201 protein-coding genes and 2 tRNA genes (2 of these 203 running past the window's edge) are annotated in these 230686 nt (G+C 56.7%); 99 read left to right on the plus strand and 104 right to left on the minus strand.

Translation table 11 applies throughout. The annotated features are described in order from the left end of the window. The 7 genes in view from Q9R35_RS08850 to Q9R35_RS08880 are tightly spaced (at most 52 nt apart) and all read left to right on the plus strand, a layout consistent with a single transcriptional unit that may run on beyond the window. Nucleotides 1–2312 carry the 3' portion of an SNF2-related protein gene (locus tag Q9R35_RS08850; protein WP_311219713.1) on the plus strand. Its footprint begins 994 nt before the window's first position, so the window shows 2312 of its 3306 coding nt (coding positions 995–3306); the start codon falls outside the window, past its left edge; the stop codon is at nucleotides 2310–2312. Beyond that, on the plus strand, nucleotides 2309–2995 hold the full coding sequence (locus tag Q9R35_RS08855) for a DUF4391 domain-containing protein (RefSeq protein ID WP_311219714.1): 687 nt from the start codon (nucleotides 2309–2311) through the stop codon (nucleotides 2993–2995). The genes Q9R35_RS08850 and Q9R35_RS08855 overlap by 4 nt, the downstream gene beginning before the upstream one ends. A 19-nt stretch (nucleotides 2996–3014) precedes the next feature. Continuing rightward, a complete protein-coding gene (locus Q9R35_RS08860; RefSeq protein WP_311219715.1) occupies nucleotides 3015–4406 on the plus strand; it encodes an SIR2 family protein in 1392 nt (463 codons plus the stop codon). After that, nucleotides 4403–6568 carry an ATP-binding protein gene (locus Q9R35_RS08865; protein WP_311219716.1) on the plus strand — a complete coding sequence of 722 codons (2166 nt, stop codon included), beginning with the start codon at nucleotides 4403–4405 and terminating at the stop codon, nucleotides 6566–6568. The genes Q9R35_RS08860 and Q9R35_RS08865 overlap by 4 nt, the downstream gene beginning before the upstream one ends. Before the next feature lie 52 nt (nucleotides 6569–6620). Then, the gene (locus tag Q9R35_RS08870; protein WP_311219717.1) at nucleotides 6621–8516 is read left to right on the plus strand and encodes a site-specific DNA-methyltransferase; all 1896 of its coding nucleotides are present in this window, start codon (nucleotides 6621–6623) and stop codon (nucleotides 8514–8516) included. Between the two features lie 16 nt (nucleotides 8517–8532). Continuing rightward, complete coding sequence (locus Q9R35_RS08875) at nucleotides 8533–9204, plus strand: hypothetical protein (protein WP_311219718.1); 672 nt, start codon at nucleotides 8533–8535, stop codon at nucleotides 9202–9204. A 31-nt stretch (nucleotides 9205–9235) separates the two neighbouring features. Beyond that, nucleotides 9236–12289, plus strand: coding sequence for a DEAD/DEAH box helicase family protein (locus Q9R35_RS08880; RefSeq protein WP_311219719.1), 3054 nt, complete (start codon nucleotides 9236–9238; stop codon nucleotides 12287–12289). A 533-nt stretch (nucleotides 12290–12822) separates the two neighbouring features. Here Q9R35_RS08880 and Q9R35_RS08885 read toward each other — a convergent pair. The 6 genes from Q9R35_RS08885 to guaA form a co-directional block, all read right to left on the minus strand. Next, complete coding sequence (locus Q9R35_RS08885; protein WP_311219720.1) at nucleotides 12823–13197, minus strand: plasmid mobilization protein; 375 nt, start codon at nucleotides 13195–13197, stop codon at nucleotides 12823–12825. 660 nt (nucleotides 13198–13857) lie between these two features. Next, entirely contained in the window at nucleotides 13858–14595 is a 738-nt protein-coding gene (locus tag Q9R35_RS08890) for an ABC transporter ATPase (protein WP_311219721.1), read from the minus strand. Nucleotides 14596–14683: 88 nt separating this feature from the next. After that, nucleotides 14684–15562 carry a helicase RepA family protein gene (locus Q9R35_RS08895; RefSeq protein ID WP_311219722.1) on the minus strand — a complete coding sequence of 293 codons (879 nt, stop codon included), beginning with the start codon at nucleotides 15560–15562 and terminating at the stop codon, nucleotides 14684–14686. Nucleotides 15563–15565: 3 nt separating this feature from the next. After that, nucleotides 15566–15796, minus strand: coding sequence for an AlpA family phage regulatory protein (locus Q9R35_RS08900; RefSeq protein WP_311219723.1), 231 nt, complete (start codon nucleotides 15794–15796; stop codon nucleotides 15566–15568). Between the two features lie 282 nt (nucleotides 15797–16078). Next, a complete protein-coding gene (locus tag Q9R35_RS08905; protein WP_311219724.1) occupies nucleotides 16079–17287 on the minus strand; it encodes a tyrosine-type recombinase/integrase in 1209 nt (402 codons plus the stop codon). A 306-nt stretch (nucleotides 17288–17593) separates the two neighbouring features. Next, entirely contained in the window at nucleotides 17594–19180 is a 1587-nt protein-coding gene (guaA, locus tag Q9R35_RS08910; RefSeq protein ID WP_063692800.1) for a glutamine-hydrolyzing GMP synthase, read from the minus strand. A 161-nt stretch (nucleotides 19181–19341) separates the two neighbouring features. On the opposite strand from guaA, the gene Q9R35_RS08915 reads away from it, so the two are divergent. After that, entirely contained in the window at nucleotides 19342–20232 is an 891-nt protein-coding gene (locus Q9R35_RS08915) for an alpha/beta fold hydrolase (RefSeq protein ID WP_081251518.1), read from the plus strand. Here the strand turns inward: Q9R35_RS08915 and Q9R35_RS08920 are convergent. After that, the gene (locus Q9R35_RS08920) at nucleotides 20229–21035 is read right to left on the minus strand and encodes a helix-turn-helix transcriptional regulator (protein WP_311219725.1); all 807 of its coding nucleotides are present in this window, start codon (nucleotides 21033–21035) and stop codon (nucleotides 20229–20231) included. The two genes, Q9R35_RS08915 and Q9R35_RS08920, sit on opposite strands and share 4 nt — an antisense overlap. 85 nt (nucleotides 21036–21120) lie before the next feature. Between Q9R35_RS08920 and Q9R35_RS08925 the strand changes: the two genes are divergently transcribed. After that, nucleotides 21121–22026 (plus strand): DMT family transporter, encoded by a 906-nt coding sequence (locus Q9R35_RS08925; protein WP_063692495.1) that lies wholly within the window; start codon nucleotides 21121–21123, stop codon nucleotides 22024–22026. A 264-nt stretch (nucleotides 22027–22290) separates the two neighbouring features. On the opposite strand, the gene Q9R35_RS08930 is transcribed toward Q9R35_RS08925, so the two are convergent. The 10 genes from Q9R35_RS08930 to Q9R35_RS08975 all read right to left on the minus strand — a co-directional run bounded on the left by Q9R35_RS08930 (nucleotide 22291) and on the right by Q9R35_RS08975 (nucleotide 36698). Beyond that, nucleotides 22291–22470 (minus strand): hypothetical protein, encoded by a 180-nt coding sequence (locus tag Q9R35_RS08930; protein ID WP_311219726.1) that lies wholly within the window; start codon nucleotides 22468–22470, stop codon nucleotides 22291–22293. A 387-nt stretch (nucleotides 22471–22857) separates the two neighbouring features. Further along, the gene (gene guaB / locus Q9R35_RS08935) at nucleotides 22858–24318 is read right to left on the minus strand and encodes an IMP dehydrogenase (protein ID WP_311219727.1); all 1461 of its coding nucleotides are present in this window, start codon (nucleotides 24316–24318) and stop codon (nucleotides 22858–22860) included. Nucleotides 24319–24361: 43 nt separating this feature from the next. After that, nucleotides 24362–28423 carry a phosphoribosylformylglycinamidine synthase gene (purL, locus tag Q9R35_RS08940; protein WP_311219728.1) on the minus strand — a complete coding sequence of 1354 codons (4062 nt, stop codon included), beginning with the start codon at nucleotides 28421–28423 and terminating at the stop codon, nucleotides 24362–24364. Between the two features lie 232 nt (nucleotides 28424–28655). Next, the gene (gene greB / locus Q9R35_RS08945) at nucleotides 28656–29249 is read right to left on the minus strand and encodes a transcription elongation factor GreB (RefSeq protein ID WP_035268090.1); all 594 of its coding nucleotides are present in this window, start codon (nucleotides 29247–29249) and stop codon (nucleotides 28656–28658) included. A 17-nt stretch (nucleotides 29250–29266) separates the two neighbouring features. Then, the gene (locus Q9R35_RS08950) at nucleotides 29267–30115 is read right to left on the minus strand and encodes a 3',5'-nucleoside bisphosphate phosphatase (protein ID WP_252606386.1); all 849 of its coding nucleotides are present in this window, start codon (nucleotides 30113–30115) and stop codon (nucleotides 29267–29269) included. Nucleotides 30116–30121: 6 nt separating this feature from the next. Beyond that, nucleotides 30122–31018, minus strand: coding sequence for an alpha/beta fold hydrolase (locus Q9R35_RS08955; RefSeq protein ID WP_197313718.1), 897 nt, complete (start codon nucleotides 31016–31018; stop codon nucleotides 30122–30124). A gap of 121 nt (nucleotides 31019–31139) precedes the next feature. Further along, complete coding sequence (locus Q9R35_RS08960) at nucleotides 31140–33608, minus strand: DNA internalization-related competence protein ComEC/Rec2 (RefSeq protein WP_311219729.1); 2469 nt, start codon at nucleotides 33606–33608, stop codon at nucleotides 31140–31142. A gap of 202 nt (nucleotides 33609–33810) precedes the next feature. Beyond that, nucleotides 33811–34644: a TatD family hydrolase gene (locus tag Q9R35_RS08965; RefSeq protein ID WP_311219730.1), complete on the minus strand. Its 834-nt coding sequence runs from the start codon at nucleotides 34642–34644 to the stop codon at nucleotides 33811–33813. A 73-nt stretch (nucleotides 34645–34717) separates the two neighbouring features. Next, on the minus strand, nucleotides 34718–35431 hold the full coding sequence (locus Q9R35_RS08970; RefSeq protein WP_026482826.1) for an ABC transporter ATP-binding protein: 714 nt from the start codon (nucleotides 35429–35431) through the stop codon (nucleotides 34718–34720). Continuing rightward, nucleotides 35424–36698, minus strand: coding sequence for a lipoprotein-releasing ABC transporter permease subunit (locus Q9R35_RS08975; protein ID WP_042479828.1), 1275 nt, complete (start codon nucleotides 36696–36698; stop codon nucleotides 35424–35426). The genes Q9R35_RS08970 and Q9R35_RS08975 overlap by 8 nt, the downstream gene beginning before the upstream one ends. A 42-nt stretch (nucleotides 36699–36740) precedes the next feature. Here Q9R35_RS08975 and Q9R35_RS08980 point away from each other — a divergent pair, with 42 nt between their 5' ends. Further along, on the plus strand, nucleotides 36741–37688 hold the full coding sequence (locus Q9R35_RS08980) for a hypothetical protein (protein ID WP_197313705.1): 948 nt from the start codon (nucleotides 36741–36743) through the stop codon (nucleotides 37686–37688). Next, nucleotides 37670–39379, plus strand: a complete 1710-nt coding sequence (recJ, locus tag Q9R35_RS08985; RefSeq protein WP_311219731.1) for a single-stranded-DNA-specific exonuclease RecJ — start codon at nucleotides 37670–37672, stop codon at nucleotides 39377–39379. Before Q9R35_RS08980 ends, recJ begins: the two co-directional genes overlap by 19 nt. Nucleotides 39380–39439: 60 nt before the next feature. On the opposite strand, the gene Q9R35_RS08990 is transcribed toward recJ, so the two are convergent. After that, on the minus strand, nucleotides 39440–40354 hold the full coding sequence (locus tag Q9R35_RS08990) for a DMT family transporter (protein ID WP_042479820.1): 915 nt from the start codon (nucleotides 40352–40354) through the stop codon (nucleotides 39440–39442). A 348-nt stretch (nucleotides 40355–40702) separates the two neighbouring features. Here Q9R35_RS08990 and Q9R35_RS08995 point away from each other — a divergent pair, with 348 nt between their 5' ends. After that, nucleotides 40703–41638, plus strand: a complete 936-nt coding sequence (locus Q9R35_RS08995) for a bile acid:sodium symporter family protein (protein ID WP_311219732.1) — start codon at nucleotides 40703–40705, stop codon at nucleotides 41636–41638. A gap of 113 nt (nucleotides 41639–41751) precedes the next feature. Here the strand turns inward: Q9R35_RS08995 and Q9R35_RS09000 are convergent, their stop codons facing one another. Further along, a complete protein-coding gene (locus Q9R35_RS09000) occupies nucleotides 41752–42663 on the minus strand; it encodes a DMT family transporter (RefSeq protein ID WP_042479815.1) in 912 nt (303 codons plus the stop codon). A 694-nt stretch (nucleotides 42664–43357) separates the two neighbouring features. On the opposite strand from Q9R35_RS09000, the gene infA reads away from it, so the two are divergent. From infA to lysS, 5 genes are all read left to right on the plus strand, one after another. Beyond that, nucleotides 43358–43630: a translation initiation factor IF-1 gene (infA, locus tag Q9R35_RS09005; protein WP_009458008.1), complete on the plus strand. Its 273-nt coding sequence runs from the start codon at nucleotides 43358–43360 to the stop codon at nucleotides 43628–43630. 111 nt (nucleotides 43631–43741) lie between these two features. Continuing rightward, entirely contained in the window at nucleotides 43742–45451 is a 1710-nt protein-coding gene (locus tag Q9R35_RS09010; protein WP_311219733.1) for a methyl-accepting chemotaxis protein, read from the plus strand. 110 nt (nucleotides 45452–45561) lie between these two features. Further along, nucleotides 45562–46666, plus strand: a protein-coding gene (prfB, locus tag Q9R35_RS09015) for a peptide chain release factor 2 (RefSeq protein WP_311219734.1) whose coding sequence is annotated in 2 segments (ribosomal slippage) — nucleotides 45562–45642 and nucleotides 45644–46666 — 1104 coding nt in all. Because the reading frame shifts where the segments join, the coding sequence is not laid out codon by codon here. 1 nt (nucleotide 46667) lies between these two features. Beyond that, nucleotides 46668–47405: an SDR family NAD(P)-dependent oxidoreductase gene (locus Q9R35_RS09020; RefSeq protein ID WP_042479810.1), complete on the plus strand. Its 738-nt coding sequence runs from the start codon at nucleotides 46668–46670 to the stop codon at nucleotides 47403–47405. Nucleotides 47406–47416: 11 nt separating this feature from the next. After that, nucleotides 47417–48940: a lysine--tRNA ligase gene (gene lysS / locus Q9R35_RS09025; protein ID WP_311219735.1), complete on the plus strand. Its 1524-nt coding sequence runs from the start codon at nucleotides 47417–47419 to the stop codon at nucleotides 48938–48940. Nucleotides 48941–49108: 168 nt separating this feature from the next. On the opposite strand, the gene Q9R35_RS09030 is transcribed toward lysS, so the two are convergent. The 8 genes from Q9R35_RS09030 to uvrB form a co-directional block, all read right to left on the minus strand. Further along, nucleotides 49109–50125, minus strand: a complete 1017-nt coding sequence (locus Q9R35_RS09030; RefSeq protein WP_311219736.1) for a tripartite tricarboxylate transporter substrate binding protein — start codon at nucleotides 50123–50125, stop codon at nucleotides 49109–49111. Nucleotides 50126–50407: 282 nt separating this feature from the next. Continuing rightward, nucleotides 50408–51286 carry a methylglyoxal synthase gene (locus Q9R35_RS09035; protein WP_042479804.1) on the minus strand — a complete coding sequence of 293 codons (879 nt, stop codon included), beginning with the start codon at nucleotides 51284–51286 and terminating at the stop codon, nucleotides 50408–50410. 6 nt (nucleotides 51287–51292) lie between these two features. Beyond that, on the minus strand, nucleotides 51293–51616 hold the full coding sequence (locus tag Q9R35_RS09040; RefSeq protein WP_003801383.1) for an iron-sulfur cluster assembly accessory protein: 324 nt from the start codon (nucleotides 51614–51616) through the stop codon (nucleotides 51293–51295). A gap of 53 nt (nucleotides 51617–51669) precedes the next feature. Then, nucleotides 51670–52053: an iron-sulfur cluster scaffold-like protein gene (locus Q9R35_RS09045; protein ID WP_045931570.1), complete on the minus strand. Its 384-nt coding sequence runs from the start codon at nucleotides 52051–52053 to the stop codon at nucleotides 51670–51672. Continuing rightward, complete coding sequence (locus Q9R35_RS09050) at nucleotides 52050–53243, minus strand: IscS subfamily cysteine desulfurase (protein ID WP_063692464.1); 1194 nt, start codon at nucleotides 53241–53243, stop codon at nucleotides 52050–52052. The genes Q9R35_RS09045 and Q9R35_RS09050 overlap by 4 nt, the downstream gene beginning before the upstream one ends. 34 nt (nucleotides 53244–53277) lie before the next feature. Further along, nucleotides 53278–53754, minus strand: a complete 477-nt coding sequence (gene iscR / locus Q9R35_RS09055) for a Fe-S cluster assembly transcriptional regulator IscR (protein ID WP_021446710.1) — start codon at nucleotides 53752–53754, stop codon at nucleotides 53278–53280. Between the two features lie 141 nt (nucleotides 53755–53895). Beyond that, a complete protein-coding gene (locus tag Q9R35_RS09060) occupies nucleotides 53896–54387 on the minus strand; it encodes a low molecular weight protein-tyrosine-phosphatase (protein WP_026482840.1) in 492 nt (163 codons plus the stop codon). A 460-nt stretch (nucleotides 54388–54847) separates the two neighbouring features. Beyond that, entirely contained in the window at nucleotides 54848–56869 is a 2022-nt protein-coding gene (gene uvrB, locus Q9R35_RS09065; RefSeq protein ID WP_063692458.1) for an excinuclease ABC subunit UvrB, read from the minus strand. An 84-nt stretch (nucleotides 56870–56953) separates the two neighbouring features. On the opposite strand from uvrB, the gene Q9R35_RS09070 reads away from it, so the two are divergent. The 3 genes from Q9R35_RS09070 (at nucleotide 56954) to lexA (ending at nucleotide 59554) form a co-directional block, all read left to right on the plus strand. Next, nucleotides 56954–58156: an amino acid aminotransferase gene (locus Q9R35_RS09070; protein ID WP_086061380.1), complete on the plus strand. Its 1203-nt coding sequence runs from the start codon at nucleotides 56954–56956 to the stop codon at nucleotides 58154–58156. A gap of 72 nt (nucleotides 58157–58228) precedes the next feature. Further along, entirely contained in the window at nucleotides 58229–58789 is a 561-nt protein-coding gene (locus Q9R35_RS09075; protein ID WP_042479785.1) for a GNAT family N-acetyltransferase, read from the plus strand. Nucleotides 58790–58894: 105 nt separating this feature from the next. Next, nucleotides 58895–59554 carry a transcriptional repressor LexA gene (gene lexA / locus Q9R35_RS09080; RefSeq protein ID WP_042479782.1) on the plus strand — a complete coding sequence of 220 codons (660 nt, stop codon included), beginning with the start codon at nucleotides 58895–58897 and terminating at the stop codon, nucleotides 59552–59554. 397 nt (nucleotides 59555–59951) lie between these two features. Here lexA and lon read toward each other — a convergent pair whose 3' ends face one another. From lon to tig, 4 genes are all read right to left on the minus strand, one after another. Then, the gene (gene lon / locus Q9R35_RS09085; RefSeq protein WP_270119649.1) at nucleotides 59952–62417 is read right to left on the minus strand and encodes an endopeptidase La; all 2466 of its coding nucleotides are present in this window, start codon (nucleotides 62415–62417) and stop codon (nucleotides 59952–59954) included. 275 nt (nucleotides 62418–62692) lie between these two features. Beyond that, nucleotides 62693–63994: an ATP-dependent Clp protease ATP-binding subunit ClpX gene (clpX, locus tag Q9R35_RS09090; protein ID WP_045931814.1), complete on the minus strand. Its 1302-nt coding sequence runs from the start codon at nucleotides 63992–63994 to the stop codon at nucleotides 62693–62695. A gap of 100 nt (nucleotides 63995–64094) precedes the next feature. Further along, nucleotides 64095–64748 carry an ATP-dependent Clp endopeptidase proteolytic subunit ClpP gene (gene clpP / locus Q9R35_RS09095; protein ID WP_311219737.1) on the minus strand — a complete coding sequence of 218 codons (654 nt, stop codon included), beginning with the start codon at nucleotides 64746–64748 and terminating at the stop codon, nucleotides 64095–64097. Then, nucleotides 64748–66058 carry a trigger factor gene (gene tig / locus Q9R35_RS09100; protein ID WP_042479776.1) on the minus strand — a complete coding sequence of 437 codons (1311 nt, stop codon included), beginning with the start codon at nucleotides 66056–66058 and terminating at the stop codon, nucleotides 64748–64750. Before tig ends, clpP begins: the two co-directional genes overlap by 1 nt. Before the next feature lie 173 nt (nucleotides 66059–66231). Here tig and Q9R35_RS09105 point away from each other — a divergent pair, with 173 nt between their 5' ends. Both Q9R35_RS09105 and Q9R35_RS09110 read left to right on the plus strand, forming a co-directional pair. Continuing rightward, nucleotides 66232–67443 carry a CoA transferase gene (locus tag Q9R35_RS09105; RefSeq protein ID WP_311219738.1) on the plus strand — a complete coding sequence of 404 codons (1212 nt, stop codon included), beginning with the start codon at nucleotides 66232–66234 and terminating at the stop codon, nucleotides 67441–67443. Nucleotides 67444–67566: 123 nt separating this feature from the next. Then, nucleotides 67567–67651 (plus strand) — tRNA-Leu (locus Q9R35_RS09110). 616 nt (nucleotides 67652–68267) lie between these two features. On the opposite strand, the gene Q9R35_RS09115 is transcribed toward Q9R35_RS09110, so the two are convergent. Next, complete coding sequence (locus Q9R35_RS09115) at nucleotides 68268–69758, minus strand: MFS transporter (RefSeq protein WP_404977943.1); 1491 nt, start codon at nucleotides 69756–69758, stop codon at nucleotides 68268–68270. A gap of 112 nt (nucleotides 69759–69870) precedes the next feature. Between Q9R35_RS09115 and soxR the strand changes: the two genes are divergently transcribed. Beyond that, entirely contained in the window at nucleotides 69871–70329 is a 459-nt protein-coding gene (soxR, locus tag Q9R35_RS09120; protein ID WP_063693083.1) for a redox-sensitive transcriptional activator SoxR, read from the plus strand. Between the two features lie 121 nt (nucleotides 70330–70450). On the opposite strand, the gene Q9R35_RS09125 is transcribed toward soxR, so the two are convergent. The 3 genes from Q9R35_RS09125 to Q9R35_RS09135 all read right to left on the minus strand — a co-directional run bounded on the left by Q9R35_RS09125 (nucleotide 70451) and on the right by Q9R35_RS09135 (nucleotide 72605). Next, the gene (locus tag Q9R35_RS09125) at nucleotides 70451–70987 is read right to left on the minus strand and encodes an AmiS/UreI family transporter (RefSeq protein WP_045931579.1); all 537 of its coding nucleotides are present in this window, start codon (nucleotides 70985–70987) and stop codon (nucleotides 70451–70453) included. 365 nt (nucleotides 70988–71352) lie between these two features. Then, a complete protein-coding gene (locus tag Q9R35_RS09130; protein WP_042488005.1) occupies nucleotides 71353–72261 on the minus strand; it encodes an arsenic resistance protein in 909 nt (302 codons plus the stop codon). Nucleotides 72262–72362: 101 nt separating this feature from the next. Beyond that, nucleotides 72363–72605 (minus strand): hypothetical protein, encoded by a 243-nt coding sequence (locus tag Q9R35_RS09135; RefSeq protein WP_042487791.1) that lies wholly within the window; start codon nucleotides 72603–72605, stop codon nucleotides 72363–72365. Nucleotides 72606–72731: 126 nt separating this feature from the next. Here Q9R35_RS09135 and Q9R35_RS09140 point away from each other — a divergent pair, with 126 nt between their 5' ends. After that, the gene (locus Q9R35_RS09140) at nucleotides 72732–73166 is read left to right on the plus strand and encodes a hypothetical protein (protein ID WP_045931581.1); all 435 of its coding nucleotides are present in this window, start codon (nucleotides 72732–72734) and stop codon (nucleotides 73164–73166) included. A gap of 24 nt (nucleotides 73167–73190) precedes the next feature. Here Q9R35_RS09140 and Q9R35_RS09145 read toward each other — a convergent pair whose 3' ends face one another. After that, nucleotides 73191–74114 (minus strand): DNA/RNA non-specific endonuclease, encoded by a 924-nt coding sequence (locus Q9R35_RS09145; protein WP_311219739.1) that lies wholly within the window; start codon nucleotides 74112–74114, stop codon nucleotides 73191–73193. 186 nt (nucleotides 74115–74300) lie between these two features. Further along, a complete protein-coding gene (locus tag Q9R35_RS09150; RefSeq protein ID WP_086068226.1) occupies nucleotides 74301–74699 on the minus strand; it encodes a DUF1090 domain-containing protein in 399 nt (132 codons plus the stop codon). Nucleotides 74700–75049: 350 nt separating this feature from the next. On the opposite strand from Q9R35_RS09150, the gene Q9R35_RS09155 reads away from it, so the two are divergent. Next, nucleotides 75050–75370 carry a DUF202 domain-containing protein gene (locus tag Q9R35_RS09155; RefSeq protein WP_226791338.1) on the plus strand — a complete coding sequence of 107 codons (321 nt, stop codon included), beginning with the start codon at nucleotides 75050–75052 and terminating at the stop codon, nucleotides 75368–75370. Between the two features lie 19 nt (nucleotides 75371–75389). On the opposite strand, the gene Q9R35_RS09160 is transcribed toward Q9R35_RS09155, so the two are convergent. From Q9R35_RS09160 to Q9R35_RS09170, 3 genes are all read right to left on the minus strand, one after another. After that, complete coding sequence (locus Q9R35_RS09160) at nucleotides 75390–75857, minus strand: PaaI family thioesterase (protein ID WP_311219740.1); 468 nt, start codon at nucleotides 75855–75857, stop codon at nucleotides 75390–75392. A 42-nt stretch (nucleotides 75858–75899) separates the two neighbouring features. Then, a complete protein-coding gene (locus Q9R35_RS09165; protein WP_311219741.1) occupies nucleotides 75900–77768 on the minus strand; it encodes an SLC13 family permease in 1869 nt (622 codons plus the stop codon). A gap of 72 nt (nucleotides 77769–77840) precedes the next feature. Beyond that, nucleotides 77841–78647, minus strand: coding sequence for a sulfite exporter TauE/SafE family protein (locus Q9R35_RS09170; RefSeq protein WP_311219742.1), 807 nt, complete (start codon nucleotides 78645–78647; stop codon nucleotides 77841–77843). A 106-nt stretch (nucleotides 78648–78753) separates the two neighbouring features. Between Q9R35_RS09170 and Q9R35_RS09175 the strand changes: the two genes are divergently transcribed. Beyond that, nucleotides 78754–79521 carry a helix-turn-helix transcriptional regulator gene (locus Q9R35_RS09175; protein WP_311219743.1) on the plus strand — a complete coding sequence of 256 codons (768 nt, stop codon included), beginning with the start codon at nucleotides 78754–78756 and terminating at the stop codon, nucleotides 79519–79521. A 197-nt stretch (nucleotides 79522–79718) separates the two neighbouring features. Here the strand turns inward: Q9R35_RS09175 and Q9R35_RS09180 are convergent, their stop codons facing one another. Next, entirely contained in the window at nucleotides 79719–80624 is a 906-nt protein-coding gene (locus Q9R35_RS09180; protein ID WP_045931588.1) for a hypothetical protein, read from the minus strand. Nucleotides 80625–81489: 865 nt separating this feature from the next. Between Q9R35_RS09180 and dapD the strand changes: the two genes are divergently transcribed. Genes dapD through Q9R35_RS09200 form a run of 4 tightly spaced genes read left to right on the plus strand, consistent with a single transcriptional unit; the run spans nucleotide 81490 to nucleotide 86286 of the window. After that, the gene (dapD, locus tag Q9R35_RS09185; protein ID WP_042487820.1) at nucleotides 81490–82308 is read left to right on the plus strand and encodes a 2,3,4,5-tetrahydropyridine-2,6-dicarboxylate N-succinyltransferase; all 819 of its coding nucleotides are present in this window, start codon (nucleotides 81490–81492) and stop codon (nucleotides 82306–82308) included. A gap of 2 nt (nucleotides 82309–82310) precedes the next feature. Further along, entirely contained in the window at nucleotides 82311–83447 is a 1137-nt protein-coding gene (dapE, locus tag Q9R35_RS09190) for a succinyl-diaminopimelate desuccinylase (RefSeq protein ID WP_086061388.1), read from the plus strand. Continuing rightward, the gene (gene prmB, locus Q9R35_RS09195) at nucleotides 83441–84364 is read left to right on the plus strand and encodes a 50S ribosomal protein L3 N(5)-glutamine methyltransferase (protein ID WP_311219744.1); all 924 of its coding nucleotides are present in this window, start codon (nucleotides 83441–83443) and stop codon (nucleotides 84362–84364) included. Before dapE ends, prmB begins: the two co-directional genes overlap by 7 nt. Then, complete coding sequence (locus tag Q9R35_RS09200) at nucleotides 84361–86286, plus strand: ATP-binding cassette domain-containing protein (RefSeq protein WP_109089560.1); 1926 nt, start codon at nucleotides 84361–84363, stop codon at nucleotides 86284–86286. The genes prmB and Q9R35_RS09200 overlap by 4 nt, the downstream gene beginning before the upstream one ends. A gap of 321 nt (nucleotides 86287–86607) precedes the next feature. On the opposite strand, the gene Q9R35_RS09205 is transcribed toward Q9R35_RS09200, so the two are convergent. Beyond that, nucleotides 86608–87243, minus strand: a complete 636-nt coding sequence (locus Q9R35_RS09205) for a TetR/AcrR family transcriptional regulator (RefSeq protein WP_063693093.1) — start codon at nucleotides 87241–87243, stop codon at nucleotides 86608–86610. Nucleotides 87244–87328: 85 nt separating this feature from the next. Between Q9R35_RS09205 and Q9R35_RS09210 the strand changes: the two genes are divergently transcribed. Then, the gene (locus Q9R35_RS09210) at nucleotides 87329–88543 is read left to right on the plus strand and encodes an arabinose transporter (RefSeq protein ID WP_311219745.1); all 1215 of its coding nucleotides are present in this window, start codon (nucleotides 87329–87331) and stop codon (nucleotides 88541–88543) included. Nucleotides 88544–88657: 114 nt separating this feature from the next. On the opposite strand, the gene Q9R35_RS09215 is transcribed toward Q9R35_RS09210, so the two are convergent. The 3 genes from Q9R35_RS09215 to Q9R35_RS09225 are packed head-to-tail and all read right to left on the minus strand — an operon-like array spanning nucleotide 88658 to nucleotide 91754. Next, a complete protein-coding gene (locus Q9R35_RS09215) occupies nucleotides 88658–89041 on the minus strand; it encodes a DUF4148 domain-containing protein (protein ID WP_052363013.1) in 384 nt (127 codons plus the stop codon). Between the two features lie 41 nt (nucleotides 89042–89082). After that, entirely contained in the window at nucleotides 89083–90609 is a 1527-nt protein-coding gene (locus Q9R35_RS09220) for an MFS transporter (RefSeq protein WP_197314022.1), read from the minus strand. Nucleotides 90610–90611: 2 nt separating this feature from the next. Further along, entirely contained in the window at nucleotides 90612–91754 is a 1143-nt protein-coding gene (locus Q9R35_RS09225; RefSeq protein WP_197314021.1) for an HlyD family secretion protein, read from the minus strand. Nucleotides 91755–91852: 98 nt separating this feature from the next. Here Q9R35_RS09225 and Q9R35_RS09230 point away from each other — a divergent pair, with 98 nt between their 5' ends. The 3 genes from Q9R35_RS09230 (at nucleotide 91853) to Q9R35_RS09240 (ending at nucleotide 95039) form a co-directional block, all read left to right on the plus strand. Continuing rightward, nucleotides 91853–92500 carry a TetR/AcrR family transcriptional regulator C-terminal domain-containing protein gene (locus Q9R35_RS09230; protein WP_042487838.1) on the plus strand — a complete coding sequence of 216 codons (648 nt, stop codon included), beginning with the start codon at nucleotides 91853–91855 and terminating at the stop codon, nucleotides 92498–92500. A gap of 23 nt (nucleotides 92501–92523) precedes the next feature. Further along, nucleotides 92524–92901, plus strand: coding sequence for a hypothetical protein (locus tag Q9R35_RS09235; RefSeq protein ID WP_197314020.1), 378 nt, complete (start codon nucleotides 92524–92526; stop codon nucleotides 92899–92901). Between the two features lie 191 nt (nucleotides 92902–93092). Beyond that, nucleotides 93093–95039, plus strand: a complete 1947-nt coding sequence (locus tag Q9R35_RS09240; protein ID WP_311219746.1) for an alkaline phosphatase D family protein — start codon at nucleotides 93093–93095, stop codon at nucleotides 95037–95039. A gap of 37 nt (nucleotides 95040–95076) precedes the next feature. On the opposite strand, the gene Q9R35_RS09245 is transcribed toward Q9R35_RS09240, so the two are convergent. The 6 genes from Q9R35_RS09245 to purN form a co-directional block, all read right to left on the minus strand. Further along, nucleotides 95077–95385: a cytochrome c gene (locus Q9R35_RS09245; protein WP_252606302.1), complete on the minus strand. Its 309-nt coding sequence runs from the start codon at nucleotides 95383–95385 to the stop codon at nucleotides 95077–95079. Between the two features lie 53 nt (nucleotides 95386–95438). Further along, nucleotides 95439–96659, minus strand: a complete 1221-nt coding sequence (locus tag Q9R35_RS09250; protein WP_311219747.1) for a sulfite oxidase — start codon at nucleotides 96657–96659, stop codon at nucleotides 95439–95441. A 392-nt stretch (nucleotides 96660–97051) separates the two neighbouring features. Continuing rightward, complete coding sequence (locus Q9R35_RS09255; protein WP_026482876.1) at nucleotides 97052–99346, minus strand: UvrD-helicase domain-containing protein; 2295 nt, start codon at nucleotides 99344–99346, stop codon at nucleotides 97052–97054. After that, a complete protein-coding gene (locus tag Q9R35_RS09260) occupies nucleotides 99343–100569 on the minus strand; it encodes a fatty acid desaturase (RefSeq protein WP_021446741.1) in 1227 nt (408 codons plus the stop codon). The genes Q9R35_RS09255 and Q9R35_RS09260 overlap by 4 nt, the downstream gene beginning before the upstream one ends. 101 nt (nucleotides 100570–100670) lie before the next feature. Beyond that, entirely contained in the window at nucleotides 100671–101936 is a 1266-nt protein-coding gene (locus tag Q9R35_RS09265) for an RsmB/NOP family class I SAM-dependent RNA methyltransferase (protein ID WP_231691501.1), read from the minus strand. Nucleotides 101937–102109: 173 nt separating this feature from the next. Continuing rightward, the gene (gene purN, locus Q9R35_RS09270; RefSeq protein WP_045931596.1) at nucleotides 102110–102766 is read right to left on the minus strand and encodes a phosphoribosylglycinamide formyltransferase; all 657 of its coding nucleotides are present in this window, start codon (nucleotides 102764–102766) and stop codon (nucleotides 102110–102112) included. A gap of 49 nt (nucleotides 102767–102815) precedes the next feature. On the opposite strand from purN, the gene Q9R35_RS09275 reads away from it, so the two are divergent. The 6 genes from Q9R35_RS09275 to rlmF all read left to right on the plus strand — a co-directional run bounded on the left by Q9R35_RS09275 (nucleotide 102816) and on the right by rlmF (nucleotide 110010). Further along, nucleotides 102816–103781 (plus strand): bifunctional riboflavin kinase/FAD synthetase, encoded by a 966-nt coding sequence (locus Q9R35_RS09275; RefSeq protein ID WP_042487846.1) that lies wholly within the window; start codon nucleotides 102816–102818, stop codon nucleotides 103779–103781. Continuing rightward, nucleotides 103771–106611: an isoleucine--tRNA ligase gene (gene ileS, locus Q9R35_RS09280; RefSeq protein WP_311219748.1), complete on the plus strand. Its 2841-nt coding sequence runs from the start codon at nucleotides 103771–103773 to the stop codon at nucleotides 106609–106611. The genes Q9R35_RS09275 and ileS overlap by 11 nt, the downstream gene beginning before the upstream one ends. Beyond that, nucleotides 106604–107137 (plus strand): signal peptidase II, encoded by a 534-nt coding sequence (gene lspA / locus Q9R35_RS09285; protein WP_372406996.1) that lies wholly within the window; start codon nucleotides 106604–106606, stop codon nucleotides 107135–107137. The genes ileS and lspA overlap by 8 nt, the downstream gene beginning before the upstream one ends. A gap of 20 nt (nucleotides 107138–107157) precedes the next feature. After that, nucleotides 107158–108342: a bifunctional phosphopantothenoylcysteine decarboxylase/phosphopantothenate--cysteine ligase CoaBC gene (gene coaBC / locus Q9R35_RS09290; protein WP_311219749.1), complete on the plus strand. Its 1185-nt coding sequence runs from the start codon at nucleotides 107158–107160 to the stop codon at nucleotides 108340–108342. Between the two features lie 74 nt (nucleotides 108343–108416). Then, nucleotides 108417–108878: a dUTP diphosphatase gene (gene dut / locus Q9R35_RS09295; protein ID WP_042487854.1), complete on the plus strand. Its 462-nt coding sequence runs from the start codon at nucleotides 108417–108419 to the stop codon at nucleotides 108876–108878. Between the two features lie 136 nt (nucleotides 108879–109014). Beyond that, nucleotides 109015–110010, plus strand: coding sequence for a 23S rRNA (adenine(1618)-N(6))-methyltransferase RlmF (gene rlmF / locus Q9R35_RS09300; protein ID WP_311219750.1), 996 nt, complete (start codon nucleotides 109015–109017; stop codon nucleotides 110008–110010). Between the two features lie 228 nt (nucleotides 110011–110238). Here rlmF and Q9R35_RS09305 read toward each other — a convergent pair whose 3' ends face one another. From Q9R35_RS09305 to clpS, 12 genes are all read right to left on the minus strand, one after another. Beyond that, complete coding sequence (locus Q9R35_RS09305; protein ID WP_311219751.1) at nucleotides 110239–111168, minus strand: hypothetical protein; 930 nt, start codon at nucleotides 111166–111168, stop codon at nucleotides 110239–110241. 301 nt (nucleotides 111169–111469) lie between these two features. Continuing rightward, nucleotides 111470–112207, minus strand: a complete 738-nt coding sequence (locus tag Q9R35_RS09310) for an ABC transporter ATP-binding protein (protein WP_021446747.1) — start codon at nucleotides 112205–112207, stop codon at nucleotides 111470–111472. Then, nucleotides 112204–113040 carry an ABC transporter ATP-binding protein gene (locus tag Q9R35_RS09315; RefSeq protein WP_009455710.1) on the minus strand — a complete coding sequence of 279 codons (837 nt, stop codon included), beginning with the start codon at nucleotides 113038–113040 and terminating at the stop codon, nucleotides 112204–112206. The genes Q9R35_RS09310 and Q9R35_RS09315 overlap by 4 nt, the downstream gene beginning before the upstream one ends. After that, a complete protein-coding gene (locus Q9R35_RS09320) occupies nucleotides 113037–114143 on the minus strand; it encodes an ABC transporter permease subunit (RefSeq protein ID WP_021446748.1) in 1107 nt (368 codons plus the stop codon). The genes Q9R35_RS09315 and Q9R35_RS09320 overlap by 4 nt, the downstream gene beginning before the upstream one ends. Continuing rightward, on the minus strand, nucleotides 114140–115072 hold the full coding sequence (locus Q9R35_RS09325; protein ID WP_021446749.1) for a branched-chain amino acid ABC transporter permease: 933 nt from the start codon (nucleotides 115070–115072) through the stop codon (nucleotides 114140–114142). The genes Q9R35_RS09320 and Q9R35_RS09325 overlap by 4 nt, the downstream gene beginning before the upstream one ends. 128 nt (nucleotides 115073–115200) lie before the next feature. Then, nucleotides 115201–116358, minus strand: a complete 1158-nt coding sequence (locus Q9R35_RS09330; RefSeq protein WP_063693130.1) for a branched-chain amino acid ABC transporter substrate-binding protein — start codon at nucleotides 116356–116358, stop codon at nucleotides 115201–115203. Between the two features lie 129 nt (nucleotides 116359–116487). Next, nucleotides 116488–120261 carry a trifunctional transcriptional regulator/proline dehydrogenase/L-glutamate gamma-semialdehyde dehydrogenase gene (putA, locus tag Q9R35_RS09335; RefSeq protein ID WP_311219752.1) on the minus strand — a complete coding sequence of 1258 codons (3774 nt, stop codon included), beginning with the start codon at nucleotides 120259–120261 and terminating at the stop codon, nucleotides 116488–116490. 112 nt (nucleotides 120262–120373) lie between these two features. Beyond that, complete coding sequence (locus Q9R35_RS09340) at nucleotides 120374–120988, minus strand: membrane integrity-associated transporter subunit PqiC (protein ID WP_042487873.1); 615 nt, start codon at nucleotides 120986–120988, stop codon at nucleotides 120374–120376. Continuing rightward, nucleotides 120985–122637, minus strand: coding sequence for an intermembrane transport protein PqiB (locus Q9R35_RS09345; RefSeq protein ID WP_086068207.1), 1653 nt, complete (start codon nucleotides 122635–122637; stop codon nucleotides 120985–120987). Before Q9R35_RS09345 ends, Q9R35_RS09340 begins: the two co-directional genes overlap by 4 nt. A 10-nt stretch (nucleotides 122638–122647) precedes the next feature. Then, entirely contained in the window at nucleotides 122648–123937 is a 1290-nt protein-coding gene (locus tag Q9R35_RS09350) for a paraquat-inducible protein A (protein ID WP_045931607.1), read from the minus strand. A 3-nt stretch (nucleotides 123938–123940) separates the two neighbouring features. Continuing rightward, nucleotides 123941–126262, minus strand: a complete 2322-nt coding sequence (gene clpA, locus Q9R35_RS09355) for an ATP-dependent Clp protease ATP-binding subunit ClpA (protein WP_063693134.1) — start codon at nucleotides 126260–126262, stop codon at nucleotides 123941–123943. A 93-nt stretch (nucleotides 126263–126355) separates the two neighbouring features. Next, nucleotides 126356–126679, minus strand: a complete 324-nt coding sequence (gene clpS / locus Q9R35_RS09360; protein WP_026482895.1) for an ATP-dependent Clp protease adapter ClpS — start codon at nucleotides 126677–126679, stop codon at nucleotides 126356–126358. A gap of 165 nt (nucleotides 126680–126844) precedes the next feature. On the opposite strand from clpS, the gene Q9R35_RS09365 reads away from it, so the two are divergent. After that, on the plus strand, nucleotides 126845–127090 hold the full coding sequence (locus tag Q9R35_RS09365; RefSeq protein ID WP_003801483.1) for a cold-shock protein: 246 nt from the start codon (nucleotides 126845–126847) through the stop codon (nucleotides 127088–127090). Nucleotides 127091–127136: 46 nt separating this feature from the next. Next, nucleotides 127137–127607 carry a DUF192 domain-containing protein gene (locus Q9R35_RS09370; protein ID WP_052363017.1) on the plus strand — a complete coding sequence of 157 codons (471 nt, stop codon included), beginning with the start codon at nucleotides 127137–127139 and terminating at the stop codon, nucleotides 127605–127607. Here Q9R35_RS09370 and pcaF read toward each other — a convergent pair whose 3' ends face one another. Beyond that, a complete protein-coding gene (gene pcaF / locus Q9R35_RS09375; RefSeq protein ID WP_042487885.1) occupies nucleotides 127608–128813 on the minus strand; it encodes a 3-oxoadipyl-CoA thiolase in 1206 nt (401 codons plus the stop codon). A 330-nt stretch (nucleotides 128814–129143) separates the two neighbouring features. On the opposite strand from pcaF, the gene bfr reads away from it, so the two are divergent. Next, nucleotides 129144–129608, plus strand: coding sequence for a bacterioferritin (gene bfr / locus Q9R35_RS09380; RefSeq protein ID WP_042487888.1), 465 nt, complete (start codon nucleotides 129144–129146; stop codon nucleotides 129606–129608). Between the two features lie 137 nt (nucleotides 129609–129745). Here bfr and sodB read toward each other — a convergent pair whose 3' ends face one another. Together sodB and xseA are read right to left on the minus strand one after the other, a co-directional pair. After that, nucleotides 129746–130324 carry a superoxide dismutase [Fe] gene (gene sodB / locus Q9R35_RS09385; protein ID WP_009455685.1) on the minus strand — a complete coding sequence of 193 codons (579 nt, stop codon included), beginning with the start codon at nucleotides 130322–130324 and terminating at the stop codon, nucleotides 129746–129748. Between the two features lie 54 nt (nucleotides 130325–130378). Continuing rightward, nucleotides 130379–131725, minus strand: a complete 1347-nt coding sequence (gene xseA / locus Q9R35_RS09390) for an exodeoxyribonuclease VII large subunit (protein WP_063693136.1) — start codon at nucleotides 131723–131725, stop codon at nucleotides 130379–130381. Nucleotides 131726–132151: 426 nt separating this feature from the next. On the opposite strand from xseA, the gene Q9R35_RS09395 reads away from it, so the two are divergent. The 10 genes from Q9R35_RS09395 (at nucleotide 132152) to Q9R35_RS09440 (ending at nucleotide 139766) form a co-directional block, all read left to right on the plus strand. Beyond that, nucleotides 132152–132757, plus strand: a complete 606-nt coding sequence (locus Q9R35_RS09395) for a MotA/TolQ/ExbB proton channel family protein (RefSeq protein WP_042487894.1) — start codon at nucleotides 132152–132154, stop codon at nucleotides 132755–132757. After that, a complete protein-coding gene (locus tag Q9R35_RS09400; RefSeq protein WP_042487898.1) occupies nucleotides 132757–133161 on the plus strand; it encodes a biopolymer transporter ExbD in 405 nt (134 codons plus the stop codon). The genes Q9R35_RS09395 and Q9R35_RS09400 overlap by 1 nt, the downstream gene beginning before the upstream one ends. Next, nucleotides 133158–134237, plus strand: coding sequence for a tetraacyldisaccharide 4'-kinase (gene lpxK, locus Q9R35_RS09405; protein WP_311219753.1), 1080 nt, complete (start codon nucleotides 133158–133160; stop codon nucleotides 134235–134237). The genes Q9R35_RS09400 and lpxK overlap by 4 nt, the downstream gene beginning before the upstream one ends. After that, on the plus strand, nucleotides 134237–134422 hold the full coding sequence (locus Q9R35_RS09410; protein WP_042487903.1) for a Trm112 family protein: 186 nt from the start codon (nucleotides 134237–134239) through the stop codon (nucleotides 134420–134422). The genes lpxK and Q9R35_RS09410 overlap by 1 nt, the downstream gene beginning before the upstream one ends. A 1-nt stretch (nucleotide 134423) precedes the next feature. Next, a complete protein-coding gene (kdsB, locus tag Q9R35_RS09415) occupies nucleotides 134424–135188 on the plus strand; it encodes a 3-deoxy-manno-octulosonate cytidylyltransferase (RefSeq protein ID WP_311219754.1) in 765 nt (254 codons plus the stop codon). Nucleotides 135189–135290: 102 nt separating this feature from the next. Further along, nucleotides 135291–135947 carry an adenylate kinase gene (gene adk, locus Q9R35_RS09420; protein ID WP_026482905.1) on the plus strand — a complete coding sequence of 219 codons (657 nt, stop codon included), beginning with the start codon at nucleotides 135291–135293 and terminating at the stop codon, nucleotides 135945–135947. Between the two features lie 63 nt (nucleotides 135948–136010). Beyond that, nucleotides 136011–136775 (plus strand): 3-hydroxyacyl-CoA dehydrogenase, encoded by a 765-nt coding sequence (locus tag Q9R35_RS09425; protein WP_311219755.1) that lies wholly within the window; start codon nucleotides 136011–136013, stop codon nucleotides 136773–136775. An 18-nt stretch (nucleotides 136776–136793) separates the two neighbouring features. Continuing rightward, complete coding sequence (gene murJ, locus Q9R35_RS09430; RefSeq protein ID WP_311219756.1) at nucleotides 136794–138347, plus strand: murein biosynthesis integral membrane protein MurJ; 1554 nt, start codon at nucleotides 136794–136796, stop codon at nucleotides 138345–138347. 56 nt (nucleotides 138348–138403) lie between these two features. Continuing rightward, nucleotides 138404–138667 (plus strand): 30S ribosomal protein S20, encoded by a 264-nt coding sequence (gene rpsT, locus Q9R35_RS09435; protein WP_009455654.1) that lies wholly within the window; start codon nucleotides 138404–138406, stop codon nucleotides 138665–138667. Between the two features lie 157 nt (nucleotides 138668–138824). Then, nucleotides 138825–139766 carry a 2-hydroxyacid dehydrogenase gene (locus tag Q9R35_RS09440; protein ID WP_199265645.1) on the plus strand — a complete coding sequence of 314 codons (942 nt, stop codon included), beginning with the start codon at nucleotides 138825–138827 and terminating at the stop codon, nucleotides 139764–139766. 55 nt (nucleotides 139767–139821) lie between these two features. Here the strand turns inward: Q9R35_RS09440 and Q9R35_RS09445 are convergent, their stop codons facing one another. Continuing rightward, nucleotides 139822–140136: a DUF3579 domain-containing protein gene (locus Q9R35_RS09445; protein WP_042487921.1), complete on the minus strand. Its 315-nt coding sequence runs from the start codon at nucleotides 140134–140136 to the stop codon at nucleotides 139822–139824. A gap of 252 nt (nucleotides 140137–140388) precedes the next feature. Here Q9R35_RS09445 and argF point away from each other — a divergent pair, with 252 nt between their 5' ends. After that, on the plus strand, nucleotides 140389–141330 hold the full coding sequence (gene argF / locus Q9R35_RS09450) for an ornithine carbamoyltransferase (protein ID WP_021446751.1): 942 nt from the start codon (nucleotides 140389–140391) through the stop codon (nucleotides 141328–141330). A gap of 150 nt (nucleotides 141331–141480) precedes the next feature. Here the strand turns inward: argF and Q9R35_RS09455 are convergent, their stop codons facing one another. From Q9R35_RS09455 to kdpF, 6 genes are all read right to left on the minus strand, one after another. Further along, nucleotides 141481–142188 (minus strand): response regulator, encoded by a 708-nt coding sequence (locus tag Q9R35_RS09455; protein WP_063693144.1) that lies wholly within the window; start codon nucleotides 142186–142188, stop codon nucleotides 141481–141483. After that, a complete protein-coding gene (locus Q9R35_RS09460) occupies nucleotides 142185–144854 on the minus strand; it encodes a sensor histidine kinase KdpD (protein ID WP_311219757.1) in 2670 nt (889 codons plus the stop codon). The genes Q9R35_RS09455 and Q9R35_RS09460 overlap by 4 nt, the downstream gene beginning before the upstream one ends. 45 nt (nucleotides 144855–144899) lie before the next feature. Beyond that, nucleotides 144900–146984, minus strand: coding sequence for a potassium-transporting ATPase subunit KdpB (gene kdpB, locus Q9R35_RS09465; protein ID WP_311219758.1), 2085 nt, complete (start codon nucleotides 146982–146984; stop codon nucleotides 144900–144902). 14 nt (nucleotides 146985–146998) lie between these two features. Next, nucleotides 146999–147673 (minus strand): potassium-transporting ATPase subunit KdpC, encoded by a 675-nt coding sequence (gene kdpC, locus Q9R35_RS09470; RefSeq protein ID WP_252606285.1) that lies wholly within the window; start codon nucleotides 147671–147673, stop codon nucleotides 146999–147001. Between the two features lie 12 nt (nucleotides 147674–147685). Continuing rightward, nucleotides 147686–149389, minus strand: a complete 1704-nt coding sequence (gene kdpA / locus Q9R35_RS09475; RefSeq protein WP_252606284.1) for a potassium-transporting ATPase subunit KdpA — start codon at nucleotides 149387–149389, stop codon at nucleotides 147686–147688. Between the two features lie 137 nt (nucleotides 149390–149526). After that, nucleotides 149527–149622, minus strand: coding sequence for a K(+)-transporting ATPase subunit F (gene kdpF, locus Q9R35_RS09480; protein ID WP_022983188.1), 96 nt, complete (start codon nucleotides 149620–149622; stop codon nucleotides 149527–149529). A gap of 239 nt (nucleotides 149623–149861) precedes the next feature. On the opposite strand from kdpF, the gene Q9R35_RS09485 reads away from it, so the two are divergent. The 6 genes from Q9R35_RS09485 (at nucleotide 149862) to Q9R35_RS09510 (ending at nucleotide 155688) form a co-directional block, all read left to right on the plus strand. Beyond that, a complete protein-coding gene (locus Q9R35_RS09485) occupies nucleotides 149862–150929 on the plus strand; it encodes a LacI family DNA-binding transcriptional regulator (protein ID WP_199265639.1) in 1068 nt (355 codons plus the stop codon). A gap of 102 nt (nucleotides 150930–151031) precedes the next feature. Then, nucleotides 151032–152048, plus strand: a complete 1017-nt coding sequence (locus Q9R35_RS09490; RefSeq protein ID WP_144433418.1) for an ABC transporter substrate-binding protein — start codon at nucleotides 151032–151034, stop codon at nucleotides 152046–152048. A gap of 28 nt (nucleotides 152049–152076) precedes the next feature. Further along, a complete protein-coding gene (locus Q9R35_RS09495; protein ID WP_311219759.1) occupies nucleotides 152077–152883 on the plus strand; it encodes an ABC transporter permease subunit in 807 nt (268 codons plus the stop codon). A gap of 31 nt (nucleotides 152884–152914) precedes the next feature. After that, a complete protein-coding gene (locus Q9R35_RS09500) occupies nucleotides 152915–153703 on the plus strand; it encodes an ABC transporter permease subunit (protein WP_311219780.1) in 789 nt (262 codons plus the stop codon). Then, nucleotides 153693–154772: an ABC transporter ATP-binding protein gene (locus Q9R35_RS09505; RefSeq protein WP_063693158.1), complete on the plus strand. Its 1080-nt coding sequence runs from the start codon at nucleotides 153693–153695 to the stop codon at nucleotides 154770–154772. The genes Q9R35_RS09500 and Q9R35_RS09505 overlap by 11 nt, the downstream gene beginning before the upstream one ends. A gap of 82 nt (nucleotides 154773–154854) precedes the next feature. Further along, nucleotides 154855–155688, plus strand: coding sequence for a phosphodiesterase (locus Q9R35_RS09510; RefSeq protein WP_063693160.1), 834 nt, complete (start codon nucleotides 154855–154857; stop codon nucleotides 155686–155688). A 216-nt stretch (nucleotides 155689–155904) separates the two neighbouring features. Here the strand turns inward: Q9R35_RS09510 and argG are convergent, their stop codons facing one another. Next, complete coding sequence (gene argG / locus Q9R35_RS09515; protein ID WP_035268236.1) at nucleotides 155905–157239, minus strand: argininosuccinate synthase; 1335 nt, start codon at nucleotides 157237–157239, stop codon at nucleotides 155905–155907. Nucleotides 157240–157416: 177 nt separating this feature from the next. Between argG and Q9R35_RS09520 the strand changes: the two genes are divergently transcribed. The 4 genes from Q9R35_RS09520 (at nucleotide 157417) to Q9R35_RS09535 (ending at nucleotide 159492) form a co-directional block, all read left to right on the plus strand. Then, nucleotides 157417–158007 carry a peroxidase-related enzyme gene (locus tag Q9R35_RS09520; RefSeq protein ID WP_042487962.1) on the plus strand — a complete coding sequence of 197 codons (591 nt, stop codon included), beginning with the start codon at nucleotides 157417–157419 and terminating at the stop codon, nucleotides 158005–158007. Between the two features lie 2 nt (nucleotides 158008–158009). Beyond that, nucleotides 158010–158399 (plus strand): YbaN family protein, encoded by a 390-nt coding sequence (locus tag Q9R35_RS09525; protein ID WP_311219760.1) that lies wholly within the window; start codon nucleotides 158010–158012, stop codon nucleotides 158397–158399. Between the two features lie 47 nt (nucleotides 158400–158446). Beyond that, nucleotides 158447–158860 carry an NUDIX domain-containing protein gene (locus Q9R35_RS09530; RefSeq protein ID WP_311219761.1) on the plus strand — a complete coding sequence of 138 codons (414 nt, stop codon included), beginning with the start codon at nucleotides 158447–158449 and terminating at the stop codon, nucleotides 158858–158860. A gap of 158 nt (nucleotides 158861–159018) precedes the next feature. Beyond that, nucleotides 159019–159492 carry a hypothetical protein gene (locus Q9R35_RS09535; protein WP_009455589.1) on the plus strand — a complete coding sequence of 158 codons (474 nt, stop codon included), beginning with the start codon at nucleotides 159019–159021 and terminating at the stop codon, nucleotides 159490–159492. Here Q9R35_RS09535 and metC read toward each other — a convergent pair. Beyond that, nucleotides 159472–160695 carry a cystathionine beta-lyase gene (gene metC, locus Q9R35_RS09540; RefSeq protein ID WP_311219762.1) on the minus strand — a complete coding sequence of 408 codons (1224 nt, stop codon included), beginning with the start codon at nucleotides 160693–160695 and terminating at the stop codon, nucleotides 159472–159474. The genes Q9R35_RS09535 and metC overlap by 21 nt on opposite strands. 146 nt (nucleotides 160696–160841) lie before the next feature. Between metC and Q9R35_RS09545 the strand changes: the two genes are divergently transcribed. Beyond that, complete coding sequence (locus Q9R35_RS09545; RefSeq protein ID WP_009455584.1) at nucleotides 160842–161303, plus strand: Lrp/AsnC family transcriptional regulator; 462 nt, start codon at nucleotides 160842–160844, stop codon at nucleotides 161301–161303. Between the two features lie 18 nt (nucleotides 161304–161321). On the opposite strand, the gene Q9R35_RS09550 is transcribed toward Q9R35_RS09545, so the two are convergent. After that, nucleotides 161322–162191, minus strand: a complete 870-nt coding sequence (locus Q9R35_RS09550) for an MOSC domain-containing protein (RefSeq protein ID WP_063693163.1) — start codon at nucleotides 162189–162191, stop codon at nucleotides 161322–161324. Between the two features lie 552 nt (nucleotides 162192–162743). Between Q9R35_RS09550 and Q9R35_RS09555 the strand changes: the two genes are divergently transcribed. The 4 genes from Q9R35_RS09555 (at nucleotide 162744) to Q9R35_RS09570 (ending at nucleotide 165993) form a co-directional block, all read left to right on the plus strand. Further along, the gene (locus tag Q9R35_RS09555; protein WP_063693165.1) at nucleotides 162744–163010 is read left to right on the plus strand and encodes a hypothetical protein; all 267 of its coding nucleotides are present in this window, start codon (nucleotides 162744–162746) and stop codon (nucleotides 163008–163010) included. A 180-nt stretch (nucleotides 163011–163190) separates the two neighbouring features. After that, nucleotides 163191–164639 carry a GGDEF domain-containing protein gene (locus Q9R35_RS09560; RefSeq protein WP_086068185.1) on the plus strand — a complete coding sequence of 483 codons (1449 nt, stop codon included), beginning with the start codon at nucleotides 163191–163193 and terminating at the stop codon, nucleotides 164637–164639. A 313-nt stretch (nucleotides 164640–164952) separates the two neighbouring features. Beyond that, on the plus strand, nucleotides 164953–165639 hold the full coding sequence (locus Q9R35_RS09565; protein WP_231691479.1) for a 3'-5' exonuclease: 687 nt from the start codon (nucleotides 164953–164955) through the stop codon (nucleotides 165637–165639). An 87-nt stretch (nucleotides 165640–165726) separates the two neighbouring features. Next, a complete protein-coding gene (locus Q9R35_RS09570; protein WP_223254016.1) occupies nucleotides 165727–165993 on the plus strand; it encodes a DUF3892 domain-containing protein in 267 nt (88 codons plus the stop codon). An 87-nt stretch (nucleotides 165994–166080) separates the two neighbouring features. Here Q9R35_RS09570 and Q9R35_RS09575 read toward each other — a convergent pair whose 3' ends face one another. After that, on the minus strand, nucleotides 166081–167232 hold the full coding sequence (locus Q9R35_RS09575) for an ABC transporter substrate-binding protein (RefSeq protein ID WP_042487986.1): 1152 nt from the start codon (nucleotides 167230–167232) through the stop codon (nucleotides 166081–166083). A gap of 210 nt (nucleotides 167233–167442) precedes the next feature. Between Q9R35_RS09575 and Q9R35_RS09580 the strand changes: the two genes are divergently transcribed. Both Q9R35_RS09580 and Q9R35_RS09585 read left to right on the plus strand, forming a co-directional pair. After that, entirely contained in the window at nucleotides 167443–168150 is a 708-nt protein-coding gene (locus Q9R35_RS09580) for a tellurite resistance TerB family protein (RefSeq protein ID WP_042487989.1), read from the plus strand. A 108-nt stretch (nucleotides 168151–168258) separates the two neighbouring features. Next, nucleotides 168259–169074 carry an META and DUF4377 domain-containing protein gene (locus Q9R35_RS09585; protein WP_063693170.1) on the plus strand — a complete coding sequence of 272 codons (816 nt, stop codon included), beginning with the start codon at nucleotides 168259–168261 and terminating at the stop codon, nucleotides 169072–169074. Between the two features lie 440 nt (nucleotides 169075–169514). On the opposite strand, the gene Q9R35_RS09590 is transcribed toward Q9R35_RS09585, so the two are convergent. Continuing rightward, nucleotides 169515–169859 (minus strand): DMT family protein, encoded by a 345-nt coding sequence (locus tag Q9R35_RS09590; protein ID WP_021446759.1) that lies wholly within the window; start codon nucleotides 169857–169859, stop codon nucleotides 169515–169517. Between the two features lie 118 nt (nucleotides 169860–169977). After that, complete coding sequence (locus Q9R35_RS09595) at nucleotides 169978–170343, minus strand: YgiW/YdeI family stress tolerance OB fold protein (protein WP_125304171.1); 366 nt, start codon at nucleotides 170341–170343, stop codon at nucleotides 169978–169980. Nucleotides 170344–170625: 282 nt separating this feature from the next. Between Q9R35_RS09595 and Q9R35_RS09600 the strand changes: the two genes are divergently transcribed. Beyond that, nucleotides 170626–171156 (plus strand): hypothetical protein, encoded by a 531-nt coding sequence (locus Q9R35_RS09600; RefSeq protein WP_063693172.1) that lies wholly within the window; start codon nucleotides 170626–170628, stop codon nucleotides 171154–171156. A 124-nt stretch (nucleotides 171157–171280) separates the two neighbouring features. Here the strand turns inward: Q9R35_RS09600 and Q9R35_RS09605 are convergent, their stop codons facing one another. Further along, on the minus strand, nucleotides 171281–171547 hold the full coding sequence (locus Q9R35_RS09605) for a hypothetical protein (RefSeq protein WP_042488002.1): 267 nt from the start codon (nucleotides 171545–171547) through the stop codon (nucleotides 171281–171283). Between the two features lie 786 nt (nucleotides 171548–172333). On the opposite strand from Q9R35_RS09605, the gene Q9R35_RS09610 reads away from it, so the two are divergent. From Q9R35_RS09610 to nhaA, 9 genes are all read left to right on the plus strand, one after another. Next, a tRNA-Ile gene (locus Q9R35_RS09610) sits at nucleotides 172334–172412 on the plus strand. After that, complete coding sequence (locus Q9R35_RS09615) at nucleotides 172382–173704, plus strand: MFS transporter (protein WP_311219781.1); 1323 nt, start codon at nucleotides 172382–172384, stop codon at nucleotides 173702–173704. Before Q9R35_RS09610 ends, Q9R35_RS09615 begins: the two co-directional genes overlap by 31 nt. A 175-nt stretch (nucleotides 173705–173879) precedes the next feature. Further along, entirely contained in the window at nucleotides 173880–174638 is a 759-nt protein-coding gene (locus tag Q9R35_RS09620) for a M48 family metallopeptidase (protein WP_311219763.1), read from the plus strand. 336 nt (nucleotides 174639–174974) lie between these two features. Beyond that, nucleotides 174975–175376 (plus strand): YchJ family protein, encoded by a 402-nt coding sequence (locus tag Q9R35_RS09625; RefSeq protein WP_042488906.1) that lies wholly within the window; start codon nucleotides 174975–174977, stop codon nucleotides 175374–175376. Beyond that, the gene (locus Q9R35_RS09630; protein WP_042488910.1) at nucleotides 175373–175843 is read left to right on the plus strand and encodes a GNAT family N-acetyltransferase; all 471 of its coding nucleotides are present in this window, start codon (nucleotides 175373–175375) and stop codon (nucleotides 175841–175843) included. Before Q9R35_RS09625 ends, Q9R35_RS09630 begins: the two co-directional genes overlap by 4 nt. 36 nt (nucleotides 175844–175879) lie before the next feature. Continuing rightward, the gene (locus tag Q9R35_RS09635; protein WP_042488913.1) at nucleotides 175880–176398 is read left to right on the plus strand and encodes a DedA family protein; all 519 of its coding nucleotides are present in this window, start codon (nucleotides 175880–175882) and stop codon (nucleotides 176396–176398) included. A 6-nt stretch (nucleotides 176399–176404) separates the two neighbouring features. Then, on the plus strand, nucleotides 176405–176749 hold the full coding sequence (locus Q9R35_RS09640) for a multidrug efflux SMR transporter (RefSeq protein ID WP_042488916.1): 345 nt from the start codon (nucleotides 176405–176407) through the stop codon (nucleotides 176747–176749). Between the two features lie 15 nt (nucleotides 176750–176764). Then, on the plus strand, nucleotides 176765–177223 hold the full coding sequence (gene dtd / locus Q9R35_RS09645) for a D-aminoacyl-tRNA deacylase (RefSeq protein WP_063693184.1): 459 nt from the start codon (nucleotides 176765–176767) through the stop codon (nucleotides 177221–177223). Between the two features lie 118 nt (nucleotides 177224–177341). After that, a complete protein-coding gene (gene nhaA, locus Q9R35_RS09650) occupies nucleotides 177342–178706 on the plus strand; it encodes a Na+/H+ antiporter NhaA (protein ID WP_199265635.1) in 1365 nt (454 codons plus the stop codon). 65 nt (nucleotides 178707–178771) lie between these two features. On the opposite strand, the gene Q9R35_RS09655 is transcribed toward nhaA, so the two are convergent. Then, complete coding sequence (locus Q9R35_RS09655; protein WP_042488924.1) at nucleotides 178772–179533, minus strand: hypothetical protein; 762 nt, start codon at nucleotides 179531–179533, stop codon at nucleotides 178772–178774. A 483-nt stretch (nucleotides 179534–180016) separates the two neighbouring features. On the opposite strand from Q9R35_RS09655, the gene mgtE reads away from it, so the two are divergent. The 4 genes from mgtE (at nucleotide 180017) to Q9R35_RS09675 (ending at nucleotide 186132) form a co-directional block, all read left to right on the plus strand. Next, the gene (mgtE, locus tag Q9R35_RS09660) at nucleotides 180017–181357 is read left to right on the plus strand and encodes a magnesium transporter (RefSeq protein WP_311219764.1); all 1341 of its coding nucleotides are present in this window, start codon (nucleotides 180017–180019) and stop codon (nucleotides 181355–181357) included. Between the two features lie 161 nt (nucleotides 181358–181518). Beyond that, on the plus strand, nucleotides 181519–184485 hold the full coding sequence (locus Q9R35_RS09665; protein WP_311219765.1) for an MHYT domain-containing protein: 2967 nt from the start codon (nucleotides 181519–181521) through the stop codon (nucleotides 184483–184485). Then, complete coding sequence (locus Q9R35_RS09670; protein WP_199265632.1) at nucleotides 184478–185494, plus strand: HD-GYP domain-containing protein; 1017 nt, start codon at nucleotides 184478–184480, stop codon at nucleotides 185492–185494. The genes Q9R35_RS09665 and Q9R35_RS09670 overlap by 8 nt, the downstream gene beginning before the upstream one ends. Before the next feature lie 74 nt (nucleotides 185495–185568). Next, entirely contained in the window at nucleotides 185569–186132 is a 564-nt protein-coding gene (locus Q9R35_RS09675) for a helix-turn-helix domain-containing protein (RefSeq protein WP_223254014.1), read from the plus strand. A 9-nt stretch (nucleotides 186133–186141) separates the two neighbouring features. Here the strand turns inward: Q9R35_RS09675 and Q9R35_RS09680 are convergent, their stop codons facing one another. The 11 genes from Q9R35_RS09680 to Q9R35_RS09730 form a co-directional block, all read right to left on the minus strand. Next, entirely contained in the window at nucleotides 186142–186558 is a 417-nt protein-coding gene (locus Q9R35_RS09680) for a hypothetical protein (RefSeq protein ID WP_042488935.1), read from the minus strand. Nucleotides 186559–186570: 12 nt separating this feature from the next. Beyond that, the gene (locus tag Q9R35_RS09685) at nucleotides 186571–187686 is read right to left on the minus strand and encodes an aminotransferase class V-fold PLP-dependent enzyme (RefSeq protein ID WP_240513939.1); all 1116 of its coding nucleotides are present in this window, start codon (nucleotides 187684–187686) and stop codon (nucleotides 186571–186573) included. Nucleotides 187687–187701: 15 nt separating this feature from the next. Then, entirely contained in the window at nucleotides 187702–189000 is a 1299-nt protein-coding gene (locus Q9R35_RS09690; protein ID WP_042488942.1) for an MFS transporter, read from the minus strand. 99 nt (nucleotides 189001–189099) lie between these two features. Next, nucleotides 189100–191499 (minus strand): mechanosensitive ion channel domain-containing protein, encoded by a 2400-nt coding sequence (locus Q9R35_RS09695; RefSeq protein ID WP_311219766.1) that lies wholly within the window; start codon nucleotides 191497–191499, stop codon nucleotides 189100–189102. A 43-nt stretch (nucleotides 191500–191542) separates the two neighbouring features. Beyond that, nucleotides 191543–193984, minus strand: coding sequence for a DUF3772 domain-containing protein (locus tag Q9R35_RS09700; RefSeq protein ID WP_311219767.1), 2442 nt, complete (start codon nucleotides 193982–193984; stop codon nucleotides 191543–191545). A 310-nt stretch (nucleotides 193985–194294) separates the two neighbouring features. Continuing rightward, on the minus strand, nucleotides 194295–195887 hold the full coding sequence (locus Q9R35_RS09705) for an NAD(P)/FAD-dependent oxidoreductase (RefSeq protein ID WP_042488951.1): 1593 nt from the start codon (nucleotides 195885–195887) through the stop codon (nucleotides 194295–194297). A gap of 104 nt (nucleotides 195888–195991) precedes the next feature. Beyond that, entirely contained in the window at nucleotides 195992–196819 is an 828-nt protein-coding gene (locus Q9R35_RS09710) for an SDR family oxidoreductase (protein WP_042488955.1), read from the minus strand. 9 nt (nucleotides 196820–196828) lie between these two features. Beyond that, entirely contained in the window at nucleotides 196829–197437 is a 609-nt protein-coding gene (locus Q9R35_RS09715) for a cysteine hydrolase family protein (protein WP_042488957.1), read from the minus strand. Further along, nucleotides 197437–197973, minus strand: a complete 537-nt coding sequence (locus tag Q9R35_RS09720) for an aromatic-ring-hydroxylating dioxygenase subunit beta (protein WP_042488959.1) — start codon at nucleotides 197971–197973, stop codon at nucleotides 197437–197439. The genes Q9R35_RS09715 and Q9R35_RS09720 overlap by 1 nt, the downstream gene beginning before the upstream one ends. Before the next feature lie 32 nt (nucleotides 197974–198005). Continuing rightward, nucleotides 198006–199397: an aromatic ring-hydroxylating dioxygenase subunit alpha gene (locus tag Q9R35_RS09725; protein WP_311219768.1), complete on the minus strand. Its 1392-nt coding sequence runs from the start codon at nucleotides 199395–199397 to the stop codon at nucleotides 198006–198008. Between the two features lie 38 nt (nucleotides 199398–199435). Further along, nucleotides 199436–200617 carry an ABC transporter substrate-binding protein gene (locus Q9R35_RS09730; protein WP_109089491.1) on the minus strand — a complete coding sequence of 394 codons (1182 nt, stop codon included), beginning with the start codon at nucleotides 200615–200617 and terminating at the stop codon, nucleotides 199436–199438. 305 nt (nucleotides 200618–200922) lie between these two features. On the opposite strand from Q9R35_RS09730, the gene Q9R35_RS09735 reads away from it, so the two are divergent. Continuing rightward, nucleotides 200923–201909 carry an AraC family transcriptional regulator gene (locus tag Q9R35_RS09735; RefSeq protein ID WP_042488968.1) on the plus strand — a complete coding sequence of 329 codons (987 nt, stop codon included), beginning with the start codon at nucleotides 200923–200925 and terminating at the stop codon, nucleotides 201907–201909. Here Q9R35_RS09735 and Q9R35_RS09740 read toward each other — a convergent pair. Next, on the minus strand, nucleotides 201906–203066 hold the full coding sequence (locus tag Q9R35_RS09740) for a PrpF domain-containing protein (RefSeq protein WP_311219769.1): 1161 nt from the start codon (nucleotides 203064–203066) through the stop codon (nucleotides 201906–201908). The genes Q9R35_RS09735 and Q9R35_RS09740 overlap by 4 nt on opposite strands. 4 nt (nucleotides 203067–203070) lie before the next feature. Further along, the gene (locus tag Q9R35_RS09745) at nucleotides 203071–204078 is read right to left on the minus strand and encodes a GntR family transcriptional regulator (RefSeq protein WP_045931666.1); all 1008 of its coding nucleotides are present in this window, start codon (nucleotides 204076–204078) and stop codon (nucleotides 203071–203073) included. Between the two features lie 169 nt (nucleotides 204079–204247). On the opposite strand from Q9R35_RS09745, the gene acnA reads away from it, so the two are divergent. Next, nucleotides 204248–206902: an aconitate hydratase AcnA gene (gene acnA / locus Q9R35_RS09750; protein ID WP_252606267.1), complete on the plus strand. Its 2655-nt coding sequence runs from the start codon at nucleotides 204248–204250 to the stop codon at nucleotides 206900–206902. Between the two features lie 34 nt (nucleotides 206903–206936). Here acnA and Q9R35_RS09755 read toward each other — a convergent pair whose 3' ends face one another. The 3 genes from Q9R35_RS09755 to Q9R35_RS09765 form a co-directional block, all read right to left on the minus strand. Continuing rightward, on the minus strand, nucleotides 206937–207467 hold the full coding sequence (locus Q9R35_RS09755; protein WP_063693217.1) for a CinA family protein: 531 nt from the start codon (nucleotides 207465–207467) through the stop codon (nucleotides 206937–206939). A 127-nt stretch (nucleotides 207468–207594) separates the two neighbouring features. Beyond that, on the minus strand, nucleotides 207595–208059 hold the full coding sequence (locus Q9R35_RS09760) for a MarR family winged helix-turn-helix transcriptional regulator (RefSeq protein WP_042488983.1): 465 nt from the start codon (nucleotides 208057–208059) through the stop codon (nucleotides 207595–207597). After that, a complete protein-coding gene (locus tag Q9R35_RS09765) occupies nucleotides 208059–209972 on the minus strand; it encodes an FUSC family protein (protein WP_252606266.1) in 1914 nt (637 codons plus the stop codon). Before Q9R35_RS09765 ends, Q9R35_RS09760 begins: the two co-directional genes overlap by 1 nt. A 372-nt stretch (nucleotides 209973–210344) precedes the next feature. On the opposite strand from Q9R35_RS09765, the gene Q9R35_RS09770 reads away from it, so the two are divergent. Further along, the gene (locus Q9R35_RS09770) at nucleotides 210345–212051 is read left to right on the plus strand and encodes an FMN-binding glutamate synthase family protein (protein ID WP_042488989.1); all 1707 of its coding nucleotides are present in this window, start codon (nucleotides 210345–210347) and stop codon (nucleotides 212049–212051) included. A gap of 20 nt (nucleotides 212052–212071) precedes the next feature. Here Q9R35_RS09770 and Q9R35_RS09775 read toward each other — a convergent pair whose 3' ends face one another. Continuing rightward, complete coding sequence (locus tag Q9R35_RS09775) at nucleotides 212072–212236, minus strand: hypothetical protein (protein ID WP_162090095.1); 165 nt, start codon at nucleotides 212234–212236, stop codon at nucleotides 212072–212074. 136 nt (nucleotides 212237–212372) lie between these two features. Between Q9R35_RS09775 and Q9R35_RS09780 the strand changes: the two genes are divergently transcribed. The 4 genes from Q9R35_RS09780 (at nucleotide 212373) to Q9R35_RS09795 (ending at nucleotide 214809) form a co-directional block, all read left to right on the plus strand. Next, the gene (locus Q9R35_RS09780; RefSeq protein WP_311219770.1) at nucleotides 212373–212738 is read left to right on the plus strand and encodes a hypothetical protein; all 366 of its coding nucleotides are present in this window, start codon (nucleotides 212373–212375) and stop codon (nucleotides 212736–212738) included. Between the two features lie 56 nt (nucleotides 212739–212794). Beyond that, nucleotides 212795–213412, plus strand: a complete 618-nt coding sequence (locus Q9R35_RS09785; RefSeq protein WP_042488995.1) for an SCO family protein — start codon at nucleotides 212795–212797, stop codon at nucleotides 213410–213412. Nucleotides 213413–213432: 20 nt separating this feature from the next. Beyond that, nucleotides 213433–213912: a copper chaperone PCu(A)C gene (locus Q9R35_RS09790; RefSeq protein ID WP_197314271.1), complete on the plus strand. Its 480-nt coding sequence runs from the start codon at nucleotides 213433–213435 to the stop codon at nucleotides 213910–213912. A 327-nt stretch (nucleotides 213913–214239) separates the two neighbouring features. Further along, entirely contained in the window at nucleotides 214240–214809 is a 570-nt protein-coding gene (locus Q9R35_RS09795; RefSeq protein ID WP_042489001.1) for an HdeD family acid-resistance protein, read from the plus strand. Nucleotides 214810–215012: 203 nt separating this feature from the next. Here Q9R35_RS09795 and Q9R35_RS09800 read toward each other — a convergent pair whose 3' ends face one another. The 5 genes from Q9R35_RS09800 to Q9R35_RS09820 all read right to left on the minus strand — a co-directional run bounded on the left by Q9R35_RS09800 (nucleotide 215013) and on the right by Q9R35_RS09820 (nucleotide 220438). Next, a complete protein-coding gene (locus tag Q9R35_RS09800) occupies nucleotides 215013–215624 on the minus strand; it encodes an HAD-IB family hydrolase (RefSeq protein WP_253248645.1) in 612 nt (203 codons plus the stop codon). Between the two features lie 69 nt (nucleotides 215625–215693). Further along, nucleotides 215694–217073 (minus strand): NCS2 family permease, encoded by a 1380-nt coding sequence (locus Q9R35_RS09805; protein ID WP_045931673.1) that lies wholly within the window; start codon nucleotides 217071–217073, stop codon nucleotides 215694–215696. Nucleotides 217074–217388: 315 nt separating this feature from the next. Next, complete coding sequence (locus tag Q9R35_RS09810) at nucleotides 217389–219140, minus strand: FUSC family protein (RefSeq protein WP_311219771.1); 1752 nt, start codon at nucleotides 219138–219140, stop codon at nucleotides 217389–217391. After that, a complete protein-coding gene (mdtN, locus tag Q9R35_RS09815; protein ID WP_063693231.1) occupies nucleotides 219127–220176 on the minus strand; it encodes a multidrug transporter subunit MdtN in 1050 nt (349 codons plus the stop codon). The genes Q9R35_RS09810 and mdtN overlap by 14 nt, the downstream gene beginning before the upstream one ends. A 7-nt stretch (nucleotides 220177–220183) precedes the next feature. Continuing rightward, entirely contained in the window at nucleotides 220184–220438 is a 255-nt protein-coding gene (locus tag Q9R35_RS09820; protein WP_311219772.1) for a YtcA family lipoprotein, read from the minus strand. A gap of 203 nt (nucleotides 220439–220641) precedes the next feature. Here Q9R35_RS09820 and Q9R35_RS09825 point away from each other — a divergent pair, with 203 nt between their 5' ends. Genes Q9R35_RS09825 through Q9R35_RS09840 form a run of 4 tightly spaced genes read left to right on the plus strand, consistent with a single transcriptional unit; the run spans nucleotide 220642 to nucleotide 226000 of the window. Beyond that, on the plus strand, nucleotides 220642–222276 hold the full coding sequence (locus Q9R35_RS09825) for a Na+/H+ antiporter (protein ID WP_042489017.1): 1635 nt from the start codon (nucleotides 220642–220644) through the stop codon (nucleotides 222274–222276). A gap of 40 nt (nucleotides 222277–222316) precedes the next feature. Further along, nucleotides 222317–223789 carry an amidohydrolase family protein gene (locus Q9R35_RS09830; protein ID WP_311219773.1) on the plus strand — a complete coding sequence of 491 codons (1473 nt, stop codon included), beginning with the start codon at nucleotides 222317–222319 and terminating at the stop codon, nucleotides 223787–223789. Between the two features lie 23 nt (nucleotides 223790–223812). Continuing rightward, nucleotides 223813–224499 carry a MarC family NAAT transporter gene (locus Q9R35_RS09835; RefSeq protein WP_311219774.1) on the plus strand — a complete coding sequence of 229 codons (687 nt, stop codon included), beginning with the start codon at nucleotides 223813–223815 and terminating at the stop codon, nucleotides 224497–224499. A 4-nt stretch (nucleotides 224500–224503) separates the two neighbouring features. Next, nucleotides 224504–226000, plus strand: a complete 1497-nt coding sequence (locus Q9R35_RS09840; protein WP_311219775.1) for a TolC family protein — start codon at nucleotides 224504–224506, stop codon at nucleotides 225998–226000. A 96-nt stretch (nucleotides 226001–226096) separates the two neighbouring features. Here Q9R35_RS09840 and Q9R35_RS09845 read toward each other — a convergent pair whose 3' ends face one another. Then, nucleotides 226097–227230, minus strand: a complete 1134-nt coding sequence (locus tag Q9R35_RS09845; protein ID WP_311219776.1) for an aminotransferase class V-fold PLP-dependent enzyme — start codon at nucleotides 227228–227230, stop codon at nucleotides 226097–226099. 196 nt (nucleotides 227231–227426) lie between these two features. Here Q9R35_RS09845 and Q9R35_RS09850 point away from each other — a divergent pair, with 196 nt between their 5' ends. The 3 genes from Q9R35_RS09850 to Q9R35_RS09860 form a co-directional block, all read left to right on the plus strand. Then, nucleotides 227427–227933, plus strand: coding sequence for an RNA polymerase sigma factor (locus Q9R35_RS09850; RefSeq protein ID WP_063693243.1), 507 nt, complete (start codon nucleotides 227427–227429; stop codon nucleotides 227931–227933). A 27-nt stretch (nucleotides 227934–227960) separates the two neighbouring features. After that, on the plus strand, nucleotides 227961–228947 hold the full coding sequence (locus Q9R35_RS09855) for a FecR family protein (RefSeq protein WP_042489029.1): 987 nt from the start codon (nucleotides 227961–227963) through the stop codon (nucleotides 228945–228947). A gap of 253 nt (nucleotides 228948–229200) precedes the next feature. Beyond that, nucleotides 229201–230686, plus strand: the 5' portion of a protein-coding gene (locus Q9R35_RS09860; protein ID WP_311219782.1) for a TonB-dependent siderophore receptor. The gene runs 782 nt beyond the window's last position; only the first 1486 of its 2268 coding nucleotides appear in the window; its start codon is at nucleotides 229201–229203; its stop codon lies beyond the right edge, outside the window.

Below are 230686 nucleotides of genomic sequence, written 5' to 3' on the forward strand. Positions count from 1 at the left end.
ACGTGCTGTGCCATACGGATCTTTCGCGCACCAGCGGCGAATCCTTCGGCACACCGCTCAACCGCATCAACTGGGGCAACTACGATCTGGTCGTCATCGACGAGTCGCACAACTTCCGTAACAACGACGCCTACAAAGACAAGGAAACGCGCTACCAGAAGCTGATGCGTAAGGTCATTCAGGAAGGGGTGAAGACCAAGGTCCTGATGCTGTCGGCCACACCAGTCAACAACCGCTTCAACGACCTGCGTAACCAGCTTGCGCTGGCCTACGAAGGCGACTCGGAAAGCCTCAATAAGAAACTCCGCACCAGCAAGTCGGTGGAAGAAGTTTTTCGCAATGCCCAAGCAGTCTTCAATACCTGGTCAAAGCTGCCGCCGGAAGAGCGTACCGCGCGAGCAATTCTTGATTCGCTGGATTTCGACTTCTTCGAGCTGCTCGACAGCGTCACCATTGCACGCTCGCGCAAGCACATCCAGACCTTCTACGACACCAAGGACATCGGCCAGTTTCCCGAGCGCCGCAAGCCGCTGTCGTTCCACTGCCGACTGACCGATCTGTCAGACGTGCTAGGTTTCAACGAGATCTTCGAGCAACTTTCCCTGCTTAAGCTGGCCGTGTATGCGCCCATCAGCTACATCCTGCCCAGTCGTCTGAAGAAATACGAGGAAATCTACGACACCAAGGTCGGCGGCAAGGGCACGCTGCGTCAGGCCGACCGCGAAAAGAGCCTGCAGGCCCTGATGACGGTCAACCTGCTCAAGCGCCTCGAAAGCTCGGTGCAGTCGTTCCGCCTCACCCTGCAATCGCTGCGCGCCAACAACGAAGCGACGCTGGCTAAAATTGCCGCGTTCAATCAATCCGGTGGTGCGGCGACGGTGGGTGACCTCACGGAAGTGCTGGAAGGGCTGGATGCCGAGGACGACGACCTGCCGATGCCCGGTGACGAAGGCGGTGAAATCGGTGGCAAGATCAAGATCAGCCTCGCCGACATGGACTTGCCGTCCTGGGAGCACGAGCTCAAGACGGACTTGCAGGTTATCGATGCGCTGCTGGCCTCAATGAACAAGATCACGCCACAGGATGATGCCAAGCTGCAACACCTCAAGGCGCAATTGCTCAGCAAGATTGACAACCCCATCAACCCTGGCAACAGAAAGGTGCTGATCTTCACCGCCTTCGCTGATACCGCCGATTACCTGTACGCCAATCTTGCGCCAGAGCTGCTGGCCAGGCATGCCATCCACACAGCCAAGGTAACCGGCAAGGGCGCGCCGCAGTCCACCATCAAGAGCGGCACACACAAACGCAGCTACGACTTCCAGGAACTGCTTACCCTATTCTCCCCTCGTTCGAAAGAGAAGGCCGTGGTGCTGCCGGACGAGCCGCACGAAGTCGATCTGCTGATCGGCACCGACTGCATCTCCGAAGGCCAGAACCTGCAGGACTGCGACTACCTGATCAACTACGACATCCACTGGAACCCGGTGCGGATCACCCAGCGCTTTGGTCGGGTGGATCGTATCGGCTCGCCCAACACCAGCATCCAGCTTGTCAACTACTGGCCCGACATCTCGCTCGACGAGTACATCAACCTCAAGGAGCGCGTCGAGAGTCGGATGATGATCGCCGACGTTACCGCCACCGGCGACGACAACGTGCTGTCCGCGCAAGCCAACGACGTGTCGTACCGCAAGGAGCAACTGCGTCGCCTGCAGGAGGAAGTCATCGAGTTGGAAGATTTGAAAACCGGTGTTTCCATCACCGACTTGGGACTGAACGACTTCCGCATGGACCTGCTCAACTACGTCAAGGCACACGGCGAACTAAGCAATGCGCCCAATGGTATGCACGCCGTGGTTCCTGCCAGGCCCGAGATAGGCTTGCCGCCGGGGGCGATCTTCACCTTGCGCAACCGCGCCCTTTCTTCCAAAACAGGCGACATCAATCTCAACCAGCACAACCGCCTGCACCCGTATTACCTCGTCTATATCAGTCGTGAGAGCGAGGTCATTCACGATCACACCGAGGTCAAGCGCCTGCTCGACCTGGTGCGTAGCTGCTGCAAGGGGCAGGATAAACCCATCGTCGAAGCCTGCCAGCGCTTCAATCAGGAAACGGTCGAAGGTCGCCAGATGCAGACCTATTCCGACCTTCTGGGCCAATCCATCCGGTCAATGATCGACGTGAAGGAAGAAAAGGATCTGGACAGCCTGTTTGGCGGTGGCAAAACCACGGCGCTGACCAACACCATCTCGGGGCTGGACGACTTCGAACTCATCAGCTTTATCGTGATTCAGGAGGCTGAATGAGTCAGGGAGCGACTACACAACAGTCCGCGCTGATCGCCTACCCAAAGCAGGCCGCCGTTGACCGCATTCTGCCCAAAAGCAAGGTATACGAGCATGGCGGGGCCAACACCAGGCTGAAAGAACTGTTCGTCAAGCAAGTGGAACAGATCGTCTGGGCCTTCAAGCTGGCCTCGGAAACGCTCCACCTGCCCGAGCGGCCCGGCGTGCCAGAGATTCAGGTATTCAGTATCCAACTCAAAGGACCGGAACTACATCGGGACGTATTGCGCAGCATCGACGGGGCCATACCTTTCCCTATCGTGTTTGAACTGACCTTCGAGGACAAAACGCAGGTAATAGCTGCCTACAAACGTCCGAACGAAGCCGACACCAGCCGCTGGGTGCTTTCGGATTACTTTGCATCGAAGTGGTTCCCGGCTGGCTGCGAGCGCACCACTATGCCTATCGCTCTGCACCTGGGCGGACTGTACGAACAACTGCTCCATCGGCTAATCCCTTTGCCAGCGCGGCCGCAAGAAACGCTGGCTGAACTGATCGAGCGTGTTGAACAAGCGCAGGCCAAACAACGTGAGGTAGATAAAACCTCAGCTCGGCTGGCCAAGGCAAAACAATTCAACCGCAAGGTGGAGATCAATGCTCAATTGCGGCAGTTGAAGAACGACCATGCAGCATTGATCCGATAAAAACAAGGAGCCTACAGCCATGCCGAACACTAGCGAACAGACAATCTCACAAGAGCTGTACCCCAACATCGTAAAGGTCAGAAATGATGATAAGCCGCTGTACTTTGCCGAATTGTGGAACAAAAAATTCAAACTCCAGGAAGGGAGTGACGCATCTTGGGTTAGTTCGGAAGAGTTCAGCCAGAGGGAGCTTCGGGAGCACATCGAGCCGTGGCTGACATCACTCTTTCAGTCAGAGCACCTGTCTCTGTTGGCAGGGTCGGGGCTCACTCATGCAGTGCATTACTTGGCCGCCGGGCAAGGTGCGGCTGGCATGGGAGCGCTTCCGCTTGCCACTCAGCAAGACAAGATCAATGCAGCAGCCGAAGCGTCTGCAAGCCAGGCTGGAAGGAAAACAGGCAATGTTGAGGATCAACTGCGGATAGCCAACGAGCTGTTGCGTGGCCTGGAGATTCTTCAAGACGAGCAAGCCGACACATTGCGTGGGGAACTCGAAGCGGGAATGAAGACGTTCGCCGAGTCGATCCTTAAGAGCGAAACTGGAATTGCCACAGCCCCGGACGACCAACGTGAACAAGCCTTCAATACTTTAGTCACCTTCCTGATGAGCTTCGCAAGCCGGATTGGAACACGCGACCGTTTGAGCATTTTCACGACCAACTATGACCGGCTGATCGAGGCAGGAGCAGAACTGGCTGGTGTGCATCTGCTAGATCGCTTTCTCGGCAACCTGATGCCGATTTTCCGTTCTTCCCGGCTTGATCTGGACATGCACTACAATCCGCCGGGCATCCGTGGCGAACCTCGGTATTTGGAAGGCGTGTCTCGCTTCACCAAGTTGCATGGTTCTGTGGACTGGATACAGACCGGCAAGGATATTCGCCGCATCGGCCTACCGTTTGGGGCCGACACGGTTGAGCCGTATTTACAAGCTCCGGGCTTGGGCGGGGCAACAGCCCACAAACTGATGATTTACCCCAATGCTGCCAAGGACAGGGAAACTGCCGACTACCCCTATGTAGAGCTGTTCCGTGATTTGGCTTCGGCGGTATGTCGTCCGAACAGTACGCTCGTTACCTACGGCTACAGCTTTGGCGACGAGCATATCAACCGCGTAATCCGCGACATGCTCACCATTCCATCTACGCATTTGGTTGTGATCTCACGCAATGATCCGCTTGACCGCATCATGAAAACCTATGAAGAGATCGGCCGGCCCTCGCAAATCAGTTTGCTGATTGGCCCGGCTCTGGCCGACCTGACAACGCTTACAGAGAACTACCTGCCCAAGGCTGCGATTGACAAGACGACGTTCCGTATGAGCGAGCTGCTCAAGCAGCGCTTTGCCTCTCAGCACAGTGCTCCTAAGCTCCAGGGACAAACCGCTGAAGATGAGAACGACCAGCTATGAGTCTGTCTCCACTGGCACATGCCGACGCTTTGCGCATAGGGACGATAGATTTCGTCTCGCCCGATGAGATCAAGGTTTTGCTGGACATAGAAGCGCCAGGCAGTGTTTCCCTCAATACCGGCACGCCGCGCCCGTTCCCCCGCATCAATGGTTATGTGCTCGCACCGGGCGAGCAAGGTTACTTGGTCGCACAGGTGGAATGGATAACGGTCGAGCGTTCGCAGTACCCCAAGCGTAAGGGAATGCAGGACTTTGGTCTGGTAGATCTGCCGTACCCACTGCGCAAAATGAGCCTGAATCCACTGGGCATTCTGTCTTACACCGGCGGTGACGATAAGAAGGATCGCTACGAGTTTAAGCGCGGTGTACAGGCTTACCCCTCAGTGGGTGACCAGGTGCTACTGCCAACGCAAGATCAGCTTCGCGCCATTGTCGAGTCGGGAGAGAATCGCCGCGTCAAAATCGGCGTCAGTCCTTTAGCAGCCAATGCAGAGGTGAAGATCGACCCTGACCGCCTTTTCGGTCGTCATCTAGCTGTCCTGGGCAATACGGGCAGCGGCAAATCGTGTTCAGTTGCTGGCTTGGTTCGCTGGTCGATGGATGCGGCCAGGAAAGCGCGCAATGGCGCTGACCCGAATGCCCGTTTCATTGTGCTTGACCCCAATGGAGAATACGCGAATACCTTCAAAGGCATGGGAAAGGTACGGGTGTTTGCGGTCGATCCATCTGAAAACTCTGAAGATATTGAGCAACTCCAGGTGCCTTTGTGGTTCTGGAATAGTGCTGAATGGAGTGCGTTTACCCAAGCCAGTGCAAAGACACAGCGCCCGACTTTGATCCAGGCACTGCGGTCAGTGAGGGATGGTTCGATTGATGCTGCACCTACATTAAGCAGTGATACGCGACGCTATTTACGAACACTAGTAAGTGCCCTTCAAATTGAGCGGAATGCGGGAAACCCTTGGAGAGGTGCGGGGCCGGCAAAGGGCTTTCGCGATCGCCTTCAGCGATGGAGTGAAGGGTTTATGGTGGATGCTTCCTTCACCCAACAGGAAAGCGCCGCACTTACACAGCTTATCCAACACGTTGATCAACTACTCGTTACTCATCAAGGGGATTGGCCCGCCGTATTCAGCAGACAAGAAATTGATACCCTGTTGCAAGAGCTGAGTCAGACTCATTCAGCGTTCGGTGGGGGAAACGCCGATGCCCTACCCATTGATGCAGACGTGCCACGTCCGTTTACCGGTGATCAACTGCTACGCAGTGTCGAAGCCAATGCCGAACTAATGGGTGTTTCCGAGTATGTCGAGACGATGTTGATGCGGATCAGAACAATCCTTTCAGACAGTCGTATGCGGAACATAATCAGTGGCACCGATGACTTGGAGCTTTACGAATGGCTAACCAACTATATAGGTGATAGCGAAGCCTCAAACGGCTCCGTAACAGTGATTGACCTTTCGCTGGTTCCGGCGGAAGTGGTTCATATCATTACTGCCGTTATCGCCCGTATGACGCTGGAGTCGTTGCAACGTTACCGTAAGCTCAATGCGGGTAAGACGTTGCCTACCGTGTTGGTGATGGAAGAGGCGCACACCTTTATTAAGCGCTATCACGATGACGCGGAGAACCAAAACTCCGCAGCCATCTGCTGTCAGGTGTTCGAGAAAATCGCCAGAGAGGGCCGAAAGTTCGGCTTGGGTCTGGTGTTGTCTTCGCAACGCCCCAGCGAGCTGTCACCCACCGTCTTGTCCCAGTGCAATAGCTATCTACTACATCGCATCAGCAACGACCGTGATCAGGAACTGGTTCACAAGCTGGTGCCGGACAACCTGCGTGGCCTGCTGCGCGACTTGCCGTCGTTACCCTCTCGCAACGCCATTCTTTTGGGATGGGCATCTGAACTCCCCGTCCTGGTGCAGATGAATAGCTTGCCCAAGGATCAACGCCCCAAATCAGATGATCCCGACTTCTGGGCAGTCTGGTCTGGTGAAGGGCTGGAGGAAAGTGAGCACGGCCAGAAAATTGAACGCAGTGTGGACTGGCAGGAGATCGCGACTGATTGGCAACAAACCGGCGCAGGTGAAGTCAATCAGACTCCGTTGGGTGAAGCGGAAGATGCTGATGCCGCAGCCGAAGATGACGATATTCCGTTCTAGTAGGGCAGTTTTTTGATACTGCTGAATCTGCAAATATTTTAGGAAATTGCCCATGAATAAATTGAAAATGCATTCCCCCAACCTGACCGAAGACAACATCGCCCGCATTCGCGAGATTTTCCCAGGCTGCGTGACGGAAGCCGAGAGTGAAGATGGCAGCGTAAAGCTGATGATAGATTTTGACCAACTTCGGCAGGAGCTGTCCGACGTTGTCGTGGAAGGCCCGCAGGAGCGGTATCACCTCAACTGGCCGGGCAAACGCGAGGCGCTGCTAACGGCCAATGCGCCGATTGCCAAGACCCTGCGCCCGGTGCGCGAGGAAAGCGTGGACTTCGATACGACGAAGAACCTATTCATCGAAGGCGACAATCTGGATGCGTTAAAGCTGTTGCAGGATAACTACCTCGGCAAGATCAAGATGATATACATCGACCCTCCATACAACACCGGTAGCGATTTCATTTATGAAGATGACTTCGCAGAGGACACCGCATCGTATTTCGAGAATTCAAAGCAAATTGATCAAGCAGGAAATCGACTCGTAGCAAATACAGAATCCAATGGTCGATTTCATTCTGACTGGTTAAGCATGATGTTTGCGCGGCTGCGACTAGCGAAGAATCTACTGCGAGATGACGGGACTATTTTCATCTCAATAGATGACTTTGAAGGCAGCAACTTAAGGTCGCTATGCGACGAGATATTTGGATCACAAAACTATTACTGCACCTTCGTTTGGAAAAGAAGGAGCGGAGCAATGGACTCCGTAGACAACACCAGCGTTGATCATGAGTACGTGCTGTGTTACGGAAAATCGAAGGAGCGACTTGCAGGAATAGAGCGTACTTATGACGGATACACCAATCCGGATAACGATCCTCGCGGCCCTTGGAAGGCAGACAATTTAAGTGCCGGGAAAGCCGGTGGCGACGTCCACTACCCAATAACCGACCCAAAAACCGGAAACCAATTTCTTCCCCCGGAAGGAAGATACTGGCCGTACAGTCGAAAGACAATGGCTGAAAAAATCGCAGAGGGCAGAGTAATTTTTCCCGCCACGGCCGGTGGTAGACCAATGCTCAAACGCTTCAAGAATGAAGCAAAGTTTGACACCGTTCCTGTTTCCACTTGGATCGTTTCCCGACCAGAAGACAAGATCTCGAATTCATTGGTTGCACCAGCAAACACGCAAGGGACACGAGAACTTCAAGACATTTTCGGTGCGAAGCTGTTCCCTCACCCCAAGTCTACGCAGCTTGTTTCCTCGCTGGCATCTCAATGTCGATTGGAGGAAGGGGATATCGTCCTTGACTTCTTTGCAGGATCGGCAACAACGGCACACGCGGTTTTAGCGATGAATGCAAACAGCGGATCTAACGTGCGTTTCATCCTGGTTCAAATGCCAGAGGAATGTGAAACCGGAAGCCAAGCGAAAAAAGACGGATTCCAGACTATTGCTGATATAGGCAAAGAAAGAGTTCGCCGAGTCGGAGAGAAGGTTCTGAAAGAGAGCACCTGCAAGGAATGGAATAAAGACGTCGGCTTCCGAGTTTTGAAAGTGGACTCGACAAATATGGCCGATGTCTACTACACGCCGGATGCAATTCACAGCGCCAGTCTGGATCTATTTGTAGATAACATCAAATCCGACAGAACTGCAGAAGATCTACTCTTTCAAGTCATGCTTGATTGGGGCATTGACCTCGGACTTCCAATTTCCAAAAAGATAATCAATGAAGTGGAGTGCTTCTTCGTAGATGAAAACACTCTAGTAGCGTGCTTTGATTTTAGCGGAAGAATCAATGACGCGTTTATCAAGGAGCTAGGCAAAAACCGTCCGCTCAGGGTTGTATTTCGAGATCGAGGCTTTAAAGATGACGCCGCAAAGATTAATGCCGAGCAGATCTTGAAGGTAACCACCCCCGAAACCGAAGTCAAAGTGATATGAAATCGAGGAAATAGTCATGCCAAAAATCACGCATATTGAATACAAAGCTGATCGCGAACGTTACTGGATCTTTGTTGACGGCGAATACTGCACAAGCATTCGTGAAAGAACATTTCCCGCTCTCGATCTTAGGGTTGACCAAACTATATCCTGCGAGCAAATAAAGGAACTCGAGAGCCATCATTGGAAGCATGCATATGGTCAGAGCGCATGGGACAAAGAGAAGATTCGCTTGGGAAAGGTAAAGGACCTGATTGAAAGTTTCGATGATCGGGTTCTTGTTGAGGTAGTCGGATTCGGTGCCGACACGAATAAATTCATTTCAGGGCATCCCACGGAATCAGGCAAACCCGATCTTGAGGTGAAACTTCGGGATGGCGGGAGGATTCTTTTGCTCGTAGAAGTTACCGGCACAGAGTTCATGCGTGGCACAACGTACTGGGTGCGGCCGGACAAACTTAAATATTCCGAAAACCATTCAACGGAAGACGTATGGCTTGTGCTTCATTTTCTGAAGCCCATTGAAAAATTTGTCTTTATCAAGCCGAATCCAAAGAAGCGATATGCCGTCTCCAAAATGGAGATCAGAGGGTCAATTGAGTTGTACGTTGAATTTTCCGACTCTGATCAAGAGGTGGTGTCGATGGAACACTTCAGGAATCATCTCGTGATGAAAGTTAATCAATGAATAGATGGGATGAGCAGAGAGGAATGCAGTGATGAAATTGAAATTCAAGACGCAGTCCTACCAGACAGCTGCGGTTCAAGCAGTGGTGGACTGCTTCAAGGGGCAGCCGCCAGCCTCCAGCGAAGCCATCAGTTACCGTATCGACCCCGGCAAGGCCAAGGCGAAGACAGACAGCCTGTTTTCTAACGCGGGCTTCAAAAACGCCGACCTGGTGCTGTCAGACGCAGCCCTGCTCGACAACATCCAGCAGGTGCAGCGTCAGCAGAACCTGCCTGTTTCTGATGCGCTGGCCCAAACCAAGATCGCCCGCGTGAATTTGGACGTGGAGATGGAAACCGGCACGGGTAAGACCTATTGCTACATCAAGACCATCTTCGAGCTGAACAAGCTGTATGGCTGGAGCAAGTTCATCATCGTGGTGCCCAGCATCGCCATCCGCGAGGGCGTGGCCAAGTCGCTGGCGATTACCGCTGAACACTTCCTGGAGAGCTATCAGAAGAAGGCTCGCTTCTTCATCTACAACTCCAAGCAGTTGCATCACCTGGAGAGCTTTGCATCGGACGCGGGCATCAACGTAATGGTGATCAACGTGCAGGCGTTCAACGCCACCGGCAAGGATAACCGGCGCATTTACGAAGAGCTGGACGACTTCCAGTCACGCAGGCCCATTGACGTGATCAGCGCCAACCGTCCGATCCTGATCCTGGACGAGCCGCAGAAGATGGAAGGCGGCAAGACCCTAGATTCGCTGGTCAATTTCAGGCCACTGATGATGCTGCGTTACTCGGCCACCCACAAGACCACTCACAACAAGATTCACCGGCTGGATGCGCTGGACGCCTACAACCAAAAGCTGGTGAAGAAGATCGCCGTGCGCGGCATCGCGGTGAAGGGGCTGGCGGGTACGGCAGGTTATCTTTATCTGCAATCCATTGAGATTTCGAGCAAGAAGCCGCCTGAGGCGCGTGTCGAGTTCGAGCAGAAGCTGGCAGGCGGTAACATCAAGCGCGTTGTTCGCAAGTTGTGCAAAGGCGACAACCTGTTTGAGCTTTCCAACGGGCTGGATCAGTATCGCGATGGTTTCGTCGTCTCTGATATCAATGCCAATACCGATACGCTGAGCTTTACCAATGGCGTAGAGCTAACGGTGGGCGATGCTACGGGAGATGTGACCGAAGCGGCACTGCGCCGCATTCAGATTCGGGAAGCGATCAAGGCGCACTTCGACAAGGAACAGGTGCTGTTCTTGCAGGGCATAAAAGTGCTCACCCTGTTCTTTATTGATGAGGTGGCCAAGTACCGGGATTATTCCGCTGCCGACGAGAAAGGCGAGTACGCCCGTGTCTTCGAAGAGGAGTACAACCTGTATCTCAACGAGATGCTTGATCTGGATGAGACGCCCTACATCAAATACCTGAGGAATATTGCGGCCGATAAGACCCACATCGGCTACTTTTCCATCGACAAAAAGACCAAGCGACTTGCCGATCCCACGGTTGCCAAACGCGGTGAGAATGCTGGACTCTCCGACGATGTGGACGCCTACGATCTGATTCTGAAGGACAAGGAACGGCTGCTGTCGATGGGCGAGCCGGTGCGTTTTATCTTTTCACATTCGGCCTTGCGTGAGGGTTGGGACAACCCAAACGTGTTTGTGATTAGCTTCCTCAAACAGCCGGATTACAACAACGAAGTTACGCGCCGCCAGGAAGTGGGCCGTGGCCTACGTCTATCGGTCAATCAGAATGGTGACCGGATGGATCACCCGGCGACAGTACATGATGTAAACGTGCTGACGGTGGTGGCCAGCGAGAGCTACAAGAACTTTGTGGCGGCACTGCAGGATGACATCAGCAAGTCACTATCGGCGCGGCCGAGAGTCGCCGACAAAGCCTACTTCACGGGCAAAATATTGAACATGGCTGAGGGGCCGGTTACGGTGTCGGACGATCAGGCAACCGATATCGAGTTCTATCTGATCCAGAACGGCTACGTGGATAAGAAGCGAGCCATCACCGAGAAGTACCATCAGGCCAAAAAAGACGGCGCCCTGGTGGACCTGCCGGAAGAGTTACAGCCATACGCTGACCAGGTGTTTCAGTTGATCGACAGTGTGTTCAGCGAGAACCAGTTGCCAGACATCGGTGACGACCGAAAGCCGAAGAAAAACCCGCTCAACGCCAACTTCGATAAGCAGGAGTTCAAGGCGCTGTGGAACCGCATCAACCGCAAGGCGGCCTACAGCGTCGATTTCGACTCGAATGAGCTGGTGCAGAAGGCTATCAGGGAACTGGATACCAGCCTGTGCGTCACGCCGCTGCAGTACACGATCCAGGCAGGCGAGCAGACATCTGCCGTGACCTATGATGGGCTCAAAGATGGCAAAGCGTTTGAGCTGAAGGACTCCGTGACTGAAACCAATCACGTCTCAATCCACTCGTCAGTGAAATACGACCTGATCGGCAAGTTGGCCGAGGGCACGCAATTGACCCGCCGAACAGTGACGGAAATCCTCAAGGGGATCAACGTCGCGGTGTTTGCGCAGTTCAAGACAAACCCCGAGAGCTTCATCGCCGAGGCGGTACGCCTGATTAACGAACAGAAGGCGACAGTCATCATCGAACACCTGACCTACGATGCGGTCGAGGACAAGTTCGATTTGGATATTTTCACCGCAGGACAATCCAAGCAGGATTTTAGCAATGCTGGTGACAAGCTCCAGCGGCATATCTACGACTATGTAGTGACCGATTCCAAGGTCGAGCGGGAGTTCGTGCAAGAGCTGGATACGGCCAATGAAGTGGTGGTCTATGCCAAGTTGCCACGTGGCTTCCTGATTCCCACTCCTGTCGGTGATTACAACCCCGACTGGGCAATCAGCTTCAAGGAAGGAGCGGTCAAGCACATCTATTTCGTAGCGGAAACCAAAGGTTCTATGTCGTCAATGGATCTGCGCGAGATCGAGAACACCAAGATCAAATGCGCCCGAAAATTCTTCGATGAGATGAATCGTCGCTTTGCCCCTGAAAACGTCAAGTACGACGTGGTGGACAGTTTTGGCAAGCTGATGGAGGTGGTGAAGTAGTTCACCAACGCAGCGGGGCAGGTCATTTGACTTGCCCGCTGCGTGGCTAATCAACGTGTCTCTCATCCGTTGAAACGCGGACGTATCCTATGCGTTTGATTCATAGACGCACCTGGGACATTGAAACATTGATGCCCATATTGACACCAGATGACGACCTTGGCGGCGGTAAAGCGTGCCACGTTGAACTGTCCAGAAGACCACCGTTTGCTGAACACGCATTAACTGTTACTTATAACAAACTATTTTCTTTTTGGTGCCTCTTCCTTCTCAATAAATCCCTACCATGGTCAAAATCTACCCACTAGGGGTTTTAAAAGTTTTAAAGAGTTTTAGCTGTGGGCAACCCGAAAAACACATTTAAAACCAATATATTGCAAGCCCCCCTGGTCCCCAATGTACGGGTTTTAGCCCCTAATGTACGGAAAACAGCCCCCAATGTACTCGCTTTGGTCCCTAATGTACGGATCACTCACACAACTAAAACACTAGAGTTAGTCCGCATAACCAGGCTTAACTCTCTCTAAAGCACCTCAATAACGCGGCCCCTTCAAGGCCTTGCTCATCAATTCCATCATTTTCTTTTGGAGCAATCGAAAATCATTCATCAATACTTCAACAGAATGCGCCGAAGCGCCATGACCACGCTTTTCCAGCAACCAAAGTTTTAACAAGCCTGCCACCCTACCCAAATCTCCATTCACTTTCACCATGTCAGTTACAGCGTGCAGGTCTAAAACAGAACGTACTTTCTGATTCAACGCAAGCGCTCGCAAAAAAGCAGAGTTCGATAAGCCTGACATCTTTGCCTTTTCTTGAATTTCTAACATTTCCTCTGACGTTACAAAGACTTTAATGTACTTCCCTCTTGGCCTTGTGCCATAGGCTCCACTTCTTTTTTCTTCCATATTTTCCTCTCTGGTGCGGTAGCACCCGTATGCCTCGCAGAGCAAGCATGTCGTCGAGCTGCAGCGAGTCGATCAGGTGTTGAGGGACGGCAAGCTCAGCTTGTGGGCCCACAACACACATCTTGCCATCAGATTCAGTGCGATTATGTGCAACTCTCCGATGTCTAAAGCCTGTTTTTCACCAAATCGCATAAGATCGCATAAGATCGCATTAAGTCGCGTTTAATCGCGCAGCTTCGGATTAATCAATCCATTCGATCGCATACATTCGCATAAAATCGCCTTTAAACTTAAGTTCCCAACATCCTCGAATGAATGGGCACCAAAAAGAAGGCTTTTTCAACTCCAGCGACGTATTTGCCAAATAGACGAGTAGTGACGGACTCAATAGCCGTGTCTTGCATGTAGAACACGTACGACTTTTTGGCTCAAAATATGACTGATCTACCTTCACTTAACAATAAGCCTAACTCCGCTTTGATCAAGCGAACTTTGTTAAACGCGCAAGCCACACAAATACCCCAGAAATAAGCCATACTCGATGTATTGCGAGTCCCTTTTTCTTTTGGTGTCCTGACGGCCATAGGCCGACTGGCAAGGCTTGACTGCACTTAAGTGCGGGCAATGCCGCGCAGATAACTGAATATCCTGAATATCCTGCTAACTCCGGGCGGGTGTGCCACGTTTCGGGCGGCTGTGCCACGCTACCGGGCGGGTGTGCCACGCCATCGGGCGCCTGTGCCACGCTTCGGGCGTTGTAGACGTCATTTTTTGGATGCGTTCACCGTCGAGCAAAATCCCAATTTCTCGTAAATTTTGATTTTCTTCCTTAAGCCTTCGTCTTGCATCGCGCATAGCTTGACTTGATACTTGTCCCGCAACCGCCACAATAACAGTGTCAAAATACCAACCGCCTGTTGGTTCTACTTTATGACTCAAGATATGTCGTGCTACCGCTTGGCTGATACCATACTTCAGGCGAGCGATAGGGGCAGGATCGTAATACAGGCATAGGTCATGCTCAAGCAGCATTACCAGCGCTACACCAAGACGCACTCGCCATAGATTCCGCATCCCTCCACTCAGAGGATCTGGACGCGTCATAAGCGAAGGGATAACATGATCAATCAATCCACCAATAATCGGAAAATCAAATTGTGGGGTATCAATTGTGATCGTCGCTGCTCGCAGTTCAGCCAACAACTTTTCGATCTGCGTAAAGCTGTAGCGGCTATCAGACAGCGTCTTTCTCAACCGAGCAGGATCCACAAGAAGTTCGACGCCGCCATCTGAAACATCTCGACGACGTTCTGCACAATACAGAATAGCCTCCACTATGTCGGCATGCCTCTGACCAAGCCTGCCCTTCACGCGGCAACGCCCAAATGATGTATCCATCCAATCACCCTCAAGTAATCGTGGGCGCTGACTGGACTGATAGAGCATTACACGCGCCTGTACGCTAGTACTAGTAGGCGTGACAGCGTTACCACGACTCATCATCTGCTCCATTAACACTCGTCAGGGCACTCTCTTTGCTCGTGTTAACCAACTTCACTGGTACAAGAACACCGCCGTCATAACGCTTGTACCAGTGATCAATCGGAATGGCATCGTAGTTCTGCTTACTGACACCAAAACGGACAAAAAAACCTCTTCGATCATCACCTATAGGCTGTCGACTAAATTCCTGGTCACTAAGACTTTTAGCCTCTTTTTCTGTCATTTTGGCAATGAAACCGCACCAGCGAGCATTGTCGATTAAAGCAGATGCGCCTCGTGCTGCCTGCTGTTGATCCGTTCCTCCCTCACGAGCGCTACCTTTGCTGACGTGATGCAGATACAAAACTGAGGCCCCAGTACACGCTGCAATATGCTCCAACATAGCGATAAGTTTGGCCATGTCACTGTTGCTGTTCTCATCTCGATCATGAATCCGACTTAGTGTATCCAGCACGATCAGACGAGCACCGGAACAAAAGCTGATTAGATCTGCTCGTTGAACATCATCCAACACGTTCATTAGAGTTCCCATAACGGGCTTGAGAATCAAATTCTCTACGATAGCTTCACGTGCCTGTTTATTCAGATGTTGGCCGATAGCATGGATACGACGTACCAAGGCAACCTCTGGATCTTCTCCTGCGTAATAAATAACGCGGCCAGCACGAGGAGGAGAAAGCCCCACTAGATCACCTCCAGCAACGCTACATGCGATAGCCATTGCCGCTTCTAACGCCCAGAAACTTTTACCCGTAGCCCCAGGAGCCACTAATGCTCCTACTGTCCCTGCTAGGAAACCCGGCCAAATAAAATCTAATATTGGAGGCTCGCTCTCGAATGCTGCATGCAAGTCAATTGCCACAACTCACCCCCCCATTCCGGGTCTAGGGGCAGAGCCGGAATGCTTACATGCATCAATCCATGCCTCCACTTCAGCCAAATCCCAGACAACTTTACGACTGCTGAGCGCAATACGACGCGGGAACTTCCCTTCCTTTTCAAAGTTATAAATCGTGCGCTCACTCAAGGGAATTATTGAGAGTAACTGTTTCTTGGTAATAAGAACTTTGTTCGCTTTACTAAATTCATTTGTCACACCAAATACCTCGTTTTGTTTATTTGATGTTTAATTATTGCCCCATAATTCATGGTGTTTCCAGCATTTAACAGAACATAAAAACCAACAAAATCAACAATTTACTGTCCGTAAATCCACTATTTACGGACAACTTAGGTATTACAAACCACAGATTTACTTGGATTTAGGAAAGAGATCCCAAACCTATTGTTTTTGTCCGTCAAATACACCTTTTCCGGACATAAAAAAAGCCCACCAAAGTGGGCTTTTCACTACAAAAGCAGATTGCAATGCTCAAAATCAGTGCGCTGTGAGTACTTTTCCAACTGTCCACCCATCAATCATATCCGCCCAATCCTGTAACATTTCAGCTCGCTGCTCCCTATACTCTGCCTTGTTATACACCGCTCTCACACCCCGTTGTTCATGCGCCAGACACTTTTCAATCCAATCAGTGTTATATCCCGCCTCATGTAGCAAAGTGCTCGCGGTACGTCTTAAATCATGCGGCCCAAACTTCGCTAGCGACTGCCCTTCCTTTTGTGCCAGTCTATAGGTTAAGGTCAGCACCTGATTCAGTGTCGCACTGCTCATGGGCTTATCGGTGTCATAGCGGGATGGCAAAATGTATTCAGACCCACCCGCAAAGGTTTTTAACGCGATGAAGATATCCAAGGCCTGTCGGGATAAGAACACCAAATGGGGATTGCGGCGTTTCATGCGTTCTTTGGGGATGGTCCAAAGCGCCTCGGTGAAGTTAATCTCGCTCCAGGTTGCATTGGTCAGCTCACTCTTGCGCACCATGGTCAACAATAAGAGCTTGGCTGCGGCTCGTATAGAGGGGGATGTACCGATTCTTTCTATATATTGATACATCAGGCCAATTTCTTCTGGTGTTAAGGCCCGGTCGCGCGGTTCAAATCGAGCAATACTGGCTGGACGTACCAGCTCTGCCGGATTCTCTACTTTTTGACCGCGTTCAATCGCCCAGCGGAAGATTTGCAGCACCAACTCACGCGCATGTACAGCGGTTGCCGGTGCGCCTCGCTCTACGATGTGGTCCGTCAAGGCGCGTAGGTCCTCGTGGCCAATTTCTTGTAGCTTCATTTTGCCAAATCTAGGCAGCAGCTCGCGCTCATAGACAGAGCGGCGCATATCCCGTGTGGAGTCGGCCATTTGATAGCCGCGCAACCACTTTTGTGCCCACGCATCGAAGGTATCGGCATCTTTGACCCTAGCTTTAGCACGGGCTTTTTCTTTGGCTGGAGATTTACCGGCGGCGATCATCTTTTTGGCTTCGCCTAGTTGCTCGCGCGCCTCGGCCAATGTGATGCCGCCTAGACCGTAGCGACCAAAGGTGATGGTTTCTTGCCTGCCATGGATGCTGTAGTTGTAGCGAAAGGAAATGGTACCCGCAGGCGTGACGGCAGCATACAGCCCATCCCTATCGTTAACTTTGTAGAGTTTCTCTTGGGGTTTTAGATTTCTTAGCTTGGTATCGGTTAGCATTAGGTGCGGCTCCATATCGATTCTGATACCATGACTCAAAAACCACGTCAAAAATCAGAAAAAGAGTATTGAAAACAATACACTATAAAACTTCAATACCATGAGATAGAAAATAACCCCACATGGTATTTGCTTTAATCATGGCGTCAACGATTCATAATACCAAGTTTCATACCACAAATAAATCGTGCTTGAGGCTGCCAAACGGTGCCGGACCCTACCACCCTTAAAAACAAAAAAGCCCGCAGTTACGCGGGCTTAGCGGCTTTTTATGCCTTGTACTACTAGACTATTCCAGACGCGGGATCATTCCCACTCAATCGTCGCTGGCGGCTTGCTGCTGACGTCGTACGTTACACGGTTAATGCCGCGCACTTCGTTGATGATGCGGCCAGAGGTACGCTTGAGCAGCGAGTATGGCAGTTCCGCCCAGTCAGCCGTCATGAAGTCAGTGGTCTGCACGGCACGCATGGCAACAACGTATTCATAGGTACGTGCATCACCCATCACACCCACGCTCTTCACAGGCAGGAAGACGGTGAAGGCCTGAGAAGTCAGGTCGTACCAGTTCTTGCCGGTTTCTTCATCAATCGTATTGCGCAGTTCTTCGATAAAGATGGCATCAGCTTGACGCAGCAGATCTGCGTATTCACGCTTGATTTCACCCAGGATACGGACACCCAAGCCGGGGCCTGGGAAAGGGTGACGGTAGACCATTGCTGGTGGCAAGCCCAAGGCTACGCCCAGTTTGCGCACTTCGTCTTTGAACAGCTCGCGCAGAGGTTCCAGCAGTTTCAGGTTCAGCGTGTCTGGCAGACCGCCCACGTTGTGGTGAGATTTAATGCCGGTGGCTTTGCCGGATTTGGCAGCGGCGGATTCGATTACGTCCGGGTAGATCGTGCCTTGGGCCAACCAGCGGGCATTGCTGAGTTTGGCGGCTTCTTCCTGGAAGATTTCCACGAATTCACGGCCGATGATCTTGCGCTTGGCTTCTGGGTCGGTCACACCGGCCAGTTTGCCCAGGAAGCGGTCGGAGGCGTCGATATGGATGATCTTCAGGCCCATATTGTCCGCGAAGGTGCTCATGACTTGCTGAGCTTCGTTCAGACGCAGCAGGCCGTGGTCCACGAATACGCAAGTCAGCTTGTCGCCGATAGCCTGGTGGATCAAAGCGGCAGCAACCGAGGAATCCACTCCACCGGACAGGGCCAGAATGACTTCTTCGTCACCGACTTGCTCGCGGATATTGGCGATAGCCTCTTGCACGTAGTCAGGCATGTTCCAATCGCCCACGCAACCACAGATGTCGCGCACAAAGCGTTCGAACAAGGCACCGCCTTGGACAGTGTGGGTGACTTCGGGGTGGAACTGGACCGCGTAGAAGCCGCGGTCTTCATCGGCCATACCGGCGATGGGGCATGTAGGCGTGGAAGCCATCAGCTTGAAGCCGGGAGGCAAGGCGGTAACTTTGTCGCCGTGGCTCATCCAGACTTTGAGCATGCCGTGGCCTTCTGCCGTAGCGAAATCCTGGATACCGTCCAGCAGCTTGGTGTGGCCGTGGGCGCGGACTTCGGCGTAACCGAATTCACGCTTGTCCGAACCCTCGGTAACGCCGCCCAGTTGGCGGGCCATGGCTTGCATGCCGTAGCAAATACCCAGAACGGGTACGCCAGCGTCAAAAGCAGCGGCGGGAACTTGCAGAGCGTCTTCGGCGTAGACCGACGCGTGGCTGCCTGACAGAATGATCCCTTTCAGGCCTTCTTGGGAACGGATGAATTCATCGCTGACATCACCGGGGTGAATTTCACAGTACGCACCGGCTTCGCGTACGCGACGCGCAATAAGCTGGGTGACCTGGGAGCCGTAATCAAGAATCAGAATTCGCTGGTGCATGAAAGTATCGAGCCAATAATAAAGCGGTAAAGGATCTATTTTACGCTGTGTAGCGCCGCTTAGGGAGTGGCTGAAATACTCCAGGCCGAAATTGTCCCGCATCACTGGCATTCATGCGGCAAGGCAGCTACAGTACATGCAGCCATTTTGGGAGTTTCAGCATGCCTTCGAGTCGTACCCCTCGTCCGAGCGAACTTAATGAACACCAGGAATCCCGACCTGCTCAGGCCACACAACAACAAGGCGGCGGCAGCTATATCCCTGCTCCCGGCCCCTCCGGTGCCCGCTCGCATAGCTTTACCTATGAATGTCAGGAAGATACGGACGAAGTCTCCGACAGCCTGACCTTTGTGCTGGTTCACGGCGCCTGGCACGGTGGCTGGTGCTGGTCCCGCCTGGCGGCCCGGCTGCAGGCCAAAGGGCATAAAGTCTATACCCCCACGCTAACCGGCCTGGGCGAACGCAGCCACTTGCTCAGCCCGGACATCACCCTGAATACCTTTGTGGACGATGTCGCTAATTTGATACGTTGGGAGGAACTCTCCAACGTGGTTCTGGTGGGCCACAGCTTTGGTGGACTGGTCATTAGCGGCGTCGCCGACGTCATGCCACGCTGCATTCAGCAGCTGATTTACCTGGACGCCTTTATCCTGCCCAGCGGCACCAGCACTTTCGACACATTGCCGAAAAAGATTGTCGACAGCATGGTGGCCTCTGCCGGGAAAAGCACTGTTCCTGCCGTCCCCCCCCCTCCCCTTAGCGCCTTGGGCCTGCATGCCACGGAAGATCTGCACTTTGTCGGTAACCGCCTGACGCCACAGCCGCTTAGCGTCTACCGCTCTTCTCTGCGTTTACAGAACCCAGTCATTGGCAATGGCCGCCCCTGCTCCTATATCTCCTGCACACAGCCCACGTTCAGAGGGGTGGATACCTCGCGCGAATGGGCCCGTCAGCAAAAAGACTGGGAGTTCCGTGAACTGGAGAGCGGGCACTGCGCTTTGATGACACACCCCGACATGCTGGCCCGATTGCTGCTGGAGCTGGCGGACTAATCTGCCTCGTCCACGCTGTCTTTAGAGCGATAAAACTTTCTGGGAGTAACCCCGAAATGCCGCCGGAACACAGCTGCATATGCGCTTTGGCTGGCATAACCGTGTTGCAAAGCCACTTGCACGACAGGCTCACCGGCGGCCAAACCTTCCAGAGACCCTAGCAAGCGAGCGAATTGACGCCATTGCCCAAAGCTGATGCCGGTATGACGACGAAACAGGCGATGGAAAGTTTTGACGCTCATGGCCAGTTGCTTGGCCCAGGCATTTGCATCCCTATCATCATCAGGACTGGCCTCCAGATGTCGACACACCAATAGCAAGCGCGGCTCTTCGGGCCAGGGCAGATGAAACGGCAATACAGGCAGCTCGCGCAATTCATCCAGCAATAAGCGCATCAAGCGGCCATCACGACTGTCTTGCGCATACACCAAAGGAATTCGACTGGCCTCCAGAATCAGCTCTCGTAGCAAAGGGCTGACATCCAGCACACAGTTACGCGCTGGCAAGCCCGGAGCGGCATCCTCATCCACAAAGATCGTGCGCATTTTGACCTGTCCGCGCATGCGAACCGTATGAGGTCGCCCCGGTTGCAGCCAAACGCCACGACTGGGAGGCACCACCCAGCGTCCTTCCTGGGCGTCGATCACCATCACCCCTTGCACGGCGTACAAAAACTGCGCCCGTACATGCTGGTGCTCTTGAATAAGATGGCCGTCCGGATAATCTGCCGCCAAACCACTAATGGGCATCTTGGCCAGCTCGACAGGGATATGAATAAGAGGATCAAGCACAAGCTGTCCCATTTGCGCTAATTCAAGTCAGTTTAGCGAAAGACAGGCAAGCCGGTCTACAGCGAGCATACGTCTTCCTTATTGATGGATGCTTCCAATGCGCAACTACGCCTATCCGCTGGTGACCATGCTGCTCTGGTCCGGCAATGTAATTGTTTCCAAAATGGCGCACGGCCTGATCGCCGCACCTGCCATGAGTTTTTATCGAGTCGTGCTGGCGCTGGCCATCATGAGCCTGTTTGCCGCTCGCCCTGTCTGGCGACACTGGCACTCGATCCGTCCTCAACTACCCAAACTGCTGTTTCTGGGATTTCTGAGCATGGCGTTTTATCAGTGCCTGTCTTACTGGGCAGCTGCCAGTACCAGCGCCACCAATATGGCCGTGATTACGGCACTGACACCCCTACTGACTCTGTTGACCACACGTCTGCTGCTGCCAGGCTCTGGCCCTCGCGGGATGCTGCCCGGCGCCCTGCTGGCCTTGTTTGGAACAGTCTGGTTGATTAGCGGCGGCCATCCCATGCAACTGCTAAGCCAAGGAGTCCGTTCTGGCGACTTGCTGATGCTAACAGCAGCATTGAGCTACGCCTTTTACAGTGTCTTTTTGAAGAAATGGCATATCACTGTGCCAGCCTGGCAATCGACCTATCTTCAAGCCTGGGGAGCCTTGATCACCCTGCTGCCCGTCTTCTTCTGGCTGCCTGCTGAACAAACCCAGCTGAATGAGCAAACAGTCCCCCTGATCCTGTACGCAGGTATCCTGGCCTCCGTCCTGCTGCCCTACTGCTGGATCCAAGGCATCACACGCTTGGGCCCGGCCCGATGCAGCCTGTTCCTGAATATCCTGCCCTTCATGACCGCCATGCTGGCCATCCCATTGCTGGGTGAACAGCTGGGAGCACACCATGTGAGCGGTGGATTGCTGACTCTGGCAGGGGTGATTCTGGCTCAATGGCCGGCTCAACAATGGCTGTTCAAAACCAAAACAGCCCCTGCTAAATAAGAAGCACGGGAGTTTTATATTCAACTCCTGATATGAAATGATTTTCCAGCTATCCGCCACTAATTTGTGAGCTAACGAGTGACGAACTAATGAACTGAATAGCTGAATAGCTGAATAGCTGAATAGCACTCTTAGGGTAAGCGCACCCCGCAGTATCCAAAGCAAGGCGTCCCGTCATAAACGGGGCGCTTTTTATTATTTAGAGTTCTCTGCATTCCCATCCCTCCCACCTCATAAAGAGTCGCTCCCTGAATGAAATAAGGGCTACACAGCACCAGCCAAGGTGGAAATAGCAAAGGCTGAGATAGCAGTAGTTACTGCTATTGCTGTTGCTGTGATCTTGATGGTGACGGTGACGGTGACGGTGACGGTGACGGTGACGGTGACGGTGACGGTGACGGCAGTGATTGTGTAGAGCCCTGACCAAACAGCCAACACACCCACAAAAATCCTAAGTGCAAGATACAGGCAGGGCTATATATTTCTCGATCTGAGCCTCTTGCGGCCTGGGCGGGGGCGCGGGGCGAGTCAGACTGCTTGCCGCGGACGGTGTCGGGATACGGGATGCAAGCACTCTGCTGTTTGAACCCGACGCTTGTGATTGGTCCGGGGGACCAATCACCGGGTGAGTTCAGAGTGCGCCCGTATCCCGACACTGCCAAGGGCACCGGTGCGCAGCACCGGCAAGCGGTCCGCCCCACGCCCCCGCCCAGGCCGCAAGAGGCGTCTATTCTGAGACCAAACCCTACCCCACAACACAAAGGAGGAAACCCAAAAAAAACCGCCAACCCAAAGGCTGGCGGTTTCTGGCATGCAAGAGACTGGCTAAGATCAGTCAGCGCGGTAGTTCGGCGCTTCCTTGGTGATCTGCACATCATGTACGTGGGACTCACGTACACCCGCAGCCGTAATTTCCACGAACTCAGCCTTGGAGTGCAATTCCTCGATGGATTTGCAACCGCAGTAGCCCATGGAAGCACGGATGCCGCCAACCAGTTGGTAAATAATGGCAATAACACTGCCCTTGTAGGGCACGCGGCCTTCAATACCTTCTGGAACCAGCTTGTCAGCGTTGTTCGAAGGATCCTGGAAGTAGCGGTCAGCCGAACCATCGACCATGGCGCCCAAGCTACCCATACCGCGGTAGGACTTGTACGAACGGCCCTGGAACAGCACAACTTCACCCGGAGACTCTTCAGTACCGGCAAACATACCGCCCATCATGCAAGCGGAAGCGCCAGCGGCCAAAGCCTTGGACACGTCGCCGGAGAAGCGGATACCGCCGTCAGCGATCAGAGGTACACCCGTACCTTCCAATGCCTTGGCAACGTCAGCAATTGCTGTAATTTGAGGGACACCCACACCGGCCACGATACGAGTCGTACAAATAGAGCCAGGGCCGATACCGACCTTGACGCAATCTGCACCGGCCTCGACCAGAGCGCGAGCGGCATCAGCGGTAGCAATGTTGCCGCCAATGACCTGAATGCGAGGGAAATTCCTCTTGACCCAGCGAACGCGCTCGATAACACCACGGGAGTGACCGTGGGCAGTGTCCACCACCACCACGTCCACACCGGCTGAGGCCAGTTTCTCGACACGTTCTTCAGTACCGTCACCTACACCAACTGCAGCGCCAACGCGCAGCTGACCGTGGCTGTCTTTGCTGGCCAGGGGGTGCTCGGTGTTTTTGACAATATCCTTAACCGTTGCCAGACCACGCAGCTGGAACTGATCGTTCACGATCAGCACCCGCTCCAGGCGATGGCGGTGCATCAGGGCCTGGGCTTCGTCCAGCGTGGCACCTTCGTGCATGGTGATCAGACGCTCTTGAGGCGTCATGACATCCCGCAAAGGAAGATCCAGGCGGTCTTCAAAGCGCAGATCGCGGTTGGTAACAATACCCACCAGCTTGCCGGCTTCAACCACAGGCAGACCGGAAATACCGTGTTGACGCTGCAGGTTGATGGCATCGCGCACCTTCATGGTGGGCGTAACCGTAACCGGATCAATCACGATACCGAACTCGTGACGCTTCACACGTGCAACTTCACGTGCTTGAGCATCTGCGGTCAGGTTCTTGTGGATGATCCCGATACCGCCTTCCTGTGCCATGGCAATAGCCAGACGCGCTTCGGTGACCGTGTCCATGGCAGCCGAAACCAGCGGGATATTCAGGGTGATGTCCCGCGTAAAGCGGGTGAGCAAGGATGTATCGCGAGGCAGAACCTCGGAGTAAGCGGGAACCAACAACACATCGTCGAAGGTCAGTGCTTTCTTGATGAGACGCATGCTTTTATAACTCCGTCCAAAAATCGATTATACGCGTAAGCAATTACGCAATCCAGACCCGAGCGTTGCGAAACATCCGCATCCAGGGAGTAAATCCACCATTTGCCATCTGATCAGCACCCTGATCGGCGGCGCCCCACTGCTCTGGCGTCCAGGACATCATGACGTTACGCGTCACACGTTCCGGGTGAGGCATCATGATGGTGAAGCGGCCATCTGCCGTGGTGACACCCGTCAAACCGTAAGGGCTGCCGTTGGGGTTCAGCGGGTATTGCTCGGTGCGCTGACCGCGGTGATCCACAAAATGAACTGCAGCCGCTACCTTGGATGCATCGCCCTGACGCTGGAAGTTCGCAAAGCCTTCACCGTGAGCCACGGCTACTGGCAGGCGTGTCCCTTCCATACCCTTGAAGAACAAGGATGGCGAAGCGGCGATTTCTACACTGGAGAAACGAGCCTCGTATTTTTCCGACTGGTTACGGGTAAAGCGTGGCCAGAATTCCGCACCCGGAATCATGGGAGCCAGGGCCGCCATCATCTGGCAACCATTACAAATACCCAGACCAAAGGTGTCGCTGCGACCGAAGAAAGCAGCAAACTGATCGGACAACTGATTGTTGAAACGAATGGTTTTGGCCCAGCCTTCACCCGCGCCCAGAACGTCGCCGTAGCTGAAACCACCCACGGCCACCATGCCTTGCATGCCTTCCAGCGATGCACGGCCCGACAGCAAGTCGGTCATATGTACGTCCACGGCCTCAAAACCAGCAGTATCAAACGCCCAGGCCATTTCAACCTGACTGTTGCAACCCTGTTCGCGCAAGATGGCAACACGTGGGCGCTTGCCGGTCGCGATGAAAGGAGCGGCAATATCTTCCTGCGGGTTGAACATGACACGCGGCGAGATGCCTGGGTCTTGCACGTCTTCCCAGCGATCGAATTCGGCCTGTGCGCAAGCGGGGTTATCGCGACGTTCCATGATGCGGCGGCTAACTTCGCTCCACTGTTGTGCCAGTTCCACACGTGGGGCCTGGTAAATGCAAGCGCCATCGCGGTAGAACTCGACCTGATCGGTCTTGTTCAAGCCACCAATCACATGGGAGTGGGCCGACAAGCCTGCTTCACGCAGGATTTGCATGACCTGGTCACGCTGAGCCAAAGGCACCTGGATAACAGCACCGGCCTCTTCGTTGAACAAGGCGCGCAAAGTGATCTCATCGCGCTGTACGGAAACCTGTTCGGCACGGATCTTGTAATCGCCCCAATCGGCAGCATGAGGGTCGATGGTCAGCATGTCCAGGTTCACGGACACGCCGGTATGGCCGGCAAAGGCCATTTCGGCCACGGTCGCAGCCAGACCACCGTCGGAACGGTCATGGTAGGCCAGGATAAGATCCTGGTCGGCCAATTGGCGAATGACCTTCACAAAAGCCAGCATGGCTTCGGCGTCCTGCATATCGGGCACGGACTGGCCAACCTGATTGAAGGCGTGAGCCAATACGGACGCACCCATGCGCTGCTTGCCCTGCCCCAGATCAATCAAGACCAGAGCGGTATCGCCCACATTGGTTTGCAGTTGGGGGGTCAAGGTGCGGCGCACATCGGCCACTTGAGCAAAAGCGGTCACAACCAGGGAAACTGGCGAAATCACCTGACGGGATTCACCGTCCTGCTCCCAACTGGTGCGCATGGACAGGGAGTCCTTGCCCACCGGGATGGACAGGCCCAGGCTCTGGCACCACTGGCTGACAGCCTGAACGGTGTCGAACAGGGCCGCGTCCTGGCCGTCTACGCCGCAAGCGGCCATCCAGTTGGCGGACAGTTTGACGTCTTTCAGGTCACGCACATCGCTGGCGACCAGATTGGTCAGGGCTTCAGCCACAGCCATACGGCCAGAGGCAGCAGCGTCGATCATGGCGCTAGGGCTACGTTCGCCCATGGACATGGCTTCGCCACGCACGCCTTCAAAGTCAGCCAGGGTCACGGCGCAGTCGGCCACAGGCACTTGCCATGGGCCAACCATCTGATCGCGACTGCACAGGCCACCCACGCTACGGTCACCAATGCTGATCAGGAAAGTCTTGTTGGCCACGGTGGGGTGACGCAGCACCCGGTGCATGGCTTCGGTCAAAGGAATAACGGTCAGGTCCAACTGTTCGGCCACGCCGTCCAGACGCTTGACGTCGCGCTCCATGCGGGGAGCCTTACCCAGAATCACATCCATAGGGACGTCAACAGGACGCTCCTCGATGCTCTTGGGGGCGTGCACTTCGTCCACACCGGGCAGACCTTCACCGAAAGTCACGCGCAATTGGCGCTCTTCGGTAGCCACACCCACGACGGCAAAGGGGCAACGCTCGCGCTGAGCAATACGTTCGAAACGCGGCAAGTCCTTGGGCAGAATGGCCAGGACGTAACGCTCCTGGGATTCGTTGGACCAGATTTCCGCAGGCGACAGACCGGACTCTTCGAGAGGAACGCGCGTCAGTTCAAAAATAGCGCCACGCTCGGCATCGTTCACCAGTTCCGGGAAGGCGTTGGACAGACCACCCGCCCCCACGTCGTGGATGGCAATAATGGGGTTGTTCTCGCCCTGCTGCCAGCAGCGGTCGATCACTTCCTGGGCACGGCGTTCCATTTCCGGGTTGCCACGCTGCACGGAGTCAAAATCCAGTTCAGCACGGTTGGCACCCACACCCATACTGGAAGCGGCTCCGCCACCCATACCAATACGCATACCAGGACCACCCAGCTGAATCAGCAAGGCGCCCACTGGCAGAGGATCTTTGTGAGTCAGGCGATCGTCAATCGAGCCCAGACCACCGGCAATCATGATGGGCTTGTGATAGCCCCAGCGCTGATCGCCAGCCGTTTGTTCAAAGGTACGGAAGTAACCCATCAGGTTGGGACGACCAAATTCGTTATTGAAGGCAGCACCACCAATCGGGCCTTCAATCATGATGTCCAGCGGGCTGGCGATACGGTCAGGAATACCGTGGGAGTCTTTTTCCCAAGGTTCCATTTGTTCAGGGAAGCAAAGATTGGACACGGTAAAGCCGGTCAAGCCCGCTTTGGGCTTGGAACCACGGCCTGTTGCGCCTTCGTCACGAATCTCGCCACCGGCACCCGTCGATGCGCCGGGGAATGGTGCAATCGCCGTAGGGTGATTGTGGGTTTCCACCTTCATCAAAGTGTGAACCAGCGCTTCGTGGCGCTGATACACAGGCTCGTTGGCCTGATCGTTGATACCGGCGTGGAACAGAGTGGCTGGGCCACCCGTCATGATGGCCGCGTTATCCGCATAGGCCACCACGGTATTTTCTGGTTGCGCGGCGTGAGTTTCGCGAATCATGCCAAACAAGGTCTTGCCCTGGCTTTGGCCGTCAATTACCCACTGTGCGTTAAAAATCTTGTGACGGCAATGTTCGCTATTGGCTTGCGCGAACATCATCAATTCCACATCGTGCGGGTTACGACCCAGACGTGTGAAGGCCTCCATCAGGTATTCAATTTCATCCTCGGACAGCGCCAGGCCCATTTCCTCGTTGGCCTGCTTCAAGGTTGCCACGCCACCGCCCAGAACATCCACGGTCTGGATGGGCTTGCCTTCCAGTTGGGTGAACAGTTCCTGACCGTCAAACTCCAGACCGACCACGGTTTCAGTCATGCGGTCGTACAGCAGGGCAGCCAGTTGTTCCAACTGAGCCTGATCCAGTTCCTTGGCACCCAGCAAGCCACGCTTAGGGGTGATGATGTAACGCACGCCACGCTCGATACGGCGTACCGCTTGCAAACCACAGTTATGGGCGATGTCAGTCGCTTTACTGGCCCAGGGCGACACGGTACCCAAACGAGGGATGACTCGCAGAACCAAGGCGCCTTTAGGCGGCTGAGGGTCCAGCGCAGGCAGACCATCGTCCAGCAGATCGCTGAGGTGCTGACGCGCACTGGCATCCAAGCCGGACTCTTCAGTCCAGACATAGTATTCGTGCAAGGCAAGAATGTCGGCAACAGGCAGTTGACGCTGCTCGACACGCTCTAGCAAACGCTCACGACGAAATGCGGAGAGCACGGACGAACCGGGGAAGTACAGGATTTGGCTCACGATACGGGAGGGGCAAAAAAGGTGGGAGAAATAGAAAACACGCCATTTTAACCGGAAGCGACACAAGAGGTCACATCGGTAAATGGCGTGCACAAAAAGGGAAAATTCAGTTCAAACAATGGAGCCGCAAGCTGGGCTGGAGACACAGCAAACCCGGCAAGCTCGACAAGACGTCTTGAGGGGCCGGAACGATTCGCGCCCCGTAATCTCCAATACGGACCCGGTACGGCGTTCAAATCGGGCTGTCTCCATCCAGATCAGGAGCTGGCGCGGGCTCGGGATAGGACACTTCCAGAATATCCAGCTCTTCCTTGCCGGCTGGGGTGCGCAGCACCACAGTGTCGCCTTCACGCGCCTTGATCAGCGCACGGGCCACCGGTGAAATCCAGCTGATACGGCCTTGCAAGGGTTCAGCCTCATCCACCCCCACAATGGTGATGGTGAACTCTTCACCCTGGCTGTCGCTATAAACAACCGTTGCACCAAAAAACACCTGATCGGGGTTGGGCTGCAAGCCGGGATCGACCACTTCAGCAATTTCCAGACGCTTGGTCAGGAAGCGGATACGGCGGTCAATTTCCCGCAGGCGTTTTTTACCGTACAGATAATCGCCGTTCTCGGAGCGGTCACCATTGGAGGCGGCCCACGAGACGATCTGCACCACCTCGGGACGTTCCTTGTTCATTAAATGGGTCAGTTCGCCACGCAAACGGCGATAACCCAGAACCGTCATGTAATTCTTGGTGCCACTGGGTAGCGCACTGGCCGGTGCGTCCAGATCGTCATCGTCGTCCTGATCGGACTCTTTCACAAAAGCTTTATTCATAGTTTTCAAGGCTCCTGCTAGAGCCACTCCTGCCAAACGGGTTTCAATCCAGAGGGCAAAGGCGGTAAACCGCCTAAATCAACACGCCCTTCGCTGGGACCATGAAAATCCGAACCACAGGACACTTCAAAACCATAGCTGCGTGCTACCTGGGTATACACGCTGTATTCCTGCGGAGTGTGACTGCCCGTCAGCACTTCAATCCCCACACCACCCAATTCCAGAAACTGGGTATACAAGGCATGGCTGCGGGTGCCATCCAATTCGTAACGTCCTGGGTGGGCAATAATGGCCTTGCCGCCCGATTCACGTATCCAGCCCACCGCCTCTTCCAGGCTGGCCCAGACGGTTTCCACGGCGGCGGGCTTGCCGTCCGCCAGATAGCGGCGAAAGGCCTCATTCATATCTACGCAATACCCTTGCTGCACCAGAAAACGTGCAAAGTGCGTGCGGCTGATCAATTCCGGATTGGCAGCAAAAGGAACAGCACCTTCGTAAGCATTGGGGAAACCTAGCTCCGCTAAGCGTTCGCTCATCTGACGAGCACGTTGCTCGCGCCCGGCGCGCACCTCGTGCAGCGCTTGTTGCAAGGCAGAATGGTCCGGATCTACGCCCAGACCCACAATATGAATGGTTTTCTTCGCCCAGGTGACGGAAATTTCCACCCCATCCACAAAGCGCATGCCCAGGTCCTCGGCATGCTGCCGGGCCTGTTTCAAACCACCAATTTCGTCATGATCCGTCAGGGCCCACAATTTCACCCCGTTAGCATATGCACGCGCGGCTAGTTCCGCGGGGCTGAGCACACCATCTGAATAAATGGAATGGCAATGCAAATCAACGGGCAAGCGGGCCTGAACACTCATAAGGGGCTATCCAGCAAGAAAGTAGTCGATGTGGTCGATTTGCTCGGCATTACGCAGCATGGGCGCATGGCCCACATTGGGGATGGTCACCAGTTGCGAGTTGGGATTGCGCTGCAACATTTCCTGAACGACCTCTGCCGTCAAGAGATCCGACTGCTGCCCACGCACAATCAGAACCTTGTCCGGCAAGCCTTCATAGGCAGCCCACAACAAAGCCTGTGCAGCCTCCAGATCCACATCTGCCTGCTGAGCAAAGGCTTGCGACAGGCGCAAATCGTAATGGCGACGCCATTTGCCTTCGTGTTCCACAAATACATGACGGGACATATCCGCCCACCCCTCAGTGGAGTGCTCTCCGAAGGAGGCCGAGACGGAACGTACATACTCCACCGCCTGATCGAAGGTATCAAACAGCACGGACTGGCCAACGTACTCGCTGATGCGCTGCAGGCCTGTCATGTCCAGCGCCGGGCCTACATCGTTCAAAACAACACGACCCAAAGGCAACTGCAAGGGCTCAGCCCCCAGACCAGGTCCGGGGCGAGCCGGACGCAGCAAGGCTGACATCGCCTGCCCCCCTTGCAAGCCCAAGGCAATCAAACCGCCCATGGACGTGCCCACCCAATCCAGCCGTGCTGGCTGCAAACGGGCAATCAGCACCAGCATGTCGGCAACGTATTGAGGGATAGCGTAAGCGGACGGATCAATCAGCCAATCAGAGCGGCCACGTCCAACAATATCAGGGGCTACCACGCGGTAACGCTTGGACAGGCGCTGGGCCAATTGATCAAAATCCCGGCCTGTACGCGTCAAACCATGCACGCACATCAGGACCTGGTCGTTATTGGGATCGCCCCACTCCCAGTACGCCATGCGGTGCGTGCCGGAGGCACTGGCACACATAACCCAATTAAGGCGCGGCTCCTGAAGATCAGTTGTCATGAACGCTCAGACCAGAATTTGACAGATAAAGGACTATTGTAGCCCAGCCCGAGGGCTTTACTGTGCCGTTTCTGTCCTGCCGTCAGGGTGGTGCCGGGGGCTGCCAGTAACGGGCGTAACGGTCCCGCTCTCCAAAGTAATACAGGGCCGAGGGGCGTGACTCCACCGTCAAGGCTCCCCATTGATCAGTGCGCAGGAATAAAGCACCGGAGCGTTCCCAACGAGCTTGTACCAGTGGATGCGGATGGCTGAAACGGTTCCACCAGCCCAATTGAGCGATGGCCAAACCTGCCTGTATGTGTTTGACAAAATGCGCCCCCGAAGAAGTCCGGGAGCCGTGATGCCCAACCACCACCACGTCAATAGGCCCCAAACCTGCTGCCACAATGGCCTGTTCTTGTGCCACACCCGCATCACCCAAAAGCAGCGCACTGTGTCGGGTACCTTGAACTTCCAGCACGCAGCTAATGGCATTTTTATCTTCCTCGCGACCATAGACGGCCTTGAAGCTGGCCTCATCTGCGGGCGGCCACCAGAACCGGAAACGTACGCCGTCTACCTCCCAGTACACATCCTGCTCGCAGCGCAAGGCTTGTGCCGGGCGAGTCGTGGAGCCAGTTGCCAAACCCAGCAAACGCTCTTCCCGATTCAAATGGGCGTCCAGGTCAAAGCTGCTATAGGAGCGGCTCACGGGCACCGCCTGCAATACACTGCGCGTCCCGCCCACATGGTCCATATCGGCATGAGACAGCACCAAGGTGTCTATCCTCCCTATTCCCTTGGCTTTCAACCAGGGTGCAATGCTGCGCTTGCCCTCATCAGAATCAGGGCCGTAGCGGTTTCCTACATCGAACAACAACACCTGATTACGTGTACGCAGCACCACCGCACTGCCCTGACCTATATCCAAGGCAAACAAGTCCCAGTCTCCCTCCTGTAACAAGGAGGGTCGTAAAGCCAAGGCAGGTACCAGTAGAGACAGGCCGCTCAAGCGGGACACGAAGCCTTTAGGCAGGAGCAACAACAACACTCCCAGCAAAGCCAGAACTGTCCAGGCCCAATGCTGGGCAGGCACCGGCATACTGGCAAGGCTGCGCTCCGCCAACCAGACCGTAGGCTGCATGGTGAAGTCCAATACGGTATGAGCAAGATAGGCGACAGACTCGCACCAGGCTGGCGGAGCCTGCAATGCCGCCAAAATCAGCAAGAGCAACACCAAAGGCGTCACAACCGAGCCAATCAAGGTGATGGCGTAGGCATTCGCGGGCAAAGAGGCCAAGGATATTTCATGGAACAAGGGGGCCAGTGCAGGTAATAAGGCCAAGGTAATCAGGACCTGCAACTGAGTTGCAAACCAGACCCGCTGCCCCCAGCGCTGCCACCAAGACCCCGGCTGCGGCACCTGCCCCATCAAGGAGCCAAAGGCGAACAAAACCGAGACAGCGGCAAAAGAAAGATAAAAACCCGTCGTCAGCCCCGCCCAAGGATCGTGTAAAACCACACACAGGGCGGCAATCAGCAAAGTCCGGCTGGCCCCCAAATGCAAGCCCCGGATACGGCAGACACCCAGCACCAGCAACATTAAAAAAGTGCGCTGGGCAGGAACACCCCAGCCTGCGACGACACAGTAAGCGCCCGCCCCGGCAATCCCTACCCAGGTCGCGGCGACCTGGGCGGGAATCTGCTCGGCCAATACCCAGCGCCCCCAGCGGATACGTCGCCAGCACCAGGACACCAAGGCAGCCAACAAGACGGCCAAGAACGTAACGTGCGTGCCGCTGATGGAGACCAGGTGCGTCAGACCACTGCGATTGAAGATCAGCCAGTCCGATGCGGCGATACTGGCTTGATCACCCAAGGACAAAGCCAGCATCACCCCGCCCCAGCGTCGTTCCTGTACGTAGGGCATCAAGACGCTGCGCAAATGATGACGCAGACGCTCTGTCCACGTGGGCCAGGACTGCGCCGGATCGAAGTCTACTTGTTGTGGCTGACCCCGAACGCTGCCCACGGCCCGCCAGCCTTGAATGATGGCATGACGTTCCGCATCAAAACCGTGTGGGTTACGGGTCCCTTGAGGTGGGCGCACCAATAAGGACATACGCCAGCGTTGACCAGGCATCAATTCCGGAAAGTTCTGTACAGCCGGCTCACGGTATAGAGAACGATGACCTTGAGCGGCAGTCCAGCGAACCAGAATCTGCTCAGGCAAACCAGGCGGCTGAGAGTTCAGGACTCGAGCCTGAAACTGTCTGTAATTCGGCCCGGCCTGCACCAGGGATTGAATCTCCAGTTCCACGCGACTGACTTTATTGATGTCGGCGACCGGGACGGATTGAGCCAGCCGGTCTTGTATATGCCAAACGCTGTAACCCGCTCCCAAGCAGGCAAAGACCAGAACATAAGCAAAAGAGAAACGCTGTGCCAGCAAGATGCTCAAAACAGCAGCACCCAGCCACGGCCAAACAGGCAGGGCCAGATAGGAAGGTTTCAGGAAATGGGTGAATGTGGCTGCGGCCACAAAAGCGGCTAAACATGCGCGCCCTAGCATGGGCTCTGCCCTGCCATCGCGACCTCCACGCAAATCTATAGCGTAGAGTTCAGGGCTGCTTTAAAGAGTCAGCAAAAGGACACGTTGCTCACATCGGCTTGTACCGATAGGCAAGAAGATCCTCTTAGCTCAAAGATGGGTCATGTGAAAAGGCACAGGAAAAAGCAGTCCCGACAAGCAGTTCAAAAAATCTGAACCCTAGCTAATACCCCTGGCTAGACAAAAACATATCCAGCCTCGGCAAGACTCGTCGCGCCGTGGCACCGGTCTGGCTGATGACCTCATCCACGTCCATCCCCCGCAGCTCCGCAAGACTTTCCGCGACTCCCTTCACTTCGGCCGGTTCATTACGAACCGAGGCCAGTGGCGTTCCCGGCTCCACCAGCCAGGACGGTGCCAAATCCGGTGCATCGGTCTCCAGCACCATATCGGCAAGACTCATGTCCTGCGCCAGACGGCGAATCTGCTTGGCACGACCAAAGGTCATGGCCCCACCAAAACCCAGCGCACAGCCCTGACGCACAAACATCTGTGCCTGCTGCTCGCTACCGTTAAAAGCATGGGCGATTCCTCCTACTCCCGGAAACTGCCGCAGATATTTCAGTACCCGATCCTGGGAGCGGCGCACATGCAGAAGTACAGGTAAGCCATGGCGTTGCGCCATAGCCAATTGGGCCTCATACAGCCACTCCTGATGGCGGCTGGCCTCGTCGGTTTTCAGCGCTGGCACAAAGTAATCCAGACCGATTTCACCCAGAGCAACAAAACGCGGATCATCCAGCCGCAGCTGGATTTCCTGCTCCAGGGCTTCCAGATCTGCCTCACCCGCCTTGGGTGTAAACAAAGGGTGAATACCCAGCGCGTACACACCACCAGGCGCAGCCTTGGCGGTCTCGCGGGCAGCCTGAAAATCGAATACACCGACGGACGGCACCACAATCGAACGTACACCTGCCGCGCGGGCGCGCTCAATGACCTGCTCGCGATCTGAAGCAAATTCGGGAGCATCCAGATGACAGTGCGTATCAATAAGCATAATGAAACTCCCCACAAGAACCGGCCTGCAAAGGAGAAGGCCACGGTTTTACAGACCGTGACCCTGCCGGCTATCACGACCGGCGTTCGGCCCTGATTTCCTGGGTCAGGTAGCCTTTGTCCATGACCAGCTGACGATGGGCCAAGGAAGCCAAGGCCTGGTCATGAGTCACGATGACAAACGCCGTGCCGAATTCTTCATTGACCCGGCTCAACAGCTCAAACATGCCTTCAGCGGTGTAGCGGTCCAGATTACCCGTAGGCTCGTCCGCCAGCACGCAGGCAGGCCGTGTCACCAAAGCACGTGCCAAGGCCACCCGCTGACGCTCGCCCCCGGACAACTGGCCCGGATAGTGATGCACGCGCTGGGACAAACCCACCTGTTCCAGCACCTGCTGAGCCTGCTCACGCGCCTCTGCACGCTTCATGCGGCGCACGATCAAGGGCATGGCCACATTGTCGAGCGCATCAAACTCGGGCAGCAAATGGTGGAACTGGTACACAAAACCCAGCACCTTGTTGCGCAGCTGACTGCGCTCGCTTTCATTCAGGCTTTCCGTCTGGGTGCCGTTGACCTCGATACTGCCGGTATTGGGCTTGTCCAGCAGGCCCAAAGCATGCAGCAAAGTACTTTTACCCGAGCCGGAAGCACCAATAATGGCCACCATCTCGCCACGACACACCTCCAGATTCACCCCGGAGAGCACTTGAATGCTGTTGCCACCTTCCTCGTAGTGGACGCTGACATCGCGCGCGCGCAGCACGGTTGGAGCGATAAGATCAGTCATGACGCAGCACCTGTGCAGGTTGAAGCTTGGAAGCACGCCAGCTTGGATACAGCGTGGCCAGGAAGGACAGAACCAGCGAGACGATAGCAATCAGCACAATATCGTCAACCTGCGGGTTGGATGGCAGCTCGCTAATAAAGTAAATCTGCTGCGGAAGGAATTTACGGCCCATCAGGTTTTCAATAAAGGGCACGATCACGTCGATATTGTAGGCAATCAAGGTGCCCAAGCCGACACCCAACAACGTGCCCACCACGCCGATCAAGGCGCCCTGCACCAGGAAAATACGGGCAATCTCGCTGGGGGTGGCGCCAATCGTACGCAAGATCGCAATGTCCGACTGCTTGTCTTTTACCGCCATCACCAAAGAGGACAGCAGGTTGAAAGCCGCCACAGCCACAATCAGGGCCAGGATCAGGAACATCATACGTTTTTCAGTTTGCACGGCGGCAAACCAGGTGCGGTTATTGGCCGTCCAGTCCGACACCAACACGTTGCGCGGCATTTTGCTGGCCAATTCCTGAGCCACCATGGGAGCCTGCTGCATGTCCTTAATGCGTAGACGCACGCCGCTGTTGCCGCTGTCGCGGAAAATCTTGGAGGCATCATCCACGTTTACAAAAGCCAGGCTGGCATCGTATTCGTAATAGCCGGAGGAAAACACGCCGGTTACCGTGAACTGGCGCATGCGCGGTGAAAAACCGGCTGGCGAGATCGAACCTTGCGGAGCCATCAACATGATCGTATCGCCCGTGCTGACACGCAATTGATTGGCCAACTGTTCGCCCAGCACAATCCCGAAAGTGCCTGGCTGCAGATTTTCCAGTCGGCCCATGACCATTTGCTGGGCCAGCTCGGACACCTTGCTTTCCTGGTCAGGCTCAATGCCGCGGACCTGCACACCCATCAATTGATTGCTGCGCACCAGCATGCCCTGCCCGGCCACATAGGGGGCCGAGCCCACCACCGCCGGATTGGTCTGGGCTTTTTGGGCCAGCGACTTCCATTCATTCAAGACTTGCTGATGATCGGCATTGCGCACAATCAGTTCAATATGCGGCAAGACCGACAGCATGCGATCACGCACCTGGGTCTGAAAGCCGTTCATGACAGACAGCACGACAATCAGCGCGGCTACCCCCAGGGCAATCCCCGCCATCGAGCTACCCGCAATAAAGGAGACGAAACGGTCTTTTCGTCCCCCACGCCGTTTGCGGCCCTTGGCCAGGCCGGCATACCGCGCTCCAATCCAAAATTCGTATCCCATGCGAGCTGCTATCGCCTCAAAGAAAACACTACAATCGCTGTCATGCAGATCGTAATCAACGGTGCGCTGCCGGAACCGGCCATTGCGCGCGAACTCATCAAACACTTGCCCCAGACGGCCCCATCACTGGTTCAGTTACTGACTCAGGGCAAAGGCACGCTGTCGGTACGTGACCCATCCGAGGACCTGTGCACGCCAGCACAATCCTGGCTTTTGCACACTCACGGCTTTACGGCGCACCAAGCCCAGCATCTTAGCGCAGGTCTGGCCCCTTTGCGGCTACGCCAGTTGAAACAAATCCACTCGGTGGCACCGGACCAGGCGGTCTGGCTGGCAGAGCTGGTTCACATCGCCCCCTCTCGTGAAGGCGCCATGCTGATACCGGCTGAACAACTGGCCTTGTCCGAGTCCTACAGCCGTGCCTTGCTGGAGGCCATTCGCCCTTATCTGGACGACACCGGCTTTCAGTTCGAGTACCTCAGCCCGGAGTTGTGGCGTGTCACTCCACCCGCTGATTTTACGGTGCAAGCGGCCTCCACAGAACTGGTCAGCCAAAGCAATTTGAATAATTGGTGGACACAGGATGTACAAACCCGCCCCTGGCGTCGCCTGATCAATGAATTTCAGATGCTGGCCTTTGCCTTGCCGGACAATCAGGAGCGCGAACAGGCGGGCCTGCCCAATGTGAACAGCTTGTGGCTGTTTGGCGGGGCTTCCAGCCAGCAATTAGGCCCCGAGCCTGCCGGGTTGCGCATTATTGATGATTTGCAAGACAGCCTGATACGACAAGACTGGGGGCTTTGGCTGCAACAACTGGCCGAGCTGGATCGCACCGTGCTCGCCCCCCTGGCCGCAGGGCCCATGCCAGAGCTGGTGCTGACCGGACTGGACCGCTACGCTCACGTCGGTCCCGCCTCGCGCCGCATCTGGCCCCTGTCCCTGTTCAAACAAACCTCTAACTGGAGTCAGTGGTGGTCACCCCTATCCTGAAAAACCGTCCCGCTCAAGAAGCTGCCAGCAACGCCCTGAAACAGGCCGGAGTTCACGACTTAATGGCCCGTTTGCTGGCCTCTCGGGGTGTAACTGATGCCACCCAGATCGATCCAGCCTGGCGCAACATGATTCCGCCCAATATGCTGACCCAGGCGCGTGAAGCCGCCATCTTGCTGGCCGATGCCATTGCCCGCCGGGATCGCATGCTGATCATTGCCGACTACGACTGTGACGGCGCTACCGCCTGTGCAGTCGGCCTGCGCGCGCTGCGCAGCATGGGGGCTGTTGTGGACTTTCTGGTTCCAAACCGTTTTGAAACTGGCTATGGCCTGTCACCCGCCGTGGTCAAACTGGCAGAACAACACCCTTCGGGCAAGCCGGATCTGCTGATTACCGTGGATAACGGCATTGCCAGTATTGATGGCGTGGAAGCCGCCCATATGGCGGGCATGAAGGTTCTGGTCACAGACCACCACTTGCCCGGCGATGAACTGCCCGATGCCCTGGCGATTGTGAACCCCAATCAACCCGGCTGTGAGTTCCCCTCCAAGAACCTGGCCGGTGTGGGCGTTATTTTTTACCTGATGCTGGCTTTGCGTGCCGAGCTGCGACAACGCGGGGTGTATGAAGCCAATGCAGGCCCACGCCTGAACGAGCTGGCTGATCTGGTTGCCCTGGGCACCGTGGCCGACGTGGTCAGCCTGGATGCCAACAACCGCCTGATCGTCACCCAAGGCCTGGAGCGCATGCGCAAGGGCCAGATGCAAGCCGGACTGCGCGCCCTGTTCCAGGTTGCAGGCCGCGATCCCCGTCAGGCCAGTGCCTTTGATCTGGGTTTTGCCTTGGGCCCACGCATCAACGCCGCCGGTCGACTGGCCGATATGGCCTTGGGGATACGCTGCCTGATCACGGATGATGAAGACGAAGCCGCGAATCTGGCCCGCGAACTGGAGGACATGAACCAGGATCGCCGCTCGATTGAGCAGTCCATGCGCGAAGAGGCCCTGCGCGCGGCCGAACTGGCTGAACCGGACACCAGCGCCACCGTGTGCGTGTTTCACCCGGAATGGCACCAAGGCATCGTCGGACTGGTCGCCTCACGTCTGAAAGAAAAGTACTGGCGTCCTACCCTGGCCTTTGCCCAAGGTGACGAAGGCGAGATCAAAGGGTCGGGCCGTTCTATTCCCGACGTGCACCTGCGCGATGCGCTGGACCTGGTGTCCAAACGCTATCCCGGCCTGATTCTGAAGTTTGGTGGCCACGCCATGGCAGCCGGCCTGACGATCGAAGAAGACAATTACGATGTGTTCGTGCAAGCTTTTGAGGAAGCCGTGCAGGAACTGACGGGCCGCTATCAGTTTGACCCCATCATCGAAACCGACGGTTCATTGGAGCCTGAGCACATTAATATTACGGTGGCCGGGCTGCTGCAAAAACAAGTCTGGGGCGCCGGCTTCCCGGCTCCTGTTTTCCGCGACAACTTCTTCGTGCGCCAACAACGTCTGCTCAAGAACAAGCATTTGAAGTTGAGCCTGGAGCGCAACGGCGAATACTTCGACGCGATCTGGTTCAACCGCGATACCTTGCTGCCTGAAAATATCGAAGCCGCCTATCGCCTGGATCAGAACGAATGGAACGGGAACGTCAGCGTGCAGTTCATTATTGAATATGCACAGGGTCAGGATTAAACCTTAGCGCTATTGCCCAGTCTCCCTGCCCCAAAACCGCTGCTTATGCAGCGGTTTTTTTTAGGACTTCGCCCGGGTAGGCAAGGTCGCCAGCACCAAACCTGCCAAAGCCAGAATGAAGGCGTAAACATGCACGGTGGTAAAACTCTCGCCCAGCACCAGCACACCCACTGCCGCCGTGCCTAAAGGCATCAAGACCATAAAGACGGCTGCTTGCGAAGCGGGTACGGAACGCACACCCGTCATCCACAGCCAGACCGTCCAGACGCTGGCCGCCAAGGAATAAAACACCAATAAAGGCCAGATCCAGCCTGCCGGTGCCGTGAAGTCAAAATCCCAGGCGGCGTACAAACCTAATGGCGTAATCAGGGCCAAGCTACACAGATTGATAATCGCACTGATGCGCTTGGGACTAAGCACAGCGGTCAGGCGCTTGCCAATAACGGCATAGGCCGACTCGCACAAGACGGCACAAAAGATCAGCGCATTGCCCAGCCACATTCTCCCCGGGTCCAATTGATCCACCCCATGATCATCGGCCTGCACCAAAGCCAGCAAGGCAATGCCGCCCATGCCCAAGGCCAACGACGCCCACGTACGAGGGCCTATGCTTTCTTTCAGGAAGTACCAACTGAACAAGGCCACCATGCCGGGAATGGCGGACAAAATAACGCCCGCAGAAACAGCACTGGTCATGCTGATGCCTGTCACCATGCAAAGCGTGAACAGGAAATTACCCAGAAAGGACTCCAGGAAAATCAGGCCACGGGTACGCAGGTCCAGTACGGGTTCGGTCGCCGGCTTGCGCAGCCAGCGCAGCATGGCGATCCCGCCAATGCCAAAACGCAGCCAGGCCAGCAGGAATACCGGCAGCGCCGCGACCAAGGGCCGCGTCAAGGCGATATAACTGCCCACCAAAGACATGGACAAAGCCAAACAGGCGTATGCCGCCAGACGTGATCCCGCTCTATTCACCCACCCTCTCCTAATACACCCATTTGCAAGGCAGCTAATCAAAATACCATGACGGCCTGGGTCTACAATACGCCCGAGCTCGGCCTTCCAGGATAAAAAAACATGGTCTGCCATGTTGCCCGTTTCGCTCACCACCGCCTGTACAACTGACCTTACCCAGATCTGCCCGTACAGCCCCGTGTTGCCAGCGCTTTATCCCACCCCACCGGAAAGTCGTGTCGCCAGTCCTTAAGCAGGTCTGCGATGGACGGCCCTACACCCGGCCCGACCCATGCTGCTCCCCGTAACAGACTAATCCGCACCGCGCCGGCGTACCGGCCAGCCGTGCTCCTTGAAGGATATTTCATCATGCAGGCTATCGCCCGCCTGAGCCGTTTTGTTGGCAATACCTTTGCCATCTGGGTTCTACTGTTTGCCATTTTGGCCTTTTACTTTCCCGACCACTACCGCTGGTTAGGCGCTTATATTGTTCCACTTCTGGGCATCATCATGTTCGGTATGGGGCTGACTTTGTCGCGCCAGGACTTTGCTGAAGTGTTTGTACGCCCTGGCCGTGTGGCTATTGGTGTTGTGGGTCAGTTCATTATCATGCCTGCCTTGGCCTGGTTTCTGACCTACGCCTTTTCCCTGCCACCTGAATTGGCCATTGGCGTCATTCTGGTGGGCTGCTGCCCCGGTGGCACCTCGTCCAACGTGATGACTTTTCTGGCGCGTGGCGACCTGGCCCTGTCAGTTGCCATTACCTCGGTCACCACCTTGCTGGCCCCTATCGTCACCCCTGCCCTGATTTACTTCCTGGCCAGCCAATGGCTGGAAGTCAGCGCCTCGGCCATGTTCTGGTCCATTGTTCAGGTGGTGATTCTGCCCATTGCCCTGGGCATTATTGTGCAGTCCCTGCTAGGTGAAAAAATCAAAGCCGGCGTGGCGGCCCTGCCCCTGGTTTCTGTCGTGGCCATTGTGGCTATCGTGGCCGCTGTGGTGGCAGGTAACCAGTCCAAGATTGCGACCAGCGGTTTGCTGGTGTTCTCCGTCGTGGTTCTGCACAACATGCTGGGCTACGTCCTGGGCTATCTGTTAGCACGCTTGAGTGGCATGCCTTTGCCACAGCGCAAGACGCTGGCTATTGAAGTAGGCATGCAAAACTCCGGCCTGGGCGTGGCTCTGGCCAGTGCCCACTTCTCGCCATTGGCCGCCGTGCCCAGCGCGATTTTCAGCGTTTGGCACAATATTTCCGGTCCTTTGGTCGCGACGATTTTCCGTCGCATGGACGATGGCAAGCAATAAACATTTGCCACGCCCAGGGACTTGAACCCGAGTCCCAAAAATAAAAAGGGACGCTCTACCGGGCGTCCCTTTTTGTATCTGGAGCAGGGTCAGATACCAAGTATTCTCAAGCCTCAACTCTTACGCGAGGACACATAAATCCCGCCCACAATCAGCAGAAAAGCCGCACCGTGGTAGAGCTTGGGGGTATCGCCCAGAATAAAAACAGACATCAAAGCCGCAAATACAGGCATCAGATTCACGAAGAATCCGGCCGTTGCCGCACCCACTCGTTGGACAGCCACGCCCCAGCACCGCAAGGCAATCAACGCCGGGCCTGTCCCAACATACAGAATCGCCAGCAACAAGCCCCAGGACCAGTCGATATGCCAATCGGTGAACTTCCACTCCATGGCTGCGAAGGCACCGGACCAGATCAAGCCAAAGAACACTTGCGCCATCACCACGGTGGCCCAGGTTTCCGCGATGACACCCTCATGGCGGCGCGTGCTGAGCATCCAGCTATAGATTGCCCAGGCAATGGTGGCGATCACCATATACACATCGCCCGGCACAAAACGGAAGGCGATCAGCTCGTGCCAATCCGCACGCGTCAGCACCAGCACCACCCCCAGCAAGGACATCAAGCCACCCACCAGCTGACGCCCATTGACGATGGATTTGAAGAACAGGCGTCCGATCACCAGCATCCAGAACGGCAAGCTGGCATTGACCAGCGTCACGTTGATGGGCGAGGAACTTTGCAGTGCCAGGTATTGCAAAGCGTTATAGATCCCTATGCCCAGCAGCCCCAGAATCGAGTAGCGTTTCCAGTTGGTCCACAAATTGCTGCCGCGTCGCAGAACCTGCCGCCCCACAAAGAGCAGGATGGTGAAAGCCACCAGCCAACGGAAAAAGTTCAGGGTAATGGGCGGAACCTGATCATGAATCAGGCGCCCCACAATGGCGTTACTTGCCCACAAGATCGTGGGTAAAACCAGTAAAGCCGTCGTGCCAGGGGTCAGTTTCTGAGTGCTCACAAGCATGTCCTAAAAAACGGCAACGGCGCATGTGATCCCTCCTCAGGTCAACTTTGCGCCGTTACGATTGGCCTAGTATATAGGCAAGCATGCCCTGCCCTCTACGCCTTTACCTGCCTGCTTGTGACGATGTGAACTGGTCAATCTTTGACCAATCCATAAATATTATTTATAATCATACAATTGTCACGTCATGGCGCTGATTGAATTTTATTGGCCCATCCCATCCACGCTCGTCTGGCTTTAGCAACATCAGATGCAGCTATCCAGGGTAAATCGACCTTGAAACACCCCCACTTTTGGGAATAAAGCTTGACTCAATCAAGCGCCCCAAGTGCATTACTTGGCACCACAACCAGCACCTTTAACCGCAAGGGCCTGTCCCGCGCGTCGTTATGCAGGTCTCTGTTCCTGGCAAGTATTCGTGTTTTTGCCCGTTTTTCAGGTAGGCAGACCTTGTCTGCCCCGGCTGGATCCCCCCATGAACGGCGGGCGTGTTTTCAATTTGATCAACCCGACCCTGTCTGGAACCGAACACTCCTGACAGACACAGATTCATCCCGATTTTTATGGGCCTAGTGCAACGCTGGACTCCAGACACCGCTTGTCCGGTTTGTCGGTCTGCCTTGTTACTAAGCCCGTCCCCGTCCCGCCCAGCAGGGCCAGACGGGAATTATTATTTTTAAAGGAGTCCCGATTTATGGCCAAAGAAGAGCTACTTGAAATGCAAGGTTCCGTCACCGAAATCCTGCCTGACTCGCGCTTTCGTGTCACCCTGGACAACGGTCACGCGGTTATCGCCTACACCGGCGGCAAGATGCGCAAGCACCACATCCGTATTCTGGCTGGCGACAGCGTCACCCTGGAAATGTCGCCCTACGACCTGAGCAAGGGTCGCATTATTTTCCGCCACCTGCCCAAGCGTATTGGCGCGCCGACCTCTGCCCCTCGTCGCACCCCCCACCGCCGTTAAGACATATCGCCACACCCCTGTCACAATTAGATGCAAAGATAGGCGCGCCTGACAGGGGTGCGACAAGAGCCATCAGCGCTCGGGCGCACCCCACATTTTGTGGGAGTCGCCTTGAAAAAATTACTGACGCTCAAAACCGGCTTCATCGCCTATTTTGCAATTCTGAGCCTGTTTCTAATCCTGATGCTGATTGCCCTGCAACATTTGAGCAGCAGCATCGAACAACGCAAGCATCTGGAAGCCCAGCGTCATCAAACGACGGCGCTTAGCAAAGACTTCAAACGCATCAGCGAATTACTCAGCCGTCAGGCCATCGCGTTTGTCTCCAGCGAACAGATCGAATTTCAGGAAAACTTCCGCCACCTCTTGGCGGTATTTACCGGTGTCCAGCCGGATCAGGACGGCGTCACCCTGGCGATGCTGGACCGCTTCAGGGATCTGGAACTGGAACCGGCTGAACAGGACCTGCTGCGCTCTGCTTATGAACAGACCCTGGCACTCAGCCAGGTTCAGTCCGAAGCCATTCAAACCGCCAGCGGCCAGTTTGAAGATGGCAACGGCGCCATCCGCATTGCCCTGCCCAATGCCTTGATGGCCAAAGTGCTGGTGTTCAGCCAGCAATATATTCAAGCCTCCGCCCAGATCACAAATACGCTGGATCAGTTCGAGCACCAGTTCAGTGAGCGGCTGGACAGCTCTCTGGGTCTGGCTGGCCGCAGCAGTGACCGTGCGTTCAGCCTGGCCCTGGCGGCGCTGGCCCTGTTCTTCCTGACCAGTACCCTTGCCCTGCTCCTCTTGTATCGCTCCATCAAGCAGCCACTGGATCAAGGGGCGAATCTGGCCAAGGAACTGGCCCAAGGCAAGCTCAATGCCCAGCTCAGTGTGCGTCGCCATGATGAGTTCGGGACCTTGCTGACCGCACTCAATGGGATCGGCCAGGGCGTACAAACCGTGGTACATCAGATCCGCGAGCAAACCGGCCTGATACGCGACGGCTCGCACGCGATTGTGCTGGGCAGTCAAAACCTGAGTGAACAGATTCTGGACCAATCCACCGAATTGAATCACACCGTCAAGGCGATGAATCAATTGGCCGACACCGTGCGCCAGAATGCCGAACAAGCCCGAACCGCTGATCACCTGGCGCAGGACACCTCCAGCCAGGTGGCCCAAGGCAATCAGGCCGTGCACAGCCTGCTCGATACCATCAACGCCATTGCCGACAGCTCGTACAAAATGAGCGAGATCACCAAGCTGATCCGCAGCATTGCCTTCCAGACCAATATCCTGGCCCTGAATGCCGCCGTGGAAGCCGCCCGCGCTGGTGTGCACGGCCATGGCTTTGCGGTTGTTGCTGCCGAAGTGCGTAACCTGGCTTTGCGCTCCACCGATGCCTTGCAACAGATTTCCACCTTGATCTCCAGTTCAGTTGAACAAACCGAACAAAGCTCGATGGCCGCGCGCGGCATGGCGCAAGTCATGGCCAGCACACAACACAAGGTCAATGAAATGCGCAGCATCGTGGCCGATATTGCCCAGGCCTCTCAAGACCAGGCTACCCATATCGAGTATGTAAACCAGGTCATGACACGCCTGGACCAGCAAGGCCAGTCTAACCAGAAGCTGGTTGAACACAGCGCCCACACAGCCCAGGAGCAACTGGAACAAACCACCTTGCTGGCCCAGGTGGTCGCGCATTTCAGCCTGGATAGCGAGCCTTCCGAAGCAGACACGCCCGCCCAGCCCGTCGTCTCCAATCGACCTTCCTACCGTTCGGCGCCCGCCTATCGCACCGCTGCTTGCACAATGTCCGGTTCCTGAGCGGCCAATACGTGCCATAGACCTCCGATAAGGGTAAAATCGGAAGTTTGCCGCGCGCCGCCTTGCTGGCTGGCGCGGATGGCCCTCAAATATAGGAAAGCCGCTGAATCATGGAATCGGAACGACTTAATCAACTGGAAGCCCGCCTTGCCGATTATTCGGAGCGGGAAAATGCCTTACGGAGGTATCTTTGACTACGATGACAAAGCTCATCGTTTGTACGTAGTCAATGCCGAACTGGAGGATCCCAACGTCTGGGACAACCCTCAACACGCTCAGGATCTGGGCCGCGAAAAGAAAAGTCTGGAAAACGTGGTGCATGTGCTGGACGCCTTGCACACAGGCCTGAAAGATTCGCAGGACCTGTTCGAACTCGCCGCGATGGACGATGACGATGCCACTATCGCCGCCATCGAAGAAGATTGTGCCGCCATGGCCAGCCGTATTGAAGAGCTGGAATTCCGCCGCATGTTCTCCAACCCTGCCGATCCGCTGAATTGCTTTATGGATATTCAGGCTGGCGCGGGTGGTACCGAAGCCCAGGACTGGGCCTCCATGCTGCTGCGCATGTATTTGCGCTATGCCGAACACAAGGGCTTCAAGGCTGAAATTCTGGAACAGTCTGACGGTGATGTCGCTGGTATCAAATCGGCCACCATCAAGATTGAAGGCGATTACGCCTACGGTTTTCTGCGTACGGAAACCGGCGTGCACCGCCTGGTTCGCAAAAGCCCCTTTGACTCATCCAATGGCCGCCACACGTCCTTTACCAGCGTGTTTGTCTATCCGGAAATTGACGACTCCTTCGAGGTCGAAATCAATCCGGCCGACCTGCGTATCGACACCTACCGCGCCAGTGGTGCCGGTGGTCAGCACATTAACAAAACCGACTCGGCCGTTCGTATCACGCACGAGCCCAGCGGCATTGTGGTGCAGTGTCAGAACGACCGCTCGCAGCACCGTAACCGTGCCGAAGCCATGCAGATGCTGAAATCCCGCCTGTACGAGCTGGAAATGCGCAACCGCATGGCCGAGCAGCAGAAACTGGAAGACTCCAAGAGCGATGTGGGCTGGGGTCACCAGATTCGTTCCTACGTACTGGATCAAAGTCGTATCAAGGATTTGCGTACGAACTACGAAAGCTCCAATACGCAAAAGATTCTGGATGGCGACCTGGATCCCTTTATTCAGGCCAGCCTGAAACAAGGTATTTAATATGCACACTTCCACGCTGACTGTTCTAAGCGGTGCCTCGCGCGGTCTGGGCTTGTCCCTGGCGCGTCAGGCGCTGGCCGCTGGCCATCAGTTGATCACTTTGGCCCGCAGCGAACTGCAATTGGATGCGCCCCAAGGGGCTCATCAACATCTGCAAGTGGATCTGGCCAGCGCGGAAGGCGCACAAGAGGCTGCCAAGGCCCTGCAAGCCTTGATCAGCCAGACACAGGCTCAACGCTACGTCCTCATCAATAATGCGGGCACGGTTGATCCCGTTGGGCAGGCCAGCCACCTGCTCGATGCCCAGGCCATTACACAGGCGCTGCAATTGAATGTCGCCAGTGTCATGAGCCTGACCGCCGCCTTTTTGCAAGGCGCCCCCAAGGATGCCCAGCGCCAGGTGCTCAATATCTCCTCGGGTGCCGGCCGCAAACCCGTCTCGGGCTGGGCTGTGTATGGCTGCAGCAAAGCAGCGCTGGATTTCTATACGCAAACCCTGAAGCTGGAAAATCCCGAGCTGGCCGTTTGCTCTCTGGCCCCCGGCGTGGTCGATACCGATATGCAAGGCCATATCCGTAGCCAGTCCCGCGACCAGTTTCCGAACCTGAGCCGCTTTATCGACCTGCATCAGCAAGGTCAGCTCAGCAGCCCGGACGATACGGCCGAGCGCATTTTTCGCCACCTGAACAGCCCGGCTTTTGGCCAGCACGTCCTGGATGACATCCGCCACTACGAATAAGTACTGACACAATGACTGAACCGCTAGACACTTCCGCACCCGTCGTAGACGAAAACCGACTGATCGCCGAGCGTCGTTCCAAACTGGACCGCCTGCGCGAAAACGGTATCGCCTACCCCAACGATTTCCGCCCAGACGCCCACGCTGCCGAGCTGCACAGCCAGTACGGCGAGCAGGACAAGGATGCCTTGGCCGCCACCAATAAAGTCGTGAAAGTAGCTGGCCGCATGATGCTCAAACGTGTCATGGGCAAAGCCAGTTTTGCCACGCTGCAAGATGCCTCCGGCCGTATCCAGATCTACCTGGACAAAGCCGCACTGGGCGAAGAAAACTACGCGGAATTCAAGGGCTGGGATATCGGCGACATCCTGGCCGTGGAAGGCACAGTCTTCAAAACCAATAAGGGTGAGCTGTCCGTACACGCCTCCAGCGTACGCATACTGGCCAAGTCCCTGCGCCCCCTGCCCGACAAATTCCACGGTCTGGCTGACCAGGAACTGAAGTACCGTCAGCGCTACGTCGACCTGATCATGGGTGAAGACACCCGTCAAACCTTCCTGGCCCGCAGCAAGGTCATGAGCAGCCTGCGCCAGCACATGGCCCAGGCCGGTTTCCTGGAAGTGGAAACCCCCATGCTGCACCCCATTCCGGGTGGCGCATCGGCCAAACCCTTTGTGACCCACCACAATGCGCTGGACATGGAAATGTACCTGCGTATTGCTCCCGAGCTGTACCTGAAGCGTTTGATCGTGGGCGGTTTCGAGCGCGTGTTCGAGATCAACCGCAACTTCCGTAACGAAGGCGTCAGCCCTCGTCACAACCCCGAATTCACCATGATGGAGTTCTACGCAGCCTACACGGATTACCAGTGGCTGATGGACTTCACCGAAAACCTGATACGCGAGGCCGCGATCAGCGCCCGTGGTACCGCTACCCTGCAATACCAGGAACGCGAACTGGATCTGAGCCTGCCTTTTGATCGCCTGACCATTACCGGCGCCATCATGAAGTACGCTCCTTCCTACCAGATCGAGCAACTGGAAGACATCCAGTTCCTGCGTACCGAACTGGCTCGCCTGAAAGTGGACGTGAACTCGCCCCCACTGCGTGATGCCGGTCTGGGTGCCTTGCAACTGGCTCTGTTTGAAGAAACTGCGGAATCCAAGCTGTGGCACCCCACCTTCATCGTGGACTACCCCGTGGAAGTGTCGCCACTGGCACGCGCGTCGGACACCCAGGAAGGCATTACCGAGCGCTTTGAGCTGTTCATCACTGGTCGCGAGATCGCCAATGGCTTCTCGGAGCTGAACGACCCTGAAGACCAGGCCGCTCGCTTCCAGGCTCAGGTTCAGGCCAAGGATGCTGGCGACGAAGAAGCCATGTTCTACGATGCGGACTACATCCGTGCTCTGGAATACGGCATGCCTCCTACAGGCGGCTGCGGTATCGGTATCGACCGACTGGTCATGTTGCTGACCGATAGCCCTGCTATCCGTGACGTGATCCTGTTCCCGCATCTGCGTCGCGAGGACTAATCAGTCTCAAAACAAAAAAACGCACGGTCTCGACCGTGCGTCTTTTATGCATCCTCGCCCCGCTTACACATACGCAGATACGCAGATACGCAGCTATTCTGCCCAGTCCCGGAACAAACTCCCACTCCAATCCCATCATTAGCCAGCCCTACACCGGTACACCAGACCTCACTCAGGCTTGATACCAGCAACTGCCGCCACTTCACGAAACAGGGCAATATCACGTGCCACGATCTGATCCAGCGACTCAGCCGAACCAGGCGCGATCACAAAGCCCTGCTGCTCCAATGGCTCAGCAAATTCGTGCGAACGCAGTACAGCCGTAATATCGCGATTCAACACCTCAACTACCTCATCGGGCGTGGCACGTGGCACAAAGATGTTCTGCCAGCTTTCGATCACGAAATCAGAAACACCCAACTCATGAAAAGTGGGAACATCCGGTAAAACCTTCGAGCGCTCCGGCGAGGTCACCGTCAGAGGAATGAGCTCACGCTTCTGAATGTTCTGGATTGTCCCAGAGATATCAATAAGCGCAGCATCTACATGCCCGCCCAATATGTCCAGAACAGCCGGAGCCCCACCCGCGTAAGGGATGTTATTGGTTTGCGTACCCAAACGCTGATTAAGCATCTCAACCGCAAGATGATAGATACTGCCATAGCCAATCGGCAGCGCGGCGGATACTTCGCCAGGTCGCCGCTTGAGCAGCGCCACATATTCATCAAAGTGCCTGACCCCCAAGCCTGGGCGAACCACCAGCACCTGCGTATTCACAATAGTGCGGGTCACTCCGCGAACATCGGTCTCGCTATAAGGCAGCTTGCGACCCAGAGCCGCGTTGATGGCAAGCTGATCCCCGCTGGACAGCAGCGTGTGGCCGGTCGGTGCCGCGCGAACGACCCGGTTGACACCAAGACTGGTGTGCGCGCCTGGCACATTGTCCACAATCACTGTTTGTTGCCACAATTCGGCAAGGCTTTGCGCCAGCATTCGCGCAATGCGATCGGCGTTGCCACCCGGATTCACCGGAACAACAATGCGCACGGGCCCCGAAGGGAAGCTATCCAGCTGCTGCGTGTGTGCCGACGCCGTAACAAACGCAGCACCTAGTAAGGAAACAGCGCCCCCAAGCCGGGCGAGCATACCCGCGCCAATAGCATTCAAGATCATGCGACGATTCAAGCCTGCCTCCGGTATCTTCACACTGCCCTATTGACTGGACGACATTGTGTTGCGGTGCTTGCAAGGCACCATCGTAGTCTAGAGAAGCCCCACCCACGAATCAAGCAGACCTTTCCCGGGTCGTTGATCAAGGCCCTGCCAGGGATGTTCGTACAGTCAGGGAAACTGGCCCAGCCAACAGCGTGCTGAAACAAAAAGGACGCTTAAAAGCGTCCTTTTTTACTGCCACCACAAGGTTTTTTAAATACACCTTGCAAGGCCTGTACGTCCATCCCTACGCAATCAATCCACCGGCAAGCGCATCACCGCCTGCGCCCATTTATGGGCCACCTCCGGCGAGGAGAAGCACGAAGCCTTGTCGGCCACCACACGCACCGCACGTTCCAGCAACTGGATGTCGGCCTCGTGCTGACGTGCGACATGCGGGTCCTCGAAGAAGATCACACGCTGGCAACGGTTTTCAAGCACCAGCTCGGCAATTTGCGCATCGCCGCCCAAAGGTCCGCTTAGATAAGACTGAATCCAGGGGGTTTCCTTGGGCCAGCCTTTGGACCAGGCCAGCTCGTTCAACAAACGGCTGGTCGTACCTGTTCCTACTCGTTGGCCAAAACGGGACAGCAGGTCGAAATGCTTGTCAGCGAACTCAACCATCTTGTCCTTGAGCGCATCGTGCGCAATCAAGGCCAGAGTTTGGTTGGGGAAGTCGAAAATACGTTTGCAGCTGGAGTCGGGCCACAGGCCGCGACTGACACGTTCCACTTCAATCCACTCAATCGCGCCCATCAGGGTCGAGATGAAAGGACGGCCATGCGTGATGCATTGGCGCTTGAGTGCCAGTGCTTCCGGGAAAATGGAGGAAGGGTCTACCGGGTCAATCAGGTAAATGGCACCATCAAAAGGCGGAGTGCCGTCCGGGCTTTGGGTGACCCGGGCCACCAGCTTCATCAAGCCGCCATCACGACCATAAGGATAGCGAACCAGCCCGCCATAGCCTTCCAGCAGGCCCGAACGCTCGATGGCATTACAGGTACGACCCACCGTATAAAGCTCAACTTCCAATTCGCGAATACCGCTGGCTGAGCGCCGCAACCACTGAAACAAAGCCGCATCTGCCGAATCATGGTGCAATTGATTGGCCGCCAAACCGAAACGTAATGACATGAGTTCCTACACGGTAAACGATTCGCCACACCCGCAGGAGGCTTTCTCGTTTGGATTGATAAACTTGAAACCTTCATTGAGGCCATCACGGCCATAATCCAGACGCGTGCCATCAATAAAGGGCAGGCTCTTTGGATCAACAAACAGTTTAACGCCGTGCTCTTCAAACAGTTGATCGCCTTCAACCGGCTCATCAACAAAATCCAGCTTGTAGGCCAGACCCGAGCAACCGGTCAGGCGTACACCCAAACGTAGCCCCAAACCGCCCCCGCGTTTTTTCAAATGACGCTGGATATGTTCTGCGGCGGGCTGAGTAAGAGAAATAGACATAATCTTTTCCTTTCTATAAACCTGAAGAGTAGTCAGCCTTCAGGCTTGGACAACTAAAACGCGCCTTTGTTCTGTACCGAGGCAATGGCAGCCTGAACCGCCTCCTGGGCCAACAAAGCACAATGCACTTTGACCGGCGGCAATTCCAGCGCTTGTTGTACATCCGTGGACGAGAACTGGGCCGCTTGCTCCAGACTGCGATCCTGCAGCCATTGCGCTGCATAAGAAGCGGCAGCGATGGTACAGCCACAACCATAAGCCTTGAAACAGCTATCCTGAATCTGGCCCTGCTCCGATACTTTGAGCTGGATCCGAATCAATGCCCCGGTTTCGTGACTTCCTGCTTCCCCCGTCCCTACGTCAGCATCACTGCTGTTCATGACACCCGCATGACGCGGGTGCAGGAAATGCTCCATGACAGCGTCACTATATCTCATTGCGCGAACTGCTCCGAAGCGGGCTCGCTCCATAAAGGAGAGATGGCCCGCAATTGTTCAACCACACGACGGATGGCGGCAATCGTGTCATCAATGTCCTGCTCGGTCGTGAAACGGCCAAGGCTCAAGCGCAAGGAGCTGTGCGCCAACTGATCGCTGCGACCCAAGGCCGTCAATACGTAGGACGGTTCCAGGCTGGCCGACGTACAGGCCGAGCCGCTGGACACGGCCAGATCCGTCAGGGCCATCATCAGAGCTTCGCCCTCGATGTGATCCACACTGATATTCAGGTTATGCGGCACGCGCTGGTCCAGGGTACCGTTCAGAAACAGATCCGGGATTGGCTGCAAACCGGTCCACAGACGATCCCGCAGGGCCGTGATGCGCTGATTGTCCTGGTCCATTTCCTGAGCAGCCAGCTCGAAAGCGCAGCCCATGCCCACGATCTGATGCGTAGCCAGCGTACCGGAACGAAAACCGCGCTCGTGACCACCACCATGAATCTGTGCTTTCAGACGCACCGCCGGTTTACGACGGATATACAAGGCGCCAATCCCTTTGGGACCGTAGGTCTTGTGGGCAGACATGGACATCAAATCCACTGGCCATTCCTGCAGATTGATCGCCACCTTGCCGGTAGCCTGGGCGGCGTCCACATGGAACAGCACCTTGTGCTCACGGCAAATTGCCCCCAAAGCCTGCACATCCTGAATCACGCCAATTTCGTTATTCACCAGCATGACCGAGGCCAGGATGGTATCGGGACGAATGGCTTGTTCAAACGCCTGCGGATCAATCAGACCACTGGGCAGGACATCCAGAAAGGTGACTTCAAACCCTTCGTCCTGCAAGGCCAGACAGGTGTCGAGCACGGCCTTGTGTTCCGTACGGACGGTAATAATATGGCGGCCCTTGGACTGATAAAACTGGGCGGCACCCTTCAGGGCCAGATTGATGGCTTCGGTAGCACCGGAAGTCCAGACGATTTCTCGCGGCTCTGCCCCGACCAGGGAGGCAACCTGACGACGCGCCTGATCCACGGCTTCTTCCGCATCCCATCCGTAAGGATGGCTGCTGGAGGCGGGATTGCCAAATCGTTCCGTCAACCAGGGAATCATGCTGTCGGCCACACGCGGGTCTACCGGTGTGGTGGCGGCATAATCCATATAAATACGCTGAGCGCGACTCATACAAAACTCCGGAGTCAGTAGCGGCGACTGCCCACTACAAAGTACATTCTTCTGGCTGACCGGCTTCCTGAGCGGCCAACTTGAGCTGACGCAAACGCTGCTGATCAACCAAGTCCTGTAGCGAGACAGAGTCCAGATAATCGACCATTTTACGACTAAGCGTCGCCCAAAGCTCGTGAGTCATGCACTCGCCTTTCTGCCCATTTGTGCCCTGCTTGCAATTACCCTTGCCACCGCATTGGGTGGCATCAACGGGCTCATCGACCGCAAACACAATGTCAGCAACAGTGATATGGCGAGCCAGACGCGCAAGCGTATAGCCACCACCTGGACCACGCACGCTATCGACCAGTTCATGGCGGCGCAACTTGCCAAACAACTGTTCAAGATAGGAGAGCGAGATACCCTGTCGCTGGCTGATGCCTGCGAGCGTCACCGGTCCACTTTGCTGGCGCAGCGCAAGATCGATCATCGCGGTTACGGCGAAACGCCCTTTTGTCGTCAAACGCATGATAGTTTCCTTGCCAAAGGCGAAAGCGGCCGGATTGCCAAGGGCAAATCCGACCAATTTGGTCCAGTATAGCAAATACAGGGGAAACTACCGTGCTTGAGCGTGTGTTTTTACACTTATACTGAAGTGTTATTTAGCCGCTCAAGCAGCACGGTAATTGGGGACGCGCTTGCGAACCAGCTCGAATACGCCCTGACAGGCATCCTCGATATAGTCCATGACCTTATTAAAGCCGTCCTGGCCGCCATAATAAGGATCGGGCACGGTAGCCGCTTCATAGTCAGTGGCAAAGCGCATCAGCAGCATGAGCTTGTGGCGGTAAATGGGAGGACACATTTGCTGCAAGGCAGCGTGGTTTTCCCAGTCCATGCTCAAGATAAGGTCGAAGTTGCGAAAGTCCTCGCGCTGGACCTGTCGGGCCTGATAGGTAGAGATGTCATAACCGCGTTTACGAGCGGCTATCTGTGCGCGTGTGTCAGGATGCTCGCCAACATGAAAGCCATGCGTGGCGGCTGAATCCACCAAAATAGCCTCCGACAAACTGGCTTGGTCGACCAGTTGGCGCAAGACACCTTCGGCGCTGGGGGAGCGGCAAATATTCCCTGTACAGACAAACAGAACCTTACTCATAATGCGTCAAAGTCTGCGGGAAAACCCCAAATAAGGCAAGACAGAACCGGGCCGGAACAGGCTCCGAAAACGGCCTCGAAAACTGCAAATCCGTATCGTTTGGGGGCTGCCAATAAGAACAGTACGCAGCTGCTTGAAGTTTGGAATAAACCAAAGGCGCGGCACCCTTTGCTTAGCGGATACACCGCTTTCTCGGGATGAGATAAATCAAGCAATACACCCGAGTGATGAAAGCCGGTAGCGGAACCGTGTTTTTTCTGTACTTTCGTCCAGGCTTAGTTGCAATTATGCAACAAGCATCATCAAAGATGAAATTGCCCCGCTTTTGCTGGAGGGGCTCAAGCGCGAGTGGAACCGAACACGCAATCCGGTTTCAGGCGAAGGTCACCACTTCAGTCCAAGACGGACTCCAACGAAGTCGCCTGCGCCCTTCCCCGACACCAGAAGCACCAAGCCCAAGCCCTCAGGCCATCAACAGCTTGGCCTTGAGCCTTTGCAACTTGTCGCGCGCAGCTGCGGCTTGCTCGAACTCCAGGTTGCGAGCGTGATCCATCATTTCCTTTTCCAGACGCTTGATCTCGCGTGCCGCAGCCTTCTCGTCGCGAATCAGCTCTTCTGGCACATCCTCGCGCAAGCTGGCGGTTGGATCCGAAGCAACAACACCATCAATCAACTCACGGACGGCCTTGTTCACGCCGCGCGGCGTAATGCCGTGCTCTTCGTTAAAGGCGATCTGCTTGGCACGACGGCGCTCGGTTTCTTCGATGGCGCGTTGCATGGAGTCCGTCATTCTGTCGGCATACAGAATGGCTTTACCATTCAGGTTACGTGCGGCCCGACCTATGGTTTGAATCAGGCTGCGTTCGGAACGCAGAAAACCTTCCTTGTCCGCATCCAGAATCGCCACCAGAGACACTTCGGGCAAATCCAGACCCTCGCGCAGCAGGTTGATCCCGACCAGCACATCGAAGACGCCCAGACGCAGATCCCGGATGATCTCGGCCCGTTCCACCGTATCAATGTCCGAGTGCAAGTAGCGCACGCGGATACCGTTCTCTGACAAGTATTCGGTCAGATCTTCGGACATGCGCTTGGTGAGCGTCGTCACCAATACACGGTCTTCCTGCGCGGTACGCAGCTTGATTTCACCCAGCAAATCATCAACCTGCGTAGTGGCAGGACGAACCTCGATTTCCGGGTCCACCAGGCCGGTAGGCCGCACCACCTGTTCAACCACATTGTCTGCATGCTCTTGCTCGTAGGCAGCGGGTGTGGCCGATACGAACACGGTTTGCGGCATACGGCGCTCGAACTCTTCCAGCTTCAGGGGCCGGTTATCCATGGCCGACGGCAGACGAAAACCGAACTGCACCAGAGTCTCTTTACGCGAGCGGTCACCGCGATACATGGCGCCCAACTGTCCGATGGTGACGTGGCTTTCATCAATAAACATCAGGGAGTTACGCGGCAGGTAGTCGATCAGCGTCGGCGGCGGATCGCCAGGCGCTGCTCCTGACAAGTGGCGGGAGTAGTTCTCGATGCCTTTGCAAAAGCCCAGCTCCTGCAGCATTTCCAGATCAAAACGGGTGCGCTGCTCCAGGCGTTGGGCCTCGACCAAATGCCCTTCCCGAGTCAGAAATTCCAGGCGCTCACGCAGTTCCAGCTTGATGGTTTCAATCGCCCGCAAGACGGTTTCGCGTGGCGTCACATAGTGCGAACTGGGGAACACGGTAAAGCGGTTCAGCTTTTGTACGACCTTGCCTGTCAGCGGATCGAACAACTCCAGTTCTTCAATCTCGTCATCAAACAGGCTGACCCGCAAGGCCAGCTCCGCGTTCTCTGCCGGGAAGATATCAACCACTTCACCACGAGCGCGGAACACACCGCGCTGGAAATCCAGGTCGTTGCGCTCGTACTGCATGGCGACCAGACGCGCCAGCAGCTCCTGGCGGGCGATACGATCCCCCTTGCGCAGGGTCAGCACCATGGCATGGTAATCACCGGGGTTACCAATACCGTAGATGCAGGACACGGTACCCACAATAATGGTGTCAGGCCGCTCCAGCAGACTTTTGGTGGCCGACAAGCGCATCTGCTCGATGTGTTCATTGATGGACGAGTCCTTTTCAATAAACAGATCGCGCGATGGCACATAGGCCTCGGGCTGGTAGTAATCGTAGTAAGACACGAAGTACTCCACGGCGTTGCGTGGAAAAAACTCGCGCATCTCGGCGTACAACTGCGCCGCCAGGGTTTTATTGGGTGCCAGAACAATGGCCGGACGCCCGGTGCGAGCAATAATGTTCGCCATCGTATAGGTCTTGCCTGAGCCCGTTACCCCCAAAAGGGTCTGGTACATCAAGCCGTCATCAATCCCCTCAACCAACTGCTCAATTGCCGCGGGCTGGTCGCCGGCGGGCAAATAAGGTTGGAAAAGTTTGAAGGAACTCCCCGGAAACTCTTGAAAGGCAGGCTCAAATTTCATGCTAGACACACTTTAGGGTAAGCCCGTATTATCACATTAATGCTTTGTTTTTCTACCTTTCCGCACTAACGCCCCCATATCATCATGACATCGCTCTTCGAAACCGTCGAACTGGCTCCACGCGACCCTATTTTGGGTTTGAACGAACAATACAATGCCGACGAACGCAGCGGCAAAGTTAATCTGGGGGTCGGTGTTTACTACGACGATCAAGGGCGTATCCCGATTTTGCAGGCTGTTCAAAAGGCTGAAGAAGCCATGATGAGCAAGGCCGCCGCGCGCAGCTACCTGCCTATCGAAGGTATCAATACCTACAATCTGGGTGCTCAAACTCTGTTGCTAGGTGCCGACTCCCCAATCATTGCCGAAGGCCGTGCCTTGACCGTGCAATCCCTGGGCGGCACAGGCGCACTGAAAATCGGTGCCGACTTCTTGCAGCAACTGCTGCCCCAGTCCGAGGTTTACATCAGCGATCCCAGCTGGGAAAACCACCGTGCTCTGTTCGAGCGCGCCGGCTTCAAGGTCAACACCTACGCTTACTACGATGCCGCAACTCATGGCCTGAACTTTGACGGCATGATCGCCTCGCTGCGCACGATGCCTGCCCAGTCCATCGTGGTCCTGCACGCTTGCTGCCACAACCCGACCGGCGTGGACCCCAGCATGGAACAATGGACCCAGATCGCCGAGCTGATCAAAGAGCGTCAACTGGTTCCTTTCCTGGACATCGCTTACCAAGGCTTTGGTGCCGGTCTGGAAGAAGACGCCAGCGTGGTGCGCCTGTTTGCCAAGCTGGGCCTGTCCATGTTCATCAGTTCCTCGTTCTCCAAGTCTTTCTCGCTGTACGGCGAGCGCGTTGGCGCCCTGACTCTGGTTACTTCCAGCAAGGACGAAACTTCCCGCGTGCTGAGCCAGGTCAAGCGCGTGATTCGCACCAACTACTCCAACCCGCCCACACACGGTGGCAAGGTTGTGGCCACCGTGCTGAACTCGCCTGAACTGTTTCAAACCTGGGCTACCGAACTGGCCGGCATGCGTGATCGTATCCGCGAAATGCGCGCCCAACTGGTTGCCAAGCTGAAAGAACACGGCGCTACTCAGAACTTTGACTTCGTGCTGGAACAGCGCGGCATGTTCTCCTACTCCGGTCTGACAGCCGAACAAGTAGAACGGCTGCGCCAGGAACACGGTATTTACGCTGTCAGCAGCGGCCGTATCTGCGTGGCTGCGCTGAACAGCCAGAACATTGACGTCGTGGCCAAGGCCATCGCTCAAGTCCTGAAATAAGCAGGCTGTCCTTACCGCCCCCAACGCCCTTCTTCGGAAGGGCGTTGTCGTTCCAGCCCTTGGAGTACCACCATGACAGACGCCATTTCCCTGAACACCGAACGCCTGCTCCTGCGCCCCTGGAAAGCGACGGACCTGGAACCCTTCTTCCGCTTGAATAGCGATCCCCACGCGCTGCGCTTTTATCCAGCCACCCTGGACCGCACACAAAGTGATGCCATCGCTCACCGTAGCCAAAGCTTGATCGAAGAACATGGCTGGGGCCCGTGGGCAGTAGAACTGAAGGAAAGCGGGGCCTTCATCGGCATGGTGGGTCTGAACCGCCCGACCGCCGATCTGTACTTTCAGCCTTGCGTGGAAGTGCTTTGGCGTCTGCTGCCTGAATACTGGGGCAAAGGCTACGCCACCGAAGCAGCTCGCGCCTGCATGGACTTTGGCTTTGACGAGCTGGGCCTGGCGCAAATTGTGGCGTATACCGCCCGGTTGAACCTGCCTTCGCAAACCGTCATGCAACGCCTGGGCATGACAGAGCAAGCTGGCACCTTTGATCACCCCGGTGTAGCGGCAGGCCACAAGCTGGTACCTCATGTGCTGTACACCATGGACCGCAAGGATTGGCCCCAATCCGCCTGAGCAGCCGAAAGGGTCAAAAATTAAGCCTTTAAGGTCCTCACCGCTTGCAAAAACGCCAACTGTAACGCACAATCTTTACTGTATATATATTCAGCAGACAATACTATGACCGCCAAGCTCACTGCACGCCAACAACAAGTGCTGGACATCATCCGTTCTGAAATCGAACGGACGGGTTTCCCTCCTACTCGAGCTGAGATTGCTCAGGTGTTGGGTTTCAAATCCGCCAATGCGGCAGAGGATCATTTGAAAGCTCTGGCCCGCAAAGGCGCTATCGAATTGACTGCCGGTGCCTCGCGCGGCATACGCCTGCTCGGCACGGATACCCGCGAAAACGCAGCGCCCAGCAGCAGCGCCCTGGCCAATCTGGCTGATGCCCTCTTGCTGCCCATTATTGGTCGCGTGGCTGCCGGTAGCCCTATTCTGGCTACCGAGCATATCGAACGCGAGATTGGCGTCGCCCCTACCCTGTTCACCCAAACGCCGGATTACCTGCTGCGCGTGCGTGGCCTGAGCATGAAAGACGCCGGCATTTTTGATGGCGACCTGCTGGCCGTCAAGAAAGCCAGCGAAGCACGTAATGGGCAGATCGTGGTGGTCCGTATTGGCGACGATGTCACCGTCAAGCGCCTGTCGCGCTCCAGCAATCAGGTAGTCCTCTTGCCCGAGAATCCGGACTTTGAGCCTATCGTCGTCACCGATCCGGATTCCCTGTCTTTGGAAGGCATTGCTGTTGGTCTGATTCGTACCAGCCCACTGCATTAAGCCCTGCCTCTCTTGGTCACCCAGCCTGTTTTATAGGCTGGGTGGACCTGATAAGGAAAAACCCCATATACCGTTTGGTGCATGGGGTTTTTTATTAGTCAGGATACATGCCGCTCTGCAGATTGAAGTAGACGCAGAGCAGCGGCAGCGACGATTATAGTTACCGCTATATCTACGGCGAAGATCACTGCTGCAGTGTGTATGGGCAGTGGCCTATGCTTCTGGAACGAGTTGAACAGGCTTGCCCCCGCACAATACTGTGAGCACCACCAACAAGATCTGACTCTCTGCTTGTAATCAATATGACTGACTGCAAACACACGATCAGTCCAGCTAAAAAGCAAACAGGCCACCTTGAAATCAAGGTGGCCTGTTTGCGTCTTACTGAAGCTAAAGCTTAGTGCTTGAAGGACTCAGAGCCCGCGCCAGCGGCACGCGTTGCTGCCAAGGCCTCTGCGGCCAGGCGAGCGACTTCTTCGTCACTCAGAGGCGTTACAGCGTCTTGCAGAGCCACTTCCAGTACGCGATCAATCCAACGCACGGGGATGATCTCCAGCGTGTTTTTCACGTTATCTGGAATATCGGCCAGGTCTTTGATGTTTTCCTCCGGAATCATCACGGTTTTGATACCGCCGCGCTGCGCTGCCAACAGCTTCTCTTTTAAGCCGCCGATAGGCAGAACTTCGCCGCGCAAGGTGATTTCACCCGTCATGGCCACGTCGGCACGAACCGGAATACCCGTCAGGCTGGACACGATAGCGGTCGTGATGGCGATACCGGCCGATGGACCATCCTTGGGCGTAGCGCCTTCAGGAAAGTGCACGTGCAGGTCACGCTTTTCAAACACGCTATTGGCAATGCCCCACTTCTGGGCACGCGAACGTACGACTGTGCGAGCTGCTTCGACCGACTCTTTCATCACGTCGCCAATCGAGCCGGTGCGCAGCACATTGCCTTTACCGGGCATATCGGCCACTTCGATGGTCAGCAATTCACCGCCCACCTCTGTCCAGGCCAGACCAGTAACCAGGCCAACCTTGTTCTCTTTTTCGGCCAGGCCGAACGAGAAACGGCGTACGCCCAGGTAATCGTTCAGATTCGCCGCATTCACGACCAAGGTTTCCTGAGTCAGTGTCTTGTTGCGAGCCGCACGCGTACCGGCTTGTGGATTAGCCACCAGCAGCTTGCGAACCACCTTGCGGCAGATCTTGCTGATTTCACGTTCCAGCGAACGCACACCCGCTTCACGTGTGTAGTAACGCACGATGTCGCGTACCGCGTCTTCTGTCACTTCCAGTTCACCCTCGCGCACGCCGTTGTTCTTCATCAGCTTGGGCAAGAGGTAATCGAACGCAATGCGTACCTTCTCGTCTTCGGTATAGCCGGACAGACGAATCACTTCCATACGGTCCAGCAGGGCCGGTGGAATGTTCAAGGTATTGCTGGTTGCCACGAACATCACATCGGACAAGTCGTAGTCCACTTCCAGGTAGTGATCCTGGAAGGTGTGGTTTTGTTCGGGGTCCAGAACCTCCAGCAATGCCGAGGATGGATCGCCACGGAAATCCGCGCCCATCTTGTCGATCTCGTCCAGCAGGAACAGCGGGTTACGTACACCCACCTTGCTCATGTTCTGAACAACCTTGCCGGGCATGGAGCCGATGTAGGTACGACGGTGACCGCGAATCTCGGCCTCGTCACGCACGCCACCCAAAGCCATGCGAATGAACTTGCGGTTCGTTGCCTTGGCGATGGACTGACCCAGCGAGGTTTTACCCACGCCTGGAGGGCCAACCAGACACAGAATCGGAGCCTTCAGCTTGTCGACGCGTTGCTGCACAGCCAGGTACTCGACAATGCGCTCTTTGACCTTTTCCAGACCAAAGTGATCCGCATCCAATACTTCCTCGGCGTTGCTCAAGGAGTTGTTGATACGGCTCTTTTTGCGCCAAGGCAGGCCTACCAGCGTTTCGATGTAGTTGCGCACGACCGTGGCTTCGGCTGACATCGGCGACATCAGCTTGAGCTTTTTCATTTCGGATTCGGCTTTCTTGAGCGCTTCTTTGCTCAGTTGAGCCTGTTCGATGCGTTTTTCCAGCTCTTCGACATCCGCACCGTCCTCGCCTTCGCCCAGCTCTTTCTGAATCGCCTTGACCTGCTCGTTCAGGTAGTAGTCGCGCTGGCTCTTTTCCATCTGCTTTTTCACACGGCCGCGAATACGCTTCTCGACCTGCAAGATGTCAATTTCGCCTTCCAGTTGCGACAGCAGGCCTTCCAGACGCTCCAAGGCCTTGGGCGTTTCCAGCATGCCCTGCTTTTGTTCCAGCTTCAGCGGCAAATGCGCAGCGATGGTGTCAGCCAGGCGGCCGGCATCATCAATCCCGGTCAGGGAAGTCAGAATTTCCTGAGGGATTTTTTTATTCAGTTTGACGTACTGTTCGAACTGGCCCAGCACCGCACGGCGCAAGGCTTCGGTTTCAGCCGCATCCCCAGCGTCGCCGGGCACTTCGACCACCGAGGCCATGAAGTGGGTTTCGGCATCCTGTACCTGGGTGATTCGAGCACGCTGCAAGCCTTCCACCAGCACTTTTACGGTGCCGTCGGGCAGCTTGAGCATTTGCAAAATACTGGCCGCACACGCAATTTCGTAGAGATCCTCGGGAGCGGGATCATCCTTGCCTGCGGACTTTTGCGCCACCAACATAATGTTGTTGCCGGACTCCATTGCCAGCTCAAGAGCTTTAATCGAGCGAGGCCGACCAACAAAAAGCGGAATCACCATGTGAGGGAACACCACTACATCGCGCAAGGGAAGCAGCGGCAGCTCAATAGGTTCCGTAGAAAGAATCTGGCTCGCAGACATAGTCATTTCCTATAAATGTCCTTAGACGCAAAAGGGAAGCCTGGGCTTCCCTTTCACGGTTTAACCTGTTGTAGCTCAGATTGTGGCGAATTTGGATATTTCAAGTAGTCCGAATGAACATTAGAACAGAACTTTACAGAGTTAAAGAAAGACGTATTGTTACGTGTGGTGGTCATCATGGATACCCACTCCTTTCTCTTTGCCTTCGCCTGCCGCCCTGTCTTGCCTGTGCCCTTCTGGCCAAAGCCAGACAGAGCACAAACAAGGAGATATCTCTAAGCTACTGCGTTTTTCAAGGGCGACTCAGTGTCACTGGCTTCACTATCGGACAAAGGGCGACCCAAAATCAATTCGGGTTTACTCTTTCCAACAACCGCATCCTCGGTCAGCACCACTTTGCTGACGTCCTTGCGCGAGGGCAGTTCGTACATGGTGTCCAGCAAGGCTTGCTCGACAATGCTGCGCAGACCACGGGCGCCGGTACGACGCTTGATGGCGCGCTGGGCCACGGCACGCAGGGCTTCGGGCTGAACTTCCAGCTCTACACCTTCCATGCTCAGCAGCTTCTGGAACTGCTTGACCAAGGCATTGCGCGGCTCGGTCAAAATGCGGATCAGTGCGTCTTCGTGCAGCTCTTCCAAAGTGGCAACCACAGGCAAACGACCTACCAGCTCGGGGATCAGGCCAAACTTGATCAGATCCTCGGGCTCGGCTTCAGAGAACAGCTCGCCTACACCACGCTCGGACTTGGCTTTCACCGAGGCAGAAAAACCGATACCGGATTTTTCTGTACGGTCACGAATCACCTTTTCCAGGCCATCAAAGGCACCACCGACGATGAACAGAATGCTGGTGGTATCAACCTGCACAAAGTCCTGGTTGGGGTGCTTGCGGCCACCTTGTGGGGGCACCGAAGCGACTGTGCCTTCGATCAGCTTGAGCAATGCCTGTTGCACGCCCTCGCCCGACACGTCGCGGGTGATCGAAGGGTTATCCGACTTGCGGGAAATCTTGTCGATTTCGTCGATGTAGATAATGGCGCGCTGCGCTTTTTCCACATCGTAATCGCAGTTTTGCAGCAGTTTTTGAACGATGTTCTCGACGTCCTCACCCACGTAACCGGCTTCGGTCAGCGTGGTGGCGTCAGCCATCACAAAAGGCACATCCAGCATGCGGGCCAGTGTTTGGGCCAGCAGCGTTTTGCCCGAACCCGTAGGGCCGATCAGCAAGATATTACTTTTGGACAGTTCCACATCGTCACGGCCTGGCTTGCCGTTACGAATTCGCTTGTAGTGGTTGTACACCGCTACGGCCAAGGTGCGCTTGGGCATTTCCTGGCCAATAACATACCCATCCAGAAACTCTTTGATTTCCTGGGGGGTCGGCAATTCCTTACGTTCACCATCAGGAGTGGCGCCCGCAGCTTCGTCACGAATGATATCGGTACACAGATCAATACATTCGTCGCAGATGAACACGGACGAAGGTCCAGCGATCAGTTTCTTGACCTCATGCTGGCTTTTATTGCAAAACGAGCAATGCAGAACTTTCTCGTCGGCCGATTTCTTTTCGGACATAAATTTAAATTTCACTTCAGGATGGTAAAAGGACGGGAACAAGTCCCGCCCCCGAACAGCCATAGTACTGCTTCAGATCGATCCCCGTGGGGACAGATGATTACTCGTCACGAGTGTTCATCACCTTGTCGATCAGGCCGTAGGCCACAGCCTCTTCAGCTGCCATGAAGTTGTCACGCTCGGTATCCAGCTCGATACGCTCGACAGGCTGACCGCAGTTTTCGGCCAGGATCTTGTTCAAGCGTTCACGCAGGCTCAGGATTTCCTTGGCCTGAATCTGGATATCGGAAGCCTGGCCTCGCGCACCGCCCGAAGGCTGGTGAATCATGATGCGCGAGTTAGGCAAGGCGAGACGCTTGCCCTTGACGCCCGAAGACAGCAAGAAAGCGCCCATGCTGGCAGCCATGCCGGTACACAATGTCGAGACTTCCGGCTTGACGAACTGCATCGTGTCGTAGATGGCCAGGCCTGCATAGACCGAACCACCGGGCGAGTTGATGTAGAGCGAAATATCCTTCTCAGGATTTTCCGACTCCAGAAACAGCAGCTGGGCCACAATCAGGTTGGCCGAGCTGTCGTGAACCGGGCCCACCAGAAAGATGATGCGCTCGCGCAGCAGGCGGGAATAGATGTCGTAAGACCGCTCTCCACGACCGGACTGCTCGATAACGATAGGCACGTAGCCCAAACCCGTAGGGGCAACGGACTGCCCCCCATGCATTGAGGCGTAGAAGTCGACAAAGGTTGACGACATTAGTTGGTTCCCATGATTTGGTCGAACGCCACCTCCTCGTCGGACACCTTGGCCTGGGACAGTACGTGCTCGACGACGTTGTCTTCGAGTACCACTGCCTCAATCTCGGCGCGACGCTGGCGATCGGACAAGTAGTAGGCCACCACTTGGGCGGGCTGTTCGTAGTTCTGGGCAAATTCTTCGATGCGGGCACGAACCTGCTCGGGCTTGGCTTGCAGTTCAGCAGCCTTGACCAGTTCGGAGACCAGCAGACCCAGACGCACGCGGCGGGTGGATTCTTCCTGGAACGCTTCGGCAGGGATAGGCATCTTGTCTGCGTCTGGCACGCCACGGTCTTTCAGTTCAGCGCGAGCCGAAGCGATGCGACCTTGCACGTCGTTGTCCACCAGAGCCTTGGGCACGTCAAATTCGCTGGCAGACAGCAAAGCGTCCATCACGGCGGATTTGTTGCGAGCGTGCACACGAGCCTTGATTTCGCGTTCGATGTTGGCACGGATGTCGGCCAGCAAAGCGTCCACATCACCTTCAGCCTGACCCAGGGACTTGGCAAACTCAGCATCCATTTCGGGCAGAACAGGCTGGGCCACGTCTGTCACGGTGATCTTGAATTCGGCCGTTTTGCCAGCCACTTCCTTGCCGGTGTAGTCGGCAGGAAATTCCAGGGGGAATGTTTTGGTTTCGCCTGCTTTCATGCCGGCAACGGCAGTCTCAAACTCGGGCAGCATGCGGCCACGACCTTGCAGGTACTGGAAACCCTCAGCGCTACCGCCTTCGAAGGCGACGCCGTCGATAGTGCCCACAAAGTCCAGAGTGATGCGGTCATCTTCCTGGGCTTCGCGATCAGCGCTGGATTCGTAGTTGGCGCGTTGCTTGCGCAGCACGTCTACGGTGCGCTGGATGTCTTCGTCAGTCACAGGCGTGGTAGCACGCTTGATTTCCAGTTTGGACAGATCAGGCAGAGCCACTTCTGGGTAAACTTCGAAAGTTGCGGTAAAGGCCATGGTGCCTTCAGCAGGCTCGCCTTCTTTGGCTTCCAGATTAGGAGTGCCGGCAACGCGCAATTTGGAGTCCTGGATCACTTTGTCCAGGGCTTTGCCGATTTCTTCGTTGATGGCGTCGTAACGGATACCAGGGCCGTGGCTGCGCTCGACAACGGACAAAGGCGCTTTACCGGGACGGAAGCCCTGTACCTTGGCCGTACGAGCCACACGCTTGAGCTGGGCCTGGACTTGTTTTTCTACGTCGGCCACCGAAACGACCACATCGACTCGGCGCTCCAAGCCGGACAGAATTTCAACCTCGGGCTGCATTGAAGACCTATATTAAATTGAGTAATTGATAAGAGTAATCCGGCATTTTACCGGAAACTGGCACGGTAAATCCAAACAAACGTATTTTGAATCATAATTTCCTGTCAAGACAATACAGCCGTGCCGGACTATGATCCCTTACTTTACCTTCCCTACGCAAGACTGACATGCACATGAATACCCCTTTAGGCGGCATCCGGGTCCTGGAACTGGGCCAACTGATCGCCGGCCCCTTTGCCGCCAAGATCCTGGGCGAGTTTGGCGCGGACGTTATCAAGATCGAATCCCCTAAAGGCGGCGACCCCTTGCGTAAATGGCGTTTGCTGCATGACGGTAACTCGGTCTGGTGGGAGGTGCAATCCCGTAACAAAAAGTCTCTGGCTTTGGACCTGCGACAAGCGGAATGCCAGGAGGTGGTCCGGGCACTGGTAAAAGAGTGTGACATCCTGATCGAGAACTTCCGACCCGGCGCCCTGGAAGAATGGGGTTTGGGCTGGGAAGAGCTGAAAGCCATCAACCCGGGCCTGATCATGCTGCGCGTGTCGGGCTATGGGCAGACAGGCCCCTACAAGGACAAACCCGGTTTTGGTGTGATTGGCGAAGCCATGGGTGGTTTGCGACATCTCAGTGGTGAAGCAGGACGGCCACCCGTGCGCGTTGGCGTCTCCATCGGCGATTCCCTCGCCGCCTTGCACGGCGTCATCGGCATCATGATGGCCTTGCGTCAACGCGAGCAGAATAAAGGCGAAGGTCAATATATTGACGTGGCCTTATATGAATCTGTCTTCAACATGATGGAAAGCCTGCTGCCGGAATACTCCGCTTTTGGAGCCATACGCGAACCGGCAGGCAGCAGCTTGCCCGGCATCACCCCCAGCAATGCCTATGTCTGCAAGGACGGTAAATATGCCCTGATTGCGGGAAATGGCGACAGCATTTTCAAGCGTTTGATGGGCGCCATTGGCCGAGCCGATATGGCAGAGAATCCCGACTATGCTCACAACGATGGTCGCGCACGGAATGCAGGTGTCATCGATGCCGCTATCGGTCACTGGGCCAGCGCCCTGGAGCTGGACAAGGTACTGGAGATTCTTGACCAGGCTGGCGTTCCAGCAGGTCGCGTTTACGACATCGCCGATATTGCAGCCGACCCCCATTACCAGGCCCGCGACATGCTGCTTGACAGCAATTTGCCGGATGGCACGCCGCTTAAAGTCCCCGGCATTGTTCCCAAGCTGAGCAGCACGCCTGGTGGCATCTACCGCCTGGCCCCCCATCTGGGCCAGGACACAGAGGACATTCTGAATACGCTGGGCATCAGCGCCGAACAACAGGCCGACTGGCAGGCACGCGGCTTGATCGCCAAAAACCCAAAACGCCAATAAAACAAAACTGTAAAAAAGCGCGTGGGGGCCACATTAGAATGGCCCCTAATCTATTTACTTTCCCCTAGGGCTGACTACTTGCCTAGGGCGAAAATCCACGCTAGAATCTACTTCTTTCGTGTTGCGAACGTGGCGGAATTGGTAGACGCACCAGATTTAGGTTCTGGCGCCGAGAGGTGTGAGAGTTCGAGTCTCTCCGTTCGCACCATCAAACGAAAACCGTTGATTCAAAAAAATCAATTTTAAGCAAAATCAACGGTTCAGTTTTTCTACTCCCCAACTGGCTTTTACAGCCTGTTTCCAGGTGCTGGCGATCAGTAGTACCCACTCGTGAAATAACACCTTACTTCAGGCGCTTTTTTGGTACTCCTGAAGACATCACGCTGCACGGCTTTATTCTCTTTTTGCCGTGCATACACTCGCCATGCCTTGCGCCAAAACAACTGCAAAGCAGCGCATAACGCTGGCTTGAACACGATTTCCCGGACATAAAAAAGCCGCCCGAATGGAGCGGCTTTATTCATCAAGCTAGTTAATCCTGCCTGTCATGCTTGCCCGGGAAGTCACTAGGCCAACGCATAGGCTTAGGTTCCGGATTGGGCCTGGGAGCGGGATGGGGAGAAAGGATACCATTCACGTCCAAACCTCCTTCACGTAACAATCAAAAGTATGCAAGCCACGCGTTAATTGCACTAAATACTATAGCAATGGTGGAAAATCACCAGCCTTCCAGTATTAACCCCAATGCAATAGGGCACCACGTCATCAGATCAAGCGTTCTCCGGAAACGTAGTACGGACACGAAAACAGGCTTGCACTTCCTTTTAATCAGACTGTTTTTTAGCCCTGCAGTTCCCTGCAACTACAATCCCAAACAGCGGCGCGACGGCAAACACGCTAAATAGATAATAAGCAGCCTGACGCGTCCCCTCCACTCCACCCGGATCAATAAGTCCACCTGCATTGGCAACCATCCCCGCCAAAGCCGCCCCGCTGGCCGTTGCAAAGAGCTGAATGGTGGTGATGGATGCCCCGGCCAGTTCTTGCTCCTGAGCGGAAGCGGCTTTTAACACCCGTATCAGCAAGTGGGGCCAGGCCAGCCCTACTCCCAAGCCGATCAGCGCCAGTGCCAAACAAATCGGTACCAGATTCAGAAATAGGCCCGTGCTGGTCTCTGGCACCAGAAAGGCGAGCCCGACCATGCCCAGCAAGCCGCAAAGCGGCCCGGCCAGAATCGCCCGCTCAATCGCCCGTCCACTCAGCCCCGAGCTGATGACCGCCCCCACCGTCCAACCCGCTCCCATCAAGGCGGCCAGGTAGCCCGCCACCAAAGGAGACTGCTGATGCAAAACTTGCAGGAAAAGCGGTGCAAAGACCTCTCCGCTAGTGACAGTCAACACCAACAAGGACATCAAGGCATACCAACCGGCAATCTCGGAACGCAACCGAAATGTCCCCGACGGCAACAAGCTGCTTGGCGAACGTTTTTCGACAGCAATCAAGGCGGCACCCAGCACGAACGCCAGCGCCAGGCCCAGAACATTGTGCGCCAGCTCTGCCGACGTACTCCCCGCAGAAATAGCCAGCACAGCCAGCGTCAATAAAATCAGCTGAATCAACGGGATAGATGCCTTGACCCCAGTGCCGGATTGGGGCTCCCGTTTGGGCAAGACGCCAGAAGCCACTACAGCAAAAAGAACTGCGATCAGGGCAACGGCTCCAAAAGCAGCCCGCCACATGCCCCACTCCGCAAACACGCCGCCGATAGCCGGGCCTGCAAGGGTGGCCACACCCCACATGCCCGATACCAAAGCCATCGCACGGGGCCATAACTGCTCGGCAAAAACCACGCGAATCATGGCGTAGGCCAAGGCAAAGAGAAAGCCCCCTCCTACGCCCTGAACAAAGCGACCGAACAGCAAAATGGACATGCTGGGTGCCGCCGCACAAATCACCGCCCCCACCGCAAAGATCACAGCGGCCAAGCCGTAGCTTCCTTTAGGCCCTGTCATGGCCAGCAACTTGGGGGACAAGGCCGAACCCAGGATGGATGCCACCACAAACAAGGTCGTGTTCCAGGCATATAAATCCAGTCCACCGATATCCTGCACCACCGTAGGCAAAATGGTGGTCGCAATATAGACATTGACGGCATGCAGCACCACACCGCCCGCCAGCACCAGCGCACGCATGGCATTGGCGCCAGACAATAACCCCCCCCAGGCTGACTGGCTGGACGCCCCCTGACTCCCATTCGCGGCCAACTGGCCTGGTGCCGCTGACACCTCGCCCGCAGGGGCTTGCTGATTCTTCATAAGATTTCGACTCGTTCACAATAAGACGCCCAGTTGCTCAAGGAGCTTGCAGGGGCAAGAGTCGTCTTTTATAAAACCTCATGTATAGATGAGGTCAAGAGAATTAGTCACCATGAAAATCGACATTACTATCCCGCTATCGGTAGGCGAAGTTGCACGCCGCAGTGGAGTGACCATTGCCACCGTGCATCACTATGAGGCCAAAGGCTTGATTCAAAGCTGGCGCAGCGATGGCAATCAGCGCCGCTATCACCGCGAGGTTTTGCGAAAGATCGCGGTAATCAAAATTGCCCAAAGAGCGGGTATTCCGCTGGCAACAATCAAGGAGGCCTTGGATGAACTGCCATCCGGCAAGCCCCTCCAGGCCAAGGACTGGGCACTGCTCTCGACCCGCTGGCGCGACATGCTCAATGATCGGATCCGCAGCCTGACCCAACTGCGTGATGAGCTGGATGGATGCATAGGCTGTGGATGCTTGTCCATGACGAATTGCCCGTTACGAAATCCGGGGGACCAATTGTCATTGGTAGGAGATGGGGCTGTGTTACTGAGTCAGAAGCACACCATTTAAGGCGCTCATCAGCAGGATCTGCTCCGTTGAGCAAAGAGCGTTCAATGCCGCCCTTGAGGGCCCGGCCGGGACGCCGGGCCCGTTCTTATGGGGATGTTTATCAAGCGAGTACTAAACCGCTTTAAATCACGCCCCAGAAATACAGCAAGGCAGGCAGCAAAGCCGTCAGCACGCCCTGCACGGCGGACACCATGCCCGTCAATCGAGCAATGGGCTTGTTCAGAACCAGCAGCAAGAAGAACATGAACCACAGCACGGCCCAGGACAGCCAGCTCAGCACTTGCCAGTAATCGAAAATCCGCTCGGCAAGACTCAGATTGGTAATCGCGGCAGGAACGGCGATACAAGCCACCACCAAGGAATACCAGCCCAGCGCCCGGCCGTCACTGCCAGTAAAGGCGTTCACCCCCACCCAGAAATAGGTCAGGGCAAACAGGCCCAGGTAAATGGCGGACAAGGGCGAGTACACGGTGCTGTTGGCCGGATTCAGGATGTGGGACATGCAGATGAATCCCAGCACGGCAGTGAACAAATTGACGATGGCAGCATCTTTAGCATCCACCAGCCTGCTCGCGTGATGGCCTTCAGAGTAATAGAGACGAACACCATTAACGAACAGGCACAGGCCTGCAAACGCCAGAAAAGCGGCAACTAGCATTTTGAAGTTTTCCTAAGTAATAGAAAGCGGACACAGAACATGCCCGCAACATGATGTTGCACTCAGAGCCGAGGCGGAGCAGATCATAGAGCTTGGCGGTCCAATCGCCATGTATGTTTTTTTATAAGCTCTATAAGAAAAAACCGCGCATTTTTACGGCGGTTTTCTGGTGAAAATCCATGCTGAAAAACAGAAATTTTTCGCGGACAGAATGAGAGCCGCCGTTACAGGCTGCGTCTGAGCATCAAACCATGCTAAAAGCAGAAAAAACCCGTCAGATCAATGACTTGAATAACATCGCATTCAGAACAGTTACGCGGTCAGTAAGCTCCGCAAGCCAACAAAGCGCTCCTTCCTGACCGTGTTCAAGCCCGCTGGTTTTGTCCCCAACGAGCCAATACGCGCACATAGACCAGTTGCGCCAGCAACTCCACCAAGGTCTGGGTCAAAATAATGGCGGGCAACAAGGGCAAGGCACCTGGAATAGCAAGGGCCAAAGGCAGCACAACCAGGGAATTACGAGTCGCACTGCTAAAGGCCACGGCCCGTCGCAAGGGAACAGCCAGGCGCGCTTGTCGCGCCAGCACCCAGCCAATGACGGGAGCCAGGACAGCAAACAGGACGTACACCGGCACTACGCGCCACAAGACATCCAGCGCAGGCTCCAATTGCCGCAAAACGGCGGCTACCACGATAAACAGCACCAGGGCGGTAGCCGGAACCGGCGCCACGCCCAAGCCCGTCTGGATCTGCGCCCAGACACGACTTTTATCAGCAAGATATTGAGTCGCCGCCGCCAAGAGCAGTGGAATCAGAATCAGAAAAAAGAAAGCGTCCAAAAAAGGCCCGGCCTTGATATACAGACCAAACTGCTCCCCCAAGGCCAACTTCAAAAACAAGGGTAAAAGCAGCATTTGCACCACAAGCAGCACCGGCGTGGCCGCCAGCAAGCTTCGCGCATCGGCCCGGCCCAGTTGGGCAAACGTGACAACGTAGTCGATGCAAGGAGTCAGCAAGACCAGCAGCACCCCCAGACGCAGCATGGTGTGATCCGGCAGCAAGGGCAGCAAGGCAAAGACAAAGAGAGGGATCAGGCAAAAGTTGGCCACCAGCAGCACGGCCAAAAAGCGCAGTTGAGTCAGCGCTTTACCCAGTTGAGAAACGGGCACCTGCAGGAAGGTGACATACAGCATGAAAGCCAGCGTCGGGTTGATCCAGTCGACCAGACTGGCTGGCATCACCCAGACACTGGCCATCAAACCGGCCAATAGCATCGCCACAAAATAAATGGCAATTTGCCGGCTTTCTAACACATCGCGAATCACGGTCAATACCTCGTCTGGCAGCAAACCCCCGGGACTGCCGTGAAAAAACCTTACAGACCGCTACGACGCAAACGTGCGGCAGATTGACGATTCAAGTCTCGAGCTTCGCGCTCGGCATACTCGCTTTCACCGGCCTCGTAACGGCCCTCGTGCATGCAAGACTCACGATCCCAGGTACATTGATTGAAGAGTTTCGAGACGGGGCCACCGCCGGGTTTAGTCGAGGAGCACGCTGCCATCAAGGTAGCCAAGCCTAGCACCGCAGCGCTTTGAATCAGTCGTCGAACCATCATTGCGTTTTCCCTACAAAAAATCTTTGCTTACCGCGAATCGAAACGAGAGCCAATCGCGGACAATAGGAACACTGTACCCCGAGGCTCTCAAGCACGTCGATTCCCTTTCCTGATAATTTGCAATTTATGACTCAAGAACAATTCCTGCTATTGGCCCAAATCTTGCACTTGTCTCCCAGCCCGGAGCTGGAACAGGAAGCACGGCATCCGGACGGTCCACTTAGCCCGCAGGCCCAGGAGATCCTGGCTTTGCATCGGCGACTCAAAGAGGCTTATGTCATTCATCGACCCACAGCGTTTCGGGTCGTGGTCAGCCATGACGATCTGGATCGCTTTCCGGGTGCACTGGATCTGAAACAGGGTATGCGCGTACAGCTAGTCTCCTACACCAGCGAGCGCTATATCAGCGTTCGCATCACCCAAGTTCCCGCAAGTCCCAAGGCCTATTTCCGAGGGGTGGTCTCGGAGCAAAACATCGGCTACAGCGTCTTTGAAGTCGGAGACAGTGTGTATTTTTCCGAAGATCAGGTGCACGCTGTTCTCAAACAGTCGAGCAACTGACGTTCCTGATCCCGGACCTCTCCGCTACCCCGAAGTTTTCAGGCTGAAATCGGGCAATAAATGCAGTCCGGTCCGACGGACAAACTCTTCATAACTGATGGGCGGGCCAACACGGGTGGACGCCTGATTCGCCTGCCAATGCACCCAGGCACGTCGAGTGGTGGAGTCGTATACCAGCTTGAATAAATGACTGGGCACCGCAACCTGACTGGAGCCGATCGTTGCCGCGTTGCGCTCATACACTGGCCCGGTAAAGACATAGACATTGCCCGCAGCACGGGCGACGTATTTACGGGTATCCGCTTCAATCTTGTTCCAGGGACCGGCATTATGGACCTGATTCTGCGGCACCATATTGGCCAAGGAAAAACTCTGGGCCATGCTCTGCTCCGAAGCCATATCCCCTGCGGGGGCCATATGTCCACGCGAGAAGCCCGAACCTCGGTAGTCATTCAGCTCGGCTCGTTCCGACTGGGGCAAGCGGCCTTCGGCATAAAAACGATCGGTACGTTTCAAGCCCTTGGCCGACTGAATCTGTTGCCGATTCAGACGCTGCACAACAAACACCGGAGTTTTGGTTTGCCCGCTATGCAAGATCGCAAACGAGCTGAAGCACAACTCCCGTTGCGTGTAAGCCATGGGCACAACAGGCCGTGAACCGGGGAAAAACTGAGGACACTGCGCAAAGGAGGTCTGGACATACCCATCTATGGCAGCCGGTACAGGTGCACTGTCTTGCTGGACCGCCGTGGGCCAGCCCAAAGACGCCAGAAACGGCTCAAGACTTTGCCAGTTCAGCCCCTGAGGATGAAGCCAGGCCGTCGCAATCCCGAAACTGGTCAGGGCCGCTGCAATGACTGATTTCAAAAATCGGGACGGACTTGTCTGCCCTGCCTTCTTTCTACTACTGGTTTTTTTAACGCTACGACCTGTGCTTTTTCTGCTCATACCACTCTTGTTTTATGCTTGGTCGGCCTACATCATTGCGCCGACTGCACCTGTGATTATAAGCAGTCCTTTCTATATAAAAGGAACGAGCCCCCACCGGGAGCACGTATTTCCTTCTGACTCCTGCCTTTTTCAGTCCAATTGATGAGCCTGGCAGAAGCGGATTCAAAAGCTGGAGCGCGCTTCTTACTTCGCGCTCAAGGCCTGCAGCTCTTTCAATTCATCTTGCAACTGCTCCAGCTTGGCGCGATCGCGCTCCAGCTTTTTCTCCAGCTTCTGCACCTTGTCTTGCCGCCCCTCAGAACGCTTTTCGGCGATCTCATCAAGGCGGTCCTGTATTTCCTCTTCTTGCTCGCGGATATCTTCCTGCACGTCGCGCAGCAAGTCCGCATCCCGGCAATGCATTTGCACATTGGCCAATGCACGCTGCAGACCACGCTCGCGGTGCTCGTTACCATGCTGGCGGGCATAGTCAATCTGGTTCTGGATCTCGGCTGCCCGATACTGACAAGCCGGGTTATCGGCCCAGGCCGGCAAAGCCATCACACTTAGAACGGCGCTCAAGCACCATACAGAGCTTTTCATCTTCTCGACTCCTGTTGTGTTCATCCGGACAAGCATCATACAAGCGTATTTCTATTTACCTGCAGTGGACTCTTAAAACAGACTTCGTCGATTTGTCACGAAAACGTGATTAAATTCGAATATTCCATCGTTTATGTCATATTCAAGTAACAGAATTGTCGCAAATTGTGCCGAGAAACTTACACAACTTGTCTTTAAGCATAAAACAGTTCAGTTACACTCGAAATCCTCATAAAGCAAACTTTTACTTTTTAATCGTGTTCAACATCACCATCAGGAAATTGATCTTTTTCCTGTGCGCTGCTTTGATTATTTTGTGGCTCTTTCCCTTTGCGCACGTCAACGAAAGTTTGCTCAATTCCTCCCAGGCTTATTCGGCTTGGCACACCAGTGTGCTCAACTCCCTGATGCCTTTGTCGATCCTGGCCGTTGCCAGCCTGATCTGGGCAGACAGAGCGGTATCCGCCTGCCTGGCCATGGCCGTCAACACGGTCTTGTTCTTGCTGGCAATCAAGAATATCTGCGATACCGCGGACCGTTTCTCGCGGGTATGCGGGATTGATATTTCGGTTTCTTACGGAGCCATGTTGTATGGGCTGTGCATGGCAAGCCTGTGGGTGTTGCTGCTGAGCTATCGCTGGAAAAGTCCCAAAGAACAATCTGGCTCCTGAGGCAGCCTGGGCGCTGCCATCAGGACTTCTCCGCCCGCCCCTGCATCACCATAATCGTTTGCTGCATCAGCGCACATAAAGTCTGCTTGCCCTCGTCCAGGGCAAACACTTCGGCCTGTGTCACGATCAAACTACGGCCGTGGCGAACCACTGAACCTCGGGCCAGCAAGGACTGCCCTTTGGCGGGGGCCAGAAAATTAAGCTTGTATTCCACACTGAGCACGCTGGTACCCAAAGGCGTACACGTCATGGCGGCGTAGCCTCCGGCCGAATCGGCAATCATGCCCACAACGCCACCATGCACAAAGCCATGCTGCTGCTGAATCCCCTCCCAATGTGGCAAATGAATCTCGACCAAACCAGTCTCCACAAGCGGCATGGTGGCACGAATCAGGCTCATCGCCTGTTGGCGGGAAAAACTGTCTTGCACCACCTGGAACACTTCTGGATCCAATGCGGGAGCAGCAGAAGCAACAACTGAATTCATGACTGGAGTCTCCTTTGTTTTTATATCCTGGACACCACGCTTTCAGACCGGATTGAAAGGCCAGAAAACCGGAATCAACAGCACGCCCAGGACCCAGAAAATCAGGTTCAAGGGCAAACCCACTTTCAAGAAATCAATAAACCGATAGCCACCCGCGCCATAGACCATGGTGTTGGTTTGATAGCCCACAGGCGTTGCAAAACTGGTGGAGGCGGCAAAAGTGACCGCAATCAGAAAAGGGGTGGGATCGACACCCATCATCTTGGCCGTAGACATCCCTATTGGCGTCAGCAGCACCGCGGCGGCGGCATTGCTCATGAACTCTGTCAGGATCAAGGCCATCAGATAAACCACAGCCAGCACCGTCAAAGGCCCGAAGGATTTCACCAGACCGACCGTGTTCTCCACCAGAAACTGGGCCGCCCCCGTCTCGCTCATGGCCAGACCCAAGGGCAGCAAGCCCGCCATCAGGATAATGATGCGCCAGTCAATGGCGTCATAGACATCGTCAGCCTTCAGACAACCGGCCAGTGTCATGGCTACAGCACCGACCAACGAGGTGATGCTGATAGGCACCCAGCCCAGGGCGGGCACCAAAATCACCAGAGCCATGGTCACCAGGGAAAAAGGGGCGCGCCAGCCCATTTCTTTTTCAGCCTCACGCTCGGACAGCACGATGATATTGCCATCCGCTCGCAGATCCGCCGCCTCGGAGGCCGGGGTCAGCATCAACAAGATATCGCCTACCCGCAAGCGCACGGCACGCAGTTGTTCACGCAGCACCTGACCACGGCGATGGATCCCGAGCACGGTGGCATTCTTGTGCCAGCCCGCCCCCAGGCTACCCAAGGTACGGCCACTGATACGCGAACGCGGCGCAATCATGACCTCGGTCAGGACTTGATCGACCTGTTCAAAAGACTGTTGCTCCAATTTGAACTGCGGGTCAACCTCCAGACCGGCCTCTTTGCGCAGCTCGTCCAGCTTGGTCCAATCCCCGCGTGCCAACAGCACATCGTCCTGCTCAATCTTCTGCTCGCGCGGGCCCCACACTTTGGTGTCACCTCGCAGCAACTCCAGCACAAACACACCGTACTGCTCGCCCAGCTTGGCATCGCCAACAGATTGGCCGATCAGGGAGGAGTCCGGCATTACGCGCAGCTCGGTAATGTACTTGCCCAACTCATACTGTTCGACCAGCTCGCCACCGCGCGCATCAGGCAATAACCAGCGCCCTACCGTCAGCAAATACAAACAACCAACCGCCATGCAAATAACACCCAGCGTGGTGAATTCGAACATGGTGAAGCCGGGGTGCCCCATATCACGGGCAATGGCATTGACCAGCAGATTGGTCGAGGTCCCGACCAGAGTACAGACACCGGCCATTTGCGAGACATAAGACAAGGGAATCAGCGCCTTGGAGGCCGACATGCCTATCCGTGCGCTGGCGGCCAGCACGATAGGAATGAACACCGCCACCACAGCCGTGTTATTGACGAAAGGAGCAATCACCGCCAGAACCAGGAACAGGAGCAGCAGAAACTGGACCGGGGAGCGGGCCTTGCCCAGCAAATCCCCAATTCCTGACAGGGCCCCACTATTTTGCAAGCCAGCTGCCAGTACAAACATGGCGGCAACGGTGACCGTCGCCGGATTGCTGAAGCCGCCCACAGCCTGTTCGGGAGTCACCAAACCCAGAATGGTCAGGGTGCTGAGCACCAGCAAGGCAATGGCATCTATTCGGAGTTTTTCTGTGGCAAACAAGACAATCGCTACTAAAGCCAGACCCAAGACCACTGCAATCTCTGTTGTCATGCTGCCCCACTCCTGTTTGTTCTGTGCTGCCAAGTATAGGTAAAAATGCAGGGCACCAAGCGCTGCATTTCGCTGTACTGAACAAAAAAACACAAGTTTTTCAAAACAGGCAAAACGAACTCCACGGCGCGGGCAGATGCGGATACGGCATCCGCCCTGCAAGACCTAGACCAGCAACATCACCAAAAACACCAATCCCAACAAGGCGATATAGGCTTTGGCATGAAGACTGTCGGGGATCTTGCCAATCCAGCGCGAGGTAAAGCGAATCCCCAGCCAGGAACCGAGCACCAGCACCAGGCAGGCTCGCAGATCTATATAACCCACATGCCAAGGCCCCAATGAATCCGTATTCCAGGCCAGCATGGCGTAAGTCAGGCTCCCCACCACCGCCATGGGCAGGGACAAGGGGTTTGCGGCTGCTGTGGCAGCCGTCATGCTGGCACCGCGTCGGCGCATCAAGGGAACGGTAATCACGCTCCCCCCTACGCCCAAAAAGGCGGCGATGGCACCAATAAGGACTCCGGCCCCCGCGCTGCTGGCCTTGCTTAAAGGACGCATGACATTGCTTGCTTCCTGGGTAAAACCGGATCGAAACAGGCTATCGAGAATCGTCAGGCCTAAATACACCACGAAAACCCACCGCACCCAGGATCCGTTCAAGGCCATGGCTGCTACCGCGCCAGGAATTGCCCCCACTGCGATAAACAAGAGCAAAGGACGAACCTGTCCCCAAGGTACGGTGCCCGCCTTGTGATGACGCCAGGTGGACAGGCCGGCCCCAAAAATCATGACGCAGGTGGACGTGGCCACCGCAATATGCATGGCCGCCTGCCCCATCTGACTGTCCACGCCATACATGCCAATCAGTACCGAATACAACACAGGGACCACTACAAAGCCGCCACCGAAGCCAAACAGCACGGTGGTTACCCCGGCCAGCAAACCAAAAAACAGCAATAGAAAATACATAGCCGCCCATCAACAGAGATGACAAAGCCCAAGAATAGGTCGCGCCGCATTGGCTGGCATGCTAAAACCGGTCAACAATACGTTCGTTTCGGCCAGAGGCTTGCTTATGCACAATGTACGACTGGACAGCGTGGATGCCGCCCCCCGCCCCTTGCTGGCGATTGGCACAGACTACGCCCCGGGCACCCTGCTGGACTTTCATGTGCACCGGCGGGCGCAAATGCTCTATGCCATGACAGGTCTGATGGAAGTAGAAACTGACGATGGCGCCTGGGTTATCCCGCCCTATAGCGGTGTGTGGATTCCGGCCGGCAAGCGCCATCGCGTGCGCATGCACAGCGCCAGTACGCGCAGTCTATATATAGAGCCAGAGGCCGCCCCCCGCCACAGCACCCATTGCGAGGTGCTGGTGATTACGCCCTTGCTGCATCACTTGCTGCTGGCCTCCCTGGCCTTGCCTGCCTTGTACGAGGAAAATGGCCGCGACGGCGCCTTGGCGCAACTGCTCTTGCATGAAGTTGGTCTGGCAGACACCATGCCGCTCTTTGCCCCTATCCCTCAAGACCCATCCTTGGCCACGCTTTGCAAAGCGTTCCTGATTCAGCCCCACATCCAGAGCACGCCAGAACACTGGGCCGAGCAATTGAACAAAAGTTTGCGCAGCTTCACGCGCCTGTTCCGGCAGCAAACCGGCATGAGCTTTAGCGAATGGCGGCAACAAGCCTGCTTGTTGACCGCTTTGACCAAGCTGTCTGCCGGTCAGTCAGTCACACAGATTGCACTGGACCTGGGCTATGACAGCTCCAGTGCCTTTTCCACCATGTTCCGTCGCTGTTTAGGACAAGCTCCCAGCAGCTTTATTCGTATTCCTTGAAGCAGCGGGCAAGACTGCAGATTGATTAAAGCGGATACAATAAACCCCCACGCTACGCCTTCGGCTTGCTGCCCCCCGAGGGGGAGCTTTTTGTCTTGGGGCGGCCCGGCGACAAAAAAAGCCCCCGGAGCTCTGACATCCGGGGGCCTGGCACTGCCCGCCTCAACTTATAAGTGACTGGGCGTCACAAATGGGGCTTAACGCGTGATACGCGCCCGTCCGCCAATTGTGGCCGCCAGGCTGGCTACAAAAGCACCGACCAGCAAGGATGCAAATGCCCACAGCGCGAAAGCAGCGGCTGCCTTGCGAGCGGTGTCTGCCGCTTCACGTGCTTGTTGTTCCAGCTTCTCGGCTGTTTCCTTGGCTTGCTTCTGTACGGAGTCCAGACGTTCCTTGGCCTGCTCCGGAGTCAGACCGGTACGGTTGGCCACCAGGCGCAGCAAGTAATCCTGATCCTGCTGGGACACCTCGCCTTCTTTCAGGCTGCGCGCCAGAATGCGGCTGACTTCACGCTCAGGGTTGCCAGCCTGTGCAGGTGCGTTGGCTGGATCGGCCGGACGCAGCAAGGTATCGGTGAAGTAGCCCAAACCTGGACCCTGGGCTTGATCTTTGCCAGCCTGCCCCACAACCGCCGACGCGGCGCCGACGCCTGCCCCCGCCAGATTCGCCCCGGCCTGTGCCGTACCCGACACCAGGGAGGCAACGCCCGAGCCCAGCAAGAACACACTGACAACGGCACTAACAGCCCACACCAGAAAACCATGTGCCGTATCGCGGAAATGAACTTCGTCGCCATGCACACCGGTCCAGTTTGTACGCAGACGCCCAGTGACATAACCTGCAATGCCGTAAGCGATGATCTGTGTGACAAACAGCCAGACAATCGTGCCGATAGCCATGGTGGTGCCCGAGGCCCCTTCATTGCCCCAGGGAGAGATCGCCATGAAACCCAGGCCTGTCCCGCCTACCAGCAAGGTCACCGTCAACGCAGCGGCAATAACCGCGCCCCCGATGACAGCGCCCCAAGACACAGCGGAATGCGACGATTCCGCGACGGCCTGCGTACCCAAACCTGCATCCGAACCAAATTGCGTCGTAGCCATGATGATTCCTTATTCAAGATTGTGATCGCAAATACCTTAGTGCCAAAACAAGGCCAGCAAAATAATGATAGGAATAGGGACACCCAAGAGCCATAAAAGAATCGATCTCATAACCCCTCCAATTTGAATGAAGAAACAAGAGCTAAATGTGGTTAATACGCAAAACCTCGTAATCATTCTAGGCAGATAAAAATCGGATGAATTTTATAAAATGTAAAAAGCGCAACTGAATCACCACCCATCACCTTAGGCCACACCCTGCTTCGGACAAACACGGAAATAACCCTATATGGAAAAAGGTTAAAAGCCTTTTCACATGAGCCATACAGAGTAAGAACAGAACCATGCAAGCTGAAACATCAGGCGGCACTAGCCCTCCCAGCAGCTAAAACCAAGAACTCCTCACGCAATCTGCATGGCGATCCACGATTATTTTTTATTATTTTGAAATACTTGTTTACGCAGGCGATTTAGTTAAACAAGCTCAACAATAAATAAACAAAATAGCTGCGATAAGAAAAACAAGCAGAAGCAAAAATTAATTATCAAAAAACAAGAATTCAGAAAAAAAGTATTAGAAATAAAGCAAATAAGGCCAACCCAGGCTCCCGGTCACCAAATTCCTGCAAGCTCCCTCGGCGGGCTCAGCCCAAAACGGCAATCCGGCCCCTGCTACCCGCACCTATACGTCTTCATCTGCCCTCAAAAGCGACAAAGAAAGCCATAAAACCGTGCATGGATAGGGCAGACTCGGTTATCCTGTTGCCTCCATTCAAGCTCGGCCGCTGCGGTGGTAAACCGCGCATCATGCGCCTTCTGTATCCCGGTACTGCCAATGACGGCCTGCATTCACAGAGCCTAGCCTATGAGCGACCTCCAAAGTCTGATCGAATCGGCGTGGGAACAACGAGCTTCCCTCTCCCCCCAAAAACACAGCATTGAACTGCGCACGGCCATCCATACCGTGATCGAAAAGCTGGATTACGGTTCCCTGCGCGTGGCGGAAAAGATCGACGGACAGTGGCAGGTCAATGACTGGGTCAAGAAAGCGATTCTCCTGTCTTTCAGGATCAACGAGAACCGTGTCATGGCCAGCGAACCCGCTCCCTTCTATGACAAGGTGCCGCTGAAATTCGAGCAGCACGACCAGGCCGCCTTTGCCCAGGCAGGCTTTCGTGCCGTTCCCGGTGCCGTGGTGCGCCAAGGCGCTTATGTGGCTCCCGATGTCGTGCTGATGCCCTCGTTTGTGAACATTGGCGCGTATGTCGGTGAAGGCACCATGGTCGATACCTGGGCCACCGTCGGTTCCTGCGCCCAAATCGGCAAGCATGTTCACCTGTCAGGCGGCGTCGGTATTGGCGGGGTATTGGAACCTCTGCAAGCCAACCCCACTATCATTGAGGACAACTGTTTTATCGGTGCCCGTTCCGAAGTGGTGGAAGGGGTCATCGTGGAAGAGAACTCGGTGCTGGCCATGGGCGTATTCCTGTCGCAAAGCACCAAGATTTACGAGCGCGAAACGGGCAAGATTTACCAAGGCCGTGTCCCTGCCGGTTCGGTAGTGGTCCCTGGTTCCCTGCCTTCGGCCGATGGGCTGTACAGCCTGGCCTGCGCCATCATCGTCAAGCGTGTGGATGCCCGTACCCGCGCCAAGACCAGTATTAATGATTTACTTCGCGCCTGAACATGAGCACTGACAATTCTGTACTAGACACCCTAAAAGCCCTGATTGCCCGCCCCTCGGTTACCCCCGAGGATGCCCACTGCCAGCAATGGCTGGGCGCAAGGCTGGAGCAAGCGGGCTTTAGCCTGGAACATCTGCCCAGCGGCCCGGTGTCCAACCTGTGGGCCCGCCGTGGCACCCAAGCGCCCTTGTTTGTTTTTGCCGGTCACACGGATGTGGTGCCTACCGGGCCGGAAGCAGCCTGGGACTCGCCCCCGTTTGAACCTACCGTGCGCGACGGGCAGCTGTATGGCCGTGGCGCTGCGGATATGAAGGCCTCGATTGCGGCCTTCATTCACGCGGTTGAGGAATTTACCCAGGCCCATCCTGAGCACAAAGGCTCGATTGCCCTGCTGCTGACTTCGGATGAGGAAGGCCCCGCAACCGACGGCACCGTGCATGTGTGCCGTGTCCTGAAAGAGCGTGGCGAACAACTGGACTATTGCATCGTGGGCGAGCCCACCTGCTCACGCCAATTGGGTGACACCATTAAAAATGGCCGTCGCGGCTCCTTGTCCGGTCACCTGATCGTGAAAGGTCGCCAAGGCCACGTGGCGTACCCGCAGCTGGCCATCAACCCGCTGCATGTGTTCGCCCCTGCACTGCACGAACTGACAGACCGCATGTGGGACGCCGGCAATATCGACTTCCCACCCACCAGCTTTCAGATCTCCAATATCCATGCCGGCACCGGCGCGGGTAATGTGATCCCCGGTCAGCTGGATGTGCATTTCAACTTCCGTTTCTCCACCGAGCAAACACCGGCCGGACTGCAAGCCGAAGTGGAATCCATTCTGCGCCGCCATGGCGTGGACTTCCAACTGGAATGGACAGTAGGTGGCGAGCCCTTTCTGACCGAGGCCGGCCCGCTGAGCCAGGCTCTTGCCAAGGCCATTGAAACCGAAACCGGCGTGGAAACCGATCTGTCCACGACAGGCGGCACCTCGGATGGTCGCTTTATCGCTAAAATCTGCCCCCAGGTGGTCGAATTTGGCCCGCTCAACGCCAGCATCCATCAGATCAACGAACACGTTGCCGTTGCTGATCTTGAGCCTCTTAAAAACATTTATCGCCGTACATTGGAATCCCTGCTTTGTTAAGCCCTTGCATCGATAATTCCTCCCTGCTGGAAGCCCAGCAGGAACTGCGCACCGTGCGCGACTTGTTGCGCTGGTCCGTCAGCCAGTTCAACCGCTGTCAGCTGGCCTTTGGCCACGGCAGTGACAATGCCTGGGACGAGGCCGCGTATCTGCTGCTGCACACCCTCCATCTGCCCTTGGACACACTGGACCCGTATCTGGACGCCACCGTGCTGGAGTCCGAGCGCGCCGCCTATTTGGCCCTGGTCGCACGCCGCTGCAACGAACGCGTGCCCGCCGCCTATCTGACCGGCGAAGCCTGGCTGCAAGGCCATCGCTTCCGCGTCACCGCCGACACCATCGTGCCGCGCTCTCCCATTGCGGAGCTGTTGGCTGAACAGCTGCAACCCTGGATTGCCGACCCGGACGCCATCTACAACTCCCTGGATTTGTGCACCGGCTCGGGCTGCCTGGCTATCTTGACGGCCCTGGCCTTCCCGCAAGCGCAAGTCGATGCCGTGGATCTGTCCGACGCCGCACTGGAAGTGGCGCAGTCGAATATCGATGCCTTTGAGCTGAACGATCGCATGAGTCTGTACAAGAGCGATCTGCTGGATCAATTACCACCAACCGCCTACGACCTGATCATTTGCAACCCACCGTATGTGAATGAGCAGTCCATGCAGAACCTGCCCAAGGAATACCAGCACGAGCCACAACTGGCCCTGGCTGGCGGTGACGACGGCATGGACCTGGTGCGTCGCATTCTGGAAGCAGCCCCCAACTTCCTGTCGCCCGAAGGCGTGCTGGTATTGGAAATCGGCAATGAGTACGACAATTTCGTCGCCGCTTTCCCGGAGCTGGAGCCTATCTGGCTGAGCACGGAAACCGCTGAAGACCAGATTCTCTTGCTAAGCCGGGAGCAACTGGCTCTGTGATACGCGCAACTGGAATTACGCTGCGTCGCGGCGTCAAAGTCCTGCTGGACAATACGGATTTCATCGTCAATCCGGGCGAGCGCCTGGGCATTGTGGGCAAGAACGGCGCAGGTAAATCCTCGCTGTTTGCCTTGCTGCAAGGCGAGCTGGATCTGGACGGGGGTGACCTGAGCATCCCCGAAGTGTGGGAAGTGGCCAGTGTGCGCCAGACTATTCCGGACCGTGACCGCCCTGCCCGCGAATTTGTTATCGACGGCGACGAACGCCTGCGTGCCTTGCAGGAAAAACGCGCCAACACGCCCGATAGCGATGGCCAGGCCATTGCCGAGCTGGAAAACGCCCTGATCGAAGCCGATGCCTGGTCCGCCCCCTCGCGTGCCGAGCAACTGCTGGCCGGCCTGGGTTTCCGCCCCGATCAGTGGATGCTGCCTGTGCGCGAGTTCTCCGGTGGCTGGCAAATGCGCCTGTCCCTGGCCCGCGCCCTGATGGCGCCTTCTGACCTGCTTTTGCTGGACGAACCCACCAACCACCTGGACTTGGACGCCATGCTCTGGCTGGAGCGCTGGTTGGGCTCCTACCCCGGAACGGTCCTGCTGATTTCGCACGACACCGAGTTTCTGGATGCGGTGGCCCGTTCGATCCTGCACGTGGATCAAGGCAAACTGGTTCGCTACAAAGGCGGCTACAACGACTTTCTGGTGCAGCGTGCCGAGCGCGTGCAACAAAGCCAGATCGCCTACGAGCGTCAAACCCGTGAAGCCGCGCGTCTGCAAAGCTTTATTGACCGCTTCAAGGCCCAGGCCACCAAGGCCAAGCAGGCACAAAGCCGCGTCAAGGCTTTGGCCCGCATGCAGACCGTGACGCTCTTGCGCGACGACTCAAGCGTTTCCATTCGCCTGCCCTCGCCCGAGTACACCCCCGATCCCTTGTTGACATTGGATCAGGCCGATCTGGGTTACCCCGGTCAGGACAAGGCGATTTTGAGCCAGGTCCGTCTGATGGTGCGCGGCGGTGCCCGTGTGGGTATTTTGGGGATGAACGGCGCAGGTAAATCCACGCTGGTCAAAACCCTGGCTGGCAAGCTGGAACCTATCCGGGGCGAGCGCCTGGAATCCAAAGGTCTGGTGATCGGCTACTTTGCCCAGCACCAGCTGGACTCCATTGACCCGGACTCCACCCCCTTGCAGCATCTGGCGCGTCTGGCTCCGGATGTGCGCGAGCAGGAACTGCGCAATTACCTGGGCTCTTTCGGTTTTAGCGGTGATATGGTCACCAGCTTGACCGCCCCCTTCTCCGGGGGTGAAAAGGCGCGTCTGGCCCTGTCCCTGATTGTCTGGCAAAAGCCCAATCTGCTTCTGCTGGACGAACCAACTAACCACCTGGACGTGGATACCCGCGAAGCCCTGGCAGCGGCCCTGGCTGATTACGGTGGCAGCGTATTGCTGGTATCGCACGATCGCCACTTGCTGCGTTCTACCGTTGATTCTTTCTGGATCGTGGCCGATGGTCAGGTTCAGGAGTTTGACGGCGATCTGGAAGACTACCGCGACTGGCTGCTGGCCCGCAGCGCGCAATCGCGCTCGGAAGCTCGCCAGGAAGCCCGTGCCGATACAGGGGGCGAAGGCACAGACCGCAAGACGCAACGCCGTCAGGAAGCCGAGCTGCGCCAACGTCAGGCCCAGCAACGCAAGCCCCTGGAAAACCGCTTGAAGAAAGTGGAGTCGGCCATGGAGAAAGCTCAGCTGCGTTTGCAGGAGCTGGATACCTTGATGCAGGACCCCGACTTTTACTCGGACAGCTACAAGGACCAACGGCCCGCCTTGATGACTGAGCATGGTGAACTCACCAAAACGCATCAAACGCTGGAAGAAGAATGGCTGGAAATTCAGGAGGCGATGGAAGAAATTGGGCGGCAGGTTTAGGCCCATCAATTCCGTTCTGCTCGTGAGCTCCTGAGAAAAAAGGCGCCATATCTACAAAGATTGGCGCCTTTTTGTTGGAAGCTCTTGATGGTCTGTAAAACGCACATCGAAGCCTTACGAGATTGCTGACTCCTGGGTATCTGAGCCAGGACTATGAGCAGAGGATCTATACACTCGTAAACTTGGCTATGTCATCTCGTTCTTTGTTTTGCTGTATGCCATTCAGCGCATACGTTTAGCCAAGGTGGGTCCGGCCAGCAAACAACAACAACAAACTCATGTGAGCCAAAACTCACTCGAAAACCGGCTCGACAACTCCGCTCACTTCCCCGCTTTCCCAGGACTCGCACAGCCCAAATACCCACACAGCAAATCCACAATGGCTTCTTCCACCTGCTCCGGTGGATACGGCACACCGGGCGGAATGATCGCGCCATGAATCAGGGACTCCAGACTTTGCATCACCACCCAGGTGGCCAAATCCAGATCCTGCGGGGCGACCTCGCTGCGATGCTCCTCCAACAACTGACGAATGCGGTCACGAATACTTTGATCAGCTTGGCTCTCGCTGGCGGGTGCATCAAAAAAAGGAAAATCCTTTTCCAGTACCCGATGCAACTCCGGGTCCACCCGATGCGCGGCCAACCAAGCTTTGACCAGATCACTCAAACGCCCCCGCAAACCCAGAGACTGCGTACCGGCCAGACTGCTTTCCATGGCCTGGTTCATTTGCAAGGCATGGCGCTCGTGCAAGGCGGCGATCAGGGAGTCCTTGTTCGGGAAGTATTGATACACCGAGCCCACGCTGACCCCAGCCACTTCCGCGACCACATTGGTATTGGTACCGGCATAGCCACGCTCGGACAAAACGCGAGCCGTTGCCTCCAAAATCGCCTCCACCAAAGCGCGGGAACGGCTTTGACGCGGGATACGACGGGCTTGAGGGAGCGTTTGCATAAGGACTCCGAATGCGAGTTCTCGATGTGAGCAATTATTCATATTATCTCAAATATCGAGCAATTACTCACATTTGGAGTGTTTCATGTCTGTACCCAATCCGGCGCAAGCCACCTCGAAGGCGCAGTTACCACCTGCTGCCCATGTTTTTCTAACGCTGCTACCTATTACGCTGGCTGTGTTCGTCAGTTTTCTGAGCATCGGTCTGCCTCTACCCGTGCTGCCTTTGCACGTACACGATGTGCTGGAGATGAGCACGCTGGTCGTAGGTCTGGTTATCGGTGTTCAATTTGCAGCCGCTTTGCTGTCACGCGCCTGGGCCGGGAATCTGGCCGATATACAAGGTTCCAAGCACGCCGTCATGTTGGGGCTGATGGTGATGTGCTTGTCCGGCCTGGCCTATCTGGCCTCTTTGAGCTTTGTCAGCACGCCTACCCTGTCCGTCTGGGTGCTGGTGATTGGCCGTATCTTGCTAGGCTGCGGTGAAAGCCTGATTGTGACGGGTGCCTTGAGCTGGGGCATCGGCCTGGTCGGCCCTCAAAACGCGGGCAAGGTCATGGCCTGGGTCGGTGTAGCCATGTACGGTGCCTATGCCGTTGGGGCCCCTTTAGGTGTCGCGGTCAACCAGGACTACGGCTTTAACGGTATCTCGGTCGCCGTCACGCTGTTGCCGTTGATTTCCCTGGTGATGTTGCTCAAGGTTCGCGCCACCGCCCCCACTGCGCTGCGTCGCACTCCGTTCTACAAAGTCCTGGGGCTGGTCTGGGGCGCCGGCATGGGCTTGATGCTGTGCAGTGTCGGTTTTGGTAGTCTGACCGCCTTTATTGCCCTGCTCTTTGCCGATCGCAACTGGGGTAATGCTTCCCTGGCCTTCACCGCCTTTGGGGTCGCCTTCATTGCGGCACGCCTGTTCTTTGGTCATCTTCCCGACAAACTGGGCGGGGCACGCGTCGCTTTGCTATGCGTGCTGGTGGAGGCTGCTGGCCTCTTGCTGATCTGGGGAGCCCACAACCCTGCCCTTGCCTACCTGGGTGCCGCCTTGACCGGATGGGGCTACTCCCTGGCCTTCCCGGGTTTTGGTGTGGAAGCCGTGCGCCGCCCCCCATCCGAGAGCCGAGGTGTCGCCATGGGGGCCTATGTCGCCTTTCTGGACATCTCTTTAGGGATTACCGGGCCTGCCTTGGGCGCCGTAGCAGGAACCTGGGGGCTGGAAGCGATTTATCTGCTCAGTGCCGTGGTAGTCAGCTTGTCGGTACTGGTGGCCTTACGTTTGATGCGTCGTCCTCTGACCCAGGCTTGAAGCCCGCCCCCCGAAGCAATTTCCTCATAACCAGAGGGACTGAGCCTGCCTTTACGCAGCCTCAGTCCCTTTTTACAAGCTAAATACCGAACTCAACGGCAGCTCGGTACAGCCTTATGGGGCTACATACAAAAGGCGGCCCTGCTTTCTGGCTTGTTCCAGCTCCTGCACAACTTGCTGACGCGTCTTATGAGTACCATCGGCAGGCAAGACGGGATATTCATCGTCTGCGAAGTCCAGCAAACCAGCTTGTTGGGCTTCCTGCAACTCCTGAACCACCTGAGCACGAGTTTTAACAGGGCCACGCGGGACGTTGGGATAGCCATGCGCCGCTACGCTGATCAGCCCTTGTTCGCGTGCCTGCTCCAATTCCTGCACAACCTGGGCGCGACTCTTGCTGTAGGCCTGCTCCTGTACAGAGGCAGAACCGTCAACAGCCCAAGCCGATGTCGAGGCCAGCAAAGCCGTGCAAGCCAATGTCCATAAACCTAATTTCATGATGAATCTCCTTGATTAAAAAAACGCCTCTCTGCCTGGACCTACACAGACTGGGCAAAGGGAGGCGCGATGGGATTGGGTGGCGAAGAACGCAGCAGCACAGCCAGACACAAGGCCAGCAAACTGCACCAAAACACCAGGTTGTAGGCGCTGATCTGTGCTGCTACCTGTGATTCACGAGCCAGAATGCGAGCCAGACCGGCCAAACCTGCGGAGGCTCGCTCCATGACCAAAGGGTCACCCTCTACAAGATGACTGCTGAGGCTGCTACGGCTGATATCGCCGGCCATGCGCAGCCAAGTGGAAACCAGCGTGGCTGCGGCGACAGGCGTAAAGACACGCGCGATGGGGACATACACGCCCAATGCCACTCCATGTTGGGGATTCAGATTGGTCACAAAGGCAGCAATCAAACCAATCAACATGGTGCTCTCGCCCACAGACTGCAAAATCAGCATCGAGACAAACTGTTCTACCCGCCAGTCGTGGCTGATATGAGTTCCCAACCAGGCCGTGAACGCGATAATGCTTAAACCGATAATCATCATCAGGCGTGGCTCAAGACGGCGACCCAGATAGATTGCCAAGGGGGTCGAGGCCAGATAAGCCCAAAACGCTATCCAGGTGGCGGCGCCTGCTTGCAGCGGCTTCAAGTCGCCCATCTGCGTCAGAAAGCTGGGAATCAGCAAGGACGTTGGCGTCATCAGTACACCGAACAGGCAAGCAATCATCAGACAGATACGAATATTGCGATTGCCCAGGGCCATCAGACTGGCAAAGGAGTTTTGCCTGCGCATGCCACGCCCTATTGCAGCCACGACAAGAAGCGCACCCCCAGTCAAGGCTGAAACAACCAGACCAGAGTCGCTCCAGCCCAGGCGTTCAGCCGACTCTATCCCCACAAAAGCCAGGACCAAGCCGGTGCAAAACAGGGCCATACCCCCCCAGTCCGCATTTTGCAGTTGCGGCCGGTCTACTGGAGCCAATGGCATGGCCTTCCAGGCCAGCAACGCAATCAATGGCCCCACAAAAGCAGTGGGCCAGTAAACCCAATGCCAACTGATTTCTTCCAGCAGAAAACCGGATGTGCCATACCCTGCATCCATGCCGGTTGACACACGCAAGCTGTACGCCGCCATGACCGCCAGCCACAGCCGAGGGTGAACGCTGCGCAAAGCCAAAGACATCGTCAAAGGCAGATAGATGCCCAGACACAGCCCAGCCAAGGCATGCAGACTTAGCAGAACGGGATAATGATGGGCAAAGAAAGGAATCAACAACGCGACCAAGCCCAACAGCAGACTTGGAGCCAGCAAAACCCGAGTCGGCCCAATGACGGTCGCCAGCCATGGCGCAATCGGCATGGAAATCAATTGCGCCGCATTCAAGGCGGTCCCCAACCAGGCAGCTTCCAGCACATCCAAGCCAAACTGACCACGCAAATCCGGTAAGGCTGCAGAAAAAAGCCGCCCTTGCACGGTGGTCAGGACCGCACCCAGAAAAATCGCAATCACCGTCAAGACAGGACGTGCTGTGTGCGTATTGGCCATCAGTCGGGAGAGGCGCATGGTCAGCCCTCCTGCGCCCGAACGACAGCCAACTGGCGAGTCTGTTTCAAGCCGGGCATGTCATAGGCCGCAACAGGGGAACCCGCCGTGTCGATTCTGGCCTGGGCCGACATGCCGGGACGCAGGCGCTCCAACTGTGCCTGACCCGGCTCCAGCTCGATACGCACCGGTATGCGCTGCACCACTTTGGTGAAATTCCCGGAGGCATTATCGGCCGGCAACAAGGAGGATTCGGCCCCGCTCATGGGTGCAATCTCGACCACACGCCCCCGCCAGTTCCCCCCAGGCAAGCCATCCACGGACAACTCCACCGGCTGCCCCGGCTGCACACGGGCAAGCTGCGTTTCCTTGTAGTTCGCAATGACGTAGGCCTGCTCCAGGGGGACGATGGAAACAATCTGCGTGCCCTGGTTCAACAAGCTACCAACTTGCACATGACGCTTGTTCAAGACCCCGTCAAAAGGGGCCACAATCCGCGTATAGCCCAAATTGCGACGAGCAGACTCCAAGGCAGCTTCAGCCGATTTCAAATCCGCGGTACGAATCGCACGCTGCCCCTGCAGCACCTTCAGGGAGTTTTTCGCCAGCTCCACTTGCGCGGTAGCGGCCTCCCCTTGGCTGATTGCCTCATCCAGATCGGCCTGGGCGTTTTCATAGCCCTGACGTGACAAGGCACCTTCCTTGACCAGCCTTGCCTGACGCGAAGGGTTATTACGGTATTGCCGCACGCGCACCTGCACGGAGCGCAGCTTGGCTTGCGCCTCTTTAATACGCGCCTGTTGCTGTGCAATTTCACCGTCCAGATTTTCCAGGTGGGCCTGCGCCTTGGACTGTTCCGCCTGCGCTGCCGCCACGGCCAGCTCGTAATCGGCCGGATCAATCTGCGCAATCAGACCCCCCGCCTTGACCTGCTCATAATCCCCCAAGGGCAAGGCTTTCACGTAGCCCGAAACCTTGGCACTGAGCACCGCAAAGTCGGATTTCACGTAAGCATTCTGAGTGCTCTGTATGCGGCGGCTACTGGTCCACTCGTTCCACTGCGTGGTCGCCAGAATCAGCAGCCCAATCATGGCCAGGCAGCCCAGCCAAGGAGCCAGCCGCAGGCCCAGCGCTTTGCGTTCCGTCGAAGTTGTTGAGGTGCTCATAACCGTATCCCTGCTCAATCAAAAATCACAACCTAACACTGTTAGTCTATGGGCGAATGATACACTAACAGCGTTAGGTTGCAAATATCGGAGAGAACATGGCAACGAAAGCGCCCCGTATTCAACGCGAACACATCATCCAGACAGCGCTGGACTTGCTGGACCAGGAAGGTTTGGAAGGACTGACATTGCGCAAACTGGCCCAGGCCCTGAACATCCAGGCCCCCTCGCTGTACTGGCATTTCAATGCCAAGCAAGCCTTGATTGATGGCATGGCCGACGCTCTGGTAGAAAACGTGGCGCGCCATTGCCCAAGCGATCAGACCTGGGATGAACAAGTCCGTCACCTGGCTCTGGAATTTCGGCAGGCCCTCTTGCAACGGCGCGACGGAGCCCGTGTCTTTGCGGGCACCTATGTAGTCACCGACAATGTGCTGCGCACCAGCGAAGCCTTCTTGTCCGCTTTCATGCAGGCAGGCGCAGACAGTCAATTTGCTGCCGAGGCCAGCTTTAGCCTGATCTATTACATTCTGGGTTTTGTCATGGAAGAACAGGCGCTTGGGCCGGGCAGCACATTGGACCTGTCTTTACGCAAACAGGCTTTTTTAGAATTGGCTCAAGAAAAGTACCCCTGTAACTGGCAGGCACGTGAGGCGATTTTTTCCGATGACTTTACGGGCCGTTTTATCACTGGCCTGAACCTGTTGATTGATGGTACAAAGCAGCGCATTCAAAACAAACCATAAACAGACCTTTTCAGGACCCGTCCATGCACGTTGCCACACAGGAATTTCCCCGTATCTGGATCTCGAACAGCGCCCCTTCCAATTGGAAAGAGGAGCTGGAAACCTTGCTGGATCAAGGGCAGCGCTTTGTCTTGCTGACCCGAGAGCTGCCCGGCGCAGAGGATAGTTCGGACAAGGAGGAGTTCTCGCAATGGATCAAGGACAACCGCAGCCGCTTGAGCACCTCCTGTGCCGCCAGCCTGGTTGTCGTGAGCAATGCCTTGATGGCCTTTTCCCTGAATGCCTTTGTCGCCCCTTTAAGCGAGAAATTCGGCTTTCCGGTACGCGTCGTTCATGAGGGCGATCTGGACGCACAAGTGGCGGCATTTCTGGAAACCAAGCCTGAAATGGTAAACCACTAAGCAGCGCGGCTACATCGTAAAGCGCGGACCCGCCGGACAAGACAGGGCCACTGATTACAGATGGCCCTGCTTGTTCTTATTCCATCTATCCAACATTCCGCTACACAGATTGCTCCACTAACAAAGCTGGAACTGCAACTTTCTGCGCTCTACGCTGTCCATTGTCTTTTCTGATTCTGGCTGTTACCCGTTTGAGTCTCTCCCAACCTTCTTCCAACTTGCCCCCGGTACTTGCGGGCCCTATTCTGCGTCGCCTGGATTCCCAGCGTTTAGTCCTCTGGCTGGTCGGCAGTTCCAGCTTGTCCCTGGATTTAATTCTGGAGCCGGAAGGCTGCCCTCCTCAACGTATCCCTCTGGATACCGATCAATGCCGGATTGTTCAGCTGGGCAAGCATGCCTTTATTCATTTCATTGATGTAGCACTTAGCGCCCCGCTTCCCCAGGACACGCTGGTGCACTACGATCTTATCCACTCAACAGCCAGCGGAACGGAACAAGGGATCGCAGACTGGTCCCCCCATTTATTGCATCAGGGACAGACCCGGCCCAACTTTGTGTTGGCCAGCCGCGCCGATAATCTGATGTTTGGTTCCTGCCGCAAACCTCATCACGCCTCCCGTGATGGTCTGGCACAGGCTGACACGGTACTGAGCGAGCGCATCACTCAAGCCCATGCCCGACCAGCCCTGCTTATGCTGTCCGGGGATCAGGTCTATGCCGACGATGTGGCAGGCCCCATGCTGGCGGCCATTCACTCCCTGATCGAGCGGCTAGGCTTGTATGGTGAATATCTGGAAGGTGCGGTTGTCTCGGATAGCGAATCTCTTTATCGACATCCCGCCAGTTATTACCGGCGCGCAGATTTGCTGCCGGCCTTCAAATCCAACGAAGATCTGCGCGAGCGTTTTTTTGGTGGCGTAGAAAAGCCGATTTTCACCACCGCCAATGCCCACAACCATTTGGTGACCCTGGCCGAAGTCTTTGCCATGTACTTGCTGGTCTGGTCCCCCATTCCCTGGCAAATCATTGCCGAGCCCACTCCCCCAGCTCTGGAACCCAAACATCAGCAACGCTGGGAACGTGAGGCGGCCGCTCTGCAAGGCTTCCGTCAGGATTTGCCCCAGGCAGCCCGTTTGTTGGCGCACGTGCAAACCCTGATGATTTTTGACGACCACGACATCACCGATGACTGGAATCTGTCTGCCAAATGGGAAAGCGTCGCCTACGGCCATCCTTTTTCACGACAGATCGTGGGCAATGCGCTGGTGGCGTATATGTTGTGTCAGGCCTGGGGCAACCGTCCCGAGGTCTTTGAGTCCATGCTGGACACGGTCACCGCCTGGACCCAATCGCCCGATGAGTATCAACGTCTTGAACACCACACACAGGACACGCTCATCAAGGAGTTGCTGGAATTTCGTCAGTGGGACTATGTGCTGCGCACCCAGCCCACGCTGATTGTGCTTGATACACGCACGCGTCGATGGCATAACCGCCGCATGCCAAGCCGCCCTTCCGGCTTGATGGATTGGGAGTCCTTGACCGAGCTGCAGCACGAGTTGCTGGACGAGCGTGCCGCCGTGATTGTGTCACCCACGCCCATGTTCGGCGTCAAGCTGATCGAGGTCATTCAACGAATCTGTACCTACGCAGGCTTTGCTCTGACGGTGGATGCCGAGAACTGGATGGCCCACCGGGGGGCCGCCAATACCATGCTGAATATCTTCAGGCATTCGCGCACTCCCGGTAACTACGTGATTTTGTCCGGAGATGTGCACTACTCCTTCGTCTACGATGTGCAGGTACGCCATAGCAAACATATCCCGCATATCTGGCAAGTGACCAGCAGCGGCATCAAGAACGAATTTCCGGAAGGGCTGCTGAACTGGCTGGATCGGCTTAACCGCTGGCTCTATTCCCCCCGATCGCCCCTTAACTGGTTTACGCAACGCCGTGACCTGAGCATCAGCCCACGTCTGCCAGATCAGCGCAAGCATGGAGGGCGCGTCTGGAATGGTTCCGGCATTGGCCAGATCTGGCTGGATGAAGAGGGCCGCCCTGCCCGCATCCTGCATCACAATACCAACAAAAAGCCGCCTACCGAATTTCTGCACCCTGATCAGGAGCAAGATCGGTAAGGCGGCCAGTGCCTGACTACAAGGGCAACAACAGGGCTTATTGACCCGCTACAGAGCTGACATAGGTGGCGACAGCATCACGCTCTTCGTCACTCATGGTTTGAGCAAAAGAAGGCATGGCACCCATGCCTTCTTTCATGACCTTCAGGATCTGCTCCTTGCCCGGCTTGAGCTCATCCAGATCCGGACCGATGGCCCCGGCTGAACCCGCATCAGCCAGGGTATGACAGACCGCACAGGCAATGGGCTTGGCGCCTGTCAGAAACAGTTCCTTGCCTTGCTCCTGAGCGTAAGCCTGGATACTGACAACAAATACAGATACTGCAGCAACGAGATATTTCTTCATGATTCCCTTCCATAACCGCCCCGAGCTGACGGGGCGGGTACAACATTCAAGACTTAAACTACCGTGATAGCCAGCATGTGGTCGCGCCAGCTATTGTTCAAATAGCCACGGTTATTGGCTACACGCTCTTCAGGCTGTGCCGTGCCTGCTTCGCTGGTCGCACGACTGGCAATCTCGTACTTGCCCGGTTTCAGATCCACGCCCACAACGAACTGACGCCACGCATATTTGCCCAGATCAGGACCTACAAACGTCGCTTTCACCCAGTTCTTGCCGCCATCCACGGACACTTCCACCTCTTTGGCTGCCGTCATGCCCCCAAAGGCCAAGCCCTGGATCTGTACCTTGCCGGCCTTGAGCTTCTCACCCGGCTCACCGCTGGGGCTGGTCACCCAGGATTTGACGGGCATTTCCCAAACCGATTCCTGATTCGGGTTGGACTTTTCACCCACTGGCGCCAGGCGGTAGCTGTTTTGCTGAATGTTGGCGGCAGACTGCTCCTTGGTAAACGCCAGCTGCTTGATGTACTTGACGTTATTGACTCCGGTGTAACCCGGCACGACCAAGCGCAAGGGGCCGCCGTGGGCCAGAGGGATAGGCTGACCATTGATTTCCCAAGCCAGAATCGCGTCATCAATGGCTTCCAGCGGAATCGAACGCTCCACCATGATGGTGTTCGGGTCCAGCCCCTGGGGAATCTCCTCGCCGCCCTGACCGGTCATGTACTTGGCACCCTCTTCCATGCCACCGACAGCCTCCAGCACAGCCTTGATCGGCACGCCAGTAAAGACCACGCAGCCTGCTGCGCCTACGGTCCACTGTGTACCGCTGGGTTTCTCGGGGAAAAAAGCACGACCGTTACCGGAGCACTGCAGCACCATGGGTACTGCGACCAGACCCAGGCGTTTCAGCTCGGCCACGGTCATGTCTTTAGGATTTTTTACGCCCTTGATCGCCAATACCCATGCGTCTGGGTCGGCGACGATCTGCTCGGACGGAGGGGCGACGTTATTGCGCACGAACAAGCGGTCCAGCGGTGTAATCAGACCCGAACCAAACGCGCTGCGCTTGGTTTCAATGGTGTTGGCACTGTGCACGATCAAGCTGTCGGCATGTTTCCAGGATGCATAGGCTGGCAAGGCTTTAGCCTGCGTTTTTGCCTTTTCCTGGGCCAGTGCAGCTGACAAGGGTGTCAGGCTTGCCGTTCCCGCCAAGGCCATGACTCCGCCCGTGGACAAAAGCATGCGCCGGCGCGAGAGATTGCTAGGTTCCATGATCGCCTCCATGTGTGTTTGTTATCTGTAATTAATTTAGGCTTCGATTTTATGGGGGCACTATCTTTATAACCAGAAACTATAACCCTTATATATAACGCTCATATAGCAGCTAAAAGAAGAACACTAAAAACAGGAAACCCGCATACAGCATGGGTTTCCGAACACACCTTCCCCCAGTCAAAAACAGGAAATAAAACATGAGTTTTTTCTTGGGAGGCTACGAAACCAAGAATGAGGAGCAGGAGAATTGAACTGCTTGATGCAAAAACCCGGCAAAAAAACGCGTCTGTTTGAAAACTCCCATGGCTTTGTGCGGCCATAAAAAAAGCCCCCGGAGTATCCGGGGGCCTTCAAACTGCAATCGACTGACTCAGTACCTATTTCGCTTATCAGCTCACAGGATCCAGCTTGGCAATGGCCAGGGCCAGAGTCTTGCTGCCGACTTCACGGAACTGAATCAAGGCCTGGGCATCATCGCCCTGACCGGTCAAATTAATAATGGTGCCTTCACCAAAACGGTTGTGATGCACCCCCTGCCCCACACGGAAGGTCTGGCCATTCACTTCCAGCACGCTGGTGTGACTGCGACCGCCGTAAGGCTGGGCCGAATAGCTCTTGTCCTTGGACTCCCAGCTCTGACCACGACGGAATGCACCCGAACTGGCCTCTGACTGCATGGGCGAACTGGTATAGCGAGCCGACAACCATTTGATGTGTTGCTCCGGCAGCTCTTCCAAAAAGCGTGAACGCATGGCGTAACGCGTCTGGCCGTGCAGCATGCGGCTTTGTGCCAGGGTGATGTACAAGCGCTGACGCGCCCGCGTAATCGCCACATACATCAAACGACGCTCTTCCTCGATCCCACCAGGGTCGAACAAGCTGTTCTCATGCGGGAACAAACCCTCTTCCAGGCCGGTAATGAAGACCGCATCGAACTCCAGACCTTTGGCGGCATGGATCGTCATCAGCTGAATGGCGTCCTGGCCTGCCTGGGCCTGATTGTCCCCGGCCTCCAGAGAAGCATGGGTCAGGAAGGAGCCCAAAGGCGACATGGGAGCCAGCACGGAGGCAGTCGCTTGGTCCGGGTTCTGCATGGCCTGCTCGGACTCGCCCGCCACAGCTTCTGGGACTCGACCGGCTGGCAGCTCGGCAAAGCCTTCTTCACCCACAAACACCGTGGCTGCGTTGACCAATTCCTGCAAGTTTTCCAGTCGCTCGGCACCTTCGCGGTCGGCCTGGTAATGGGCCAGCAAGGTGCTATCGTGGACAACGTGCTCAATCAGCTCGGGCAAAGACAGGATCTGCGCCTGGCTGGCCATATCCTGAATCAGGTTCGAGAAACGCATCAAGCTGGCAGCCGCACGCCCTTGCAAATAGGGAATTGCACGCAACAGGCTGGTACCGCGTTCGCGCGCCAGATCAGCCAGTTGCTCGACAGAGCGGGCACCGATACCACGAGTCGGAAAGTTCACGACGCGCAGGAAAGCGGTGTCATCATCTGCGTTGTCCATCAGGCGCAAGTAAGCCAGTACGTGCTTGATTTCCTGACGCTCGAAGAAGCGGTGGCCGCCATACACTTTGTAGGGCAAGCCTTGGGAAAACAGCCTGTGCTCGATCACTCGGGACTGGGCGTTGCTGCGGTACAGAATGGCAATTTCACGACGTGGCTTGCCTTCAGCGATCAGGGCGCGGACTTCATCCACAATCCACTGTGCTTCAAGAGCATCCGAGGCCAGTTCGCTGATGCGCACCAATTCGCCTTCGCCACTATCGGTCCACAGGTTCTTGCCCAGGCGGCCGCTATTGTTCTCGATCAGCGCGTTGGCCGAATCCAGAATATGGCCGCAGGAACGGTAGTTCTGCTCCAGGCGTATCACATTGCCACGGGCATAGTCGCGCTCGAAGTCGGCCATATTGCCCACGTTCGCGCCACGGAAAGCATAGATGGACTGATCATCATCGCCCACCGCAAACATGCAAGCCTGATCACCGGCCAAAAGACGTAACCAGCGATACTGCAGCACGTTGGTGTCCTGGAACTCGTCGACCAGAATGTGTTTGAAACGGCGCTGATAATGCTCACGAATCGGGGCATTGCGGGACAGCAGCTCGTAGGCACGCAGCAATAGCTCGCCAAAGTCCACCACACCTTCACGTTCGCACTGCTCTTGATAAAGCTGATAGAGCTCGATCAGGCGGCGGCGGTGGGGGTCGTGGGCTTCCAGGTCGCCAGGACGTTGGCCATCTTCTTTACAGGCGTTGATGAACTTCTGAATTTCCTTGGGCGGAAATTTTTCGTCGTCCACATTGTTGGCCTTGACCATACGTTTGATGGAGGCCAACTGATCTGCCGTATCCAGGATCTGGAAAGTCTGTACCAGACCGGCATCACGGTAATGCATGCGCAGCAAGCGATTGCACAGGCCGTGAAAGGTCCCGACCCACATTCCGCGGGTATCGATAGGCAATAAAGAAGTAAGCCGCGTCAGCATTTCGCGCGCGGCTTTATTGGTGAAGGTAACAGCAGCAAGGCCATGTGGGCTGACCTGCCCGGTCTGGATTAACCAGGCCATTCGAGAGGTCAGTACACTGGTTTTTCCGCTACCGGCTCCGGCCAGCACCAGGGCATGGCCAGAGGGTAAAGTAACGGCGGCTCGCTGTTCCGGGTTTAAGCGATCCATCATGCCGCGTAGCGGCGCAGACGCAAGGCGAACTGCTCAAGACTTTCAATACCACTTTGCTGAGCGCGCTGGCACCATGCGCGCAGGTCGGACAGCAACTGCTCGCTGGAGGCGCTGGAGCTTTCCCAGATACCGGCCAGTTCACGCTGCATGCGAACCAGGATGGACAGGCGGGAATCGCCAGCCGCTACCGTTTCCAGTTCAGCGCGCTGCTCGGGAGCCAGCACATCGTCGCCACGACCAATCCAGTCATTGCAGCTTTCCAGCAGGGACCAGGAGCAATTCGGATTGTCCTTGTTCACCTGTGGTTTCAGACGGGCAATCTCTTCCGAGGCCGTGGTTTTGATGATGTCCGCATAGCGGGCCAGAATTTCGTAGCGGTGAGTAATCACGCCCTGCAAGGTGGCCAGGCTGATGCCTTCCAGCGGAGCATTCGAAGGCACGCTAGGCTCCAGACGCAGCTTGGGAGCGACCTTCTTGACCTTGGCCAGACCCAGTGCCTTGAACACCGAGATGTAGCACCAGCCCAAGTCAAATTCGTACCATTTGCTGGAGAACTTGGCGGACGTACCGTAAGCGTGGTGGTTGTTGTGCAGCTCTTCACCACCAATGATGATGCCCCAAGGGAACACGTTGGTGCTGGTATCAGGGCTGGCAAAGTTGCGGTAACCGATAGCGTGACCCAGACCGTTCACCACACCGGCAGCCCAGAAAGGAATCCAGGCCATCTGGATAGCCCAGACAGTCAGACCCAGCAGACCGAACAGGAACAGATCAATACCCAACATGATGGTAATACCCAACATGCTGTATTTGCTGTACAGGTTGCGCTCGAGCCAGTCATCGGGGGTGCCGTGACCGAAACGCTTCAAGGTTTCAGGGTTGGTGGCTTCCTGGCGGTACAGTTCAGCACCACGGAAGAACACCTGGCCCAGACCAAAGACCACAGGGGAATGGGGATCGCCTTCACGTTCGCATTTGGCGTGGTGCTTGCGGTGAATCGCAACCCATTCTTTTGTGACCATACCGGTGGTCATCCAGAGCCAGAAACGGAAGAAATGCATAAGCGCTGGGTGCAGGTCCAGCCCGCGGTGCGCCTGACTGCGGTGGAGAAATACGGTAACTGACACAATAGTGACATGAGTCACCGCCAGAATGACGAGAGTAAGCTGCCACCAAGACAGTTGCAGCCATCCGTCAGCAAGAAAAGAAAGAAACGATTGCATAGACCCTTTTAGACCTGATCTTTGTGTTAAGGGAAACCGGAAAAGTGTAGCCCACCTAACCAGTTAACAATAACACTATTTAAGGACGAACTTGCTTTAAATCAAGCACTTTCCGTGATTCGTTCAAGTGCCGCACCAAAGAAACAGTCGGTTTGGTGACGGTCCGTGCGCAGATTCAAATAAGGCCCCTCTAGCGCGAGGGCCGGACATTTGTCCTTCAAGATTTCCCGGGCATCCAGCAGCTTGAACTCGGGATGTTTGTCCAAGAACGCCTGCACTTGCTGCTCGTTTTCTTCAGGCAAGAAACTACATGTTGCATAAACCAAACGACCTCCTGGTGCGACGCAAGCCGCAGCTTGCTCCAGAATGTCGGCCTGCATCTGAGTGTACTGCTCCAGAGCTTGGGGGTGTTGACGCCACTTAAGATCAGGATTTCGACGTAAAGTTCCCAAGCCGCTGCAAGGGGCGTCGACCAATACGCGCTGTGCCTTGCCATGCAGGCGGCGAACACGCTGGTCGCCCGCTTCCTGAATCACGACAGGCACCACATTGGACAGACCAGCACGAGCAAAGCGCGGTTTGGCCTTGTTCAAACGGGTTGCGGACACGTCAAAGGCGTACAAACGGCCTGTGGAGCGCATCAGGGCGCCCAGCAGCAGGGATTTGCCACCAGCACCGGCGCAGTAGTCAATAACCATCTCGCCACGGCGAGGCTCCAGCAAGGCGGTCAGCAACTGGCTGCCCTCTTCCTGAATTTCCAGCTCGCCTTTCTCATACTGTGGCCATACTGCGACAGATGGGCGGCCTTGAATACGGATACCCCAAGGCGAAAACGGCATGGCAACGGGTTTGAAGCGCGCCATGGGGCCGTTTTGCAGCTGACGCAATACGGCGTCACGCTCGGCTTTCATGGGATTGACGCGCAGATCCAGCAAGGCCTGCTCGTTCATGGCGGCCATCAGCTTGTAGGAATCCGGGATCTCTTTCAGACGCTCTTCCAGCCACTCGGGCAGGCTCAGGCGCACGCCAACCGGCAGACCGTCCACATTCAGGGCACGGATATGGCCCAGCCACTGGCGCTCTTCTTCCGTCAGACCCAAAGACAGGGATTCCTGACCGATTGCGGTAGACAGGCCCAGAATGGCCAGACGACGGGTGGATGGGCCTACGCCGCTTTCCGCCCAGTTACGATACTGACGCAAGTGGCGCAGCACATCAAACACGGCTTCGCGGATCTCGGCACGGTCACGCGAGCCCATTTTGGGGCGTGTACGCGCCCAGCGTGTCAAGGCCAGGTCGGCGGGGTGCTTCCACTGCAAAACTTCACCCAGGGCGCTGGAGACCTGCTCCAGACGGCGCTGTGCCATCGCTCCCGGCTCGGGTGGACCCGAGGGTTTGTCGCGGCGTGCTGCATAAGGGCGACCACGCGCCCCGGACTCGTTACGTTGGGCAGACGAGGACGGGCGCTTGCGGTCCGAGCGGCCGCGGGATTGTTGGTGATCAGACATGAATATTCAAAAATTCCAAATAGCCCGCTCAATCAGGCGGGGAAATAAAAGCCGCGATGCGCAAGTCCGGCAACCTCGACACGACCATCAGCCTGCAAACGCACCCGTCCCTCGATCAGCCAGCGTACGGCCTCGGTATAGACGTGGTGTTCGGTTGCCAGAACGCGCTCTGCCAAAGTCTGTGCATCATCGTCGTGCAGGACGGGCACGATACTTTGGGCAATGATGGGACCATCATCGAGCACAGGGGTCACAAAGTGCACCGAGCAGCCGTGAAACTGCACGCCCGCGTCAAGTGCCTGTTGATGGGTATTCAAACCGGGAAAGCTAGGAAGCAAGGATGGGTGTATATTGATGAGCTTGCCTGCATAGTGCTGAACAAAACCTGTGCTCAGGATGCGCATGAATCCCGCAAGTAGAACATAATCTGGCTGGTAGCGGTCGATCACGCGTGCCAAAGCCTGGTCAAAGGCTTCACGTGTTGCAAATTCGCGATGCGAAACCGTCTCGGTAGGCAGCCCTTGACGCTGCGCCCATTCCAGTCCGGGCGCATCGCCCTTGTTAGAGATGACCGCCTCGATACGGCCATTTAAGCCCGCTGTCTTGATCAGTTCGCCTATGGCCTGCAAGTTGGAGCCCCGGCCTGAAATAAGCACAACAAGGCGACAAGGTAGGGTGGAATCGGTCAAAATCCTGTTTCCCGAGAAATAACGAATCCAAAATTGTAAACTCTCGCTTGTGAAATCTGATCTAAAACTCTATCGCTCTCTGCCGCGGCGCAACAGCACGGCCCGCAGCGCTGTCACCATTGGCAATTTTGACGGGGTCCATTTGGGCCATCAGGCCATCTTGCATCGCGTCAATGAAGTGGCGCGCCAGCAGGACCTGAGCTCCTGTGTGATGACCTTCACGCCCCACCCGCGCGCCTTTTTTGCGCAGCGCGGCCAACGGCCCGAACTGATCCCCACGCAGATCAGCGGCCTGCGCGACAAGGTCGAAGCCCTGCACCAATGCGGCATTGAACAAATTTATCTGGCCCGCTTCAATCAGGCCATGGCCGATATGTCGGCCGCTACCTTTATTGACGAGATTCTGGTCCAGGGTCTGAACACCGGCTGGTTGCTGGTGGGCGAGGATTTCCGCTACGGCCACAAACGCGCCGGCGACATTGAAATGTTGCGCGAAGCGGGCAAGCGCCATGGCTTCAGCGTCGAGACCCTGCACGATGTGGCCGATGCCGATGGCCGCCGCATCTCCAGCTCGGAAGTGCGCACCGCCCTGGCCGTGGGCCAGCTGGACCGCGCCCGTGCCCTGCTGGGCAAACCCTTTCATATTAGTGGTCATGTCATTCATGGCCAGAAGCTGGGCCGGGACATTGGCTACCCGACCTTGAACGTGCGTGTTCCCGAACACTGTGCCGCCCGCTCCGGCGTGTACGTGGTCCGGGTTCACGGACTGACCGGACAGGCTCTGCCCGGCATTGCCTCCTTGGGGGTACGCCCAACCGTCATAGACCAGGGACGGCTGCTGTTAGAGGTGCATTTACTGGACCAACGCCTGGATGCTTACGGTAAACTTGCCCGTATAGAATTTCTGGAATTTGTCAGGGACGAGGAAAAATTCCCGGACCTCATCACAATGATCGCCGCCATCGACAACGATGCACAACGCGCTCGCGACTACTTTGCTTCAAATGGACTATAAAAACTCTCTCAATTTGCCCGACACCCCCTTTCCCATGCGTGGCGACCTCGCCAAACGTGAGCCGGGCTGGATTAGCCAGTGGGAAGAAAACAAAGTCTATGCAGCAATTCGGCAAGCCAGTGCCGGTCGTCCCAAATTTATTTTGCACGACGGCCCTCCCTATGCGAACGGCGACATTCACATTGGCCACGCGGTCAACAAGGTTCTGAAAGACATCATCGTCAAAAGCCGCAATATGGCCGGCTTTGACGCGCAATACGTGCCCGGCTGGGACTGCCACGGCATGCCCATTGAAGTCCAGATCGAAAAGAAATACGGCAAGAACCTGCCTGTGGCGGAAGTTCAGGCCAAGGCGCGCGCCTACGCTCTGGAACAGATCGACAGCCAGCGCAAGGACTTCAAGCGTCTGGGCGTGCTGGCCGACTGGGACCTGCCTTACCTGACCATGAACTTCAGCAACGAAGCCGACGAGCTGCGCGTGCTGTCCAAGATCATGCAAAAAGGTTTCGTGTTCCGTGGCCTGAAACCCGTGAACTGGTGTTTTGACTGTGGTTCCGCCCTGGCAGAAGCCGAGGTTGAATACGCGGATCGCACCGACCCGTCCGTGCATGTGGCCTTCCCCTTCGCGCAAAAAGACAAGCTGGCTGCCGCCTTTGGCGTGGACAGCGTGGACGATGGCGCCATCGTCATCTGGACCACCACCCCCTGGACCATTCCTGCCAACCAGGCGCTGAACGTACACCCTGAAATCAGCTACGCCCTGGTCAAGCTGGACAGCCCACGTGCTACCGGCTCCTTGCTGATCGTGGCCGAAGAGCTGGTGAAATCCTGCCTGGAACAATGGGGCCTGAACGGCCAGGTGGTGGCCACCGCCACTGGCGAAGCCCTGAACCTGATCGAATTCAATCACCCTCTGGCCCACGTGGACGCAGGCTACCAACGCCGCTCCCCTGTGTACCTGGGCGATTACGTCACCCTGGACAGCGGTACGGGCGTGGTGCACTCGGCTCCTGCCTACGGTATTGAAGACTTTATCTCCTGCAAAACCCACGGCATGAAGGACGACGACATGCTCACGCCCGTGATGGGCAATGGGCATTACGCCGAAAATCTGCCTCTGTTTGGCGGCCAGATGATCTGGAAAGCCAACCCGCAAATCGTGGAAGCCTTGCAGAACGCCGGCACCTTGCTGAAAACCGAACAGCACCCGCACAGCTACATGCACTGCTGGCGTCACAAGACGCCCATCATCTACCGTGCCACCAGCCAATGGTTTGCCGGTATGGACAAGGAAAACAGCAGCGGCCGTACCTTGCGTGAAATGGCTCTGGAAGCCATTGATAACACCGAGTTCTACCCCTCCTGGGGTCGTGCCCGCCTGCACGCCATGATCGCCAACCGCCCCGACTGGACTTTGTCGCGTCAGCGCCAATGGGGTGTGCCCATGGCTTTCTTTGTGCACAAGGAAACGGGCGAACTGCATCCCCGTACGCCCGAGCTGATGGAACAAGTAGCCGAGCGCATCGAGAAGAGCGGTATCGAAGCCTGGCAAAACCTGGACCCACGCGACCTGCTGGGTGACGAGGCCGATCTGTACGAGAAAAACCGCGACACGCTGGACGTATGGTTTGACTCGGGCACCACGCACGCCACCGTGCTGGGTGGCAAGGATCACACCACCCACGGCTCGCACGCTGACAAGCTGCAATGGCCTGCCGACCTGTACCTGGAAGGCTCGGACCAGCACCGCGGCTGGTTCCACTCGTCCTTGCTGACCGGCTGCATGCTGTATGGCCGCGCACCCTACAAAGCCCTGCTGACCCACGGTTTCGTGGTGGACGGCAATGGTCGCAAGATGAGCAAATCGCTGGGCAATATCATCAAGCCGCAAGAAATTGCCGACAAGATGGGTGCCGAGATCATGCGCCTGTGGGCCGCCTCTACTGATTACTCGGGCGAGCTGTCCATCTCCGACGAAATTCTGAAGCGTGTTGTGGAAGGCTACCGCCGTATCCGCAATACCTTGAAGTTCCTGCTGGGCAACCTGGCCGACTTCGACGTCACCCAACATGCTGTGCCTGTTGATCAACTGACCGAGATCGACCGCTACGCCCTGCAAATGACCGCCGACATGCAGGCCGAGTTGCTGGAGCACTACAAGCGTTACGAGTTCCACCCCATCGTGGCTCGCTTGCAGACCTTCTGCTCCGAAGACCTGGGCGCGTTCTATCTGGATATTCTGAAAGACCGTCTGTACACCACCGCCAAAGATGGCCAGCCACGTCGCTCGGCTCAAACGGCGCTGTACCACCTGACACAAACCCTGCTCAAGCTGATGGCCCCTATCCTGTCCTTCACGGCAGAAGAAGCCTGGCGTGACATGCACGGTGGTACGGTTCCTAGCGGCACCATCTTCACCGAACTGTTCCATGTCCTGCCCGAGCAAGGCGAACAATCGGCACTGAGCAGCAAGTGGCAACGCCTGCGCGCCATCCGTGCCGACGTGATGCGCCGCATTGAAGATGTACGTAGCACCGGCGCCATCGGTTCCTCCCTGGCTGCCGAGATCGACATCTATGCCAACGGTCAGGATCTGGAATTCCTGCAATCTCTGGGCGAAGATCTGCGCTTCATGCTGATCGTCTCTCGTGCCGATGTGCATGCGGGCGAAGGCGACCTGCGCATCGACGTTACCCCTACCGAACAGGCCAAGTGCGAGCGTTGCTGGCACCACCGCCCAGACGTAGGCCAGAGCGCCGAGCACCCCACCCTGTGTGCTCGTTGCGAGGACAATCTGTTTGGCGAAGGCGAAGTACGTCACCATGCCTGATAAGGACATGGCCCCTTCTCCCGGCCAGGCCCGGCTGCCCTCGCGGCAGTTCTGGGCCTGGATTGGTCTGGCCGCCTTTATTGTCGGCCTGGATCAATGGACCAAACAGTATTTCGACAGCAACCTGTTCTATCAGGAACGTTGGAATATCCTGCCCTTTTTTGATTTCACCCTGCTCTACAACCCCGGCGCGGCATTCAGCTTTCTGGCCGGTGGTCAGGGTTGGCAGCGCTGGTTTTTTGTAGGCATTGCCGCTGTCGCCACGGTCTTTATCGTGACCATGCTGCGCCGCTCGGCCAAGCAGCCCTTGTTTTGCCTGTCGCTAAGCCTGATTCTGGGTGGTGCTATCGGCAACGTGGTGGATCGCCTGATGCACGGGCACGTGGTAGATTTTCTGCTGTTCTACTGGAATCAATCCTACTTTCCAGCCTTCAATATTGCCGATGTCGCCATCAGCTGCGGCGCTGCCCTGTTGGTGCTGGACGAGTTCATGCGCATACGCCGCAACAAACGACAGCGCTCCTGAGTCTGTAAGGATCATGTCCTATGCTTAGCAATAAAAAACTGGTGTTTGGCATCACCGGCGGCATCGCTGCTTATAAAACCGCCGAACTCTTGCGTCGCAGCCAGGACCTGGGTGCCCGGATTGATGTGGTCATGACCGAATCGGCCACACGCTTCATCAGCCCGGTCACCTTTCAGGCCCTGTCGGGTCGTACCGTCTACACCGACTTGTGGGATGCGCGTGTTCCCAACAATATGGCCCACATCCAGCTTAGCCGGGATGCCGACGCCATCCTGATCGCCCCCGCCAGCACCAACTTCATGGCCAAACTGGCCAACGGTCTGGCCGACGACTTGCTCAGCACCTTATGCGTGGCCCGTGGACACTGCCCCCTGCTGATCGCCCCGGCCATGAATCGGGAAATGTGGCTGCATCCCGCCACCCAGCGCAATGTCGAACAACTGCGCCGCGACGGCGTGCATATTCTGGGCCCCGGCAGCGGCGACCAGGCCTGTGGTGAAATCGGCGACGGTCGCATGCTGGAACCGGCACAACTGCTGGCTGAACTGACTGCCTTCTTCCAGCCCAAGCTGCTGGCTGGTAAACGAGTCCTGATCACCGCTGGCCCGACCAGCGAGCCGATTGACCCAGTGCGCGTCATCAGCAACCGTTCCTCCGGCAAGATGGGCTACGCCATTGCCCGTGCGGCTCAAGAAGCCGGTGCGCAAGTGACGCTGGTCTCCGGCCCGGTAGCATTGGAAGCGCCCTACCAGGTGCGCCGCATCAATGTGGAAACGGCCCGCCAAATGCATGCCACTGTCATGTCCCAAGTGGATGATGCCGATATCTTCATCAGCGTTGCAGCAGTAGCAGACTGGTACGTCAGCAATGCCAGCGACATCAAGATCAAAAAGACCTCCGAACAAGCCACGCCAGACCTGCAATTCAGCCCCAACCCCGACATTCTGGCCGAGGTTGCCGCACTGAAGAACGGTCCTTTCTGCGTAGGCTTTGCCGCCGAGACAGACAACCTGATCGAGCACGCCCAGGCCAAGCGCCAGCGTAAAAATGTGCCTTTGCTGGTTGCCAACCTGGCCCAGCGCGCCATGAACGCCGACGACACCGAGCTGGTGCTGTTTGACGAGCAAGGCCATATGCACTGGCCTGCCCAGGATAAACTGCTGGCGGCGCGCCAACTGGTTCAAGATATCGCCCAGCGGCTTTAAACCCTTTTCTCTTTTATGATGACGGGCAGCGCTAAAGCAGGTGCGCTGCCTCTCTTTTTTCCAGGATACCGTCTATGCACCGCCGTATTGAAGCTCGCATCGTCAATGACTTGTTGGGCACCACGATTGAAGCCCCCAGCTATGCCACGGACGGCTCGGCCGCCATGGACCTGCGCGCCTGCCTGAGCGAAGCCGTTACCCTGCCTGCAGGCGGCCGTACGCTGGTTAAAACAGGTTTGGCCATCAATATGATGGATCCTGGCCTGGTGGCCATCGTCGCCTCGCGCTCGGGCCTGTCCTTGAAGCATGGCGTGCGTGTAGCACAAGGCATTGGCGTCATTGATGCCGACTACCACGGCGAAATCGGCGTGATCCTGGCCAACGACAGCGATCAGGACTACGTGATCCAGCCCGGCGAGCGTATCGCCCAGTTGATGTTCCAACCTGTGGTGCAAGTGGCGCTGCAGTTTGTGAACGAGTTCTCTACCGAGACCGAGCGCGGTACAGGTGGTTTTGGTAGCACGGGCAAGAACTAAGCATTAAAACAGGGAAAGGATGCGATGCAAAATGCCTTGGCGCAGCAAGCATCGCTCCTTCCTTAGTCCTGACACTTTGCTTTAAAAACTTAGCAACGCCACGATTCAGACTTACCCAAGCCAATTTCGGATTTCAATGCCCTCTCCCAAAAAAGGTAATTCCAACTCTGAATTACCCACTTCAAACAAAACGGCGGCTCAACTCCATCCGCGTAACCGCCATCAGGGCCGTTACGACTTTGACGCTCTCATCAAAGAAACGCCCGAACTGGCTGCTTTCGTTTTCTTGAATCCGTACGGTGATCAAAGCATCAATTTCGCAGATCCGAATGCCGTCAAAACCCTGAATCGCGCCCTGCTCAAGAGCTTTTACTGCATAGCGCATTGGGATATTCCTGCCAATTACCTCTGCCCTCCCATTCCGGGTCGTGCCGATTACGTACACTATCTGGCCGATCTGCTGGCCAACAGCAATAAGGGAGCTATTCCCCGTGATGAGGCAGTACGCGTCCTGGATATTGGCGTGGGCGCAAATGCGATCTACCCATTGATTGGCAATACCGAATATGGGTGGCAGTTTCTAGGATCGGACATAGACGCCGATGCGCTGACTTCTGCACGAAGCATTATTCATGGGAATCCTGGCTTGTCGGCAGCAATCAAGTTACGCCAGCAGAAGTCGCCCAGACATATTTTCAAGGGCTTGCTGAACGCAAACGATTACTTTGACCTGACGCTGTGCAACCCTCCCTTCCATTCCTCACAGGAAGAGGCTGAAAGCGGCAGTCAACGTAAATGGCGTGGCTTGGGCAAGGCTGCACCCAAGCACAATGCTCCTGTGCTGAACTTTGGTGGGCAGAATACGGAGTTGTGGTGCGAAGGCGGCGAGGCGCTTTTCATCCGTCGCATGATAGAAGAAAGCGTGGCGGTAGGTGGGCAAGTGCTTTGGTTCAGCACCTTGGTGTCCAAAGCGTCGAACGTGCCCGGTGTGTTGAAGGCCTTAAAAAAGGCCAAAGCGGTTAAGGTCAAAACCGTAGAAATGACGCAGGGACAAAAGCAAAGTCGTTTTGTGGCCTGGACTTTTCTTGGTGCCGAAGGACAAAAAAACTGGCGCGAGGAGCGCTGGAGATAGACTTAGGCTCAGTACAACACCAAAGACAAAATGCTCCCACCTTTAATTTCCACTCTGAGACACGTAGTTTAAATACTAGAGCAGGGTAAATACAATCAAATAAGAGCTAGTATCAACAAGTCAACATCGGTTTATCGATCAATGCCAGAAAAATATAATGCTTGCGTTCCACCTGCTCTATCGCCTGAAGTAGAAAAGCACCTTTAAAAAAAGAAATACCGCTTAAGATCAATAAAATGCTATAAAAACAAAAAATAATACGATCGCAAGCATCCAAAGCAACATTGCTGTAAATATTCCATTTGCAGCACCTGTAGTAGTCCCTGCCGTTTGCAGGGTTTTGATGGAAGCTTGCTTTACAAAAAGCAATAACTTAGCCAGCAAATGTGAAAAAACAAGAAATACAAATGAAAGCTGACTTGTTAACGCCGCATAAAACAAGACTGGCTCAGGGATAAAGTATGTAGAATACAACCCTACTGAGGTCACGTGAATAACAGTTGGCAAGTCAAATAATTTAAAAAGAATTGAAACTCCCTCAAACGGCTTATAAGGAATAACAGGAATTTCATCAAATGGCGCCACAGTCAAATATAGCTGAACCATATCGAATACTCTAAGAAAATACAACCCTAAAGTAAAAAACAAAAATGATAACGAAGCAGTTATTAAAAATAAAAAGAAGAAGCGAAAAGATAGATAACCATTTTGTTTCCCTGTTTTTATAGCCAGCCTACTTAATGAAATAGATAAAGTATCTACTATTAAGGCTATAAAAATCCCTCTATGGAAATAGTCATACAGCGCTTGTCTCAAAATAGGTGAAGAATAGCCAAAAGTCTCGCCTTCTCCCATATAATTGTTGAAAAAAAACCAAAGAACAATATATAAACAGGAAACCAATAGAGTGTATATTGGAATAGTTAATAGCTGCCTGAGAGATAGGAATCGCGTTCCAAAGTAATGCTCAAATACCATCACCCACGTATGAGCCAGCTGCTCAATCCCAGCAGATCCAAATGAGCGACCTTTCATCTCTTTAATAACAGAATCTCTAAACTTTTTCGTTGCCATCGCTAAACTGAAGAAAGCGGCAGCACCAAATGACAATATCGTGAAAATTATTCCTAACGCGTTTAGAGGATCAATATTAGCCATGGTTTATTTTATAGTTTAAATATCCGAGACTGATGACATCATAAAACACTGTCTTCTCTACTACTTAGATAACCCAACGATTTGTACCAAAGTCAACCAAATTGATTTACTGCAACGATGATAGTAGCTTGTTGAGCATATTAAGTCAGAAAAAAGCTCCAACCAGGCACCGCTAGCTGGACGCCAGTGACAAGTAAGATTTACCTTTCCCTTCTTCAAAGCTCTTATCGTCATATCGCCAAGCCCAAAAAAAGGCCAATTAGCCTCAAGCTAACTGGCCTTTTATAGAGTTCACGGCTACTTACGCCGCAAAATCCTCTTCCCCCAGATACGCTGCCCTCACCTTCGGATCATGCAGCAACTGCGCAGCCGGGCCTTCCAAGATAATCCGCCCCGACTCCATCACATATCCTCGATCCCCCAGCTCCAGCGCCAGTCGCGCATTCTGCTCGATCAGCAAAATCGTCACGCCTTCTTTAGCAATCGTCTGGATCAGTTCAAAAATCCGTTCGACCATAATGGGAGCCAAGCCCATTGAAGGCTCATCCAGCAGCAGCAATGAAGGCCGGGAAATCATAGCCCGTCCCATTGCCACCATCTGTTGCTCCCCACCCGACAAAGTCCCTGCAGACTGCTTTTTACGCTCAGCCAGACGCGGGAACAAGGTATAGATACGCTCGATATCCTGGCGCACTTCGTGATGATCCTTGCGGGTATACGCCCCCATGGCCAGGTTTTCTTCAATCGTCAGTTGCGGAAAAATCCCCCGCCCTTCCGGCACCATGACCACACCGCGTCTCACCAACTGGTGCGATGGCAGGCCGACGATGCTTTCGCCTTGATGTTCGATCTGCCCTGCAGCCGCAGGCACCAGTCCTGTAATGGCTCGCAGCGTCGTGCTTTTACCGGCGCCGTTGGCACCGATCAGGCAAACCAGTTCACCCTTGCCCACTCGCAGATCCAGGCCGCGTACCGCCCGGATGCCGCCATAAGCTACATCCAGACCCCGAATATCCAGCATCAACGGTTCTGTGCTCATGCCTTTTCCTCTTCAACGGTAATGCCCAGCTCTTTGGCTGCACCTGCGCCCAGATAGGCTTCGATCACGCGCGGGTTATGTTGGACTTCGGCGGGCTTGCCTTCGGCCAGCACTTTGCCGTATTCCAGCACCAGAACCCGATCGCACAGGCCCATGACCAGCTTCATATCGTGTTCAATCAGCAGGACGGTAATACCGTCACCACGGATTTTTTCTATTAGCTGGCGCAGCACCACTGTCTCGGAGGGGTTCATACCGGCAGCGGGTTCATCCAGTGCCAGCAGCATAGGATCAGTTGCCAATGCACGGGCAATTTCCAGGCGGCGTTGGTCGCCGTAGGACAAGGACCGGGCAATCTCGTTGGCGTGCTGCGCGATGCCTACGTAATCCAACAGCTCGTAGGCACGGGCCTCAATCTGTTCTTCTTCCTGACGGGTAGCGCGATTACGCAATACCGCGCCCAACACGCCAGCACGGGTGCGGACGTGGCGGCCGATCATGACGTTTTCCAGGGCAGACAGGCTGCCGAACAAGCGGATGTTCTGGAAGGTACGCGCGAAACCGGATTCAGCGATTTGATGGGGTTTGCAATCGGTCAGGTTGCGGCCTGCAAAGGTGCAGCGGCCCGACTCGGGAATGTACAAGCCCGTCATCACGTTGAACAGCGTGGTTTTACCCGCGCCGTTCGGACCAATCAGACCGTAGATATCGCCCTTGCGAATGCTGAAGCTGACTTCGGACAAGGCCTGCAAGCCGCCGAAGCGTTTGGACAAGCCTTCTGCCTGCAACAACACCTCGCCGTCTTTTACTTGTTGGTTCATGCTCAGACTCATGCTTGCACCTGCTTCATTTTGCGTTCACGACGGCGCACTGCAGAGGGCCACAGGCCTTCAGGGCGATAAATCATGACCAGTACCAGGGCAAAGCCGAACAAGAGCATACGGATGCCGTCCGGATCCAGAATCACGTCGCCAAACACGCTTTGCTGCAGCGGTACCACGACGGAGCGCAGCAGCTCGGGGAATACGGAGAGCAGCAAAGCACCCACGATCACCCCAGGGATATGGCCCATGCCGCCCAGCACCACCATGCACAGCACGGAAATGGACTCGGTCAGGCTGAAACTCTCTGGGCTAACGAAGCCTTGCATGGAAGCAAACAAGCCCCCAGCCACACCACCAAAAGTTGCACCCATGGCAAAGGCCAGCAGTTTGACGTTACGGGTATTGATGCCCATGGCCTTGGCTGCGATTTCATCCTCACGAATGGCTTCCCAGGCACGGCCGATACGGGAGTGCTGCAAGCGCACGCAGATGAACACGATCAACAGCGTGATCAGCAGAAGCAGGTAATAGTATTTCTCTGGCCCGGTAATCCGTATACCAAACAGGGTTTCCGCCTTGCCGAAGATGAAGTCGCCAATCTTGAAGGTATCGACCCGGTTGATCCCTTGCGGGCCGTTGGTAATATTGACCGGCGCATCCAGGTTATTCATGAAGATGCGGATAATTTCACCGAAGCCCAGCGTCACAATCGCCAGATAGTCGCCTCGCAAGCGCAGGACCGGAAAGCCCAGTAGCACACCGAATACGGCAGCCAGAGCGATACCGGCTGGCAACACCATCCAGAACGGCAGGTGCAGACCAAAATGCGGCGATGCCAACATGGCCCAGACATAGGCGCCTACGGCATAGAAAGCGATATAGCCCAAATCCAGCAGACCGGCAAAACCCACCACGATGTTCAGGCCCAGGGCCAGCATCACGTACAGCAGGGCAAAGTTCAGGGTGCGAATCCAGCTTTGACCGGCCATGCCCAGCACGAAAGGCAAAATGGCCAGCACCACACCAATCAGAAGCGCACCGACCCAGACTTTGGCGGGTGTTGCAGGACGCTGTTTGGAGCCAGCGCCACTTAAGGTTTGATTCAGACTCATGCGCGATCTCCCACACGTTCACCCAACAGGCCCGAGGGACGGAAAATCAGCACCAAGATCAGCACGATAAAAGAGAACACATCCTGATAGTTACTGCCAAAGACCCCATTGGTCAGGTCACCGATGTAGCCTGCGCCCAGAGCTTCGATCAAGCCCAGCAGCAAGCCACCCAGCATGGCACCACCCAAATTACCAATGCCCCCCAGAACGGCGGCGGTAAAGGCTTTCAGGCCCAGCATGAAGCCCATGGTGTATTGGGCGACACCGTAGTAGGTCACAATCATGACGCCCGCGACGGCAGCCAAGGCCGAGCCAATGACAAAAGCGGCGGAAATCACGGTATTGATGTTCACCCCCATCAAGCCAGCCACTTCGCGGTTCTGAGCGGTTGCACGCATGGCGGTGCCCAGACGGGTGCGGTGCACCAGCACCATCAAGCCGGACATGATCGCAGCAGCACCACCAATAATCAGAATCTGCAGCAAGCTGATACGCGCGTCGCCCAGCTGAAACACCATGGGTTCAATAATGTGCGGGAAGCTCAGGTAATTGCGCCCCCAGATCATCATGGCCAGGTTCTGCACAATAAAGGACACACCAATGGCAGTGATCAGTGCAGCCAGACGAGGGGCCCGGCGCAAGGGTCGATAGGCATAACGCTCGGCAGTCCAGCCTATGCCCATGCAGACGGGAATAGCGGCCAAAAGGGCCAACCCCACCATCAGCCAGGCGGACAGCCCTGCCGGGTCCGCGCCGACCAGCGATAACACCACTGTCGTGGCCAGCATCGCCCCAACCATGACTACATCACCATGCGCAAAATTAATCAGGCCAATAATTCCATACACCATGGTGTAGCCCAGCGCCACCAGGGCGTAGACACTGCCCACGGTCAGGCCATTTATTAGTTGTTGTATCAGGATTTCCATAGATTGGGACTCGTGGTCATTGCTCCCAGCCCCAGCGCAGGGCGATAGAACAGGGAGCGTGGGCCTGCCAAACACAGGCCACGGTAAAGATGAGCCCCGAAGGGCTCAAACTGCAGGATCAAACGTACTTAGTTAGCCTGGCTGACCATGGTTTTCACCATCGTCCACTTGCCATCTTTAACTTCGTAGATGGTGACGGCGATTTCTTTCAGGTCGCCGTTCTGGTCGTAGGCAATGTTGCTGCTGGTGGCGCCGTTGCGCTTCAAGGCGGCCAGCTTGGGCAGGTAGTCTTCCGCTTTGGAAGAACCGGCTTCTTTCATGGCGGTGATCATGTTCCAGGCGCCATCGTAGGCGTACGGAGCGTAAACACCGGGCTCAGCCTTGAAGCGGGCCTGGTAGTCCTTGGCGAATTTTTCGCCAGCCGCCATGGTGGACAGCGGCACACCAGCCAGGGACGCGTAAGTGCCGTTGGCGGCATTGCCAGCCAGACGCAGGAAGGTGTCGCTGCGTGTCATTTCACCCGAAACCAGCGGTGCCTTGATGTCCAGCGTCTGCATCTGACGCTTCATGGGGCCGGATTGCGCATCCAGACCACCAAAGAAGATGGCATCGGGTGCCTTGGACTTGATGTTGGTCAGAATGGAGGTGAAGTCGTTGGCTTTGTCCGTGGTGTATTCACGGGCCACGATCTGGCCACCTGCTTTTTCTACCGCACGGGCAACCTGGTCAGTCAGACCCTGGCCGTAAGCGGTACGGTCGTCGATCAGGGCCACTTTCTTGGCCGCCAGATCCTTGACGATGAACTGGCCCACAGCCGCACCTTGCTGGGTGTCGCTGGTCATCATGCGGAAGGTGTTGTCGTAACCTTGCTGAGTGTACTCAGGGGAAGTTGCCATGGCGATCTGGGGGATGCCCGCGTCGTTGTACACACGCGAAGCCGGAATGGTGGTGCCCGAGTTGAAGTGGCCCAATACGCCATCAACACCGTCGTCCACAATTTGCTGAGCCACCTGAACCGCCGTACGCGGGTCAGCCTGGTCATCCTTGGCCACCAGTTCAAAACGGGCGGTTGCGCCATCAATTTCAATTTTCTGGGCGTTGGCTTCTTCCAGCGCCAGCACCAGACCATTGCGCATGTCTTCACCGTAGTGAGCCTGCGGGCCGGTCAAGGGGGCCGAAAAGCCCAGCTTGATCACCTTGTCAGCGGCAAAAGCAGGGCTAGCTGCCAATGCACCGAAAACTGCTGTCGAAACCAAGGCCAATTTAAAGCTCGTGATGGACTGCATATTGTTCTCCTTCGTTTTTTAATATAGCCGCGCTACTTGTCGGCCCGTGCCGTGAGAATGAACGCAGGGCCGCCGCTCCAGGTGAAATGTGCGACCAAACGTGTGCATAAAAATGGGTGCCCGCTGAGATCAACCGACCATCATCAGACTGGCATTGCCCCCAGCTGCCGCTGTATTGGTACTGACCGAGACTTCGCGCAGCAAACGCTCGACCACGTATGCCGCGCCCCCCTCCAATTCCTGTGTCAACAAGCCCTGAACCCCAACAATGGGGCCACGGCGTTCCGCCACTTGGCCCAGCACTTGCCGGAGTTCGTCGCTGTCACCTTCAAACAAAACTGCATCATAATCTGCCTCACCCAAATCGGACATGGTGATTTGCTCGGCAGGGGCATCCTGCCAGCCGCCCAGACCCAAGCGATCCAGCAAGATAGCCTGGTTGCCGCTTTGCGCGCAGGCTTCACGTTGCGCTCTCCAGCCGTGCACGCTGACGGGCATGCACAGGACGCGACCCCGTGGATGCAGCTGATACATATTGGCTTCACCTGTCGGGCCGGGCAAGACCACGCCCTGCTCCTGCCAGCTTTGCAAAGGCAGGTTTTGCGGGCAACGGCTAAGCAGTCGGCGCAGGTACAAGGGGCCGCCTGCTTTGGGGCCAGTACCCGACAGACCTTCACCACCGAAAGGCTGTACGCCCACTACCGCACCCACCATATTGCGGTTTACATAAACATTACCAGCGTGAATGCGCGAAACGACACGCTCTACGGTTTCATCCAGACGGGTGTGCACGCCAAAAGTCAGACCGTAACCGCGTTCATTGATCTGATTGATCAGGCTGTCCAGCTCGCTGCGCTTGAAACGCATTACGTGCAGAACGGGGCCGAAAATTTCGCGCTCCAGATCCTTGACCTGCTCGATCTCGATAATGGTCGGCAAAACAAACGTCCCTGTCAGGCTGCGGCTTTGTTCACTTTGGGTGATGCGAAAACCTGCCTCACGCATGGCACTGATGTGCTCTTCAATACCGGAGCGGGCTTCTTCATCAATCACCGGGCCTACATCGGTACTGAGCAGATCGGGATTGCCCACGCTCAGTTCCTGCATGGCACCATTGAGCATGTTCAACACACGCTCGGCCACGTCTTCCTGAATGCACAGCAGGCGCAAGGCGGAACAACGCTGACCGGCCGAGTCAAAGGCCGAGTTCAGGACATCAAACACCACCTGCTCAGGCAAAGCCGAGCTGTCGACCACCATGACGTTCAAGCCACCGGTTTCTGCAATCAGCGGGACGGCCTGGCCGCCTGCCGTCAGACGCTTGGCCAATTGACGATTCAAGCCCATGGCGACAGCAGTCGAGCCGGTAAACATGACGGCATTCACCTGCTCACTGGCAGCCAACGGCGCGCCCACAGAGGGACCATCGCCGGGCAGAAGCTGCAAGGCACCGGGAGCAATCCCTGCCTTGTGCAGCAGCTCGACAGCGGCCGCCGCAATCAGGCAGGTTTGTTCAGCTGGCTTGGCCAGGACGACGTTGCCTGCAGCCAGAGCCGCCGAGACCTGACCCAGGAAAATAGCCAAGGGGAAGTTCCAGGGGCTGATGCACAGCACCACACCCACAGGACGGTACTCATCATTATCAAAGTCGCGCAGAACTTGCCCGGCGTAATAGCGCAGGAAGTCCACGGCTTCACGCACTTCTGCAATCGCATTCGCATAGGACTTGCCGGCTTCACGCACCAGCAGTCCCATCAAGTCCTGCATATTGTCTTCCAGCAGTTGGGCGGCTTGCTGCAAGGCAGCGGCACGCTCTTCTACCGGCGTAGCCTGCCAAATTGGCGCATAGTGGCTGGCGGCTTCCAGAGCCTGCTCCACATCCTGCGCAGTGGCGTACATGACCTGCCCCACTACATCCTGATGATTGGCCGGATTGCGCACAATCGTTGCCTTGGACTCATCCCAGACCGGATTGCCCTGACCCAGGATAGGCTGAGCCTGACGTGGCAAGGCAGCGGTTTGCATCAAGGTGGCGGCCAAGGAGCCCAGGCGATGCTCATTGCTTAAATCCAGGCCAGCCGAGTTCAAGCGCTGCTCGGCATCCCAGTACAACTGGCGCGGCAGAGGAATCTTGTCGTGTGGACGACCCAAAGGTTGCAGGCTCAAGGCCTGAGCCACGGGGTCGGCAATCAGTTGCTCCATGTTCACATCGGCATCACCAATCTGATTCACGAAGGAGGTATTGGCACCGTTTTCCAGCAGACGGCGCACCAGATAAGCCAGCAAGGTTTCGTGAGAACCGACGGGTGCGTAGATACGGCAAGGACGGTTCAGCTTGCCATCCTTGATCGGGCCGACGACTTCGTCGTACAGATCCTCGCCCATGCCGTGCAGGCACTGGAACTCATATTGGCCGGTGTAGTAGTTCTGACCGGCCATCACGTAAATGGCGGCCAGGGTTTGTGCATTGTGTGTCGCAAACTGCGGGTAAACGGCTTCCGGAGCCTGCAGGAGCTTACGAGCGCAAGCCAGATAAGACACATCCGTGTGCACCTTGCGGGTGTAGACGGGGTAGTCTTCCAGACCATCCACCTGGGCACGTTTGATTTCCGAATCCCAGTATGCACCTTTCACCAGACGCAGCATCAAGCGGTGACCGCTGCGGCGGGCCAGATCAATCAGATAATCAATGACAAAGGGTGCGCGCTTTTGATAGGCCTGCACCACAAAACCAATGCCGTTCCAACCTGCCAAAGACGGGTCGAAACACAGCTTGTCCAGCAAGTCCAAGGACACTTCCAGACGGTCCGCTTCTTCTGCGTCAATGTTCAGCCCCACATCGTAGTGGTGAGCCAGTTGCGCCAGGGACAACAAGCGCGGGAACAGTTCACGCATGACGCGATCACGCTGGGAGCGGCTGTAGCGCGGGTGCAATGCAGACAGCTTGATGGAAATGCCAGGACCTTCGTAAATCCCGCGACCCTGACTGGCACGACCGATCGCGTGGATCGCTTGCTCGTATGCCTGGTAGTAACGCTGCGCGTCTTCCGCTGTCGTCGCGGCCTCGCCCAGCATGTCGTAGGAATAACGGAAGCCCTGCTCTTCAAACTTGCGGCTATTGGCCAGCGCCGAGGCAATGGTTTGCCCGGTCACGAACTGCTCGCCCATCATGCGCATGGCGACATCCACGCCTTTGCGGATCAGGGGCTCACCGCCCTTGCCGATCATGCGGGTCAAGGCGGAGGACAAACTCTTTTCGCTATTCACGCTGACCAAACGACCTGTCAGCATCAGCCCCCAGGTAGCGGCATTCACGAACAGCGAGGGGGACTCGCCCATGTGCGCCCGCCAGTCACCGTGGCTGATCTTGTCACGAATCAAGGCATCACGTGTGGCGCGGTCAGGGATACGCAGCAAGGCTTCAGCCAGGCACATCAAGGCCACGCCTTCCTGGCTGGACAGGGAAAATTCCTGGATCAGACCTTCTACGCCACCGCCACGACGCTTGGCGCGCAGGGCTTTGACCAAACGAGCGGCCAGCTCCTGGGCACGCGCACTTTGAGAGGAACGCGCTGCACTCAGCAGCAAAGGCAAGCAATCGGTTTCTGGACGGCGGTAGGCGGCGGTAATGGCAGCGCGCAACACGCTTTGCGGTTGCACATCTTGAGCAAAGCCATAAAACGGGATGGATGGCATCAGCACACCTTCCTCGGTGGCTTCGGAATCGCCGCCGCTCAGCAGAGCCAATTCGCCAGGCAGCACACCTCGTTCTATGCCTTCGATATAGGACAACAAAGCCTGCTTGTGCAGCCAGTGCGGGGTGCATTGCAACTGATCTGCCGCACGTCGCAGACGCTCGCGCAGTTCTATATCGACTTTAATCCCTAAGGTTGTGCTCGCCATGCTTCTTATCCCGGTTACGCTTTTGTTGACTGCGATATGCCGAAATAATACTGACGGTTAACCCAAATTCGTATTCAGGTTAACCCGCACAAGAAAAGGTTAACTTGAAAGGTTAACTGACGCAGAGCATGGCCTTGTTCAGGTTAACCGGGACAGGTTTACCTTGCATTTGAGCAGCCAGTGCATCCGCCCAGCGCTGCTGCAATTGGCGATGCGCCTGCACCAGCTCGGGTACCGAGGATGCAGGCTCGGTATCCAACCAGCGGCATTGCTGAGTCTTGCCCTCAAAACCGAGCGGCGTCAGGGTCCAGCTCAACTCCAGCGTAGCGCGCTCCCCATAGACAGACTCAAAGCGCTGCACCAGCACATCAATCTGCCAGAGCGGTGTTTTCGCAGCAGCGCTGGCCAGCTGCGGAACGCCTAGCCGATCCTGTAAACCGGACGCCAAGGCCAGAGACATTTCATCGGGCAAGGGCGATGCCCACTGGCTATCGTTGAGCAGGTTAACCTGCCCGCCCGCCGTCTGCGTCAGTACAAAGGATCGACGATCCAATTGGGCAGGCACATCCATGCGTCGCAGCTGAAAGCCCTTCCACACTTGCGTGGAAGGAGCCGCAGCCGCCGGAGCGGCATTGGAGGCTTGCAAGGTGTAGTAAGTGGGTGTGGTCGAGGCGCAAGCCGTCAGCAAACCGGCGAACGCCACGGGAATCAGAAAACGAGACTTCATGGCGCAGGCTCCGGCAGCACGTCAGGGGAACGGCCTCGCAAGACCGCCGAGGGCTGGCTTTGCAAGGTATCGCTTAAATCACGCAGGGATCGCAAGGAGCGCTTCAGCTCGCTCAAGGTTTGATCCACAGAAGTATTGAAGGAAGAGTCCGAGTCCAGCATGGCGCCCAGCTTCTGAACCGCCGCGTCCATGGATTTGAGCGCACCATTCAGTTGCGGCACTGTCGTCTTGTCCAGCTGCTTGAGCACCTGACCCAGCTCCGTCAGCCCGCTTTGCAGGTTCTTGCCAATCTGATCGAAAGGAATAGCGGCAATCTTGGTCACGATATCGCTGACCTGCTCCTGCAAACGGTCGAAGTCGCCAGCGATGACGGGCACCACCAATGGCTTGGCGTTTTCATCGAAGTCCGCTTCAGGCGCTTTGTCGAAGAACTCCAGGGCAATGTACTGCTGACCGGTAATCAGGCTGGCAGGACGCAACTGACCACGCAGGCCACGTTCCACCATTGGCTTGAACAAGGCCGTCATCGGATCTTTTTCATCCGGACGGGTTTCCACAACACGCTCGTACAAGCGGCCAAAGCGTTGCGGATAGATACGCGCTTTGACCAAGGCAAAGAAGCGTTTGCGCTCAAAATCGAACTCCAGATCCACGTCGTAGACCTGACCCAGCTCCAGGCCACGGAACTCAACCTTGGAGCCCGGCACCAGACCTCGCACGGACTGATGAAAGTGGAAGCGCAGCTCGACGGCCGGACCATCCGGTTCGGCCATGGCGCGATTCTGGGTGGAGAACAGCTCGTACTGCGTATCAGCAGCGGCGACATCGGTAGGCTCGCCTTCCATCTGATCAAAGGCCAAGCCACCTGCCAAGGCAGAAACCAAAGAATGCGTGCGCACATTAAAGCCAGTGGAATCCAGGGACATGTTCACACCACTGACGTTCCAGAAGCGCGAGCCTTGTGTCACGAATTTATCATTGGGCGCATCCACAAACACCTGCACACGCACCCCATCGCCTTCTTCGTTCAGCTCGTAGCTGCTGACCTGCCCCACCTGTATGCCCTTGTAGTACACGGGCGAGCCCAGATCCAGCGAGCCAAGCTCAGGCGCTGTCAGTACATAGCGTTTGCCGGCACGGCCACTGGTCACTTCAGGCGGACTTTCCAAGCCTACAAATTCCAGTTGCTCGCCCTTTTTGTCTGTTTCAAAAGGCGCGTCTACGCCAATATACACACCCGATAGCAAGGTACCCAGGCCCGAGACACCACTCAAACCCAAGCGTGGACGCACAACCCAAAAGCGCGTGTCTTTTTGTGTGATGAACTCCGAACCATCCCGTTCCAGCTGCGCCGTCACGATCACCCCTTTGCGATCGGGAGCCACCTGAATATCGGAGATTGTGCCCACATCCACCTCGCGATACCGCAGCTTGGTCTGATCTACCGCCAAGCCTTCGGCTGAGTCGAAGCTGATGGTGATGCGAGGCCCGGTCAACATCCAGTTTCGCAATACCAAGGACGCTCCTACCAGGGCAGCCGCAATAGGCAAAATCCAGATCCAGGAGAATCGGGATCGCTGGGAGGGGATCAGTTTGGGCTGTGCGGGCTCGGTCTGACCGTCAGGCGGGTTAGTTGTTGGATCGTGCACCTTGTTTCCTTCAGGAAGTCGCCTGTGATGCAGGCGGAGACGGCTTTTGTTGCGGTTCTATACGTTGTTCTTCGTGGGTATCCTGGTCCCAGCCTTGCCGAGGGTCGTAGCTGAGCGCGGCCAGCATGGTCAAGACCACCACCATGCCAAAGCTCAAGGCCCCTGCCCCAGGAATAATCTGCGACAGGCCGGGGAAGTTGGCCAGGGCAGCCATCAGGACCACCACGAATACGTCCAGCATGGACCATTGACCAATCAGCTCGACCATATCGTAAATGCGATTGCGTTGACGCTGCACCGCGTTGCCCCGCCAGCGACGTCCCAACAACAGAATCATCAACGCCAGGAGCTTGGTAATGGGAACGACAATACTGGCGATAAACACGATCAGCGCCAGGTCCCAGGAACCCAGCTGCCAGAGCTCAATCACGCCACCCAAAATCGTGTGGGCGCTGCTGCCCAAAATGCTGCGCAGCTCCATGACAGGCAGGATATTGGCAGGAATATAGAACACGCAGGCCGTCAGCACCAGGGCGGCAACCCGGGTACGGCTATTGGGCTTGCGTTTATGAACGGTTGCACCACAACGGTCACAATCCTGTTTTTGGCTGGACTGCACAAAGCCACAGTGGGTACAGGCGCTCCAGGACGGATGCTCTTTCAAGACCTGCCGGGTCGAAACGGGCACCAGATCACGATCCTCTGCCCAGCGCCACAGACGCCCTGCCGTAATGCGGCTCAAGCCGGTCAGCAGGAAAGTCAGCGCGAAAAAGGCATACAGGCCCGGCGCAATCGTCAAATGCCCAATTCCGGCAAACTTCACCATGGCCACAATCAAGCCCAGGAACAACACGGCGGTCATGGACCAATGTTCCAGATGGCTCAAGGCCCGCAGTCCAATACCAAAATCGCCCGGCAAGGGCTTTTCTCGGGCAATCAATCCCAAGGCCCAAAACTGGAAGATCAGTTGAAACAGCGGTAGCCAGAAACCCACCAGTCCCGCCATCACGGACAGCCCCCAGTATCCCTGCTGCCAGATCAGCAACAAGGCTTTGGGAAAGGTGGGAGAAACCGTTTTGCCCGCCATGCTCAGATGGACGACGGGAAACAGATTGGCAATCAGAAAAAGAATGAAAACCGCCAGAACCAGCGCTTGCCATTCACGTGGAGAAAAGCGGCTGTGGCGGTAAAGTTCGGTATCGCAACGCACACAACGAGCGAGCCCCGCTCCTTGAACGGGGACTCGCTCGTGTACGGTGTCACAATGCGTACAGACGATCAAGGGGCGCGATGCCCTCACGGCTTAGTCGACTAGTTCCGGCTCGGGACGCGAAGAAGCCTTGCTGCCGGGCTCATCCGGTCCTGAAGAAGGATATTCCAGTACCACCTCGCCGTTCTCGTCCAGATCGACCTCGACCTGGCCACCATCGACCAGACGACCAAACAGCAGCTCGTCGGCCAGAGCACGGCGAATGGTGTCCTGAATAAGCCTGTGCATTGGGCGGGCACCCATGGCGGGATCGAAGCCCTTGGCCGCCAGATGCTCGCGCAAGGCGTCCGAGAAGGACACTTCAACGCGCTTCTCGTGCAACTGGTTCTCCAGCTGCATCAGGAACTTGTCCACCACGCGCAGGATGATGTCGCGCGACAAAGGCTTGAAGCCAATAATCGCGTCCAGACGGTTGCGGAACTCTGGCGAGAAGTGACGCTTGATGTCCTGCATTTCATCACCCGAGCGCTGGGGCTGGGTAAAGCCAATGCTGGTCTTGTTCAGCGCTTCGGCACCGGCGTTGGTGGTCATGATCAGGATGACGTTGCGGAAATCTGCCTTGCGGCCATTGTTATCCGTCAGCGTGCCGTGATCCATCACCTGCAGCAGAATGTTGTAGACGTCCGGATGCGCTTTCTCGATCTCGTCCAGCAGCAGCACGCAGTGCGGCTGTTTGGTCACGGCTTCAGTCAGCAAACCGCCCTGGTCAAAGCCCACATAGCCCGGAGGCGCACCGATCAGGCGCGACACGGTGTGACGCTCCATGTACTCGGACATATCAAAGCGCAGCAGCTCTACACCCAGCACAAAGGCCAGTTGACGCGCCACTTCGGTTTTACCCACGCCGGTCGGGCCGGAGAACAGGAAGGAGCCGATAGGCTTGTCGGGCAGACCCAGACCGGAGCGCGCCATCTTGATGGCCGCTGCCAGGGCGTCAATTGCCACATCCTGACCAAACACCACCGATTTCAGATCGCGTGCCAAGGTTGCCAACTTATTGCGATCGTCGCTGGAGACTGTCTGGGGCGGAATGCGCGCAATACGCGACACCGTGGCCTGAATGTCGGCCTTGCCGATAACCTTTTTCTGCTTGGAGCGTGGCAGCAAGCGCTGCGCTGCACCGGCCTCGTCGATGACGTCGATGGCCTTGTCAGGCAGGAAGCGGTCGTTGATGTAACGGGCCGACAACTCCGCCGCCGCCGTCAGGGCAGCTGCCGAGTAACGCACGCCGTGGTGCTCTTCAAAATTGGACTTCAAACCACGCAGAATCTGGATGGTCTGCTCCACCGTAGGCTCGGCTACATCAATTTTCTGGAAACGACGCGACAGGGCGTGGTCTTTTTCGAAAATTCCGCGGTATTCCGAGTAAGTGGTCGCACCCAGACACTTGAGCTGACCGGAGGACAGCGCAGGCTTGAGCAAGTTGGACGCATCCAGCGTGCCGCCCGACGCCGAACCGGCGCCGATCAGCGTGTGGATTTCGTCGATAAACAAAATGGACTGTGCTGTTTCCTTGAGCTGCTTGAGCACCGCTTTCAGGCGCTGCTCGAAGTCGCCCCGATACTTGGTACCGGCCAGCAAGGCCCCCATATCCAGTGCGTAGACGCGCGCTTCACCAAGAATGTCCGGCACGTCGCCACGCTGGATGCGCAGGGCCAGGCCTTCGGCAATCGCGGTCTTACCCACGCCGGCCTCGCCCACCAGCAAGGGATTGTTCTTGCGGCGGCGGCACAGAACCTGGATGACGCGCTCCACCTCCTTTTCACGGCCAATCAAGGGGTCAATACGACCCAGGCTGGCTTCGGTATTCAGGTCGGTAGCGTATAGATCCAGCGGAGATTTCTGGGCGTCCGAGCGGGTATCCGCTTCCGCCGCTGCGGCAGCCTTGGGAGGCTCGGGAGCAGCGGGTTCCGGATTGGCCTTGGTGATACCGTGCGAGAGGAAATTGACCACATCCAGGCGCGAGACGCCTTGTTGCTGCAGGTAATACACTGCATGCGAGTCTTTTTCCCCGTACATCGCCACCAGCACGTTGGCGCCGGAAACCACATTTTTACCGGAGTTGCTGGACGATACGTGCATGATGGCACGTTGTATCACACGCTGAAAACCTAAGGTGGGCTGGGTATCGACCTCGCCTTCGCCAGGGAATGTGGGCGTATTTTCGTTAATGAATTTACGCAGATTCTGGCGCAGTGCATCAATATCGGCAGCACATGCTTTCAACACCTCCAGAGTGGAGGCGTTATCGAGCAGGGACAACAGCAGATGCTCTACCGTGATGAATTCATGGCGCGCGGCACGAGCCTCGACAAAGGCCATGTGTAGACTGACTTCAAGTTCTTCGGAGATCATGCTTCCTCCTACACGGCAAGAGTAAAACTAGGGGTTAAGGCTATTCTATGACTAATTTGCCTGATCTGAACAATACGGTAAACCATTAAATGGTCAAGCATCAGGCACCGGCTCCATCACGCACTGTAAAGGGTGCTGTCGCGACTGCGCCAGTTGTCGCACAATTTCCACCTTGGTGGCCGCGATGTCGCGGGGATACACACCACAGACAGCCCGACCCTCGTAATGTACTTTAAGCATAAGCTGTTCGGCCTGCTCGGGTGTTTTGGCAAACACCCGCTCCAGTATATTCACCACAAATTCCATGGGTGTGTAGTCATCGTTGAGCAAGATGACCTGATACATGGGTGGTGGGGCAAGCCGCGCGGATTGGCGCTCTACCGTTGTGGCGCCTTGCTTATCGATCTCAATGGCCATAATACAGAACTAGGTGCTTTCCATAGGTTGACTGGGGGGAACAAAATTCAGCATCATCCGACTGATCGTGTCAACTTCACAATAAAAAGTGGGGTGCCGCGATCACAGGCCCAGGGAGGGGCCGAAAAAAGTATCAACCATACACTAAGTTGAGAGGCAGCAAGCATGTCGGAAACTACCACCACCGCAGGCACTGGAGACAATCAAAAACTATCCGGGACCGTTAAGTGGTTCAATGACGCCAAAGGCTTTGGGTTTATTACACCCGATAACGGCGGCGAAGATCTCTTCGCTCATTTTTCATCCATTCAGATGAACGGGTTCAAGACTTTGAAAGAAGGCCAGAAAGTTCTGTATGAAGTCGCCCAAGGCCCTAAAGGCAAGCAGGCACTTAATATTACTTCGCCTTAAGATCTCTTGCGCTCTCGATTCTAACAAAAGCAGGTTCGCAACACACATGCAGTATCGCACTACGACTACGGGGCCTGCGCGCCCTGTTTTTTTTGCCTGTCTTCTGGCAGCGCTTTGTATTAGCGCCCCGGCTCAGGCAGATGAGACTCTTCCCACCCTGACACTGACCCTGGGTTCCAAAAAAATCCAGGCTGAAGTGGCCGATCGCGACGAGACTCGTGCTCAAGGCTTGATGCATCGAGAAAGCCTGGCCCCCGATCACGGCATGTTATTCGTATTCGAGCAAACCGGAATGCCTTGCTTCTGGATGAAGAATACGCCCTTGCCGCTGGATATCGCCTTTATTACCGATGAAGGCACGATTACCAATATCGAGGCCATGCAGCCCTTTGATCTTCAATCCCACTGCCCGGTGCGACCTGTGCGCTATGCCCTGGAGATGGAACAAGGCTGGTTCAAGCAAGCAGACAAAAAGGCCGGCGAGAAAATCACCGGCCTGCCCGCCCTGCAACCTTAGTTAGACGCGCTCGAGAATCAAGGCCACGCCCTGGCCGACACCAATACACATGGTGCACAGGGCGTAGCGTCCGCCTGTGCGATGCAATTGGTTAATGGCCGCAATCGCCAGACGCGCACCGCTGGCACCCAGGGGGTGCCCCAGAGCAATCGCGCCCCCGTTCGGGTTCACGCGCGGATCATTGTCAGCCAGACCCAGCATACGAGTCACTGCCAGACCTTGAGCGGCGAAAGCTTCGTTCAGCTCGATCACATCCATTTGATCCAGCGTCAGACCGGCCAAGGCCAGGACTTTCTGGCTGGCAGGTGCCGGGCCAATACCCATGATGCGCGGTTCCACACCAGCAAAGGCCATGGCCACCACACGAGCGCGTGGAGTCAGACCCTGAGCTTCTACGGTTGCCTTGTTGGCGACCAGCAGCGCGCAAGCACCGTCGTTCACGCCAGAAGCATTACCGGCCGTCACCGTGCCATCGGCACGCACGACAGGTTTCAGACGAGTCAGGGATTCCAGGGTCGTGGCACGTGGATGCTCGTCCTTGTCCACCACAATGGGATCGCCCTTGCGCTGGGGAATGATCACGGGGGTGATTTCTTCAGCCAGAATGCCGGCTTCCTGGGCAGCAGCAGCACGCAACTGGCTGTTCAGGGCAAACACGTCCTGGTCTTCGCGGGACACATTGAACTGCTGAGCTACGTTTTCAGCTGTTTCGGGCATGGAGTCGACACCGTACTGCTCTTTCATGGCCTTGTTGATGAAGCGCCAGCCAATCGTGGTGTCGTAAATGCCCGCGCTGCGCGAGAAAGCCGTTTCAGCCTTACCCATGACAAAGGGAGCGCGGCTCATGCTTTCCACACCACCGGCCAGGATGAAGGAGGCATCGCCGGCGCGAATCGCGCGAGCGGCCGAACCAATCGCGTCCAGGCCAGAACCGCACAGGCGGTTCAAGGTTACACCGGGCACGTCCACGGGCAAACCGGCCAGCAGCGCAGACATACGTGCCACGTTACGGTTGTCTTCCCCCGCCTGGTTGGCGCAGCCGTACATCACATCATCCAGCTTGCTCCAATCGATTTGGGGATTGCGCTTCATCAGCGCGGCAATAGGCACCGCACCCAGGTCATCCGCCCTCACAGCGGACAGCGAACCACCATAACGTCCGAATGGCGTACGAATTGCGTCACAAATAAAGGCGTCCTGACTCATGAAATTCACCCTGATAACTTGAATAAAATCGCGCGAGAGCACTATGAAGAGCGCTCGAAATCTACTATTTTGATAGTAGCGCTTGAGCACAGAAGCTCATTTACCCACGCCAAGGGCTGTCCGCTACGCGGTCGCTTTCATGTTTCGTGTCCAAAGCGATCTATTGCTCATTAAATGCAGATACCAAGAGCAAATAAAGAAAAACAAACCACAGCTAATAGTAGTGCCCCACACCCGCCTGCATCCACCCTGTCTTATCGGGGGCAAGCCCCACGCCAAGCGCCCCCATGGCATACTGCCAACGTTGACATCCCTTACAGGCTCATCATCATGCAAGGCAATCCCGAAGTCCTCGACTATCTGAATCAGTTGCTGCGTGGCGAACTCGCAGCGCGCGACCAGTACTTTATCCATTCCCGCTTTTACGAGCATCTGGGTTTCACGCAGCTTTACGAGCGCATGAACCACGAAATGGAAGAAGAAACCCAACACGCTGACGCCCTGATACGTCGTATCCTGATGCTCGATGGCATTCCTGATATGCGCCCCAATGCGTTTGAGCCCGGCAAGGACGTGGTCGGCATGTTGCGCAAGGATCTGGAGCTGGAATATGAAGTTCGCGCTGCCTTGCAAAAAGGCATAGAACTGGCCGAATCCGCCAGCGATTTTGTCACCCGTGACATTATTCTGGCCCAGTTGCGCGACACGGAAGAAGACCACACCTACTGGCTGGAAAAACAATTAGGCCTGATCGAGAAAGTGGGCCTGGAAAACTACCAGCAATCCCAAATGTAAGGCCTTCGGGCAAAACGCATTGCAGCGCAAATCCGACAGGCTACCGCGCTGCAAACACAAAAAAACCGCCAGCATATGCATGGCGGTTTTTTTATGCCGGGTAGGACTCCAATGAGCGCTACCCTCAACTTGGGTGATTAACCCAGGTTCTTGGCAGCAAAGTCCCAGTTCACCAGGTTCCAGAAAATTTCCAGGTACTTGGGACGGGCGTTGCGGTAGTCGATGTAGTAGGCGTGTTCCCACACATCACAGGTGATCAGAGCGACGTCATCGGAAGTCAGCGTCGTGCCAGCGTTGCTGGTGTTGACGATATCCAGGGAACCGTCGGCCTTTTTGACCAACCAGGTCCAGCCCGAACCGAAGTTGCCAACGGCAGACTTGGTGAAGGCTTCTTTGAACGCATCGAAACTACCCCATTTGGCGTTGATGGCATCAGCCACTTTGCCGGTAGGAGCGCCACCGCCGTTAGGGGACAGGCTGTTCCAGTAGAAAGTGTGGTTCCAAACCTGAGCAGCGTTGTTGAACACGCCACCGGAGGATTTCTTGACCACGTCTTCCAGGGAAGCATTTTCAAATTCGGTGCCAGCAACCAGGTTGTTCAGGTTGGTGACGTAAGCCTGGTGGTGTTTACCGTAGTGAAACTCCAAAGTTTCTTTGGAGATGTGTGGCTCAAGGGCGTTGAGTTCGTATGGAAGAGCTGGAAGAGTGAATGCCATTTCAATTCCTTCTAAAAAAAAACCGTGTTTGGTATCCAACAAGGACGACGCAGCCTAGAGTAGATCGTGCGTGCGCACCACATCCACCGACACATGACCGCGACTCAACTCGACATCGAGTCGTTCACCAATCTTTAAGTCTAACGCATTTTTTACAACTTTCCCCTCGCTATCCCTGACTATGGCATATCCACGATTAATGATAAGGCGCGGGGACAGGGCTTGCAGCGTTTGCTGGGCCGCAGCCAGGCGTTGGCGGCGCAAAACCAGCGCGTGATCCAGACCTTTTTCCAGCCGCTGGAAAAGCATATTCAGATTTTGCTGTCTTGACGCCAGCTGCGGAATGCTGCGCTCCAAACGAGCCCTTAACGTAGTCAGGCGCAAAGCGGCGGTATCGGGGACGCTGCGGGCCACACGCTGCAATCTTTGCGTCAGATGATCCAGGCGTTGCTGCTGCTGGGCCAGTCGTTGATGCGGAGAAACCAGCTTGGCCACCGCCCGATCCAGGCGCAAGGATGCGCGGTCCAGATGGCGCTGCACGCCGTGGCTCAAAGCCCCCATGCGCGCAAACACCTGCTCCAGCAACTGATCGCGCCCAAGACAGGCCAGTTCGGCCGCGGCGGTTGGCGTGGGTGCACGCAAGTCGGCCACGAAATCGGCAATGGTGAAATCGGTCTCGTGCCCCACCCCACTAATAATAGGGATAGGACTGGAGGCGATCAGACGTGCCAGACCCTCATCGTTGAAAGCCCAGAGATCCTCCAGACTGCCGCCCCCGCGTACCAGCAAGAGCGTATCGACCTCGGCCCGCTCAATCGCGGTTTCCAATGCTTGTCGCAATCGCGGTGGCGCTTCGGCACCTTGAACTGGAGCGGGATAAATAATAATGCGCACATGCGGAGCGCGACGCTCCATCGCAGTCAGCACATCTCGCAAAGCAGCGGCCGCCAAGGAAGTGATGATGCCTACACTGCGCGGCAAGCTTGCGATTGGGCGCTTGCGTTCCGGCTCGAACAAACCTTCGCTTTGCAGTTGCCCCTTTAATCGCAGAAACGCTTCATGCAAATCCCCCAACCCGGCGCGACGCATGCCCTCGACCTGAACCTGAAAGTCCCCGCGTGCTTCGTACAAGGTCACCGAACAGCGAAACTCGAAGCGCTCGCCCGCCCGCGGCACGAAGCCCACGGCCTGGGCACGCCCCCGGAACATCACGGCACGAACGGCCGCCTTGTCGTCCTTGATGGAGAAGTACCAATGCCCGGAAGCAGCCTGGGTAAAGTTGGATACTTCGCCACTAACCCAAACCACCGGCATGTGCTCGTCCAGCAATTGACTGACACGGCGGTTCAACTGTGCCACGGTCCATACCGCAGGTGCTCTAGATTCTTGATAATGCATCATATTCTTTGTTTTTGACTCGCCACGAGCTAGTTTTCCACCGCTCCGTATCCACAACTGTCATGCTTTTGTCAAATAGACGCCAAGACAATGGCTTCCGTGGAACACCTGATGCAATACTTTATCGAAAACAGGTAAGCCATTGAAATTAAACACTATTTGTAAAAACACAAAGATGGTCGAAAATTAGCCAGAGAACCTCTAAACCACCACCCGAGCCACTATGGGATGTTTTATACACAGAATTATCCACAGTTTTTGTGGATAGTTTTAGCACTACACTTATTACTTCAAATACATCAGGGGTTTGGCGTCACTCTGCGTGTAAAAGACCCTGAAGTGTACCGCGCCCGCGCCGGAACATTCCCGCAATGCAGGCAGGGGCTCTACAATAAGCGCTGATTTATTTCGTGACCGGATAATAGACTCGTGCTTACTTTGATCCATGCCGCTGGCTGGCCTGTCTGGTTCCTGCTGGCCTGCTCCATTCTTGCCCTGGGTTTAATCCTGGAGCGCCTTCTGGCCCTGCGCAGCAAACGAATTCTACCGGCTGGACTGGCACGCCAGATCAGCGAGCTGACAGCCCAGAACCGTATCCAGGACGACTCCCTGCCCCGCCTGTACGACAACTCCCCCCTGGGTCGAGTATTAGCCACCGTACTGAAAAATCGTCATCTGGCTTCCGCCTTGCGTGAGTCCGCGGTCGAGGCGGAAGGCAAGGACATTAGCTACCAATTGAACAAGTACATTCCGGCACTGGGCACCATTGCCGTGATCGCCCCTTTGCTGGGCCTGTTTGGTACGGTTATTGGCATGATCGACATTTTTGCCGCTTACGACCCTGCCGGTGGTGACCCCAGCCTGATTGCCCGTGGCATTTCCGTTGCCCTGTACAACACTGCCCTGGGGATTCTGATTGCCGTCCCGGCCATGATCTTTCACCGCTACTTTCGCAGCCGTGCCGACTACCTGCTGCACTGCCTGGAAACAGAAGCTGGTGCCCTGGATCGCCTGTTGGCACAGAGGGCTGCCTGATGCGCTTTCGTCGAGCCCAAGACCAGGACACGCTGGAACTGAATCTGGTGCCCTTGATTGACGTCTTGCTGGTGGTGCTGATTTTTCTGGCTGCCAGCAGCACCTTCGTGCGCTATCGCCAGCTGGATGTTTCCTTGCCCCAAGCTCAGGCCCAGGCCGCCCAGACCACTGAACTGCTACTGGCTATCAGCCAGGACGGGCGCTATGCCCTGAACGGCATGTGGCTGGATGCCAGCAGTGGTTCTCCCCTTAGCCAAGCTCTGTCGACGGAAAAAACCGACGAGAACAGCAGCCTGCTGATTCTGGCTGATGCCCAGGCGCCCCACTTTGCAGTGGTCCAGGCCATGGAAGCCGCCCGTCAGGTGGGCATCCATCGCATTCACTTTGCGACCCAGGCCCCATGAGTGTGCGCGTCCGCCTGACTGATTGGCTGCACCAGCAGTGGCAGAAAAAAGGCTGGTTCAGTCTTGTGATGCGTCCTCTTTCAGCGCTGGCGGCAATCTTCGTACGACGCAAGCAGCAACGCTACGAGCAAGATCCCGGTGCATCCTACCGCAGCCCGGTGCCGGTGATTGTGGTGGGCAATATCATCGTCGGTGGCGCAGGCAAGACTCCCGTTGTCCTGGCTCTGACCGAGCAATTGCGTGCTTTGGGTTGGACGCCCGGTATTGTCAGCCGTGGTTATGGTGTGGAGATCGGCCCCAACCCGCGTGTGGGCCAGGGTCAATTAGCCGCCGAACAGTTTGGCGATGAACCCGCTCTGATTGCCGCCCAAACCCAGGCTCCCATCGCTGTTCACCCTCGTCGTGCCCTGGCTGCCCAGGCTTTGCTCAAGGATTTCCCGGCCGTCGACCTGATTATTTCAGATGATGGCCTTCAACACCTGGCCTTGCAGCGTGATATGGAAGTCGTGGTGCAGGATGCACGTGGCGTAGGAAACGGCCTGCTGCTACCGGCCGGCCCACTGCGTGAAGGCCCCGAACGCCTGCGTACGGTGGACTGGCTGATCAGCCAGGTGGTGGCCGACCAGGCGCCTCCTTTCACTCCTCAGCCCGCTGAAGCCGGCCGCGCCCTGACCATGAGCCTGCGCCCGTATCAGCTGGAACACCTGAGCTCGGGCCGCCGCCTGAGCTGGTTGGACTGGCAGCAGGAATACGGTCAACAGGAACTGCAAGCCTTGGCCGCCATTGGCCAGCCTGCCCGTTTTTTCACGATGCTGCGCGCTTGTGGTCTGCATCTGAGTCAGACTTTCCCCCTGCCCGACCATGCCGCCTTGCAAGCCCAGGACTTTCAAGCCCTGCATGACGGGCTGGTACTCATTACCCGTAAAGACGCCGTAAAATGCCAGCACCTGAACGACTCACGACTGTGGGTTGTCGATGTCCAACCCGAGTTCTCACGCCCGGACTGGATTGCTGAACTGGACAGCCTGTTGCGCAAGCGGCGCTTAACCCCACCCTCTTTATCCGGAGTTCAATAATGGAAACTCGCCTACTCGAAGTGCTGGTCTGCCCTTTGTGCAAAGGCCCTCTGCGCCACGACCGCGAACAGCAGGAACTGGTTTGCAAAGCTGACAAGCTGGCCTTCCCTGTTGTGGACGGCATCCCCACCATGCTGATCAACGAAGCGCGTCAACTGGATGCGCAGGAACCCGCCAGCAACTGATATGACTTTTTCCGTCATCATCCCTGCGCGCCTGGGTTCCACCCGTCTGCCCAACAAACCGCTGGCTGACATTGCTGGCCAACCCATGATCGTGCGCTGTGCCCAGCAAGCAGCACTGAGCGGAGCGCGTCAGGTTTGGGTGGCGACGGACTCGCCTCAAGTGCTAGAAGCCGTCCAGGCAAGCGGCTTCAACGCCCTGCTGACCGACGCCGAGCACCCGACCGGCACGGATCGCCTGGCCCAGGCCGCCCGCCTGCTGGAGCTGTCCGAGGACGAGATCGTGGTCAATGTGCAAGGGGACGAGCCGCTGATTCAGCCCGAGCACATCAATGCGGCCGCCGAACTGCTGGCCCGCAGCGAACAGGCGGATATTGCCACGCTGGCCGCGCCCATCAAGAACGCCGAGACGCTGTTCAATCCCAATGCCGTGAAAGTGGTGTGCGACCTGCAAGGCCGCGCCCTGTACTTTTCCCGCGCCCCCATGCCCTGGGCCCGCGACGCGCTGGCCAGTGGCGAACGGGTACTGGCCGACGGGCTTCCCGCATTGCACCATATTGGCCTTTATGCCTACCGAAATCGCTTCCTGCAGCAGTACGCCCAGCTACCGCGCGGGCCGCTGGAGCACTTCGAATCTCTGGAGCAGCTGCGAGCCATGGAAAACGGCTTCCAGATTATGGTTCACCGCCTCCAGGAGATTCCTGCAGCGGGGGTAGACACCGAACAAGACCTGGAAAGAGTACGCGCTCACTTCGCAAATCGGTTATAAAAGATCTTTTTTCTGCTCTATCCGAATAAAAAATGCGCTAAATATGCTGCAACGCATCATACTGAAGCGAGAATCGGATCGACGCATTTCCTGGAGGAATTCATGCGACTCATACTGCTCGGGCCCCCTGGTGCCGGCAAAGGCACTCAAGCTGCTTTCATTACCGAGAAATTTGGTATTCCACAAATTTCCACGGGCGATATGTTGCGTGCCGCTGTCAAAGCCCAATCCCCGCTGGGTGTAGAAGCCAAAAAAATCATGGACGCCGGTGGCCTGGTCTCCGATGACATCATCATCGGCCTGGTTCGCGACCGTCTGAAAGAAGCAGACTGTGAGCCCGGCTACCTGTTCGACGGTTTCCCACGCACGATTCCCCAGGCCGATGCCTTGAAGGATGCCCAGGTCAAACTGGACTTCGTGATCGAAATCGACGTACCGGAAGAGAGCATCATCGAACGCATGAGCGGCCGCCGTATCCACGCAGCCAGCGGTCGTAGCTACCACGTCACCTTCAATCCACCCAAAACCCCCGGTGTGGACGACGTAACAGGCGAACCCTTGCTCCAGCGCGACGATGACCGCGAGGAAACCGTACGCCACCGCTTGTCTGTCTATCGCGAGCAGACCCGCCCTCTGGTCGATTACTACTCGCAATGGTCAGCCACCGGCGACCCGCAAGCTCCGGCCTATCGCAAGATTTCCGGCGTGGGCAGCGTCGATGAGATCCGCCAGCGCATTGTGGACGCCCTGGCAAGCTAAGTAAGTCAAGATTCAGCCGGCCCCAAAAGGGCCGGTTGTTTATTATTCAAGGGAGACAAGCTCATGCAAATCAATAACAAGACTTTTATTGTCACGGGCGGCGCATCGGGTCTGGGCGCAGGCACCGTACGTATGCTGGTTGAAAATGGCGCCCGCGTGGTGATCGCCGACATTCAGGACGAGGCCGGCGAGGCTCTGGCCAAGGAGCTGGGCCAACACTATCAGCGCTGTGATGTGACTTCCGAGCAAGATGCCCAGGCCGTGGTGGATCTGGCTTGCCAGGACAGCGCCCGCCCCCTGTTCGGACTGATCAACTGTGCCGGCGTGGCCCCTGCCTCGCGCACCGTAGGACGCAATGGTCCCCACACGCTGGACCTGTTCCAGAAAACCGTCATGATCAACCTGGTCGGCACCTTCAACATGTGTCGTCTGGCCGCCGCTGCCATGAGCAGCAATACCTCCGAAGCTTCGGGCGAGCGTGGCGTGCTGATCAATACGGCTTCGGTCGCTGCCTACGACGGCCAGATTGGCCAAGCGGCATACGGTGCGTCCAAAGCCGGTGTGGTGGGTTTGACCCTGCCTCTGGCCCGCGATCTGGCGCAGACCGGCATTCGTGTCATGACGATTGCCCCCGGCATCTTCGGCACCCCCATGATGTTTGCCATGCCTCAGGAAGTTCAGGACTCCCTGGCAGCCAGCATTCCTTTCCCATCGCGCCTGGGTCGCCCTGAAGATTTCTCCCAACTGGTGCAAAGCATCATCAATAATGAAATGCTCAATGGCGAAACCATCCGTCTGGATGGCGCCATCCGTATGGCACCAAAATAACTTTCTGTATCGGCTCCAATGGGTTTGTTTCGCTCGGCGGCCACCATTAGTGGCCTGACGCTGCTGTCTCGTATCACCGGACTGGCACGCGATATTCTGATTGCCCGCGCCTTTGGGGCGGGCCCGCTCACCGACGCTTTCTGGGTGGCCTTTCGCATTCCCAACCTGCTGCGACGCCTGTTTGCAGAGGGTGCGTTTTCACAAGCCTTTGTACCCATCCTGGGGCAGGTGCGCAAGGAACACGAGCAGGACAAGGTTCAGCAATTGCTGGACCGCGTTGCCCTGCTGCTGACCTTTGCCGTCATGCTGGTCACTGCCATTGGCATTGTTGCGGCCCCCTGGGTGGTCAGTGCCATGGCCAGCGGCCTGACCGCCCCCGAGCGACAAACCGAATTTGGCGCCGCCATCACCATGACGCGCATGATGTTCCCCTACATCATCTGCATGTCGCTGGTAGCTTTTGCCTCTGCGGTACTCAACACCTGGAGCCGCTTTGCGGTTCCGGCCTTCACGCCCATCCTGCTGAATCTGTCCATGATTGGCGCCAGCCTGTTTCTGGCCCAGCACATGGAAACGCCCATTTATGCCCTGGCCGTTGGGGTAATGGTGGGGGGGCTGGCCCAGTTGCTGGTGCAATGGGTTGCACTGGCCCGCCTGGGCCTGTTGCCACGATTCTCATTACGGCTGGGGGAAGCGCGCCGCGACCCCACCGTGCAACGCATTCTCAAACAGATGCTGCCCGCCATTCTGGGCGTTTCTGTTGCGCAGATTTCCCTGCTGATCAATACCAATATCGCCACGTGGCTGCAGTCCGGCAGCGTGACCTGGCTGTCCTTTGCCGACCGCCTGATGGAATTCCCCACCGCCCTGCTGGGTGTGGCACTAGGCACAGTTTTGCTGCCCAAGCTGTCGGCCGCCCATGCAGGCAAGGACGACAAGAACTACAGTGGTTTGCTGGACTGGGGCCTGCGTCTGGTCTTGTTGCTGGGCCTGCCGGCCGCCCTGGGCATGGCCTTGCTGTCCGACGGCCTGGTCGCCACACTGTTCCACTATGGTGCGTTTGCCGCTGCTGACGTTGCCCAGACCAAGCTGGCAGTGGGGGCATATTCGGTTGGCCTGGTTGGCCTGCTGGCCATCAAGATTCTGGCCCCCGGCTTTTACGCCCGCCAGGATATCCGCACTCCCGTACGCATCGCCATTGCCGTCCTGATCATTACCCAGCTATTCAATCTGGTGCTGGTGCCCACCTTTGCCCACGCCGGGCTGGCCTTGTCGATTGGCCTGGGTGCCACCGTCAATGCGCTGACCTTGCTGGTCATGCTGCGCAAGCGCGGGATTTACCAGCCCAATCATGACTGGTTACGTTTCTTCCTGAAGATTATTCCCGCTCTGGCCGCTCTGGCCGCCGTCCTCCTGCTGGCTAACCGTTATATCGACTGGATCAGCCTGGGAGCCACGCCCCTGCTGCGTGTGCTGTATCTGGGCGGCGTGTTGCTTGCCAGCGGCATTTCCTATTTCGGCATGTTGTTTATCGTAGGCATTCGCCCCTCTTACTTTACAAAGCGGGCTTAGTATCCTAGAATAATTGTCTTTGCCGATTAAACTTTAAAACTTAGGCTTTATTAAAAATGGCTAATTCCGCACAAGCACGCAAGCGCGCCCGCCAAGCAGTGGCTCGCAACAAACACAACGCCAGCATCCGTTCCATGCTGCGTACCGCTATCAAGCGCGTTCGCCAGGCTATCGAAGCCGGTGACAAAACCGCTGCTAACGAAGTTTTCCGCAAAGCGACCAGCATCATTGATCGCGTTGCCGACAAGAACATCATTCACAAGAACAAGGCTGCCCGCCACAAGAGCCGCCTGTCTGCTGCTATCAAGGCCCTGGCCTGATTGCTGAAGATTTTTAATGGTTTAATCGGCTCTGGCCTAAAAACCAGTTAGAAAAGGGGTGCCTAGCACCCCTTTTTTATTAGCCACAAAACCATTGCCTGAACACGCAGGCCAATCATGCTAAGTTATGGATTTGCTATTTCATCAGCGAGTCCCCATGACACGTCCCATCGTGCTGCAACTGGTATCTTTGGCCCAGCACCCTTCTTTTGACGAAATCGACCGTCACTTCGAGCGCATTGAATTTCAGAACCTGAACCAGCTCTCTGCCGAGCAGATCGAGCGCGTACAGATATTACTGACCAGCGCTGTCACCGCTACCCCCTCCTCCTTGATGGACCGCCTGCCCGCTTTAAAAGCGATTTGCAGCGTCGGGGTAGGCTACGACTCCATCGACGTACAGGCCGCTAAGCAACGCGGCATCCAGGTCAGTACCACCCCTGATGTCCTGAACGACTGCGTGGCCGATATGGCCTGGGCCCTGATGCTGGACGCTGCCCGCCGCGTCACTGAATCCGACCGTTATGTACGCGCCGGTTTATGGGATCGACCCAACGGTTTCGGTCTGGGTACCCGCGTCAGCGGCAAGAAGCTGGGAATTGTGGGCCTGGGCCGCATTGGCCAGACCATTGCCCGCCGAGCCAGCGGCTTTGATATGGATCTGCGCTATCACAACCGCCGCCCACGTCACGATGTGCCCTGGCATTACGAACCTTCCCTGATCGAGCTGGCCCATTGGGCAGACATCATGGTGATTGCAGCCGTCGGTGGCGACGAAACGCGCGGGCTGATCAATATCGACGTGCTGAATGCCCTGGGCTCCAAAGGAATTCTGGTCAATATTGCCCGCGGCAGTGTGGTCGATGAAAGCGCACTGATTGCCGCCTTGCAGGAAGGACGACTGGGTGCTGCCGGGCTGGATGTATTCGAGAATGAACCCCAGGTCCCCCAGGGCTTGCGTGACCTGGACCAGGTGGTTCTGGCACCGCACACCGCCAGCGCGACACATGAGACACGCGAAGCCATGCTCTCTCTGGCGCTGGAAAATGTAATGCAGTATCAGAAAACCGGCAAAGTGCTGACGCCACTGGCCGTATAAAAAACAAGTCGCCTACCGTTTCAGCGGTGGCGACTTCCTGGATTCGCAGTCTGAATCAGGAATCGACAGGGTCCATATTGTCGGGATCAATGCCGCTAATCTTCAAATTATTATCATCGGCAAAGCCACAGACGAATTTCCAGGCCAAAGGTTCAAGCTCTCGCAGGCGCGCATCCACCACCACACAACGCACGCCGTCAATCAATCGCGGCACCACATAGGGCGAATAAGTCAGATGACCACCCATCGCCCCTGCCGGACGAAACTGGGACATTACACCGGCCAAGCGTTCTGCCCAGTCACTGGGACGAAAGCGCTGATCCTGCCGGGTCACACCATGGATTACAAGTTGCTTCACTGGCTCTGTCATAACAATTAATCGCTAATCGTGCAGTTCAGGTATGCTGCACCTTTTCCTTTCTCGCCACGCATTGTATCCGATCGCGGCCACCCAAAGCCTGGGAATCAATAAATTAGCCGCTTGACAATTTATTGCTGATCATTACATTGCCCCCTCGTTTTATTCCGAAACCAAACGGTTTTCCCCTGTCTGTCTCTGGCCGGCTTTGCTCTAAATAGCCGGACAGGTTAAGATGGCTTTCTTTATCCGCAGGATTTTTTTATGGATGCCATCGTGCAAGCAGGACCGCTTCGGCACTTTCTGCAATTTCGCGACTTTTCTCACGACGAAATTTTATATGTGCTGGAACGCGCACGCCTGATCAAAGACAAGTTCAAACGCTATCAGCCGCACCACACATTGCACGACCGCACCCTGGCGATGGTTTTTGAAAAAGCCAGTACCCGTACCCGTGTTTCGTTTGAAGCCGGTATGTATCAGTTGGGCGGCTCGGTCATTCACCTGACCACCACCGACTCGCAGCTGGGTCGCTCCGAACCTATTGAGGATACCGCCCGCGTGGTTTCGCGCATGGTCGATATCGTCATGATTCGTACCTTCGAGCAAACCCGTCTGGAGCGTTTTGCCTCCCACTCGCGTGTGCCGGTCATCAATGGCCTGACCAACGAATTTCACCCTTGCCAGATTCTGGCCGACATCTTTACCTTTATCGAACACCGTGGCGATATCAAAGGCAAGACCGTGGCCTGGATTGGTGACGCCAACAATATGGCCTACACCTGGCTGCAAGCGGCAGAAATCCTGGGCTTCACCCTGCATGTGTCGGCTCCTAACGGCTACCACCTGGAGTCGGATCGCACCGGCAACCCGGATTCCAGCATTCTGCGTGAATTCGACGACCCATTGGAAGCCTGCAAGGGCGCACACCTGGTCACCACTGACGTGTGGACCAGCATGGGTTACGAAGACGAGAACGAAGAGCGTCGCAAAGCCTTTGCTGACTGGTGTGTGGATCAGGAAATGATGGATGTGGCTGACCCTGAAGCCATCTTCATGCACTGCCTGCCCGCTCACCGTGGCGAGGAAGTGACCGGCGAAGTCATCGACGGCCCACAAAGCGTGGTCTGGGACGAAGCCGAGAACCGCTTGCACGTACAGAAAGCATTGATGGAGTTCCTGATTCTGGGTCGCTTGGAAGCCTAAGCGCTTTTACCCAGGGGCAGACTGCCTATTAATGAAAAAGGGATGCTTGGCATCCCTTTTTTAATACAGCAGCGGCATAGACAAGCCGCTGAGCAGTCAGCCAATAAGTGCTTGAAGACCACCTGAATACAGGAAGACTGGACTTCCCACCTATTCTTCCACCTCCAAACCCGCCAAGCGATAGCCAACCTGCAACTCTGTCAGCAGATATTTGGGTTGAGCCGCATCTTCTTCCAGCTTTTGACGCAGTTGCATCATGTACACCCGCAGGTAATGAGGCCGGTCGGAATACGCTGCGCCCCAGGTTTCATGCAGCAAGTGTTGATGGGTCAGCACCTTGCCATGCCCCCGAATCAAGGCCGTCAGCAAACGAAACTCGATGGGCGTCAAATGCACAGCCTCCCCATCCCGCGTGACCTCATGGGAGGCCAAGTCCACCTGCACACCCCCAAAGCGAACCCTCGAAGAAGCCGCCTGAACATTCGGGACCAGTTGGGAGCGTCGTAACAAGGCTCGTATGCGGGCCAGCAGTTCCGGCACGCCAAAGGGCTTGACCAGATAATCGTCCGCCCCGGCATTTAAGGCCGCTACTTTTTCTTCCTCTCGTTCACGCGCCGACAGCACCAGAATGGGCGAATACACCCAGCTGCGCAAATCGCGGATCAAGTCCTTGCCATCACCATCGGGCAAGCCCAAGTCCACAATCATCAAATCAGGACGGCGGGTCGCCGCATCCATGCGCGCCTGCGCCAAGGTGCTGGCCTCGATCACGGACATGCCTTCCTGCTCCAAGGCAATTCGCACGAAACGACGAATATTGGATTCGTCCTCCACGATCAGTATCTGGGCTTTGTTCATGTCAGTAGCTCGTCACCATCCATACGGGGAGCCGGTTTCCAGGGCAGGCGAATCTCAAAGATCACCCCATGAGGCAAACGCGGCTTGGCGCTGATCGTACCACCATGCGCGGCAATAATCGTGCGGCATAGTCCCAAGCCCAAGCCCACGCCCGCAACCGAGGACTCTTTCTGCCCCCGCGTAAAAGTATCAAACAAGCGCTCGGGGTCGCCCGGCGGCAAACCGGGGCCATCATCACTGATCAATAAATACATGGACTGGCCGGAACACAGACCGCGCAAGGAAATCGTGCTGGTGGCAGACGTGTATTTGGCGGCATTATCCAGCAGATTCGTCACCACCCGTTCCAACATGACACCATCCACCTCGACCAAAGGCAGATCCGCTGCAAACTCGGTCACCACCTTGCGGGGCTGCAAAGCAGCAGCACAGCGTGCAACAGCAATCCCCACAATCTCGCCCAGAGCATGCCACTCCTTATGCAGCTTCACACCTTCATTCTGCATCCGCGCCAGGTCCAGCAGGTTGGAGACCTGGCGGCGCAGCTCATCCGACTCAATACGGATGGAACGGGCAATATCCGTGCGCTCGGTTTCGCTCAAACCTTTGGGCTGCTCCAGCGTTTCCGCCAGACCTCGAATCACGGTCAGAGGTGTACGTAAATCGTGCGAAACGGCCGACAGCAGCGTATTGCGCATCTTCTCCCCTTCCATGCGCAGCACCGTATCCTGGGCGATTTCCACATAATGAATCCGCTCCAATGCCTGGGCCAAGGTAAAGCAACAAGCATCCAGCAAACGCCGTCCATCCGGAGTCCTCAACGACGCGGCTCCGCCTGACTGCACCACCAGAACCCCACGCGGGGCCATGGGGCCTTTCAAGGGCAGATACAAGGCACTGGCACCACTCAGAGTCTCGGTGCCGTTACCGGCAGCTTCCATATGATCAAACACCCATTGCGCCACCGATAGCTCTACAAAGCCGGTATGGCGGGTCGCCACCAACTGGTTTTGTTGATCCGGCACCACCAGCACCACCTGCATCTCGAACAAGGGTTCCAGCGTATCGCGGCAGACCGCCAGGACTTGTTCCAGGGCCAAGGCGCCTGCCAAGTCCCGACTGACTCGGGTCAGCGCCGCCGCGCGTCGTTCACCATCACGAGCAGCCCTGGCTTCGGCCTGCAATTTGGCAGCCAACTGACCAATAATCAGCGCCACCCCCAGCATGACGCCGAAGGTAAATACATATTGGGTATCCGTCACCGAAAAAGAATAGCGGGGCTCGACAAAGAAGAAATCGAAAAAGGCCACGGACAGCAAAGACGCCCACACCCCGGCCAGCCGTCCCAAGCGCAGAGCAATAAAAACCACGGTAATCAGGAACAGCATGATCACGTTGGAGAGCTCGAAAAAGGGCAAGAGCTTCTCGGCCAGCAAGGTGGTCACAACGCAAATAATGAACGCAATTGATAAGGCCTTGCCCTGCGCCATGGGCTGTTCCAGTTCCAAAGGCCGTATAGGCCGCTGCACCGTATCCATGCGCACCAGCAGCAAGCCGATTTCAGGATTGCTGCGTGCCAGGCGCTCGGACAAGCTGGTACGCCAGGGCCAGATAGATCGCGCTGAGGAGTTACCTAAAATCAGCTTGGTGGCATTGCGCTGACGGGCGTAGGCCAGAATCGTATGCGCCACATCCTGCCCCGCAATATTGGCAAACTCGGCCCCAGCATGTTGGGCACTGGCCGCCAAACGTACCAGTGCTTCCTGCGCCTTGATCTGCCCGCTTTCCTGCGGCGTATCCACGTGCAGCACAATCCAGGGCGTCTGCAATTGCTGGGCCAAACGCGCGCCCTCCCGAATCAGGGCTTCCTGGGCACTATCCGCACTGACGCACACCATCAGCAGCTCGCGTGTCGGCCAAACTGTGCGTATCGCATGGGAGATACGGTACACATGCACATCCGCATTAACCCGATCCGCCACCCGGCGCAACGCCAGCTCACGCAAGGCGATCAGATTGCCGCGACGAAAGAAGTTCTGACGGGCATGGGCCACCGAGTCCGCCAGATACACCTTGCCCGCATTCAGCCGAGACAACAAATCATCGGGAGGTAGATCCACCAGCAAGACATCTGCCGCACGATCAAAAATCCGATCTGGTACGGTTTCCCGAACCCGTACCCCGACAATGCCACCCACCACCTCATTCAGACTGTCCAGATGCTGCACGTTCAGCGCGGTATACACATCAATACCCGCATCCAGCAGCTCCTCCACATCCTGCCAGCGCTTGGCGTGGCGACTGCCCTCGATATTGGAGTGCGCCAGCTCGTCCACCAGCAACAGTTGATAGCCCGAGGCCAGAGCAGCATCCAGATCAAACTCCGTCACCACCCGTCCCTGCCGCTGGTACTCCTTGCGTGCCAGCACGGGCAAACCGTCGATCAAGGCCTGGGTTTCCTCGCGGCCGTGGGTTTCCACAACCCCGATCGCTACGGACACGCCCTCGGACTGACGCTGATGCGCCTCCTTGAGCATGGCGTAGGTTTTCCCTACGCCCGCACAAGCGCCGAAGAAAATCTTGAGCTGCCCGCGGCGAGGCTGATGCGGGTCGTCACCGATCACCTGCAACAGCTCGTCGGGGTCCGGCCTATCCTCAAGTGACATGGATCTGTGCACTCCATCCAAAAAATTGCTATTGATCTTACGCTCTTATCCAAACAAGGGCGTCAGCAGCAAATCAATCAGTTTGATGCCTATAAAAGGCGCGATCAGCCCGCCCAAACCGTAGATCAGCAAATTGCGTTTCAGCAGGCGGCTGGCCGGTTCAGCCCGATATTTCACCCCACGCAAGGCCAAGGGGATCAAGGCGATGATGATCAGTGCATTGAAAATGACCGCAGACAAGATCGCGGTAGCCGGACTATGCAGCTGCATCACATTCAAGGCCCCCAGAGCGGGATAGGTGACCACAAAAGCCGCCGGAATAATCGCAAAATACTTGGCCAAATCATTCGCGATGCTGAAGGTGGTCAAGGCACCGCGCGTCATGATCATCTGCTTGCCCACTTCCACCACGCGCAAGAGCTTGGTGGGGTTGCTGTCCAGATCCACCATATTGCCGGCCTCTTTGGCCGCCTGGGTACCGCTGTTCATGGCCACGGCCACATCGGCCTGCGCCAGAGCAGGCGCGTCGTTCGTACCGTCCCCGGTCATGGCAACCAGGCGACCTTCGTCCTGATAGCGCCGAATCAATTGCAGTTTATCCTCGGGCGTGGCTTCGGCCAGATAGTCATCCACCCCGGCTTCCGCTGCAATGGCAGCGGCGGTCAGCTTGTTGTCCCCGGTAATCATGACCGTCTTGATGCCCATGGCTCGCAGCTCGGCAAAGCGCTCCTTGATACCGCCTTTGACAATATCCTTAAGCTCCACGACGCCCAGCACCTTATTGCCTTCGGTGACGACCAGCGGTGTGCTGCCCCGCCGGGCAACCTCATTGACCAAGGCATCCAATTCGTGGGGAAACACGCCACCCAGGGACTCAATATGCGAACGCATGGTGTTCGCCGCCCCTTTACGGATCTGACGACCCTCGATATCAATGCCGCTCATGCGTGTATGGGCGCTAAAGGCAATGGTCTGCGCACCTTGCAATTCACGACCACGCAAATTGAAAAGCTGCTTGGCCAGCACCACAATGGAGCGTCCTTCGGGGGTCTCGTCCGCCAACGATGCCAATTGAGCCGCGTCTGCCAAGGCCTGTTCCGATACTTGCGGCGCGGGCAAAAAGGCCGAGGCCTCCCGATTACCCAGCGTAATGGTGCCTGTCTTGTCCAGTAGCAGAACATCCACGTCTCCCGCCGCCTCGATAGCGCGGCCCGAGCTGGCCAGCACATTGGCTTTCATCATGCGACTCATCCCGGCGACACCTACCGCCGACAGCAAGGCACCGATGGTAGTCGGAATCAGACACACCAACAGAGCAATCAAGGCGGTAATCGTGACGGGCGAACCTTGGCCGGTCAGCACCGTTGCAAAGCTGGAGAAAGGCAGCAAGGTCACGCACACCAGCAGAAAGATCAGCGTCAAGGCAACCAGCAAGATATTCAAGGCAATCTCGTTTGGCGTCTTGCCGCGCTTGGCGCCCTCCACCATCGCAATCATGCGATCCAGAAAAGCCTCACCCGGTTTGGCGGTGACCCGCATCACGATCCAGTCAGACAGAACGCGGGTTCCCCCCGTAACGGAACAAAAGTCGCCCCCCGACTCCCGGATAACCGGCGCCGATTCACCCGTAATGGCGGACTCGTCTACCGACGCTGCCCCCTGCAGCACTTCGCCATCAGCCGGAATAATCTGGCCCGCTTCAACCAGCACATAGGCACCGGGCAGCAGTTCGTCGCTGGGGACAGGCCAGGCGCGGCTATCACGGGCGGGGCCTTTCAGAACCTTGGCCATGACCCGCTTGCGCGTAGAACGCAGCGCATCAGCCTGAGCTTTACCACGGCCTTCTGCCACGGCTTCGGCCGCATTGGCAAACAGGACCGTAAACCACAGCCAGGCTGCAATAGACCAGATAAATCCAGCGAGGGCCTCACCCTGCCCCATCAAGGCCTGCACGCCCAGCAAGCTGGTGACGATACTGCCCAGATACACCACACACATCACCGGGTTCTTGAACTGCACCCGAGGCGACAATTTCTTGAAGGCTTCCTTGCACACCCTGCCCCAGGGCACGGCCTGAAATGCCGTCGAACGCTCGGCTTCTTGCGGGGCTTTCAGATCAGTAATAGACATAATGACACCTGCTCCTAACGCACTGCGGGCTGGGCACGCTTGGCCATGTCCAGCGCCAGATTAAGCTCCAAGACCTGCACGCGTGGCTCGCCCAGCACCCCGAATTGACGAGCACTGGTATAGCGATCAATCAGGACCTGGACCTGAGCCAGCGGCATACCACGCACTTTGGCGATACGGGCGGCCTGCAAACGGGCGTTGGCCACCGAAATATGCGGGTCCAAACCCGATGCCGACGCTGTGACAGCATCTACAGGCACGGGAGCATCCTCTGCCAAACCGTTCATCAGGCGATATGCCTTGCTGCGTTCTGCCACAGCCTCCAGCAAACTTTTGCTTAATACCCCCTGATTGCTGGCACCACTGGCCGCCGCGTTATAGGGCTGCGCAATGCTCTTGGAAGGGTCAGCCGGATCGGCTCCCAACGTCGCGCTGGGACGCCCTTGGAAATACTCGGGCTGACTGAAGTACTGACCAATCTGGCGTGAACCCACGAGCTGGCCGTCACGCAGAATCAGGCTGCCCTTTGCCTGCTCCGGGAACAGGGCGGTGCCGATAAAGGTCGTGGCCAACGGGTAGGCAATGCCCGTCAACAGCATAAAAAACAAGGCAGACAGCAGCACGGGACGCAAGAAGCTTTTCATCGTCGGTGCAGCCGGTGTCGAAACCATAAATTGATGGGTAGACATGACAGTCAATCCTCAAAAAGTAATGCCATCGAGCATCAACAGGTGCTCCACAATTGGGCCCAGCGCCAGTGCAGGCAGGAAAGTCAGCCCGCCCACCACCAGAACCACGAAAATCAACAGGCCGGTGAACAAGGGGGTGGCCGTCGACAAGGTGCCTGGTCCGGCAGGAACCGCTTTCTTGGCAGCCAGCACACCGGCCAGAGCCAGCAGGGGCAGCAGGGTCAGATACCGCCCCACCAACATGGCCAGCCCAATCGTTGTATTGAAGAAAGGGGTGTTCGCGTTGAAACCTGCAAAGGCGGAACCGTTATTCGCCGTACCCGAGGTATAGGCGTACAGAACTTCGCTGAAACCATGCGGCCCCATATTGGACAGACTGTCCATGGTGGATGGCAGCACGCTGGCCAAGGCCGTAAAGCCCAGAATGCTGAAGGCATGCGCCAGCATGGCCAGCATCACATACTTCATCTCCCGCGCCTCGATCTTCTTGCCCAAGAACTCCGGGCTGCGCCCTATCATCATGCCCACCAGAAACACCGTCAGAATGGCGTAGCTGACCAGGCTGATAAAGCCCACGCCTATCCCGCCAAACACGTTGTTCAGCATCATTTGGGCAATCGGCACCAGGCCACCCAAAGGCGTCAGCGAAGAGTGCATGGCATCGACCGAGCCGGTAGTCGCAGCCGTGGTCACGGTGGCAAACAAGCTGCTTTGCGCCACACCGAAGCGCAGTTCCTTGCCCTCCAGATTGCCACCGCCCATCGTGCTGCTTTGGGCCTGGTCCACACCCAGGGACGTCAGCAAAGGATTGCCTGCCTGCTCGGCGCTATAAATCAGAGACAGAAAGCCGATGAACATCACCAAGAAGGCTGTAAAGAAGGCCCAGCCCTGGCGACGACGAGCCAGCATCGAGCCAAAGGCATAGGTCAAGGCCGAGGGCACCAGCAACATGCTGAGCATATGCACGGTATTAGTCAGCGGCGTGGGATTTTCAAAAGGATGGGCCGCATTCATGCCAAAGAAACCGCCCCCATTGGTTCCTACATGCTTGATGCTTTCAAGGCTGGCCACCGGGCCCAGGATAATCTGCTGCTTGAGCCCTTCCAGTGTGTTGACCACGACATCAGAGTTCAGTGTCTGCGGCATGCCCTGCCAGATATACAGCAAAGCCAGCAAGAAACTGCACGGCAAGAGCAGGCGATATAAAGAGCGGGTGAAGTCCACCCAGTAATTACCAATATCAGCCGAACTTTTACGGCTTAAACCACGGATGAAGCCACCAGCCGCCGCCAAACCCGTGGTGGCACTGATCATCATCAAAAAAGTGATGGCCGCCATTTGGGAAAAATTGGACAGGCTGGATTCGCCCGAATACGCCTGCCAATTGGTATTGGTTGCAAAGGACACGGCCGTATTGAAGGCCAGGTCGGGCGTTTGCGCGGCACGCTGCAAGCTATCCCCAGGAATCCAGCCTTGCACCCGCAAAAGAATATATCCCAGAAGCAACATGGCGGCATTGCTCAACAAGAGCGCCAGACCATATCGCTTCCAGGACATTTTCTCTTCAGGATTCACGCCCAGCAGCCGATACGTGCCACGTTCGATCAGGCTGTGATTGGGGCTACTGAAAAAATGGGCAATCCATTTACCCACCACCACTAACAAGACCGTAGAGACGGCCAGAATAACTAGAAACTGCATCAGATCGTCCAGCATGACAACTCCTCTTACAGCTTCTCAAGACCAAGAACAAATCCGGTCGCCATCGCAAAGAATGCGAACAGAATCGCTAAAAATAGAAAATCACTCATATGCACACCTGTTCCAAACAATGAACACTTGCCGGCCTGAACTTAGAATTTTTCGGCCTTGAGCAAGGCATAGAACAAATAGATAAACAGCCCCAGAGAAATCCCTCCTGCCAGAACTGTGAAAAAGGACGCACTCATCCCGAACTCCCGATCAATGCTGACTTGCAGCAGACAGACAAAGTCTAGGAGTGGCGGCATAAATTCAGAGCAGTGTTTCGTGGCCTGGGTATAAAGACGGCATATGGATTGGGGGCACAGGGCCACGGACCTGCCTGTGAGACAGATCGAGGCAGCAGCAAGCTCATGGACGTACCGTCATCTGCCTGACATATGCCTTTGCTCAAATGTAATCGTTTTCATTTTGACGGCTGAGCGTCATGGCCAATGTTGGAATTCTGGATGTCGCCAAAGCAGCGCAGGTATCGGTTGCCACGGTATCGCGCGTTATCAATGAACCTGAAAAGGTGGGCAACAAGACCCTGCAGCGTGTGCAAGCCGCCATCCAGGCACTGGGTTACGAGCCCAATGCCTCGGCCCGCAGCCTGCGTAGCCAGCGCAGCCGTGTGATTGGTGTGGTCCTGCCTACCTTGCTCAATCCCGTCTTTGCCGAGTGCCTGAAAGGAATTGCCGATACCGCTACCCGCGGCGGCTACGCCATCCTGCCCTTCTTTACGGAATACCACCTTGAGCGTGAATCCCAGGCCGTGGCCCTGCTGTTGGCCAGCAACGTGGAGGGCATTGTTCTGGTGGTCTCAAATCCCGCTCGCTCCCCCGCGTTGGAGCGCTTGAGCAAAACATCCTGCCCTTATGTGCTGGCCTACAACCAGCATCCCGAACACCCCTGCGTCACCGTCAATGGTGAACAAGCCATGATTGAGCTGATTGGCCATCTGGCAAAACAGGGCCATCGCCGCATTGCCATGGTGAGCGGGCACTTGCATGTTTCCGACCGTGCCCAACAACGTAGTCGTGGTTACCTCAAAGGGATGGACCGTGCCGGCTTGGCCCCCATGCCACTGCTGGAAGTGCCGTTTATGAATCAAACGCCTGACGACCAGGCAGCTTCTGCCACCAAGAAGAGTGGTCTTCATCTGGCCTGCGTCGCCCGGCTTTTGCGCCAGACAGATCGGCCTACCGCCGTCATCGGCTCCAATGACTTGATTGCCATTCGTTGCTTGCGAACCGCGCAACAGATCGGCCTGCGCGTCCCCCAGGACATCAGCATTATTGGCTTTGACGGCATTGGCCTAGGCGCGGAGCTGTTTCCCCGCCCCGCCACCATCGTCCAGCCCAATGAGGAAATTGGCCGCCAGTGCATCGGCTTGCTGCTAGGTGCTATCGCCCGGCAGCAGCCTGTTCCGGCTCAAGAGTCGATATTGCTGCCCTACACCTTTGATCCGGGTGAATCCTGCGCCCCCTCTCCGTTCCAACTACAGGCGCCCTGACGATGCTGTGCCCTCCTTCCCGGGAAACGTTCCCGTAACGCCCCCTGCCTGCAAGCCATGCCGGCTTTATTTAGCCCCACTTACTGACTGGAGTGAACAACCATGAAACATATTTTGAGCACCTTGGCATGCCGTGTCGCATTGCCATTGGCCATGCTGACATTCGGCAATGCGGCCGCCGCACAGACGGCAATTTGCTACAACTGTCCACCTGAATGGGCTGACTGGGCCAGCCAGATCGAGGCCATCAAACAGCACACCGGCATTACCGTGCCCCCAGACAACAAGAACTCGGGCCAGTCGCTGGCTCAACTGGTTGCCGAATCGGCCAACCCGGTGGCCGACGTGACCTACCTGGGCATTACCTTTGCCATTCAGGCCCAAAAAGAAGGGGTGACTCAGGCCTACAAGCCCAAGGGCTGGGAGCAGATTCCGGAAGGTCTGAAGGATCCGCAAGGACATTGGTTTGCCATTCACTCCGGCACCATGGGCATCATGGTCAACAAATCGGCCTTGGGTGATGTACCCGTACCTGCCTCCTGGAACGATTTGCTCAAACCGGAATACAAAGGCTTGGTTGGCTACCTGGACCCGTCATCCGCCTTCGTGGGCTATGTGGGCGCCGTGGCGATCAATGAAGCCCTGGGCGGCACCATGGATAACTTTGATCCGGCCATCAACTGGTTCAAGGCCTTGCAAAAAAACAATCCCATCGTCCCCAAGCAAACCGCCTATGCCCGCCTGATTTCCGGCGAGATCCCCATCTTGCTGGACTACGACTTCAGCGCCTATCGCGCTCAATACAAGGACGGCGAGGATGTGGCCTTCGTGATTCCGCAAGAAGGCACGATTGTCGTTCCTTACGTGATGTCCCTGGTCAACAAGGCACCGCACACCGAAGAGGGACGCAAAGTGCTGGATTTCGTGCTGTCCGAGCAAGGACAGTCCATCTGGGCCAATGCCTTCCTGCGCCCGGTTCGCAGCAGCGCCATCAGCGAACAGGCACAGTCGCGCTTTTTGCCTGACAGCGAATACGCCCGTGCCAAGGCGATTGACTATGACCGCATGGCACAAGGCCAGAAACCCTTTGCCGAACGTTATCTGGCCGAGGTCCGCTAAGCGGCTCTCTGAGATGTGGAGTTAGCGTATGCAAGGCAAATACCTGTTACCCCTGTGCTCGGCACCTGCTGTGGCCTTTTTTGCTGCCTTCTGGCTCTTGCCTGCGGCACAGCTTCTGGCACTGCCCGCACAAGAAGGCATGCACACCTACTGGGTCGTCCTGACATCGGGGCGTTACTTGCAGGCCCTGCTGCAAACGCTGCTCCTGTCCGCCATCGTGACGCTGGCGACCCTGGTACTGGGCGCCATGGTGGGTATCGCGATGGCTCGCCATCGCGTACCTGCCAAGCGTCTGCTGCTTTCCTTGATGACCTTGCCCCTGTCTTTTCCGGGCGTGATCGTCGGTTTTTTCATTATTTTGCTGGGTGGCCGGCAGGGGCTTCTGGCTCAGATCACGCAGGACCTGGGTTTGGGACGCGTGACCTTTGCCTATGGCTTGCTGGGTCTGTTTCTGGCCTATCTGTACTTTTCCCTGCCCCGCGCCATTGCCACCTATACCGCGGCGGCCGAATCCATCGACCGCAATCTGGAAGAGGCAGCACGCGCCTGCGGTGCCTCGCGCTGGGCCGTCGCCAGAGACGTCTGGATACCGGAACTGGCACCGACCTCATTGTCCTGTGGCGCCATTGTGTTTGCCACCTCCATGGGCGCTTTCGGCACGGCCTTCACCTTGTCCAGCCGCTACGAAGTACTGCCCATCACCATCTATAACGAATTTACCAATTATGCGAATTTCACCCTGGCCGCCAGCCTGTCCATTTCCTTGGGGCTGCTGACATGGTTTACCTTGTGGATAGCCCGGCGTCTTGTGCACGACCCATCCGTCATCGCGTGAGGGCTCCATGAAGCAGACTTCTTCTAGCGGCATGAATCGCCCTGCTCCTGTGCTCCTGGCTGTGACCGGCCTGACTATTCTGTTTCTGCTTGGACCCATCCTGATTTCCGTTATGGCGGGCCTGGTCAACAACTATCGCCTGGGCCTGAAAAGCGGCCTGACCCTGAAATGGCTGGAACAGGTATGGGTGAACTACGGTGCTACGGTCTGGCTATCGCTGCAACTGGCTCTGCTGTGCGTGCTGGCTGTCATCGTGCTTGGCGTGCCCTGCGCCTACGCATTGGCTCGCAGTCGCTCGCGCCTGGCCCGGACCTTCGAGGAACTGCTGACCTTGCCAGTAGCCGTTCCCGGTATGGCCTCCGCGCTGGCTCTGCTGTTGGCCTACGGCTCCTTGCAAGGTTTTCGCCAAAGCTTCTGGTTCATTTTGGTAGGCCACATTGTGTTCACTTTGCCCTTTATGGTGCGCACCACAAGCGCGGCCTTGCAAAAACGCAGCCTAGTGGATCTGGAAGAGGCCGCCCGATCCTTGGGCGCCAACTTCGGCCAGATCTTTTTCGGCATTTTGCTGCCTGCTATCCTGCCCGCGATTGTGGCGGGCAGTCTGATGGTTTTCACCTTGTCCCTGGGCGAGTTCAACCTGACCTGGATGCTGCATACACCGCTGACACGTACCCTGCCTGTGGGACTGGCGGACAGCTACGCCTCTATGCGCATTGAGGTGGGCTCAGCCTATACGCTGATTTTCATGCTCGTCATCTTGCCCGTGCTCTGGGGGCTGCAAACACTGGCGCGCTTGCTGGAGAAACACGATGGAAACTAAACACGTCCCGGTGCGCATCGAACAATGCGCCAAAACTTATGCGGATGGCACGCGGGGGTTGCACCCTAGCACGCTGGACATCGCCCCCGGCGAAGTCATGGCCTTGCTCGGGCCTTCAGGTTGCGGCAAGACCACCTTGCTGCGATTGATCGCCGGCCTGGAGATGCCGGATGCCGGCAGCCGCATTCTGTTCGATGGGCAAGACGTCACCCATTTGCCGATCGAGAAACGTGAGGTGGGCATGGTGTTTCAACACTACGCCCTGTTCCCGAATATGACGGTAGAAGCCAATATCGGGTATGGCCCCAAAATCAAGGGCATGTCACAGCCCTTGCGTCAGGAGCGGGTCGGCGAGCTGGTCGACCTGATGCGTCTGAATGGCCTGGAAAAACGCCTGCCCTCTGCCCTGTCCGGTGGACAGCGACAACGCGTTGCCATCGCACGCGCCATTGCCAATCAACCCCGTGTTCTGCTGCTGGACGAACCCTTGGCCGCACTGGATGCCAAGCTGAAAATCTCTTTACGCGATGAGCTAGCTGAATTGCTGCGACGACTACGCATCACCGCCATTCACGTCACCCACGACCAACAGGAGGCCTTTGCGATTGCCGACCGGCTGGCCGTCATGCACGAGGGCCGCATTATTCAGACTGGCGATGGGGAAAGTCTGTATCGCAACCCCACCCATCCCTTTGTGGCAAGCTTTCTGGGCCGTGTAAATGTGTTGCGACGCACGCAGCAAAGCTGCTCACGCAATGAAATTCGGCTGGCTGATCTATGCCTGCCGTGCCCCGACTCGTTGCGCGATGCCACTGAGCTCTTTGTCAGACCGGAAGACATTACCGTTTCCTTGGACAGAAACACGGGCTGGGCACAGGCACGAGTCCATCAACGCAGCTTTATGGGCGGACGGGTGCAACTGACACTAGGCGTGGAAGGCCAGGCAGACATGATTGCTGAAGTTGACCGTGACCACGGGGCAGTCGCCGGCAGTATCGTGGGCATTCAGATCAATCCGCTCAAGCTCATGCCGGGCACCCTGCCACGTCCCCAGGAGACCCCCGGTTGATCATGTTCTTAAACAAGTCCTTCACCTCTCCCACAGAACCTCTGACACAGGCAGCCCCCCACCTGGGGCGGCTCGGAAAAAGATGCTGAAAACATTACTGATTCAAATGACAGACCCGCATATCAGAGAAAAAGGCAGGCTGGCATACGGACGTCTGAATACTGCGCCCTATCTGAAACAGGCTATTGAGCATGCTCTGGCCCTGCCCCAAAAACCGGATGCCATCGTTCTGACGGGCGATCTGACTGATTTTGGGCGAGCACAAGAATATGCACACTTGCGCAGCTTGCTCGCCCCCTTGGGAGCTATTCCTGTGTACCTGTTGCCAGGCAATCATGACGACCGACAACAACTACGCGCAAGCTTTCCCGAGCATACGTACTTGGGCAAGGCTGGCCCCGTCTGCTACGGCGTGGATATTGGCGAGTTAAGACTATTGGCCCTGGATAGCGCCGTAGCGGGTGCCAGTGCGGGCAGCCTGGACCAGGACCAACTGGACTGGCTGGCAGCCGAACTGACCCAACAGCCCAAGCGACCCACCGTCATTGCCCTGCACCATCCCCCCTTCAACACCCTGATCGGCCATATGGACAAGATTGGCCTGCTCAATGGAGCGGAACAACTGGAGGCGATTGTGCGTCAGCACGGCAATGTGGAACGAGTGATCAGCGGACATTTGCATCGCAATATACAGATCCGCTTTGGCGGAACCATTGCCAGCACGGCTCCCTCTGTGGCCCACCAAGTCTGTCTGGATCTGGCTGAGGATGCCGCCTCGGCCTGGACGCTGGAACCGCCTGGCTATGCCGTTCATGCTCTGGACAGCGTGGGCCAGATCGTCACCCATACTGCCACTGTCGGTCAGTTCGACGGCCCCTTCGCCTTCCATGAGCCAAGCGGGAAACTGATCGATTGATTCGATACACGGCACAGCCTGACGACAGCGTGGCCTTGATGATCACGTCAAACCAAGTCGCGAAAACGGTCACCATTGAACAGAACCGCTCAAGAACGCTGGGCCAGTTCCATACAAAAACCCCAATGCCTGACTCAACAGGAATTGGGGTTTTTTGACACTGCTGATTCAGACCGGGGCGTCTGCTCAGAGACGCCCCGATCTGCATGCCATGTCTTACTTCTTGCTGTCTTTCAGCTGAGGCACAGCCGAACCAGCGGCAGGAGCCAACAGGCCAGCCTGGGTGTAAGTGAACAGCTTGTCGCGTGTGTCCACGATGTCCAGATTGCGCATGGTCAGCTGACCGATACGGTCGCGTGGCGAGAACATGCTGTCCACTTTTTCCATGCTCAAGCGCTCGGCCTTGTAGGTCAGGTTAGGCGAGACCGTATCCAGGATGGAGTAGTCATTACCGCGACGCAGTTCCAGCGTCACTTCGCCAGTAACAGCACGAGCTACCCAACGCTGGGCGGTTTCACGCAGCATGATGGCTTGTGGGTCGAACCAGCGGCCTTGGTACAGCAAACGACCCAAACGCAGACCGTTGATGCGGTACTGTTCAATCGTGTCTTCGTTGTGGATGCCGGTAACCAGGCGCTCGTAAGCAATGTGCAGCAAGGCCATGCCAGGGGCTTCGTAAATGCCACGGCTCTTGGCTTCGATGATGCGGTTTTCGATCTGGTCGCTCATGCCCAGACCATGACGGCCACCGATGCGGTTGGCCTCCAGCATCAGTTCCACAGGGTCGGAAAATTCCACGCCGTTCAGGGCAACAGGCTGGCCTTCTTCAAAGCGCACACGCACTTCTTCAGCGGCCACGGCCACATCGTCACGCCAGAAAGCGACGCCCATGATGGGTTTGACGATATTGATACCAGCGTTCAGGTATTCCAGATCCTTGGCTTCGTGCGTGGCACCCAGCATGTTGGAGTCGGTGGAGTAGGCTTTTTCGGCCGACATCTTGTAGTCGAAGCCGTTTTCCTGCATGTACTCGGACATCTCGGCACGGCCACCCAGCTCATCAATGAAAGTCTGGTCCAGCCAAGGCTTGTAGATCTTCAGTTCGGGGTTGGTCAACAAACCGTAGCGGTAGAAACGCTCGATATCATTGCCCTTGTAGGTGCTACCGTCGCCCCAGATATGGACGTCGTCTTCTTTCATGGCAGCAACCAGCATGGTGCCGGTGACAGCGCGGCCAATAGGCGTGGTGTTGAAGTAAGTGACACCGCCGGTGGTGATGTGAAAGGCGTTGCACTGCAAAGCGGCAATCCCTTCAGCCACCAGTTGCTGACGGCAGTCCACCAGACGGGCCAGCGTGGCACCGTATTCCTTGGCCTTGCGGGGGATCGCATCGTAATCGGGTTCGTCAGGCTGACCCAGGTTCGCGGTGTATGCGTAAGGGATCGCGCCCTTGTTGCGCATCCACAAAAGTGCAGCGCTGGTGTCCAGGCCACCGGAAAAGGCAATGCCGACCTTCTGGCCGACTGGAAGAGATTCAAGGATGGTTGTCATTATCGCGTCAGTAGTGGTGTGCAAGTACAGTTCCGCCCGTAAGACTCTATAGCAGAGCCGTGCCCGCGGCAGGATCAATATGTCATTATATCGTCTTGACCGACCCTGGACACCTTTGCGTAGCTGGATTTAATTACCCGATGAACTAGAACGTCCATTTTTACCTGGAGACAAGCCATGCCCGAGACACAAGCTCAACCCGCTATCAGCCGTTATCCCGTCCCTACCCTGGCCGAAATACCCGAGGATATTCGCAGCCGTATTGAAGCCGTGCAGGAAAAATCCGGTTTTATTCCGAATGTGTTTCTGGCTCTGGCACACCGCCCTGACGAATTTCGCGCCTTTTTTGCCTATCACGACGCGCTGATGGAAAAGCCCAGTGGTTTGAGCCATGCAGACCGGGAAATGATTGTGGTGGCCACCTCTGCCGCCAACCAATGTCATTACTGCGTGATCGCCCACGGTGCCATCTTGCGCATCCGCGCCAAGAATCCGCTGGTGGCTGACCAGGTGGCTGTGAACTGGCGCAAGGCCGATATCCCAGCGCGACAGAAAGCCATGCTGACCTTCGCCATGAAAGTCTCGCAAAACGCCCAGGAGATTGAAGACGCGGACTTCCAGGCCCTGCACGAGCACGGCTTCAGCGACGAGGACGCCTGGGATATTGCCGGTATCAGTGCCTTTTTTGGTCTGAGCAACCGCATGGCCAACTTCATGTCCATGCGCTGCAATGACGAGTTCTACATGCTGGGACGCGTTCCCCGCTAAGCATGATGCGTTACGCCCTGATGTTTGCCGGGTGGATATGTGTAGCGCTGGCTGTTGCCGGCGCTATTTTGCCCTTGCTGCCTACCACGCCTTTTGTTCTGCTGGCCGCCTGGTGTTTCTCCCGCAGCTCTCCCCGCTTTCATCAATGGCTGCTGGATCAGCGCCATCTGGGTCCCTATTTACGCAACTGGGAAAACGGCCAGGGGCTGACCCGCCAGGCCAAACGCCGGGCGCTGATCATGCTGTGGTTGTCGCTGGCCGCCTCGGCCTGGCTGACCAGCCACTTGGGCTGGTACCGACTGGGCTTGTTAATTCCGGGCTTTTTCGCCACCCGATATTTGCTGCGCGCCAAAACCCTGGATGACACCCCATCAGGGCCTGTGCAAAAATAGCCTGCTTGAACCGATCCTGGCTTGACCCCTTTTAGCTTGAAAAACCCATGTCCCATCCTGTCATCTTGCTGGCTGCCGCCTACATCACCAACTCTGAAGGCCAGATTCTCCTGGTCCGCAAACGTGGCAGCGCCTATTACATGCAGGCAGGTGGCAAGCTGGAAGCAGGTGAAACGCCGCTGCAAGCCCTGCAACGCGAACTGGACGAAGAACTGGGCCTGAAGGCGGAAGAAACGGCCCGCGCGCACTATGAGGCGTATTTTGAAAGTCCGGCCGCCAATGAACCTGGCCACGTGGTTCATGCCCATGTATTTACCTTGACGGTCGATCGCGACATTCAGGCTGCCGCCGAGCTGGAAGAAGCGCGCTGGGTCAGCCCACAGGAAATCCGTTCGCTGACACTGGCCCCCTTGCTGGCCGATCACATTCTGCCGCGCCTGTGTACACAGGCCGCTACCTAAGGTTCAAGCTGCAGCAGACTTGCTGCTGTCTTGTGCCGCCCAAACCACGAACCGCCTATTTTTTGGCATAATGTCGCCCTTGAGTCCCCTCTTGCGGGGACGCAGCTATTTGCCCGACTAGCCCGCGATGGCGGGCTTTCTTTATTGAGCGCTAATTTATGTCCTCTTTGCCCTGTCAAGGCGCAATCGTCACCTTTACCCTGCAGCAGTTGCGTGCCGCCACGCAAGCCGGGGGGATTTTAGGTGTGTCCATCAAAGGACAAGGCAATCATTTTTTTGTGCAAGTGGCCACGCGTGCCGGTCAGGCCGTGCTGGTTACCGCCCGCAGCAAAGATCCGCGCAGTTTCAAAAGCCCCTTGCAGGCCATGGTTCTGCTCAAGCAAGTGGGCATCGTCACAGGCCAGTTTGATCTGACCCAGTACTCGCCCGACCAGCATGAAACAGCCCCGCGCAGCCGTCGTCGCCCGGCCAAACCCAGCAAACTGGGACTGCGCTGGAACCGGATTGCAGAAAGCATCTCCAGCCCAGCTCAACCTTCTTTGGATGATCCCAGCCTGGACATCAGTGAAGAACAGACGCGTCGCCTGATCGCCAGGCAGGAAAACCAGCAGTTAAGCCTGCTGGGCAACTAGGCGCAACCCACTTGTATTTCTGGACGTATTAAGCGCATAAGCCGCGTCCAGAGCCTGCGCCAGATCCTGCTGCAAGTGCTGGGGCTCCTCCAACCCCACATGCAGACGCAACAACTGCCCTTCCCCGAACAAGGTTCGCCCATTGCGCTTGGGCATATCCATGGGCAAAGCCAGGCTCTCGAACCCACCCCAGGACAGACCGATGCCAAACAGGCGCAAGGTCTTGAAAAAGCGGGATAACTGCGCTTCGCTCAACGGTTCCAGAACGACGCCGAACAAGCCGGTAGAGCCGGTGAAGTCCCGCTTCCAGATCGCGTGACCGCGGTGCGACTCCAAGGCCGGGTGCAAAACCTGCTGCACCTTCGGGTGATTCTCCAGAAAACGAGCAATCTGCAAGGCACTGGCTTGGTGCTGACGCAAACGCACACCCAAGGTGCGCATGCCGCGCAGGGCCAGAAAGGCATCATCCGGCCCCGCAGTCTGGCCAAAATCATGCGCAGCCCGGCGCAACAAAGGCCAGGCGCGCTCGTTCGCCGTGGCAACTCCCAGCAAGGCATCGGAATGCCCTGTCAAATACTTAGTGGCGGCCTGAATAGAGACATCCACCCCATGTTCAAACGGCTTAAAAAACAAGGGAGTAGCCCAGGTATTGTCCAGGAGCACATACGCCCCCACCGCATGCGCACAGCGCGCTATCGCGGGAATATCCTGAATCTCGAAGGTGGCCGAGCCGGGCGACTCCACATACACCACCTTGGTATTAGGACGAATCAGGCTGGCTATGCCCTCACCCAAAGACGGCTCATAGAACTGCACCTGAATACCCATGCGGCTGGCCAGCACCTGCTGGGCAAACGCGCGCACCGGTCCATAAACCGAATCCGGTATCAGCAAATGATCCCCGACCTCCAACATGCCCAACAAGGCATGGGTACAAGCGGCCAATCCCGACGGAAACAGGCTGGCCTGAAACCCGCCTTCCAACTCGGCCACGGCCTGCGTCAAGGTTTGCAAGGTAGGGTTGGTGAAGCGGCCATAAGAGGCATAGGGATTGTCAGGCTCCTTGCGCTGCGCCCATTGCTCCAGATTGTCAGCCAGGATGGTAGAGCCTCGACAAACAGGCACATTCACAAAGCCGGCGGACACGCTGGTGTCCCGGCCCAAATGCGTCAAACGGGTATTTTGGTAATCGCAGTCCTGCATGCTGTTTTCCTGATCGTGATCGCTAGAGATGAATGGAAACAGTCTACGCAAGGGCCCAGGGGCAATTATTGCGTTCTTACGCTATGGCAGGCAGAATCAAGAGAATAAAAAACCACAATCAACAAGATTATTGGGAAATTATTTCCATGCTGGATAAATTCGACAAGCACATTCTGGAGATTCTCCAAAACGATGCCACCTTGGCCATCCAGGAAATTGCCGATCGGGTGGGTTTGTCCAGCACACCCTGCTGGCGACGCATACAGCGCCTGGAACAAGAAGGCTATATAGAGAAGCGGGTGGCGTTGCTCAGTTCGGAAAAGCTGAACGTCGGTGTGACGGTGTTTGTAGCCATCAAGACCAATCAGCATAACAAGCAGTGGTACAGCCAGTTTTCGGCCGTCGTGGAAGCAATTCCGCAAATTGTGGAGTTCTATCGCATGAGCGGCGATACCGATTACTTGCTGCGGGTGGTGGTGCCCGACATCAAGAGCTTTGACCGAGTCTACCAGCGTCTGATCTCGGAAATAGAGCTGACCGATGTCAGCTCCAGTTTCGCCATGGAACAGATCAAATTCACGACCCGCCTGCCCCTGGATTACGCCTGATACAAAGTTGCTGAAGGTTTAAAAGCTGTATTCCACGTCCAGCGTCTGGCCGATGGTCAGCACCTGGGGTTCAGATTCAACCAGCATGGCCTGCATGCCAAACAAGGTACCTTGCGGAAACTGACGGCTTTGCGCCAAGGCCAGGCCAGGCTGCGTCCCCACATCTGCCGTTCGCTGATTCACGTTGGGCATGGGGCAACGGGTGCAGGCGCGGATGAAGGCAAAGCTCAAACCCTCGCTGCTCAGGCCCAGTACATAGTCTTCTTCATAAGCGGGCAAGCCCTCAAAGACCACGTTGGCACGGAACCGATCCATGGGCACGGCTTGTTCGCCAGACTGCTGCACCAGACGATTCAGCTCCTCCAGAGATGCCTCGTTGGTAAACAGAAAAGGCAGGGCATCCGCAAAACCAAAACCATTGAGCTGGTCGCCAATCTGACGCCAGCCCTGGGACTTTTCTTCCCAGGGGCGCACACGTTCAGTCAGTACATACCGACGGGCACGACTATGGTTACGTAATACTCGGCAAGGCGTCTGTAAAAAGTCGCTGAACCATTGCGCGACCTGATCCCCCTCGTCCCGACCCAGGGTGTCCGAGCTCCAGATACGCACAGACACGGCGACATTATCGCCTGCCGGAGCATCCAGAGACCAAGACAAAGGCTCCATACCGGGCGCCTGAACCGTAATCTGCCCGTCCTGCACCAAGGGCTGGATCAGGGCCATGCGCGGCCAGCGGCGCTGCGTCATGAACACGCCCTGCTGATCAACCACGACCCACTCGCGGTCATAGGCCAGGCCCGCGACGCTGACCTCCACGCCCTGCGGGTGCGCCTGGGCGGCACAGGATTTGATGGGATGAGTGAACAGGCCGGTAATGGTAATCATGGGTCGCAATAGCAAAAGGCAAGATAAGGGATTTATTCTAAAACAGCCTGGCCGCCAGCCCGCTCCTGCTTTGGCGACAGATTGCAAACAAGTGGGTCAGAGACATCGGCCCTGGAAAATTATTCCATGGCAACGCTTGACAAGATCACAAACCTATGAGTTAATAGTTGATTGATTGCACCAACACATCCATTACATTAAGCACGTGCGATCAACATTTTTTTTGAATGTACCCATGTAAACAAGGCCTCTTTGGCCTTCTGGCATGTCCCCAAACATGCGGGTATTCATTCACCACGGCGACGACAGCCACATCCAGACTTATTTTTTGCATCGTAGCGGACTCGCTCCGTCCATGTGCTTGGCAAACGAATAAGGCGCTGTCCATGCTGCCACAGAGCGCGTGTGCCTGAGGTTTTTACCGTTCAGTCAGCGATGTTCTATATTGAAATAGCAATGGCCTGGCCTTCTGTGTGAAGACCGGTCCATCATGGTGTCATCAAATCTCAATAAAAAAACGATGTAATGACGCCACATGATAAGGAAAAAAATATGAAAAATATCTATCCAACCGGTTTGATCTCGCGCCCTGAGCATATTGCCTTGAACAAAACCGATATTCGCATTGGCGATACTGTTTACCTGCAACCTAAAAACGGCCCTCGTATGGCCGGTACCGTGATCTTCAGCTCGCCTGTACATGGCTGCACCACCTATACTGCCGATGCTCAGAACCAGGACGCCAACGTGCGTTTCCGCTTCCGCCTGCAGGACGTGCATCATGTGGCCCCACGCCACTCCATGCCCGCTCTAAACTGAAGCTTTGCCACCTAATTGATACGGGGCGCGCAATGCAACCCCCGCATTAATTTCATTTAATAATAGTTAATTACAATTTGTAATGGGCGTTCCTGCTTTCATCCTAAAATAGTGGCGGCTTAAAACTTATCCGACGCTGTAAAGCGTCCACGTTGAGCGTGCGCTCCTATGGCAACGGATATGAAACCAAAGCAGGCTTTCTGCTTGCGCCCGCCGCGGCGCTCTTCCTCTCTCTCCCGTTTTTTTCTGTTCAGCCTGGTCCTGCTTTTGACCCTGCTGGGTACCAAGCTGCGCCATTACGACGCGCTAACTATTTTCTGGCCTGCCGAAGCTGTACTTCTGGGCCTGTTTATCCGCCGTCCTGACTGGGCCAGCCAAAAACTGAACTGGCTGATCATTACACTGGCCTACTTCTGTGCCGAGCTGCTGGCCCATAACCCGCTGTCCATTGCCCTGCTCCTGACCGTGGCCAACGTCAGCGGCGTCAGTCTGGCGTATTGGCTGATCACCCGCAATCCTTTGCTGGACCTGTCCCTGCGTCACCCTCAAGCCATGCTCACGCTGGCAGCCTACTACGGCCTGGCCTGTGTGTTATCGGCCTTGCTGGGCGGCTTTGCCCTTTATCTGCATACCAGTCAAGATCTACCCTTGGCAATCCTGTCCTGGGTGCTGACGGGCTTGATCTCCTATACGGCCATCCTGCCCGTTATCCTGACCGCCCCCGCCCGCCCGTGGCGCCGCTTTCTGGAATACTGGAACGAACCGCACCTGATGAGCCTGTCCCAGCTGGCGCCCGCGCTGTCCTTGTTCTTGACCAGCTTGCTGAGCCTGCTGATTGATGGCCCGGGCTCTCTGGCCTTCCCCGTCCTGCCTTTATTGTGGTGCGCCCTGAGCTACTCGCTCTTTTCCACCACCTTGTTGACTCTGTTCTACGTGCTCTGGACGCTATTTGCCTTGAGCCAGCCCATGTACTTCCTGCCCAGCCAGCTCCATACCTCGCTGGATCTGCTGTCGCTGCGCATTGGCATTGCCTCCATCGCCCTGGCTTCAATCACCAGTGCCAGCCTGATGTCAGCCCGAAATCTGGCGGTTGAGAAGCTGCAGAAGCTTGCCCACCACGATGCCCTGACCGGCCTGCTCAACAAACAGGCTTTTTATCAGCAAAGCCAGGCCATATTGACTCAATGCCGTCTGAAACAAGTTCCCATCAGCGTCATCGTTCTGGACATAGACCACTTCAAACCCATTAACGACACCCACGGCCACCATGTCGGTGACCTGGCCTTGAGTGCCATCACCCAGCGTATTTCACTGGCTTTGCGCGATACTGATCTATGCGGCCGACTGGGCGGCGAGGAATTTGGGATCTTATTGCCTGATTGCAGTGCGCAGCAGGCCCATGCTGTCGCTGAGCGTGTCCGTAAAAGCATTTCCCTGCTGCCCTTTTCCCTGGACAACGAGCAGCAGCTGACCATGACTGCCAGCTTGGGAGTTGCCACTCTGGAACCCCCAACCCTCGATCTGCACGCCTTGCTGCGCCAGGCCGATACGGCCTTGTACGAGGCGAAACGCGCGGGCCGGGACCAAAGTTATTCCTATCATTCCCCTGCACCCAAGACGGGGACTTGACGCTATCCGTAAGCAAACCGATACTGATGTTTCAATACGAAACAAAACATCAGGGAGTGGTGATATGGCGTCAGTTTATGGCTCGCCTTTGTGCCAGGCATGTTTGACCTTGCCACAGGGTATAAGTACTAGCCAAGCGCATGCCGATTTGCGTTTACTGGGACAACACCCCCCCTCTGCCGACGGCGCCCACGAAACCCAGTACCGCTGCCTGAGCTGCCAGACTCACTGGCTGCTGCGCACCAATCGCTGGGGCGTTCCCGAGGGGTTTCGCCTCAAGCCCATATAGGCAAAGGCAGGCACATGCACTACCATGACAGCTTTGTCTGTTAGCGATTCCCGTATGTCTGCCCTGCTGTTTGATACTGAAACCACCGGCACTGCCAAACCTCAAGTCATCGAGGCGGCCTGGTTGCGTTTGAGCGACCCGGTCTTCTTGCTAGTCAATGAAGAATTTGAGCAACGCTATCGACCTGATGAAGCCAATACGCTGGGCGCCTTGGCCACCCATCACATCTATGACGAAGAGCTGCAGGACTGCCCCTCGCATACCGAATTCCAGCTGCCCGCCGATACCCAATACATCATTGGCCACAATGTGGACTATGACTGGGGCGTGGCCGGCTCGCCCAATATCAAGCGTATCTGTACCCTGGCCCTGTCACGCCACTTGATCCCAGGCCTGGACAGCTACAGCCAGTCCGCCCTGATTTATCACATTGACCGCGCCAACGCGCGCGAGCGCCTGCGCAATGCACACAGCGCGCTGGCCGACGTGCGCAATTGTCTGTCACTGCTGCAGTACCTGCTGGGTCTGAAGCAAAACATCAACACCTGGGAGCAGCTGTGGCAGTTGTCCGAGCACGCACGCATTCCCACCGTTTTGCATTTTGGCAAACACAAGGGCATGGCCATTGCCGATGTGCCACAGGACTACAAGAACTGGCTGCTGCGCCAGCCGGACCTGGACCCCTATCTGATCAAGGCTTTGAAGGTCTAAACCTCAAGGTTCGTAAAATCCCTAATGGCTGTCTGCCACCTTATGCTCAATGATGAAGGTCCCAACAAGAACTTCATGAGGTGGCAAATGATCGAGGTTGCATACGTCACGAAAGATATGCGTCGGGACCCTTACGAACGAATTACCCATCTTGGAGGTGCAGGCTGGCAACGCTCTCAACCGGATGTTGTCCAGCAAATTGAGCAGGGCCAGGAAGATTACTACATTCTTCTGGATGGCATTCCCGCCAAACTGATCGTGGCGCTCAGCCGTTTTGGTGCCAAGTACCTGAAAACTGAGCTTGAAGTTGAAGAGCCTCATATTTTGCTCAGCCTTCCCAGCCAGGCTGCCTGAACCGCCCGGCCTTCCCTCCACTCCCTGCCAGGGACCACAAAAAACGCGGCTTGAAGCCGCGTTTTTCATGCCTGCCTTAAAGCCCGCTTAGGGCTTGAGCAAGTGCCACTGGCCATTACGCACGGTAATCAATTCACGACCGCGCTCGTCAAAACCGCTATGGTCCTCGGGCGACATGGTGTAAACACCTTGGGTCGCCACCAGATCACGAGTTTGCTCCAGAGCATCACGCAAAGCCGAACGGAACTCGGGTGTGCCCGGCTTGGCCTTGCTGGCCGCCTCAGGAATGGCCTTTTCCAGCAACAGGCCTGCGTCATAGACGTTGGCGCCAAAGGTGGCAGGAGCCTGGCCATAACGCTCGGTGTAGCGTTGGATGTAATCCTGAGCGATCGGCTTGGCAGGGTTGCTGTCTTCAATTTCCGGCAAAACCAGCATCAGGCTGGCGGCCAGAATAGTACCTTCAACCTGCTCGCCCCCCAGACTCAAGAAGGCGGGCAAGGCGGCGCCGTGCGTTTGATAGATTTGCCCTTTGTAACCTTGCTTAACCAAAGTCACTTGCGGCAAAACGGCCGCAGCACCTGTACCGGCCACCAGAACCACGTCCGGTTTGGCGGCGTAAATCTTCAGAGCCTGACCCGTTACCGATGTATCCGAACGCACATAGCGTTCCGTGGCCACAATCTTGATATTGTTCGCGTCCGCCAGCTCCTTGAACACGCTCAACCAGCTCTCGCCGTAGGCATCGTTAAAGCCCAGGAAACCGGCCGTTTTCACACCGTTGTCGACCATATGCTTGACCAGGGCCTGAGCAATAATGTCGTCGTTCTGGGTAGTTTTAAAGATCCATTTCTTCTGCTCGGTCATGGGCAGCACGACGGACGCCGCGCCCACCGGGGCCAGTACGGGTGTACCCGAGTCAGCCGCAAACTGGATCAAACTCATGGCGTTGGGCGAGCCGGTAGGCCCGATCAAGGCATCGATCTTGTCCTCGGAAATCATTTTCTTGAACAGCGTTACTGTCTGGTTCGGATCACTGGCGTCGTCCATGGAGACGTATTCAACCGTCAGATCTCCGACCTTGGTCGGCAAGAGGGGCACCGTATTGCGCTGTGGCAAGCCAACCACCGCGGTTGGCCCGGTGGCCGAGGCGATCACACCAATTTTGACTTGTGATTGGGCCGGTGTGGCCAAGGCAGCCAGAACAACGGACAAAGCAAAAGCAGTTCGAGTCAATTTCATAATATGCAGAGCTGATTAAGCCCTTCCCCCCTTGATATCAGCGCAGCCGCGCCTATATGGATTGATCTGGACATAAGATACCAAATTCCCCATGCCACACACGCCTTCTCAGGCGATTTTCTCCGGCAGGTCTGCTTACAATTGTACGCGGGCGCGCCCAATAAAGTAGTTTATAACGAAGCTACTGTTTACCCTTGATAGAGCGAATCCATGTCACTTCAGCAAATGTTGCAACAAATTCTGCAAAGCGGCCAAAGCGCACTGAAACAAGGCCAAGGTCAGTTGAACACTTCCGGCCTGGGTAAAAAAATCAGTGAACAAGCAGGCGGTTTTGGCGGCGGCGCCGTGGTAGGCGGCGTTCTGGGCGTTCTGCTGGGCAACAAGAAGTTCCGCAAAATGGGAGGCTCCATGGCCGCCTATGGTGGAGCCGCTGCCCTGGGCGCCTTGGCCATCAAGGTCTACCAAAACTGGCAGGAACAAAATGCGGGCCAACAAGCGGCCCCCACTCCAGTGCAAGCCGTTCCACCCGCCCCATTGCCTTTGGCCGCCAGCAGCCAGGCCGACACTCACGCCATGGTCATCCTGGCCGCTCTGGTCTCTGCCGCCAAGGCTGATGGCCACATCGGCGATGCCGAACGTGAACTGATCGACGCCGAGATCAATAAAATGGCTGCCCCTGAACAGGCACGGCACTGGTTGTCCCAGGAGCTGCTCAAGCCTGTTGATCCACAAGCCGTCGCCCAACTGGCGCAAACACCCGAGATGGCCGCCGAAATCTACTTGACCAGCGTACTTGCCATTGACGAGCAAAGCTATATGGAACGTGCCTACCTGGATGAGCTGGCACGTTTACTATCCTTGCCAGATTCTTTGCGTAAAAGTCTGGATAATCAAGTACAGGCTTTACAGCAAGCGTAAATCTGCAGCGGGGCCATTCCACGAGAATGCCCTGGCTCTGATTGCTTTTCTTTTCACCTCTGGGCTAAACCCTCGAAACAGCCCTTTGACTCATCAAGGAAACCACCCATGAAGAACACCCTCAAGTTGACGATTGGTTCACTGGCCTTAATGGGTTTGGCCGCTTGTGCGGCTCCTGGCAACAACAGCAACACAACTTCCGAGCGCCAGATGGATAAAGAAATTTCCCTGCAGGCTTATCACTGGCGTCTGTTTGCCACGACCGGCAAAGACGGCCAGCCAGCCCCCGCCATTCCAGGCGCTGGCGGCGAGCAAGTCACCCTGAATTTCACCGATACCATGATGTCGGTCGACAATCTGTGTAACGTCCTGGGGAGTGGCTACACCGTCAAGGGCTCCAAAATCACCTTCACCTCGCCTGTCAGCACCATGAAAATGTGCTCGGACCCCGAGTTGATGCGCAACGAACAAGCCGTGGGCAAACTCTTGCCTACCGCAACGGACTGGAGCATGGCCAAGGCTGATTCCTCTCCGGACAATCCAGCTCCTGTCCTGACCCTGAACTTCAAGGATGGAAGTAAATGGCGCCTGAAGGGTGAGCCTACCGCCACTACCCGTTACGGCAGCGAACCAACGCGCGTATTCCTGGAAGTGGCTGCTCAGCGCGAAGCGTGTTCGCACCCGTTGATGCCCAACTACCAGTGCCTGAAAGTACGTGAAATCCAGTACAACGACTCCGGCCTCAAAACCCACACGGGCGAATGGATGTACTACTACGGTGACATCGAGGGTTACACCCACACACCAGGGGTTCGTAACGTGCTGCGTATCAACCGCTACGAGCTGAAGAACGTGCCTGCAGACGCTTCGTCCAAGGCCGATGTACTGGACATGGTGGTGGAATCCGAGCAAGTCGGCAACTAAGCCAGGCGGCAAGCTCGTCTAAGCACGATCTATAAAGACGGCCTGATCAAATGCCCCCAAGGTTGGAGTTCTTTCCGGCCTTGGGGGTATTTGTTTCAGGGATGTTTTTTATCTGATTCAGGCAGCAAGCCACCCTGTTTCAGATAAGTAAAACTCCATAAGAAACAGCAGGTTCGAAGCCACAAATAGTTACTCACTGCTATGCTTTGAACCTAGTCAGCAGGCCTGCCCATCCGTAGTATGGAAATACCGGATAACATTTTTCACCTCCCTATTTATCCGGCTTCAGGCCTTGCGACATGCGAGGCTTTTTTTTGTGCCTGCACATGCTCTCAAGATAAAAAAATAGCCCGGCGGATCGCATTGACGTCACACCGGGCTTTTTAATTCCTGTCGCAGGCACTAGCGCTTGAACGAAAGAAACCGTGATGAGGCTGACCTTATTTCAGCGGCCCATAAAATATAAAAAATGCACCGGCCCCAATCAGCGTAAAGCCAAGCAGATGGTTAAGCGTAAAGCTCTCTTTCAGATACAGCACCGAGAACACCACAAACACCAGCAAGGTAATGACTTCCTGCATGGTCTTTAACTGTGCAGCACTGTAGACAGTATGCCCCAAACGATTGGCCGGCACCGCCAGACAATACTCCACCAGGGCGATCCCCCAGCTGATCAGCACGACTTTCAGCAACGGGCTATTGGGATACTTCAGGTGCCCATACCAGGCAATGGTCATGAACACATTGGAGACGACCAACATCAAGATGGGGAGGATCTTAGCCATTCTGGACACGGGGATAAAAAGCGGCCTGCGCCGCGACCCGGCCAGTGTAGCGTCACATTGGATCAACGCCTATGGGGACAATCAGGCAGCAGAAAGGCGGGGTATCAAACGAGTTGCCTCACTCCACAATCTTCAGGAAGTCCACCTCGATTTCGGGGGCCCGTTTAAGACTGGTATCCACCTCGCCAATCAGCTCCACCTTGGTTTTCTCATCCAAAGTCTGACCCGCAAAATGCTTGGCCTTGATCTCCGCCACGATCTCGCCGGTGCCATCAGAAAACACAAACTTGTCGTGCGCGGTTTGACGTAGAAGATGTCCCTGAATCCGTACATCCTGATCATCGACCGGGTTCTTTAAAATCTCCGCGACCGTGATCCGAGCAATCTCTGAAGGCCCCGTATATTGGGCATGGGCGGGAAACGACAATACAGCCGAAGACAAAGCCAGCGCCACGGCCGAGCGCAACTTGAGGTAACTGGACATAAAGACTCCCTTTGTTCATGGCTTGAAGTTCCACCATAACAGCAGATATCATCAGTGTCCTTATGAAAGCCGCGCTGTGGGGCTCGCCTTGTTACCAGACGCGACATCGTGACGCGCGTTTACTATCCACGGCTGCCGCCATCACGATGAACCCATTGCGGCACCTCGCAGCCAAGATCCTGCCTGGCCTGCCCGACCATGGTGAGGCAGTGATAGACTCTCTTCGCCCCTGCTCCGTCTCCGCCACCTGCTTCCTCAACAAACCAGCACTACACCTGCTCCATGCCCCTTCTTGAGAAACTAGGCCCTCGCATCTGCATTCTTGGCCCGTCCAATAGCGGCAAATCCACCCTGGCTGACGCTATCGAACGCAAACTGGCCATCCCGGCCGTGCATCTGGATCAGCTCTACCACCTGCCCCACACTAACTGGGTTCCCCGCCCCGAAGCAGACTTTATCGCGCTGCATCAGGCCGCTATAGCACAGGAGCAATGGGTGATGGAAGGCAACTACACACGTCACTTGGCCCCACGCCTGGAGCGCGCTACCGGCTTTATCGTGCTAGAGGTCTCCACCGCTACCAGCCTGCTGCGCTACTTTCGACGCACCCTGTTTGAGCGCAACCGTCGGGGTGCCCTGGAAGGGGGTAAAGACAGCGTGAAATGGCAAATGATCCGCCACATTGCCATCGTCACTCCGCCCAACCGCCATAAGTACCTAAGCATTTTTGACGCAAGCACCTTGCCTAAAGTCAGACTAGGCAGCCCCCGCGAACTGAAGCAGTTTTATCAGTGTGAAGGCTTGGAACGATGAGAAATTAAAGGCACTCATCATAACTTCAAGGGAACACAGTGGTCTGTGCTCAACATAGTTACTACGCTATATCATCTATGCTTTGAGAATAAATCGGCTGCTTAAAACAATCTGCCCCCCTTCCTTAACGCTTATTCATTTCCTGATTGACCGTCTCCATCCAGGCCTGATCGCAAGGTACAGGCTGTACCGGGTGCTGACCATACAAACGGATATGGACCACGTTGCACCACTCCTGCGAGCCGTAGTCGGGACCGTGCCCTTGCCCATCAGAAACAGCCAACTGGCGATCCACCTTTTCCAGCCACGCTTCGCTGCCCACTGTCTCGGGGGGTGCCGTAGTTTGGCAAGCGGCTAGCAATAAGGCGGGAACAAGCATTAAGATTCGCATGACAACATCCAAAACAAAATTTCAGCTATAGCAGAGCATAAAAAACTATTATTTTTCAATGCTCTTTTTATGGCAAGACCATCAGGGGCTCCAGCTCATCCCTGACATGCGAGACAACAATGAAATGCTTGTTACTGTGCCTGATCATGGCATTGCTTCCTCTCAGTATTCAGGCAAGAAACACCCCCTGCTCAGGCAAGAAAGGCGGTATTTCCCATTGCGAGGGGGAGGTTTTTGTATGCCGTGACGGTTCTGCCAGTGGCAGCAAGCGATCTTGCCCCGCCTACACCGGCACAGCGGGACGAAGTTCGCAGCCTGCTCCCCAAGCGCTGCGCTCTGGTAGCGCTTGCTCCTGCTCCAGTGGCACCTATTGCACGGGCCCACGCGGAGGACGTTATTGTGAAACCAGCACAGGTAGCAAACGCTATCAACGCAAATAAGAATGCCGCCTGAAGGGCTTGCTTAGCAATTGCCCTTTTTAGCCTGTCCGGGTGGACAGTGACGCTGGCCATATCCACCGTGCCCGTCTGGATCCACAATGACCGAACCCCTGGGAGTATGGACGGCACAGGCGGACAGAACAGCCGTCATGGTCAAAGCCAAAATAAGTGTTTTCATCATTATTCTCTGGGTTTTAGACGCGCTTATTGTGCTCCAAGGACACACAACAAGGTGCTACCAATCGCGAGCAAATACGGTTCGCTTCCCGCAGGCCCCAATCTCTTGCTCCGAGCGCCGCGTCGCTAGGCATAAACACGGACTTTATGTAATAATTGCGGACTTGTTGCCCCTCTAGCTCATGCTTGGTTAGAGCAGCGGACTCATAATCCGTTGGTGCCGTGTTCGACTCACGGGGGGGGCACCATCCATTTCAAGCTGCACCTGTATCTCAAAGCCGCACAATCTGCGGCTTTTATTCATTCAGGGATAACCGAAGCTCTGCCTCGAAACCCGATCGCCTGGTTTAACCACGTCGGTGTGTTCTGGCGTGGTCATCACGTTCAGAGGAAAAAGAGCATGGATCCCCGCGTCTTCCTGTTTGCCCTGGCTACTTTCGTCACGGGAACAGCAGAAAATATCATTGTCGGCCTGGTACTCGAGGTGGCATCCGGCTTGCACGTCTCCGTGGCCCTCGCTGGCCAGTTAACAGCAGTTTTTTCCCTGAGCTTTGCCTTGATGGCCCCCTGCGTACCTTTATTGGGGCATCAGATACGCCCTCGTCCCCTGTACTTGAGTGCCTTGGCGCTGTTCGTCTTTGGCAATGTCCTGGCCGCCCTCAGCCCGTCCTTCACGCTGTTGTTTCTGGCAAGAATGATCATGGCGTGCGCCAGTGCCGTGGTCTGTGTACTTGCCACTACCCTCATCACAAAACTGGTTCCCGCTTCGTTGCGAGGCCGTGCCATCGGCCTTATTTTTATGGGAATCAGCGGCTCACTCGTACTGGGGGTGCCAATAGGCATGATGCTGGGCCAATGGAGCGGCTGGCGCAGCGTATTTAGCATGCTGGCCGCTGTCGCAACTGTGGTTCTGCTGCTGTCCTGGCGCTATATCCCGACAAGCGAACCAGACACAAAGATGCAACTTTCATACCGTCGGCATTTGGCCAATAGGCGTTTGCTGGCCGCCCAAGGCGTATCTGTATTAATGATCGCGGGCCACTTTGCACTATTTGCGTACCTGCTGCCTTATTTACTGGATGTTGAAGCGCTAACGCCAGAAGGATCCGCCTACGCCTTCGGCATAATGGGCCTGGCGGGTGTCCTGGGGGGCTATGCAGGTGGGCGTCTAGCGGATCGTTTACCTGCAGCCCTCGCCTTGAAGCTTGTCCCGACTCTTTATCTCGGGGCCCTGCTCTCCTTGCCTTTCTTGCTGAATCATCTGCTTTGGCTGGGCAGCCTCATGTTGCTCCTCTGGTGCTGTATCAGCTGGATGATTTCTCCGGTTGTACAAAGCTTTTTGATACGTACTGACAGCGAGTCCTCCCAGGCCGGCATCAGTCTGAATTTCTCTGCCATGCATATTGGTGTAGGACTGGGAACCGCCTTTGGGGGATTCGTATTGAATCGGTTTTCTGTGGCGTCCCTGCCAGTCGCAGCGGCCTTTCTGGCAGCACTGTCCGTGCTGTTGGCCTTTATTGCTGCTCGTCCATCTCGCTGAATCCCACCCGCTCCCTGCCCTTAAAAGCAGCCAAAATCGCTTATCGTGCCGCCCAACGTCTTTTATATAACCGTAAGCACATAAACAACAATTGTTAAAGATTGTTTTATATGGGAATCCTTCGCTGCCTAGTCATTAAAATCGCTTCTCTTTTTATAAGTAGAAGGGGAAGTTCATGACTTTTCGTATGGGTGCATTGGCCGCTATGCTGGCCGTCGCTGGCCTGACGGCAGGCTGCCAGACAATGGATGTGGGTGGCATGGTGGGTGCGGGCAGCAAGGCTGTCCAGGCGTTCAGTTTGTCCGATCAGGAAGTGATTGCCCTGTCTGATCAATCTTGCAAGCAGATGGACGCTGAAAACAAAGTGGCCAGCGCCAACAGCAAGTACAACAAGCGCCTGCAACGTGTCGTTAAACCTTTGACGAAACAGTTGAACGGTCAAACACCAAACTTCAAGGTTTACCAGACTCAGGAAGTGAACGCCTGGGCCATGGCCAACGGTTGTATCCGTGTTTACGCCGGTCTGATGGACAAGATGAACGACGACGAACTGCGCGGCGTGATCGGTCACGAAATGGGCCACGTTGAACTGGGCCACAGCAAGAAAGCCATGCAAACCGCCTACGGTCTGTCCGCTGCCCGTGACGCGGCTGCCGCTACCGGTAACGGCGTGGTTGCTCAACTGAACTCCAGCCAATTGGGCGAGCTGTCCGAAGCCTTCCTGAACGCTCAGTTCTCGCAGTCGCAAGAGTCCGACGCTGACGATTACTCCTTTGAACTGCTGACCGAGCGCAAACTCAAGACCCAAGGTCTGGTCTCTGCCTTTGAAAAACTGGCTTCCCTGGATGGTGGTGAAAGCAGCGTGATGAGCTCGCACCCCGGCTCCAAGGAACGCGCCCAGCGCATGCAACAGCGCATCGACGCGGCCAAATAAGCCCAGTCGACGTAGCAAGCAGCATGCCTGTAACCCGTCCGCTTTTGCGGGCGGGTTTTTTTATGATGCACGCCTGCCCAAACTGTCAGAGATGGCGAATCATGGAAGGAGCCGCTGACCTCACGACAAACATCGGTTCGGAACTTTTTGGTTCTCGGGAGAACCAATCACCCAGCATCCGTACCCGTACTAGCTCGAACGCCCCAAACTGAATCACAATCCAGGCACGGCAAGACATAGCCTGAAAGCAGTTACTTTTCGTCGCGGGGGGCACCAAAAACCAATACCTGCTTTCAGGTATGCTTGTGCCATTCTTTGGTCTTGGCAGTTACGCTCTTGAAAAAGTCTTCCTCTTCAAAAAACTCCTGCCCTTGCGGCAGTTCCAACACCTACGAAGCCTGTTGTGGCCCTTGGCACCAAGGCCCTCACTACTTGCAAGCCCCCGATGCCGCCACCTTGATGCGTTCACGTTACAGTGCTTTTGTACGGGACGATCTGGACTACCTGCTGGCCACTTGGCATAGCTCCACTCGCCCCCATTCACTGGAACCTAATCCGCAGGGTTTGCAATGGCTGGGCCTGGACCTGCGGCGTCATGAGCGTGTTTCCGACACGGAAGCCATTGTGGAGTTTGTGGCTCGCAACCGCTTGAATGGCCGGGCAAATCGTCTGCATGAAGTCAGCCGTTTTGTCCTTGAGCAAGGCCAGTGGTTTTACGTGGACGGGGATTTTTCATGAGCCAGCCCAGCAAGCCAGAACAAGTGGAGCAGATCCATGGCTCCAGCCTGCCCATGGCTTTGCTTCTGGAAGCAGACCCCAGCATTCGTCTGATTGAAGGCTACCGGGACACGCCTCACGCCTGGTGCATCAAGGATCAGGGTGAAATTGTGGCAGCGGCTATTTTGCAGCGCAGAAATGCTCGGGATTGGGAGCTGATGAACATTGCCGTTCAGCCCTCCCATCAAGGTCATGGGCTGGGTGCCACGCTGCTGTCTGCCGTGATTGATTATGTGCGCCAGCAAGGCGGGCAGACCTTGTACGTTGCTACCGGCACCATTGGCTACCCAATTTTTTTCTATCAACGCGCCGGCTTTCGGGTGGTCGCTGTTGAATCGGATTATTTCCTGCACCATTACGACGAGGCCCTGTTTGAGGACGGTTTGCAGCACAAGGACCGTCTGATTCTAAGCCTTGCCCTGAACTAAAGGACAGCGCATCGCTGTCCCTTCCTTCTGGTTGATATGCTGAGCACTTTAAGCAATTTTGCAGAACAAGCCACGGCGCTGATCAGCGCGCATCCTCAATGGGTCGCTCCCGCCGTGTTTGCGCTGTGCCTGGTTGAATCCCTGCCCTTTTTAGCCCTCATCATTCCCGGCACCGCCATCCTGCTGTCCGTTGGGGCCCTGGTGGGCGCCGGCGAAATGGATTTATTGCCTGTCTGGCTGGCCGTCACCTTGGGTGCTGGCATTGGCAATGCCATTTCCTTTTTTCTGGGCCAGCGCTACGGAGGCAACCTGTTCCACTTTGAGTGGGCGCGCAAGCGTTTGCACCTGTATGCGAAAGCACAGGCGTTTTTTGCGCGCTGGGGATGGTTTAGTATTGTGGCCTGTCGTTTTGTGGGGCCTTTGCGCTCGACAGTCCCCTTGATTGCCGGCACCTGTGCCATGTCGCCCCTCAGCTTTCATATATCATCCTGGGCTTCGGCCGCCTTATGGGCCAGCGTTCTGCTGCTTCCCGGCTGGTTCAGTTTTCAACCCTGATTTTCCATGACCCCTGTCAGCCTCGCCTACCTGCATTTATTCATCGCGATTATCTTCGAGATCATCGCCACCAGCCTGCTGCAGCGCTCTGAGCAGTTCACCCAAGTAGTACCCAGTGCGTTTACCGTGCTCTTTTATGCGGGCGCGTTTTATTTCCTGTCGCTTAGCCTGCGCGTCATGCCGGTCGGGGTGGCCTATGCCATCTGGAGTGGCGTGGGTATTGTGCTGATTTCGCTGATCGGCTGGGTCGTCTTCAAGCAGAAACTGGACTTGGCCGCCATGATTGGCATTGGCTTTATTGTGGTGGGCGTGCTGATTGTGAACCTGTTTTCCAAAGCCGTCGGCCATTAATTCGGATAAGTAAACATGATTGCCCTGATTCAACGCGTACGCCAGGCTCAAGTCGATATCGACAAGCAGACCGTTGCAAAAATTGGTGCTGGCATGGCCGTTCTGGTCTGTGCCGAACACGGCGATACCAGCGAGCAAGCCTCACGTTTGCTGGACAAATTATTGGCTCTGCGCATTTTCTCGGACGAGCAGGGCAAGATGAATCTGAACCTGTTGCAAGCCGGCGGCCAGCTCTTGCTGGTCAGCCAATTTACCTTGGCTGCCGACACACGCAAGGGTAACCGTCCCGGTTTTAGCCGTGCGGCGCCCCCTGCTATCAGCCAACCCTTGTTTGATGAGCTGGTTTCCATGGCCCGTACCCGCCTGCCTGATACACAGTGCGGTGTGTTTGGTGCCGATATGCAATTGAGTCTGACCAACGATGGTCCAGTCACCATTCCCTTGCATATCGCTCCGGACACCGACCCAAGCTGACGTTTGCCTTAAAGAAACTCCATCCCTATAATTGCGCAGGGTGTTTTGCTGGCATGGTGCAGCAAGGCAGGTTAATTACATACGCAAGGTCGGGCCGCCTTGTGGAGATTTGCCGACCATGTCCCACCCTTCCCCCGGTGCGCCCTTGCCGCGTGCCCATGTTCTGACCCGCCAGCTTCAAGCTCAATTGCAGCGCCTTTTGCATATCGAGGCCTTGGGCGGGGTCGTTTTGCTGCTGGCTGCAGCCGTGGCCCTGATCTGGGCCAACTCTTCATTTTCTGATAGCTACTCAGCCCTCTGGCATACCCAGGTCACCCTGGAGCTGGGCTCCTGGCGTTTCTCGCAAGATCTGCATTTTTGGGTCAACGACATCTTGATGACCCTGTTTTTCCTGGTTGTCGGGATGGAGATTCGCCGCGAGATTCATGATGGCGCCCTGTCCGACTGGCGCTCGGCCATGCTGCCTATCTGTGCAGCGCTGTCCGCCATTACCTTGCCTGCACTGATCTACGCGGCCATGAACCCCGACCCGAAAGTGCTGATGGGTTGGGCCATTCCTACCGCCACCGACATTGCCTTTGCCGTCGGCGTACTGGCTTTGCTGGGCCGCTCACTGCCTCCCAGCCTGCGGGTATTCTTGCTGGCGCTGGCCATTATTGACGACCTGGTCGCCATCCTGATCATCGCCTTCTTTTACTCCGGCGGTCTGGACTACAGCGCTTTCCTGATTGCAGGAGTGGGGATTGTGGCGGTTCTGGGTCTGCAAAAAATGGGCATAGGCTCGGCGTGGGCCTATGTCGTTCCCGGCGCGATCTTGTGGTTTGGCCTGCTGAAAACAGGTGCTCACCCCACCCTGGCCGGTGTGGTCCTGGGCATGATGAGTCCCGTGCGCACGTTGCCACTGCCACGCAAGGCCCGTCACCTGAATCTGGAACTGGCAGCCGAGCTGGAAGGCCAGCACGACACCCAGGAAATCATGCACACCTTGCAGAAGATGCAGCTGGCCCAGCGTGAAATCCTGCCGCCGGTTCAGCGTATTCCTGCACTGTTGCATCCTTGGGTGGCGTTCATCATCATGCCGGTGTTTGCCTTGGCCAATGCCGGGGTCAGCCTCAATGGCCTGGACCTGAATGCTGCCGGCGCACAAAGCGCACTGTTTGGTGTGGCCATTGCCCTGATTGTGGGCAAGCCCTTGGGCGTCCTGCTGGGCACCTGGTTGCCCGTGCGCCTGGGTCTATGCACCCTGCCTGCCGGCATGGATTGGGCAGGCGTCACCCTGATTGGTTTGCTGGCCGGTATCGGCTTTACCATGTCCATCTTTGTGGCCAACCTGGCCTTTGCCGAGCCGGTTCTGCTGGATGCGGCCAAGCTGGGCGTTCTGTGCGGCTCGTTGGCGTCCGCGGTACTGGGCTTGGTATGGGGTCTGATGGTGCGTCGTCGCTATCAGCAGTCTGCCAGCCAGGCAGCGTATAGCCAGGCATAAGCAACCAGAAAAAAAACAGGCCCACATTGATGTGGGCCTGTTTTTTTTTTGGGGGGACTGATCAATTAATCAATGGTCAGCACACGCTCGTTCAGGATGCGGCGGCAATCCATTTCGTATTCCAGATCCTTGACCGGGGGACGCGCCAGGTGCCAGCCCAGGCCATGGCTGATCGCACCACGATTGGCCAGCTCGCTGGCCATGAAGGGGTGCAGATTGTGCACGGTGTAGGCATGGGTTGCGGTGGTATCAGCCCACTCGTGGCCCAGCACTTCCAGACGACGCTCCATTTCACCCAGAACCCACTGAGCTTTCTTCAGCAAGCCCTCAGGCGATACGTCCTGATAAGCCACAATGCTCTCTATATAGTCATCGGGCGTTTCGGGTACTTCGCAGCTGCCCGCAATCACAAAGGTCGCTTCCTCAATATCGGTTTCCACCGTGTAGCTGAAGGCGTAAAAGCTGGGTTCGGCAGGCGCGCCTACCAAAGGCGACACATTGCTGCGTGCGACCGGATTGTGTTTGCCTTTGATCAGGCCCCATTCTTTCAGCGTTTCCAGGTACAGCTCATTGAATTTGTTGAAATCGCTGTCGCTGACTGGCTCGGGGGAGCGCAGCTCGCAAGCGCACAAAGCCGTCAACGGACGCTCTTCCGCTTCCAGCACGGCTTGAATCAGGTCAAAGCCTTCTTTCAGTGGCACGGGGGCAGAAAACACGACCCGGCAGATCTCGTAACCGGGCTGAGCGGCCACCCCGCCCGAAAAGCGGTTCACGCCGGTCGGAATGAAGCGGTAGTTGCCCTTGTCAAAATTAATCGCATTGCTCATGGTTGTTCCTGATCGTGTAGTGGGCCTTGGCCCGCCTGGGTCGAATCGCCGTTATGCGGCAAAGCGGGCACTATAGCACCCTCTGAACCGTCTCAAGTTCGATGCAAGGGCGCAACCCCCACCTTAACAGCACAAATCATTTGTTTGCGCATCATTGCAATCGCTTTGACTTCCCGTGCAGACCTCCCTACGATGGCGATATTCTTCATCACGCTGATTTTCAGCTTGGTATTGCACTGAGCGGTTCTATGGGCAAATCATGGATCGATTCACAGACATACTTAGACCACAGCATCAGCAATTTTCCAGACAAAATGCAGCGGCCTGGCGTTTCCTGCGCCCGGCCTGGGCAGCACGTATTCGCAAAGAACGCTATCCTAGCGAGTTTCATGCGAACTGAGCCGGTTCGCTTTACGGTCTGTTGGCCCGGAGCCAGCCTCCCGAATTCAAGACCCTGTACCTGCACGCCCACTGGAGTATTGCATGTCCACGCATCCATCAACTGAGCTACTTGGCCCCCAAACCCCGATTGCCGATATTGTTCTGGCCCTGAATCAGCTGGAGCAAGGCCCCGCGCTGCTCGCTGCCCAGGAACTGGATAACGAACGTTTGCAGGCCTTGCTGGAAGTACCGGAGCTGCGTTGGGCCAGTGCGCTGTTGACAGAGCTGACACGTCCCGAGCGCCTGCCAGTCCTGGAGCAACTGGCCGAAGACCGAATGGCCGACTTGCTGCAAGATCTGGACCATGAAGATCAGGAGCAGATTCTTGGCCGCCTGACTCAGCACACCCGCACCTCCATCATGCGTCTGATGCACTATCCGGCAGACACAGCCGGCGGCATCATGACTACCGAGTTTCTGCAAGTGCCCATGAGCTGGAATGTGGCACAAACCTTGCAGCACATTCGGGAAGTGGAAAGTACCCGCGAAACGGTCTATGCCATCTATGTGGTCAACGACAAGCAACAACTGCAATTTGTGGTGCCTTTGCGCAAGCTGGTGTGCGCCGACCCGCAAGCGGCCCTGACCGAGTTGTGGAGTGGCGACAGCCCCATTGCCGTGCAGGCCCTGACGGACAAGGAGGCCGTGGCTCAACTGATACGCCGCCACGACTTTCTGGCAATCCCGGTCGTGGACGAGGCCAATGCCATCATCGGCATTGTGACGGTGGACGACGTGATTGACGCCCTGATGGACGAGGCCGCCGAAGACATGAACCGCTTCGGGGGTGCCGAACATATTGGCAAACCCTATTTGCAGGCGGGCTTTAGCACCATGGTCCGCAAACGGGGCGGCTGGCTGGCCATTCTGTTCCTGGGTGAAATGCTGACCGCCAGTGCCATGCAGTACTACGAAATTCAGCTGGAAAAGGCCGTGGTCCTGGCCATGTTCATTCCCTTGATCATGAGCTCCGGCGGGAACTCCGGCTCCCAAGCCACTTCCCTGCTCATTCGCGGTCTGGCCCTGGGTGAAGTCCGGGTGCGTGACTGGTGGCGCGTTCTGCTGCGCGAACTGCCTGTGGGCCTGGTGCTGGGCACCATGTTGGGGGCGATCGGCTTTGTCCGTATTGAAATCTGGCAGCACCTGGGCCTGTACGACTACGGCGAACATTCCTTGCTGATTGCCTTCACCATCTGGCTGGCCCTGGTCGGGATTGTGACCTTTGGTTCCTGCATCGGCTCCATGCTGCCCTTTATCTTGCAACGCGTCGGTTTCGACCCGGCCAGCGCCTCGGCGCCCTTGGTGGCGACTCTGGTGGACGTGCTCGGTTTGGTCATTTATTTCTCCGTCGCCGCGCTGCTCTTGACCGGAACGCTGCTCTAGCCATGAATATTTTTGTTCAATCCATACAAAAAACTGCACAGTAAGAGACAAACTCGGTAACCTATCCGAATTTCACCGTTACATTCCCTCTGGCAGGCAGGGGGAGCCTGACACATTTCGTCTAACTTGGCCTTCATGGGCCGCTTCGGACATAAGCACCTATGCGGATACTCGACCAGTTCTTCATCAGTGCGGACCAGATGGCTCCCTTTTTGGTTGGCAGCTATAACAGTGGTCTGGTCATCCTGTCGCTACTGGTTGCCATCTTCTCCTCGGGCATGGCCCTGCACACGGCCCATATTGCCCGCATGGCGGACTTGCGCCTGCATCGCCAGATTGCTATCTGCACGGGTGCCATTGCTCTGGGCGGCGGCATCTGGACCATGCACTTTATTGGCATGCTGGCCTTTGAACTCTGTACCAGCGTCCACTACGACCCGGCCATCACCATGCTGTCGGTTCTGCCCAGCGTGGGCGCATCCTGGGTGGCGCTGCAAATCCTCTCGCAAGCTCGTGTCCAGCGCTTGCACCTGATTGTGGGCGGCATTTTGGTGGGCCTGGGCATAGGCACCATGCATTACAGCGGCATGGCGGCCATGCGGATGGCACCGATGCTGCGCTACGAGCCTTTTACTTTCTTCTTGTCGATTGTGCTGGCGGTGGTACTGGCAACCGTGGCCCTGTGGATACGCTTTCGCCTGCATCGCACTCGCCTGACCTTGCTGCAACGCGTGGTGATCAGCGGCATTGTGCTGGGCCTGACCATCTCCGGCATGCACTACACCGGCATGGCCGCCGCCCGTTTCATAGGCCAGACCACTCCGCCCGATGACATGATCGTCTTCAACAGCACCTTTGCGTCCATGGTGCTGTCTACCTTCACCATTACCGTAACGGTGCTGGTTACCGCTGCCAATGGTCTGCTGCGCTATCGCCAGCTGTTTCTGAAGATGGAAGAGAGCGAATCACATAACCGTGCCATTGTGGATACAGCGATTGACGGCATCATCACCATCAACAGCCACGGGACCATTCTGGACTTCAACCATTCGGCAGAACGCCTGTTTGGCTGGAAAGCCGGTGAAGTGCTGGGCCGCAATGTGAACATGCTGATGCCCGAGCCGGATCGCTCGCGCCACGACAGTTATCTGTCCAATTACCTGCGTAGCAATGACCCCAAGATTATTGGTGTAGGTCGGGACGTGACCGGACTGCGTAAAGATGGCAGTTTGATGCCGATGCGCTTGGCGGTTGGCAAGGTTCGCCAACCAGGCGACCCGCTATTTGTGGGTTTTGTCACCGATATGAGCCGCTACAACGCGCTGACCCAGTCCCTGCGTCAAAGCGCCGAAAAAGCGGAACAGGCGGCCCAGGCCAAAAGTGCCTTCCTGGCCAATATGAGCCACGAAATCCGCACCCCATTGAACGCGATTATCGGCTTTAGCGACTTGATGCTGAACGACCAGCTCAATGCGCAACAGAACAAGCACCTGGCCATCATCAACCAGTCCGCTCGCTCCTTGCTGGCCTTGCTGAACGATATTCTGGACACCACCAAGCTGGAACGAGGCTCGGTGGAGCTGGAACAGGTCGATTTTTCCTTGATTGAACTGTGCGAGCAGGTCATGGCCTCGCTGCGTTTGGCCGCCGACGCCAAGAACCTGGAATTCCGTCTGAATTATGCGCCCAATCTGCACCCCTTTTACAAAGGCGATCCGCTGCGTATTCAGCAAGTGCTGAACAATCTGATCGGCAATGCCATCAAATTCACACAAAGCGGTGCAGTGCGCGTAGAGGTGAACCCGGAACCCGGACGCAATGCCGTTTCCATCCGTGTCACCGATACCGGCATCGGCATGACGCCCGATCAGCTGCGCCATGTATTTACCCCCTTTACCCAGGCCGACGTGTCCATCAGCCGCCGTTTCGGTGGGACGGGGCTGGGCGTGTCCATTGCGCGCCAGCTGGTCGACTTGATGGGCGGTACGCTGGAAGTTCAAAGCACCCTGGGCGTAGGCAGTGTGTTCGAGGTCCGCATTCCACTGGAGCCCGGTAAAGAGCCCAGCCTGAACCCGGACGATCCTCATCTTCCGCAACTGCCTCCTTTGCGTATTCTGGTGGCTGATGACGTCAGCCTGAATCAGGAACTGTTGACCCTGGCACTGGAGCAGCACGGGCATTCGGTGATTGCTACCGATAATGGCCACAAAGTGTTGGAGCTGCTGTCCGAGGAAGACTTTGACGTGGCCTTGCTGGATGTGCATATGCCCGAGCTGGACGGCCTGGAAACCGCCCGCCGCTGGCGCGAGCAGGAACGCCGCGAAGCACGCCTTCCCTTGCCCCTGATTGCACTGACCGCCAGCGTCATGGAATCCGATCGCCGCGCCGCACAGGAAGCCGGCATGAACGGCTTTGCCACCAAACCGCTGGACCTGCCCTCTTTGCTGCAGGAAATTGCCCTGGTCATGGGGTTAAGCCCCGCTGACTCTACGGAGCACAACGTTGAGCCGCAAGAGAGCAGCCTGATCGATTGGGACATGGGCCTGAGTCTGTGGGGCTCGGAAGTCCGTCTGCGTCGCGCCCTGCTCAGTTTCCTGTCAGACCTGCATACCCGTTACCCGCTTGACGAAATCAAGCAGCCCTCACCGAACTGGGAAATTGTGCTGGGCAGCCTGCACGGTATTCGCGGCACCTCCGGCAATCTGGGCCTGCCACAAGTCTCTGCCCTGAGTGCCGAGCTGGAAGACAAAATTCGGCATGGTCAGACTCGCCAGATGCGTGGCCGTATTGAGCAGCTACAGGACATGTTCAGCCGCATTGCCCACGAGTTAAGCCATCATGGCGCCCCCACGCCCTATTCGAACCCGCAAAACATCGTGGTACACACCCCCGACGTGGCCTTGAACTACCTCCATATCCTGCATAACAGTGTCTTGCTCAACGAGCTTGATGAACCGGCCTTGCAGGTGGTTTGCCAGTACCTGGAAAGCACAGGGCAAACGGATACCCTGAATAATCTCAATAAAACTATAGACGTATTCGACTTTGCTCAGGCCAGTATCATCCTGTCCGCGCTGATCAAAGACCTGAATGCCAGCTTGGCCAAGGATACGCCACGTCATGAATGAATTTACCGCGCCACGCGCTACCCTCTTGCTCATCGATGACGAGCCGGCCAACCTTCAAATTCTGCGTCATACCCTGCAACAGGACTACCGCTTGCTCTTTGCCAAAGATGGCGTCAAGGCGCTGGAGCTGGCGCAACGGGATCTGCCCGACTTGATCCTGCTGGACATCATGATGCCGCAAATGTCGGGCTACGAAGTCTGTCGAGCCTTGAAGGCAGACATCAAGACCCGGCATATTCCTATCGTCTTTGTGACGGCGCTCTCGCAACCACATGACGAGCAAATGGGCCTGGACATGGGGGCGGTGGATTACATCTCCAAGCCCTTCAATCCGGCGATTCTGAAGGCGCGCATCCGCAACCATCTGTCTTTGGTGCAAATGCAGGAACTGCGCGATAGCCGCCTGCAAATTATTCGATGCCTGGGTACGGCCGCCGAATACAAGGACAACGAGGTTGGCCGCCACGTTATCCGTATGAGCCACTACACCCGCATTCTGGCGCACTGGCTGGGCTACTCCAGTGAAGCGGCCGACGAGTTGCTGCATGCTGCACCCATGCACGATATCGGCAAAATCGGTATCCCCGACTCCATCCTGCAAAAACCCGGCAAGCTGACAGCCCACGAGTGGAAAATCATGCGTACGCACACCTTGATTGGCGCCCGCATTATTGGCCAGCACTCCCATGGCCTGCTGAAACTGGCGCGCACAATTGCACTGTATCACCACGAAAAATGGGATGGCAGCGGTTATCCCTACGGCTTGAAGGGCGAGGAAATCCCCCTGCCCGCCCGCATTGTGGCCGTGGCCGATGTCTTTGACGCCCTCGCCAGTGACCGGCCCTACAAGAAAGCCTGGAGTGTGGAACGCTGTATCAGCTATCTGCGCGAGCAATCCGGCCTGCACTTTGATCCGCAACTGGTGGCCCTGCTGGACAAATGCTTGCCCGAAATGCTGCATATCAAGGAAAAATGGGCGGACGATCCGCATACGCTGGCCAAGGCATAGACAGGCCCCAAGCTCATCCGCAACTCTGCTGTCAGACTGGCCGTTCGCCCTCAGCCCGGCAGGCCTGTCTTACAATGACGGCTTTATCATCTCCTGCCCGATCCTACATGGCCGCTTTGCGTATTCGCCAAGTCCGACTTCATAAAAAACTGTCTTTGCGCAAGCTCGCCGAGCTGGCCGAGGTCTCCCCGGGCCTGATCAGCCAGGTAGAGCGCGGCTTGACCCAGCCCAGTCTGGACACCTTGCGCCAGATCGCGCGTGCGCTGGATACGCCTTTGTTTTCCTTGCTGGATGACAATGTGGAACAAGTGGCGGTGGTGCGCCAGAACGAGCGCATGAGCATTCAATCCGCCTCGGGCGTGCAGTATCAGCGGGTATCGCCCGGCTTTGGCAGTATCGAAATGCTGGCGGGCTTTTTGCCGCCGGGCGGAAGCTCGGTCGGGCAGCGCTGGAGCCACCCTGCCGAGGAATGTGTGCTGGTTACCGAAGGCCAGCTACTGGTCGATGTGGGGGATGATCAGCACTGTTTGCAAACGGGCGACAGCTGTTATTTCAACTCCAGCCTGCCCCATGCCTATCGCAATCCTTACGACAAGGATGTGCGTTTTATTGTGGCGATCACCCCGCCCAGCTATTAAGCGCCAGAACTAGGCCGCGCTGTGCAGCTGGGCCTGGATCAGATCCAGCTCGGTTTCATGGCAACGCTGCAAACGCAGCCAGCGGTTTTCATCCATGTCTGCACCGCGTGTCGCCAGCATGATCAAAATGCAGGAATCCTGATCCAGCGGCTGCACCATGGCGCTGATGCGTGGCGTGCGTTGCGTGGCGCTGCCGACCCAGTAGCGAATCAGCCCTTGCTCGGCCAGAATCTCCACGCTGACATGGGTCTGGCCACCGTCAAACAAGGACGTGCCCACGACCAGGCCCGGCTCCACCGTTTGCGTATCAAAGCAGCCCAGGGACCAGCGTCCCAGAGCATCCAGATCCGCCATATAGTCCATCACGACCTTGGCCGGTCGTTCGATACGGCGGCTGGCTTGATGCGCCCAAGTTTGGCTATCCATCCCTGTTTCTCCTTACCAACCGGCTTGCAAGGTGTCGCACAGGCGCAGCACATCCTGCTCGGTGCAGACATTGCCGGGCGACAAGCGCAAAACGCCATCACGCTGGTCACAATACAGCTCCTGCTCGCGCAACTGATCCACCATGGCCTGCGCACGCTGGGCACTGCTGGCACGCAACATGATGCTGCCGCCGCGCTCATTCTCGGCCAAGGGCGTCAGCACGGGCCAATTGGCCTTGTCTGCACGATCCAGCAAGATAGCCGTCAATGCCCGGTTTTGTTCCAGCAATTTTTCCACGCCGGTTTCCAGCACAAAACGCATGCCAGGCAAGGACGCGATACTGCCCAAAATAGCCGGTGTGCCATGGTCAAAACGACGTGCGCCTTCGGCATAGCTGAACTGGTCCAGATTCCAGTTAAAGGGATCTTCCTGGCTGAACCAGCCACGGAACTCGGGTTCGCACTGCTCGATCAGATCCGCACGCACGTGCAAAAGGCTGGCTCCCGACACGCCGCAGGCCCACTTCAAGGACGCCGACAAGGTAAAGGCCACGCCTTCATGCACGGTAAACGGCACCAGACCGGCCGCTTGCGTCAAATCCAGCGCCATCAGGCTGCCATGCTCCGTCGCACACTGCGCCATACGATCGACATCCACCCGGTGCGAGGATGTCGAGCTGACCCAGGTCACCAGGGCCAGGCCCACGTTGTCGTCCCAGGCATTGATGAAATCGTCATCCGTCACATAGGACAGGCCCGCGCTCAAGGGCACGGTACGCAGGGTGAAACCCAGACGCAGGGCCAGCTTTTGCAGCAGAAAATGCAGGCTGGGGAAGCAATCAGCGGCGACCAGCAAGGTACGCCCTTTGAGCACATGCGCAGGCAAGGAACCCAGAATGCTGTAGAGGCCACCAGTGACGTTTTCGCTAAGCGCAATATCCTTGGAGTCCGCGCCAATCAGGCTGGCCCAGGCATCCATGAACGCCTGCTTCTGACCCAAGGCGTAGCCCCACTGGCCATCATCCTGAGCCGACCAGACCTGGCTGAACTGATCCAGTTCGGCACGCATGGCGGCTTCCTTGCCCTCGAACATGCCAATGGAGTGATAAAGAAAATATCCGGACATCATTCACTTCCTTGAAAATCAATCGGCCAACTGACGGCCAGAGGTTTCCTGCACCGTGCTCAGGGCGGCAATCCCGATCAGCGCCACGACCATCACATAGAAGGCGGGTGCCATGCTGGAACCGGTCAGGCCCGTCAGCCAGGACGCCACGAACGGCGCCGTCGCTCCACCCAGAATGGTGGCGATGTTAAAGCCCAGCGACACGCCGCTATAGCGCACTCGCGTAGGGAACAATTCGGCATACAAGGGATAGCCCACGGCCTGGACCACGATGAAGGGCAAAATGGACACGGCTACGGCAATGACCGCCAGCGGGAAACTGCCCCAGGAGGCAACCCACATGGTCAAGGGCACTAGCACCAGATAGCCCAGCAAGCCAATCGTCAACAAAGGCTTGCGACCGAAGCGGTCAGACAGGCCGCCGGCAAAAGGCATGATGAAGGCCGAGCACAAGGTGACCAGGGAAATCAGCCAGAACACCGCAGTGCCGTCGTATTTCAGGGTGTGGATCAAGTGGGTACTCAGGTAGACCACGCCCACGTAACCTGCCGCATTCTGGGCAAAACCAATGGCAATGACCTGCAAGAGGGGGCGGCGGTAATCACGCACAATCAAGGACAAGGGCGAATGCTCGGGGTGATGGCTTTTGAGCATTTCCTTGAAGCGCGGCGAATCCTCAATGCGCGAACGGGCCCAGACGCACAGAATGATCAAGGGAATGGACAGCAAAAAGGGAATGCGCCAGCCCCAATCCAGCATGGCTTCCTTGCCCACCAATGCCGTCACCAAACCAGCTACCCCCGTGGCCAGGGACAAGCCCAAAGTGGCCGCTGCCGGATTGAATGCACCAAAAAAACCGCGCTTGCCGGGGGGCGAGCATTCCGCCACATACGTGGCCGCGCCGGTAATTTCACCCCCGGCAAAAAAGCCCTGCAGCAAACGGCACAGCAAGAGCAAGGCCGGCGCAGCCAGGCCCAGGGTAGCGTAGGTGGGCAGCATGCCCATTAATGCACTGGCCACCCCGATGCCCACAATGGTGAACATCAAGGCAGCGGTACGACCATGCTTGTCACCGAACCAGCCAAAGAAGATCCCGCCCAAGGGCCGGGCCAGAAAGGCGCCGCCAAACACGGCCAGCGTGGACAGCAAGGCCGCATTTTCATTACCGGCGTGGAAAAACAGCACGCTCAGCGTGACCGCCAGGACGCCGTACAACTGAAAATCGTAGTACTCGATCATGGTGCCTAAACCAGCAGCACTGGCAGCACGCCAGGGCGATACGGGTGCTTCGCCCTGAGAGGACTGTTTCTTGCTCATGTCTCATCCATCCTGATGCGCATCACGCGCTTCTTCTGTTTAGTGTGGCTAAACAAATTATACGGATGAATATTTCAGCTTTCAATCACTGGGAAAACCCTAAAGGTCTTCGTCCTCGGCCCTGTCCTTGTCCATGGCTTCCTGCACCCAGCGTTGCGCCGGATGCAAGCTGATGCCCTGCTGACGCAGACGGCGCAAGATATCCAGCATCAGGTTGCTGCGCACCCGGCGGTGCACCCGCATGCTGTTGATGAAACAACGCGTACTGAACGCGACCCCATCACCAAAAATCCCGTCACACGACAGGATGGGGGCAGGCTCGTCCAGAATTTCCGGCTCGGACAGCACAGCGTCGCGCAGAATCTGCATGACGGCATCCGCGTCCACATCCAGCGGGAACAACAAGCGGGACTCAATCGCCCCCAGAGAGGTGGGCGTGTAGGTCAGGTTGCGTACCTGCCGCCCCATCATCTGGGCGTTGGGAACCATCACCATCGTGCGATCAAACCGCTCCACATACGTCGCCCGCAAACGGATCTGGCGCACATTGCCTTCGCTGCCCTCCACTTCCACCCAGTCCCCGACTTTGACGGGGCGCTCCACCATCAGCATCAGGCCAGAAGCAATGTTCTGCACAATACCCCGCAAACCAAAGCCCAGGCCCACCGTCAAAGCGGTAAAGATCCAGGTGACTGACTCAATCGGTACACCCAGCATGGACAGACAAATCACCAGCAGAACGAAGTAAGCGACATAGCCCACCATGCCCACGATGGCATTTTGCAGGCCGGGCTCCAGTGTGGTGTTGGGCATGTAGTTCTGACGCAGCCAGACACGCAAAAAGTGGATCAGCACGGCGCCTACCAGCATCACGCCCAAGGCAATCAACCACAAATCCAGGCGCCACTGCACCGCACCCAGACGCAAGGCCTCACGCGATACATCCAGCCCCGACTCCAGCAGCTGTTTCGGTTCACTTAACCAGTCGCCACTAATCAGCCAAACGGCCAAACCCAGCACCGTCATGCGGGCAATGGCAAAGAACACCACAATGAACTGGCTTTGCACTCGAATCGGTGCAGCCACGGGGTCCCGGCTGCGGTTTTGCAAATACGTCAGCAAGGAGTCCGACACATCCTGCAGCCAAACCATGCCCACATAGGTAAGCAGACCAAACACCAAAGGCATAGTTATGAAATGCGACATCAAATCATCGGACAAACCCTGCCAGCCGCCAACGAACAGTCCCAGCACCAGCATATAGATAAGGACAGCGCCCTTGAAAGCCAGTCGCGCCCAGCCCCGCGCCGTTTTGGCTCCCCCCTGCCCCGCTGCATCGGTCTTGCCAAACAGCTCGCCCCGCAAGACCCACAAGCCATAGCCATACAGCAGCAAATACAGCACGCTGCTGACGCCATCAATCAGAGACTGAAACGCGTCCGACATGCCCAGTGAGGCCTGGAAAAAAACGTCGGTAATATCGGCAAACGCAATCAGAAAAAAGGCAGGCGCAAAGTAACGCAGCCCGCGCTGGGCCTGATCCGAGATGGGGATCAAGCGCCAGGTGGCCCGAGGCTGCATCACAATGCCTTTGATACAAGCGAACGCCACGGCGGCAATAACGGCCGATATTTTCAGATGGGCCAGCAAATCCAGCTGCAAGGCTTGCAGGTCTGGCCGGTCAAACAGCAGCTCGACCACCAGGTCGGCCACGATCCAGCTGAGCACAAACCACAGCAGAAAATTGGCAATCGTCAGACTGGAGCGGCGCAGGCGTCCCGCCGGCAAATAACGACTGACCCACACGGGCATGACGCGGAACAAACAGCTCGTCAGAATCAGGACCGCCGCCGCCATCCACAATGAAGCGCTACTTTGCTGCCAACTGCTGGTGTGCCAGGTTTGACGCCACTGTTGCGCGAAGTCGGACAGCCTTTGCCGATCTGCCGGCCAGGCCTCTTTCAGCTCGGGCAGGCTTTCAAACAACACCAAAGAGGAATTGCGTTGCCAGCGTTTGGCGTACTCGTAGCGCTTGGTCGCCTCTCGCAATAACTGACGGGTCTGCTGCGTTTCCAGCTGCACCAGGCGCGCTACGCGCAAATCCGCACGCAAGGCAGCATCGGCTCGCCGCAACTGCATGCGCTCGTTATGAAGTGTGGCCTGGTCGGCCTCGTCCCCGGCGTCCTCGCCCAGTTCTTGCAAGCGGGCTCGCACCAGTCGGCTACGGCGTTCCAGCGACTGTACCACCCGGCTAGACAACTCCTGCGCTTGCAGCAGCTTTTGATCCTGCTCGTAAGCACGCTCCGGCCGTATCGAGATCTGGTTGCCTTCCAGCCGGAACTGCATCAGGCGAATTTCATCCTGAGTCCGCTGTAGATCCCGCATCATTTGACGCTCTTGCTCTACCTCGGACAAGGCTTGTGCCTGTGCTCCCGTCCAGCCCCCCATCAGGCTCAGGCACACGAGCAAGACCTGCACACATAGTCTTAGCGGCTTCATAGCTTCTGTCTCCCTGGGCCCTGCCTGTTGTTTTTATCTGGGTTTACTCATTCAACAAGGGGTTATTGCTTTCCGTCTGGCTGGTGACCGGCGTGGTGGGCAGCACCGTCATGGTTTGCGTGTGGTGCAGGGCCAGACCTTCTTTTCGCAACTCATCCAGAATATCGAACATCAGGACACTGCGTACCCGGCTGCCAATTCGTGGCGAGGCTACATAGCAGGTCGCCGTAAACTGCAAGCCGTTGGCATCAAAACCGTCCAACGTCACATCAGGCGCCGGATCGGCCAATACATCGCTGTAGTTCTGCATCACATCCAGCATGATAGAACGCACCCGTTTAGCGTCGGTGTCGATAGGCATATTGATCTTGACCTTTACCACCCCCAAGGGGTTGCTCAAGGTCACATTGCGCACGGTTTTGGTAATGAACTCGGAGTTCGGCACGATCAGGGTAGAACGGTCAAACATCTCGATTTCCGTGGCACGGGCATTGATCTTGCGCACATTGCCCTCCACCCCGTTCAGGCTGACCCAGTCTCCAATCTTGATGGGACGTTCGGCCAACAGAATCAGCCCCGATACAAAGTTCTGCACCACCGCTTGCAAGCCAAAACCGATACCCACGGACAAGGCGGAAATCACCCAGGCCATGCGTTCCAGCCCAATACCCAAAGACGAAATCGCCGTGGCCACCACAATGAAGTAGCCCACATAGCTGAACAGGTTTGCGGTAGATACGCGCATACCGGGATCGATACGCGTAGCGGGCAAAAGCTGGTTGGCAACCCAGCGCTGCAAGGCTTTGACGAACAAAATGCCCAGCACCAGAATCAGCACCGCCACCAGGACGGAGCTCGGTTTTAGCTGCACCTGCCCTAAAGAAAAGCCCTTGACCAAAAAGCCCAAACGACGCTGCAGCCACTGCGTGGGGTCTTCCCCAAAGGGAAGCAGGACCAGGGTAATCGCCGTGATAATCAGGCACAGACGCAGCGCCCCGGATAGCACAATCACGATCTGGCTGCTGCCGCGCAATTGCGTGCTGGTCCACTCATTGGCGGCCCGTTTTTCCTTGAACTGCAGCAGCAGGCTTTGGCCAATATCGGCAATCAATGCAACCAGCACATAGCAGGTGCAAATCACCAGACTCAGCCACAGCATCTCCTGCACAATCAGGCTGCTTAGCGCGATATAACCCAGCAAGAAGGCAATCATGCCCAGCACAATCACCACACCCAGGGTGATGGGAATCGCGCGCAACCAGGTTGCCCCTTGCTGGACATGGACGGTTTTCTGGGGATCCTCGCCACCTTCCGGCGCCGGTGTCTTTTCACGCCCCTGACTTAAATTCCAGGCGGCAATCGCAATAAAAATGCTCAGGGTCAGCGTGTTGAAGCTGTTAACCAGCAAAGTGGTGCTTAGCGTGGCGTTGATCAATCCCAGCAATTGCTGCGACATCCAGGTCAAGGCCACCATGATCCCCAGCGCAAGCGGCAACCAGGCCAGCTTCAGGGCCACCGTGCTGGGGATAGGCGGCAAGCGCCAGCTAGGACGCTGTGCCGACAAGAGCACACGCCCCATTCCCGTGACAAAGCCACCCAGGTACAAGGCAAAGACGGATTTGGACACAAAGCTGGCCAGATCCGGGGCCAGATTGCCGTTCCAGTAAAACAGCCCTGCTGCCACCGAGGCCAGCAAACCGGGCGTCAGACTGTAGAGCACAATCAAGGCTGTCGCATAAAAAGAGCGTCGCAAGCGCGAGGGCTTGGTATGACTGATGGTAAAGCGCTCCAGCCCCCGCACCGCCCAGACCGACAGGCCCAGCAACGCCAAGCCCAAAGCACCTGCCGACCACAGCACATAGGCGGGCAAGTCCGTGACACGTTGGGCCAGATCCTTGCGCATGCGTTCCACCCGCGCCAGATCACCTGGCAAGTCACGCGACACATTGCGCCAGAAACGCGGCGTCAAGACCGATTGCGACTGCCGACCCAGCTCTGCCTGAAAAATCACACGGCGCTGCTTGGACACCTGATCCAGACCTTGCGTGGTTTCCACCCCGATCAAACGGGCCAGCTTGATCATGCCGTCCAGCTCGGTCACCGACTGCTGCAACTGCGCACGCTGGCGGGCAATGTCCTCGGACTCCCCAGCCGGATCGTCTACCGGCCCCAACTGACTCAAGCGTGCCGTCACACTGAGCAACTCCGGCTCCAGACGCACACTCGTTTCCTGCGCCTGCTCTTGCGCCAGCAACAACTGATTGCGCAGGGCCACCAGATCCGAATCACTTAAACCGTCATTTTTCTGCAAACGCTCCTGCACGGTTTGCAAGGTGTCCCGCAATTCATTCAGGGATTCACTGGCCTGCGCAGGCGTCCAGGCTCCTGTCTCGGCCGTCGCAGGGACAGTCGTTACGGCCAGCACCACAGCCAGCAGCCACAAGGGCAAAAAAGCACACAGGCGCGAACGGCGAAAAGCGTGCATCAGAAAAACTCCGGCTAAACAATAAGGCCCCACGCATGAAACCGGCAGGGCAGCAGAAAACATGCACAGAATACCGAACTATTGTCTGCTTGGCGCATGAGCTATTGGCGAGATAGCAGTTTTTTTAGGCGATAAACGCTTCTGAACTGAGCGCTGGTCCGTTTTCAGCTCCTTGGCTAGCTGTCACACAGGATCAAATCCTCTTTCAAGTGAATACGAAGTAGCAAAAAAAACCGGCCAGAGCAGGTGCACAACACCTATCCTGGCCGGTTTTCTGCCTGCAAGTATCAAGCCTCAGGCGCAAGAGTGCTTAACGAATCTGCTCCGCCACCATGAATCCGGACGCTCCCGCCAAGCCGGGGCCGGGGTGAGTAGACGCACCGATGTGATAGACGTTCTTGTACGGTGTGGCGTGGGACCGGGCACCGTTACTGGCGGCGAAGGGGCGCATCCAGAAGAACTGGTCGGGGGAGCAAATGCCCGAGTACGGGTCGCCGCCCACCAAGTTGCAGTTGATGGATTCCAGGTCCGCCGGTGACAGTACCTTCTGGCCCACGATTTGCTGACGCAAACCGGGCATGACGCCTTCCAGTTGATCGATGATGCGTTCGGCCACGGCCTTGCTGACTTCTTCAGTCCATTTGCCGTCGGCAGGAACATCAATCTTGCCGGCGGCATCGCCGCGTAGTTTGGACGGCATGTCCTGCATCTGCATCCACAGAATCCATTTGCCTTCCGGCGCACGGCTGGGGTCCAAAGAGCAAGGCTGGCCGATAGCCACGGTGAACTTGGCGGGGATCAGGCCATTATTGGCTTGAGCCACACTCATGCTGACGTCTTCCAGGCTGTCGGACAAGTGCAGCAACGGTACTTTCAGCAGCTCCTGATCACTCCAGTTAGGCATGCTGTCCAGCGCCAGATGAATTTGCATATCACCACGGCCGAAGCGGTAGGCATTGGCTTGCTCACGTACCTGGGCGGGCGCGCCCGGCAACAGACGACCATAGAGCTGTGGCGGCGTGACGTTGCACACGACATGGCTGGCTTCGTAGACTTGGCCACCGGCACGCACGCCACGGGCTTTTTGTCCTTCCAGCACAATTTCTTCTACTTCGGTGTTCAGTTGAATACGGCCACCGGCCTTTTCAATAATGGCGCATAGCGCACGCACCAGATTCTGGCCACCGCCTTTCACCACCGGCATGCCACCGGCCACCACGGCGGCAAAGGTCAGCTTGCCGATCAAGGCCGAGCAGGCATCGTCAGGGCCCAGGCCCGAGTGCAAGACCCAGGGAGCCATCATGCCGCGCACGCGGTCATCTTTCAGTTCACGGTCTGCCCAGCGGCGGAAGGACTCCAGGGACTCACGTCCGTACTGAACCATGCCGTCCATGCGACGCTTGCGCCATTGCGAGAACAGCAGACCCAACAAGCCACGGCTATAAGGCTCGGTGCCCAGCAAGCCAAAGGTCAGGCCTGCATCGCGCTCGAACAATTGGCTGCACATGGCCCCGAAGGCATCGCCATCGCCGGCTTGCAGAGCATTGATACGTTGAATCGAATCGCCCACATCGTGACGCAGGGCCATGCCCTTGCCATCGCTGCCCACCACGCCGGTGGTATAGCCGTTTTCCAGAAACTCCACGCCCTGCGCGGCCAGATCGTCTTTCAGACGAGCGTAGGCAGCACCGGAAGTGAACAAGGGATACCAGGACGACAGCAGCTCATGAGTAAAACCGGGGAACAGCTCCTCGGTACGGATACACCCACCCGCACGGTCGTTACGTTCCAGTACCAAGACCTGTTTACCCTTTTGCGCCAGCAAGGCGGCACATACCAGGGAGTTGATGCCACTGCCCACCACAATGACGGCATACGATTTTTTATTTGTTGAGTCTGTCATCCCACACCTTTTTTAAATTGCCCTGAACGGGGTCAGGGCTTGTGAACCCGCAGCAAGAAACAGGTGTTCACAAGCCCTGGACCTCTTTTACCGCACTTTTTGATTTATGAGCCAGACGACTGCGCCTGCCAGCGTTCAAACCAGTGACGGGGCGACTTGCCCTGCTCTGGCCCGAGCACGGAAAAGCCACCGTCCACGGGTAGATCAATCCCTGTCATCCAGGAAGCCGCGCCCGACACGGCAAACAAGACCACCTGAGCCACTTCTTCGCCGGAACCGACTCGGCCCAAAGGATGAACCTGCGCCCCCACCTGATTGGCCAGCTCACGCGAACCACCGCTCATGCGTTCGACGGACGGCGACCAGGTCCAGGCGGGCGAAACTGTCAACACCCGAATCCCCGAAGGCGCCAATTCCACGGCCAAGCTTTTGGTGAACTGGAGAATGGCCGCTTTGGAAGCCGGGTACAGCGCACGTCCGGCCACGCCGAATTTGCCGCCCGTACTGCCCATATTGATGATGACCCCGCCCTGCCCCATATGCGGCGTGGCTTTCTGGGCCAGAATCGCGCTGGAGATCAGATTCACATCCAGCGTCTGATGCCACAGCTCCCGGCTGGAGGCCAGACCTTCGTCCCCATAGGAACAGGCATTGTTCACCACAATGTCGATACGCCCGGTTTGTGCCAGGGCCGCCTGCACGCAGGCATCCAGCTGCGCATCGTCACAAATATTGGCGGCCATGAACTGGGCCTTGCCCACGGCCTGCAAACGCGCCTCGGTACGCTGGCCTTCTTCCTGGCTGCGACCCACAATCAGCACCCACGCACCGGCGGCACACAAAGCCAGGGCGATATCCGCCCCCAGCCCTTGTGTGGACCCGGTCACGATGGCGACCTTACCCTGTAAATTCACCTTCATGTCCTGCTGCATGTGCTTCTCCTACTGTGCTTGTGGCGCGCCAAAGACGGCTGCCCAATCTTCATCCCGATCAATATGAGCAATCAGGCTCATGCTGGCCAGGGAGGCTTCATGCGTGGCGGGCGGTGCGCCGCAGGCGCTGGCCACCACAGCCACTTCATAGCCCATATCCACCGCATGGCGCACCGTGCTTTCCACCACGGAATGGGTGGCGACACCGGCAATCACCAGACGCTCCACGCCCAAACGACGCACTACCGGCTCCAGCGCGGAACCGAAGAACGCATTGATGCGCGTGTGATGGACTTCAAATTCGTTGGGCAAGGGAGCCAGCCCGTCAAAGAACTGGGCTCCCCAACTGCCGGTCTGCATGGCACCGATGCGTTTCACATTGTGCAGAATCGGTGCATTGCACAGCAGATCGGCATAGTCAGGCCGATAGCCCACCCGCACATGCACAATGGGCACGCCCTGTGCGCGAGCCTGCGCCAGCAAACGGCCTGCAGCCTCAATCAAGGCCTGACGCTGAGGGCTGTTGGCCTCTACCCCCACACGGATCAGGCCATCAGCGTGCAGGACATCGTTTTGATAATGCAGGGCCAGCAAGGCTGTGTGATGGGCTGCCGACATTAGATGTACACCTGAATCGCGCCGTGAACCGCGTCACGATCCACCAGGTTCACCTGTTTCATGCGCAGCTTCCAGCCACCGCCTTCCTGGGCTTGCAGCTTGTGAATCAGGCTGCCCACGCGGTAGACCGGATCTTTACCGCGCCATTCCATGGAATGGAAGCTGGAGCGCACCACCAGATAGCCTTCCGGATCGGTGCCGTCGATCATCACATTGCCCAGCACGCGGCAGGACTGGGTAATCGGCTGCTGGGACCAGTTACGGTGGTTTTCCAGACGACGAATACGCAGTTCACGCAGCAGCTTGTTTTCCCAGCACAGGGAAATGTGCTCGTAAGGGCTTTCCTGGTCGTAGCTATGAGGAATCCAGTACATGCCCTCCTCGGTCCACAGATCCAGCCATGCTTGCCAACGGCGCTCGTCCAGCAGACGAGCTTCGTGGTAGATGAACTGCTCCACTTCGCGGATGGCTTCCAGGCTCAGCGTCACAGGTGTGACCTGATCCACGCTGACGTCAAAATCAATATCAAACAACATAAGAATTCTCCTTGGCTCGGACAGCAGCCCGCTTAAGCCTGTGTTGCTGGGGCGATAGGCTCACCAGAAGCCGAACGCACCGTGGCTTTACCACTGTCTTCCGACTGCGCCGGCGCGTCGTACAGGCTGGTGGTCATGAAATGCTTCCAGGCGCGGAACTGGTTGCGCATGGGCAGTTCACTGGTGCCGTTGGTGGCCACCATGCCGCCTTCGATAGGCTTGTCGGTGCCGTCGTAGCGGTGCATGCTGACCCATTCGCCGCCCTTGGTCTTGTTGCCTTCCTGGCAACGGCCATAGACTTCAATGTCGTCCGGCATCACGTTGGACGAAGGTGAGTTGATCAGGTTGGCGTACATCAGGCCACGCTTGTAAATATCGTCTGGTGCGCCCTTCAGGCGGAACAGCTGAATTTCCACGTGGGTGCGGTCCACCGCGACAGGGCGAATCACACGAAACTGCTGGAACACGGTGTGTGGCGAGCCACTGCCGTAAATAATGCTGTTGTGACGGTTCTCGCCCAGAATGTTCAGGGCTTTTTCTTCACCGTAGGCTTCTTTCAAGGTTTCGTAGTGCGCCTTGGTGATCGGATCGGTTTCGATGGCGCCGGGATTGAAAATGCCTTCCATGTAGCCATGGCCGTTATCAAAGGCGTACAGGTCCAGCTTTTCCCAGAAACCGTAAGGCTCGCCGTTACCGTCCATGATGTGCAGTTCCAGCGGCATGGAGCCGTAGTCTTCGGCCTGCTCGCGGGCAGCCACGTAGGACGACTCGTGCGTCACGTTGGCGTGCATGGTGTCGTGCAGGTTCTCGTAGAACACTTTCCAGTTGGAAGGCTGCCAGACTTTGAAGCTGCCACCGGCCACTTCCACTTCACCCACGGGCGAGCGATCGCACAGGTTGTCGATGGAAGTGATGATGGGGCCCAAAAACTCTTTCAGATCCGGGCCGTGGGCGCTTTGACAGGCGAACACAAAACCACGGTAGCTTTCCACACGAGCCACACGGCGCATGGAGAAGTCCGGGTGCTTGGGATCAAAGCAGGTGTTTTCCAGGCCGTTTTTCATCGGCGCGGCCAGGTGCTGACCGTCCAGCTTGAAGGTCCAGGCGTGGTAAGGGCAACGGAAAAACTTGCCGGCATTGCCACAGCCATCAGCCACCACTTTCGCGCCCTTGTGCGGGCAGCGGTTGTACAGCACGTACACCTTCTTGTCGCTGCCGCGCACCATGATGACGTCCTGCCCGCCCAACAAGGTGGTGTGGTAGTCGCCGGGATTAGACACCTGGCTGTCGTGGCCGATGTAGATCCAGGCACGGCCATAAATGCGCTCCATCTCCAGACGGAAGATCTCAGGGTCGGTATAGACCGATTTATGTACGCTGTCTCCCCGCACCAGTGCGGACAGCTGTTCGTTGCTATAGCTCATCATTACCTCCTTGCTGCCGGATGCTTGACACACCCTCTTTATGACTTTTCCATCTTGCACTGCGGTGCAAAATGATCCTGGAACTGCTCGAATACGGTGGACACAATCTTGTTGCTCATCTGGCCCTTTTCATTCGGGGCCACTTCACGCATGTAGTAGGTCTGAACCGGATACTGGTTGTTGTTAAAGGCAAAGGCGCCGCGTACGGATTCGAACGGTGCACTGCGCAAGGCTTTACGCAGGGCTTCGCGGTCGGTGGCGGCTTTGGGGTCCGCCTTCAAGGCACCGTCCAGCAACAAGGCGGCGTCGTAGCCCTGAGAGGCATACATGGAAGGCAGGCGTCCGTAGGTCTTTTCAAAATCCGCCACAAAGCGCTTATTGACCGGGTTATCCAGATCCGGCGACCACTGGGCGGCGTTGGCCATGCCCTTCATGGATTCACCAATCGCGGCGATCGTGTCCTGGTCGGCTGAGAAACCCGGGGTGTACACCGCCAGTTGCGAGGACAGGCCCGAGTTGATCAGTTGCTTGATAAAGGACACGCCCATGCCACCGGGCAGGAAGAAAAACACTGCATCCGCACCGGAAGCCCGCATTTGGGCCAGTTCGGCGGCGTAGTCCATCTGGCCGACCTTCACATAAACTTCATCGGCAATCTCGCCCTTGAACAGGCGCTTGAAGCCTTCAATGGATTCACGACCACCGGGATAGTTGGGGGCGATCAGATAGACTTTCTTGTGCGCCTGATCGGTCACATACTTGCCCATGGCGGCGGGAATATCCTCGTTCTGCCAGGACACGCTGAAGAAATTGGGGTGGCAACGCTCGCCCGCGTAATCGGCCGGGCCGGTGTTGGCGGAAATGTAGACCGTGTCACTGTTCAAAATCGTCGGCATCACGGGCAGCAGCACATTGGAAAAGGCCATGCCGGTAATCACATCGACCTTGTCGCGCTTGACCAGACGGTCCACGGCCTGACGGCCTTCCATCGGTTTTTGCTGATCGTCCAGCACCGTCAGGGCGACATCCACCCCGCCGAGCTTGCCGCCCGAGTGGTTCAGACCCAGCTCGAAACCATCACGGATTTCTGCGCCAATGGCCGCGCCGGGGCCGGACAAGGTGGTCAGCAAACCGACCTTGAATACTTCCTGACTGGATGCCGGGCTACAGGCCAGGGCCAAAGCCAGCGTGCTCATACAGAACGCCACTTGTTTTTTCATGTTTGTCTCCGTCCTCTGTCTTTCAAAAAACTGGACTTCAGTTCTGCCTGGGACCACCCCCAATACGCTAGAAGCTGTGTATCCCTCACGCCTGTGGTTTATGCGGCGCTTGTCCTGCAGGCCAGAGAAGACGGGCCCAAGGGACTACGTGAATACAGCAATTCCCAGTCGTATCCCAATCTGCTAAGGTGCCGGGTCAGGACTACTGTTTTAGGTTTGAAATACATTAGACCGGCGCAGAATGGGCGGCTATCCAGATACGGCAAGCCTTATCCCTAACCGGCAAAAATTTGGAGACACACATCATGCAAGCGTGGTTTATGTCAGGGCTGGCCCCCTTGCAACACAGTGCGCCGCGCTTTGAATCGCGCTGCCCGGATCAGACACGCAGCGAGACGGCCGGCTTTTTGACCGAGCACCGCCTGACCTGGAATGACGGCCCGGTCGATGCGTCCCTGCGCTATGCCAGCAGCCACAGCTTTTCCTTTGTCTTGCTGAAATATGGCGCGGCGGTGCAGGTCTCGCCGGGGATTCTGGAAGACTTTCTGCTGTTTCAGGTGCCAATACAGGGACGATCCTGTATTCGGGTTGGTCGGGAGTACGTCCAGGCCAACCCTAAAATTGCCAGCGTGATCTCCCCTTCCCTCCAGGTTGAACTGGATTGGGAACAGGGCTGTGAACAGTTTTTGGTGAAGATTCCGCGCCACCGACTGGAAGAAGTGGCCCGTCAAACCTTGGGCCTGAGCCTGGACAGGCCGATTGAGTTTGCCGCGGGCATGTCTCTGGATTCGCCGCACGGCTGTGCCTGGCAGCACCAGATTGGCAGCTTGCTGGCTTATGGCGGGCATTTGCCGCCGGAAATGGATCAGTGGTCGCGTCAGGCCGAGGACAATCTTTTGCTGCATCTGTTTCATACCCAGCCGGGTAACTACAGTCAGCAATTGCAGCAAAGCGTGCGCCCGGCCAGTTCGCGCCGGGTACAAAGAGCCGAGGATTTCATGCGGGCCAGTCTGGACGAAGCCCTGACGCTGGAGCAGATTGCCTCCGCCGCCTGTGCCAGTGTGCGCAGCCTGACCTTGGCCTTTCGCACCGAACGGGGGCTGAGCCCCATGCAGTTTTTAAAGCAGATTCGTCTGGAAGCGGCCCAGCAAGCCATACGCACCGCCACACCCGGCACCCAGGTCAGCGAGATTGCCTTGCGTTGCGGTTTCAACCATTTCGGCCGCTTCTGTGCAGACTACAAGTCCCGCTTCGGGCGTTCGCCCTCGCAGGACTTGCGTATCGTCGATTAGTCTTTCAAGGCCTTGCCGGGAACCCAGACACGGCCATCAAACAGACGGCGAGCGGTACGGTAGAAGGAGCCGGCCTTGGCAAACCACTGGCCGTCTTTCTTTTCCACTTCCGCACCTACTGTCAGTACGCCGGACGGCATGCCCAGACGCAGCGGGCCTTGGGGGGCAACCGAGTCGGACAGGCATTGCGACGGCAGGCTGCCCGTCAAACGAGCGGCCACAGCGGTACACAGCGAGATAGTCAGAGGCAAGGCGCGGTGCGGCTGGCCGTTGGAAATCACGCGGGCAACCAGATCAATCTCTTTGGCGGGAACCACCTCGCCGGACAAGGTGGGGTTGTCCTGTGCGGGCGACACGATGCAGACAAAGGGCACGATGCGAATCTGACGTGCCGCTTCCACATCGGGAGCAATGCCCATGCGCACCGAGGCCTGTACACGAATCGCGTCCAGACGCTCCAGTACTTCAGGGTGGGCTTCCAGCCAGTCGGGCAACTCCAGACCGGTCAGACCTACATCGGCCGCACGGACAAACACTGCTGCGTTGGCCGCGTCCACCAGCGACACTTCGATACGGCCTACGTCGGGCACATCCAGCCATTCGGTCAATTCACCGCTAGGCAGCAACGAGCCGGTAGAGGCACCGCCCGGTTCCACAAAGTCCAGACGGATAGGCGAACCTGTGCCACCTACGCCGGGAATGGACAGATCGCCGTCATAACGGGGCTGGCCATCTTCCACCGTGAAATGGGCGTGGATGATCTTGTTGGTATTGGTGTTCAGGATGCGTACACACGCTTCGCCATCCTCAACCTTGACCATGCCCTGCTCTACCGCATAAGGGCCCACAGCAGAACTCATATTGCCGCAGTTGCCGCGGTAATCCACCTTCTCTTCCTTGATCGCCACTTGCGCAAAGGTGTAGTCCACATCGGCGTCCGGATGGCTGGACGGGCCGATAATACAAACCTTGGACAAGGAGGAAACACCACCGCCCATACCGTCCAGTTGGCGACCGTAAGGGTCCGGCGTACCCATGGCGGCGGAAAACAGAGGCGTCCAGTCGTCGCGCTCGGCAGGCAGGTCTGCAATATTCAGCATCAAGGCTTTGCTGGTGCCACCACGCATGAACACGGCGGGAAGGGATTTTTGCTTCATCACGTTATTCCTGGTTCTTGGCTTGCGCCATTAAAGAAAATTGCGCCGTCTCCTCCATGGGTTCGGCGTGAGAGACAATCGGTTCACTAAAAGAATCTGATCGGGTCGTGCGCTGCTGTTGTCGTTCCAGCTGCTGCACTTTTTCCTCGCTGGCGTTGCCCAGATGGCGGGCCAGCAAGGCGGAGGCCTGGGCGCGTTCGCCCTTTTCCAGCAAGTCCAGAATCGCCAGATGCTCCAGACATTGGCGACGAATACGTTCCCGATCCAGCGTTTCCTGATACTCCAGCAAGCGCCGCAGCTGGTTCTGACGTGTCACGGTCTGGGCAATAAAGCGATTGCCGGACAAGGACGCCAAGGCTTCGTGGAAGGTGGCATTGGCCTGATACATCTCGGCATGTCCGGCGTGACGCCAGCCACCGTCGGCCAAGGCTTGCTGTTGCAGCCGCACTCGACGCAAGACGGTGGAGTCAATCGCAAAGCCGGGCAGCAGCATGGCAGCGGGTTCCAGCATCTGACGCAAGGTATAGCTTTCTTCGCAGGCCTGGGGGCCGTCAATCATGGGCAGAAAAGACCAGCCCTTGCTGGCGCGTTGCTCCATCCAGCCCTCATTGGCGGCACGCGCCAGAATGCGGCGCACACGCTCGCGCGTCAGGCCGTATCGACGCATGGCGTCGTTTTCCGACAAGGTGTCGCCCCAAATGCCCGAGAGCTTGTCGCGGGCCAGTTGCAAGTAGATCTGGTCGTCCTGGCTGGTGCCCAGCTCTTCTTCGATCACACCAAGCTGGTCGGCCCCTTTCAACAGATACAGGCCGCGCCGGGGCGGCTGCGCGCCCACAATGCCTTTTTCCGCCAGATAGGCCAGCGCCCCCCGTATGGGCGAGCGCGACGCACCCAGCGCTTCGGCCAGCGATTGTTCCGTCAAATGATGCCCGGCCTGCAAATGCCCTGCCCGCACGTAGTCCAGCAGGCGATGCGCCAAGGTGACATGCAAAGAATTAGATTGGCTTTTCATGCCGACATTCCTAAAAATCGAAGCGATCCCGGATCGTTTTATTGTATTATATACAAACAAAATACAATTTAATTGTTTTATCAAGGCTCCAGACGCATAATTTTATTGATTATTCTTGCTCAGGTTGGCCCTGCTTTCCTGGCTTCTTATTACGGATGAATCGTTTGCCATGTCTCAGTCTCTTGCCCTAGAAACGCTGTCCCTGAACGGACGTTCCGTACGTTACGTTCCTATCGCCGACATCCCCGGTATTGAAAAGCTGCCGTACTCGCTGCGCGTTCTGCTGGAAAACCTCTGTCGGCAGAAGGCCGTGCGTCACGCCGACGTGGATCAGGAAATTGATTCCCTGCTCCAGCGCAAAGTGGGCGACGGCATCACCTTCTACCCTGCCCGCGTATTTGGTCAGGACATTCTGGGTTTGGTGATGTTGCTGGACATGGCGGCCTTGCGCGAAGGCGTACAAGCAGCCGGTGGTGACGCCAGCCGCGTGCGCCCCCAAGTCCCTATTGACGTCATTATTGACCACTCCCTGCAAGTGGACAGCTGGGCCAACCCCAAGGCGGCCGACGTCAACCTGGCACGCGAATACCAACGTAACGGCGAGCGCTTTGCCTTCCTGCGCTGGTGTTCCAGCAACTTTGATGGCGTGAAAGTCGTGCCGCCCGGCAAAGGCATCATGCACCAATTGCACATCGAGCACATTGGTCAGGTTGTCTGGACCGAAGAAGGCCAGGACGTGGCTCTGGTCTACCCCGACAGCTGTGTGGGCACCGACAGCCACACGCCTATGGTTAACGGCCTGGGCATTCTGGGCTGGGGTGTGGGTGGTATTGAAGCCGAAGCCGTGATGGTGGGTCTGCCCGTAGCCATCGCCCTGCCTGCCGTGGTGGGTATCGAGCTGACCGGCAAGATGAATGACGGCGTACTGCCTACTGACCTGGTACTGGTCATCACGCAAAAACTGCGCGAACTGGGCGTGGTCGGCAAGTTTGTAGAGTTCTTCGGCCCCAGCGTGGACGAGCTGTCTCTGGGCGACCGCGGCATGATCGCCAATATGGCACCGGAGTACGGCGCCACCGCCGTGTTCTTCCCCATTGACGACGCCGCCCTGCACTACATGCACATGACAGGCCGTCCGCAAGAGCAGATTGATCTGGTCGAGCAATACAGCAAGGTTCAAAAGCTGTGGCGCGATCCGGCCGCTCCCGCTCCTGTTTACGACACCGTGCTGAAACTGGATCTGAGCAGCATCAAGCCTAGCCTGGCTGGCCCCAGCAATCCTGAAGATCACCTGGATCTGGATACCGCTGCCCAGTCCTTCCCCGCCCATCACCAGAAAATTGCTGGCCGTCCTTACGACCCGCAGCGTGCCGTACCCGTGGAAGGCGAGGACTTCGCTCTGAATGATGGCGATGTGGTCATTGCTGCCATTACCTCCTGTACCAATACCGCCAACCCCGCCAATATGATGGCCGCCGGTCTGCTGGCTCGCAACGCCGTGGCTCGTGGCCTGCGCAGCAAGCCCTGGGTCAAGACCTCGCTGGTACCGGGTAGCCAAGTAACCGCCGACGTGCTGGAACGCGCCCAACTGCAAGATGACCTGGACGTGCTGGGTTTCAACATTGCCGGTTTTGGCTGCACCACGTGTAACGGTGGTTCGGGACCGCTGCCTGCCAATATCGTCAATGCGATTGAATCGGAAAAGCTGATTGCTACTGCCGTGCTGTCGGGCAACCGCAACTTTGAAGGCCGTATTCACGCCAACGTACGCGCTGCTTACCTGGCATCGCCCGCTCTGGTCGTGGCCTACGCCCTGGCCGGCAACCTGAATGTGGACCTGACCCGCGACCCGCTGGGCAAAGACCAGGACGGTAAAGACGTCTACCTGAGCGACATCTGGCCCAAATCTGCCGAAGTGCAAGAAGCCATCCACGGCGCTTACGACCGCGACCTGTTCATCGAGCGCTACGCCGAGCTGTACGACGGTGGCGAGCCTTGGGACGCCCTGGCCCGCGAAAGCAATGGCGGCCACTACCCATGGGAAGCAGACAGCACCTACATTCGCAAACCGCCCTATTTTGACGGCTTGCAGCGCGAACCGGCTCCCGTCGCCAACCTGCGCGGCATGCGTCCGCTGGCGATTCTGGGTGACTCCATCACCACCGACCACATCTCGCCATCGGGTTCGATCAGCCTGGGCACACCGGCCGCTGACTTCCTGTTGTCCAAGGGTGTGGAGCAAAAAGACTTCAACAACTACACCACGCGTCGTGCCAACCACGAAGTGGTCAAACGTGCGACCTTCGCCAACATTCGTCTGCGCAACAAGATTGTTCCCGGCGTGGAAGGCGGTGTTACCAAGGTGATGCCTGAAGGCGAAGTGATGCGTATTTTTGAAGCGGCCCAGACCTATCAGGAGCGTCAGGTTCCCTTGCTGGTGATTGCTGGCAAGAACTACGGTTGCGGTTCTTCCCGCGACTCCGCCGCCAAGGGGCCTGCTTTGCTGGGTGTGAAGGCCGTGGTCGCAGAAGGCTTCGAGCGTATTCACCGCACCAACCTGGTCGGTATGGGTGTGCTGCCCCTGCAGTTCCAGGACGGCACCAACGCCGACACCCTGGGTCTGGACGGCACCGAAACCTTTGATGTGAAGGGCCTGGAAGAAAACCTGGGTGTGCGCTCACAAGCCGAACTGATCATCCACCGTCTGGATGGCAGCATCCAGTCCGTGCCGGTGATTGTGCGTCTGGATACGGTTGAGGATATGGAGTACTGGCGTCATGGCGGTATCCTGCCACGCGTCTGGCGCAAGTACCTGGAGAACTAAGCCTTTGCAGGCTTAGCTCATCCAGCTAGCGGTATCAAACGCCAGGGTTCACGCCCTGGCGTTCTTGTTTGGCCAGTCGCAACCAATGCTCGATGCGCCCCAAGGCGTAGCGTGCGCTTTGCTGCCGGATTTGATCGCGGTTACCGTCAAAAACAATGGTTTCGGTATAAATCACCAAAGGATCAAACCTGTCTTGAGGCTTGAACAGCCACGCGAAACACTGTGTTCCGGCGGGAATCTGTGGCTCGGCAATATCATCGGCCACGCCGGTGTTGGCAATAATCAGATTGGCAGGAGTCAATTCAGCCGCGCCCTTGGCCATGGCGCGGGCCACCGCCTCACTGCATAAATTGTTTGCCGACAACACGCTTTGGTCCACGCCCAGGCAGCGATACTTGGCCTGCGGTGAATACGTCACAAAAGCACAATCGAGCACAGCGGCCGCCCCTTTCTGATCGGCCAGAGTGGAAGCAATCAAACCCGCCGTACATGACTCGGCCGTTGCCAGCGTCAGTTTGGCATCGCTCATGGTTTTGACCAGGCTAGCCAGATCCACATCGTTCATGACAGACCCTCCTTATCAAGCAAACAAGGACGGTTTATTCAAACATAAAGAAAAACGACAGGAAACCAGCTTCAGGGTTCTCTCACCATCTGGAACATGCGCTTACGTATTAAGGAGCCAGCGCGGTTCAGTCCCCGAACAGGCTGGACATATCTGTTGCCTCCAGCCCCAGATTGCTGGCCAACTGATCAAAGCAGCGCAAGGCGGCTTCTATATCTTCGTCTGGAATCCCTTCAAACAAGGGAGCACGAGACTGGCGCAGCAGCTCCAGCAATCGTTCGTGAAAGTCGCGCCCTTTGTCGGTCAGGCACAAAAGGCGTGCACGCTTGTCCTGCTCGTCGGGCAGGCGCGCCAGCAGACCGCCGGACTCCAGTTGATCGATCAGGCGCACCAGCGTTGGTCCCTCCAGCCGCATCATGCGTGCCAGTTGTCCTTGCCGTATCGGTTCGCCCAATTGAGCCAGATAGCGGATAGGCAAAATGGTGGCCTCGGACACACCGTAACGCACTAGGGTCTGATCCAATTCACGACGGTAAAGGCGCGCCAGCACAATCATGGACAAGCCAAACCGTTCATAAAGTTGGTGATTCATCAGGAGGTCTCCACAGCACGAGGCATAGCATTAGGCGGGTAAGCATAAACCAGAATCGGTGCCGCTCCCTGCAAGGACTGGGCGACATCCATAATCGCCTGCATCAATACCGTATCGGTACACGACTGGCTGATACGCAGCAGTTGCTGGGCCAGTTCCACGGGCTGATGCTCAAACCCTTCCAGCAATTCACAGACCAGCACCACACAGGCTTGCTGCTCCGGCCCGCGTTTGGCGAGCCGCTTTAACGCGACCACTGCATGCCCCAGGTTGATCAAGGACAGCAAGCCATGGGGAGTCTGCTCTCCCATCCAGTGCCAGAGGCGCACCCATTGCCGCGCTACTCGCGCACGCCAGACCCGGAACAGGCGTGGACGCGAACGCTTGATCAGGGGATACAGTTCACGCACCACACGCCTTACCAAGGCTTGCCCACGAGGATGAGTACGGCGAGGCAGAAGGAAGAAGGCACTGCACACCACCGCGGAGCCCGCCAGCAAAGGCAAGGACTCCTTCATGATGACGGGCCAACTGACCGCCGCCATCCCGGCCTGACTGGCCAACTGGAAACACATATTCGCGTCCAAGGCCCAGGTCGAGGTAGGACGGTTGGCACGTAACAACCCGCCGATCACCAGAAAAGGAAGCACGGACAAAATGACCTGCCAGTCTTCGACCAGCTGCGGCTGGACGACGTAGCGATAAAAGCTGGCGACCAGAACACCCACCGCGATCCCGGTAAACATGGTTCGGCTCATCAATTGGGGACGCGGCATGGAACCCAGAATAATGGAGAAGGTACACACCCCAATCGCCATCAGCTCCAGCGCGGGGCTGGCCAAAGCGTAAGCCACGCCGCCTGCCGTGAATGCGGCCAAGCCACTGATCAGGCCAGTACGGATGGCCAGGGGCCAATCCACCGAGATGGCGGGCGTCGTCAGAACACGGTGCCGTTCAGGCTGCACCCGTTCAGCGAACAAGCCCTGCTCCGCTCTTTGTATTTGTCCCATTGCACGGCGCAAGCGCGCCAGGCTGATCTGCCCTTCTTGCCGCAAGGCTGTCTTGCCCAGCACCCGCAAGCTCAGACCATCCTGCAAACGCTGCGCCTGTTCCTGCAAGTCCTGTACATAATCCGCGGCTGGCGACAGGCCCCGCTCCCGTTGCTGGGCAATCAACGCGCTGGCGGCCAGAAGCTCGATCACGGCGTACAGGAACGCATCCACATAAGGCAGGCGTCGATAAGCATCCAGAGAACCCGCCGCCAGAATACGGGCTTGCGCATCCAGATCCACAATCTCCTGGCGAACACGAGTCCACGAACTCTGATCCGGCTGCTGATAAGACGGACCCAAAGCATGGGCAGCAATGCGCAAGGCATCCGCCGCCAGGACGCGCACCCGCTGGTAATAAGTCTTGCGTTGACTGCGCGGTGTGGTCCGGGAACAGAGCAAGGTGGTTACCAGTACCCCGATCAAGGTGCACTCCACCCGCGACAAGGCCAGATCCAATGACGCATCCGGAGCCAGCACCGAAGGCAAGACCACCACGCCAATCGTAATCCCCGCCAACATGGGCAAGTAGGAAAAGGCGCCCCGGAACACATGAGTCAAGGCCGAGGCCACCCCCACTACCAGCGCCATGCCCAGCAATTGCAAATAGGGATTGGGCAAATGCAAGAACGCCAGCCCCAGCCCTGCTCCCACCAAGGTTCCCAGAATCCGCCACAAGGCCCGTTCGTACACCAGCCCACGGTAGGCTTGAGACAAGACCCACACCGGCATGGCGGCCCAAAAAGGATTATCAACGGACAGCAGAACGGCGATTCCAAAGGATAGCCAGGCAGCCATGGCCATATTCAGACCATGTAAAAGCGCAGGCCGATCCAGCTGGATCCAGGGAGCAAAGGCAAACATAAGAAAAGGGAAACCAAACAGTAGCTAAAGCATGATTATATAGATAGCTTACCTACCTATTCAATTACAGACGGCTGAATGCCCTGTTCCTGCCGTTTCTATCCAGGCCCTCAGGCATGAGCCATGAGGTAAAAACATCCATCTCATGCTGCGGCGCAGCAGTTTCTCCGCATGCCTTCCAGCCTTTGATGGCTCAACAATCCACGCTCATTCATCCCTTGGTCAGTCACAAAATTTTTCATTGTTAGTTTTCATAAACTATCGCTGTCCAGGCATGGTCAAACCGTACGGCAGCGTTCTATGATGTTGGCAGCCTGATGGGCAGGTACCCTAAATCCTGCCTCTCACCCCGTTTTCTTGGCAGGAGTCTTTATGCAAAAGTGGCTGACACGCTACACCGCCTTCTACATCATCATTGGCCTGACCGCCCTTTTCTTGCTGCTTTCCTTGTTCAGAAGCGCAAGCTGGCTATGGCTGGCGATACCAGGGCTGGCCCTGTGCATTCAGGGCTTGGTGGACATCACTCAAACTCGTCACGCCATTCGTCGCAACTACCCGGTTATTGGCAATCTGCGCTTCATTTTTGAGGCCATTCGCCCGGAAATTCGCCAATACTTTCTGGAAGGCGATGAGCAACAACTGCCCTTCTCGCGGGCCGACCGCTCCCTGGTGTACCAGCGCGCCAAACAAGAAATCGACAAGCAGCCTTTTGGTACCCATCAGGAGGTCTATAACAATGGCTACGAGTGGATCAACCACTCCATGACCCCCAAGCACATCAAGGACTCGCAGTTCCGCATTGATGTAGGCGGGCCGGACTGTACCAAGCCTTATTCGCTGTCGGTGCTGAATATTTCAGCCATGAGTTTCGGGGCCTTGTCGGCCAATGCCATTCTGGCCCTGAACAAAGGTGCCAAGATGGGCAATTTTGCCCATGACACAGGCGAAGGCGGCATCAGTACCTATCACCTGCGCCACGGTGGCGATCTGATCTGGAATATTGGCTCGGGTTATTTTGGGTGCCGCGATGAACACGGCAACTTCTCGCCCGAACGCTTTGCCGAGCGCGCTACCCAGGATCACGTCAAGATGATTGAAATCAAGCTGTCGCAAGGGGCCAAACCCGGCCACGGCGGCATCTTGCCCGGCACCAAGGTTTCGCCTGAAATTGCCCTGGCGCGCGGTGTGCCAGAAGGCGTGGACTGCAACTCGCCAGCGAGCCATAGTGCTTTCCACTCCCCTGTAGAACTGCTGGAATTCGTGGCCAGGCTACGTACCTTGTCCGGTGGCAAACCCGTGGGCTTCAAGCTCTGTATCGGGCACCCCTGGGAATGGTTTGCCATTGCCAAAGCCATGCTGAAAACAGGCATTACACCGGACTTTATTGTGGTCGATGGTGCTGAAGGTGGTACAGGTGCCTCCCCCGTGGAGTTCATTGACCATGTCGGCACCCCCTTGCGCGAGGCGTTGCGCCTGGTTCATAACACGCTGGTGGGTATCGGTTTGCGCGAGCAAATCCGTCTGGGCGCCTCGGGCAAGATCATCAGCGCGTTTGATATGGCTCGCATCATGGCCCTGGGTGCCGACTGGTGCAATAGCGCACGCGGCTTCATGTTTGCCGTTGGCTGCATTCAGGCTCAAGCCTGTCATACCGACAAATGCCCGACCGGCGTGGCAACACAAGATCCGCAACGTCAAAAAGCCCTGGTGGTGGATGACAAATCCCTGCGCGTGGCCAGTTTCCACGGCAATACCTTGAAAGCGCTGGCGGAATTGCTGGGTGCTGCAGGCCTGGAACACCCGGACCAGCTGCGCCCTCACCATATTGCCCGTCGTATCAGCAATGGCGAAGTGCGCGTGATGTCGGCCCTGTTCCCGGATCTGAAAAAAGGCGAGCTCTTGCGCGGCCACTATCGTCAAACGATTTTCCGCGTGGGCTGGCCCATGGCCAACCCCGACTCCTTTGAACCGGCCTACAGCCTGAGCAAAGCCTTGTCGCACTTGAATGATGAAGCTGATCCTGAAGATATCGTGAAAAAACAGGATGCAGCTGACAGCGCAGGCCAAGCCCTGGCTTAACGCTGCAAGCGGCAGTCTCCCTAGTGGGACTGCCGCCGCGTCCCTACCCCCGCATCCACTTCCCCGTAAACTTCAACGCCCGACGGCCGACTCCAGCTGCTGTCATCGGAACGGTTCGGGCTTGAGCACGCCGCCAGTCCCAAGACCATGACCAAGGCGCTCAGCACCCCACCTATCTGTCGCATATCAAGCTCCTTGATGATAGGTGTCTACTGTGCCACAGAATCTGGGCAAACAAATTTCCATCTGTACTAGAATGCTCTGATCATGGTCAGGCACTGCGTATTCCCCTTCTCAGGTACTCGCAGCCGGTTTTTACTGGTGCTGGCAATCTGCGCCCTGTTTTTGCGTGGCCTGATCCCCAATGGCTACATGCCCAGCGCCGATCCGGCCAATGCGGCCGCGCTCAGTCTGTGCGTTCAGGGTGATCCCTTCCTGGCCCAATGGAGCAGCCAGCAGCTACCCAACGGCCCGCAGCACGACGAGCAACACAGCCTGCATGCGGCCTGTCTGTTCGCCCAGGCCCAGGCACAAAAAGCCCTGAATGATGATCCCGGCCCTGCCTGGAATCTGACACCTACACCACGATTTACCTGGGACACTGCCCAACAGGCGGCGGCTCCCGTTCTTCCCCTGACGGGCCCGCCCCTGAGTGCGCGCGGGCCTCCCTCCTCGCTCGTTTCCTGACCAGCCTCGGCTGCGCGGCGCAGCCACCCTATGTTGTCAATTAGCGGGATATTTCTATGAACGCCTCCTTCTCACGCCGCCAGCTGCTGCTTGCCATGCTGGCGACTCCTTTGGTCCTGAGCGCCTGCGGCGACAAGGCCCCCAAGCAGCCTGCCTTTCGTAATCTGGAAGGTGTGGACATGAGCAGTGCCGACTTTGCCAAGGATTTCAGCTTGCTCGATACCGAAGGTCAACGTCGCACCATGGCCGACTATCGCGGCAAGATCGTGCTGATCTTCTTTGGTTTCACTCAATGCCCCGACGTCTGCCCGACAGCACTGACCCGTGCCGTCGAGATCAAGGAACAGCTGGGCGAGGATGGCGACAAGCTGCAAGTCTTGTTTATCTCCATTGACCCGGAGCGCGATACGCCCGAACTGCTACGTGCCTACATGCAGGCTTTCGACCCCGGTTTTGTGGCCCTGCGTCCCACCGAAGAAGAGCTGGCCAAGACCGCCAGCGACTTCAAAGTCTTCTACCAAAAGGTTCCTACCGGCTCCAGCTACACCATGGACCACAGCGCCTTGACCTATGTGTACGACACGCAAGGCAAGTTGCAGATCGCCCTGCGTCACACGCAAACGGCTGAAGAGGCCGTGGCTGATATCCGCCAGGTACTGGCTTTGAGCAAGTGAACCTCAACAGGATTACCAACATGAAACGTACTATTGCTAGCTCTCTTTTCTCCCTGGCCGCCTTGCTGAGTCTGCCCACCCTGGCCCAGGCCGAAGTCACCGTGACCGATCCCTGGGTCCGCGCCACGGTTCCCGGCCAGCAAGCCACCGGCGCCTTCATGGTGCTGCAATCCACTGACAACGCTCAGTTGCTGGGTGCCAGCAGCAGCCTGAGCAAACAGGTGGAAGTGCACGAAATGGCCATGGAAAATGAAGTCATGCGCATGCGCCAGGTCGAAAAAATCGACCTGCCCGCTGGCAAGGCTGTGGAACTGAAGCCCGGTGGTTACCACATCATGCTGCTGGGTCTGGACAAGCAGGTTGAGGCAGGCAGCTCCGTGGATCTCACCCTGGAAATCCAGAACGCCGCCGGTCAGAAGGAAGAGCTGAAAATCAGCGCGCCGGTCCGTGCCTTGAACACCAAGGCTGGCCAGGGTCACCAGGGCGCACACGGCCACTAAAGCCATGTCTCCTGCCCCTTCAAGCCGCCTGTTTAAACGGTTTGAAGGGCTTTGTTTCAGACTTCCGGGTTTTCCATAATTGGCTGGTTTTGATTAGCTAACGTACATTGAAACCACTGACATAGTGTCAGTAAGCTGTCTGAAACACAGCTTTCCCAAACTGTCATCATGACAGTTCACCGCCGCCAGAGCGGCCCATAGGCCCTACCGCAACGGTAGGGCCTTCGTGTTTCTGGCGCAGTCTCCTTGCCTATCACTAGGCCCTTGCCCAGGTCTGGAGTAAAGTTAAGACCGTAGCGTCGGTTTAACCTTGCAAGGAGTACATAGATGGCCTTAAGTCCACATGACAACAATCGCTCTGAGTTGCTACGTCAACTGCCCCTGAAACCTGGATGGTTTATCGGCTTGGGCATTGCCCTGATCATTTTGGGTCTGATCGCCTTGATCTACGTGGTTGGCGCCACGGTTGCCAGCGTGGTGTATGTCGGCATCCTGATGAGCATAGGCGGCGTGCTGCATCTGGCTCATGCATGGAGTTCCAAAGGCTGGCGCGGCTTTCTGTTCTGGAGCCTGAGCGGTATTTTGTACTTGTTCGCCGGTCTGATTGCCATTAGCAACCCCTTGGTAGGTGCCACCGTCCTGACTCTGATTTTTGGCGCCTTCCTGATTGCCTCCGGCGCATTCCGACTCTGGATCTGGTTCCAGAATCGGGCCCAGGCAGGCGGCGGCTGGATGGCTTTCTCCGGCCTGATTACACTGGCAGCCGGTTTGATCATTGCGGCAGGCTGGCCCGGCAATAGCGTATGGATTCTGGGACTAATCCTGGGTATTGACTTGCTGACACAAGGTTGGGCCAGCTTGTTGATTGGTATGGCGATCAAGCGCAATCAGAACTGAACCATCGGCCAGAATCAAACCACTGCCTGGCTTGATCTCCGCCGATTCAATCACTACAAATGGCTCCAAAAAAATTGCCCGACCAGAAACTGATTCTGGTCGGGCATTTTGCTATTTTGATCTCTAGCACTGGGCTTTGGTCCTGCTCCCAGGCTCCTGAGTCTGATACTCAAACCGAACGGGAGAAGCCGTAAAATCGCGTACTAGGCTTCCAGTTTCGGTAAAGCCTGATCCCGTCCCCGCAACCAGGGCTGACGCGTATGAGCCAGCATCTGCGCATCGCCCGGGCTATCGCCATACGCCATATCCAGTGCGACGGGTTTATCCCCCAGCCAAGCCTGAAGACGATTGACCTTCTCTTGTCCCCAGCAATTTGCACTGGCCATGCCCACACAACCTTTTTGCTCATCAAAGGCCAGCTCTGTCGCCAGCACCTGAGCCATCCCCTGTGCCTTTGCCCAAGGCTGCAAATAAATGGACGGCGAGGCGCTGACCAGCACCACCGTATCGCCCCGCTCCCGGTGGGCCCGGACCCGTTCCATCATTTCAGGGCGGACTATCTGCGGCACGTAATCCCGCACATAGGTGTCCGCCAACACCTGAACCTGCTCCCGGCTCAAACCACCCAAGGCACTGCGCAAAAACCGATGCTTGATCGCCTGTCGACGCTGCGGACCGCGATCCCACACCAAGACACGGGGCACACACGCTAAATAGGCACGAAAACAGACCGGCCAACCTCGCATGCGACGTATGAAGTCCTGCAGGCTGTCTCGGTCTGTAATCGTGCCATCAAAATCAAATGCGACCAGCACAGGCGCCTCTTTGGTTTTCAGAAAAAGGGCTAGTGTAAAGGGGAACACCGGCCCTTCCCAAGTACAGCCTTACAAGGCCCAGCCACCCAGGTAGAACACGGCCAAAGCCAGTGCAATCAAAACGGTACCCACATTCAGGCGGCGCAATTCGCCGGCGAACAGACGGCCCAGTACCAGCGTGCAGAAACCCAGCATGATGCCCGTGACGATATTGACGGTCAGCACGATGAACACGGCACACACCAGACCCGCCATGGTATCGACCGTATCGTCGGTATTCAGATGGCGCACACCGCCGAGCATCAGCAAGCCCACGTACATCAGGGCAGGCGCAGTCGCATAGGAAGGCACCAGGCCAGCCAAAGGCGACAGGAAGATCAGCATCAAAAAGCCCAGACCGACCACCACGGCCGTCAGGCCAGTACGGCCACCTGCTGCCGTCCCCGCTGCGGATTCAATATAGGCCGCGGCAGGCGAGGCGCCCAAACTGGCCGAGACCAAGGAGCTGAGCGAGTCCGTCGTCAGGGCACGGCTGCCATTGATAATCTGGCCATCCTTGTCCAATTGCCCGGCGTTGCCCGCCACCGCACGAATCGTGCCGGTAGCATCAAACACCGCCGTCATCACCAACGCCAGCACGCTGGGCAAGACCACGGCATTCAGGGCCCCGCCTATATCCATTGCGCCGATCAAGGAGTTCTCGCCCAGCAGGCTTGGCATGGCAAACAAGCCGGTAAAGCGCACATTGGGATCGAAGATCAGACCCACCGCGGACAGGCCCAGAATCACCAGCAAGATACCGCCCGTGACGCGACGGCGCTCCAGGCCAAAAATGGCTGCCAAACCCAGCACGCTCAGCCATACCGGCATGGACGTGACATCCCCCAAGGCAACCGGCAGACCGGCGCCGGTATTGCGGGTGACCAGGCCCACCTCGTTGGAGGCGATCATCAGCAGGAACAGGCCAATCCCGATACCCGTGCCATGCGCAATGCCCAAAGGCAGATTGCGCAAAATCCAGGTGCGAATCCCGGTGGCGGAAATCAAGGTAAAGATCAGGCCCATCAGGAACACGGCCCCCAAAGCGACCGCCGGGCTAAGTTGCTGCCCGAGCACCAGGTCAAAGGCCAAAAATGCGGTCAAGGACAAGGCACAGCCCACTGCAATCGGCAGATTCGCCCATAGCCCCATCAGCAAAGAGCCAAAGGCACTGGTCAGACACACGGCCACAAAAACCGACGAGGTATCAAAGCCCGCCTTGCCAAGCATGGAGGGCACCACAAAGACGGAATACACCATTGCCAGAAAGGTAGTCAGCCCCGCCAGGACTTCCTGGCGCAAGGAGCTGCCGCGCTCTTTATAAGCAAAATGTTTTTGCAACCAACCGCCAGCAACCGGAGGGACCAGGGCCTCCTGCCCTGGCCGCAATGCGGATTCTTGCTCAGCCATACTTCATGCTCCTTTATCAGTATTGTGATGTCTGAAACGGTGCGTTGCCGTCATCAGGAATCAGTAATGGACAGTTCCAGCCCCAAAGGGGCAAGAGACTTCTCACAAGCTGAATCAAAGAAAAAGCCGAGCAAAGACGAGTCCTGCCCTGCCCGCAACAAGATGCAGACATAGGCAGAAAGAAGAAGGTATACGGGGGTGTCTCCGACCGAACCGAGGCCTTTGCGGCGCTTCTTTTGATCCCGATAATGGGAAGTGAGGCTCATTCTACGAGCCGTCAAAGGCAGGAAAATCACCTCTAGGTAATGAGGGTTATCAATCGCTTCGGTGGCTGGACACAGGCAGATAGGCCTGCCCAATGAACTGTTGACGCAGCTCCTGCCATTGGAATTGCATATCCCGGGCCTGCTGCTCGTCCGGGCGCAAGCCCTCTGGTTCCAGCTGCATCAAGGCCAAGCCGTACTTGGCTGCCGACAGCTCCTGGGCCACACTGGCCGACTGCTGCACGGCCTGGGCCGGACGCTCTTGCCACAAGGCTCCCAACCCCATCAAGCTTTCAGAAGCCTTGGCCAGACGCTGACGCACCGAGCCCGCAATACTGACGGGCCAGATTTGAGTAAACATCACGTACATGACTGCATTACCCAGCAAAATGCCGATTACGCGATCCCGAGCCGAATCCAGATCAAAGCTGGGGCCAAAGCCCTGCAAGGTCACCAGATAAAAAGCAAAGGCAATTTGAATACCGGCATAGGAAATACGCTCGGGACCGTAGAACACCCAGGCCCCCAACAAGGAGACCAGGAAGACCACAACCATCAAGCCACCAATATCCAGCAGATGCGGCATCACAAACAGGATGGTGATAAAGCCTAGCGCCGCCCCCAGCAAACAGCCCACAATCCGCAAGGCCAGCTTGTGTACGGTTTCCCCGGTGGAACCCAAGGCGGCCACGTAGCAGGTAATCATGGCCGTATGAATGCCCTGCCAGTCCGCCGCGCTGTAGATCAGATAACAAAGCACGGCAGCGGCCGTCGCCTTCAAGGCATGGTGCTGATACACCGGATTGCTAAAGGCATCGGGCACCATGAAAGAGCCATGCTCCGGGTCCGCCTTGCCAATGGATACCGCACCCGACAAAGCCAGCAAGGCATCGCGCAAATCCTGTACGGCCAAAGAGCTGGAAGCAGGCAGCTCGGGCAGATCATCCATCTGCGGCAAACGCCCTTGTTCAATATCCTGCGCGCTGCGCTCGCAGATCTGGGCAAACGCCGTGGCCTGCTCATTGTCCAGATGCTGATCGCGCAGAACGGCAACCGCCAGCAAGGCCCGGTAGCTATTCAAAATGGCCTGATCCAGATCCGCCTGCTCTTGTGCCGTTCGCAAATGAAACAACTTTATCCAGCCCAGTCGCTTTTGTTGTGCGCTGACTCCCAACGCCAGCTCATCCCACAAATCCTGCGTATCGGCCTGCCCCATCAAACCCTGTGCCGCCAAACGCAAGCGCGCGGCCAGTTCACGACGCAGCACCTTGTGCGGGTACAAGCCAAAGCAAAGGTTGAAGATCAGCACCAGGCCCATGGGGGCGCAGGTCATCAACCAGGCATAAAGCACGGCGCGGGTAGCAATTTCGCCAAAGGGTACATAGCCCAGCAAGGTCAGCACAAAGGCGATGACCAAGGCAATAATGCCGCCCAAGGGCCCCAGCTTGCTGGCGACCCCTAAAAACAGCAGCACAAAGGACGTCAGCACCATGGCCAGCAAACGCCAGGCCGGATACTGAATCGTGACCTGAATCAGTGGCACCATCAGCAGCACCACAATAGACACCAGCACTACCAGGGCCAGCGCCAGCACCGAGCTTTCCCCAGCGTCAGACTTCATCACAAAGAAGATCACAAAGCAGCTGACGGCAGACTCGGGGATGCCGTAGTTCATGGCCAGCAACACCATCAGGGCGCACAGCACGGCCACTCGCCAGCTTTGCGCCAGACGGCCAGGGGTGGGCTGCAAGTCTTGCCAGACCAGCCGCGTCAGACCCGACAAGCCGGTCTTAGCAGTCGCCATCGCGATGAATGATGGTGGTGGCAGACGCGCCCATGCGCATCAGATCCTCGGGCGGCGCATCCAGACGGATACGTACCGGAAAGCGTTGCGCCACCCGTACCCAGTTCATGGATTTTTGAATATAGGGCAGGCTGCGTGGCAGATTGATCTGCTCCTGACTGCTGACGCCCCAACCAATCTCCTCTACCTTGCCCGAGAGCTTGCGCGAAGGATCAGACAGCACATACACGGTGGCGCATGTGCCGGGTTTGATCTCTTTCAGATCCGTTTCCCGGTACATGCCCGTGACATACCAGGAGTCCGTATCCAGCAAGGTAAAGACGGAGGTACCGGGCATTAAATGTTCGCCCGCACCGGTACGCAAACCCACAATCCGGCCATTGTGCGGTGCCTTGACCTGGGTATGTTCCAGATCACGCTGGGCCATCGCCAGACCCGCCTGACGCGCTTGCACCATAGCTTCCTCTGCCTGCGTATTGCCGACCAGAGCCTGAGCCGCACCGGATTGCTCCGTGGCCTGTTTCAGTGTGACTTGAGCATCGCGCAGCAAGGTATTGGCTTCATCCAATTGCTGTTGGGACACATAGCCCTTGGCCGCCAGGTTTGCCAAGCGACGCTGGCTTTGTGCCGCCATCGCCAAATTGGTTTTTGCGCGGGTGATCTGATCATCCGCAATCACGGCGTTATGCCCTTCTGCCCGCACGGCGCGCTGCTTCATGTCCAGCGTCGCCTGGGCCAGCGCCAGTTCAGCCTGGGCCTGTTCCAGACGCAGCTGATAAAACACCGGGTCCACGGTAAAGAGCAATTCATCACGGCGAACGAACTGGCCGTCACGCACGACCATGCGCTCAATCTGTCCGGGCAGGGAGCTGGAGATATGCACCACATCGGCGCCGATCACCGCGTCTTCGGACAAGGGGTTGTTGGCTGAGCGTTGCAAATACCACCATGCCAAGACAATGGCGGCGACAACAATCAGCACGCTCAACAGGCGGGCAGCGCCTTTACGGGGGGAGGATTTCTGTGCCTGGGTCATGGCTCAGTCACTCGAAAAAAAGAAGAAGTGCGACAAAGGTCAGTGCCAGTGTCAGACAGGCATAGACAGGCAAACGCATGGGCAGGGCATCATCCACACCTGCGCGGATCAGTCCCCAACGTATCAGCAAGGTCAGCAGCACGGCTCCCAGCACGCACACCAGCCAGGCCGGGAAATACGAACCCGCCATATAAACCGACGGTGCAAGAGAACATCCCCCCAACAAGGGCAAGGCAGCCAGACCGGCTAGTAGCGCACGCATGCGTGGCATCTCCCTGATTAGTGTTAAACCGATCAGCGCACTGCGCCCGGATCGCAGCGAAGAATTGTACCTGAGCCTTTTCAAATACATCCTTTATATCCCTGCCAGATTAAGCAACTGTGTATCTATCATTTTCACGAGTATAGTGACAACCATCTTTCTGATAGGGTCTCGATAACCTTAGTTATTTACACAGAGTTGCCATGGATGACGTAAACCTGACTTTAAGCATGCTGGCCGCGGTTTTAATCAGCAACAGCGTGGTCAAGATAATACCTGTTGCCATCCCTGCCCCTCTCGTACAGATTCTGCTCGGCTTTCTGATTGCCGGTTGGTTCAATCATGGAATGACCCTGAATCCGGATCTGTTCTTTTATCTTTTTCTGCCACCCTTATTATTTCTGGACGGCTGGCGCATTTCCAAGGAAAGTTTAATTCGGGACCGAATCGGCATTCTGGTTCTGGCCTTCATCCTGGTTTTCTTAACGGTATTCGGATTAGGCCACGTTCTGCATTGGCTCATTCCTGCCATGCCTTTGCCCGTAGCCTTTGCCTTGGCCGCCATCGTCTCGCCTACTGACCCAGTCGCCGTTTCGGCTATTACCCGCCGCGTGCCTCTGCCCCCACGGCTACAGGCTTTACTGGAGGGTGAATCGCTTTTCAATGATGCCAGCGGTCTGGTTGCGTTTCGACTGGCTGTCGCCCTGGCGCTGGGTGGATCTTTTTCCATCACCTCTGCCAGCCAGAACTTCCTGTGGCTAACGCTGGCCGGTCTGGTCGTTGGTGTGGTGACCACACGCGCCCTGCTATTTCTGCGTAATCTCTTTGTACGCCGCTGGGGCGAAGAGCCAGGGCCAGAAGTTCTGTTCAGTCTGCTCCTGCCCTTTGCGTCTTATTTCCTGGCCGAACAAATGGAGGCCTCCGGCATTCTGGCCGCTGTCGCGGCAGGCGTGACCATGAGCTATGCCGAGCTCTCGGGCAATGCACTGGCAGCCACGCGCATGCAGCGCAAAACCGTCTGGGACACCCTGCAACTTAGCCTGAATGGCATGATGTTCGTCCTGCTGGGCGAGCAACTACCGGCTATCTTTCGCGGAGCGGTACAGGTTGTTCAGGAAACGGGGCACCACAATCCGGCCTGGCTGCTGGTCTATGCAGTCGCCATGTGTACCACCCTGATTTTGCTGCGCTTTTTATGCGTTTACGCCTACCTGTGGCTAAGACGCGGCCTGTCCCTGCTGGGCCTGCATCATGATGCCGAAACCGCACAAGCCAACCCGCGCCTGGTGCTGGTGCTGTCCATTGCAGGGGTACGAGGTGCCGTCACCTTGGCCGGTGTCATGACCTTGCCGCTCACTCTAGCCGATGGTAGTCCTTTTCCTGCCCGGGATCTGGCTATTTTCCTGGCCTCTGTGGTCATTATCGTGTCATTGCTGACAGCCAGCCTGGCCTTGCCCCCCATAATGAAACGAGTCTCCTTCCCTGCCCTGCGTCGACGTCAGGAGCAAGAAGAACGGGCCGAACAAGCAGTGCGTCACGCCAGCGCCCAATCGGTGGCGCAAACATTGAATGAGCTGATTGCCCACAATCCCGAGTCGTCAGGAGCCCGTTATACGGCCATGGCCGATCGAGTTCTGAGCAATATTGCTCACAGCCCCCAGGAAGAGGGAGGCGAGCAGGGTCTGGCAGAACAAGCACTGGAAAAAGACATGCAAATCCGGGCCATCCATGCCGCGCGTGATGCCGTTTACACTCTAGCTCGCACACACCAGATATCCGATGAAATCGCTCGCGAAAGGGTCCGCCTGCTGGATCTGATCGAACTGCGTATGTCTTGAGTCCGCTTTCCTTTTATTTATCTTTGATTTTTAGGACGCCATGCAGACTTATTCTTACCTGGGCCAGTCCCCTGCCCTGCGCCAACAACGCCAAGCTTACCGTCACGGCTTGCCTGCCTGCGTTTGCGCCCACCCGTCCATTCCCTTCATCCACAAGCGCTTGAGCGCAGCGGCCAGCTTTGCACCCAGCGCCACCCCCGCAAGCCCAGCCTTTCAGTCCAATAATGCTCTGGATCAAAAGCCTCTTGCTCTGGCTCCCAAACTGATTCTGAGCAATCTGCGCCTGTTTGATGGGGAAACGACAGAGCTGAAGAAAGGGCTGGCCGTCCAGATCGATCAGGGTCGCATTAGCGCTGTCATGCCCCTTGCCGAGATTCCGGCCGACGCCACCGTCATGGACTGCCAGAACAAGGTCCTGATGCCTGGCCTGATCGATGCCCACTGGCATAGCCTCCTGTGCGCTGTCGACCAGATGACGGCCATGATGGCCGACCCAGCCGACCTGCATTTGATTGCCAGCAAGGAGGCCGAGCGCACCTTGCTGCGCGGTTTTACCACCGTGCGCGATGCCGGAGGCCCCAGCTTCTCCCTGAAACGCGGCATTGATATGGGCCTGCTGCATGGCCCGCGCATCTACCCCAGCGGAGCCATGATTGCGCAAACCGGCGGCCATGCGGACTTCCGTATGCGCTACGAAGTCCCACGCGCAGAAGGCGAGCTGAGCCACACCGAACGAGCAGGCGTCACTTGCATTGCCGATGGCGCCGACCAGGTCCTGCGTCGCGTTCGTGAGCAACTGATGCTGGGCGCCAGCCAGATCAAGCTGATGGCCGGGGGGGGTGTCACCTCCTTGTACGACCCACTGGAAGGACTGCAATTTAGTGATGCCGAACTGCGTGCCGCCGTGGGTGCCGCCAACGACTGGGGGACTTACGTGATGGTGCATGTGTATTGCGCCCGTGGTATCCAGCGTGCGATCAAGGCAGGCGTGAAATCCATCGAGCACGGTCAGCTTGCCGACGAAGAAACCGCCCGCATAATGGCAGGCGAAGGCGTATGGTGGAGCCTGCAACCCTTTCTGGCCGATGAAGATGCCAATGTCCAGCACGACCCGCGCAGCAAGGCCAAGCAGCAACAAGTGGCCGTGGGAACCGTGCGCGCTTACGAACTGGCAGACAAATACCAGATCCAGACGGCCTGGGGCACGGACATTCTGTTCACCCCCGCCCACCTGCCCCACCACGGCCGCATGCTGTCCAAGCTGACCCGTTTTTACAATCCGCTCAAAGTGCTGAAAATGGCGACCGGAGATAATGGCCGACTGCTGCAACTGTCGGGCCTGCGCCAACCATACGAAGGCGAACTGGGCGTGATCCGACCCGGTGCCCTGGCCGATCTGTTGTTGATTGATGGCGAACCCGAACAAAGCCTGAGCTTTCTGGAACAGCCCGAGCAGAACCTGCTGCTGATCATCAAGGACGGCAAGATTTACAAGAACGCCCTGCCTGCCTGAACCTTCATCATCAAGGAATGCCCATGCCTAACGAATTGATGCAGTTATTCAAATTGCTCGGCCTGGGGCTGGCATTTTTGCTGCCCCTGGCCAATCCCCTGACCTCGATGGTGATGTATCTGTCTTTGGGCGAAACCCTGAGCGCCGCCGAGAAAAAGCAGCAACTGCGTCAGGCGACGCTGTATGTCATTCTTGCCTTGCTGATTACCTACTACGCAGGTTTGTGGATTACGTCGGCACTGGGCATTTCCATGGTGGGCATGCGCATCGGGGGCGGGCTGATTGTGGCATATATCGGCTTTCGCATGCTGTTTCCGCCGACCGTCAGCGATGTGGTTTCCAAGGCAGCCGATCAGAACACCGCCGCCCACAACAATATCGCCTTTGTCCCGCTGACCCTGCCCTCCACGGTGGGGCCTGGCACCATGGCGCTGGTCATCAGCGCCTCCTCCAAAATGGCCGGTATGCGCGGACACTATGCAGAATGGGTGCTGGTGGCCACGCCCATCATTCTGGCCGTTCTGATCGGTTTGATCTTTTTCATTTGCCTGCGCTCCTCGCTCAGCATCGTGCGCGTCATTGGGCATAACGGCGTCGATGCCATCTCGCGCATCATGGGATTTTTACTGGTCTGCATGGCCGTACAGCTCGTCCTGGAAGGCGGACAGCAGTATGCTGCTACGCTGCTGACTCACTCTGCCGCATCCTGAATTTATGTCCACGTCCTGTTTTCCTGCATTGCGTCTAACTTTGGCAGTCACGGCCGCCCTTGCGCTGGCCGCCTGCGCTGCGCCCGACCACAAGTCCATGACCCAGCCCATGCCCGAGCACGACGCGCCGGAGCCACCTCGCCTGACATTGGCCGACTACAGCAGCCCTGATCAAAGCCAGCCTGCGCCCAGCGTACAGGCCAATCATGAATACAGCCTGCCTGAACTGATCGACCTGGCCCAACGCCTGAACCCCAGCACCCGCATTGCCTGGGGCGAGGCCCAACAAGCAGCCCAGGCCGCCGGCATGGTGGAAAGCACCTACCTGCCCTTGATCTCTGCCAGTATCGTGGGCGGCTATATGCGCAGCGACCGCGACAGCAGCGTGCACATTCTGGGCAGAGAGGTCGATGTGGACTACGACACCCATTTAAGCGGTGCCGTCCCTTCCCTGACCTTGAAATGGTTGCTGTTCGACTTTGGCAAGCGCGCAGCTTTGCAAGAAGCCGCCGACAAGCTGGCCATGGCCAGCCGCATTACTTTCAGCGGCGTGCATCAGGCCGTTATTGCCGAAGTATCCATCAGCTACTTCAACTACAACTCGGCCCGCCAGCGCGCACAAATCTCGGCTCAGGGCCTGAAGAACGCCGCCCTGATTGAGGATATCGCCCTGGAGCGGCAACGCAATGGACTGGGCACCCAGATTGAAGTCGCCCAGGCACGACAGTTGAAAGCCCAGGCCCGTTTGCACCATGTGAATGCCAGCACCCTGGCACGTCAGTCCTACCAGACTTTGCTGGGTGCGATTGGCCTGTCCCCCGAGACGGAGCTGAAAGTCGCCGATAGCGCCACCCGCCCCCTGCCCGAGGAACTGGATATCCCTGGCAATGACACACTGAAAAAAGCCATCGCCCAGCGGCCCGATGTGCAGGCCCTGCAAGCCGCTCATCAGGCCAGTCTGGCAGGCATAAATTCAGCCGAAGCCAGTTTCATGCCCAAGCTGGCCTTGATGGGCTTTATCTCCAAACGTATGGGTTCATTAAGCGTGGGCAGTCTGCCCGAAGTCAGCCCACAATCCTCCTCCCGAGGAGCCGTGCTGGCTTTGAACATCCCGCTCTACGATGCCGGGCTGCGTAACAAGCAAGTGCGTGAAGCCCAACTGCGTGCTGACACCGCACGTGAGCGCGTCGCCAAAACCGAGCAGGACGCCTACAAGCAAATGATCATCGCCGCCGATGCGCTACGGGCTGCTCTGGAATCCCACCAAGCCGCCACCAGTCTGGTCGAAGCGGCCCAGATCACCTATCAAGGTGCGCTGGAATCCTATAAGGAAGGTCTGACCGGCATGACCTTGCTGACCGAAGCACACACTGGCTTGCTGGGGGCCCAAGAAGCCCAGACTGCCGCCCATACCGCCGGTTTGGTCGGCTCCGTGAATCTGGCTTTTGCCATGGGCGAGCTCAATCAAGCTCCCAAAATCCCGGGGGATACCAGTCAATAGTCGGCAAAAATCAAGCCGAACGTTTGTTTGCAGCAGGAATAAAAAAGGGAGCCATTCACGGCTCCCTTCTCATTTAGCAACCGCTACAACAGCGGTTTACTGCTCTTCAATCGCATCCAGAGCCTTGGCCAAACGCTCCACCGAGCGTTCCAGATTGTTCAGCTTGTCCAGGCCAAACAGACCAATTCGGAAGGTCTTGAAATCAGCAGGTTCATCACATTGCAAAGGCACGCCCGAGGCGGCTTGCAAACCGGCCTTGGCAAACTTCGCAGCGGAATGGATGCCGTCATCCGTGGTGTAGCACACCACCACCCCCGGCGCTTCAAAACCCGGTGCCGCCACGCTGCGGAAACCATGTTCGCTGAGCAAGGCACGCACCTTGCGGCCCAGCTCCAGCTGACGATTGCGAATCCAGTCAAAGCCCAGAGCTTCTGTCTCGGCCATCGCTTCTTGCAGCACCTTCAAGGAATCGGTAGGCAGGGTCGCGTGGTAAGCATGCGCCCCATTCTCATACGTTTCCATGATCTGCAGCCACTTGCGCAGATCGCAGGCAAAGCTGGTGCTGGTCGTGGTTTCAATGTGCTGACGAGCACGCTCGCTCAACATCACCAGACCGCAACATGCCGAGCCGGTCCAACCCTTTTGCGGAGCGCTGATCAGCACGTCCACGCCCACATCCTTCATATCCACCCATACCGTGCCCGATGCAATGCAGTCCAGCACAAACAGACCGCCTGCCGCGTGCACCGCATCCGCTACCTGACGCATATAGTCATCGGGCAACATGATGCCGGAGGCTGTTTCCACGTGCGGGGCAAACACCAAAGCCGGTTTTTCAGCCTGAATCGCAGCGACTACCTCTTCGATAGGGGCCGGTGCGTAAGCGGCCTGCTTGCCTTCCTCAATCGGGCGGGCCTTCAGAACCGTAGTGCTGGCGGGGATGGAACCCATGTCAAAAATCTGGGTCCAGCGGTAGCTGAACCAGCCATTGCGTATCACCATGCACTTGCGGTCCGTTGCAAACTGACGGGCCACCGCTTCCATGCCAAACGAGCCACTGCCCGGCACCACAGTGGCCGAATGTGCCTGATAGACCTGCTTGAGCGTGCGGGAGATTTCGCGCATCACTTCCTGGAAGGTCTTGGACATATGGTTCAAGGCACGGTCGGTGTAAACCACCGAATATTCAAGCAGGCCGTCCGGATCAACGGGGGTGCTGGTTTGAGACATGAAAACCTCGGAATTCTGATAGAGAAGATATAAGGATCAAAGGATTTTAGACCAAGCAGCTCTGTACGGGCAGCTTGCCCCCAAGACCCTTCCGGTCAGAAGAAATTGCACAGACAGGCTGAACAAGAACAACCTGAATGAGAATTATTGCTATTATTCACTATTCTTTTTTCCGCCTGCTCCGCTAAGCCGCTCCATGTCTCACCCTTCACGTCCCATAAAAGCCTGGCTCGCCTCGTATAGCGAGCTGTTTGGCGTATGGCGGCGCAAGGCCGAGAGTCGGGAAGATGCGGAAGATGCCATGCACGACACCGTTGTAGGCATGCTGGAAAACAACACTGCCCTGATCGACAACCCACGTGCCTATCTGGCACGAGGCACCAGCAACCGGCTGATCAGCCGCCATCGCCACCAAACCGTCCTGACTGTTTTACCCTTGGACGAGCTAAGCGATACCGAGCATCCGCGCCAGACCGGGGCTGACAGCCACGCCCAGTTTGAGCAGTTGGCCGAGGCACTGGTGAACGCGCTGGCCGACTTGCCCCCAAAATGCCGAGAGGTCTACATCAAGCATCGACTGGAGGGTTGGACCCATACCGAAATTGCCCAGGACATGGCCCTTTCCCGCAGCATGGTGGAAAAATACATGACTCGTGCCTTGCGTCACATCCATGAACGACTGCACCATTACGTACCTGACTGACGCCATGTCGTACACAAAGCCCGCGCCATGACCCGCCCCTCTTCCTCCGACGAACTGGATCACCCCAGCGATGCCGCTCATTGGTTCTCCCGACTGCAATCGGGAGAAGCCAGCGAGCAGGACCACCAGGCCTTCCAAGCCTGGCGGGACGCTGATCCTGACAACGAGCGCCGCTACCGCGAGGTGGAGTACCTGTGGCGGGCTACCCAGGCCGTCCCGGAAGAACGCCTGCGCAGACTGCTGCCCCACTCCCCTGGTCCCGTGCCATCCCCCAAGCGCCGCTATCTGACGCTGGGATTGGGCGCACTCGGCGTGCTGGCCCTCTGCGCCGGTGCCATCCATCAGTCGGGCTGGTTGAACCCGGTAGAAGAGACGGTACAGTTGCTCACCGCCAAAGGCGAACGTCAGCAAATCACCTTGCCCGATGGCTCTGTTGTGGACTTGAATACCGACACCATCGCCCAGGCTCGTTTATCGTCATCCAAACGGGAAATCGAACTGCTCCAGGGTGAAGCTTTTTTTGCCGTCCAGCACTACCAAACCCTGCCCTTTATCGTGCGCACCGACTTGGGCACCATTACCGTCACCGGCACCCGCTTCAATGTGCGGCGGCTGGCAGACAGCCTGCAAGTCAGCGTTCAATCCGGCTCGGTCAAAGTGGAGTCCGGTCCTTGGTGGCGTCGTCAGGAACGCCTCTTGGAGGCGCAGCAACAAGTGCTGTTGCGCCAAGGTGCGGAGCCTGGCCCAGTACACACGGCCGACGTGGAAAGCCTGACAGCCTGGCAACGCGGCAAGATCATTTTCAAGAACACACCTTTAGAAGTGCTTGTACAGGAAATGGCTCGCTACCTGCCCCAGCCCTTGATTCTGGACGCCCCCGCCCTGCGCCAGCACCGTATCTCCGGCATTTTCGATGTCGACCAACCCGAGACCGTCCTCAAGGCCTTACCTGCCATTGCCCCTGTCCGGATCCAGAGCGATGCGTCGGGCGTGCAACATGTTGTGGCGCGCTAAAAACAGGGCTTCCTGCTCCTGTTACAAAATAATCATGATTCTCATTCCGGTGATTAAGCACCTTGTGCGTCTAGGTAGGTGAAGGAGGCTCTCCCTCGGAGGACAGCCCCCTGTGTCCCTTTGGCCAAAGGCTGGGCGCGTCTATCGCGCGAGATATATTTTCATTGGAAAACGTAGGATCGTGAGCCCCTTTACCCCACGTCGTCGCCACTCGCCCCTTTTTCAGGCGAACTTGAGTGCCTTGACCTTAAGCGTGAGTCTGGCCTTCAGCCTGGCCCCTTCTGCTGTGCAGGCCCAACAAACTGTCTCTATTCAAATCCCCGCCCAGCCTTTAGGCGATGCCCTGCTGAAACTGGGCGAACAGACCTCTTTGCAGATTTTTTTCTCTCAGGATGTGGTTGCCGGCCGCCAAGCCCGCTCTGTCTCGGGCCGTCTGGCACCTGAGCAAGCTTTGCGTCAATTACTGGACGGCAGTGGCATCAACTACACCCGAGACGGCAACACGATCACCTTGTCAGCCGGTGTGACTCAATTGACGCCAGTCACGATACGCCGCGCCCCTACAGACACCGCTGACAGCTACGTCGCACTAAGCAGCCGCAGTGGCAAGCTGGACGTGCCCTTGATCGAAACCCCGCGTTCGGTCTCCATCGTCACGCAAAAGCAGTTAAAGATTCTGGCCCCGCAAAGTATTGAACGCGCTCTGGCTTACACCCCTGGCGTACAGACTGACGTGTCTGGCTCGGGCGACCTGCGCATGAGCGGCGCGGTGATCCGTGGCTTTAGTGACGGCAGTGCCTACTACAAAGATGGTTTGAAGCAGCTCTCGGCAGGCACCTATGGGTCCTGGAATGATGATATGGACAGCCTGGACAGCATCGAAGTGCTGAAAGGCCCTGCCTCGGTGCTGTATGGGCAGGGACGCCCCGGCGGCGTGGTCAACGTGGTGTCCAAGCGCCCCACCGCCGACCACGTAAACAGTCTGGGCCTGGGCTATGGCAGCTACCAGCGTCGTCAATTAACGGCGGATATCGGTGGGGCCTTGAACGACGACCAATCCCTGCTGTATCGCCTGAATCTGTCCGGGCGCAAAAGTCATGGACGCACCATAGACTCGCGCGATGATCGCGTCTCGGTGTCCCCCGCCCTGCTTTGGAAACTGTCGGACCGGACCAGCCTGACACTTTTGGGCTCGTATTCGCGTGAACGTGGCACCCCCAAGTCCTGGTGGCCCAATCTGTTTTATTACCCCGAAGTCACTGATCTGCCGCTCAAGCGCACCGCCGGGGACCCGGCGTTTGACTACTTCAATCGCGACACCAAAGCCATTGGCTACGCTCTGGAGCATGACACCGAGAGCGGCTGGCGTTTACGTCAGAACCTGCGCTATTCGGAAATCGACATTGATTACCGCCATATCTACGCCATGGCCGTTCTGGCCGACCAGCGCAGCGTCTCCCGAGCCAGCCTGGCCCAGGAAACCAAAGGCCGTACCTTCACGGTAGACAGCCGGGTCGGCAAGGACTTTAACTGGGGACCACTGGAGCATACGTTGGAGTTTGGTGTGGACTATCTGCGCTACAAGGAAAACGACGGCTTGGGCTTTGGCTGGAACGTACCTGATCTGGACATGCTCGACCCGGTATACGGGCTGTCCATCGCACCGCCCGAGCTGGATTACTCCGAGCGCGATCTGAAGCAGACCGGCATTTACATGCTGAACCAGCTGAAATGGAACC

The organism is Alcaligenes sp. AB3 (assembly GCF_031844565.1).
Classification (GTDB): domain Bacteria; phylum Pseudomonadota; class Gammaproteobacteria; order Burkholderiales; family Burkholderiaceae_B; genus Alcaligenes; species Alcaligenes faecalis.

Bases quoted from the DNA above. Each gene is read 5' to 3' on its own strand.
- Q9R35_RS08855 (WP_311219714.1), top strand. From the start codon at position 2,309: ATGAGTCAGGGAGCGACTACACAACAGTCCGCGCTGATCGCCTACCCA.
- Q9R35_RS08860 (WP_311219715.1), top strand. From the start codon at position 3,015: ATGCCGAACACTAGCGAACAGACAATCTCACAAGAGCTGTACCCCAAC.
- Q9R35_RS08865 (WP_311219716.1), top strand. From the start codon at position 4,403: ATGAGTCTGTCTCCACTGGCACATGCCGACGCTTTGCGCATAGGGACG.
- Q9R35_RS08870 (WP_311219717.1), top strand. From the start codon at position 6,621: ATGAATAAATTGAAAATGCATTCCCCCAACCTGACCGAAGACAACATC.
- Q9R35_RS08875 (WP_311219718.1), top strand. From the start codon at position 8,533: ATGCCAAAAATCACGCATATTGAATACAAAGCTGATCGCGAACGTTAC.
- Q9R35_RS08880 (WP_311219719.1), top strand. From the start codon at position 9,236: ATGAAATTGAAATTCAAGACGCAGTCCTACCAGACAGCTGCGGTTCAA.
- Q9R35_RS08885 (WP_311219720.1), bottom strand. From the start codon at position 13,197: ATGGAAGAAAAAAGAAGTGGAGCCTATGGCACAAGGCCAAGAGGGAAG.
- Q9R35_RS08890 (WP_311219721.1), bottom strand. From the start codon at position 14,595: ATGGATACATCATTTGGGCGTTGCCGCGTGAAGGGCAGGCTTGGTCAG.
- Q9R35_RS08905 (WP_311219724.1), bottom strand. From the start codon at position 17,287: ATGCTAACCGATACCAAGCTAAGAAATCTAAAACCCCAAGAGAAACTC.
- guaA (WP_063692800.1), bottom strand. From the start codon at position 19,180: ATGCACCAGCGAATTCTGATTCTTGATTACGGCTCCCAGGTCACCCAG.
- Q9R35_RS08915 (WP_081251518.1), top strand. From the start codon at position 19,342: ATGCCTTCGAGTCGTACCCCTCGTCCGAGCGAACTTAATGAACACCAG.
- Q9R35_RS08920 (WP_311219725.1), bottom strand. From the start codon at position 21,035: ATGGGACAGCTTGTGCTTGATCCTCTTATTCATATCCCTGTCGAGCTG.
- Q9R35_RS08925 (WP_063692495.1), top strand. From the start codon at position 21,121: ATGCGCAACTACGCCTATCCGCTGGTGACCATGCTGCTCTGGTCCGGC.
- guaB (WP_311219727.1), bottom strand. From the start codon at position 24,318: ATGCGTCTCATCAAGAAAGCACTGACCTTCGACGATGTGTTGTTGGTT.
- greB (WP_035268090.1), bottom strand. From the start codon at position 29,249: ATGAATAAAGCTTTTGTGAAAGAGTCCGATCAGGACGACGATGACGAT.
- Q9R35_RS08950 (WP_252606386.1), bottom strand. From the start codon at position 30,115: ATGAGTGTTCAGGCCCGCTTGCCCGTTGATTTGCATTGCCATTCCATT.
- Q9R35_RS08955 (WP_197313718.1), bottom strand. From the start codon at position 31,018: ATGTGTGCCAGTGCCTCCGGCACGCACCGCATGGCGTACTGGGAGTGG.
- Q9R35_RS08960 (WP_311219729.1), bottom strand. From the start codon at position 33,608: ATGCTAGGGCGCGCATGTTTAGCCGCTTTTGTGGCCGCAGCCACATTC.
- Q9R35_RS08965 (WP_311219730.1), bottom strand. From the start codon at position 34,644: ATGCTTATTGATACGCACTGTCATCTGGATGCTCCCGAATTTGCTTCA.
- Q9R35_RS08970 (WP_026482826.1), bottom strand. From the start codon at position 35,431: ATGACTGATCTTATCGCTCCAACCGTGCTGCGCGCGCGCGATGTCAGC.
- Q9R35_RS08975 (WP_042479828.1), bottom strand. From the start codon at position 36,698: ATGGGATACGAATTTTGGATTGGAGCGCGGTATGCCGGCCTGGCCAAG.
- Q9R35_RS08980 (WP_197313705.1), top strand. From the start codon at position 36,741: ATGCAGATCGTAATCAACGGTGCGCTGCCGGAACCGGCCATTGCGCGC.
- Q9R35_RS08995 (WP_311219732.1), top strand. From the start codon at position 40,703: ATGCAGGCTATCGCCCGCCTGAGCCGTTTTGTTGGCAATACCTTTGCC.
- Q9R35_RS09000 (WP_042479815.1), bottom strand. From the start codon at position 42,663: ATGCTTGTGAGCACTCAGAAACTGACCCCTGGCACGACGGCTTTACTG.
- infA (WP_009458008.1), top strand. From the start codon at position 43,358: ATGGCCAAAGAAGAGCTACTTGAAATGCAAGGTTCCGTCACCGAAATC.
- Q9R35_RS09020 (WP_042479810.1), top strand. From the start codon at position 46,668: ATGCACACTTCCACGCTGACTGTTCTAAGCGGTGCCTCGCGCGGTCTG.
- lysS (WP_311219735.1), top strand. From the start codon at position 47,417: ATGACTGAACCGCTAGACACTTCCGCACCCGTCGTAGACGAAAACCGA.
- Q9R35_RS09035 (WP_042479804.1), bottom strand. From the start codon at position 51,286: ATGTCATTACGTTTCGGTTTGGCGGCCAATCAATTGCACCATGATTCG.
- Q9R35_RS09040 (WP_003801383.1), bottom strand. From the start codon at position 51,616: ATGTCTATTTCTCTTACTCAGCCCGCCGCAGAACATATCCAGCGTCAT.
- Q9R35_RS09045 (WP_045931570.1), bottom strand. From the start codon at position 52,053: ATGAGATATAGTGACGCTGTCATGGAGCATTTCCTGCACCCGCGTCAT.
- Q9R35_RS09050 (WP_063692464.1), bottom strand. From the start codon at position 53,243: ATGAGTCGCGCTCAGCGTATTTATATGGATTATGCCGCCACCACACCG.
- iscR (WP_021446710.1), bottom strand. From the start codon at position 53,754: ATGCGTTTGACGACAAAAGGGCGTTTCGCCGTAACCGCGATGATCGAT.
- uvrB (WP_063692458.1), bottom strand. From the start codon at position 56,869: ATGAAATTTGAGCCTGCCTTTCAAGAGTTTCCGGGGAGTTCCTTCAAA.
- Q9R35_RS09070 (WP_086061380.1), top strand. From the start codon at position 56,954: ATGACATCGCTCTTCGAAACCGTCGAACTGGCTCCACGCGACCCTATT.
- Q9R35_RS09075 (WP_042479785.1), top strand. From the start codon at position 58,229: ATGACAGACGCCATTTCCCTGAACACCGAACGCCTGCTCCTGCGCCCC.
- lexA (WP_042479782.1), top strand. From the start codon at position 58,895: ATGACCGCCAAGCTCACTGCACGCCAACAACAAGTGCTGGACATCATC.
- lon (WP_270119649.1), bottom strand. From the start codon at position 62,417: ATGTCTGCGAGCCAGATTCTTTCTACGGAACCTATTGAGCTGCCGCTG.
- clpX (WP_045931814.1), bottom strand. From the start codon at position 63,994: ATGTCCGAAAAGAAATCGGCCGACGAGAAAGTTCTGCATTGCTCGTTT.
- clpP (WP_311219737.1), bottom strand. From the start codon at position 64,748: ATGTCGTCAACCTTTGTCGACTTCTACGCCTCAATGCATGGGGGGCAG.
- tig (WP_042479776.1), bottom strand. From the start codon at position 66,058: ATGCAGCCCGAGGTTGAAATTCTGTCCGGCTTGGAGCGCCGAGTCGAT.
- Q9R35_RS09105 (WP_311219738.1), top strand. From the start codon at position 66,232: ATGAATACCCCTTTAGGCGGCATCCGGGTCCTGGAACTGGGCCAACTG.
- Q9R35_RS09115 (WP_404977943.1), bottom strand. From the start codon at position 69,758: ATGAAGAATCAGCAAGCCCCTGCGGGCGAGGTGTCAGCGGCACCAGGC.
- soxR (WP_063693083.1), top strand. From the start codon at position 69,871: ATGAAAATCGACATTACTATCCCGCTATCGGTAGGCGAAGTTGCACGC.
- Q9R35_RS09125 (WP_045931579.1), bottom strand. From the start codon at position 70,987: ATGCTAGTTGCCGCTTTTCTGGCGTTTGCAGGCCTGTGCCTGTTCGTT.
- Q9R35_RS09130 (WP_042488005.1), bottom strand. From the start codon at position 72,261: ATGCTATTGGCCGGTTTGATGGCCAGTGTCTGGGTGATGCCAGCCAGT.
- Q9R35_RS09135 (WP_042487791.1), bottom strand. From the start codon at position 72,605: ATGATGGTTCGACGACTGATTCAAAGCGCTGCGGTGCTAGGCTTGGCT.
- Q9R35_RS09140 (WP_045931581.1), top strand. From the start codon at position 72,732: ATGACTCAAGAACAATTCCTGCTATTGGCCCAAATCTTGCACTTGTCT.
- Q9R35_RS09145 (WP_311219739.1), bottom strand. From the start codon at position 74,114: ATGAGCAGAAAAAGCACAGGTCGTAGCGTTAAAAAAACCAGTAGTAGA.
- Q9R35_RS09150 (WP_086068226.1), bottom strand. From the start codon at position 74,699: ATGAAAAGCTCTGTATGGTGCTTGAGCGCCGTTCTAAGTGTGATGGCT.
- Q9R35_RS09160 (WP_311219740.1), bottom strand. From the start codon at position 75,857: ATGAATTCAGTTGTTGCTTCTGCTGCTCCCGCATTGGATCCAGAAGTG.
- Q9R35_RS09170 (WP_311219742.1), bottom strand. From the start codon at position 78,647: ATGTATTTTCTATTGCTGTTTTTTGGTTTGCTGGCCGGGGTAACCACC.
- Q9R35_RS09175 (WP_311219743.1), top strand. From the start codon at position 78,754: ATGCACAATGTACGACTGGACAGCGTGGATGCCGCCCCCCGCCCCTTG.
- Q9R35_RS09180 (WP_045931588.1), bottom strand. From the start codon at position 80,624: ATGGCTACGACGCAATTTGGTTCGGATGCAGGTTTGGGTACGCAGGCC.
- dapD (WP_042487820.1), top strand. From the start codon at position 81,490: ATGAGCGACCTCCAAAGTCTGATCGAATCGGCGTGGGAACAACGAGCT.
- dapE (WP_086061388.1), top strand. From the start codon at position 82,311: ATGAGCACTGACAATTCTGTACTAGACACCCTAAAAGCCCTGATTGCC.
- Q9R35_RS09205 (WP_063693093.1), bottom strand. From the start codon at position 87,243: ATGCAAACGCTCCCTCAAGCCCGTCGTATCCCGCGTCAAAGCCGTTCC.
- Q9R35_RS09210 (WP_311219745.1), top strand. From the start codon at position 87,329: ATGTCTGTACCCAATCCGGCGCAAGCCACCTCGAAGGCGCAGTTACCA.
- Q9R35_RS09215 (WP_052363013.1), bottom strand. From the start codon at position 89,041: ATGAAATTAGGTTTATGGACATTGGCTTGCACGGCTTTGCTGGCCTCG.
- Q9R35_RS09220 (WP_197314022.1), bottom strand. From the start codon at position 90,609: ATGCGCCTCTCCCGACTGATGGCCAATACGCACACAGCACGTCCTGTC.
- Q9R35_RS09225 (WP_197314021.1), bottom strand. From the start codon at position 91,754: ATGAGCACCTCAACAACTTCGACGGAACGCAAAGCGCTGGGCCTGCGG.
- Q9R35_RS09230 (WP_042487838.1), top strand. From the start codon at position 91,853: ATGGCAACGAAAGCGCCCCGTATTCAACGCGAACACATCATCCAGACA.
- Q9R35_RS09235 (WP_197314020.1), top strand. From the start codon at position 92,524: ATGCACGTTGCCACACAGGAATTTCCCCGTATCTGGATCTCGAACAGC.
- Q9R35_RS09245 (WP_252606302.1), bottom strand. From the start codon at position 95,385: ATGAAGAAATATCTCGTTGCTGCAGTATCTGTATTTGTTGTCAGTATC.
- Q9R35_RS09250 (WP_311219747.1), bottom strand. From the start codon at position 96,659: ATGGAACCTAGCAATCTCTCGCGCCGGCGCATGCTTTTGTCCACGGGC.
- Q9R35_RS09255 (WP_026482876.1), bottom strand. From the start codon at position 99,346: ATGATGGATCGCTTAAACCCGGAACAGCGAGCCGCCGTTACTTTACCC.
- Q9R35_RS09260 (WP_021446741.1), bottom strand. From the start codon at position 100,569: ATGCAATCGTTTCTTTCTTTTCTTGCTGACGGATGGCTGCAACTGTCT.
- Q9R35_RS09265 (WP_231691501.1), bottom strand. From the start codon at position 101,936: ATGGCACAGCGCCGTCTGGAGCAGGTCTCCAGCGCCCTGGGTGAAGTT.
- ileS (WP_311219748.1), top strand. From the start codon at position 103,771: ATGGACTATAAAAACTCTCTCAATTTGCCCGACACCCCCTTTCCCATG.
- lspA (WP_372406996.1), top strand. From the start codon at position 106,604: ATGCCTGATAAGGACATGGCCCCTTCTCCCGGCCAGGCCCGGCTGCCC.
- coaBC (WP_311219749.1), top strand. From the start codon at position 107,158: ATGCTTAGCAATAAAAAACTGGTGTTTGGCATCACCGGCGGCATCGCT.
- dut (WP_042487854.1), top strand. From the start codon at position 108,417: ATGCACCGCCGTATTGAAGCTCGCATCGTCAATGACTTGTTGGGCACC.
- rlmF (WP_311219750.1), top strand. From the start codon at position 109,015: ATGCCCTCTCCCAAAAAAGGTAATTCCAACTCTGAATTACCCACTTCA.
- Q9R35_RS09305 (WP_311219751.1), bottom strand. From the start codon at position 111,168: ATGGCTAATATTGATCCTCTAAACGCGTTAGGAATAATTTTCACGATA.
- Q9R35_RS09310 (WP_021446747.1), bottom strand. From the start codon at position 112,207: ATGAGCACAGAACCGTTGATGCTGGATATTCGGGGTCTGGATGTAGCT.
- Q9R35_RS09315 (WP_009455710.1), bottom strand. From the start codon at position 113,040: ATGAGTCTGAGCATGAACCAACAAGTAAAAGACGGCGAGGTGTTGTTG.
- Q9R35_RS09320 (WP_021446748.1), bottom strand. From the start codon at position 114,143: ATGAGTCTGAATCAAACCTTAAGTGGCGCTGGCTCCAAACAGCGTCCT.
- Q9R35_RS09325 (WP_021446749.1), bottom strand. From the start codon at position 115,072: ATGGAAATCCTGATACAACAACTAATAAATGGCCTGACCGTGGGCAGT.
- Q9R35_RS09330 (WP_063693130.1), bottom strand. From the start codon at position 116,358: ATGCAGTCCATCACGAGCTTTAAATTGGCCTTGGTTTCGACAGCAGTT.
- putA (WP_311219752.1), bottom strand. From the start codon at position 120,261: ATGGCGAGCACAACCTTAGGGATTAAAGTCGATATAGAACTGCGCGAG.
- Q9R35_RS09340 (WP_042487873.1), bottom strand. From the start codon at position 120,988: ATGAAGTCTCGTTTTCTGATTCCCGTGGCGTTCGCCGGTTTGCTGACG.
- clpA (WP_063693134.1), bottom strand. From the start codon at position 126,262: ATGATCTCCGAAGAACTTGAAGTCAGTCTACACATGGCCTTTGTCGAG.
- clpS (WP_026482895.1), bottom strand. From the start codon at position 126,679: ATGGCCATTGAGATCGATAAGCAAGGCGCCACAACGGTAGAGCGCCAA.
- Q9R35_RS09365 (WP_003801483.1), top strand. From the start codon at position 126,845: ATGTCGGAAACTACCACCACCGCAGGCACTGGAGACAATCAAAAACTA.
- Q9R35_RS09370 (WP_052363017.1), top strand. From the start codon at position 127,137: ATGCAGTATCGCACTACGACTACGGGGCCTGCGCGCCCTGTTTTTTTT.
- pcaF (WP_042487885.1), bottom strand. From the start codon at position 128,813: ATGAGTCAGGACGCCTTTATTTGTGACGCAATTCGTACGCCATTCGGA.
- bfr (WP_042487888.1), top strand. From the start codon at position 129,144: ATGCAAGGCAATCCCGAAGTCCTCGACTATCTGAATCAGTTGCTGCGT.
- sodB (WP_009455685.1), bottom strand. From the start codon at position 130,324: ATGGCATTCACTCTTCCAGCTCTTCCATACGAACTCAACGCCCTTGAG.
- xseA (WP_063693136.1), bottom strand. From the start codon at position 131,725: ATGATGCATTATCAAGAATCTAGAGCACCTGCGGTATGGACCGTGGCA.
- Q9R35_RS09400 (WP_042487898.1), top strand. From the start codon at position 132,757: ATGCGCTTTCGTCGAGCCCAAGACCAGGACACGCTGGAACTGAATCTG.
- lpxK (WP_311219753.1), top strand. From the start codon at position 133,158: ATGAGTGTGCGCGTCCGCCTGACTGATTGGCTGCACCAGCAGTGGCAG.
- Q9R35_RS09410 (WP_042487903.1), top strand. From the start codon at position 134,237: ATGGAAACTCGCCTACTCGAAGTGCTGGTCTGCCCTTTGTGCAAAGGC.
- kdsB (WP_311219754.1), top strand. From the start codon at position 134,424: ATGACTTTTTCCGTCATCATCCCTGCGCGCCTGGGTTCCACCCGTCTG.
- adk (WP_026482905.1), top strand. From the start codon at position 135,291: ATGCGACTCATACTGCTCGGGCCCCCTGGTGCCGGCAAAGGCACTCAA.
- Q9R35_RS09425 (WP_311219755.1), top strand. From the start codon at position 136,011: ATGCAAATCAATAACAAGACTTTTATTGTCACGGGCGGCGCATCGGGT.
- murJ (WP_311219756.1), top strand. From the start codon at position 136,794: ATGGGTTTGTTTCGCTCGGCGGCCACCATTAGTGGCCTGACGCTGCTG.
- rpsT (WP_009455654.1), top strand. From the start codon at position 138,404: ATGGCTAATTCCGCACAAGCACGCAAGCGCGCCCGCCAAGCAGTGGCT.
- Q9R35_RS09440 (WP_199265645.1), top strand. From the start codon at position 138,825: ATGACACGTCCCATCGTGCTGCAACTGGTATCTTTGGCCCAGCACCCT.
- Q9R35_RS09445 (WP_042487921.1), bottom strand. From the start codon at position 140,136: ATGACAGAGCCAGTGAAGCAACTTGTAATCCATGGTGTGACCCGGCAG.
- argF (WP_021446751.1), top strand. From the start codon at position 140,389: ATGGATGCCATCGTGCAAGCAGGACCGCTTCGGCACTTTCTGCAATTT.
- Q9R35_RS09455 (WP_063693144.1), bottom strand. From the start codon at position 142,188: ATGAACAAAGCCCAGATACTGATCGTGGAGGACGAATCCAATATTCGT.
- Q9R35_RS09460 (WP_311219757.1), bottom strand. From the start codon at position 144,854: ATGTCACTTGAGGATAGGCCGGACCCCGACGAGCTGTTGCAGGTGATC.
- kdpB (WP_311219758.1), bottom strand. From the start codon at position 146,984: ATGTCTATTACTGATCTGAAAGCCCCGCAAGAAGCCGAGCGTTCGACG.
- kdpC (WP_252606285.1), bottom strand. From the start codon at position 147,673: ATGTCTACCCATCAATTTATGGTTTCGACACCGGCTGCACCGACGATG.
- kdpA (WP_252606284.1), bottom strand. From the start codon at position 149,389: ATGCTGGACGATCTGATGCAGTTTCTAGTTATTCTGGCCGTCTCTACG.
- kdpF (WP_022983188.1), bottom strand. From the start codon at position 149,622: ATGAGTGCGTCCTTTTTCACAGTTCTGGCAGGAGGGATTTCTCTGGGG.
- Q9R35_RS09485 (WP_199265639.1), top strand. From the start codon at position 149,862: ATGGCCAATGTTGGAATTCTGGATGTCGCCAAAGCAGCGCAGGTATCG.
- Q9R35_RS09490 (WP_144433418.1), top strand. From the start codon at position 151,032: ATGAAACATATTTTGAGCACCTTGGCATGCCGTGTCGCATTGCCATTG.
- Q9R35_RS09495 (WP_311219759.1), top strand. From the start codon at position 152,077: ATGCAAGGCAAATACCTGTTACCCCTGTGCTCGGCACCTGCTGTGGCC.
- Q9R35_RS09500 (WP_311219780.1), top strand. From the start codon at position 152,915: ATGAATCGCCCTGCTCCTGTGCTCCTGGCTGTGACCGGCCTGACTATT.
- Q9R35_RS09505 (WP_063693158.1), top strand. From the start codon at position 153,693: ATGGAAACTAAACACGTCCCGGTGCGCATCGAACAATGCGCCAAAACT.
- Q9R35_RS09510 (WP_063693160.1), top strand. From the start codon at position 154,855: ATGCTGAAAACATTACTGATTCAAATGACAGACCCGCATATCAGAGAA.
- argG (WP_035268236.1), bottom strand. From the start codon at position 157,239: ATGACAACCATCCTTGAATCTCTTCCAGTCGGCCAGAAGGTCGGCATT.
- Q9R35_RS09520 (WP_042487962.1), top strand. From the start codon at position 157,417: ATGCCCGAGACACAAGCTCAACCCGCTATCAGCCGTTATCCCGTCCCT.
- Q9R35_RS09525 (WP_311219760.1), top strand. From the start codon at position 158,010: ATGATGCGTTACGCCCTGATGTTTGCCGGGTGGATATGTGTAGCGCTG.
- Q9R35_RS09530 (WP_311219761.1), top strand. From the start codon at position 158,447: ATGTCCCATCCTGTCATCTTGCTGGCTGCCGCCTACATCACCAACTCT.
- Q9R35_RS09535 (WP_009455589.1), top strand. From the start codon at position 159,019: ATGTCCTCTTTGCCCTGTCAAGGCGCAATCGTCACCTTTACCCTGCAG.
- metC (WP_311219762.1), bottom strand. From the start codon at position 160,695: ATGCAGGACTGCGATTACCAAAATACCCGTTTGACGCATTTGGGCCGG.
- Q9R35_RS09545 (WP_009455584.1), top strand. From the start codon at position 160,842: ATGCTGGATAAATTCGACAAGCACATTCTGGAGATTCTCCAAAACGAT.
- Q9R35_RS09550 (WP_063693163.1), bottom strand. From the start codon at position 162,191: ATGATTACCATTACCGGCCTGTTCACTCATCCCATCAAATCCTGTGCC.
- Q9R35_RS09555 (WP_063693165.1), top strand. From the start codon at position 162,744: ATGAAAAATATCTATCCAACCGGTTTGATCTCGCGCCCTGAGCATATT.
- Q9R35_RS09560 (WP_086068185.1), top strand. From the start codon at position 163,191: ATGAAACCAAAGCAGGCTTTCTGCTTGCGCCCGCCGCGGCGCTCTTCC.
- Q9R35_RS09565 (WP_231691479.1), top strand. From the start codon at position 164,953: ATGACAGCTTTGTCTGTTAGCGATTCCCGTATGTCTGCCCTGCTGTTT.
- Q9R35_RS09570 (WP_223254016.1), top strand. From the start codon at position 165,727: ATGATCGAGGTTGCATACGTCACGAAAGATATGCGTCGGGACCCTTAC.
- Q9R35_RS09575 (WP_042487986.1), bottom strand. From the start codon at position 167,232: ATGAAATTGACTCGAACTGCTTTTGCTTTGTCCGTTGTTCTGGCTGCC.
- Q9R35_RS09580 (WP_042487989.1), top strand. From the start codon at position 167,443: ATGTCACTTCAGCAAATGTTGCAACAAATTCTGCAAAGCGGCCAAAGC.
- Q9R35_RS09585 (WP_063693170.1), top strand. From the start codon at position 168,259: ATGAAGAACACCCTCAAGTTGACGATTGGTTCACTGGCCTTAATGGGT.
- Q9R35_RS09590 (WP_021446759.1), bottom strand. From the start codon at position 169,859: ATGGCTAAGATCCTCCCCATCTTGATGTTGGTCGTCTCCAATGTGTTC.
- Q9R35_RS09595 (WP_125304171.1), bottom strand. From the start codon at position 170,343: ATGTCCAGTTACCTCAAGTTGCGCTCGGCCGTGGCGCTGGCTTTGTCT.
- Q9R35_RS09600 (WP_063693172.1), top strand. From the start codon at position 170,626: ATGCCCCTTCTTGAGAAACTAGGCCCTCGCATCTGCATTCTTGGCCCG.
- Q9R35_RS09605 (WP_042488002.1), bottom strand. From the start codon at position 171,547: ATGCGAATCTTAATGCTTGTTCCCGCCTTATTGCTAGCCGCTTGCCAA.
- Q9R35_RS09620 (WP_311219763.1), top strand. From the start codon at position 173,880: ATGACTTTTCGTATGGGTGCATTGGCCGCTATGCTGGCCGTCGCTGGC.
- Q9R35_RS09630 (WP_042488910.1), top strand. From the start codon at position 175,373: ATGAGCCAGCCCAGCAAGCCAGAACAAGTGGAGCAGATCCATGGCTCC.
- Q9R35_RS09635 (WP_042488913.1), top strand. From the start codon at position 175,880: ATGCTGAGCACTTTAAGCAATTTTGCAGAACAAGCCACGGCGCTGATC.
- Q9R35_RS09640 (WP_042488916.1), top strand. From the start codon at position 176,405: ATGACCCCTGTCAGCCTCGCCTACCTGCATTTATTCATCGCGATTATC.
- dtd (WP_063693184.1), top strand. From the start codon at position 176,765: ATGATTGCCCTGATTCAACGCGTACGCCAGGCTCAAGTCGATATCGAC.
- nhaA (WP_199265635.1), top strand. From the start codon at position 177,342: ATGTCCCACCCTTCCCCCGGTGCGCCCTTGCCGCGTGCCCATGTTCTG.
- Q9R35_RS09655 (WP_042488924.1), bottom strand. From the start codon at position 179,533: ATGAGCAATGCGATTAATTTTGACAAGGGCAACTACCGCTTCATTCCG.
- mgtE (WP_311219764.1), top strand. From the start codon at position 180,017: ATGTCCACGCATCCATCAACTGAGCTACTTGGCCCCCAAACCCCGATT.
- Q9R35_RS09665 (WP_311219765.1), top strand. From the start codon at position 181,519: ATGCGGATACTCGACCAGTTCTTCATCAGTGCGGACCAGATGGCTCCC.
- Q9R35_RS09670 (WP_199265632.1), top strand. From the start codon at position 184,478: ATGAATGAATTTACCGCGCCACGCGCTACCCTCTTGCTCATCGATGAC.
- Q9R35_RS09675 (WP_223254014.1), top strand. From the start codon at position 185,569: ATGACGGCTTTATCATCTCCTGCCCGATCCTACATGGCCGCTTTGCGT.
- Q9R35_RS09680 (WP_042488935.1), bottom strand. From the start codon at position 186,558: ATGGATAGCCAAACTTGGGCGCATCAAGCCAGCCGCCGTATCGAACGA.
- Q9R35_RS09685 (WP_240513939.1), bottom strand. From the start codon at position 187,686: ATGATGTCCGGATATTTTCTTTATCACTCCATTGGCATGTTCGAGGGC.
- Q9R35_RS09690 (WP_042488942.1), bottom strand. From the start codon at position 189,000: ATGAGCAAGAAACAGTCCTCTCAGGGCGAAGCACCCGTATCGCCCTGG.
- Q9R35_RS09695 (WP_311219766.1), bottom strand. From the start codon at position 191,499: ATGAAGCCGCTAAGACTATGTGTGCAGGTCTTGCTCGTGTGCCTGAGC.
- Q9R35_RS09700 (WP_311219767.1), bottom strand. From the start codon at position 193,984: ATGCACGCTTTTCGCCGTTCGCGCCTGTGTGCTTTTTTGCCCTTGTGG.
- Q9R35_RS09705 (WP_042488951.1), bottom strand. From the start codon at position 195,887: ATGACAGACTCAACAAATAAAAAATCGTATGCCGTCATTGTGGTGGGC.
- Q9R35_RS09710 (WP_042488955.1), bottom strand. From the start codon at position 196,819: ATGCAGCAGGACATGAAGGTGAATTTACAGGGTAAGGTCGCCATCGTG.
- Q9R35_RS09715 (WP_042488957.1), bottom strand. From the start codon at position 197,437: ATGTCGGCAGCCCATCACACAGCCTTGCTGGCCCTGCATTATCAAAAC.
- Q9R35_RS09720 (WP_042488959.1), bottom strand. From the start codon at position 197,973: ATGTTGTTTGATATTGATTTTGACGTCAGCGTGGATCAGGTCACACCT.
- Q9R35_RS09725 (WP_311219768.1), bottom strand. From the start codon at position 199,397: ATGAGCTATAGCAACGAACAGCTGTCCGCACTGGTGCGGGGAGACAGC.
- Q9R35_RS09730 (WP_109089491.1), bottom strand. From the start codon at position 200,617: ATGAAAAAACAAGTGGCGTTCTGTATGAGCACGCTGGCTTTGGCCCTG.
- Q9R35_RS09735 (WP_042488968.1), top strand. From the start codon at position 200,923: ATGCAAGCGTGGTTTATGTCAGGGCTGGCCCCCTTGCAACACAGTGCG.
- Q9R35_RS09740 (WP_311219769.1), bottom strand. From the start codon at position 203,066: ATGAAGCAAAAATCCCTTCCCGCCGTGTTCATGCGTGGTGGCACCAGC.
- Q9R35_RS09745 (WP_045931666.1), bottom strand. From the start codon at position 204,078: ATGAAAAGCCAATCTAATTCTTTGCATGTCACCTTGGCGCATCGCCTG.
- acnA (WP_252606267.1), top strand. From the start codon at position 204,248: ATGTCTCAGTCTCTTGCCCTAGAAACGCTGTCCCTGAACGGACGTTCC.
- Q9R35_RS09755 (WP_063693217.1), bottom strand. From the start codon at position 207,467: ATGAACGATGTGGATCTGGCTAGCCTGGTCAAAACCATGAGCGATGCC.
- Q9R35_RS09760 (WP_042488983.1), bottom strand. From the start codon at position 208,059: ATGAATCACCAACTTTATGAACGGTTTGGCTTGTCCATGATTGTGCTG.
- Q9R35_RS09765 (WP_252606266.1), bottom strand. From the start codon at position 209,972: ATGTTTGCCTTTGCTCCCTGGATCCAGCTGGATCGGCCTGCGCTTTTA.
- Q9R35_RS09770 (WP_042488989.1), top strand. From the start codon at position 210,345: ATGCAAAAGTGGCTGACACGCTACACCGCCTTCTACATCATCATTGGC.
- Q9R35_RS09775 (WP_162090095.1), bottom strand. From the start codon at position 212,236: ATGCGACAGATAGGTGGGGTGCTGAGCGCCTTGGTCATGGTCTTGGGA.
- Q9R35_RS09785 (WP_042488995.1), top strand. From the start codon at position 212,795: ATGAACGCCTCCTTCTCACGCCGCCAGCTGCTGCTTGCCATGCTGGCG.
- Q9R35_RS09790 (WP_197314271.1), top strand. From the start codon at position 213,433: ATGAAACGTACTATTGCTAGCTCTCTTTTCTCCCTGGCCGCCTTGCTG.
- Q9R35_RS09795 (WP_042489001.1), top strand. From the start codon at position 214,240: ATGGCCTTAAGTCCACATGACAACAATCGCTCTGAGTTGCTACGTCAA.
- Q9R35_RS09805 (WP_045931673.1), bottom strand. From the start codon at position 217,073: ATGGCTGAGCAAGAATCCGCATTGCGGCCAGGGCAGGAGGCCCTGGTC.
- Q9R35_RS09810 (WP_311219771.1), bottom strand. From the start codon at position 219,140: ATGGCGACTGCTAAGACCGGCTTGTCGGGTCTGACGCGGCTGGTCTGG.
- mdtN (WP_063693231.1), bottom strand. From the start codon at position 220,176: ATGACCCAGGCACAGAAATCCTCCCCCCGTAAAGGCGCTGCCCGCCTG.
- Q9R35_RS09820 (WP_311219772.1), bottom strand. From the start codon at position 220,438: ATGCGTGCGCTACTAGCCGGTCTGGCTGCCTTGCCCTTGTTGGGGGGA.
- Q9R35_RS09825 (WP_042489017.1), top strand. From the start codon at position 220,642: ATGGATGACGTAAACCTGACTTTAAGCATGCTGGCCGCGGTTTTAATC.
- Q9R35_RS09830 (WP_311219773.1), top strand. From the start codon at position 222,317: ATGCAGACTTATTCTTACCTGGGCCAGTCCCCTGCCCTGCGCCAACAA.
- Q9R35_RS09835 (WP_311219774.1), top strand. From the start codon at position 223,813: ATGCCTAACGAATTGATGCAGTTATTCAAATTGCTCGGCCTGGGGCTG.
- Q9R35_RS09840 (WP_311219775.1), top strand. From the start codon at position 224,504: ATGTCCACGTCCTGTTTTCCTGCATTGCGTCTAACTTTGGCAGTCACG.
- Q9R35_RS09845 (WP_311219776.1), bottom strand. From the start codon at position 227,230: ATGTCTCAAACCAGCACCCCCGTTGATCCGGACGGCCTGCTTGAATAT.
- Q9R35_RS09850 (WP_063693243.1), top strand. From the start codon at position 227,427: ATGTCTCACCCTTCACGTCCCATAAAAGCCTGGCTCGCCTCGTATAGC.
- Q9R35_RS09855 (WP_042489029.1), top strand. From the start codon at position 227,961: ATGACCCGCCCCTCTTCCTCCGACGAACTGGATCACCCCAGCGATGCC.